A 222637-nucleotide genomic window follows, 5' to 3' on the forward strand; every position below is an offset into this window, starting at 1 on the left:
CAAACGCGCAAACTAGTGTCCTGTCTCCGAATTACCGCTCCATTTGCCTCATGCTCGCACGGTAATTCGGAGACATAAGGACACTAGCAAAATCAAAGTGCTAGTGTGGCTTATGTCTCGCAATTGCCTACGAGAGACTGGCCGCAAAGGCGGTAGGCAATTGCGAGACGCCACACTAGGCTCGCGCCTTTCGATGACGCGCAAGGATGCCGACATCCGACAATTCGCGCGAGACATGTCAGCTGCGGCGGGTGGCGGCGAATCGCATCGCGATGTTGTTCCGCGGTGGCGGCGATCGTCAACGACCTAAACCATCGCTGACGACGACGTTGTCGGAAAGAGCATAAGGTCTTGTCTCATGAGGCATGCAAAATGCGACGCGAGCGCCGAAATGCGGTCGCAGGCGCGGCACGCGCAACCAAGCATTAAGCAAGCTGCAGCACCTTCGCGCGATACGTCGAGTGAGGTGTCATGTTTCGAAGCGTGGTTTTGGGAGCGTTTGTTGCGGGTGTCGTTGTCAGTCAGTCAGTGCGCGGATATGCGGCGGAGCCGTCGTCATCGGGGTGGACGATCACGCTGAAGGCCAACGCCGGAATGTCGCCGGCATGGGAGGGATCCAACAGCCTGTCGCCGTATCTGGTGCCGGGGCTGGGGATCCGTCGCGCCGGAACCCCGCAGGCGTTCTCGGCGCCGGATGACTCGCCGAGCTTTGCGCTGCTCGACGTCGGCTGGCTGAAGGCGGGCCCGGCGGGCCGCCTCAAGGGGCCTCGCAAGGCGAGCGACCATGCCGAACTGCGCGGTATCCACGACATCGATTGGACGCTCGAAGCGGGCGGCTTCGCCGAGTTCTGGCCGATCGAGAAGTTTCGCCTGCGGGTCGAAGCGCGTCACGGCTTTCTCGGCCACCATGGTAACGTCGTCGATGTCTCCGCCGACTGGATCGAACGCCGCGGGCCCTGGACCGTATCGTTCGGGCCGAGAATGTCGGCCGGCGATACTCGCTATATGGATCAGGTCTTCGGCGTGACGGCGCAGGATGCGCTGATCAACGGCAGTCTGCCGGCCTATCGGGCCGGAGGAGGGATGAAGTCGGCCGGCGTTTCCGGCGCAATCAGCTACGAGTGGTCGAAGGCATGGACGACGACGATCTACGCCGATTATCGCCGCCTCGTCGGTTCGGCGGGCGCCAGTCCGATCACCGCCGGGCTCGGCTCGCGCGACCAGTTCACGTTCGGAGCAATCGCCGCCTATTCGTTCGACTGGCCGGGTTTATAGTGTGGCTTATGTCTCGCGATTGCCTACGAGAGACTGGCCGCAAAGGCGGCAGGCAATTGCGAGACGCCACGCTAGTGTCCCGTCTCCGAATGACCGCTTCGTTTGCCTCACCCTCGCACGGTCATTCGGAGACGTCGGGACACTAGTGTCCTGTTTCCAACGTTCGTATCCCATTGCAGCAGGCGCTCATACGAACGTTGGAAACAAGGGGACACTAGCATCATTATGATTCTAGTGTGGTTTTGGATCTGACGCTCGTTCGAAGAACTCGCTGCATTACTGAAACGAGCGTCAGATCCACCACACTAGCAAAATCAAAAAGCTAGTGTGGCTTATGTCTCGCAATTGCCTACAGGGGCTTGCCGCAAAGGGCATAGGCAATTGCGAGACGCCACACTAGTTGCAGATCGGCGCCGATGCCGGCGCAGGATCGTTGTCGAAAACGGCGCGATGCGCCGCGCGACGATGGAAGCTGCGACTGCGGACAACACTCGTGTGACCGGAAACAAGACAGCGGAACCGGCGTGGCGCATCGATTGACGGCAGGTCGCGTGCACGGACGAATCCGGTCGCGACAGATTGCCGGCAAAGCGGGGCTGCGTCATGGCTGAAGATCGCATGACCAAAGAGGTTGCTCACCGCGAAGGGATCGGCTGACGGAAGAGACCATGGCTCATGGACCCGGCCCGGCGGCGGAGACGTTTGACGAGTACATGGCGCGGTGCCCGAGAGATTGCCGTTCGCGTCTCGGTGTGCTGCTGCCGTCGGTCGACCCGCGCGGGCACGATATGCCGGCGGTGAGGCTTGTCGGCTTCTTCACGGCCCTGATGACGCTGCTCGGCTGGCTCGAGCAGCGTCATGGGTTCGCGGTCGACGCGGCGCTGGTCCGACGCTACTGCGATCTGAAAGTGCTGTCCGATGCGGTCGACTTCGCCGTCGTTTCGGACGCCGACGGGGCGTTGTCGGTCATCGGAGCCGGCGACTTGAGCGAGTTTCGAACCGCGGCGTACCGCATGCGCATGTACTTGATTGCGCTTCGCGGCTGGAGAGTGCCGGATGGTCCGCTGCGCGCCGGCGGCAGACAAATCGCAACCGGAACGGCCGGCCGTCCTGCGTTCGCCGTCGCGGCGGAAGAACACCGGCAGGTCGCCGAATGGGTGTTGCGCGATCTCGACGAGAAGCGGAAGCGCGGCGATGACAGCATCATCGCAATCGTCGAGCCTTGAAACGCGCCCCGGCGAAAGGATGCATGCGTGCGATCGAGGTCGGCGGCGCGGCGTTCGCCGCCGATTTCAGCAGCTTGCCGGATCGGATGTGTGCATATCGCAGGGCGAGCGGTTGGAGCCGGGCGGTCTGCGACAAGACCGAGGCATTGTCGGAACAAGACGCCGATCCGCTTCCGGGCGATACTCAACCGTTGCCCCCCCCAACTGCTCATCCGCCGACCAGCTTCGGCAGGATGAGGGGCGACGTTGGTCCACCAAGCCCCCTTGGTTGACCAGGGTCCCGGTCCACGCATCAGCGCCCAACCCCGATGCGTGACCGGGACCCCCAGTCGCGCATCTCGCGGGATCGCGATCCCTGCTCTGTCTGGTGGCCCGCACCGCCTGCGCCCGTGCCGCTCGTGTCACTTCGCCGACGCCTCGCTGAAGAAGCCGTCGTCCTCCTTGATTGCCGCAAGGAGCTGGGCGTCCTGATCGTAGACATCGTCCCGGAACTGTACCGTCTGGTTTCCATCCATCCAGGCCGTGAGATAGACCCAGGCGACAGGCACCTTCTTCGTCAGCCGGATCTCCTGCTGACGGCCTTCCGCGATGCCTGCATCGATGCTCGCACGGCTCCAGCGAGGCTGATCGTCGAGCAGCCAGGCGGCGAGCTCGCGCACGTCATCGACCCGCGCACAGCCGTGCGAATCAAAGCGGTAATCCTTTTCGAACAGGTTTCGCCGGTCGGTGTCGTGCATGTAGACGGCTTGGGCGTTGGGCATCTCGATCTTGACCGAGCCGAGCGCGTTCCAGCTGCCCGGCTCCTGTCGAACGGTCAAGCTGGAGATGGATTCGCTGGACCAGTCGATCGTCGTCGGGTCGAGCGGCTTGTTGTTGCGGTCGAACACCCTCATGTGCAGCCGGTCGAGATAGTCTCGATCCCGGGACATCTTTTGCGAGATTTCGTTGCGGACGATGGAAGCCGGAACAGTCCAGTTCGGGTTCAGCTTGACCGATGTGATGCTGGCGACGAGTGTCGGCGAGGGCTTGTCGGTCTTGCCGACGATGACGCGGTAGCGGCGGACGACCTTGCCATCGGCGATCGCCTCGGCGACGGCTGCCGGGATGTTGACGACGACATAACGCGGGCCGAATCCAAATCCCAGCAATCCGAGGCGCGCTCTGGAAGCTTCGAGCTGCTGCAGCCGCCGCGTCGCAGGTACGTTCAGCGCTTTGCGGGTCTGGGGCCCGAGTCGGCCGGTCGGCGTCAACCCGTGCCGGATCTGGAAGCGTCTGACCGCGGCTTCTACACCGGCATCGAAAGGGCCGGATCCAGCCTGCGGGAGATCGCCCGTCATGGCGAGCCGTTCGCGCAGCTGCTTGTCGTAGGGGGTTGGCTGGCCCGGAGCGAACTGGGCGTCTGCCGGCAGTGTCGGCCAGCCTCCTCGGCCGACGACGCCTCGGTAGAAGTCTACTGCCGTTCGCAGGCGCTCCGCGGTACCGGCATCCAGGGCAGGCTCGTCACCGGGCAGCGGAGCCGCAGCTCGAGTCGCCGACGCGCCCTGCGCGGCGGCATGGGTCCCGACATGGGTGTCAACGGCTGGCGGCGCTCCTGTCGCGACGATTTGCGTCGTCGTCGTGGGGCGATCCGGAGCGGCGGCGCGGGCCGGTGCGGCCAGTCCTGCATAAGCGGTAACCGTCGGGATCAGAAGGACGATGGTGAAGGCGGCGCGACCTGACATTGTTGGCCGATGTTGGAGCGGTTCGTCGACGCGCCAACGGCAGCGTCGCTCGATGAGAGATGGCATCGCTTGGTTAACGGCAGGTGGATGTCGGGCTCGCAACGGCGGCAAATGGCGTAAAGCAGGTGGTCAGCGGCAGAAACCGCCGGCCGATATGCGATCTCAGACATGGATCGCGCGCGTCGGGACATGATGCGACATTCGCAAGCGGCGTCAGGTCAACGGCAGAGGATCGCGGTGTCTTCGCGCCTAGTGTCCTGTCTCCGAATGACCGCTTCATTTGCCTCACCCTCGCACGGTCATTCGGAGCGGGACACTAGTGTGGCGTCTCGCAATTGCCTACCGCCTTTGCGGCCAGGCTCTCGTAGGCAATTGCGAGACATAAGCCACACTAGCGCGTCACGCACGAGGCCGACGGCGCAAGAGAGCCTCGCGCCGTCGTGCCGGATCGGGCGGGACGGGAGGCCCGTCCGCCCGCGCCGGAGCGCAAATTCAGGTCTTCAGGTCGTCTGGCAATTTTCCGCCATTCTCGGCGAGCTTGGCCATGACCTGCTTGTGCAGCCACACGTTCATCTTGGCGGAGTCGTCGGTGTCGCCGTCATAGTTCAGCTCGTGTGCGAGCTGCTTGCGGGCCGCGAGGCTGGAGTCGAGGTTCAGGGCCTTCATCAGATCGACGATCGATTGACGCCAAAGAAGGTGGTCCTTCTGCGCTGCCACGGCGCGGTCGAGGACCGCCGCGACGTCGACGCCGCCTGCAGGCACGGTTGCCGGGGCAGCAGTTGTCGTCGGGGTGGTGGTGGCGCCGGTCGAGGCGGCCTGAGCGCTGCCGCCGAAGATGGCGCTTACGATCTTGCCCAAGATGCTCATAGTGTCTCCTGTTTCATGGCCGATGTCCGAGAGCAGGTCTCTTTCCACGGCGTTGCGGACCGCGAGGGGATCGTCGCGGCGATGGGCCTACGGGCGAGTGGCTGGTTGTCACGCCTGTTCCCATCGGGGCCAAGCGTTGTACAGGGGGCGCGCGGATGCTTTAACAACGAGGACCGGTCGTTGTCCGGGACAGCATGGCTGCGCGGCGTCTCGCAATTGCCGCCCCCTCAGCCCAACCGGCTGAGGGGGCGGTCATGCGAGGATGTTGGTCTGATGGGATGTCCGGTTGCGGCCCTGTGCGCTTCCTGAAGCAGCTCGACGGCGGAGTCGACGATCGAGAGGCGCAGAGGCGGTCGACGGCCCAGTCCAAGTGTCGGCACCGGAGTCGTCGTGACGATGCCTCGCCGCGTCAGGGTGCGGATGTACACCGAGACGTTTGCCCGGCCGGCATCGAGCAGATCCGCTATTCGCGTCAGGTAGGGCGTTTCGCCCGCCATATTCATCGCATGGATGATCAGGACGAGCGCGCCGAGCCGGGCGCGACGGGCCGACGTGTCGCTGGGGAAGCGAGAGGCGTTGATCAGCGTGAACAGTTCGACGGCAAGCTCGTCGGCCGGAACCGCGTGATCTGCCGGCGGGGTTGCGATGAGCAGATGCCGTCCGGTCTCCCGGACATGAGCGGCGGCAAGGGCGTTGACCGCGTCGGGAGCGATCGACAGGCGGTACGCGCGCCCCAGGCTGTTGCGGCCGGAGCCCGCAACACGGAGGAGCGCGCCCCGACCGTGCAGGTCCCGTGCGAGAGACTCGATGACGCTCTTGTTGGATGCGAGGCGTTCGGCGAGGATCGCCGCCGTTGCCTCCTCGCCGTTCCTGACCATCTGATTGATCTGTGCGATCAGCGAGATCTGGCGTGCCCTGCGGATACCGGTGTCGCCGTCGAACCGCGAGGTGATCAGCGCCCAGATGAGCTCGCGGAGGGCTGCGGGAGTGAGCGGTTCCGGAGCCGCGGGTGGCTGCAGTTGAGCAGGGACAGGTATCGGGCCGTTCAGATTCCGCAGAGCAAAGCTGATCAGGAGCCCGGCGACTTCCGGAAGGCGCTGGCGAAGTCCGTGGACCAGAAGCTTCAAGTCCGCCTGCACGTCCTGTGGAACCAGTGCACTGACATGAATGAGCCCGGGAGCGTCGCCCTCCCGTGTTTGGGAACGATCGCGTGGTCTCATCCGGGCGTGCACCTGTGACGGGAGAGGTCAGCCAGGCGGACGGCCTGCGCTGCGCTGGTGAAAGTGGTTGCTGCCGGACGGTCGATCTCTGCAATCCAGCTGCAGGTGGGGCCGCCAACTTCAACCGGCCTGTGCCGCAATCCGAAGGAGCCCGACTGCCTGTCACGCTAGACTCTCCGGGGCGGACTGAATTGCTCCAGCGGGACTGACCAATTGTCCCTGAAGGACCATGCAGGCCTACGGCGGTGGCGGAACCGGAAGAAACAGCGGGCGCGAGCGCTTTGGCTGGAATCGCGACTGGAGCTGACGATTTCAAATTCGCGTCACGAGCACTCGACCGAACAATGAATCTGCCGAACTCGACAACGGTAAATCGTGCAAATTTGAAAGATTCATATCAGTTCCGGGATGATGTGGCTCGATCGGTGGGATCGTCTAGTTTCGCCTCCGTGTTCAACGGAGATTGCTCGCATGTCGTTGCTCTACGAAAAGTCATCGGTCCTGGTGGTCGATGACGATCAGACCTTTGCGGCGGCGGTCGCCTTCCTGCTTCGACGGATCGGCTTCGGCCTCGTCAAGATCAGGAATGACGCCGAGTCCGCCTGGTCTGAATTGGCGGAAACGCCAGTTGATCTGGTCATTTCCGACTGGAACATGGAACCGCTCGATGGCTATCAGCTGCTGACGATGGTGCGGGCAAGCCGTCGCTTTGCGTCGGTTGGCTTCATCATGATGACGGCGAATACGTCGGAGCAGTACCCACGCCAGGCGATCCAGGCCGGGGCGTCCTATTTCCTCGGAAAGCCGTTCCAGATGGCGGCGCTGAAGCACGCCGTGGACGCCACCCTGTGCGCGCCGCCGCTGTCGCGCCGATACGCTCAGCCGCGGCTCGATGGCGTATTCGGCCGGCGGCCGGATGGGGCCTGATGAGTCGATCGCCGCCAAAATGCCGCAATGCCATCGAGGACAAGGCGACGGCTGTCTGAAACAAGATATTTCGTCACCGAACGCCTATTCGTCGAAGTCAAAACGAGTCGTGTCGAGGGGAATGGCGCCGATGACGAACGCATGGTCGCGCGAATCGCTGCCGTCCGGGACAGCGAAGGAGGCGTGACCGCCTTGTCGAGAAGCGCCGCCATCATCGGAGGGCTGTGGGTCTTCCTCGCGCTCGGACCATCGGCATCGCCGGCCGCGGCCGGTTCGCCACAACTCGACTCCCAGTACGCCGACCCCGCCATCAATCGCGACGTCTTCAAGGAGGGCGCGGTGCGCCGGAGCGAAGCAAGCTTCGGCAACTGGCGCATGGTATGCGACGAAGTGACCGCGGAGCGTCGGCGCTTCTGCAGTCTGTTCGGATCCGGGCAGAGCGCGGACGGCAAGGCGATGGGAGCCATCGTGGTGACGACCACCCGCGAAGGCCGGCCTGCCGCGATGCTCCACCTTCCCTATGGCGTGGCTCTTCGCTCGGGGCTCACGATTACCGCGAAGCCGGGCGCTGCCGCGGCCGGTGCGCGCCGCGACAAGAATAACCGCCCGACCAAGCTCGTCTTCGTTCTGTGCGACGCCCAGGGCTGCATGACGCTGTGGCCGCTCACGGCGCCTCAACTCATGGCCTTGACGAGCGGTGGAGCCTTGATCGTGCAGTTCAGGACGATGATGGTGGCGAACCTGGCGGGGCCGACGCCTATGCTGGCCGGCGCCGCCGACCGGCAGATCGCGATTTCCGGCGTGGGCTTCTCGGAGGCGGTCAACGCGTCGCTCGCCAATCCGTAGAGGGAATGACCGACGGTGGCTGCGCCGGTCGACGACAGCATGCAGGTGGCGCGTGGCATTGGCCGGCCTGTTGCTGACGGGCCAGGCGCTCGCCGCCGTTCCGAGCGAGCGACGCGGCAAGGCTCCTGCGCGAGCCAAGTGCGCGAGGTGTCACGCCATCGATCGGGTATCGTCGAGCGGACGCGCCGGCGCACCGCCGTTTCGGGAACGCCGTCATCGCTTTCCGATCGAAATGCTCGCGGAAGCGCTGGCCGAAGGCCTGTATACAGGACACGCGGAGATGCCGTCCTTCCAGCTCAATTCCAATCAGATCGACGATTTTCTCGTCTTTCTGAAGACGCTCGCGTAAATCGCCTCCGCCCCGGTCGTCGATGAGCCGGCGACGATATGCGGGTCGGTCCGATGGAGCGGATGCGGCGAAGCGAGCCACCGGATTATGCCTCGGCTGTGCACTCGCGAGGCATTAAATTCCAACATTCGCTTTCCTTTTGGAAATGCGCGGTCGCGAATGCTCGGATCGAAGAACCGCACTAGTGTGGCGTCTCGCAATTGCCTACGCCCTTTGCGGCAAGCCTCTCATAGGCAATTGCGAGACATAAGCCACACTGGCACTTTGATCTTGCTAGTGTCCCGATGTCTCCGAATGACCGTGCGAGGGTGAGGCAAACGAAGCGGTCATTCGGAGACGGGACACTAGTGTGGCGTCTCGCAATTGCCTACGCCCTTTGCGGCAAGCCTGTCATAGGCAATTGCGAGACATAAGCCACACTAGCTTTTTGATCTTGCTAGTGTCCCGATGTCTCCGAATGACCGTGCGAGGGTGAGGCAAACGAAGCGGTAATTCGGAGACGGGACACTAGTGCGGTGGATCTGACGCTCGTATCAGTATTGCAGCGAACTCTTCATACGAGCGTCAGATCCAAAACCGCACTAGAATTATAATGATGCTAGTGTGGCGTCTCGCAATTGCCTACCGCCTTCGCGGCAACCCTCTCGTAGGCAATTGCGAGACATAGGCCACACTAGCACTTTGATTTTGCTAGTGTCCCTATGTCTCCGAATGACCGTGCGAGCGTGAGGCAAACGAAGCGGTAATTCGGAGACGGGACACTAGTATCTCTTTTGCTCTGACGTTCGTATGAGTGCTCGCTGCTAGAACCTGGGACACGAGAGCGTTTTTCCGCGAAGAAAATGCGTCAAAACAAAAAAGAGATTGCGCTCCGCTTCCATCGGAGCGGAGAAGGCTCCAGCAATATCAATTTCCGGTGGAATTATGATCTTGAGACTCGCTCACGAGCCCGCATGCAAGCGCGGCGCGAATGGCAAATCCGCTCCATCAACTCGGTCGTCGCTAAATTACTCTTAGAGGTTGTGACTTCCGCGGTTCATCCGAGACAAGGTGTTTGGAAGACAGCGTTACGCCGGGAGTTACAGCGGCAATGTTTTGGATGAAATCCCAACATTTGACATCGGCTGGAAGCCGGAATGCTTCGGGAGCACCCTGCAACCGAGATGGAACTCAGCTCGTCGAGGTTCCATGAATTTGCGTCGCGATTGCGGCGAATATCGGTCTATTTCCGGTCGTTTCTGTGTGAGACGCCGATGAGCGGCGCGAATTGCGGGAAGTGAGGTTGCCGACGTGAACGCCGACAACCGACCGCGTGCCATCATCTGGACAGGCAAAATAATTCCGACGATCTCTTCGGAATCATCTGGAGGTTACCTGGGCGCATAGTCGCCCTGTGAGGTAACCGTTACGACGCTGCGCAGATCGAGAAACACGGCTCCCCTTGATGTCTAGGAGCGCACGGCATCAGCCCGTTCGCCCAACGGCGGGGGAAGAACGATGAACCTTCTGGACGAAGTGATTTCCGATCGGGCGCTTGAGCCCCAGTCGTCTCGTGGCCTGTCTAAACTCGCGACAGCCCCGGTGACTGCAACCGACGGCGTTTCGACCTTGACATGCGATGCCGCCGAAGAGGGAAATATCGTGTGGGCGTGGGGAACCGCCGGCTATTTGAGGGAACTGGGGCGGAAGACGTCGACGCCGATGGTCTGGGCAGTCTTCGAGGGCAGCGGCAGCGCTTGTTACGTCTCGAACTCGCTTCAAGGCGTCCTGGCGCCCAGGATGCAGTCCCGGTACAACGGTGTCGAGGACGAGAAATTCGTCTGCGTCGCTGTGCCGTGCCGGTCGTTCTACCGCAGCGTGGACGATACCCCACATCGAATCGATGCCGAAAACAAGTCGTGGAGGTCGATCGAGCTGCTCGGGCTGATGGCGAACTACGCCATCGGTGAGTTGATGGCTCCATCGGAGTCCGTCAAGAAGTCGGCAGCACCCAATCTGGTTGGCAAGGTCCTGACGCGCGCCGCGGTTCCATTGTTGGCCGCCACCTGTGACGAACTGTGTGATCGGCTCGAGTCACATCGCATTCCGGGCGCCAAAGGCCGCCATCTGAGACTGCTCCTCCAGATCGTCCGGGAGCGGTTTCGCGATCCGTCGTTCTCGCTCCGGCGGCTGAGCGCCCTGTCCGGACTGAGCAACCGCTATGTCAACGCGATATTTCAGGAAAGCGGCGCCTCGTTCTCGGAGCGGATATTGGATGCGCGGCTTCGATGGGCTTACCAGGAGTTGAGGTACAGCCCGCATACCGGTCGCAGAATCGGCAAAATCGCCTACGATGCGGGCTTCACGGATCAGCCGTACTTCAACCGCGCCTTCAAGCGCCGTTTCGGCATGAGCCCGCGCGAGGTTCTTCGCCAGTTCGAACTCAAGGCCGAGTCCGAGGATGCCGGAGCGACGGGCCTCTACCAGCCGACTCACTAGTGTGGTGGATCTGACGCTCGTTTCAGTATTGCAGCGAGTTCTTCGAACGAGCGTCAGATCCAAAACCACACTAGAATCATAATGATGCTAGTGTCCCCTTGTTTCCAACGTTCGTATGAGCGCCCGCTGCAATGGGATACGAACGTTGGAAACGGGACACTAGTGTGGCGTCTCGCAATTGCCTACCGCCTTCGCGGCAACCCTCTCGTAGGCAATTGCGAGACATAAGCCACACTAGGTCGGCTCGGGAACCGAAGCTGTCGCCTGTATCCATTCGGTGTGCAGCCGGATAGCGGTGCTGTTCGGCGGATCACGCGTATCCAAAGCAGATTTCCTTAACGCGCATGCCAAGTCATGTGACTTTGGTCATGCTGCCTCGTGACCTTATTCAGGTCTAACGCGCCAAAAACTCTGTTCTATGGAGGGACCATCTGACGCCTAAGCGCGTACCGAAAGAATTGAGCCCCGCGAATGCGGTCACGGACAATGCTTGTGTCTGGAGGCGCATGCGAACGTTGTCGTGAACGGGCGACATTCCGTCGTCGTCGCATGTTCGGCTTCCGCCGAGAGGTGACCGGTACGAAGCGCATGGCCGACGGTTACACGTCATCGGTCTTGGAGCTCGAAGCGCATGCTTGAATATCGGTCGGGATCTGGCGCGGGGAGGGAACCGGCGGAACCTTCGGAGCATTCCTGCGAAGCCGCAACACCGGCCGGTCCCGGCAGACAGGAGATCGAGGCTCAGCTATCGCGTCTTCTGGAGGATGCCGACTTTCGCAAGAGCAGGGCGGCATCGCAGTTCTTGAGATACATCGTCGAGGAAACCCTGAACGGCCGGCCGGAACGGCTGAAGAGCTACACCATTGCGACCCTGGCGCTGGGACGGGGCAACGATTTCGATCCTCAGATCAGCTCGGTCGTCCGCGTCCAGGCCAAGCGCCTTCGAACGCTCCTGAATAATTATTATCTCGGCCGCGGCGCCGAGGACAGTGTGCGCATCGAGCTTCCGGTCGGAGCGTATCAGCCCGTGTTCCGATATGCGCCGACCGCGTCCGATCTCGAAGATGCGCATGCGCTCTCGCAGACGGCGATCCCGGAGTCGAACACCCGCCTGCGGTCGCCCTTGATTCTCGTCCTTGCGATCGCCGGCATCGTGCTGCTCGGCGCCGAAGTCGCCCTTCGAACGGTTCCGGCACTGCATGATTTGACCTTCGGAAGGCCGCAGACCGTGGCGGCCATCCGCCCGTTGCCGGTGCTCGTGGTGGAGGCGCCGGTCCAGCCGGCGACGCCATCGGATGAAATTGTCGGTGTTGCGGCCGCCTACCTGGAAAGCTCATTGAGCCGGTTTGATCATCTCGTCGTGAGAGCCGGCGTCGACACGAAGCAGGATGACGAAGCGGATTATTCGATCTCTCTCGCGTCCTATCGAAAGGCGGAGGCCGGAAATGCGGTGAGCTATGTGCGCTTTCGCCTGGTCAATGCAAAGGCCCGCGAGGTGATCTGGTCGCGAACCATGCGGTTGGACGACCGTGCCGAGATCAGGGAGATCGTGAACCTCGTGGCAGCGGAGCTCGGTGACCTTGCAGGAGGCGCTGTCATGGCCGATCTTCGACAGCGTGGACCACTCAACCAGATTGCGCTGCAGTGGGCCTGCAAGCTGGATTCGCTCGAATATATCGTCAACAACACCGGTGCTGCGCATGACAGGTCGCGGACATGCACCGGGAGCGAGTTTGCGCGCAATGGAGACGTCCATGCCGGCATCCTGCTGTCCTGGATCCGGCTCCGGGATTTCATCGACGGCTATGCTGGCGACAGCGTGGCCGGGATCCTCGAACAAGTGGGGCAGATCGCGGCAACGGTTGCAGCCACAGCCGCTTCCGCCGACAACCGATCGCTGCTGACGTTCCTCAATCAGTTTTACGGGCACGATCCGGAGGAGGCGCTGGCCATGTCAGCGCAGCTGCTCGAGAGCAATCCCAACTCCAGTCTCATCGTTGCGAGCGTGGCGGTGGCCAATATTTCACGCGGGCGCTACCGGGAAGGGATGTCGCTGCTGTCACGCGTGGATACGTTGATCGGGCGCAACCTCGGCTTCACGATGCCATACAAGGCAGTTGCCGCATACATGCGTGGGGACAATGCGGCCGCCGAGCGGATCGCCTTTCGCCCGACGAATGCTCCCTTTGCGCTCGATCTTTTGATGCGCACCGTGCTCTGCGCGGAGAAGGGCGATGACTCCTGCGCCCGCGCTTCCACCGACAAGCTTCGTCGGGACTATCCTGGCTTCGCCGGGAATATCCCCGCGGCCCTGGATCGCCACAGATTGTCCGGAGAAATCAAGGAGAAAATCCTGCAGAGTCTCGGCAGGATGGGCGACGACCAATGGGACGTGGAGGTGCGCCCAAGGTCCAGATCGGCTTGGTCACCGGGAGGGGGGCGGAGCTGTGAGACGAGGCCGGATGGGCATCAGTTGCCAGGCGGGCTCAGTCAGCTCATAGATCCGGGCAATGCCGGATCTCGTTTCGTCCTCCAGGCGAATGTTGCGCAGTCTGCAATCTTGTGGAAGATACAATGATCCTAGTGTGGCGTCTCGCAATTGCCTACCGCCTTCGCGGCAACCCTCTCGTAGGCAATTGCGAGACATAAGCCACTCTAGCACTTTGATTTTGCTAGTGTCCCTATGTCTCCGAATGACCGTGCGAGTGCGAGGCAAACGTAGCGCTAATTCGGAGACGGGACACTAGTGTCCCGTTTCCAGCGTTCGTACCCCATTGCAGCAGGCGCTTCTACGAACGTTGGAACCAAAGGGACACTGGCATCAATATGATTCTAGTGCGGTTTTGGATCTGACGCGCGTATGAAGAACTTGCTGCAATGCTGAAACGAGCGTCAGATCCACCGCACTAGTGTCCCGTTTCCAAACGTTCGTATGTCTCGGCACCGGTGCAGTGGATTTGATATTCGTGACCGGCCTGGACGCGGGGCTCGTGAAACAAAGGTCAGGCCGGCCTCCACCAGAAGATTGATGTTGCTAAGTGGTCCTTTAATTCTAACATTCGCAATGATGCCAGCTGCAACGGGATGCCATGTTACTCCCGGCGGGTATTGAGGCATGTGGCGTCGACCGACAGTTGATTGACCGATGATTGATTTGAACGAGGAATTGCTCGGCTCAGCCGAAATCGATGTGATCGGGCTCGCCATCATCGAGGCCGACAGGGTTGTCAGTCGGAAGTTCGGACCTTTGACGGAGTGGCTACCGTCGATCGGCAAGGATTGCTGCAGCTGCATTCCGCTCGCCGGGATGGAGCTGGAGCTGGCGTCCCTGGCGAAGGGACGCAGGCGGAACATAGCGCTGCCGGGCATTCGGGGAGCATCTCTCGGCCTCGCCGATCCGGTCACGGTGGTGATCATCTGGATCGCGGCCAAGTCCCACTACCTGCTGATCGTCACGCCCGATTTCGCGGCGCTGCAAGTGGAGCGGCTGCTCGGCAGCGAGCGGCGGGCCCGCCGGCTGATCGAACAGCAGCTCGAGGCGGCGAGCGTGGAGGTGCGATTTGCCTCGCTGGCCCGAGAGCGCCTGCGGCTGGCGCGGGATCTCCACGATACCCTGGTGCATTCGGTGGTCGGATTGCTGATGCAGATTCGGCTGACCCGGCACTTCCACAAGGCCGATCCCGGATCGGTGGCGAGCCGTTTGGCCGCCGCCGAGGAGGCCGCCGTTACCGGTCTGGCGCGCGCCCGTCAGGCGATCGCCCGTTTGCGGCTGCCCAATGAGCGGGTCCAGGTCCTGGGTCTTGAGGCGATAGCCACCGAATTCGCCAGGCGAAGCGAGATCGAGGTGCAGATCGACGTTGACGACAGCCTGCGCGAGGGGATCGCCCGGCATGGCACGACGATCGACCGGGTCGCCACCGAAGCGTTCAGGAATATCGAGCATCATTCAGGTGCAAGGCGAGTCTGGATTCGGGCGAGCGGGGACTGTACCTCCGGCGCGTTCGAGATCGAGATCCGCGACGATGGTCGCGGATTTGATGTCGCATCGCGGGCGCCGGACCACTATGGGTTGATCGGAATGAAGGAGTTCGCGGAGCTGGTTGGAGGGCGCTGTTCCGTCGAGAGCTGGCCCGGAGAAGGGACATCCGTGCGGCTGTCGCTGCCAGTTGCTGAATCGGGATATTCCGGCGGTGAACTGTAGAGAGACGTCGGGAAGTTTGAGTGCCGCCCGTTTCGGAATCGATCGGCGGGAGCGGCTCTTTGAGCCCTTGGCATCACCTCGTCGCTCGCTTGACCGAAGGAGACTGGAACCGATATTCCGCCCAGCCGGCGTTGCGAAGGAGACCTGTGTGTGACGAGCCCTGAGAGGGTGCGAGTTCTCATTGCGGACGATCAGCCGATCATTCGGGACGGCCTTGGCATCCTGCTGGAGCAGCAAGATCCTCTCTTCGAGGTCGTTGCTCGGGCGCCCGATGGAGAGCGCGCCGTGCAACTCGCGCGACAATATCGCCCGGACGTCGTTTTGATGGATCTGGAGATGCCCCGCGTTCATGGCGTCCTCGCCACCCGGAGGATCCTGCAGGAGCTTCCGGACACGAAAGTCATCGTTCTGACCACTTTCGCTTCTGACGATCTCATTTTCGAGGCCATTAGCGCCGGGGCCAGTGCCTATATCCTCAAGGAAAGCCCGGTGCATGAGATTGCCAGGACGGTCAGGGCCGTCCTGGACGGTCAGGCGCAGCTCTCGCCGGCGATCGCCATGCGAATTCTGGAGGAGTTCAAGCGTCTGCGACGCGCCGGTCCTCAACTTGGCCCGTCACGGCGCGCAGAGCTCAGCGAGCGCGAGAACGAGGTTCTCACGCTGATTGTCGAAGGCAAAAGCAACGCCGAAATCGGCCAGGAACTCAGGCTCGCCGAAGGAACGGTCAAGAATTACGTCAGCGTGATTCTGAGCAAGTGCCAAGTCAAGAATCGAGCAGCCCTCATCGTCAAATCGGTGACGCAGTAACATCCAGCACCGGCTCGGCCTGAGCGGCTGCCTCTCACCGGCGCACCCTCCGGCTGTTTGCGCGTATTGCGGTCATCAAGAATTATATTCTCGCAATAATTGTATTCGCCTGTCGGAATCGCTCCGCGGTACGACGACTTGATTTTGCTGCATGCTCACGGAACGAAATATGAAATGAATGTCGGATTGAATTAATCAATCGCGCCGCTGCTTCCGTTCGAAGAGTGGTTCACTTATCATTTCGGTTAGTGTATCGCGCCGCAGCAAGGTGATCGCTGCCGGCAGGTGGGCTGCCGAAAGATCAAGGGCAGAGCGAGGGACGTTGAAGCGAATGAAAAGTAGCACCGGAAATCTGGCCAAAGCGGGAAGAAGTGGCGATCGGAACGCGCGGTCCGACTCGATGGCGGACGTCTCTGACGCGCGGGTTCAGGACGTTTCGGCAATTGATCAGATCCGCGATCTTCTGTTCGGCGGTACCCAGCGCTCGCTCGAGAAGGATCTGTCGGAGCTGCGCGATGAAATGCGTGGTTCTGTTGCGCAGCTGCGGACGGATCTCTTCGAGAAGATCACGGCCCTCGAAACCAGGCTGTCGAACCTCGAGCTTGAAACCGAACGCAGGCGGCTCAAATCCATGAGGGACGTCGGGGCGGCGATCTCTCAGATCGGAACTTTCTTAAGCCAGTTGGATAGCGCGGAAGCCAACTGACATGATGCCTGCCGTGGAAAACGGCGAGTTCGATCGGCTCAAGATGCTGCTCTTTCGTCAGGAGAGGGAGCATCTCACGTCTCTGCAGGCGGACATCGCGTCTCTTCAACAATATGTCGGCAATGCCGCACGCCTCGAGCAGGCGACCGCCGAAATCCTGATCGGCGCATTCAGGAACGCGGAAATCGAACGGCCGCGCGAACTTGCTGCCGCCGTGGCGCCCTTGATCCTGTCTTCGATTCGAAGCGAGATCAGAAATTCTCGCGACCTGATGGTCGACGCGCTTTATCCGATTACGGGGCGCCTCGTCAGGGCGGCCGTCGCGAATGCCTTCAAGGAGATGATCGCCGTCGTCGAGCGGCGCATCGGCGCGATGACGTCCGTCGATCTGTGGATCTCCCAAGTCAGGTCTTTGCTGACAGGACGTCCGGTCAGCGAGCACATCGTCGCTGAAAGCAGCCGGCCGAAAGTCCTGCGACTGATGGTGATCGAACGGGGCAGTGGGCGCCTGGTCGCGGACTGGAGGCCCAGTGACGCCCCGATCGAACGGGCCGATCTGCTGAGCGCGATGATCGCGGCCATCATGGAGTTCTCGGTCCAGGCGCTTGCCGGCGAGGGAACTCTTCAAGCCTTGGATTTCGGCGGCCGTGAAATCGTCCTGCGGTCCTCGCCGCGAACGATCCTTGCCGCGGAATTCGCCGGCGTCATGCGTCCGGCCGACGATGCCAAGATCAGCTCTCTCTTCTTCGACCTGGTCGAAAATATCGATCAAGGAAAGCCGAGCGGTCGTGCAGCACTTGCGGCACTGGCGAGCGCGGTCGAACTGTCTCTTGGCCGGCGAGCTTCCAGCCGTCGAGGCCGGATGGTGCTGATCGGCCTGCTGGCCCTTTGCGGTCTGGGCACGGTCTGGCTCGGAACCTTTTTTGCGCAACGAATGATGATCGAGCGCAGGACGACGGCCGAGTTCATCCGTTTGGCCGCGAACGAGCCGACACTGACCGGGTTCCCGCTGCGATTGAAGTTCGATCATCAAAGCGGGAGCGTCTTTGTTTCCGGTATCGCGCCCGATCGGACGAGTCTCGATCCCGTCATCAAGGGGCTTGCAGCCGTCGCCGCGCCATATCAGGTCGTCACACAAATAGGAGATCTTCGAAGATTGCAGGAGTTCGCGGCGCAACGCTCCTTATCCGACCTCCTGCACAAGTCGGCAGCAATCGAGATGGAGTTCAGCAACTTGCGTGAGCGACTGGCAGGCGAGGAGAGAACGCGAGAACAGCAGGTCACGGAGTTGCGATCTGCAGTAAGCGGCCCGGTTGAGCGATTGGAACGCTTTATACGGTCGACTGCCATTTTCTTCAGCAACGGGGAGGAGTTCTTTGATCACGGTCGGGCTGTTCGTGACGCCCGGGATCTGGCAGAAATCCTGGCGGGCAATGAATTGACGGTCCGGATCGTCGGCCACGCCGACGAGACCGGCTCCGCCGCCGGCAACAAAGAGCTCGGCCGGCGCAGAGCGGAGAAGGTCGTGGAACTACTCAAGTCCATGGGAGTGGATCCTGCGCGGCTCGCGGTGGTGTCGCGATCGTCCTCGGTGCCGATTATGGATCAGGCCGGAGCGATGCTCGGGGGAAACCGCCGTGTCACGTTCGAGAACGTCTTTCGCGACGAGATGCGGCGCTGATGCTGACGGCAAAAGTCATGCTTCTTGGCGACATGGGCGTCGGAAAGACGTCGATCATGTATCGCCTCGTCTTTGATCGGTTTGAGGGCCAATACAAAACGACGCTCGGGGTCGAGATCTTGACCCATGATGTCATGCTCGACGTGGGGGGCGAGCGCGAGCTCGTACGGATCGTCTTTTGGGATACCGACGGTGACTTCGGCACCCAGATCTTCGACACGGTATATGTGACCGGTGCCACCGCGGCCATCATCGTGTCCGACGGGACGCGGCCGCAAACGGTCACGCGCATGATCGAGCTTGCGGCGAGTTTCGAGGCGAGGTTTCCAGGTCGCCCCTACCGAGCGGTGATCAACAAGGCCGATCTGCTCGCCGCCGACTGCAAAAACATCGGCATCGCCGATCGCTCGCACGTCGACCTTGTAAGCGCGAAGACCGGCACCGGTGTTGCCGTGAGCATCGCGGAACTCGCGGCAGCGCTTCACCGCAGGTCGCTCTAGTGTCCTGTCTTCGAATTACCGCTCCATTTGCCTCACCCTCGCACGGTCATTCGCAGACATCGGGACACTAGCAAAATCAAAGTGCTAGTGTGGCTTATGTCTCGCAATTGCCTACAGGGGCTTGCCGCAAAGGCGGTAGGCAATTGCGAGACGCCACACTGGTGTCATTACGATTCTAGCGTGGTTTTGGATCTGACGCGCGTTTGAAGAACTCAAATGCTGAAACGAGCGTCATTGCCGGTAGTCCTTCGAGTTCACCCCTCCGGCCCGGGAGGATGGCCCGTCGTTTGTCGACGACGGTCGTCGAGAGGGCCTGAATCGTCCTCCATTCGTTGGGCATTCCAGGACAAGTCGTATTCGTCTCCGTCGATGGATTCCCCATCCCGCCGCAGTTTTAATGCGCTCTCGATGTCTTTGGTGTACGCGCACAAGCAGCGGGAATTCCAGAATGGAATTGAGTAGCGTAAAAACAGAGGGATACCAGGAAACCTCGTTGCAGGCGCTGTTGTCGGATGTGCCGATCGGCGAGGACAATGCGATGTCATCACGCGAGATTTGGCTGAAGCACGATTGTTGGACCCAGACGTCCGTTCGCCGAATGCTGAAGTATCTGGCGAGCTGCGATAAGATCTTTCTCAAGACCGAGGCGCACCGAGCAACGGGCTGGCTTTATCTATTCTGGCGAGAAACACCGCATTTCGACGCGCGGTGCGAACCAGGCCGGCACGAAGGCTGAGACGCGGTCGATGCGCGACCCGTTGCGTGGCGAGCGGAAGGGCCGGGCAAGCCGAGTGCCTTGCGCAAGTCTGTCGGGTGTGGGGAAAGGCGATAGCGCTTCCCTTTGTCGCCCTCCGATGTGACACTGCCGGTCGCAATTGCGTCCTCGAGCCGGCCTCCGGCAGCGCCGATGCTCGTGCGGCCGACCGGCATCATCGTGCCGTTCCGTCGCGTGCCGCGGTTGCTCCATCCCGTCGCGACCGCGTGTTGCCCCGATCCGCTTAACATGTTAAGTAAATCTCAAGACGGGTTCAGGAAACGCCCAAGGACCTCCAGCGATGCCTTTCGCAGGGCGCGGTCGATCATCCGTGTGTGGCCTGGCGCGCTCGCCGGCGGCCGCGCCGCTCCGCCTCAATGGACATTCCCGGCCAGCTAAGGAGACGGCGTGATGGGCAAGCTCGCACTGGCGGCGAAGATCACCCATGTCCCCTCGATGTATCTCAGCGAGCTCGATGGCCCGGGCAAGGGGCAACGCCAGGCGGCGATCGACGGCCATGTCGAGATCGGGCGGCGTTGCCGCGAATTGGGGGTGGATACCATCGTCGTGTTCGACACCCACTGGCTGGTGAATGCCGGCTATCACATCAATTGCGCGCCGCATTTTGCCGGTGTCTATACCAGCAACGAGTTGCCGCACTTCATCTCGAACATGGGTTATGAGTATGACGGCAATCCGAAGCTCGGCGAATTGCTCGCTGCAGCCGCTAACCGGCACGGCGTCGCCACCATGGCCCATCCGGCGACGACGCTGCCGCTCGAATACGGCACGCTGGTGCCGATGCGTTACATGAATGGCGATCGCCATTTCAAGGTCGTCTCCGTGTCCGCGCTCTGTACTGTTCACTACCTGTCGGACAGCGCCAGGCTTGGCTGGGCGTTCCGGCGTGCCATCGAGGACGAATACGACGGCACGGTCGCGGTCCTTGCCAGTGGCTCGCTCAGTCATCGCTTCGCCCAGAACGGCACCGCCGACGAGTATCGCAACAAGATGTTCAGCCCGTTTCTCGAGCATCTCGATCACGAGGTGATCCGGATGTGGCAGAAGGCGGAGTGGCTGGATTTCTGCGACATGCTGCCCGAATATGCCGCCAAGGGGCACGGTGAAGGCTTCATGCACGACACCGCGATGCTGCTCGGCGCGCTCGGCTGGCGCAACTACGATCGCGGTGTCGAGGTCGTGACGCCGTTCTTCCCCAGTTCCGGGACCGGCCAGATCAATGCGGTCTTCCCGGTGTCGCCGATGCCGCGCCAGCTCGATGGCGTCGGCATGCCGAGCGCGCCGGCGCTCGCCGGCGGGCGGCTCTGATCGGAGCCGGCTTCAGAGGCGAGATGGCGAAAAGATCCGCCGCAGATTCTGACGCGCAATCAGCCTGAGCGCGATCGCAGCATAGCCGAACACGGCGATGCCGAAGACCGGATAGCCGAGATAGCCCAGCAGCGGCATCTCGAACACCTTCCAGAACCCGACATAGGGAATGGTGTAGGTCCATTTCGGCAGCGAATAAAAATTCCACATCTCCCACCAGACCCCGGTCACGGTGGTTGCGATCATGACCGCCGCGGTCAGCCGCCAGCCGCATTCTCGGATGTCCGACAGCAGCGTCGGGTAGCGCAGCGCGAATCCGAGCGGCTCGAGGATCAGGATCGGCGCAATCCACACCAGCGGATAGGTCTCGTTGGGAAACGCCGGCAGCAGGGCATAGCAGGCGAGGCCGCCAAGAACCGTCCAGGCGAGGGCGGGTCGGGAGACATCGCCGCGTGACGACGGTGGCGAAAAATGTCCTTGCAGTATCAGATTGACGAGATGGCTCGTCGACAGCACCGCCGGAACGACGGTGGAGAAATCGATCGAGGCGCGCATGATATAGTCGAGGGTCGAGATCGGTTGTGCGAAACGATAATGCCAATTGTGCACGATGGCGTTCATGCCTTCGAAGAACCACCACAGCGGTACCGAGATCGCAAACAGAACAGGAAAGGATCTTCCCATCGACGTCATCAGCGACCTGCCGAAGACGATCTGGGAGAGACCGTTGATGGTGAGGACGTAGCCGAGCCACAGCGGAAAGAAGGCAAACTCGGTGAAGAGGCCGAAGCGGCCCCAGGCGACGAACCATGAGGCGCCGGCAAGAGTCGCGCCGATCAGCAGCAATGCCATGGCTTGTGTTGTAGCACAGCCATGGCTGCGGAAGCATCGTGCTCGAACCGACAGCGGGAATGGGCCCCGAACGACGCGCGGCGCAGACGACCTGCTCCCGTTTGCGCCGCCGATGGGTCGGCCGCACTCTACAACGAGTGTCCGGTCTCCGAATTACCGCTTCGTTTGCCTCACCCTCGCACGGTCATTCGGAGACATCGGGACACTAGCAAAATCAAAAAGCTAGTGTGGCTCATGTCTCGCAATTGCCTACAGGGGCTTGCCGCAAAGGGCATAGGCAATTGCGAGACGCCACACTAGTGCGGGCTCTTCGTCTGGGTGTCCGGCCGCGGCGGCTCGGGCTGCGGGTTCAGCCAGGTCTTGCCCCCTTTGGCAGGGCTGGGCGGCTCGGGCTGCGGGTTGAGCCAGGTCTTTCCTGATTTGCTCTTTCCTGATTTTCGCTTCGCCCCGTGCGGAGCACTCGTCTTCTTCACTGCTGCCAGCTTGGTCGCCGGCATCGCCTCAGCCAGCATCATCGACTGGTTCGTCCCAGGCTCGCTTGGAGCGCCGGCCGATTGGGCCGATGAACTCGCGCCCGAAACATCAGCCGTCGCTATGATAAAGAGGCTTGCAACGAAAAGTAATGATCGTTTCGCACTGGCTGTCGAACCCGGAGTCTTGCTCATCATGGAGGCCTCCTGACAAAAGTAGTATGTTATATATTGGCACCGCCGCTCGGTGATGAATTGATCCAACGCAATCCCGATGGCGCTTGATGGTGGAAGCGGCTAGTGCCGCGGTGCCGTTGTCCGCGTCAGCCGCACGCGGCCGTGCAGCTTTGGTAGAAAGCGCGAGCCTTCCGACGACAGGAATTGCAGCATGGCCTGTGCCGGTGGCAGCAGCACCTTGTCCTTGCGCGCCAGCACATACCATTGCCGCATGATCGGCAGGCCCTCGACATCGAGCATGGTGAGCCGACGCTCATCGAGCTCGGATGCGACCGTGTGGGCGGAAATGAGCGCGATGCCGAGGCCGGCGATCACCGCCTGCTTGATGGTCTCGTTGCTGCTCATCACCATGCCGATGATCGGTTGGACGCCGGCGGAGGCGAACAGCTGCTCAGTCAGCCCGCGAGTGCCCGAGCCGGGCTCGCGCATCAGGAAGGTTTCGCCGGCGAGATCCTGGAGGCTGAGCCGCTGCCGCCGCGACAGGCGATGACCGGTCGGGGCGATGACGATATGCGGATGATCGCCGATCGGGTGGACATTCATGTCGATGTCGGCTGGCGGCCGCCCCATGATGGCGAAGTCGAGTTCGTAGCCCCGCAGCGCCTCGATGATCTCCTCGCGGTTGCCGGTGAACAGGGTGACGTCGACGTTGGGATGGCTGCGTGAGAAGGCCGAGATCGCGAAGGGGACAAAATACTTCGCTGTGCTGACAGCGCCGATGGAGACGCGTCCGGCGCTGCATCCCGCCAGCATGTCGAGGGCGGTCTCGCAGGCCTCGAGCGCGGATTCGATCCGTTCGGCAAGCGCCAGTACCTCGCGTCCTGCCTCGGTCAGCTGCATGCCGTCGGCCGTGCGCTGGGTCAGCGGCAGCCCAGCGAGCCCTTGGAGATTGCGCAGCTGCAGCGTCACCGCCGGCTGGGTCAAATGGAGTCGCTGGGCCGCCCCCGTGATGCTGCCCTGGGAGGCCAGGGCGGCGAGGGCACGGAGCTGCCGGATCGAGATGTCGCGGATGCGGCTGGCCATTATAAATAAATCTTTTGTCAGACCGAATAAATCGAAATTTCCCTTATTTGCCGTGCCGCGTCAACATCCTTCCCGGTGATCCGACCCTAGGCGAGGCGATAGCACGGCCTCGCGGGGCGGAACCCAATGAAGGGGAAACGCGACCGATGGGACAGGCGCCAACGCTGTTTCAACACACGAGGTCCTACGCCGCGCAGGATGCGCGCAGCCGCACGGTGGCTTCCGCTGTGAACGCCATCGCCGCCGCGGCGATCGAAATCTCGGAACTCATCGGTCACGGCTCGCTGGCCGGTATTACCGGCGCCGCCCAGGGCGGTCGCAATGCCGACGGTGACGCCCAGACCGACCTTGATCTCCATGTCGATGCCTTGATTCGCGCCGCGTTGCGGCCGATCCCGATCGATGCCCTGGTGTCGGAGGAATCCGTCGAGGCGGAGCGCGGCGATGCCGCAGCTCCGATTGCCATCGCCTATGACCCGCTCGACGGCTCATCCAATATCGATACCAATGTCTCGGTCGGCACCATCTTCTCGATCATGCCGGCCGGCGGCGGCGTCGCCGCCTTCAGTCGGCCTGGCAGCGAGCAACTGGCCGCCGGCTTTGTCATCTACGGGCCGCAGACCTCGCTCGTCCTCACCGTCGGCGACGGCGTCGACATTTTCACCCTCGACCGTCAGGAGCGCGTCTTCCGTCGGATCGGCAGCCAGGTGCAGGTGCCGGTGACCACGGCGGAGTACGCCATCAACGCTTCCAATTACCGTCATTGGGATCAGCCGGTGCGCGACTTCATCGACGAATGCGTTGCCGGCGCCGATGGTCCGCGTGGCAAGGAATTCAATATGCGCTGGATCGGTTCGCTGGTGGCCGAAGCCTATCGCATCCTGCGCCGCGGCGGCGTGTTCCTCTATCCGGGCGATGGGCGTGAAGGCTATGGCGAGGGTCGCTTGCGGCTGCTCTACGAGGCCAATCCCATGGCCTTCATCATGGAGCAGGCCGGCGGCGCCGCCGTCACCGGTCGCAGCCGGGTGCTCGATCTTCTGCCGGGATCGATCCATCAGCGAGTGCCGCTGGTGATGGGCTCGATCGAGAAGGTCCGCCACATCGAACTCCTGCACAACGACCCCGCTGCGGCGTCGCGCGTCGCTCCGCTGTTTGCGCGGCGCGGCCTGTTCAGGGCGTGAGGTCAGCCATGTCGCGCAAGCATCCCATCATCTCCATCACCGGTTCGTCGGGCGCTGGCACCACCTCGGTGAAGCGCACTTTCGAGCAGATCTTCCATCGCGAGAAGGTCGAGGCCGCCTATATCGAGGGCGACGCCTTTCATCGCTTCGATCGCACCGAGATGCGCGTCAAGATGGCGGAGGAGGCGGAACGTGGCAACAAGCACTTCAGCCACTTCAGCCCGGACACCAACCTGTTTGAGGAACTCGAGGCGACGTTCCGCGACTACAGCGAAACCGGGCGGGGCCGGACGCGCTACTATGTCCACGACGACGTCGAGTCCGAGGTGCACGGCGTGCCGCCGGGCACCTTCACTGAATGGCAGTGCCTGCCGGAGAATTCCGACCTCCTGTTCTACGAGGGGCTTCATGGCGCGGTGGTCACCGACAAGGTGAATGTGGCGCGCTACGCCGACCTCAAGATCGGCGTCGTCCCGGTCATCAATCTCGAATGGATCCAGAAGCTGCATCGCGATCGCAGCGCCCGCGGCTATTCCACCGAGGCCGTGACGGACACCATCCTGCGCCGGATGCCCGATTACATCCATTACATCTGTCCTCAGTTCGCCGAGACCGACATCAATTTCCAGCGGGTGCCCACGGTCGACACTTCCAACCCCTTCATCGCGCGCTGGATACCCACGCCGGACGAATCCATGGTGGTCATCCGGTTCAAGAATCCGCGCGGCATCGACTTTCCCTATCTGCTGTCGATGATCCCGAGCAGCTTCATGTCGCGGGCGAACTCCGTGGTCATTCCCGGCGCCAAGCTCGATCTTGCCATGCAGCTCATTCTCACGCCGCTGATCCTGCAACTCATCGAGCGCAAGCGGACGGCGAAGTGAACCATCATCTCCAGAGCCACAATTGACGAGGGACCTGTGAACACATCCATCGCGATGCGGAGACGCTGACATGAATATCATCACGCAGCCCGCCGGAATCGAGACCGACGTCTCTCACCGCGACATGGCCAATGCCCTCCGCTTCCTCGCCATCGACGCCGTGGAGAAGGCCAAGTCCGGCCACCCCGGCATGCCGATGGGCATGGCGGATGTCGCCACCGTGCTGTTCTCGCGCTTTCTCAAGTTCGACCCGGCCGATCCAGCCTGGCCCGATCGCGACCGTTTCGTACTGTCCGCCGGCCACGGCTCGATGCTGCTCTATGCGCTGCTCTATCTGACCGGCTACGACAGCGTCGATATCGAGGCGATCAAATCGTTCCGGCAGTGGCAGTCGGCGACGCCGGGTCATCCCGAATATGGCCACACCGTCGGCGTCGAGACCACCACAGGTCCGCTCGGCCAAGGCCTCGCCACTGCGGTCGGCATGGCGCTGACCGAGCGACTGCTGGCGGCCCGGTTCGGCGAGGAGCTCGTCGATCACCATACTTATGTCCTCGCCGGCGACGGCTGCCTGATGGAAGGCATCAGCCACGAAGCGATCTCGCTGGCCGGTCATCTCGGGCTGAGTCGGCTGACAGTGCTCTATGACGACAACCAGATTTCCATCGATGGATCGACGTCGCTGTCCTGTTCGGACGACCAGATCGCGCGCTTCAAGGCCGCCGGCTGGCTGGCGTTCCGGATCGACGGCCACGACCCCGAAGCGATCGCTCAAGGCCTGGAGCAGGCGCGCGCCAGCGATCGCCCGACGCTGATCGCCTGCCGCACGGTGATCGGCTATGGCTCGCCGGCCTGGCAGGGCAGCGAAAAGATCCACGGCGCGCCGCTCGGCCCCGAGGAGATAGCGCGGACTCGGGAGGCGCTGCAGTGGCCTTATCCGCCGTTCGAGGTGCCGGAGCCGGTGCTGGCGCGGTGGCGGCAGATCGGCGCGCGCGGACGCATCGCTCGGGAGAACTGGACGACGCGGGTTGAGCAGCTCGATTGTGCGGCGCGCTACCGCTTCCGCGACGTGCTCGCGGGCAAGCTGTCGGGTGACTATGACGAGGCGCTGGCGCAGATCCGCGGCCGCTTCGGCCTCGAGCAGCCGAAGATCGCAACGCGGCAGGCATCCCAGCAGGTGCTCGACGCTATCGCGCCGTCGCTGCCCAATCTGCTCGGCGGCTCCGCCGATCTGACCCACTCGAATCTGACGCGGGCGAAGAGCCAGTGGCCGGTGCGGCCGGACTTCTTCGAAGGCAATTACCTGCATTACGGGATCCGCGAGCACGCCATGGCCGCGGCCATGAACGGCATTGCCCTGCACGGCGGCTTCATCCCCTACGGCGGCACCTTCCTCGCCTTCGCCGATTACAGTCGGCCGGCAATCCGCCTCGCCGCCTTGATGGGGCTGCGCGTCATCCACGTGATGACCCACGACTCGATCGGGCTCGGCGAGGACGGACCGACCCACCAGCCGGTGGAGCATCTGGCGGCGCTGCGGGCGATTCCCAACCTTCTCGTGTTTCGGCCGGGCGACGCGGTCGAAACCGCGGAAGCCTGGGATTGCGCGCTGCAGGTGGCCCAGCCCTCGGTGCTGTGCCTGTCGCGCCAGGCGCTGCCGACCTTCCGGGAGATCCAGGGCCGGGACAACATGGTCGGACTCGGCGCCTATGTCGTCGTCGAGCCGGACAGCGGCCGCGACGTCACGCTGATTGCCACCGGCTCGGAAGTCGCGATCGCGCTCGATGCGGCGGCGCGCCTCGCCGAACATGGCGTCAGCGCCGCGGTGGTGTCGGCCCCCTGTTTTGAGCTATTCCGCCGCCAGTCGGCCGAGTATCGCGCCGAAGTGCTCGGCGCCGCGCCGCGGGTTGGCGTCGAGGCCGCCGTGGAGGGTGAATGGGCGCGTTGGCTCGGTGATGACGGTGAGTTCGTCGGCATGACCTCGTTCGGCGCCTCGGCACCGGCGGACGTGCTCTATCGCGAATTCGGCATCACTGCCCAGCAGGTCGCCGCCGCCGCATTGCGTGCGATCAAGCACGCTGCATCGAAACCCGTGACGCGATCGGCGTCGCACACCGCAATCGAAAGGAGGATGTGATGGCGAAGATCACCTTGAGGCAACTGCTCGATCATGCGGCTGAGCACGGCTACGGCGTGCCGGCTTTCAACATCAACAATATGGAGCAGGGGCTGGCAATCATGGACGCCGCCGCCGCGGTCGACGCGCCGGTGATCATTCAGGCCTCGCGTGGTGCCCGGGCCTATGCCCATGATGTGATGCTCGCCAACATGATCGCGGCGCTGGAGACCATCCATCCGCAGATCCCGATCTGCCTTCACCAGGATCACGGCAATGAAGAGGCGACCTGCGCCACGGCGCTGAATTACGGCTTTACCTCGGTGATGATGGACGGCTCGCTCCGCGCCGACGGCAAGACCCCCGCCGATTTCGACTACAACGTCGCCGTGACACGGCGTGTGGTCGACATGGCCCACTGGATCGGCGCCTCCGTCGAGGGCGAGCTCGGCGTGCTCGGCTCGCTCGAGCACAACAGCGGCGAGCAGGAAGACGGTCACGGCGCCGAAGGGCAGCTCGACCGGCACCAGTTGCTGACCGACCCCGACCAGGCGGTCGAATTCGTGCGGGCGACGAAGGTCGATGCGCTCGCCATCGCCATGGGGACATCCCACGGCGCCTACAAGTTCTCGCGCCAGCCCGATGGCGAAATTCTCGCCATGGACGTGGTCGAGGAGATCCACCGGCGGCTGCCGAACACCCACCTGGTGATGCACGGATCGTCCTCGGTGCCCCAGGAGCTGCAGGACATGTTCAATACCTATGGCGGAGAGATGCCCCAGACCTGGGGCGTCCCGGTCGAGGAGATCGTCCGCGGCATCCGGCACGGCGTCCGCAAGGTGAATATCGACACCGACTGCCGGTTGGCGATGACCGCCGAGTTTCGCCGCGTCGCCGCACAGAACAAAAGCGAATTTGATCCGCGCAAATTCCTCAAGCCGGCCATGGACGCGCTACGCGATCTCTGCCGCCGGCGTTTCGAACAGTTCGGCACGGCGGGTCAGGCGTCGAAGATCAAGGTGCTGCCGCTCGCGGCCATGGCCCGGCGCTACGCCTCCGGTGCACTCGATCCGTCCACCTCGGGAATCGCGAGCGCCGCGGCCTGAAATCTCAAAGACCTTGAAAGACAATGTCCGCTGCCGCCTTGAGGCAGCAAGCGAGGAGCGTTTCATGAACCAGCACCCGACCATGACTCTGCGCGGCAAGGAGCGTTACCGTTCCGGCGTGATGGAATACAAGAAGATGGGCTATTGGGAGCCCGATTACCAGCCGAAGGACACCGACATCCTGGCGCTGTTCCGGGTGACGCCGCAGGATGGCGTCGACCCGATCGAGGCCTCGGCCGCGGTCGCCGGCGAATCCTCAACCGCGACCTGGACGGTGGTGTGGACGGATCGTCTGACCGCAGCCGAGAAGTACCGGGCGAAATGCTATCGGGTCGATCCGGTGCCGAACGCGCCGGGGCAGTACTTCGCCTATATCGCCTACGACCTCGACCTGTTCGAGGCCGGATCGATCGCCAACGTCTCGGCCTCGATCATCGGCAACGTCTTCGGCTTCAAGCCGCTCAAGGCGCTGCGGCTCGAGGACATGCGCTTTCCGGTCGCCTATGTGAAGACCTTCCAGGGGCCGGCGACCGGTATCGTCGTCGAGCGCGAGCGTCTCGACAAGTTCGGCCGGCCGCTGCTCGGCGCCACCATCAAGCCCAAGCTCGGCCTTTCCGGCCGCAATTACGGCCGCGTGGTCTATGAGGCGCTCAAGGGCGGTCTCGATTTCACCAAGGACGACGAGAACATCAACTCGCAGCCCTTCATGCACTGGCGCGAGCGCTTCCTCTACTGCATGGAGGCGGTCAATCGCGCCCAGGCGGCGAGCGGCGAGGTCAAGGGCAGCTATCTCAATGTCACTGCCGCGACCATGGAAGACATGTACGAGCGCGCCGAATTCGCCAAGGAGCTCGGCTCGGTCGTCGTCATGATCGACCTCGTGATCGGCTACACCGCGATCCAGTCCATGGCCAAATGGGCGCGCCGCAACGACATGATCCTGCACCTGCACCGCGCCGGCCATTCGACCTATACGCGGCAGCGTAACCACGGCGTGTCGTTCCGGGTGATCGCCAAATGGATGCGGCTCGCCGGCGTCGACCACATCCATGCCGGCACCGTGGTCGGCAAGTTGGAGGGCGATCCAGCCACGACGCGGGGCTACTACGATATCTGTCGCGAGGATTTCAATCCGGCGACCCTCGAGCACGGCGTGTTCTTCGACCAGAACTGGGCGAGCCTGAACAAGCTGATGCCGGTGGCGTCGGGCGGCATTCACGCCGGGCAGATGCATCAGCTGCTCAACCTTCTGGGCGAGGACGTCGTGCTCCAGTTCGGCGGCGGCACCATCGGCCATCCGATGGGCATCGCGGCGGGTGCGACCGCCAACCGCGTGGCGCTCGAGGCGATGATACTCGCGCGCAACGAGGGGCGCGATTACCTGCACGAGGGGCCTGAGATTCTCGCCAAGGCGGCTGCAAGCTGCACGCCGCTGCGGGCTGCGCTCGAGGTCTGGAAGGACGTCACGTTCAACTACGAATCGACCGATACGCCCGACTTCGTTCCCACCGCCGGCGTCTCGATCTGAGGAGGATTTTATGCGTTTGACTCAAGGCTGCTTCTCGTTCCTGCCAGACCTCACCGACGAGCAGATTTCTCGTCAGGTCGAGTATTGTCTCGCCAACGGCTGGGCGGTGAATCTCGAATTCACCGATGACCCTCATCCCCGCAGCAGCTACTGGGAGATGTGGGGCCTGCCGATGTTCGACCTTCGGGACGCCGCGGGCGTGATGATGGAGCTCACGGCCTGCCGCAAGATCCACGGCGACCGCTACATCCGCCTTTCGGCATTCGACTCCAGCCATGGCTGGGAATCGGTGAGGCTGTCCTTCATCGTCAACCGGCCGAAGAACGAGCCCGGCTTCAGGCTTGAGCGCCAGGAGATGGGCGGGCGCAACATCCGCTACACCACCACCTCCTACGCCATCGATCGGCCCGAGGGCCGGCTGGGGGCCGACTCATGAGCGCATCGGCGCTGGCGAGCGCAGGGGACGGCGTCGCCGTCCCCGACGCGGTCAACCTGCGCCGCGAACTCGAGGAAGTCGGCATCAACGAGGTGCTCGATCAGCTCGATCGTGACCTCGTTGGTCTCACCCCGGTCAAGACGCGCATCCGCGAGATCGCGGCGCTGCTCCTGATCGAGCGCATCCGCAAGCGCATGGGGCTGGCGATCCAGGCGCCCACCCTGCACATGTCCTTCACTGGCAATCCGGGGACGGGCAAGACCACGGTGGCCCAGCGCATGGCGAGCATTCTCCATCGCCTGGGCTTCATCCGTCGCGACCATCTGGTCTCGGTGACGCGCGACGAACTGGTCGGGCAGTATATCGGCCATACCGCGCCGAAGACCAAAGAGGTGCTCAAGCGCGCCATGGGTGGCGTCTTGTTCATCGACGAGGCCTATTATCTGTATCGTCCGGACAATGAGCGGGACTACGGTCAGGAGGCCATCGAAATCCTGCTCCAGGTCATGGAAACCCAGCGCGACGACCTGGTGGTGATCCTGGCCGGCTATGGCGATCGGATGGACAAGTTCTTCGCCAGCAATCCCGGCTTCCGCTCACGTATCGCCCATCACGTCGAGTTTCCCGACTATACGGATGACGAGCTGCTGGCGATCGCCGAGCTCATGCTGCGCGACCTGAACTATGGCTTCAGCGACGGCGCTCGCGACGCCTTCGTCCGCTATATCGAATTGCGGCGGTCGCAGCCGCTGTTCTCCAACGCGCGGTCGATCCGCAACGCGATCGACCGGGCTCGGCTGCGCCAAGCCAATCGCCTCGTCTCCGATCTCGACCGCACGCTCACGCCCGAAGATGTCAGCGAGCTTCAAGCGAGCGATATCCTGGCAAGCCGCGTCTTCCACTTCGGCCGCGGCAAGCCGGGCGGTACACTGACGAATTGACGTAGGGCTTCGGTAGGTTCCTCCAGACTTGGGCGCAGGGCGGTTCCGCTCCTGCGCCATTTCTTTTTTGCCTTCTTGCCCGAGCAATGCCTCTCATCCAGACACAAGCGCGCCGGCCGCAGCGAAGCGAGCGCGGCGCCGGGCAGGAGATATGCCGCTGCCTGGACGTTCTGCCGCCAGTTGGCGAGCTGCGACGTTGTATCAGAACGTTGCCCTTATCCCACCATAGGCGGCGAGTGGCATGCCCGGCAGGAACGTGCGCGAATCATTGAACGCGAACAGGTTGGCCCCTCCGGGTGTCGAGTTGTTGAAGCCGGCGGTGCTCAGGAACGTGCCCGCAGCATAGTAGCGCTGATTGAACAGGTTCTGCACCAGCCCGAACACCTCGACGTTCTTGGTCACCTGGTAGGAGGAGTGCAGATTGACGACCCAATAGGCAGGGACCTTCGGATTGAGGTTGGAGTCGTCGTGGATCAGATATTGGCTGCCGACATAATTGAGGTCGGCGCCGAGCTTCCAGGCATCGGTGACGGCGTATTCCGCGCCAAGCTTGAGGCGGTGCGCGGGAATTCCTGGAATATGGTTTCCGGTCGTGACGTTGATGATGCTGGCGCCGGTGACGGGGTCGATGGTCGCCATCGGATTGTTCACACCGGACAACGTCAGAGAGCTCTGATATGTCGCGTCCACGAAGGTGTAGTTAGCGTAGGCGGTCCAGCGATTCCAGGCAAAGTTGACCTTTGCCTCGACGCCCTGGCGCAGTGTGGTCCCGGCGTTCTGGAAATAACCGAAGTTCGGCACCACGGCGCTTGCGACGCTGATGATGTCGTCGAAATTTTCCGTGCGGAACAGGCCGAGTCCCCACCGCAACCGCCAGCCGTTCTCGATGACTTTGGCCGGCGCCTTGCGCGGAAGAGGATCCGCGGCTGCTGCGCCGCCGGAGAGTTCGCCGCGTACGCCGCCTTCGATCGTCTGCGACACCACCTGCTTGAGCGGCGGATCGGCGATCAGGAAATTGTCGATCTGGCAGGGATTAGCCGGATCCGAACAGCCGAGCTCCAGCGGCGTGGGCGCTCGATTGGCTTCCGAATAGCCCGCATAGGCGGTCACATTGGGTGCAATCCGGTACGTCAGGCCGATCACAGGATTGAAACGCTGAAAGTTGTTGTTGCTCGTCAGCAGTGGATTCGTGCCGGTCAGGTCCTGCAGATCGATCTGTGCGTAGTTGAAGCGTCCGCCGGCCGTCAAGGACAGCTGCGACGTGATGTCGAAGGTGTTGGTCGCGTACACGCCGATATACGTGTTCTTGGCGTTGAGATTGACCGGGGATATGTCGGCCAAGGGCTGATCGGCGAAGACGCCGGTGCCGGTCACGAAAAAGTTCTGATCGACCGTGCCGAGCTCGGATGATGTCTGGAATCGGGTGTTTCCGTGATCGACGCTGGTGCCCACGACAAAGTGGTTATCATGTCCGAACAGCTGCGCGGTGCTGGTCGCCTGCAGCGACCCGCCATAGCTGTTTGACTTCGTCGAGTTGCGGTCGATCGCGCCCAACGCGGAATTGGCGGGAAGCGTATTCAGGATCGCGACGTTCTGATTGAGCGGCGTCGCGCCATCGCCGATGCAGAGCTGTCCGTCCAGTGGCCCTCCGGCATCGCAGGCCTGGGCGTCGGTGCCATTGCCGTCCACATGGCTCGCACGGTAGCTGCGGAAATACGCATTCGCTTGAACGGACAACGTGTCCGTGGGCGTCCATTTTCCATTCGCCTGCAGGAAGGCCAACTGAAGGTGGGTCGTCTGCGGCCAAGTATAGACGCTCGACCATCGCTGAGTCAGCAGATCCGCTGGTGTGGCGGCAGCGGCGCCGAGCTTGTTGTCTGCGCCGGTAAAGGAGACGTGGAACTCGGTCTGGTCGCCGCGCGCGCCGAGGTCGACATACATGCGTCGGATCTGGGATGACGACGAGAAGTCTCTCCAGCCCTTGTCGTAAAGTGCGTCGGCGGCAACGTAGGCCGAGATGTTGTCTTTCTGGTAACCGGCCTGCGCGCCCCCGCCGATGCGGCCAAACGAGCCGCCGCTAATCTCGGCTTGGGTGCCTTGGTACGTGAAGCCGTTCTTCATATCGATCGACAATGCGCCGCCGATGGCGTTGAGGCCGAACAGAGGATTGTTCGGCATCATCGTCATGCGGGCGATTGCCATCTCTGGAATCGTGTCCCAGTTGACAATATCGCCGAACGCTTCGTTGATTCGGGTGCCATTCTGATAGACGGCGAGCCCCTGCACGGTTCCCGGAACTGGCGAGGCGGTGAAGCCGCGATAATCGAGATTGCGCTGAAACGGGTTTCCGGACGTATCGCTGAGGGAGACGCCAGGAAGAGACGTCACCATGCCGTCCAGCAACGAGGGGGTCTTCGCATGGTCCAGGCTAGAGGCGTCGATTGTCTGAACGTTGGACGGTATCTTTTCGCGGTCGATCTCTCCGCCGGAAACTGGTGATACGCCGACGACTTCGATGGTCTGTAGGGTCTCTTGCGCTAGCGCCCCCCCCGGGAATACGGCGCAACCCAAGAGAAGCGCGCTCTTCAATGCCTTGAGCTTGGCCAAAACGTCCCCCCCCAATCACTCTTTAATCGTGCGGTTCAATGCTCTCGGCCCTGAACAGCGAACATCGGTCACATTGCACCGTTAAGTATTGAAATATTGCTGGGTCACTCGGATAGTCGCAACCGGGATTATTCCCGGAAGATGTCCGGAAAGTTTCCCGGGCCTTGAAAAGCCATCCAGTCTCAGTGGATTAGAATGCGTCCTAGCGTCGTCGGATTCGTTGTCGCGACCCGCGAAAGCAAAATCGTCGTTCCCTGATGCAAGTCGGCCACACCCGAGAGCAATGCCGTTTTGACGTGTCCTCGATTTTCGCGCTTCGTCTCAGGGCGATCGATTCGAGTTACGAAGAACTCGGCGTTTGAGGAAGAATCGGCACGGAGCCCGACAGGCGCAATGAACTCTCCCGGGGCATTTACGTCCGGTAACGGCGACGTTCGGGATCGTTGATTGCGGCCGGGCCGCTCTCACTGCGGCCGCAGGTGCAGCGGAATCGTGAGTGCGATCTGCGCCTGGTTCATGCCGGGTGGGAAACGCGGAAAGGGCTGCGCGCGCTGGATAACGGCCATCGCCGCACTGTCCAGAGTCGATGAGCCTGAACTGCCGGCGAGACGCCGTGATAGCAGCCGTCCGTTGCGATCGATGGTGACGCCCACGCGCACGGTGCCGGTTTCCGTGCTGCCGTTGGCGGCATAGGTGGCGTAGCGGCGAATGTGCGCTGCCAGTTCGCTTTCCCACGATGCGCGCCCGGCCCTCGCTCCCTGGCTGTCGGCGCCGGGGTTGGGCGCCATGGCAAGCCGCGCGGGTTTGCTGCCCGGCGCGGCCGCGGGTTTCAAAGGCGCGGTCTTGCGGTGTTCTCTTGCAGCCTTTTCATCATTGGAGACCGGTTTGTGAGCAGGTGGAGGCGGCATGACCGTAATCTGATCATTGTGCGCGGGCTCCGACCGAGGCGGCGGCGCCGGTTCAATCTTCATCGGAGGCGGCTCAGGCTCGGCGACGACCTCCTGAGGGGCGACCGGCTCGTTCGTGGGCGGTGCGAGATCGGACCGCTCGACCGGCGGCGTCGGTTCGGCCGGCACAGCTTCGGGGGGGGGCGGAGCGGGCGCGCTTACAGCGGGCATGAAGGCGACATCGATTGCCGGCGCTTCGGCGCGTCCCTCCGGTGCGGGCCTGAGCAGCAGATAGCCGAGAGCCAAGCCGACGTGGAGGGCGGCAACCACAAGCGCAGCCGCCGTCCACAACACTGCGTCCCTGGCCTGTTCCCGTTCGAACGGATCGGCCGTCATCAGGCTCACGGGCTGCTCCGGTCTTCCAGAGCCACCAGCGCCACTTTGACATAGCCCGAGTTCCGCAGCTGGTTCATCAGCTCCATCACCTCGCCATAGGATAGGGCCTGATCGGCGCGCAGCAGCACTCGCTGCGTGCGATCGGAGCCGGTCGCGGCATCGAGCGCTGCGGCGAGACCGGAACGCTTGACCGCCTCGTCGCCGATTGCAAGCGAGTGGTCTGCCTTGAAGGTCACGAGAATCGGTTTGTCGGGGCGGGGGGACGGTTCGGCGGAAGCCGATGGCAGGTTGACTGGAATATCGACTGTCGCAAGGGGGGCCGCGACCATGAAGATGATGAGGAGAACCAGCATGATGTCGATGAACGGCGTCACGTTGATCTCATGGGTCTCTGCGTAGTCTTCATCGCGCTTGGCGAGCCGGATTGCCATGGCTCACTCCGCCGAATCCGCAATCGACAGCACCGTACCTGCTGCCGTGTGCGAGCTGCGCCTGATATCGATCGACAAAGCGTTCCGGTCGAGATCGCGGCTCAGCAGGCGCAGGATCGCCACCGACGAATCGGCGAGCACTGAACGATAGGTCCCGGTCGAGCGCGCAAAGGCGTTGTAGATCACCACGGCGGGGATGGCGGCAACGAGGCCGAAAGCCGTCGCCAACAGCGCCTCCGCGATGCCCGGAGCCACGACGGCGAGATTCGTGGTGTGAGCCTGCGAAATGCCGATAAAGCTGTTCATGATGCCCCACACGGTACCGAAAAGCCCCACGAACGGCGCGACCGATCCGACAGTGGCCAGGATCCCCATGCCGCGTCCAATCCGCCGCGCGGCTGCGGCCTCGATCCGCTCCAGCTGCCAGGCGATCCGCTCCTTGATGCCGGCCGCTGGAAGGCCTCGTGACTTCTCGACCTCATCTTCGGCCGCGGCGAGAAGCCGGCCCACAACGCTTCTTTCATCCGCGACCTGGCGCGCCGCATCCTGTAGCGAACGGGCGGATAGAACAGTGGCCAGCGCGCGGCGCCCTGCACGTCTCGCCGCCCGCAACTGGATGGTCTTGACGAGGAGAACTGTCCAGGTTGCCACCGAGGCCAGTGCCAATCCGATCATCACGACTTTGACGACCACGTCCGCCTGGATGAACATGCCCCAGGGCGACAGGGCAGGGGGGGGCGGGCCAATGGCGCTAGCCAGCGTCGGGGCTGGTTGTGGGGCCGGTACGGCGGGAGACGATGCGGAGCGTGCCAGCTGCGGCTGGGAGCTTCCTGTGGCGTTTGAAGCGGCGTCTGGAGGAGGAGCATTCTGGCCGGCGTCATGGGCAACAGTGGCGCTCGTCGGCGCTTCGACAGCGGCTGCCGCTTGCCCCGACGCGGTTACGCCATCGAGAGCGGGCTGTTCAGCAACGGCGCTGAAGGACATCAGCGACACGACGATGGCCAGCAACAACGGCGCCGAAATCGAGAGATGCTTTCCGCGCCGGTTTCGGGCTCGGTGTTGGGTCCGCGCCTTGTCCATCTTGTGAGTACTCCTCCCGCTGACGCCGCAACAGCCCTGGTTGAATCCAGGTCCTCTGTCGTTTCGTGAACGGCGTGCCTCGACGATCTGATGCCGCGAGCCAGTTTGGCTCATCGATGAATCTTGGATCGGCGACGACGCCGCGTGCTGAAATCGTCTCATATCGCCTGGATAAAGTAACGGCAAAGCAGCAAGAACGATATGACGCGAGAACAGGGTGCCTCTACTTCTACCCGGCTTCAAGGCCATCAGTTGTTTCGGGAAAAAATCCCGATAATTGCTAGAAATAATCCCTGAGCGGCCAGCCGGCAGTCATTGACGTTTTCGCCCACGAGATCGGTCGTTGACGGGGGCGTTGGGGCATCGGGGCAGTGGTTCAGCGATGATCCGCCGTGGTCAGGCATTTCCGCCAATGCCGCCCGAATCCGGCAGGCGTCCATGAGCTTCACCGTGCGGTCCGGTTCTCGATCCACTGATCGGTGTCTTTGCTATGGCCGAACCGCGGCTTGCAGCCTTGCCGCGCCAGCCCGGGGCCGCAGTTCCAGTGCCTCGAAGCTCGCGGAACCGGCAGCGCGTCCGGCGGGCAATTCTGCTGCGTTCTCAAGGAAACGACGCCCGATATTGCCAGGACATTTGGATGGGTGGCTGGTCGCCGCGGCGACAACGCCGGCGCCGCACCGCTTGCGCGGCGGCAATCGAGATCCTAGGCTATCCAGCAGGCGCTTCGCGCCGGGACTGGACGCCGATCAAGATCAACCAATACGCATCGAAGAGGGAGACCCCAATGGCCTGGAAGACTCCGAAGATTGTCGAACTGCCGGTCGGTCTGGAAATCAACATGTACGCTTGCGCGGCGCGCAAGTAACAGGTCGACTCAATGTGTTCGGCTGCGGAGGCATCGGCCTCCGCGGTCGTTCGGACGATAAGTGGTGCCCCCGGATGGAACGAGCTGGTCGAGCGTGCGCTCGGGCCGGCTCTATTTTATTGTCGTCATTTTATTGTCGTTCGGTGAAGGCGGTCCTTCCCTGCTCAAATGTTGCGCGGAGCGATCCGGACGAATTAAGCACAGGTGCGATGGTATTCGGCTGGACCGGTTTCCGGCCATTCGGCTCGCGATTCACCTCAGCGCGATGTGAAACTTCGTCTCTCGCCGTCCGTTTCTGCTGTAGTATCTTTGTTGCGCTGCGAGGAGTACGGCATGAACCCGATCGAACTTGTGGTTACGGTCTGTGCGGTGCTGTCGCCGACCACCTGCGAGGACACCCATCTGGTGTTCAATTATGGCGGATCGCTACGCCAATGCGCGATGGCGGCGCCGCCCTATATCGCCCAATGGGTGGGAGAGCATCCGAAATGGAATGCGGTGCGGTGGCGCTGCGAATATCCGCATAGCCATGACAAGGCGGAAGACGCTGCGCCGGCGTCGGCGGGCTGACGACGGCCGAGTGCAAACGGCTCGCTACTTGGTGCAGTCCTTCAGATCCTTGTCTTCGATCGTGACGATCGCGCTGGATTTGATCTCGATATCCCTGACGATGCACTGCCGTGCGTCGTGATACCCGACCTTGGCGTCGTAGCGGCCCGGTTCGATTCCGGTGAGGCGCAGGCGCTCGTCGTGGTCGACTTCCTTGTCTCGGTCGTTGAGCGTCTGGTTGGGACCCCAGTTGTCCTTGCCGGTGGGGGACAGCTGGAAGCTGGAAATCGTCGCGGTGGTCAGATTCCAAAGCCGGATCCCCTTGCCCTGCGCCAAGAGCGGCACTGAGGTCACGAGCAGGACTGCGACGGCGACGGTGGATTTGGGCAACACGGGAGCCTCCCTGGCCAACAGCGAATGGTATATTATTATGATCCGCGAGAGCAGGGAGGACCAGAATGGAGTTTGTCAGATCGATGCGGCCGATGGTCGTGGTTCTTGCGATGTGCTGCGTTGCCGCATCGACCGCGATCGTCGCCGCAGCGCGCGCCGACGATTTCAACGATTATCCGACCTCCGCGCGCGCCGAATATGTCTTCGGCTGCCTCAAGGCCAATGGCGAAACACGACAGGCGATCGATCAATGCTCCTGTTCGATCGACGTCATTGCCTCACTGATTCCGTATGACCGCTACGTCACCGCCGAGACAGTGCTAAGCATGTCCCAGGTCCGGGGCAATCTCGGCGGTGAATTCCGCTCGTCCGCACAGGCCGCCAGCGCCCTCAACGATCTGCGGCGGGCCCAGGCCGAGGCCGAAGTGCGTTGTTTCTGAACGGCCGGCACGGGTAGCAATGAGGCGTCTGCAGCACCTCAGATTCCCGAGCCTTCGACCTTCCAGTCATTCTGGAAGACGTGACCGTCAGTGTCCTTGGCCTCGACGCGGATGCGCTTGGCGCCGTTCGGCACGTAGGTGAAGCGGATATTGGGATCCTCGGAGATCGAAATTCCGCCTTCCATCGCCAGCACCAGGCTGTCGTCCTGCCAGATGTGGATCTCATTGATGAAGAACGCCGGAATGTAGAGCTGCGTGAGCTGATCCATCTGCAGGCCCGAATTGTTCGGGTGCCCGATCATGATCTGGGCTTCACGCGCACCGCTCGCCAGGCCTTCTCCGGACTTTTCACTGGATCTCGCAAATTGCCGCAGGCGCATCTGGCCGAGCCTTGCCTTGGCTTCCTCGGGGTTCTTGGCTGCCGGCGCGGCGCAGCCGCCGGACGCCTTGACATACGTCTTGACCATATAGAGCTGGCCATCGCTTAGTTCGGCCACTGCATGGACATCGGTGTAGCTGTTGACCCGCACCCGCGTGGAGATATCGCTGATCGCGGCATCCCGTCCCAATTCGAAACGCGCCGCCAGCGGCGACGGATTTTGGTCGATCACCAGGGTGATCGACGATACCCGGCGGGTGTCGCCGCCAGGCAGCATGGTGTGGAGCGTTACGGGCACGACCGCGGCGTCTTCCGCCCGGGCGGGCATCTCGATGGCGATTAGGCCGGTACCGTCCTTCATCGTCCGGCTGTTGAAGATGTCCTGCACCAGCCCCGGCCAGGGATCATAAGCGGTAGAGCTCTCGGCTGGCGCGGGAAGGGGCGACAGCAGCGGCAGAAGGAAACAGGCGATCAGCAGCGAAATGAGACGAGTGCCCGACATGGTCGCGATCCTTCTGATGGCGGTCCTGCGATCGAAACTATAGGTCTGCGCTCGGCTCATTCCCATTCAATTTCCGAGAATGCCGCTGTCGCGTTGCGGGCGTTATATTCATCGAACAATTTCCAGCGGGTGCGTTCGGAGCCGGCGGCGGTCTCGGCCGCCAGGGAGATCGGCTTGCCGGCCGCGACCAGAGCACGGACATCCCGCGCCATGGTTTCGAGGTAGCGGCGCTGGTCGCTCAGGGCTGCCGGCCAGGCACTCACTTCGCCGTGGCCGGGGATGACGCGCCGGGCCGAAAGGGAGTCGAGCTGATCCATCACCTTCAACCAGCCGCGAAGGCTGCCGTCGATGACCGGTACGTGGCCCAGGAAAAGGAGATCCCCGGCGAACAGGGTTTCGGTGCGCTGGTCAAGTACCGTCAGATCGCTGTCGGTATGTGCGACGGGCCAGGCCCGCAGCGTCAGTTCACGGCCGCCAAGGTCCAGCTTGAGGTCGTCGCCGACGAGTTGTGTCGGAGGAATGAGGCGGACTTCGTTAATCAATTCGTCACCGAGGCTGCGTCTGAATGACGACAGGTAGAATTGTCCGCGTGACAGCAGTGCCGATGGTAGATTGCGGTGGCCGACGAAGCTGGTTCCGTCTGCCGCGAATGCTGCATTGCCAAAGATGTGATCCGGGTGCGCATGCGTATTAATGACGTAGCGGACCGGTTTGTCCGTGCGGCTGCGAATGGCTGCGAGTAATCGCTGCCCCTCGCGAACGCTGCCGCCGGTATCAACCACGGCGACTGAAGTGTCGCCGATGATGAAGCCGATATTGGCGATGGCTCCCTCATTCTCCTCCGTCATGAGTTCCATCACGCCGAAATGGACGAAGATTCCGGGAGCGATCTCGCTGATAGACAAGGGACTTTGCTGCGCGCGCGCCCCGGTTGCCGTCCCAGCAGCCGTGACGAAAACGACGGCTGCGACGAGCGCGAGAACGCGAGAGGTCATACCAGTTGTCCTGTCTGATGAATGCAAGTTGCACTCTGAGCGCTGCGTTGCAGCACGCTAATATGTTGCGCGTTGCTGATGGCGGGCATAGCATTTCGCCGTTCCCGGCTTCAACTGGACTTCGGTTCACGCGCCCGATGACCTACTTGAGCTGAGAACGGGCGCACAGGCCGAAAGCGGTGCTGGCTTTCGGAGGCGGAGCTTTGATGCCACGTGCATCTGGTTTCGTGCGACAGGCCAACGAACGACAAGATCGAATATCGAACGACAAGATCGAACGCAAAAACCGTCACTGTTAAAACTGTCACTGTCCGGGAGGGATCGTTATGCGCAAGGTGCTACTCGCGACCTGCGTTGGTGCTACGGCTGTCATGGCCGCAGGCGCGGCTCGTGCCAACGACGAGCTGAATAAGATGTCGCAGGACCCGAAGGGTTGGGTCATGCCGGCCGGCGATTACGCCAATACGCGCTACTCGAAGCTCAAGCAGATCACGCCCGCCAATGTCGGCAAGCTCCAGGTGGCCTGGACCTTCTCGACCGGCGTGTTGCGCGGCCACGAAGGCGGCCCGCTGATCATCGGCGACGTGATGTACGTCCACACGCCGTTCCCCAACAAGGTCTATGCTCTCGACCTCAAGAACGAGAACAAGATCATCTGGCACTACGAGCCCAAGCAGGATCCCAACGTCATTCCGGTGATGTGCTGCGACACCGTCAACCGCGGCCTCGCCTATGGCGACGGCCTGATCATCCTGCACCAGGCCGACACCACGCTGGTGGCGCTCGACGCCAAGACCGGCAAGGTGGCCTGGAGCACCAAGAACGGCGATCCCAGCAAGGGCGGGACCGGCACCTCGGCGCCGCTGGTGGTCAAGGACAAGGTCCTGGTCGGCATCTCCGGCGGCGAGTTCGGCGTGCAGTGCCACGTCACCGCCTACGACCTCAAGACCGGCAAGCAGGCCTGGCGCGCCTTCTCCGAAGGCCCGGACGACCAGATCAAGCTCGATCCGGAAAAGACCACTGTGCTCGGCAAGCCGGTCGGCAAGGACTCGAGCCTGAAGACCTGGCAGGGCGATCAGTGGAAGATCGGCGGCGGCTGCACCTGGGGCTGGCTGTCCTACGATCCGGCTCTGAACCTCGTCTATTACGGTTCGGGCAACCCCTCGACCTGGAATCCGAAGCAGCGTCCGGGTGACAACAAGTGGTCGATGACCATCTTCGCCCGTGATCCTGACACCGGCGTCGCCAAGTGGGTCTACCAGATGACCCCCCATGACGAATGGGACTATGACGGCGTCAACGAGATGATCCTCACCGATCAGACGATCAACGGCACGCCGCGCAAGCTGTTGACCCATTTCGACCGCAACGGTCTCGGCTATACCCTCGACCGCACCAACGGCGAACTGCTGGTCGCCGAGAAGTACGATCCGAAGGTCAACTGGACGACCGGCGTCGATATGAACAAGAGCTCGCCGACCTACGGCCGGCCGAAGGTCGTCGACCAGTACTCGACCGACAAGGCCGGCGAGGATCACAACGTCAAGGGCATCTGCCCGGCGGCGCTCGGCTCCAAGGACGAGCAGCCGGCGGCCTATTCGCCGGAGACGCAGCTGTTCTACGTGCCGACCAACCACGTCTGCATGGACTACGAGCCGTTCAAGGTGAGCTACAGCGCGGGCCAGCCCTATGTCGGCGCCACGCTCTCGATGTATCCGCCTGCCGGCGAAACCAACATGGGCAACTTCATCGCCTGGGACGGCAAGACCGGCAAGATCGTGTGGTCGAACAAGGAGCAGTTCTCGGTGTGGTCGGGTGCGCTCGCCACCGCCGGTGGCGTGGTGTTCTACGGCACGCTCGAGGGCTACCTGAAGGCGGTCGACGCCAAGACGGGCAAGGAACTGTACAAGTTCAAGACCCCGTCGGGCATCATCGGCAACGTCACGACCTATGAACATGGCGGCCAGCAGTACGTGGCGGTTCTGTCCGGCGTCGGCGGCTGGGCCGGCATCGGCCTCGCTGCGGGTCTGACCGATCCGACGGCGGGTCTGGGCGCGGTCGGCGGCTATGCCGCCCTGAGCAGCTATACCGCGCTCGGTGGTACGCTCACCGTGTTCTCATTGCCGCAGTGATCTGACGGCTCGTGCGGTGGATCTGACGCCGGTATCAGCATTGCAGCGAACTCGTCGTACGCGCGTCAGATCCAAAATCTCACTCTAATCATAATGATGCTGTGTCCAACGTTCGTATAAGCGCCCGCTGCGATGGAATACGAACGTTGGAAACGGGACACGAGTTACGATCCGGCCGGCGCAGGGACCTAGTCCATGCGCCGGCCGGCGCGCCACCGGAGGACAAGCTCTTGCATACAGTTCGGTTGATGGCTGCCGCGATCCTGTTTGCGGTAGCAGGGGGGCATGCGTTTGCCGAACCGCCCGGCGATCCGACCGCAGTCAAGAAGGAAGATGGCAAGTACGTCGATAAGGAAGGCAATCCGACCTACAAGGTTGCGCCCGACGGCACCGTCGACTGGTACACCTATTCCGGCTTTCGCCGCTATCACTCGGACTGCCATGTCTGCCATGGTCCCGACGGCGAGGGGTCGACCTATGCGCCTGCGCTGAAGGATTCGCTCAAGACCATGAGCTATGCTGACTTCCTCGGCGTCGTCGCGAGCGGCCGCAAGAACGTCAACACCGCACAAGAAAACGTCATGCCGGCGTTCGGCGATAATCCGAACGTCGCTTGCTACATGGACGACCTCTATGTCTATCTTCGTGCCCGCTCGATGGATGCGGTGCCGCGGGGCCGGCCCGCCAAGCACGAGGACAAGCCATCCGAAGCGCAACAGGCCGAGGATTCCTGTATGGGCAAACACTGAAATGGGCAAACATTGAGGGGCCGTACAGAATGGTCGTCCGGGACGCGCCGACGCGTTCCGCAATTGCGTGATTGAATGGAGAAGGCGGCAATGATTCATGCCGGACTGCCCCGCTGGCTGGCCGTTGCGCCGCTGGCTGTTATCCTGACTTTCGCCGGACGGATGCCGCTCAGCGCACAGATGTCGGTCCAGACGTCGGAAGGCACCGACCTGTCGATTGAGCTGGTCGATCCCAAGGTGCTGCGGGTCTGCGCCGACCCCCGCAACATGCCGTTCTCTGACGAAAAGGGCGAAGGCTTCGAGAACAAGATCGCCGAGCTGCTCGCGGACAAGCTGCACAAAAAACTCGAATACGCCTATATGCCCCAGGCGACCGGTTTCGTTCGACTGACACTAGGGGCGCACCGCTGCGACGTCATCATGGGCTTTCCTCAGGGCGACGACCTGGCTCAGGGCACCAACCCCTATTACCGCACGGCCTATGCTCTGGTGACCAAGCCGGGCAGCAGGCTCGAAGAGGTTGCGACGCTCTCCGACGAGCGGCTAAAGGGCAAGCATCTCGGAATTATCGCCGGCACGCCGCCGGGGACCAACATGGCGGTCAACGGCCTAATGGCGACGGCCAAGCCTTATCCGCTGGTGATTGACACCCGGATCGATTCCTCAGCCGAGGCGATGATCAACGATCTGACCTCCGGGCAGATCGATGCCGCCGTGCTGTGGGGGCCGATGGCGGGTTATTACGCCAGGAAAGCCGATCCGCCGCTCCATGTCACGCCGCTGGTCCACGAGCAGTCGGGCCCGAAGCTCGCTTACCGGATCGGCATGGGCGTTCGCGCGGCCGACCAGAACTGGAAACGGCTGCTCAACCGCCTGATCCGGGAGAACCAGCCGGCGATCAACAAGATCCTTCTCGCCTATGGCGTGCCGCTGCTAGACGAGAATGATCAACAGATCACAGCGGACAGGGCGGACTAGTGCGGTGTCTTGCAATTGCCTGCTCCCTCCGCGGTGGCCCCCGAGTGTGCGGCAGATGAGGCGGTCATATGGAGACGGGATACTAGCGGCGGCGATGGCGAAAGGCGTGGGGGTCGTCGTTGCGGTCCTCGTTGCCGCTGCTGCGGCACATGCTGGCGAGAGCGTGCCTGAGCCGCCAGAGTATCGGACAGAGAACTACCGGGCTCCTGTTCCAGCGACGCTGGTCGGTGCGCGTGTCCTGACGACGCAGGAGGCTGAGGCGATCTGGCGGGCGCGGACCGGGGTCTTCATCGACGTCCTGCCCCATGCGCCGAAGCCAGCGAACCTTCCTTCCGGCACGATCTGGCGCGAGCCGCCGCGTCGCGACATTCCAGGCAGCATCTGGCTGCCGGACACCGGCTATGGCCGGTTGGCGCCGGCCACCGAAGACTATCTGCGGCAAGGGCTCGCACAGGCCTCGGAGGGAGACCTGGCAAGACTGCTGGTGATCTACTGCCAAGCCGATTGCTGGATGTCCTGGAACGCGGCGAGGCGTGCGGTCGCGCTCGGCTACACCAATATCGGCTGGTATCCCGAGGGCACCGACGGCTGGGCCAAGGCGGATCTGCCGCTCGAGGAAGCTCATCCGCAGCCTCGGCCGGAGGCGGCCTCACAGCCATCGCGCTGACCGCGGCGCGATCAATCGATCTCCTGCTGGATGATGCGCGCCAGGGCGAACAGCCGCTGGTCGACGGCGGTCGGCACTTCGCAGACGAAGCTGACGACGCGGCGCCGGTCCTCGAAAATGCGGGTTTCCCAGAGGACCTGGTTGTTGAGCTCCTCGACCTTGGTCTGGTCCGAATCGGGAGCGTCCTGGAGTGCATGCAGCGCCTGGATATCGCTGCGGATCTTTTCGGCGGCGTCGCGCTGCTTGCGGGTCACCCGCTCGAGGCCGTTCATCACCGACGAGCGCTGCGCGTTGAGGGTATCGAACAATCCTGCGAACAGCCTCAAGGCCTCGCGCGTCTTGTCTGATTTGGCATTCGCCAGGAATTCCTTGATGGTCGTTTCCGCTTCGTCGATCGGCGTGCGGCGCGCCGCGAGGCGCGGCACCAACGCGTTTACCTTGGCGTCATCCTTCCAGTCCTTGGTTGCATCGTCGAGCGGCGGCCCGTTCCAGACGGCGGCTACCGAGATTTCCGGGACCTTGGCCTGGTTGCACGGCCAGTCCGGATAACGCGGATCCGCGGCGAAGGATGAGGCTGTCGACGCCATGATCGCGACACAGGCGATCGAGAGCAGAATGAGAAGCGCCGTCCGCCTTGTCATGGTTCCCCTCCAGCCGGTCCGCGCCGGCTCAAACCCCGTGACGGATCATAGGCGATCATCGCCCCCAGGAGAAAGACGAGGGTGCAGCCGCCGACCACCGCCAGCGACACCCAGTTCACCTTGCCGTAGAGCGCGAAACGGACGAGTTCGACCGCGTGGGTGAAGGGATTGGCCTGGCAGACGTAATAGAGCATCGGGCTGCCTTCCCGCACGCGCCACAATGGGTAGAGCGCCGAGGACGCAAAGAACATCGGGAAGATCACGAAGTTCATCACCCCGGCGAAATTCTCCAGCTGTCGGATGCCGGACGAGATCAGCATGCCGAGGGCGCCGAGCATCAGGCCGGACACCAGCAGCGCCGGCAGCACCGCGATATAGCCCATGGGCGGCGGTTCGATGTCCCAGAACCAGGCGATGACGAGGAAGGCGTAGACCTGGAGGACCGATACCGCCGTGCCGGCGAGAAGCTTGCAGGAGAGCACGAACCAGCGTGGCAGCGGGCTGACCAGCAGGATGCGCATGTTGCCCATTTCCCGGTCGTAGACCATGGACAGCGACGACTGCATGCCGTTGAACAGCTGGATCATCACCATCAGCCCGGGGGTGATGTAGACCTCGTAAAGAATGTAGGTCTCGTAGGGCGGGATGATCGACAGGCCGAGCACCTGACGGAATCCGGCCGCGAAGATGAACAGCCACACCAGCGGCCGGACCAGGGCCGAGATGAAGCGTTCGCGCTGATGAATGAAGCGCAGCCCCTCGCGCCAGACGATGCCGAGCAGGCACGTCGCGTATTGCGCCGGCGAAAACCCGGTGGTTCGTTCGGGAACGGCCGCGATGCTCATGGGGCGGCGCCTCCGGGTTGGCCGGCCGTTCCGGTCAGTTGCATGAAGGTGGACTGCAGATCGGATGCATTGGTTGCAGCGATCACGTCCGCGACCTTGCCGCGCGCCAGAACGCGTCCCTGGTGCAGGACGACGAGATCGTCGCTGGATGCGACCTCGTCGAGCAGGTGGGTGGTCCACAGCACGGCGATGCCCTGCTCGACGACGAGCCGTCGGACGTGATCGAGAATGGAGGCGCGGGCCTTGACGTCGAGGCCGACGGTCGCTTCATCGAGCAGCAGCAGGCGAGGGCGATGCAGCAGAGAGCGGGCGATCTCCAGCCTTCGCATCTGGCCGCCCGAGAGGTTGCGGACCTTGCTCGCGGCGCGATCGCCGAGTTCGACGCGCGCGAGCAGGTCGGTGGCGCGCTGCCTTGCCTCGCCCCGGCCGATGCCCTGCAGCGCAGCATGATAGAGCAGATTCTGCATCACCGAGAGATCGAGATCGAGCGTGCGTGGCTGAAACACGACGCCGATCCGGCGCAGGCCTTCGCCCGGCTCGCGGCCGATGTCGTGGCCGAAGATCAGGACGCGCCCCGACTGCACGCCGAACAGCCGGGTGATCAGCGATACCAGCGTGCTCTTGCCGGCGCCGTTGAGCCCGAGTAGCGCGGTGAAGCTCGCCGGCGCCACCGTGAAGCTGACGTCGTCAAGCGCGCGGCGCTGGCCGTAGGCGTGGCCGATATGCTCGACGCAGAGCGCCGCTTCCCCGGAGGCCGTCGCCGCTCCGGCATTCGTCATCATGTTCATGGCTGCAGAGGCGTCGGGCACGGTCATTGCGGCGCGATGGTGATGCCCCAGGGCAATTCGCCGACCTGGATGGTCTTGATGACCTTGAGGCTGACGACATCGATCACCGAGACGTCGTTGGAGACGCCATTGGTCGTGAGCAGATACTTCTGATCGGGCGTAAAGGCCATGTGCCAGACCCGCTGGCCGACCAGGAGGTATTTCGTCACCTGATGAGTCTTGGTATCGACAACCGCGACGCGATTGGCCGGGCCGAGCGCCACGAACGCTGTCTTGTCGTCGGCGGCGATGGCGATCCCGACCGGCTGGATGGCTTCCTTGCGCAGCCCGGGGATCTCGAATTGGATCTTGGTGGTGACCACATGCTTGACCGGGTCGATCACCGACACTGTGCCGCCGATCTCGGAGGACACCCACAATTCGGAGCCATCGCGCTTGTATTCGGCGAAGCGCGGCCGCGCATCGACGAGGACATTCGCCACCACCTGGCGCGTCGAGGTATCGATGAAATGAGCCATGTTGGTTGTTTCGGAGGTGTTGATCAGGAATTTTCCGTCGGGGCTGATCGTCATGCCTTCGGGTTCGACTCCGACTTCGACGTCGCCGAGCCGCGCCCGACGCTGCATGTCGATCACGGTGACGGTGTTGTCGTTCTCGTTGGCGACGTAGAGGACTTTGCCGCCGGCATCCTGGACGAACAGTTCGGGATCGGGGCCGGAGGGCAGGGAATCGACCACCTGCTCTCTCGCCGCGTCGATCATCTGGATGGTGTCGTCGTCGCCCACCGCGACCAGCACGAACTTGCCATCACGGGTAAATTCGATGCCGCGCGGCCGCTGCCCGACCTTGATGGTCTTGGTCACCGACCAGATGTTGGTATCGATCACCGAGACGGTGTTGCCCTTTTCGTTGGAGACATAGGCGATGTAGGCATCGGCCGGCTGTGCCGCGGCAACGGAGCCGACCACGGCGGTGAGGAGACAACGACGCCACATTCGCACACTCTCCTTGTTCATTTCAGCCTGTTCATTGAAGCCGGCATTTGGTTTCGGGACGATCGACGCCGAGCGTATCGAGTTCGGATAGCTGATGCAGAAAGCCTTCCTGCGGCGACACGGAAACGACCATGCGGCCGTCGACCAGCAGGATCGGCTGGCGCAGCTGCAGATTCCAGTCCCGCAGGGTCTGCCGCTGGCCCTTGAATGCGGCAACGGAGAAATCCGGTCCCTTGAGGAACGCGAGCACGGTCCGTGCGTCGCTGGAATCGGTCCGGCTGGTCGCTTCTCCGATCATGCGCACAGCGGTCCAGGCCTGCATGTCCAGTGCGGTCATGCGGCGGGAATTCAATTTGAGAAACCGGTTCTGCAGCTGCACCGCGCCCCACTGGACCTGCGCGGCATCCCAGCTCGTCGGCACGAGACCGGCGGAGCCGGCCACCGGCCGGGGATCCCAGGTTCGGTAGGGCAGGTAAGCGGCGAACACCTCGCTCTCGTCGGCCGCGACGAGAACGTCATAGGCGGGCGCCTGCTGGGTGAAGACGGGGATCTGGCGCTGGATCAGCGTGATTCCGCTGTCGGTGCGACGGGCGCCGCCGGTGTCCTCGAAGACCCGCTCCTGCACGATCTTTGCGCCGAAACGCGAGGCGGCCCGCCGCAATGCGTCGGCGAACAGCTTGTCCTTGTCGTGCGACCCGACCACCAGCAGCCAGCGCTTCCATTGTTTCCAGACGAGATACTGGGCGAGCCCGTCGGCGAGCATGGAGCGCGTCGGCGCTGTGTGGATCATGTTGGCGCGGCAGTCCTCCTCGCGCAGGCGATCGTCGGTCGCCCCGACGTTGAACAGCACTACGTCGCGGCCGCGAATGGCGTCGGCCGCCTTGAGCAGGGCGTCGGCGGGAAGATCGACCAGGATGACGCCGTCACCATGGTCGGCAAGGCCAACGGTCGCCGCCGCCGCGTCGTCGCCCTCCTTGAGGCGTCGCTCATCGAGGGTGAAATGCTGGTTCAGGAATTTCCCGGTCGTGTTGTTGTCCTCGATCGCGAGCTGGGCACCCGCGAGGCCGTCGTTGTCGAAAGGCTGCTGGACGAGCGAGAGGGTCTGCATCACGCGCGCGGGGCCGAGATAGCCGATGCGGAATTCGCTGCGGTCGACTGCAGGCGCAGGGCTCGTCGATGCGCAAAGCCAGATCAGGCCGATCAGCAGATGAAACATCGAACCTCGCCGCATCAAACCTCCCTGTACCCCTCGCGATGGTGCCTGGTCGTCGGAGTCGCCGATTTGAATAATCCCCGGTTTGACTTAAGCTTAGCATCGCAGTTGCCGCGCGCCGCAGAATTTCGGAGCACATTCATGCGACGTCTTCTCGCTTTCGCCCTGACCGTTCTGACGCCGCTGCTCGGATTTGCGCAGGCCTTGGCCGCACCACCGAAACTCGCAGTGTTCGATTTCGAGCTGGTGGACACCAGCCTGCAGGGCGAAGTGTACGGAACTCGGCCGGCCGAGCAAGAGCGGTTGCAGCGCGTGACCGATCTGCTGCGCGCCGGCCTCAAGGATTCCGGAAAATTCGACGTGTTGGATGTCGCGCCGGTGCGGGACGCGGCGCACGCCGCCAATCTTCAGGCCTGCGGCGGCTGCGACCAGGCCCTTGCCGACAAGCTCGGCGCCGATCTCGTCGTCACCGGGATGGTGCAGAAGGTCTCCGAACTCATCCTCAGCATGAAGATCTGGGTGCGCGACGTCCACACCGGCAAAATCATCACCCAGATGAATGCCGACTTTCGCGGCAATACCGACGAATCCTGGACGCGGGCGGCGAACTATCTGCTGCGCAACCGCCTGCTCGCGCCCGACTACGGCGTGCCGCACTAGTGTGGCGTCTCGCAATTGCCTACCGCCTTCGCGGCAAGCCTCTCGTAGGCAATTGCGAGACATAAGCCACACTAGCACTTTGATTTTGCTAGTGTCCCTTATGTCTCCGAATGACCGTGCGAGCGAGAGGCAAACGAAGCGGTAATTCGGAGACGGGACACTGGAGCACGATTCCGATCATGCTCGACACAATGAGCGAGGGCAACTCAATGAGCGAGAGCATTCGTGACTCGACCCTGCGGCTCGAAGACCGCACCTGCCGTCAGGCCTTCAGGCGCTGCGCGTGCCAGCGCAGATGATCGGCCATGAAGGTCGAGATGAAGTAATAGCTGTGGTCGTAGCCGGGCTGGCGGCGCAAGGTGAGGGGAATCCCGGCGCTGCCACAGGCGCGCTCCAGCAGTTCGGGACGGAGCTGCTCGGTCAGGAACGGGTCGGCATCGCCGACATCCACCAGCAACTCGGAAAACCGCGCCCCGTCCTCTATCAGCGCCACCGCATCGTGCTTGCGCCATGCTGCACGGTCGCTGCCGAGATAGCCGCCGAGGCCCTTGGTGCCCCAGGGCACCTGCGAGGGCGCGACGATCGGCGAAAAGGCGCTGGCTGCGCGATAACGATCGGGATGGGAGAGGGCGACTGTCAGGGCACCATGGCCGCCCATGGAATGGCCCGTGATCGATTGCCGCCTCGCGTCGGCGGGGAAATGCGCCGCAACCACCTCGGGCAGCTCTTCGGTCACATAGCTCCACATCCGGTAGTTGCGGGCGAACGGGTCCTGCGTGGCATTGACATAGAAGCCGGCACCAAGGCCGAAATCATAGGCGCCGGCCGGATCGCCGGGGACGCCGTCGCCGCGCGGGCTGGTATCCGGGGCCACGAAGATCAGGCCGAGCTCGGCGCAGGCCTTTCGAAACTCACCCTTTTCCGTGACATTGGCGTGAGTGCAGGTCAGTCCCGACAGATACCAGACCACCGGCAGCGACGCCGTGCCTTCACGAGGCGGCACATAGACCGAAAAGGTCATCGTCGTCCCGGTGGCGCGGCTTTCGTGACGGTAGACGCCCTGCGTGCCGCCATGCGATCGATTGAGGGAAACGGTTTCGATCGTCATGCTTATCCTCCGGTGCCGCTAAATTTTGCGAACACTACAACAGACCCGACCAATAAAGAAAGTGGTGCGGCCTTTGCCAACGGATAAACCGCTAGCAAAGGCCGCGCCGGATCGTTGATCAGTCAGGCTGACCTCAGGCTGCCTTGGCCTTGGATTTGGCCACATGCGTGGCGATCGCGTCCATCAGCGCCGGCGACAGGCAGTCATAGGGCTCGAGCCCCAGTTCCTTCAGGCGAGCCCTGATTCCGGCCATATCCGCCGGATTGACACCGGACTCGATCACCGACGAGACGAAGGCGGCGAAGCCGGGGGCGGCCGAACCGGTCTCGACGAACAGTTCCGGATGGATGAAATCGAGGCCGTAGAACGGATGGGACTTGTTTTCGATCCGGCCGTACATGTGCGTGCCGCAAACGCTGCAGGCATGGCGCTGGATCGCGGCGGACGGGTCGACAATCTTCAGCTTGTCGCCGTTCTCCACCACCTTGACGCTGTCGCGCGGCACCACCGCGACGACCGAGAAGGTCGCACCTTCCGGCTTCCAACACTTGGTGCAGCCGCAGGCGTGGTTATGGGCGACGTCGCCGGTGATCTGGACCTTCACCGGCCTGTCCTTGCATTTGCAGACCAGCGTGCCGCCGGCAAAGCTGCCGGTGCCCTTGCGTACGCCACTATCGACCGACGGATGAATATGAACAGTCATGGGCCGTTTCCTCCTGGGGTTGACGTTGTTGTCCTGCGAGTGCCGGAGCGCGATAGCTTCGAGATCAGTCGCCATCGCGCTCCAGCCTGTTGATCGGGCATGATCTGATCGGAAGACAGCTAACTCGCTGTTCCGGATCATGCTCCAGCGGTCAGAAGACGACGACGGAGCGGATCGACTTGCCCTCGTGCATCAGGTCGATGCCCTTGTTGATCTCCTCGAGCTTGAGGATGTGGGTGATCATCGGGTCGATCTCGATCTTGCCGTTCATGTACCAGTCGACGATCTTGGGCACGTCGGTCCGGCCGCGGGCGCCGCCGAACGCCGTGCCCTTCCACACCCGCCCGGTGACCAGCTGGAACGGCCGTGTCGAGATTTCCTTGCCGGCCTCGGCGACGCCGATGACGACCGACGTGCCCCAGCCGCGGTGGCAGGCCTCCAGCGCCTGGCGCATCACCGTGGTGTTGCCGGTGCAGTCGAAGGTGAAGTCGGCGCCGCCGTCGGTCAGCGCCACGAGGTGCTGGACGATGTCGGTGTCGATCTTCTTGGGGTTGACGAAATGGGTCATGCCGAAGCGGCGGCCCCATTCCTCCTTGTCGTCATTAAGGTCGACGCCGATGATCTTGTCGGCCCCGACCATCCGCGCGCCCTGGAGGACGTTGAGGCCGATGCCGCCGAGGCCGAACACCACCACGTTGGCGCCCGGCCAGACCTTGGCGGTATTGACCACGGCGCCGACGCCGGTGGTGACGCCGCAGCCGATATAGCAGGCCTTGTCGAACGGCGCGTCCTCGCGGATCTTGGCCACCGCGATTTCCGGCAGCACGGTGTGATTGGCGAAGGTCGAGCAGCCCATGTAGTGGTAGATCGGCTTGCCCTTGTAGCTGAAGCGCGAGGTGCCGTCGGGCATGACGCCCTTGCCCTGGGTGGCGCGGATCGAGGTGCACAGATTGGTCATGCGGCTAAGGCAGCTTTTGCACTGCCGGCATTCCGGCGTGTAGAGCGGAATGACGTGGTCGCCCGGCTTGACCGAGGTGACCCCGGCGCCGACCTCGCGGACGATGCCGGCGCCCTCATGGCCGAGAATGGACGGGAAGATGCCTTCGCTGTCGAGGCCGTCCAGGGTGTAGGCGTCGGTGTGGCAAATGCCGGTGGCCATGATCTCGACCAGGACTTCGCCGGCCTTGGGCCCCTCCAGGTCGACCTCGACGATCTCGAGCGGTTTCTTCGCCTCGAAGGCGACGGCGGCGCGGGTCTTCATCGCTTTCCTCCCTGCACGGCGGTTTGGACTGGCCGTTTTCGATTGCTCGAATGCGCACAGCACTCGAAAAGGCACCGCCCCAAGCCGAAGCTCCGGGCGCGCTATTCAAACGTGCGTCGCCGAAGAACAGATCTCGTGAAGTCTGGCTGGTATCCTCCAAGCCAGGAAGCATTGCACGGTCGCGTCGAAGGTCAAGGCAAATCCGAGTCGCCACTGGCGGAATTGAAGCCGATATGAAGAGCGTGGCGATTTATGCGTTCCTCGAGGGTGACGCTTTCCCGCCGTCAGCGCGCTGAAGGGCTGCTTGTGGGAAGGATGTGCGCCGCAAAGGGGGATGCTGCGCTGCCGCAGGAACCTCAAGCCGAAAGGTTCTGAGGACAATTCAAGGCGATCAATCGCGCGTCGCGACATCCGCTGCGGTCGCCGTGGAGGTTGACGTTCCGGGGGCGAGCAGACTGCTCTCCAGTGCCAGCCGGACCAGTTCGGCGGAGGTGCGGACGCCGAGCTTCTGCCTCATGATGGAAGAGGTATTGGCTATGGTCTTGTAGGAGGCATGAACCATCCAGGCGATTTCGGACAGGCTCTTGCCGGCGCTGAGCAGCCGCAGAATTTCTATTTCGCGGGCATTGAGTTTGGCCAGCGGATTCTGGGTCAGCGCCGGCCCGGCGAAGGCGAGGCGACGGGCGATGGCGGGCGGCAGATACGTGCCGCCGCTCCCGACCTCGTTGATCGCGTCGACGAGGTCCCTGGTGTCGCCGCCCTTGGAGACGTACCCCTTGGCACCGGCCTCGATGGCGCGCGCGGCGAACACCGGATCATCGTTCATGCTGAACATGATGATCCGCGCCGCGGCGTCATGGGCGAGAATCCGGCGGACCAGCTCGAAGCCAGAGACGCCCGGCAGGTTGATGTCGACGACGCAGATGTCGGGTCGCTCGTCCAGGAACAGGCGCTCGCCACTCTCGGCATCCTCCGCCTCGAGGAAGGTGACGTCGGCGTCGTCCGCGAACAGCGCCCGGCAGCCGGACACGACAATGAAATGATCGTCGACGATCAGGATACGCATTGCCTCGGGGCTCCGAATTCGCACGCAACCCGAACTGTAGCACGCACTGCCGGATGCACCACAAATTGTCATGCTGCATTTGCTGCGATTCCATCGCGGTGAAACTTGATAGTACTTGTGGTCCTTTGATTCTAACATTCGCTCAGGCGCCGGCCGGGACGGGATGCGAATGGCACCAGTGCCCGCTTTCCGAAGTTCGTGTCCGGAAGATGCCGCAACTGACCCACGAACTTCGGAAACAGGGTACCAGGATCCAAAGTAGGCTCAACGGGCGGGAAATCGGGACGATGTGGCAGAAGCTGTCCTTGCGGGCGCGGCTCAACGCGCTTTTGGCGGTCATTCTGCTGTTTGGCCTCGCCATCAATATCGCCCGCCTGCTGGTCGAGGCCGGTCCGCGCGTCCAGGCTGAAGATCAGAGCGTGATTCGCCTGGTGCGGGAATTCATTGAATCGTCGCTGGTCGGCCTCAACGACTCGCCCGATGCCGATGCCCGGCTCGACCGGATCGTCGAAGACCTCAACCGGCTGCGCCATGTCAGCGTCCGGCGCGCCGCAGGCCCGGCAAGCCCGCCGCGCCCGGCCGGGCGTGCCCCCGGGCGGCCGGAGGCCGCGCCGGCGTGGTTCATGGCGATGGTGCATCCCGAACAGAACTCGGTTCGTGTCCCGGTGAACGTCAGCGGCAAGACCGACGCGCTCGTGATCACCTCGCATCCCGACGACGAAATCGACGAGATCTGGGACGGAATCGTCACCCAGCTCGAAGTCGGCTCGGCCATCGTGGTCGCATTGCTGCTCGTGACCATGACTGTGGTGAGTCGGGCCCTGTCGCCGATCGAGACGCTCGCGGGCGCCATGACCCGCATCGAGGACGGCGCCTACGATACGCGGATCAAGCCCATGGGGCCGCCCGAACTCGCCGCGATCTGCGACAAGCTCAACCACCTCGCGACAACGCTGGGGGGCGCGGTCGAAGACAAGCGGCGCCTCGCCGAGCGCATTGTTTCGCTGCAGGACATCGAGCGCAAGGAGATCGCGCGCGAGCTGCACGACGAATTCGGCCCTTATCATTTTGCGCTGCGGGCGCATGCCGATGCCCTGCTGCGGATCGCCGAGACGGCCGGTCCGAATGAGCCGGCGCTGCGCAAGCACGGTGCCGCCATGCTGGCCCAGGTCGACGCCCTGCAACAGTTCAATCGGAGGGTTCTGGGACGGCTTCGCCCACCGGGCCTTGCCGACCTCGGGCTTGGCGAGGCGATCGGGGCACTGGTCCGGCAGTGGCGAGAGACCGATCCGGGTGTGCAGGTCGAGACCAGCGTTGCGTCCTCGCTGCCGGCGCTCAGCGAGACCGCGGAACTGACGATCTACCGGGTGGTGCAGGAAGGGCTTACCAACGCCTTTCGCCATGCGCAGGCAAGCCATGTCGAGGTCATGGTCGAATTGGATGGACCGTCGGGCGCCGGGCGAACCGCCGCGCAGGCCATTCGCGTGCGGATCAGGGACAATGGGGCGGGCCTGCGCGATCAAAAGCAGGGCTTCGGCCTCGTCGGGATGCACGAGCGGCTGATGGCGCTCGGCGGCTCGGTCTCGGTGACCTCGACCGGCGAGGGCGTGATCGTCGAGGCGATGGTGCCCGTTCAGCCGGGCGGGGAGGATGCAGCGCTCGCCTGAGCGCCTGATCCCGCCGGGTCAGCGCAACGCGCCGCGGCGATGAGCAAGGAAATGAGCCATGCCTTCGCGCAGCTCGCCGGTCGCGAAGCTGAGGTGAAACAGTCGTCGTTCCAGCCGCAGTCCCTCGGCAAGGCCCAACGAGACGGCACGGTCCACGGCCTCCTTGGCAAACCGCAGGGCCAGCGGCGGCCGGGCGGCGATATCTTCGGCGAGCTCAAGGGCGACATCGAACGCACTGCCCGCTGGCACGACGCGGCTGATCAGCCCGATCCGCGCCGCTTCATCTGCGTCGATCAGGCGGCCGGTCAGCACCAGGTCCATGGCCTTGGCCCGTCCGACGGCGCGGGCGAGGCGCTGGGTGCCGCCGGCGCCGGAGAGCGTGCCGAGCCTGATTTCCGGATGGCCGAAGCGGGCCCCCTCGGCGGCGATGACAATGTCGGCCATCTCGATCAGCTCGCATCCGCCGCCGATGGCATAGCCTTCGACGGCGACGACAACCGGCTTGGCGCATCCGGCGAGCCGGTCGCAGCAACCGGAGAAATCCTCGGCCAAGGCCCGCGCCAGCGGCATCTGCGCCATCTCAATGATGTCGGCGCCGGCGCAAAATACCGGAGACCCGGTGAGAAGGAACACGTTGATGGCGGCGTCGGCCTCCAGCGCGTCGATGACCGCAGATAATTCCGCAATCAGGGCGCGCGATAGCGCATTACGCGCCTCCGGGCGGTTCAACGCGATGACGCCGACCTTTCCGATGTGCCGTACCGTGATCATCGCGGCTGTTCTCCTGGGCGCTGGTCGTCCGAGGACTTTATCGGGGCGCTGCGGCGGGATAAAATTAATAAGGTTCGACAATAGATAGAGTTATTCAATGAATTTGCAGCACCTGCGCTATTTCCTCGCGGTGATGGAGACAGGCTCGGTGTCGCGCGCCGCCGATGGCCTCGGTATCACCCAGCCGACACTGTCGCTCGCGCTCAAGCGACTTGAGGCGGAATTCGGCACGAGGTTGTTTACGCCCCACGGCCGGGGCATCAAGCCTTTGCCGGCGGCTAGGCACCTTGAAGAGCGGGCCCGGCTGGCGGTTCGCGCTCTTGCCGACGCGAGGCGCGATCTCGCTGGTCTCGCGTCCGGCGGTTTGAAAGTCGGCGTGCTGCCGAGTCTCGCCGCACCCTGGTTGCCGAGGCTGATCTCGTGCCGGACCGGCGGCTTCGAGATCGTCGAGGCGGCGCCCGATGAACTCGAAAGACAGCTCCACAGCGGTGCGCTCGATCTTGCCTTGACGGTATCGCCGCTCCGCGAGGGCGTGGTGCGCAAGGTTCTGCTGCGCGAACCCTACGCGCTGTTCGTCGGGCCCCTGCATCCCTTTGCCGGCCGCAGGTCGGTCCGCTTGCCCGAGCTCGATGGCCAGCCCTTCGTTCTGCGTCAGAGCTGCGAGCGGCTGGGCAACGGCCGTCGGCTGCTGCTGGCGGCGGGGGGCCGTCTGAAGCTGGTGGCGAAGACGACCCAGGAGGCGACCGCCGCAGCGCTCGTCACCTCGGATGTCGGCTGCACGCTGGCGCCATGGAGCTGGCACTGTTCCGGCGCGCGCCGCGTCGGTGTCGATGGCCTCGGTCTCGAGCGCGCAGTCATTCTTGCCTGGAAGAAGGCTACCGTGCACGCCGCCTCCATCGCGGACATCGCCCGAAAACTGTTGACGCTCGGACCTGGAGGGCCGAACCGGGCGGGTTGACCGGGCTGCGCAACTTTGGCGCTGGTAGATTGGCCGGCTCTCCCGGACTGGGGTGTTCTTTCGATGAAGTACAATTATACCGCATGCAACTTGATGTACATCAATACCATGAGAAACCAATTGTAAAGTCTATGCTGAGTTACAGCGATCATGGGGCGAGAGTCCGGCATCGACGGTCGAAAGTGAGCGTCACGGTCGGCGCGCTTCCGCAGGTGCAGGTGACATGCCGATGATCCAGCACGCTGGGCAAAGGGAGTGTCGAACGTACGTGCGAGTGTGGTGGATCTGACGCTCGTTTCAGTATTGCAGCGAGTTCTTCGAACGCGCGTCAGATCCAAAACCACACTAGAATCATAATGATGCTAGTGTCCCCTTGTTTCCAACGTTCGTATGAGCGCCTGCTGCAATGGGATACGAACGTTGGAAACAGGACACTAGGTTCGACTTCTCTCTGCGAGCAAAGGAGAGCGCGATGCCGGAACCGAGCTCGATCGTCGATATATTGTTGGTCGAAGATAACCCGACCGATGCCGAACTGTGCATTCGCGCGCTCAAGAAGCACAACTTGGCCAACAAGCTTCTTTGGGTGAAGGACGGCGCGGAAGCCCTCGACGTTCTCTTTAACACCGGTTCTTACGCCGGCCGGCAAAGCGCGCATCCCAAAGTGGTGTTGCTCGATCTGCGTCTGCCGAAAGTCGACGGGCTCGAGGTGCTGCGAAAAATCAAGGCGGATGATCGCACCAGGTACATTCCCGTCGTCATCTTGACCTCGTCCAAGGAGGACCGCGACGTCGCGGAGTCCTACAAGCTCGGCGCCAACAGTTTTATCAGCAAGCCGGTCGAGTTCGACGCCTTCGACGAAACCGTCCGCCATCTCGGGCTCTATTGGCTCGTCGTCAATAAACCGCCAGTCTGAGTGGATGGTTCCGAAAGACGCAGCCCATGAACAATCCCATTCGCGACGAGACGAGCGCGCAATCCGCCCCTGGGGACACCCCGCCGTTGCTTACGAAGGTGCTTATGCTCGAAGACGTCCCGAGTGACGCGGAACTTGTGCAGCGGGCGCTCGTCAAAGGCGGACTCGCCGTCACGACCCAGCGCGTTGAGACAGAGGAGTCGTTCGTCGCGGCGCTCAAGCAGTTCGAGCCGGATATCGTTTTGGTGGACTTCAAGCTTCCCACCTATGACGGGCTCTCTGCGGTCAAGCTTGTACGCGTCAATTATCCAAACCTGCCCGTTATCGTCGTCACCGGCGCGTTGGGGGATGAGACGGCGGTCGAGCTTATCAGGGCCGGGGCGGTCGACTATGTGCTCAAGGACCGCCTGGCCCGCCTTCCTGACGCGGTTCAGAGGGCATTATCCGTAGCCGCGCAGGCCAGTCGGATCCGGAAGCAGGACGCGGCGGTGCATACCGCAGAAAAGAATCTCTACGCCATCGCCACTTATTCCCAAGACGCCATACTCATGATGAACGAAGACATGGTAATCACGTTCTGGAATAAGTCCGCCGAAGGGTGCTTCGGCTATTCAGCGGAGGAGGCTATCGGTCGCGACGTCTACAGTTTCATGGCGAACCAGGAGGATGCGGAATTGATGCGTCGGGAGGTTGAGCAGTTCATGAAATCTGGTCGAGAACATCTTGCGGGATGGTCGCGTAAGCTCAAGATCCGGAAACAGGACGGGACTGTGTCTTCGAACGAGCTGGCCATTTCGTTCATTCGTTTGGAAGGAAAATGGAACGTGGTCGGCGTGGTGCGCCCGCAATTAGTCCAATTCTGATAGGCATTGCGATTCTCACGATCAAGTTCCGCTACCTGACGCGCGCATTTGGCCGTCGTCGCCCATCTGGTTCGCGCTCAATAGGCGAGATGATTTCCTTATCTCCGTGCGACAACTTTGCGTCGCTGCAAATCACGGCGCATCTATGCCGCTCGATGCAGGTGCGAGCCGCGGGCGCGCTCGATATTAAGGTTCCGACTGATGGAAGCCAGCAGTGCAGAACCACCTGAAGGGCCGGGCGATGCGCCGGCGGCGGCTGCCGCTGCTGCTTTGGAGAGTATGCGATTTCTCTTGCTCGGCGGTACGGCCGCTCCCGTCGAGGGAGTGAATTTGGAAACCGATGCCAGTACGCAGTACGCGGCAATTGTTCTGACGAAACGCACCGCGCCGGCAGAGCTGCTTGACACCCTGGCGCAGGCGCAAGATCCCGCCGTTCCCATCGCGGATTTTTCCGGCAGCCGTCCGCTCCGCAGCGACTATGTCAGTTCCAAATATGACGCCGAGAGCGTCGCGGAGATGAGAAGGCAATTTGCCCCCATCTGGCGTCGGCTCGAGAAAATTCCATTCAGAGCAAAGCGCGAGGAGCGTGACCCGCTGACGTTGCTGCGCCTGATATATTCACGCAACACGCCCGCGAAAGCCACATTTGTTCCCGACGATCCGCTCGTCGTGCAATACCCGCTTCTCGGAGCCGCGGCTGGAACGCGGCGAGAACTCGAATCGCTTGCTGCGCTGGGCCTGCTGAACCGGCATCACTTCATGCGCACTCACGCCTGCAGCAAATGCGGCTCTGCGCGGTTGAATGTCTATGAGGCCTGCCCCGGCTGCGGTGGGGCCGACCTCACCGAGGAGGCGTTGGTCCATCATTATCGGTGCGGCTGCCAGGAGCCGGAGTCGCATTTCACCCAGGGGCTCCTCCTCATTTGTCCGAAATGCCGTCGCGAGTTGCGTCATTTAGGCGTCGATTATGGCAAGCCCGGCAACATCGTCGTGTGCCGGTCCTGTGGGGCGGAAAATTCCGAGCCCCTGGTCAACTTCATTTGTCTGGATTGTTCGACGGTTACACCGTCGGACCGCGCCGCAGCGACAGACTGGTACGACTACGACCTCACGGATGCGGGAATGGCCGCGCTGCGCGAGGGGCGGCTGCCGCACGTCGAACTTGGCCCGCAGTCCGGACATGGAACTCGCGCCTATTCGCTCGCCGAGTTTCAACTGCTCGCGACCCAGGAGGTCCAGGTTGCGCGACAGTTCGGACGGCCATTCGCGGTCGCGCGCGTCACAATTGTCAACATCGATGCTGTTCGTCGCGAACTCGGGCCAGTCGCCACCGACGCCGCCTTCAAGCTTGCGGTCGATAAGATCGTCGAGGTCGTTCGCTCGAGCGACTTTATCGGTGTCGATGACGGCAATGCTGTGGTCATCGCATTTCCAGAAACGCCTGTTACCGACCTCGGGCTCATCGAGCAACAAATTCGGCAGGTCGTTCACGATGCGGCTGCGCCGTTCGAGTTGGCGTTCGAGTTCGCCGAAGGCAACGAAGTCGTCGCAATGTTTGCACAGCGGTAAAGAAATGCAGGCGATAGATTTTCTCCGTTCGCTCGATGCGGCCAGCCTGGTGCAGATTTTCTGGTACACGGCCGTATTCGAGATACCGCGCTATACGATCGGCGCCGTCGCGATGCTCTTTACGATACCGTTGCGGCGGGCGAATCTTCCGATCGAAACCGAATTGACCGTGAGCGTCGTGCTCGCCGGCAATAACGAGGCGAAGGCCTTGCGCGCCTGTGTCGCCTCGTTGGCAGAGCAGACGATCAATATTGGCGGCGCAATGGAAGTGATCGTCGTGGATGACGGGTCGACCGATCAGATGTTCGAAATTGCCCAGGCGTTACGCCGCGAGGGCAAGATCGATGAGACACTACGCCTCGAGCATCGCGGCGGCAAAAGCGCGGCAATCAATCTCGGCCTGTCCGCCTGCACTGGCGATGTCATCGTTATTTCGGACCTCGACACCACATTCGACCGCGATGCCTTTGCCCACTTGCTGAACTATTTCGGCGATCCGCAAGTCGGGGCCGTCACCGGCAACATCGGCGTCCGCAATGCCTTTTCAAACCTTCTGACCTGCCAGCAGGCCGTGGAATACGCGATTGCCATTTCGCTCGGTCGCAACATCAAGGATTCGTTCGGTACCCTTTCGGTCGTATCTGGTGCGTTCGGGGCGTTTCGCCGGGCCGCCCTCGACCAGGTGGGCCGGCAGGACACCGAGGTTGGAGAAGACGCCGATCTGACCTTGAAGCTGCGGCGCGCTGGCTGGTCGATCCGGTTTGCGCCGCATGCCCATGCGCTGACCGACGCACCTGAGACCCTCTCCGCACTGATCACGCAACGGCTTCGCTGGGATCGGTCCATCATCACGATCTGGATGCGCAAGTTCCGCGGCGCGCTCGATCCCCGGCAGTCGATATTTCGCTTGACCGATGTCGCCGTGTTCGTCGACGTGATCATCTTTCAGATTCTTCTTGCGCTGGCGTTTCCGTTCTATCTCGGCTGGCTCTATTATCACCTCGGCCAACTGGCGTGGGTGATCGTAGCGGCGACGATGCTCGGCTATATGGTACTCAGCCTGCTGTCGTTTACAGCCGCGCAATTGGTGGGAACCAAGGCGCCATTCTACCTTGTCCTCTATCTGCCGCTATATACGTTTGTGCAGGTGTCACTGATCCGCTTCGTGCGGATCGTCGCGTTCGCGCAGGAGATTATCTTCCGCAGGTCCTATCGGGATTCCTACGTGCCGGCTCGGGTTATGAGCCAAGTGGACATCGTGTGATGCGTTTCCTCAAGCAACGGCCGGCATTGCACACGGTTCCAAGCCAACCGCGGAACTATCGCCAGACAGTCTTCCGCTGGCTGTATATCGCCGGAGTTATCGCCTTCGGCATCTGGCTTCTCGACTTTTCGTTCTCCGGCCTGTTGCGCTTTCAAGGCGGTGGCCTCGTGGTTGGCGAGCCGGCCATCGTCGGCGCTGAATTCACCGTTACGGTGCAGGATCTGCCGCTGAAGCAGGGTGACCCGATCAAAAAGGGGCAGGTTGCAGCCATCGTATCGTCGCAGAATGTGGCGGAGACGATCGCCCGCCTCACTGCCGAGATTGCTGCGCGGCAGGCGCGACTCGGCGAACTGCGCATGCGCAGCGTGGTGATCGATCGCATTTTGCCGCTGGCCGAGGACCGGCAAAGGATTGCGGCGGCGGCGCGACAGGAGTTGGATAGCTTGTTGGCAAATGGACACGTGGCGCTGAATCAGCGAACCGCCGCGATCGAGTTCGAATACCGCAGCCATCAGGATCTGGAAACACTCCGGGGGGAGAGGAGCGTCATCGCCGGTGAAGTCGGCACGCTGACGACGGCGTTGTCGGAGGCCGAAGGGGCGCTGGGCGACCTTCGCAAGCTCTATGACGATGGTCGTCTGCACGCTCCGATCGACGGCGTGGTGAGTCAAATCGCAGCCAATAAGGGCTCCGTCGTGCGCGCGGGCGATCCGATTGTCGAGCTGTACGGCACACAACGGTTCGTGCTGGCCTATCTGCCGTCCGGCGGTCTCTATAGTGTCTCGGTCGGTGAGGAGGTCAGCATCAATGTCGGATTTCGGAGCACCCGCGGCGTCATTACTCGCATCGAGCCGGTGGCGGCCAGGCTTCCCCGAGAGTTTCAGCTCGCTTTCAGGCCGGTGGAGACCCAACAGGTGATCAGGGTTGAATTCGGGCCGGGCGAGGTGCCGCCGCCGCTGTTCACCAAGGTGTCGTTGACCTCGAGCTATTTCGCGTGGCGCTGGCTGGAGGACATTTTGGCAATGCTGCCGCCGTTGCGCTAGTGTCCTCTGGTTCTAACGTTCGTATGAGTGCTCGCTGCAAAGGGATACGAACGTTAGAACCGGGACACCAATAAGAGTGAATTTGACATTTGCTACCCGTCTTGCCACGGGCTCGTGAAGCGAATGTACACGCGAAGTGTCGCGTTAGCTGCATCGCCCCCGACCGGAAAGCGCCCGACCGGGGACATATTCGTCAAATTTGAGGGCTCTCGCGCGACGGTAGGGAAAAGTAGACTGTGGCCCCCTCGTTCACCTTGCCTTCGGCCCGCACCCGCCCGCCGTGCCGGGCGACGATGCGCCTGACGATGGCGAGCCCGATGCCGGTGCCGGAGAATTCGGTGCCGTGCAGTCGCATGAACGGGTCGAACAGTTTTCTGACGTATTGCATGTCGAAGCCCACGCCGTTGTCCTTGACATAGTAGACTGTTTCCTTTTCGCCGGCGGTCGAACCGATTTCGATGACGGCGTCGGGCTTTGGCGCGGTGAACTTGACGGCGTTGTCGATCAGATTGGTCCAGACCCGGCGGATCATGGTTGGGTCGCCCTGCGCCGGCGCGAGCGGCTTGATGTCGAAGGTCAGCTTGCGCCCCGAGACGGCCGGTTCAAATTCCCCAAGCAACTGGTGGACCAATCCGTCCATGTCGATCGGTGCCGCAATCAACTCATTGCGGCCGATCGCCGAGAAAGCAAGAATGTCGTCGATCAGCTCGGCGATCTTGGTCGTGCTGTCGCGCACGACGTTCAGTACGCGCCGGCCCTCGGCATCGAGTTTGCTGGAATATTCCTGCAGCAGGATGCGGGAGAAGCCGTCGATCGCCCGGATCGGCACCCTGAGGTCATGCGAGATCGTGTAAGAAAATGTCTCCAGCTCCCTGTTGGTTGCCGCGAGCCGTTCATTCGCTTTCGTCAAATCCGCGGTTCGGAGTGCCACGAGCTCTTCGAGGTGGTCGTGCTCGTCTCGCAACTCCTCCTCCGCCCGCTTGAGCTCGGTGATGTCGCGGAACGTCACCACTGCGCCGGTGATCTTGCCCGCATCCAGCGTCGGAGCGCTGACGAATTCAACAGGGAAGCTGCTGCCGTCCTTACGCCAGAACCGGTCTCTCCCGCGGGTGACGACCCCTTCGCGGAACGCAGCATTGAATGGACATTCATCCTCTCGGTAGGGTTGTCCATCCGGCCTGATGTGATGGAACTTGCGATGACCGTTATGCCCGACAAGTTCCTCGATGGCGAAGCCAAGTAATTGCGACGCCGCAGGATTCACAAATGTGCATCGGCCGTCGGTGTCCATGCCGCAAACGCCTTCTCCCACAGAATCCAGGAGCAGCCTGTTCTGCGCGGCCAATTGAGCCACCCGCAGTTCCGTCCGCTTCAGTTCGGTAACGTCGCGCTCGATCGCCGATGCGCCGATGACTCGCCCCGCTGCATCCTTTACCGGGGACATGGTCAGCGACACGTAGATGTCCGTCCCGTCCTTCCGGCGCCGCGGTGTCTCGAAATGCACGATGTGGCGTCCCTCCCGAATCAACGCGAGATTGCTCAACATCTCCTGCCGGTGCTCGGGCGGCATCAAAATGGCGACCGACCTGCCGGATACTTCTTGGGACGTGTAACCGTAAATCAGTTCGGCGCCCCTGTTCCAGCTGGTGATGATTCCCTCCAGCGTCTTGCTGAAGATCGCGTCGTCGCTCGACTCCACGATCGCCGCGAGTTGCGAGTTCCTCTCCTCGATCCGCTTGCGCTCGGTGATGTCGCGGGCCGCGGCGAAGACGCCGGCCACGTTGCCGTTCGCGTCGCGGTACAGGCTGGCGTTGTAGAGAACATCGGTCAAGGCGCCAGAGACGTGGCGAAGCACCAGGGGATAATCGGTCACGAAGCCCGTTGCGAAGACTTCCCGGTAGCCGGAGCGCGCCGTTTCGGGCTCGGTGAAATAGTTGGAGAAGTCGCTCCCGACCAGCGTCTCGCGTGCGATCCCGGTGGCCCGGATCGTCGCTTCGTTCACGTCGGTGATTTTGCCATCCGGGTTGATTGTCACCAAAGGATCCAGACTCGCCTCTATCAGGCTGCGGGTGTAGCGCGATGACTCCAGAAGATGCGCCTCGCGCTCCTGAAGTCCGTCTTCTAACCGGATCAGTCGGCGGTATTGCAGAGCGGAGCGCGTCGTCAGGTAGCTCGTTGCCGTCAGCGTCAGGATGACCAGAACGATCGCGACGACCAGCACGCCTCGTTCAGAGCTGCTTGAAAATTGTGGCGCTGCCGTGAGCGCGTGAGCCCACAGTGCGATCAGTACCAGACACAGAAGGAGTGCCAGCCCATGGCCAGCAAATACCGCAGCAATTTGCTTGTTTGCTGGCGGTGTCACGCGTCTCTCCGGCTACAGGAAGGGAGGGAACGGAGGCCGATGGTCAGTGCTTGCATCAGGCATGTGAGGTCTCCCGGACCGGCAAGGAAAAGTAGAACGTCGCGCCTTCGTTCACCTTGCCTTCGGCCCAGACCCGTCCGCCGTGCCGCGCGATGATGCGCTTGACGATAGCGAGCCCGATGCCGGTGCCGGCGAACTCGGAGCCATGCAGTCGTTGAAACACGCCGAACAGTTTGTTGGCATACTGCATGTCGAAGCCGGCGCCGTTGTCCTTGACGTAGTAGATGATTTCATTCTGACCGATGGTGGAGCCGGCTTCGATGACCGCGTCGGCCCTGAGCGCCGTGTACTTGACAGCGTTGTCGATCAGGTTGGTCCACACCCGGCGGATCATGGCCGTGTCGCCCTGCGCCGGCGCGAGTGGCTTGACGTCGAAGGTCAGCTCGCGTCCGGCATACGCTGGCGCCAATTCCTCGATCACGGCGCGGACCACGCCATCCATGTCGATTGGCGCCGACGTCATCTCGCTGCGGCCGGTTCGAGAAAACGCAAGGATATCGTCGATCAGGCGCGCCATCTTGTTGGTGTTGTCGCATACGACATTGAGCAGCCGCTGCCCCTCGGCATCGAGCTTTCCGGAATAGTCCTCCAGCAGGATATGGGAGAATCCTTCGATCGCCCGGAGCGGGGATCTGAGGTCGTGCGATACCGAGTAGGAAAACGACTCCAGCTCCCTGTTGGCCGCTTCGAGGCTGCTGTTGGCCGTGGTCAGTTCCGCCGTGCGCGTTGCGACAAGCTCTTCCAGATGCTGGTGCTGCTTGCGTAACTCCTCCTCTGCGTGCTTCAGTTCGGTGACGTCCTGAGCCATGGAAAGAACTCCGACGACATGGCCATCTGTTTCGATAAGCGGGGTGTTATGCCAGTCACATATGATGGTGCGTCCATCTTTCGTGTTGTTCTTGTTCACGCTGTGCGCGGTGGCGTCGCCTTGGAGAAGACGCGACCAGATGGCGTCGACGTGAGGCTGTGTGTCTTTCGGCACGATGAGTTCATACTTGCGTTTCCCCATCGCTTCGCTTGCAGTGAAGCCAAAAATCGTCTCCGCTGCGGGATTCCATGATTCGACTCGGAAGTCGTGACTCCACATGATGCAAGCGATGGGCATCCGCTCGAACTGAAGCTTGAGACGCGCTTCGCTTTTACGCAGGGCGTCCTCTGCCCTCTTGCGCTCGCTGATGTCGATGAAGCTGGCACGGAGGAGCGTCTGGTCCGCCGAGGGCAACCGGCTCAAGCGCACTTCGCAGAGGATGTCCCGTCCATCGGCGTTGCGGACCATGCGCTCGAACGCGACCGTTTTGTCCGCCAGCGCTTGTACGATGTGTTCTCGGAACGTCGTCTTGACAGGCAGGTCATCAGGCTGTTTCGGCGCATAGAGGTCCTCGGGGCTGTGCATCCTCAGTTCGTCGCGCCCCCGTCCGAATAGTTTTTCGGCATTCGCGTTGGCATCGACAATGCGGCCGAGTCGGTCGTCAAACACGATGATGGCCTCTGGCGCCTGCTCGACCAGCACGCGGAAGCGCTCCTCGCTCTGGGCGAGCGCCGCCGTGCGGTCGGCAACCTTGATTTCGAGCGTCTCCTCCTCCTGCTTGAGGGTTCGGAACAGCAGGGAAAACGGCTTGACGATTCCTGTGTCCAGGACCGCCCGATAGATGCAGTAGGTCCCGAGCAGCAGCAGATAGTGGCCGATTTCATTGGCGGGGCCGTAGACGCTGACATACTGGGTAAAAGCGATCTCGGCTCCGGCGGAGGCGGTCAATGAAAGCGCGAGCAGGCGCAGGATGTCCCGGTCGAATGCCCGGCGGTTGAGCAGCAGCAGCAGAAGTGAGGCCAGGAAGAGGCCCGAGATAACGTATTCGCTTACGATCTTGAAAGTTGTCAGGCCCTTGCCTTCGACGAAGCAATCAGGAAACGGGCCGAGAAAAATTGCAGCGGAAATGGCCGTAGTGACGAGAAAATAGCCACCGAAGACGATGGCGGGGCTGAAACGCCTGCCGAACATGAGCAGTGCGACAAGCATAGAGATGCTTTCCAGATATCGGGAGGCGATCCACAGCTGGGTCGGCAGGTTGGCGTCGTAGTCTGGAAACACGCCCATGCCCTTGTAGGCGAGCGTATGAAGCAGCGCCAGGAAGGCGACGAAGACGAAGGAAATGCCGAGAAAAGTGAGGGAGCTGTTCTGCGACCATCGCCGCGAGTGCCATGTCAGCACAAAAACGCTGAAAAGGACGACGATCCGACAGATCTCCACCGCGGAGTGGAACAAGATATAGCTGTAGCGACCGCTGAGATACAGCCCGAGTACGACGACCGGGAGCATGAGGAGCTCGGTCGGTTTGGCGAGCAGTTCTGCGTCTTCGTCGCTCATTGCCGAGTTGCGCCGCTAAATGCCTCGCCAGACTGGTGCGATGCGCCGATTATGCTTGCGTCACGACAATTGATGGCCACGGCGCACGATCGCCCCTGAGTTGGGGCCGGGTTGGCTGCTGTCGGAATTCATAGGCGCGAGGGAGCTCCGGCAGATTGCGATAGATCAATGAATATAATGGCATCAGCCCGCAGCAAGCGGAGGATTGGTGTGGCAATGCCGCCGATGGTGATCAAGCCGACGACAACGTCGATCCGGCCAGCTGGAACCGGCCGGCATGTCGCGGCGCAGCTAACGGTTGGGGGGCAAGCAAGCCGTGCCGGCACCCGGGGCGGGTGGGATCAGACAATGGGACGCCGCCGTTGAGGGTGTGACAGCAAAAAGGGCTGCCGCCTTTCGGATGCAGCCCTTTCGCTGTCGTACTGTAGTCCGCGGGCTGCGTTTAGCAGTGCCCCGCGCCGCGTTGATCAGTCGTGATCGCGGCCGCCGTGATCGTCATGGTCACCGTGATCGTCATGATCACCGTGATCGTCATGATCACCGTGATCATCATGATCACCGTCGTGATGGTCGTTGTCGGCGAAGGTGAACAGGTTCATCAAATCACCGATGGCCGGACGATTCTTCGGCATATAGCGGTTGTGGCCACGGTCATGAACCGGGTTGGGAAGGTTGTCGCGGCTCTGCGACGAGATCTTCGGCAGGTCCCAGTTCTTCTCGATGAACTTCAGCATCGAGACGTGATCGTAGTAGGTATGGTCGATGTAGCCGCTCTTGGCGAAGGGAGACACCACGACGAAGGGAATGCGGGTGCCGTCGCCGAGGAAGTCGACCGGCTGGATGTAGCCGGAGTCGTAATAGCCGCCGCCCTCGTCATTGGTGATGAAGATCGCCGTCGACGCCCACAGCTCCGGATTGCTCTGCACGCGCTTGATCAGGGCGTCCAGGAACAATTCATAATTGTTGGTCGTCGAATTCGCCGGATGACCGGCCAACGTCTCGAACGGGCGAACGAAGGAGACTTCCGGCAGGGTGCCCGCCTGAATGTCCTTGAGGAAGGCGCCGTAGTTCTGCAGCTTCGCCTCTTCCGACGGGTTCTTCATGATGCTGAGGAAGCCGGTCAGCGGATCGCAGATGCCGCAGTAGGAGTGATACATCAGCGGAACGCCGTCGACCGACTTGGCGAACACCGTCGCGTCGTCGCCGCGATCGGCGCTGTAGTACTTCCAGGACACGCCCTTCGCGGTCATCACGTCGGCGATGGTCGGTGCGCTCTGCGGTGGCAGAACGAACGAGTTCGGGCCGAGAGTGCGGGTCTTGCTGCTCGTCTGGTCCCAGTACATGTTGTAGTTGTTGACCAGATAGTAGTGGTTCGGCGCGCACTTGTTGTCGGAGACGCCGGTCTTGAACAACTGCTCGTTGATCGCCGCGACGCCCGGCGCGCTCGGATCGGAGCAATTCACGTAGGAACCGCCGCTATAGCCGTCCTGGGTGTAGTAGTTGTTGGTGCCCGGCACTGGATCGGGATTCTCGATCTGGTTGGTCGGCGGCACCGCGGCGCTGCCGTCGAGGGTCGTCGGGTTGGTGAAGAACGTGGCGTGGCCGGTGACGATGGCCTGGAAATTGGCGCCGGTGCCGCCCATCACGGACTGATGGAAGTTGTCGCTCAGGGCATACTTGTCGGCCAGCGACTTGAAGAACGGCGCGTCACCCGGCTGGGCCTTGCCCGAGGCGTCGGTAAAGGGGTTCATGTTGTAGAACCCCATGGAGATGGCGCCTTCCTTCGTGTCGAACCCCCCGTCCGGCATCGGCTTGCCGTTCGAACCGGTGCTGATGCTCTCCTCGACCCACACGAACTTGTCGAGCTTGCCGCCGTCGAAGTCCTGCCACATCTGGAAGAAGCGGTGGACCGGATCGCCGGTATAGGCGGCGTAAGGAACGTGTTTGCTGATCTGGAACGGGCCGTTCGGCATGTTCGCCGGGAAGCGGCTGTCGGGCACGCTGGCGGGCTCGCCGAGCGCGCCCCTGGTGTAGGGCTGGGGCAGCACATCATAGGCGCCGGTCGACGCGGTCTCGACGTTGTAGCGGACCTCGTTGCGGCCGATCTTCTGTTCGGCCTTCTTGAAGCGCGGGCCCGGCGTGCCGTCGGCGTTGACGATGCCCTTGCTCAGCAGGTTGTCGACCTTCTGTCCCTTCTTCGGCCGATAGGTGCCATACAGATTGTCGAAGGTATGGTTCTCGCCGACGATGATGATCACATGCTTGATCGGCGTGGTCGGTTGTTTGGCAAAGGCCGGCGCCACTGTCGTCAAGGCGCAGAGCGCGCTTGTCGCATAGCAGAGCGACTTGGAAAGCCAATTGGTTCTCACGAATATCTCCCGTTGAAATTGGCTCGGCGTTGCACGCTCGTGCGGTGCGTCGAACGATGTGTGAGCGTGTCGCGGGCCGTGCCTGCACGTTACCGCCGCGGCACTATGACGCGGTCAATGTTGCGCGCTGATGTCAGGAGCAAAGCAATTTTGCAAAAGATGTCTGAAGCGAAACTGAGTTCGACGCGTGTTGAGGCAGTGAGCGGCGGAATCCATGTTGGCTGAGGCACCATTCGCAATGGCGAACAGATGCGCGCGTACTCGCACGGAACATGGTCGTCGTGAGTCGTATCACCAGCTTCCGGGTACCCACAGCAGGGCCAGCCGCTGACCGACGGCGATCTGATCGGGCGACATCTTGGAGGCGACGGCGTCGCGCAGACGCAAATAATAATCGCGCTCGCGGTGCTGCGCCCGAGCGGCGGCGAGATTGAGCCATTTATAGGCCTGGATGAAATCCTGCGGCACGCCATGGCCCTTGTCGTACATCAGGCCGAGCATGCTCTGGGCGAAAGGAACGCCGCGGATCGCCGCGCGGGTGTACAGATCGGCAGCGGCCTCATAGGTCTGCGGCGCTCCGAAACCATGTTCATACATGTAGCCGAGCAGTGCCTGGGCTTCGGCGTTGCCGCGCAGCGCCAGCGGCGTCAGAAGGCTGACCGCGCGGACATAGTCGCCGCGGGCATAGGCCGCGTTAGCGCGCGCCAGGCCATCTGCGCGGGCCGGCTGCAAGCCAGGTATCGCGCCGAGCGTCAGCGCGACCAGGGCTGCCACGACCACGCGCCGCCAGCCGGGCGCTGCGTTGACGCATGGCGCCGCCACGGCGTCTCGCTGCAGAACATGTGTTCTAGCGAACGGTCGGAACGCGCAAATCATTGGTGACACTGGCTCCGACATTGCCGCGCAACTTCGTCCGCAGTTCCTCGGCCACCAAATGGGCGTCGGAGCCGTCGCGGATGATCTGTGGGCGGATGAAGATGATCAGCTCGGTTCGGGTGCCTTTCTTGTCCTGATGGGTGAAGCCGTCGCCGAGGCCGGGAATCTGGTCGAGTAGGGGGATGCCGTTGCGCGCGCCGTTCTGCTGCTCGCTGATCAGGCCGGCGAGCAGCACCGTCTGGCCGGTGGCTACCGAGATCGAGCTCTTGACCCGGCGTTCCGAAACTGTCGGCGTCAGGCTGGCGGCGGTCGCCGGCGACACGTTGCTGATTTCCTGCTCGACTTCGAGTCGGACATTGCCGTTGACGTTGATGCGTGGCGATACCCGGAGAATGATCCCGGTGTTGCGATAGTCGATGGTGTTCACCACCGTGTTGTTCGTCGTCAGCACGGTCGCGCTGCCGGTCGAGACCGGCACCACATCGCCGACCTGCAGCGTCGCTGACTGGTTGTTGATGACCACGAGGGACGGATTGGACAGCACCTTGACGCTGGTGACGGCGTGCAGTGCATCGAGAATGACGCTCGGCTGGGTCTCGGATCCGATCAGGAAATTGAATCCGGGAAAGGCGCGATTGATGAAGGCGTTGGTGACCGATCCGGCGATCGAGGCGACGCCGGTCGCGGCATCGGTGGTGGTCGCCGGCGCGGTCGTGGCCTGGGTGTTGAGCACCGAGCCGGAATTGGCCTTGAGGCCGAGATTGCGGCTCGTCAGATAGGTCTGGACGCCGTAGCTCAATTCGTTGGTGAGGGTCACCTCGGCGATGGTGGCATCGATCGCCACCTGCAGCTGCGGCTGGTCGACCTGGCGCAGGGTATTCTCGATGATGCGGTAATTCTGCTGATCGGCATAGATCAGCAGGGTGTTGTTGACCGTGTCCGGCGTGATCCGGACATTCTGCAGGAGCGGTTGGCCGTTGCCCGAGCTGCGGCTGTCGACGGCGCCAGTGCCTGAACCGTTTGCATTCGCCGTGGTCGATGCTGTCGCGGACTGGGCGCTGCCGAGGCCTGACGTCGCATTGCTGCCGGCACCGCTCTGGCCCCGTGGACCAAACCCATTGGATGTCGATGCCGAATTGGCGTTGAGCGACAGCCGGTCGGTGCTGGAACTCGTCGATGTCCCGGATCCGGGCGCCAGCTGATTGTCCGGCGAATCGAGCGACGACGAACCTGAGCTGCCGACGAACATCTCGTTGAGCACGCGGGCGATCTGGCGCGCTTCGCCATATTTCACCTGGTAGACGTGAACGCCGTTGCGGGCGGTGTCGGCGCGGTCGAGGCGCTTGATCCAGGTTGCTGCGGTCTGCAACAGAGCAGGCTTGCGGCTGACCACCAGGATGGCGTTGAGCCGGCCGACCGGCTGGAACTTGACGACGTTGTGGCTGAGGCCGCTGTCGCCGGAATCCATGATCTTTTCCAGTTCGGCGATAATCGGCTCCGGGCCGCTGCTGCTCACAGGAAAGATGCCGACCGACTGACCGCGCATCCAGTCGACATCGAAGCTCATGGCGGTGTCGACCGCGGCCTGTCGCTCGGCGCCGGTGCCCTGGATGAGCAGCAGGTTCCGCGTCGAATCGGCGCGGACGCTGCCGGCCTTGGTGGCGAAGCTGTCGAGCAGTTTGAGCACGGTCTGGGCCGACACATATTGCAGCGGGACCACCGAGACGCCATAGCCGGGCTCGGGGCTCGCTGCCGCGGAGTCGACCCGGCCGGCGCCGACCGCATCGCCGAGCGGTGTCAGCCGATAGCCGGCGGTGTCGCGCACCAGCACCACACCGCTGAGGCGCAGCGCGTTTTCCAGCACGAAGACGATATCGGACTTGGCGACCGGGCGCACCGAGACGAGGCTGACGGTGCCCTGGACGCGCGGATCGATGGTGTAGCCGGTGCGCAGGATGTCGCCGAGCACGACCTTGGCGACGGTGGCGACCGGCGTATTTTCGAAGTTCAGATCGTAGCCGGGGCCGTTCGATGTCGGCTGCGGCCGCACCTCCGGGACGTCCGACACCACCGTCCCTTCGTAAACCGCCGGTTGGCCACGCTCGCCCGTGCCGGTCTGGGACAGCCCGGCCGATTGCGGCTTGCGCGGCAGAATATCGAGTGAGCGGACCTTGTCGAGCACGTCGACGTCGCTCGTATAGATGCCGCTGACGCCTGCCGACCCGCAGGATGCCAGCAGGTTGACCGACAATGCGAGGACGACGACCGCGCGAAGTTTGCGCACAGCCGTCGGCGACTGGCCACGACTGCCGACGCTTCTCATGCTTCCGCCTGTTCCAACTCGATATCCGGTCCGTGGATCAGGGGTGGATGAGCGACGATCCCTCCGGCAGGATAGTTACCTAGCGTCGAAGTATGACGGTTTTAATTTGACCGGGCGGTTCTGAACTGCATTCGCGGGAAGAAATTGCATCGGGCGCGCGCTGTCGATGAACGAGCGCGTGCGTGAGATCGCGTGCACAAGATTTGGAGAGGACAGACGCTTCGGCTTCGTACACGTGTCACATTCCAAACCGATAACGCTTCGCTGCACGCTATGCGGCCGCCGACGCCGGCATTAGGCCCGAGCGATCGATCGCAGCGCAGGTGCGAAGTGACTGGAAAGACCGATGAGCGACAACAAGTCTTTGCAGTTCATCGACTATCTTCGGCAGACGCGGCGTTCGCCGAATGCCGGCAAAGATGATGTGGCAGATGAGTCGGAGGGCTCGGCGCACCGGCAGGGGGAAGACCAGGGACGAGCGGAGGCTGCGTCTCCGGGCTCGGCGTCGACGAAATTGTGGGAACTCACAGATCTGTCGCCCGGCGAGTTCGCCGACGAGGCGGCGCGTTTCTTCGAACTGGACCGGATATCGCTGCAGGACATGCTCTCGGCGCCGCCGCTGGTGAGCGCCTTCTCGCCGCGCTTCCTGCGTGAAATGCTGGTGTTCCCCTGCCGGCCGGATGATCAGATGACAGTTCTGGCGGTGGCCGATCCGACCGCCGCCGCCGCCCGACGCGCGGCGGAAATCGTGCTCGGCCCGGCGATGACCATTAAAGTGGCATCGGCCGAGGATCTCGCCATCGTGCTCGGCCAGCGGCTCGGCGAGGACGAGACGCAGCCGGCACACGGCGGTGCGGCGCAGCAGGTGCGCGACGACGACATCGAGAGCCTGCGCGATCTTGCCAGCGGCGCGCCGGTGGTCCGGGCGGTGAACGATCTGGTGGAAAAAGCCGTGGAGATGCGCGCCAGCGACATCCATATCGAGCCGTTTCCCTCCGGCCTCGTGGTGCGTCTGCGTATCGATGGCCTGCTGCGGCCGATTGCGGCTCCGGCGGGCGTGCTGCCGCAGGCGGTGATCTCCAGGATCAAGATCATCGCCAGTCTCAATATCGCCGAGCGCCGGCTGCCTCAGGACGGCGCGGCGCGGCTGCGCGCCGGGCGCACCGATGTGGACATTCGTGTCGCGATCATGCCGACCCAGCACGGCGAGTCGGCTGTCATCCGCATCCTGCCCAAGGACCGCGGGCTGCTGGTGGTCGAGAAGCTCGGCTTCTCCACGGCCGATGACCGCAGGCTGCGACGGCTGATCGCGCTGCCCCACGGCATGATCGTCATCACCGGTCCGACCGGCAGCGGCAAGACGACGACACTGGCGACCATTCTGTCGATGCTGAACGAGCCGGTGCGCAAGATCCTCACCATCGAGGACCCGGTGGAATACGAGATTGCCGGCATCAACCAGTCGCAGGTCAAGCCGGCGATCGGCCTGACCTTCGCCGCTGCGCTACGCTCCTTCGTGCGCCAGGACCCGGACGTCATCATGGTCGGCGAGGTGCGCGATTCCGAGACCGCTCATGTCGCGGTACATGCGGCGCTCACCGGCCATCTCGTGCTGACGACGCTGCACACCGAGACCGCCGCCGCCGCGGTACCGCGGCTGCTCGATCTCGGCATCGAGGGCTATCTGTTGCGCTCGACGCTGCAGGCGGTGATCGCGCAACGTCTGGTGCGCCAGCTCTGCGAGCGCTGCAAGACGCCGAAAGCGCTCGACCAACGCGATCTTGCCGACGATCCGCGGCTCGCCGCGCTGGGTTTCCGCGCCGGCGAGATTCTGCACCGTCCGGGCGGCTGCGAACGCTGTGGCGGCACCGGCTATCGCGGCCGGCTCGGCGTGTTCGAGGTTCTCGAACTCGGCGGTGAAATTCGCGAGCTGATCGGCGAGGGCGCCGACGGGCTGAAGATCGACCAGGCGGCGGTGCGGGCCGGTATGACAACCATGCTCGACGACGGCATCGCCAAATGTCGCGCCGGGCTGACCTCGCCGGCGGAAATCCTCCGCGTTACGACGGCAAGGTAGAGGCGGAGCCGTGCCGAATTTTCGCTATCGCGCCCTGACCCAGACCGGCGAAATCGTCAACGGCACGATTTCGGCACCGACCGCGGCGGAGGTGGCGCGCCGCATCGAGTATCTTCGGCTGCTGCCGATCGAGACTGTCGAGGAGAAGCGCGCACTGGGCGGGACCGGCGCCGGTTTCGCCCTTCTGAGCCAGCCGAAGCCGGCCGAGGTCACGACCTTTACCCGCGATCTGGCGCTGCTGCTCAAGGCCGGCGCGCGGCTCGACGATGCCCTCGAATTGCTGTCGAGCGATGCCGATGTCGGGCGGCTGCGTCCGGTGGTCGCCAAGTTGCGGGCGGCGCTGCTTGGCGGCGAAAGCCTCGCCGATGCGGTTGATGCCCATCCGGCGCTGTTTCCGCCGATGTATGTGGCGCTGGTGCGGGTCGGCGAGGTCTCGGGAACCCTCGATCAGGTGCTGGAAATGCTCGGCGCCGAGCGCGCCCGGGCCGAGCAGATGCGCCGCAAGCTCACCGACGCCATGCAGTACCCGGCCTTCGTGCTGATCGCGGCCGTTGGCGTGATGTTGTTCTTCATCCTGTTCGTGCTGCCGCAGTTCTCGTCGGTGCTGCAGGATTTCGGTGCCAAGTCCGACAACGCGCTCAGCGTCTTTCTGAGCTTGTCGCAGTTTCTTCGGGCCAATGGAGCGCCGATCATCCTCGGCTGTGCGGTCGCGATCGGCGGCGCGTGGTGGCTGTTGCGCCGCCCCGGGGCCACGGCGGCAATGATCGGCGCCGTGGCGGTGGTCCCGGGCATCTCCGGCATCTTCCAGTTCTATCGGACCAGCCTGTTCTGCCGCAATCTCGGCGTCCTGCTCGGCAGCGGCGTCAACCTCACCGGAACCTTGCGCATCCTGGTCGACATCATGTCGGCCACCGGAAGCGGCGCCATCTGGTCGGCGGCGGCCGACCGGGTGCGCCATGGCGGCAAGCTTTCCGAGGCGTTGTCGGCGGTCAACGGCCTGCCGCCGATGGCGTTGCGCATGCTGCGCCTCGGCGAGGAAACCGGACAATTGCCGACGCTGGCGGGTCGGGTCGCGGAATTCTACGAGGCAAAACTGCAGCGCAGCCTCGATCGCGTCGTCGCCATCGTCGGACCGCTCGCCATCATCAGCATCAGCGCCATCGTCGGTGGCCTCATCGTCTCCGTGATGACTGCGCTGCTGTCCGTCACCCAACTTGTCGGCTAGCTCGAGGACCACACCCATCATGATGACCAGCAACAAGACGGTCGGCGCTCTCCTCCGATCCGCAACGCGCCGCGGCAGCCGACGACAGGGCGAAGAGGGATTTACCCTGGTCGAGATGCTGGTGGTGATCACCATCATCGGCCTGATCATGGGGCTGATCGGGCCTCGCGTGCTGAACTACCTGAGCGAATCCAAGGTCAAGGCCGCCAAGATCCAGCTTCAGAGCTTCGCCAGCGCGCTCGACCTGTTCTATCTCGATGTCGGCCGCTTCCCCTCGACCTCCGAGGGCCTGACGGCCCTGGTGCGGCGCGCGCCGGGCGCGGGCGCCTGGAACGGCCCCTATCTCAAGGGCGGCAACGTTCCCGACGATCCCTGGAATCATCCCTATGTCTATCGCGCGCCAGGAGAGCGCGGAGCCTACGACATCATGTCGTATGGTGCCGACGGCCAGGAGGGTGGCAGCGGTGTCGCCGCCGACATCTCGCTCGAAACCGTAACGAGCGCCAAAGGTGACTGAGGACGCTCAGCGCGGCTTTACCCTTCTGGAGATGGTATGCGTGATTGCGCTCATCGCCATGATGGCGGCCGTGCTGTTGCCGTTCATTCCGCGTCAGACTTCGCGGTCGCGGCTGCAGGCCTATGCGCTGGAAACCGCGAATTTGCTGAAAGCGGACCGCAATGCTGCGGTCCGGCGCCACGGTGATGTCGCGACGCTGGTCGATGCGCCGTCGCGCGAGATCCGCTCCGGCGCCAGCGCCGCGTCCATCCGCATTCCCGACGACGTGCAGTTCGACGCCGTGCTGCCGCAGACCTGCCGCCACCGTCCGGCGTTTTCGACCATCAGCTTCTTTGCCGACGGCATGTCGTGCGGCGGCGCCATCGCGCTGACGCGGCTCGATACGGCTTACGAAATTCGCGTCAATTGGCTGACCGGAAGGATCGACATTGTCTCGCGCAGCATTGCCGTCAACTGAGCACGCCGAGGCGGGATTTACCATCATCGAGGTGCTGATCGCGCTTGCGGTCGTCGCCGTGTCGATTCTGGCGATCGGCTCGGTGATGTCGACCAATTCGCGCGGGGTGCAATCGATGGAGAGCCATGTCGCCCTGGCCGAGACGGCGCAGGCGGTGATGGCGACCGCCGTGCCGCCGCGTGCCGAATTGGCGGAGGGCGTTCGGACCGGCGTGCTGCGCGACATGAAATGGCAGGTCGAGGTCGGTCCCCTGGGGGGCGGATGGGCGGTGCCCGATGCGGACGTGCGGTGGATTCCCGAACTCGTCAAGGTGCACGTCCGGTCGGCATCCGGCGCCTCGCTGGAACTGCACACCGTACGGCTGATGCGCAGGCCACGCCGATGACCCAGGAGATCCTCCGGTCACGCGATGGCGAACTCGGCTTCACCCTGATCGAGGCGCTGATCGCGTTGGCGCTGACCGGCCTCGTGTTGTCGGCGCTCGCGAACATCACGGCGCAATGGCTGCCGAACTGGAACCACGGGCTCGATCGCATCCAGCGCAACGAGATGGTCGGGATAGCCCTGCAGCGGATTGCCGCCGACCTTGCGGCCGCCGAATTCGTGCCGGCGAATCGCGAGCAGAAGTCGCCGCTGTTCGAGGGGGCGGCACTGTCGGTCACTTTCGTCCGGACGGCCCTGGGACCCAATGCCGGGTCTGGGCTGGACGTGGTCCGGATCGGCGAGACGACGGACCGCCGGCAACTGGTGACGGTGCGCGCGCGTGCGCCGTTCGCGCCGCTGCCGCTGAACGGTTCGACCACCGAGCAGCTTCATCTCGGCGATCCGGTGGTGCTGCTGCGTCCACCCTATCGCCTGTCGTTCGCCTATGCCGGCCGAGACCGGGTCTGGAAAGACAGCTGGCACGACGCCGGCGGGCTGCCGGCGGCGGTGATGCTGACGGTGCGGGACGCCGCGACCGAGCGGGTGCTGTCGGTCTCGACGGTCGCCGTCATTCATGTCGATGCGCCGGCGACCGGCTGCGGACAGGGCGCCGACTGCGACGGCGGCGATGATGGGCCGGCGACGGCGAAGGGCACGGATGACGGCGCGTCCGGCAAGGCGGGGAAAAACCGGTCATGACCTCACGCGAAGATCGATCGATGTTCATGCGGCAGCACGAGAGGGGCTTCGTCATTGTCGCGGTGCTATGGATCCTCGCGGCGCTGGCGTCGCTGGCGATGGTGTTCTCGGCCTATCTGTCGAATTCGGCGCATGTGCTCGCAACCAACGATACGGCGCTGCAAGGCGAGGCGCTGATCTCGTCCAGCGTCGAACTGACCGCCTATCAATTGTCGCTCGGGGACGAGAAGGCGCGCCCGGCGACGGGCAGATTCCAATACCGGCTGAGCGGCGCGGAAATTCTCGTCAGCTTCGCCTCCGAGGCGGCACGCGTCGACCTCAATGCGGCGCCGAAGGAACTGCTGGTCAATCTGCTGACCGGTCTCGGCGCCGAGGAGGACGCAGCGAAGGGCTATGCCGATCGGATCGTCGCCTGGCGGACGCGCGCGACGGGGCAGACGGCGGAGAACGAGACGGCGCTATACCGCGCCGCCGGTCTTGCCTATGCGCCGCGGCAGGCGCCGTTCGCTCACGTCGACGAACTCAGCCTGGTGCTCGGCCTGCCTGCGATACTGGTGGACCGGATGCTCTTATTCGTGACCGTCTTCAGCGGATCATCCGGTATCGATGCCCTGATCGCGCCGCCGGAGGTCGTCGCCGCATTGCCCGGCATGACGCCGCTGGTGCTGAAGGATTTTCTCAACAGCCGCTCGGCTCTGCCGCGCGACAATGCAGCGCTGGCCACGGCTCTCGGCCCGGCAAAAGCCGGGGCCGAGCTGCCGACCAGCAAGGCCTACCGGATCGTCACCACGATCCGCTTCGGAAACGGCAATGAGCGGTCGTCGGAGGTGGTGATCGGGCTCGGCGGCAAGGACGCCCCCTATCGCGTGCTGTCCTGGCGGGAGGAACGTCCGCGGCGATCAGCGAAAGTTGCGGAGCTGAGGCGATGATGCTGGAGCGGGTCAAACAGCTGTTCGCGGCATGGATCGACGCCACCGGCGCGGCGATCCAGTCGATCCTTGGCCAGCTCGTGCCGCAGCGGCGGGTCGTCCTCACGCCCAGGGAGGGGACGAGCTTCATCGCGCAAGCGCCTGCGCCGCGAAAAGGTCCGGCTTTGCCGGAGATCATCCTGAATCTCGAGAACGGCAAGGTGGCCTCCCCGCTGCCGGAACCCTGGCGGGCCGCTTTGCGCGGCAGTCATGTCGAGGTCGGGCTCAGGTCCGACCAGGTGCTGTTGCGGCCGGTCGCGTTTCCGAAACAGGCGTCGGACTTTCTCGGCGGCATGATCCGCGCCCAGATCGACAGGTTGACGCCCTGGACCGCCGAGGAGGCGGTGTTTGGCTGGAGCGTGCCGCAGCCTGCCGCCGGCGAGCGGATCGCGTTGACGCTGGCGGCGACCTCGCGCTCGCTTGTCCAGCCGCTGATCGCCCTCGCTGGCACGCTTGACGCGAAATCCGTGGCCGGCGTCATCGAGGCGGCGACGGGCGACACAACCGAAACCATCAAGGTGTTCGAGCAAGGGCTGCATGGCAGCCTCAGCCGACGCATCGATGTGCCGCGTCTGCTCCGCCATGCCCTGCTAGCCATGGCAGTGGCAACGGTGGCGACGCTCGGTATCACCGGATACCTCGGCAGCGTCGTCGCCGCCGATCAGCAGTCGGTGCAGCGCCTGATCGCGGAACGCAGGGCATCGCTGCGGCTCAACCGGCAAGGCGGCGGATCGGCCGAGAACCTGCTCGCCAAGCGCAAGCAGACCACGCCCGCCACCGTCATGGTGCTGGAGGCGATCTCGCGGGTGCTGCCCGACGCCACTTATGTCACGGAGCTTCGGATCGAGGGCGACAAGATCCAGGTGGTGGGGATGACCCAGGACGCGCCATCGCTGATCCGCCTGATGGAGCAATCGCCGCAGTTTACCCGGGCGACCTTCTTCGCGCCAACCACGCGCGCCCAGAACGAACCGGGCGAGCGGTTCCATATCGAGGCACATATCACGGCCTATTTCGGATCTGGGTCATGAACACCATCACACGCTTGTGGAAGATGCCATCCGCCTCGCCGCTGCTCGCGCTGGCGGCCTATGCCGCCGTCATGGTGCTGCTGCTGGCGGTGATGGTCAGTTCGGTCAGCGATGTGCTCGACCAGCGTGGTGATCTCGCCGGCGCCAATGCGATGCTGGATCAGCTCGCCAGCCGCCGGCCGTCGGCCGCGGCCGGGCCTGCGGGCACGGCAGGCTCTCCGACGGGCTCCCCCTTTCTCGAGGGCGCCACGGTGACGGTCGCAGGCGCGGCGCTGCTGCAGCGCGTCGCCGGCGCGGTGACGCGGCGCGGAGGCGATGTCCTGTCTTCGCAGGTTGACCTGAACGGCACGCAGTCGAAGGCAGGATTCATCAGCATCATCGCAAGCTGCGAGCTCGACCAGCCCGCTTTGCAGGAGCTGCTTTACGATCTCGAGGCCGGCATGCCGTTCCTTTACGTCGATCAGCTCTCGGTGCAGGCACCGGCGAGCTTCGCCGCCTCCGGTGATGGCAGATTGCGGGTGCTGCTCTCGGTGTCCGGCCAATGGCAGGGGACGAAATGATCATGCGAAAGCCTGCAATCGGTCTCTCCCTGCTGCTTCTGGCGGGGCTTGTTGCGCCCTTGCCGGGCTCGGCGCGCTCGACCGACGCTCTGGACGAAGACCCGCCGCAGACGCCAGGGGGCGCCGGACCACCAGCCAGCCAGCCGATCTGGAGTGCGCCGGACGGGTCGGCGACCCTCGTCACGGCGCCCCCGGCGCCGGGTCGCGCCGAACCGGCGCGGGCGTCAAGCCCCAACCCGCTCTGGGCGGTGCCGCTCAATGCATTGTCGGCGACGCGCGAGCGGCCGATCTTTTCGGCATCCCGGCGTCCGCGGCCGGCGGCGGTGTCGCCGGTCGCTCAGCCCAAGGCGCTACCGCCGCGCCCGCGCGAGCCCGAGCGCCCCCAGTTGTCCCTCGTGGGAACGATTGCCAGCGGCAGCGAGGGCTTTGCGATCTTCGTCGACGCCGCCAAGGCCGCATTGCGGCTGAGAATCGGGGAGGAGTATCAGGGCTGGGCGCTGCGCGCGGTGGACGGAGGTGAGGCGACCCTCGAGAAGGATCAGCAGGCCGCGGTGCTCAGCCTGCCGCAGCCGGGCAAGGCGGGCGAGGTTCGCATGCTGCCGGCCAGCGACGTGAGATTGATCTCGGCGAGCCCGCCGGCTTCGCTGACACGACGGCGCGAGCATTAGCGCTGCATCGCGGACTGCGCACTATTGTCCCTTTGGTTCTAACGTTCGTACGAGCGCTCGCTGCAAAGTGATACGAACGTTGGAAACGGGACACTAGACCTGGACTGCTAATGTCACCAGCAGCCCGACCGCGAGAAAGGGCCCGAACGGGATCGCAAGCTGGCGCGTCATCGGTCGTCGGCCGGCCACTTGCAGAGCGCCGACGGAGATCAGCGCGATGACCGCTGCGACCAGAAGCAGCATGGGCAGCCCGGCGACACCGGTCCAGATGCCGGCGGCAGCCAGGAACTTGACGTCGCCGAGCCCAAGCCCCTGGACCTTCCGGAGTTTGAAATAGAGGCGGCGCAGAAGCCAGACGAGCAGGCCGATCACAGCTCCCTCGCAGAACGCTGCGAGACCGGCGAGCCAGCCGGCGGCCAGGACAACGTTGATGAGGCCGAGCAGGGCGATGGCGAGATTGAGCCAGTCCGGAATGATCCCCGCGCGCAGATCGATCCATGCCAGCATGCCGAGAAGCAGGCAGAGCAGGGCCGGGAAGATGGCGGCGGGCATCGGCAGGGTCCAGGACGGCGGAAGTGCGTGAAGACGACGCGTCAAGCGGGCGCACGCCTTGGTGCGGAGGATCTGATGCTCGTATCAGCATTGCAGCGAATTCGCCGTACGAGCGTCAGATCCGCCGCACCAGGGGCGTGCGCGGGGAGCGGGACCGGTTGGTCGATCAGCGATGATCGTCGCCGTGCGATGCGAGAACCACAGCGCCGCTCGCTTCGTCGAGGATCAGCTTGCGCGGCTCCTCGTCATCGCGATGATCGAAGTCGAACATGTTCTCGATCGTCCCCGCGATGGCGTCGAACGAGCCGCCCGGCTGGATGCGTTCGCCGTCGAGCCAGTTGTCCTCGATGAAGCGCAGCACGGAACTCTGGTCGGTCAACGTGTGATCGACGTGGTTGCGCCTGGCGAAGGGCGAGACCACCAGCAGCGGCATACGGGTGCCGTAGCCGCAGCGGCCCCAGGCCGGCTGGCCGAAGTTGCCGTTGAGGATCGGCGCCGGCGAGGGCTTGCCCTGCTGAAAGCCGTTGCTGGTGCTGCAGTTGCCCGGACCATTGAGCGTGTCCACCGCCGCACTGAACGATGAGTTCACGATCGGAGGCATCTGGTGATCATACCAGCCGTCGGAGTCGTCATACATGATGACGACAGCGGTATCGGCCCATTCGGGGCTCTTCTGCAGCGCATTGACGACGCGCACGATGAAGTGCTGCTCGTCGATCGGGTCGGAATAGCCGGCGTGACCGTCCTCGAAGGCGGAGGCCTTGAGGAAGCTCACCGCCGGCAGGTTGTTCGCCTTGATGGCGGCGAAGAAGTCGTTGATGTCGTACTGGTGGTTGGCCGGATCCGGCGTGTTGGTGTGGGGAATCAGGCTGTGACCGATGGCTGCCGTCGAACTCGGCCGGGCATGGGTCGGATTGCGGGTCGATTCGTAATACTGGAACCAGGCGTGGTGCGGGATGTAGTCCACCGAGGTGGAGGCGGGCGTGCCCGCCGCCGCGGGATTTGTCTGGCGCGCGCAGCCGGTGGTGCCGTTGGCATTGACGACGGTGAGATCGAAGCCGCCCATGAAGGCGCCCCAGGTGATGCCCTTGGTGTTGAGCAGGTCGCCGACGTTCCGGCCGGCCATGGTCACCTGGTCGATGTTCGGGTTGGAGCAGACATCCCCGATCGGATCGCCGTCGCCGATCTCGGTCATGTTGCTGGCGATCTTCGACGCGTCGCCGTAAGCCTCATGGCTGCCGTGCAGCAGGTTGCCCGCGCCGTCGACCACGTTCTTGGTGGCGGAGAAGCCGTTGGCCTGGCCCGAGATCAGATTGAGCGCGCCTGGCGTCGAGGGACCGAATTGGGTGGTGTAGTGATTGTCGTTGAGGGCGTAGTGCTGGGCATAGTTCCACAGCGCCGTGGTAGTGTTGCCGTCGTAATAGCCCATCACCAGCGCCTTGGTGCCGATTCCGGCAGGCGGCGGGCCCTGAACGCCGACGAAGGCCGGGAAGCCGTCCATGCGTCCGTTGTTGTAGGCGCTTTCCTCCGGGCTCGAAGCGTGGCCCTGATCGGCGGTCAGCGCCTGCGACGGCGACAGGCGGAACGGATTCGCGGCGCCCGCACCGTTGGTCGTGCTGTTGTTCGGCGCTGCGGGATTGTTGGGATTGGCGTTGGGATTGTTGTTGAGCAGGTCGATGCCCGCAAGCGGCCCAAAGCCGTTGTTGACGTCGAGCGGCGTGACGAGATTATTGATCGCGGGCGTGTTCTTCTTCGCCACGAAGGGCGTTTCGCCGGCAAGATTCTGGGCCTTGGGATAAGTGCCGAAATAATGATCGAACGAAACGTTTTCCTGAAAGATCACGACCAGATGCTTGATCGGCGTCCTGGTCCGGGCGAAGTGAAAATCGCTGTTCTCGCCGCGCCTGTGGTCGTTGTGTCCATGGTCGTCGGCGACCGCGGCCGCGCCCGCGACCATGATGGCCACAGCGGAGACGAGACCGAGGGCTGTTGGCAAACGCATGGATTGCCTCCTTGCTGATTTGTTGAAGGAATTATGAAGAGCAGTGGCGCTGCGGCGAAGTGAAGCGCAGCCCCGGATTGATTTCAGAGCTTGATCACAGTGAGACGAATGAAATGTGACATCTTGTTGCATGGAGATGATGGTGCCGTCATCGGTCCGTTTGCGGTTTGAGAGCCCGGTCACACGAAGCGTGGTCGGCATCGTCCTCGCGTTGCTGCTCGATGCCCGCGCGAGCTTCGCTCAACTGAACGGCCATGGCGGTCCGGTGCGGGCTCTGGCGGTCTCGGCAGACGGCATGAGCCTCGTCTCCGGCAGCTTCGATACCTCGGCCATTCGCTGGTCTCTGGCGACGGAATCCGCGGCGCAGGTGCTTCGTTTCCATGCCGATGCCGTCAATGCGGTGGCCTTCCTGAAGGACGGGCGCGTCGCCACCGCCGGCGCGGACGCGCGGATCGCGATCTGGACCGCTGGCCGGCAACAGCCGGATGCGGTGTTCGAGGGCCATACCGCGCCGATCGTTTCGCTGGTCGTCTCGCCCGACGGCCGCACGCTCGCTTCAGCAGCATGGGACCGGACGGTTCGGCTGTGGTCGCTGACGGGTGGTCCGGCGCGAGTGCTCGAAGGCCACACGCAGAATGTCAACGGCGTCGCATTTGCGCCGGACGGCAAGTCGCTGGTCAGCGTCGGCTATGATCGCGCCGCGCGAATCTGGCCACTGCCGCGAGGAGCGCCGCAGGTGGTCAACATGCCGTCGCCGCTCAATGCGGTGGCGATCGCCAGTGAAGGCGGGATCGTCATTGGCGGTGCCGATGGCAAGCTGCGGTTTCTGACCGGAAGCGGGGCCGCCGACGGCGAGGTGCAGGTCGGCATGGCGCCGGTGGTCGCCCTGGCGATCTCGCCGGACGGCGCCTCGATCGCCGGGGCCGTGGTGGGTGGTTCGGTGGCGATCGTCGATCGCAGGACCAGGACGGTGGTGCGGACGATGGTTGTTCCCGGACCGGTCTGGTCGGTGGCGTTTCTGCCCGACAGCGCGACATTGCTGACCGGCGGTGCCGACGGTGCGATCCGGCGATGGAATGCGATGACGGGCGATGCCATCGGCTCGTCGCTGCGCGGCACGGCGCAGGATCCGCTGGCGGCCTTCGGCGGCGATCGCGGCGCCGAGGTGTTCAGGGCCTGCGTCGCCTGTCACACCTTGAGCGACAAGGAAACCGCTCGCGCCGGGCCATCGCTTGCCGGACTGTTCGGCCGCAGGATCGCGACGCTGCCCGGCTATCGCTATTCGGAAGCGCTGCAGAAGATGGACATCGTTTGGACGCCGGAGACCGTCGCGAAACTGTTCGAGATCGGGCCGAGCGCCTATACTCCGGGGACGAAGATGCCGGAACAGCGCATCGGCTCGCCGGAGGATCGCAGGGCGCTGACGGACTTTCTGGCACGCGCAACGGCGATAGAATAGGCATTTATGCGCCCACAAGTTTAGCATCCAGCGCAAACTTGCGGCGGGACAGCCGTCGTTTTTGTGCCGAAATGTCAAGTTCGGATCACGATCCCGATCTACCCTTCTCGCATTGGTGGGTGATCCCCGCCAAGGATGACAAGGGACGGTCACTTTCATGGGCGAGGTCGGGAGCCGGACCGGGAGAGCATCGGGCGGATTCCGTGCGGTTCACCGCGGTGAAGTCCACGTTTTCGACAGCCTCAAGGCATTGCTGGCCTGCGCCTCGCCGCCGCGCTCAGGCGACGAACTGGCCGGTATCGCTGCCGACACCCAGACGAGGCGCGTCGCCGCGCGCATGGCGCTTGCCGACGTGCCGCTCCGCCGCTTGATCGAAGAGCCACTGATCCCCTACGAGGCCGACGAGGTCACCCGGCTGATCATCGATGGACACGACGCGGAAGCCTTCGCGCCGGTGGCGTCGCTGACCGTCGGCGAGTTTCGCGACTGGCTGCTGTCCTGGCAGGTCGATGGTCCCATGCTGGGCCGTCTCGCTCCGGGTCTGACCCCCGAGATGGTCGCAGCGGTTTCAAAGCTGTGCGGTAACGGCGATCTCGTCGCCATCGCCGCCAAATGTCGCGTTGTGACCTCCTTCCGCTCGACGATCGGATTGCCGGACCGGCTGTCGGCACGTCTTCAGCCCAACCATCCCACGGACGATCCGGTCGCCATCGCCGCGGCGACGCTCGATGGTCTCCTGTATGGCATGGGCGACGCCGTGATCGGCATCAATCCGGCGACCGACAATGTGGAAGCCTGCATTCGTCTGTTGACCATGCTCGACGAATTGAGGCTTCGCTTCGACGTTCCCACCCAGTCCTGTGTGCTCGCTCACGTCACGACTTCGATCCGCGCGATCGAAAAAGGGGCTCCGCTCGATCTCGTCTTCCAGTCGGTTGCCGGAACCGAGGCGGCCAATGCGGCCTTCGGCGTCAGCCTGTCGCTGCTCAAAGAGGCGCGTGAAGCGGCGCTGTCCCAGAAGCGCGGCACCGTCGGCTCGAACGTCATGTATTTCGAGACCGGCCAGGGGGCGGCGCTGTCGGCCGGCGCGCATCACGGTATCGACCAGCAGACGGTCGAAGCGCGGGCCTATGCTGTGGCGCGAGCCTTCTCGCCGCTTCTCGTCAATACCGTGGTCGGCTTCATCGGCCCGGAATATCTCTATGACGCCAAGCAGATCATTCGCGCCGGTCTGGAGGATCACTTCTGCGGCAAGCTCCTCGGCGTGCCGATGGGGTGCGACGTCTGCTACACCAACCACGCCGAGGCCGACCAGGACGACATGAGCGACCTGGCCGTGCTCCTCACGGTAGCCGGCGTCAACTTCCTCATCGCCGTGCCCGGTGCCGACGACATCATGCTCAACTATCAGAGCCTGTCGCACCATGACGTGCTGCGGATGCGCCATCTGCTCGGCCGGCGGCCAGCGCCCGAGTTCGAGGAATGGCTCGGCCGCATGGGGCTGCTCGACGATGCCGGCCGCGTGCTCCCGCTCGAGTCCGGATCGCGCGCGGTCACGCGGCTCCTCGGAGGGGGCGTGGCGATATGAGCGGATCGGCCGACGCCTTCGAGATGCTTCGTCGGCTCACTCATGCCCGCGTCGGCCTTGGCCGTGCCGGCGACGCTCTTCCGACCCGCGTTCTGTTCGACTTCCAGATGGCCCATGCCCGCGCCCGGGACGCCGTGCACGGCCGCGTCGACTTCACGGCCGTCGCCGGGGATCTCGCCGGGCGCGACGTCATCCATGTGGCGAGCGCGGCTCCCGATCGGCCGACCTATCTGCGTCGTCCCGATCTCGGCCGGCGTCTCGCGCAGGGGGAAGCGGCGAAACTGCCGGAAGGGCCGTTCGATCTCGTCTTCGTCGTCGCCGACGGCCTGTCCTCCGTCGCGGTCGAGGCCCATGCGGCGGCGACGCTGGTCGCAGCGGAAGCTCGCCTCGGGGGGCTGGCGATCGGTCCGATCGTGCTCGCCTCGCAGGCTCGCGTCGCGCTCGGCGATCAGGTCGGCGCCGCCATGGGCGCCCGCCTCGTCGTCGTTCTTATCGGCGAGCGGCCGGGTCTGTCGGCGGCGGATTCGCTCGGCATCTATCTCACCTTCGCGCCGACGACCGATACCCGCGACAGCGCCCGCAACTGCATTTCAAACATTCACGACAACGGCCTCTCTCATGAGAGGGCGGCCGACAAGCTCGCCTGGCTGGCGCGCGAGGCGCTGCGGCTCGGCCTGACGGGAGTCGCCCTGAAGGAGGCGGCGCCCGGAGAGACGCTGACCGCGCGAGGGGCACCATCGATCCTCGGCAAGGAACTTTGATCTCGTGAGCAACAGGGGACATCCATGACAGACGAAGCCAAACCTACTCTCTCGAAGAGCCTGAGCGGCCTGCATCTCTGGGGCATCGCCGTCGGTCTCGTCATCGCCGGCGAGTATTTCGGCTGGAGCTATGGTTGGGACAAGGCCGGCACGCTCGGCTTTCTCGTCACCACGGTCTTCATCGCCGTGATGTACACCAGCTTCATCTTCTCCTTCACCGAACTGACCACCGCCATTCCCCATGCCGGCGGTCCCTTCGCCTACGCCTATCGCGCATTCGGCCCGTTCGGCGGCTTCGTCGCCGGCTTCGCCACGCTGATCGAATTCGTCTTCGCGCCGCCGGCGGTCGCGCTCGCGATCGGCGCTTATCTTAACGTCCAGTTCCCGGCTCTCGATCCGAAAACGGCCGCGGTCGGCGCCTATGTGGTGTTCATGGCTCTCAATATCGCCGGCGTGACGATCGCCGCGACTTTCGAACTCTTCGTCACCGTGCTCGCCATCATCGAGCTCTTCGTCTTCATGGGCGTCGTGACGCCGGGCTTCTCCTTCGCCAACTTTACTGCGAACGGCTGGGCAGGGCAGGACACCTTTTCGCTGGCGAGCCTGGGAGGCATCGTCGCGGCCATTCCCTTCGCGATCTGGTTTTTCCTCGCCATCGAAGGCGCCGCCATGGCGGCGGAAGAGACCAGGAATCCGACGAGGACAGTGCCGGTCGCGTATATCGGGGGCATTCTGACCCTCGTCTTGCTCGCGTTCGGCACCATGATCATGGCCGGCGGCGTCGGTGACTGGTCGAAGCTCTCTAACATCAACGATCCGCTGCCGCAGGCGATGAAGATGGTGGTCGGCGAGAATTCCAGCTGGCTGCACATGCTGGTGTGGATCGGCCTGTTCGGCCTGATCGCTTCGTTCCACGGCCTCATCATGGGCTATTCGCGCCAGATCTTCGCGCTCTCCCGTGCCGGTTTCCTGCCGGCGAAGCTGGCGGCACTGCATCCGACCTGCAAGACCCCGCACTGGGCGATTCTCGCCGGTGGCGCGGTCGGCATCGCCGCGATCTATTCCGATGAACTCATCCAGTTCGCCGGCGCCACGCTCACCGCCAACATCGTGACCATGAGCGTGTTCGGCGCTCTCGTGATGTACATCACGAGCATGGCGGCTCTATTCAGGCTGCGCGCGAGCGAACCGACCCTGGTTCGTCCCTTTAGCGCGCCGCTCTACCCGGTGCTGCCGGCGATCGCGCTCGTCACGGCCGCGATCTCGCTCCTGACCATGATCTGGTACAATCTCCAGGTGTTTGGTGTCTTCGTCGTCCTGTTCGGCGGCGGGCTTCTCCTGTACCGTCTGACGAGTGGCGCCCGCGCGAGCGGCACCGCCGATGGTCTGCTCGACATTGCCGTCGTGGAAGCCCGCGCCATGGTTGATTAGAAGAGAGGCCGGTGGGGCTTCTCGGTCCCCACCGGCACGCAGTTTGCATGCCTTCTCCATCTGCGGCTCGAAAGGACTCTCTAGAATCGAAGCCGATGGAGGCCGGTCATATCGCTTCGAAGCGCAACCGAAATCTCTTCCAAGGGCGGACGCCGCCGCAACATCCTGGCGGCGGCCGCGAACGGTCTCGGCGACTTCATCGCGCAGACCGGCGGACAACCGGAAGTGGTCTTTGAACGTATCGGTGTTGACCCGGCCTGCCTCGGCGATAAGCGCACCGCGCTCGACCTCGCCGACTATGTCGCGATGATGGAAGAGGCGGCACGGGCGACGCGGCACGACAATTTCGGCCTGTGGTTCGGGCAGCGCTACCGCCCGGAGATGCTCGGTCTGATCGGCGAGATCGCGCTTGCCGCTCCCACCCTCGGCTCCGCCATCGAGCATCTGGCCCAGTGGTTTCCCTGGCATCAGCAGGCGACCGAGACGCGGCTGGCGCGGCGGGGCGAATTTCTTCGTCTCGAATACCGCATTCTCGACGGCTCGATCGTCGACCGGCGACAGGATGCCGAACTGACGATGGGGATGTTCGCCAACGTGTTCCGCGCCTGCCTGGGGCCGCACTGGGCGCCCGAGGCGGTGCTGTTCGAGCATGCGCGCCCGGCGGCCTGGCGTGAGCATGAGACGGCGTTCGATGCGGAAGCGCGGTGGTCGCAGGGCACCAACGCCCTCGTGTTCCGCGATCGCGGACTCAGCCGGCCGATGCCGACGGGCGACCTGTCGCGGCTGCAGTCGCTGACCTCGGATCTCGCTGCCGTGGCGGGATCGTGCGGCGCTCCGAGTTTCGTCGATCGTTTGCGCGGCGAAATCCGACGGCGTCTCGCCACCGGCGAGGTGGGCATCGACGAGGTTGCCGAGACCCTCGCCATCCCGTCGTGGACACTGCAGCGCCGCCTCGCCGGACACGGCGCGACCTTTTCCGATCTCATCGAGCAGACGCGGCGTGAACTCGCGCGCCATTACATGGCGCAGGTTCACCTGCCCCTCGGCGATGTCGCTTTCCTGCTGGGCTATTCCGAGCCATCGGCCTTCTCGCGCGCCTTTACGCGCTGGTACGGCACCAGTCCCCGTGCGTGGCGCCGCGCGACGGCCGATTGATCAGCGCTTGTCGCGCTGCTCGCGCTCGCGCAGATAATCGTCGGTGGTGCGGGGGGCCGGGCGCTCCGGCACGCCGACGAAGGGATCGAAATGCTGCTCGCTCATGGTGATGACGCGGCAGTCGGCGCACATCCTGATCGCCTCAGTGCGGCGGTCGCCGGCGGGATACATCCAGTGGCGACCCTCGAGCTTGGCGGCGATGCGATCGATGGTGCTCTTCACCCCGAAGGCCTGGCCGCAGCGGATGCACAACGCGGGCTCTTCCTCCTTGATCACGCGGGGGCGGGCAGTGGCGGCGCGAAAATCGATCTGCGGCGTCAGTGTGATCACCTTTTCCGGGCAGGTATTCTTGCAGAGCCCGCACTGGACGCAGGCATCCTCGGCGAATTTGAGCGCTGGCCGTTCCGGATCGTCGGACAAGGCGCCGGTGGGACAGGCCGAGACGCAGGACAGGCACAGCGTGCAGCCGTCGACATCGACTTGGACGGTGCCGAGCGGCGCGCCCTCGGGTAGCGCAATGACGTCGACGGGCGAGGGCGCCACCCGATGCAGTTCACCCAGGGCGAAACGCAGCAGGTCGCTGCGCTTGCCGACGGTGCGAAAGGTGGCGGGCGGCGTCACCGCGGGGCCGGGTTCGATCGCGCGCAGCGCATCGAGCAGCGCGTCGGGGTCGTCGGTTTCGATGGTGGCGACGCGTCGCCCGGCGATGCCGAGGCCGCCGAGAATGGCCTCGGCCATGCTGATCGTTTGGGCAAGGCCGGCCGGATCGTGCTTCGGCTTGGCGCGGAGCAGAAAGCGCAGTGCCGTGGCGCCGTGGGCGAAGCAGGCAGCGATGGCCTCGAGGCCGACCTGCGTGACCTCGTTGACCGCGAGCGGCAGCGCATTGGCGGGCAGGCCTTCGCCATGACGCGCCAATGCGTCGATCAAGGCAGCGCAGTGGTCGCCATCATGCAGCAGCACGACAGCGTTGGTGCCGCCGGCCTGCTGATAGGCCAGCAGCATGGCGCGCAGCTTGTGCATCAGTTTGTCGGCTGGCGGCATGGCGTAGGTTGCGGCGCCGGTCGGGCAGGCGGCGGCGCATTGACCGCAGCCGGCGCAGATCTCGGCATCGATCCTGACGTGGTCGCCGTCGGGCGTGATGGCGCCGGTGGGGCACAGGTCGAGGCAGCGGCGGCAGCCCGTGCGCCTGGAGCGCGAATGGGCGCACAGCTCCGCGGTGAAATTGATGTAGCGCGGCTTGTCGAAGCTGCCGACGAGGCCGCGCGCCTTGAGCACGGCGCGCAGCACGGCCGCCGGGTCCTTCGGATCCGCGCGCAGATAGCCGTCGCGTAACTCGTGGGCCGGGAACAGCGGTGTGTCGCCGCAGAGATCCAGCACCAGGTCGCAGCGCGAGGTCGCGCCATGACGCGGCGCCTCGAAAACGAGCTGATCGCGCGACGAGGGGCGTGGCGCGGCATAGTCGTCGATGGTCAGCTCGAAAGCGCCGAGATGGCCGCCGGCAGCGCGCACCGTTCCCTTGACCACGGGAAAGAGGTTGGTGCGCAGCGGCTCGATCTCGCCCGGCTTGCTGATCATGACGGTGACGTCGAGCTCATCGGCCAGCAGTCTGCCGGCTTCGATGGCGCTTTCGTCCCGGCCATAGACCAGGATCACGCCCTCGCTCGACAGGCTGACGAGCGGATAGTCCGGCGCCCGCTCGCCGGCCGCGGCGAACAGCGCCGCCATCTTCGCACCGGCGTCGGCGCCTTCGCTCGACCAGCCGGCGGTCTCCCGCACATTGACGAACTCGATGCCGTCGCGGCGCTCGCCCGCCAGCTCCGAGAACAGCGGCGCTTCCTGGGTGCAGCCGACGATCAGCCGGCCCTCGCTCGCCGCGGCGGCGCGGAAGTGATCGATCTCGCTGCGGCAGAGCTGACAGAAGGTGGCGACGGGGCTGCCGCCGCATCCGCGCTGAACGGCCGCGACGTCGAGCGGCATCGTGTCTTCGCACGAGCAGACCAGGATCTTGTCGGGCGAACGCGCCATGCTTTACATCCAGCTTCCAAGACGTTCCTGAGCCGCCAGCTGCGCCCCAACAATGCCCGCTCGACAAGGGAAGCAGGCTGCCTGCCGAAGGCTGCTACGAACCTTGCGCCCTGATCGGGGGCGCGGCGCGCAGGACTCGCGCCAGCGATCCGGCTCGTATACTTACTATTATCAAACCAATCAAACAGGAAGCCGGAGCGCCAGGTGTCCGCCACCATGCGCATTCACTCAGCCTCGGAGCATCTCGATCTGCCTCCCCCGTTCACGCTGGTGAGGTTGCGCGAGGGCGGCGACGCCTTTGATCACGCCGTCGCGATCGCGGCGGAGAGCGGCGCCGGCACCCTGGTCTATGTCGGCCGGTTCGATCTCGCCGAGTTTGCGGTGGTGCTCGAGCCCGACGAGCCGCTGCGCACCGCCCGCCGGGCGTTCTATGCCGGCATGGTGGCGCTTACCGATGCCCTGCGCGCCTACGCGCCGCCGAAAAAGCCGGTGACCATCGACTGGCCTGATGCGATCCGCATCGATGGCGGCCTGGTCGGCGGCGGCCGGCTCGGCTGGCCCTCAACGGCGGACGAGAGCAAGCCGCCGCCCTGGCTGGTGTTCGGTGGTATGATCCGGACGGTGTCGGTGAGCGGCGAGGAGCCGGGCGTCCATCCGCTGGCTTCGGCGCTCGACGAGGAGGGGTTCGGCGAGGCCGGGGCGGTCCAGGTCACCGAAAGCTTCGCGCGCCATCTGATGCTGGTGATCGACCGCTGGCAAATCGAGGGCTTCGCCCCGTTGGCACAGGATTACCTGTCGCGGCTTCGACGCGAGCACGGGATCAGCCGCCGGATCGACGACAATGGCGACCTGCTCAAGCGCAGGATGGGGGGGGACGGCGTCGAACGCGCGGACCTGCGGGACGCCTTGCGCACGCCGTCATGGTTTGACCCGGCTAGTGGAGGACCACGCCTGTGAAACTGTTGCGCACCATCGCGCTCGACCCGTCGGACACCTTCGTCTTCGACCCGGCCGCGGAGCCCGGCGAATGGGCGGTATCCGGCGCCTTCCGGTTCTGGGACAGCGATCCTGCGACCCTCGAGACCAAGGCGCGCTCGGCTTTCCGCAGCGGATTTCTCGGCGTGCAGTCGTGGGGCTGGTCGACACTGGTGCAGATCGTCGAGGCGACGGAAGAGGACCGCGAAGAGGTGATCGACCTGCTGGCGCATCAGCTCGTCGCGCGCATGGGCGCCCCGGACCTTGCGGCGGCGTGCGCCGCTGCCGAGGAGGAGGTGGCGTTCGCCCAGTCGCTGTGCGAATACCCGCCCGACACCCTGATTGCCGTGCATCGCACCGCAACCGACGGCGAGATCAGAGAGGCCTTTCGCACCCTGCAGCGGCGCGGAGAGCCCTGCCACAGCCGGGCCTTTTCCTTTGTCGAGGTCGATGACGGGCAGGAGCCGGTGCCGGGCGAGGGCGTCGATCTGAAAGGTCTTGCAACGGAGCGCGACCGGCGATGAAGGATTTCTGGATCTCCTGCGGCCATCACCTCCTCGACCGCGATGCCGAGGGCTGGCTCGTCGTCACCGACGAGTTCCTCAAGGCCTATTTCGTTCGCCCCGAACTGATGCCGCCGTCCGAGGCCTGCGACGCCGAGCGCATGTTGCACCGCGTTCTGCTCGCCGATCCGCGACGGCCGGTGAGCGCGGCCGAGGTGGCCGCCATGGCCGATGCCGACGCGCGCGAGAACTGGCGGTTCGTTCTGGCTTTCCGCGACCTGCTGCTTTCCCATTCCAGCCTCGAAGCGGCCTATCTGGCGCTGGTCCGCTCGGCGGCGATCCGGTTGCCGCCGCTGTTCGTCAACCAACTCGTCCACGTCATCCTGCGCAATGCCCTCGACGGCTGCGACGATCCCTTCGTGCTGCGCGCCGCCGAGTTGTTCTTCCGGCCGCAGCGGGTGATGCTGCACGAGCAGGCGCTGGTGGTGGGCGACGAGGAGACGATCGGCGGTCTCGGACCGGCGCCGGTTTCGCCCCTGATCTCCATGCTCGGCGTGCCGGCCGAGGCCGAGATCGACGTGCTGACCGACGACGATGCCGAGAGCTACTGGGAGCGTAGCGATCTGTTCGATACCGGCCTCGATCTCACCGGCGGCGGCCGCGGCCAGGCCGCGCTGGCGCAGGCAATGACGCGCTGGATCTTTCATCTGCTCGGCGCCGAGGTCGGCGTCGCACCGCTGATCGAATTGCGAGATGCCCGCCTGACCTGGTATGTCGGGCTCGATGCCGACGCGACGCGGATCGGCGACCGGCTCTGGCACGGCGAGATCCTCGACGAGCGCAGCGCCGGCCGGGTGCTCGGCCTGTTTCGCCTCGACTTCGCTGCCGCCGCGCCGGTTTTGGATGCGGTCGACGGCGAGCCGGTGTATCTCATCCTGGCCATGAGCGACGACAAGGTGGTGCGGATGAAGCCGCAGAACCTCCTCACTGGACTGCCGCTCAAGCAGCTGGAGACCGCGCTTTGAGCCCCGCCGCCGTGCCCCTGACCCGCATTCTCGTCGGCGTCGTCGTCGAGCGCCGCAAGGCGCAATCGCCCTGGATCGATTTCGTCTGGCGTGCCGTCGGCGTGCTGCCGGACGAGCCCGACATGGTGCCGTGGACGGTGCTGCGCCAAGAGGTGGATGTGACGCTGTTCTATGCCGGCAGCGCGACGATCGAACTCTATCGCTCCGAGACCGAGCGCTACCGCGAGAACCTCGCCTCCGGCGCGCCGAGCATCTGGGTGGTGCTGGGTCCCAGCGAGGGCGAATGGCCTCATTCGGTGTCGGCCGCCACCGCGGATCCGGCGGAGGGCGAGGCCTACACCGAAGCCGCCGACAATCTGGTCGAGGCAGTGCCGATGCCGGACGTGCTGCGCGACGCACTGGACGCCTTCATTGCCGAATACCATGTGGAACGGGAGGGCTTCGTCAAACGCAAGCGGCGCCGCGCCGATCCCGAAGCGCTGGCGCGGCGCGGAGATCGGGAATGAGCGAGGAGGATTTCCTCGGCCGCTGGTCGCGTCGCAAGCACGAGGCGCGGCGAGAGGGAACCCCGGCCGGAACTCCGCCGCCGGATCCGGCGGAGGTTGCTCGGTCCGATGTTCCTGCTGACGACCAGGTCGCAGTCGGCGAAACGCCACCCGACGGCGGGGTGGATCTGTCGTCGCTGCCGCCGCTCGATTCCATCACCGCTGTCACCGATGTCACTGCCTTCCTGCGTGAAGGCGTGCCCCTCGAGCTCAGTCGTGCGGCACTTCGTCGCGCCTGGAGCGCCGATCCGGCGATCAGGGACTTTGTCGGGCTCGCCGAGAATGCGTGGGATTTCAATGATCCCAACGCGATGCCGGGCTTCGGTCCGCTTGATTGCAGTGACGATGAGCTGCGCGAATTGGTTGCAAAGGTGATCGGCGACACGCAGCGCGGGGCTGAGGATCTGGTCTCCCACGCCTCCGGGCAGGAGGATGGAAGTCATTCTGAGCATTTGGAAATTTCCTCCGGAGCTGAGGTGCCATCCGATCCGGCAGCGAATATCGCTGCGGCGCAGGGCGAGGCTGCCGGCGCGACGTCCGGGCAGCTGGCGCCTGATGCTGCGGCGCAATCAGGTGGCGCGGGCGATGCAAAAGCTGAGGCGGTTCGCGTCACGCGCCGCGATCACGGCGGCGCATTGCCCAGCTAGCTGCGACGAAAGGCTATAGCCTCAGGCTATAGGAATCATTGACGGTTCCCTTCGCGTTGGACTAAGTTTCATACCATCAGAAAAGATGAAGCGCCCCGACGCTTTATTGGGACGTAAAGTGCGCGATCCGGGCCTCAGTCAAGCAATCGAAGCCGCAGGCGGCGTAGCCCAGCTTGCTCGCAAACTGGGCATTGCCCAGCCATCCGTTTCGAACTGGAACCGGGTACCCGCCGAGCGGGTGGTCGCCGTCGAAGCCATCACCGGTGTGTCGCGCCTGAAGCTTCGCCCCGACCTCTACGGCGAGCGAGCCATGGTTGAAGACATTGATCCGGTCGATCACGGACGCGCCCAGGAATACGCGCTGCTCGCCACGCTGCTGTCAGGGGCACCGACGAAGTCTTTGCTCGCTCAGCTCGGCCAATTGCGCGGCGACGAGACGACGCTCGGCCGCGCTCATGCGGTGCTCGCCGCTGCCGCTGGCGGCACCGACGCAATGAGCGTCGAGCGCGAATATTTCGCGCTCTTCGTCGGCCTCGGCCGCGGCGAGCTCCTGCCCTACGCATCCTATTATCTGACCGGCTTTCTCAACGAACGTCCGCTGTCGCGTCTGCGCGAGGATCTGTTCGCGCTCGGTATCGAGCGCGCGGAGGCGAATTGCGAGCCGGAGGACCACGCCGCGATCCTCTGCGAGATCATGGCCGGGCTCGCTGGCGGTCGCTTTCCGGCGCCGCCGGCGGCTCAGCGCCAGATCTTCGAAAAGCACATTGCGCCGTGGATGGGCCGCCTGTTCGCCGACATCGAGCGGGCGGCTGGTGCGCGGTTCTATCGATCTGTCGGCCTGCTCGGCCGGCAGTTTCTGGACGTCGAGGCCGAAGCCTTTACGCTCGCCAACTGATCGGCTGGGCTCGGCAAGGGAGGAACGCGATGAAGAATGAGAAGAAGACCGCTGTCGCTCGCCGCGACCTCCTTCGCCAATTCGGTATCGGCGCGCTCGGCGCCGGCGCGAGCCTCGCCACCCCGCTGATCGCTCCGGCGCATGCCGACAGCGAGACCAGCGACGAAAAGCGCAAGCCCCGCTATCAGGAAACCGAGCACGTCAAGAAGTACTACCGCGTTAACCGTTATCCGGGCTGAAGGGGGCGACCGTGCTGATCAAGAGAACGCAACGCCAGCGCTCGGACGCCGCCCGCGGCGGAGCCATCGCCAGCACCCTCGCCGAGCAGGCCTCGGGTCTCGACCGGCGAACCTTCCTGCGCCGCTCCGGCATCGCCGGCGGCGGCCTCGCCGCGCTGAGCACGCTGCCGCTCGGCGGCGTCCGCAAGGCGGAGGCGGCGGCCGCGGGGCCGCTCACCTCCGGCGCCACCGTGCGCAAGTCGATCTGCACCCATTGCTCGGTCGGCTGCACCGTCACCGCCGAAGTGCTGAATGGCGTCTGGATCGGTCAGGAGCCGAGCTGGGATTCGCCGATCAACCGCGGCTCGCACTGCGCCAAGGGCGCCTCGGTGCGCGAACTGGTGCACAGCGACCGGCGCCTGCGCTACCCGATGAAGCTCGTCAACGGCCAGTGGACGCGGGTCACCTGGGACGCCGCCATCAACGAGATCGGCGACAAGATCCAGCAGGTCCGCGACAAGTCGGGAGCCGATTCCGTCTACTGGCTCGGCTCGGCCAAGATGACCAACGAGGGCGCCTACCTGTTCCGCAAGCTCGGCGCGTTCTGGGGCACCAACAACACCGACCATCAGGCCCGTATCTGTCATTCGACGACCGTCACCGGCGTAGCCAACACCTGGGGCTACGGCGCGATGACCAACTCCATCAACGATATCCGCAACTCCAAGACCCTGCTGTTCATCGGCAGCAACGCTGCCGAGGCGCATCCGGTCGGCATGCAGCACATGCTCGAATCCAAGGAGCTCAACCGGGCCAACTTCATCGTCTTCGATCCACGCATGACCCGCACCGCGGCGCATGCCACCGATTACGTCCGCCTGCGCCCCGGCACCGACATTCCGGTGCTCTACGGCATCATGTGGCATATCCTCAAGAACGGCTGGGAAGACAAGGAATTCATCCGCCAGCGCGTCTACGGCTTCGATGATCTGCGCAAGGAAGTCGAGAAGTGGACGCCGGACGAGGTGGAGCGGGTCAGCGGCGTGCCCGGCGCGCAGCTCGAGCGCGTCGCCAAATTGTTTGCCACCGTCAAGCCGGCGACGGTCATCTGGTGCATGGGGCAGACCCAGCACACGGTCGGTACCGCCAATGTCCGCGCCAGCTGCATCCTGCTGCTGATGACCGGCAATATCGGCCGCTCCGGCGCCGGCGCCAACATCCTGCGCGGTCACGACAATGTCCAGGGCGCCACCGACGTCGGCCTCGATGTCGTGACGCTGCCGTTCTATTACGGCCTCGCCGAAGGCGCCTGGAAGCATTGGTCGCGAGTCTGGGAAGTCGACTACAACGATCTGCTGTCGCGCTTCGACGACAAGAAGCAGATGGAGACCCCAGGAATCCCGCTGACGCGCTGGTTCGACGCGACGCTGCTGCCGAAGGCCGACGTTGCCCAGAAGGACAACGTCAAGGTGATGTTCGTCCAGGGCCACGCCAGCAACTCCATCACGCGCATCCCTGAATCGCTGAAGGGCCTCAAGGCGCTCGAGCTGCTGGTCGTCGCCGACCCGCATCCGACCACTTGGGCGTCGCTGGCGGTCGAAGCCGGCCGTAAGGACGGCGTCTACATCCTGCCGGTCGCGACCCAGTTCGAGTCCAAGGGCTCGCGCGTCGCCACCAACCGCTCGATGCAGTGGGGCGAGCAGATCGTCAAGCCGGTGTTCGAATCCAAGGATGACCTCGAGGTCATCTATCTGATGGCCAAAAAGTTCGGTTTCGCCGATCGGATGTTCAAGAACATCAAGGTCGAGAACAATCTTCCCGAGGCCGAGGATGTGCTGCGGGAAATGAACCGCGGCAGCTGGTCGACCGGCTATTGCGGCCAGTCGCCGGAACGCCTCAAGGCGCACATGCGCAACCAGCACAAGTTCGACCTGGTCACCATGCGCGCGCCGAAGGACGACCCGGAGATCGGCGGCGACTACTACGGCCTGCCGTGGCCGTGCTGGGGCTCGCCCGAGGTCCGGCATCCCGGCTCGCCGTTGCTCTACAACAACAATCTCGCGGTGATGGACGGCGGCGGCACCTTCCGTCCGCGTTTCGGCATCGAGCGCGAGGAGAAGCTGCCGGACGGCACCAGCCGCAAGGTCAGCCTGCTCGCCGACGGCTCCTATTCCAAGGATTCCGAGATCAAGGACGGCTACCCGGAATTCACCCTGGCGAGCCTGAAGAAGCTCGGCTGGGACAAGGATTTGACCGAGGCGGAAATGGCGGCGATCAACAAGGTCAATCCCGCCAATCCCGACGCGGTGTCGTGGGCGCTCGACCTGTCCGGCGGCATCCAGCGCGTCGCCCTGATGCATGGCTGCGTGCCCTACGGCAACGGCAAGGCGCGCATGAACGCCTTCGGCCTGCCGGATCCGATTCCGGTCCATCGCGAGCCGATCTACACGCCGCGGGTCGATCTCGTGTCGAAATACCCGACGCTGCCCGACGCCAAGCAGTTCCGCCTGCCCAATATCGGCTTCTCGGTGCAGAAGGCCGCGGTGGAAAAGGGCATCGCCAAGCAGTTCCCGCTGATCCTGTCGTCGGGGCGCCTCGTCGAATACGAGGGCGGCGGCGAAGAGACGAGGACCAATCCCTGGCTCGCCGAACTGCAGCAGGACATGTTCATCGAGATCAGTCCGGCCGACGCTGCGGAGCGTGGCATCAAGGACGGCGGCTGGGTCTGGGTCACTGGTGCGGAGAACGGCTCCAGGGCCAGGATGAAGGCGCTGGTCACCGAACGCGTGGGGCGCGGCGTCGCCTGGATGCCGTTTCACTTCGGCGGCTGGTTCGCGGGCAAGGATCTGCGCGACAATTATCCCAAGGGCACCGATCCCATCGTGCTCGGCGAGAGCGCCAACACCATCACCAGCTACGGTTACGATCCGGCCACGGGCATGCAGGAGCCCAAGGTCACCCTCTGTCAGATCGTCGCGGCATAAGGAGCATCCATCATGGCTCGGATGAAATTTCTCTGCGACGCCGACCGTTGTATCGAATGCAATGCCTGCGTCACGGCGTGCAAGAACGAGCACGAGGTGCCGTGGGGCATCAATCGTCGCCGCGTCGTCACCCTCAATGACGGCAAGCCCGGCGAGCGTTCGATCTCCATGGCCTGCATGCATTGCACCGACGCGCCCTGCGCGGCGGTTTGCCCGGTGAACTGCTTCTACACCACCGCCGACGCCGTGGTGCTGCACTCCAAGGACCTGTGCATCGGCTGCGGCTACTGCTTCTACGCCTGTCCGTTCGGCGCCCCGCAATATCCCAAGGTCGGCAATTTCGGCTCGCGCGGCAAGATGGACAAATGCACCTTCTGCGCGGGCGGTCCCGAGGCCGACGGTAGCAAGGCGGAGTATGAGAAATACGGCGCCAACCGACTCGCCGAAGGCAAGCTGCCGCTGTGCGCCGAGATGTGCTCGACCAAGTCGCTGCTCGCCGGCGATAGCGAGATCATCGCCCAGATCTACAAGGAGCGCGTGACGCGGCGCGGCTACGGTTCGGGCGCCTGGGGCTGGAAGACGGCCTATCGCGAGACGATCGCGTCGTGATCGCGCGGTCGGGATCGGCGCGTCAAGCATCGAGGAGGAGCCTCATGACGGGTTTTGGGAAATACGTCCGCTATGCGGTCGGCCTATGGGCGCTCGTGCTGATGATCGCGCTGTCCTCACCATCGGTCGCGCAGCAGGCGCCGATCAATCCGACCGCCAGCTCGGTCAAGGAGCAGCAGCTGCTGCAGGAGCTCGATCGTATCCAGGGTCGCGTCACCATCCCCGATCAGCGCTCGCGGGTGCTGGAGCAGCCGGCCGGCCGCGACTGGCGCGAGTTCCGGACGGTGACGCTGCGATGGACCGGCGCCCTTGCCATCCTCGGCATGTTCGTCGTCCTGGTGATCTTCTATCTGATCCGCGGCAGGATCCGCATCGAGGCCGGCCTCTCGGGTATCAAGATCGTTCGCTTCAACGGCTTCGAACGCTTCGTGCACTGGATGACCGCCACCTGCTTCCTGGTGCTGGCGGTCTCCGGGTTGAACGTGACCTTCGGCCGGCCGCTGCTGCTGCCGCTGATCGGTTTCGAGGCGTTCTCGGAATGGTCGCAATGGGCGAAATACGCCCACAACTATCTCAGCTTTCCTTTCACCATCGGGGTGGTGCTGATCTTCCTGATGTGGATCGCCGGCAACATTCCCGTCAAGGCCGACATCGATTGGCTCAAGAAGGGCGGTGGCCTGTTTGGTCATGAACATCCGCCGGCGCCGCGCTTCAATGCCGGCCAGAAGGGCATCTACTGGATCGTGGTGCTGGGCGGCGGCCTCGCCGCGGCGTCCGGTTATCAGCTGATGTTCCCGTTCTACATCACCGGAATCGAGGGCATGCAGCTTGCCCAGATCGTCCACGCGGTGGTCGCGGTGCTGTTCATCGCGGTGATGCTGGCGCACATCTATATCGGCTCGATCGGCATGGAAGGCGCGTTCGAGGCGATGGGCTCCGGCGAGGTCGATCTCAGCTGGGCGCGCGAGCATCACAAGCTGTGGCTCGACGAGGAGCAGGCCCGCCAGGCGTCCGCCGGCAAGTCCGGCTCGCCGCCGCCGATGGCGGCGCCCGCCGAATAAGGAATGCGTGAAGAACTGGACGGCGGCGGGCCGCGCGCTTCGCGAAGGCCGCCGGGGCGTGATGGGGTGATCAAGATGAAAGCGTTTCTCCTGGCCTGCCTGTGTGCGATCGCCCTTGCGGTTGTCGCGGCGGGCGTGCTCAACGGCGTACAGAAGCCGGCGGCGCAGGCATTCGCCACCACCGGCGTGCGTCTGTAGGACGAGTGGGCGAGATCGAAGGCCGGCTGGCGGCGTTGGATCTCTCGCTGCCGCAAACCCTTCGTCATAATACCCTCCGGCGTCGTCAGGCGACGTCGCGCCCGCCATGTTGCCCATCAACGACTGCGCGGTGTCCATTATCGCCGAGACGGTTTCGCCGTAGCTCTTCAGGTACGCCTCCAATCGGCCGAGTTGGTCTGCGTCTCGCCGGGCTCGCCCGTGTTCATCCGGCCGGCGGTTCTTTGGCACCGCCGTCGTCCAAGCCTGTCCTCGTCTTGGAACCTTTTGGCGTTCCGGGCGGCCTTGTGAGCGTCGAGTCCACTTTGGGATCGGCATGAGGTGATGACCGCGAGGTCGGGGCAGCGCCGTGGCGGCTCGTGACAGCGTCGCCCGGTCAGCCTTGCTTTTGCTCGAAGCTGACGGCGATGTCGCCGTTGGCGGACAGCCGGACTTTGCCGTCCTCGATGTCCGCGATCAGTCCGGCGTCGATGAAGTGATGATGACCTTCATGGCGTCCTTGGCCGCTGCTGGCCTTGGTCAGCTTGATGCGGCGGCCCTCGACCCGGTCGACGGTGCCGACATGGACGCCGTCGGCGCCGATCACTTCCATATGTTCCTTGATGTCTTTGATATTCACCATGGCACGGTCCTCGCAATGCTCGGGGACTGATCCAATGCAGGCGATCGACAGCGGTTCATGGGCGAGGCAGGCCAGCCAGGGCTGGTCTACTCCGGCAGCCATCATCGCATGACACTTCAGTTTCCGGTCCGCGCCTCATTGTTCGGCCACAGGCCGGGAGTCGCCAGCTCAACGAGGTGCTGGTCCGGATCACGAAAATAGATGCTGTGCGCGCCTCGCAGCCAGTGGACGCGGCTTTCGATCATGATTCCCTGGCTCGCGATGTGCTGTTCCCAGGCTTGCAGGGCTTCGGCGGCGATGGCAAAGGCCAGATGCAGCGGGCCCTCACCATCATGGCCCGGGATTCGGCCGCCCGCCAGCTGCGCTCCTTCGCGCGAGGCGCCACGCCTGAATACCAGCAGGACGCCGCCGCGACCGGCGTCATAGGCGCTCATGCGCTCGTCCTCGTACATTGCCGCGAGACCGAGTTGCTGGCCATAAAATCGACGCGCCCGTGCAAGGTCGTCGACATAGATCGCCGTCTCCAGCACGCCATTGAGATCGGGCATTCGCGTGATCCTTCAATCGTGACCAGTTTGTGCCCGCCGGCGGGCCGGGCGCAAGCCTGAACCCGACTTGCGCGTGGCCCCTCAGCGCGAGGCGGCGCTGCCCGAGGTCGCCCGTCTGTTGGACGCGGCGCTTGGCCGGGCGCTGCAGCGCACTTGAAATCATCATAGTTTGATATGTATTAACCATCGCGGCTGCCATTTCGGGTGTCCGCCGGACCTTGACGGACATCAAGGCGGGAACTCGCAGCGCCGGCCATCTTTCCACCATGGCATTTTACCGTTTTCAACTCCGTGACCCCATCGAACCCATCGACGGGCCCGGCCACGATGGCGCGGCTGTTGCCGACGACCTCGAGGCGACGGTGTTCGCCGCCGGCGTCATTCAACGCATGCTGCTGGAGCGGCCGCATTTGCCGCGGCACTGGGTCCTCGCCATCACCTGCGAGGGGCGCGAGGTGGGAGCGCTGACCCTTGAAGCGGGATGCCGCTTCGTTTTGCACTGGAACGGGATCCCGATGGAGATCGGCTACGAGGACGACGTGGTCCTCGGGCCGGGAGCAGCGCGGCCGCGGCTCTGAGCCGGTCTCCGATGCTCCAGCATTGCAGCATTCCTGCAAACAGGTAACACACTATCGGCAGGGATGCCGACGGCGGTCCTGGCCGCGATAGGCGGCCGCATTCATCGCGCAATCAAGGCTGAGCGGGCCGTCATAGGTGGCGATGGTTCCCGGCAGGGGCCCCGGGCCGTAATTGTGCAAAAAATTCATCCCGATGGTCCGCTGCACCCAGCCGATACCGTGGCGGCCAATCACGTAGCGATGATGATGGTGGCTGACGTGAACCCGAAGAGTCCGGGCGGCGGCCGTGGGACTGAGATCGGCGGCGTTGGCCGGCGGTGCAGTCCCAACCAGGATGATGCTCAGCAGAGCAATGGCTGGTCGTGGCATGGGACCTCCCGATCCAGTGGGCATCGAGAGGAACGTTCCAAGGGGAACAAAGGTTCCGGCCGGCTGCTAGTGTGGCGTCTCGCAATTGCCTATGCCCTTCGCGGCAAGCCCCTGTAGGCAATTGCGAGACATAAGCCGCACTAGCTTTTTGATTTTGCTAGTGTCCTGATGTCTCCGAATTACCGTGCGAGGGTGAGGCAAATGAAGCGGTAATTCGGAGACAGGACACTAGCGATCAATAGCCGATCAGCGCCAGCGCCACCCAGGCTGCCATGCTGACCGGCACGCCAATCATGGCGGCGCCGAGCGAATAGAGCGAGACCTTCAAGCCTTTCTGGATCATTGTTTTGCCCCTTCAGCAATGGGGTTGTCTTTAGCTTGATCCGCTGCGACCGCAATGTGAATCCTGATTTAACCTAACCGCGCCGGCAACCATTTGCGGATCAATTGCGCGGCGCGGTTTAACGCATAGTTCATCGCCGATGCTTTGACCGCGGTGATGGTCGAGAGGTGAGGATGCCGATGTCGCCGCGCCGCACGCTTCTCCTGACAAGCGCATGCCTGATGGCGGCGCTGTCCGCCGTCACGGCCCAGACGCTCACCGGGCCTTCCGCGTTCGGTGACTGGCGTGCCGACAAGCCGGGCCGGTCCCGGCACATCCAGGTCGATGACCTGCCGCGTCCCGGTGCAACGCGCTCGGCCAGCAACACCCCGCGCATCGTGCGGCGCCCGGCGGCGGCGCTGCCGGATGTGCCGGAGGGTTTCAAAGCCGAACTTTTCGCCGAGGGGCTCAGCGGGCCGCGCCTGATGCGGGTTGCGCCCAACGGCGACATCTTCGTCGCCGAAACCTACGCCGGCCGGATCCGGGTGCTGCGCGCGGCAGATGGGGCGACCAAGGCGGCCTTGAAACAGGATTTCGCCAGCGGACTGGACCGGCCCTTCGGCATGGCCTTCTTTCCGAGCGGGCCCAATCCACGGTTCCTCTACGTGGCGACACCGCGCGCAGTGCTGCGCTTTCCCTATGCGCCGGGTGATGTGGCCGCCCGTGGCGAGCCGCAGCGCGTCGTCGGCGACCTGCCGCAAGGCGCGGGGCACTGGACCCGCGATATCGTCTTTGCCCGCGACGACACCCTGATGCTGGTGTCGGTCGGCAGCGCTGGCAACGACGGCGAAGGCATGGGCGAGGCGCCGGGGTGGCGCGAGGATTTCGTCGCCCGGCACCCGCTTGGTGCAAGCTGGGGGTCGGAAACCGATCGGGCTGCCGTGCTGGCTTTCGATCCAGAAGGAGGAGGGCGGCACCTGTTCGCCACGGGAATCCGCAACTGTGTCGGCATGGCGGTGAGTTCGGTCAAAGGCGACGTCTGGTGCTCGGTGAACGAGCGTGACGGGCTGGGCGACGATCTGGTGCCGGATTATGTCACGCGGGTGCGCGAGGGCGCGTTCTATGGCTGGCCATGGTACTACATAGGATCTCATGCCGACCCGCATCATGCCGGGGCTCGGCCCGACCTCGCCGACAAGGTCACCGTACCCGACGTGTTGATCCAGGCTCATTCGGCCTCGATGGAGATGGCGTTCTATGAGGCGAGCGCGTTTCCTCCTGCCTATCGCGGTGATGCCTTCGTCGCCGAGCACGGCTCCTGGAATCGCTCGAAGCGGACCGGCTACAAGGTGATCCGCGTCCGCACGAAGGACGGCGTGCCCACTGGCGAATACGAGGACTTCGCGACCGGTTTTGTCCTCAACGATGCAGAAGTCTGGGGGCGGCCGGTCGGCATTGCCGTGGCCCATGACGGAGCGCTCCTCGTCTCGGAGGATGCGAGCGGCACGATCTGGCGGATCAGTTACGTCGGCAAGTGATCCAAAGACGGCAAGTGACGCAGAGGGGGCTCGCTGCGATCGGATCGGGTGCAGGCGGGATCTTTCCATCAGCCTTCCGGGAGCGCCTGGAACGGGACCTGCCGGGCAGCGTTGGTTCAACATGACGGTCGCCATCCTGTTCGGAATTCCAGATGCCAAGGTGATCGAAGACGCGTACAACATCGCGTGGGATTACCTGTTGCGCTCGGGCCAGATCGCCAACGAGAGTCGGAGCCATCTCCTGCTGTCGGAAGCAATCGTCCATTTGCTCGAGAGGGGTGAGCGTCATCCGTTGCGCCTCGCCAACAAGGCGATTGCCGCCTATGAGCGCCATTTAGCGGACCTGATTTTGGATCTCTGAGGATCTATAGAATGTTGAGATTTTCGATTTCTGAATTCGGGTCACCCGGATCATGCGAGGCCGGCGGATCGCGGCTGGAGCATGATCCACAAAAGTAGACGCCGGTTTTCCGATGAGATCATGCTCCGTCAAAAAAAATGAGGGCGCGACGGCGCTTCAATTTGAAGCTATCGCGCTCTTGCATGCCCAATTCGTCTCAATCGTCGATGCCGCGCATGGTTGTCGCGTCGCCCCAGTCGAGACCAGAGCCGGGCTCGTGGAGCTGCGCGGCCTTGAGCTGCCGACTGGTGACCATCACCTGGTAGCCACCGAGCTTGGGATTGTATTTCAGTGACGGCCACGGCAAGGGGCAGTGATCGTCGCCGATGCCGAGAAAGCCGCCGAAGCTCAATACGGCGTAGGACACCCGACCGGTGCGCTTTTCGATCATGATAGAGCCCGGACATGTCGTCGATATCGCCGATCATCGCCAAGACCATGAAGCCCGCCGCCTTGCTGGCCTTCATCAGCGACATCCATGCGCTGCGAGGAAGCATTCGGCAAACTCGCCGACAGCGCCTGTCCGCTGGTGACGCACTACAGATTGCCGAAGGCGGCTGCGCACCCTCTGGAGAGCATGATCCGGAAAAGGGGTGCCGGTTTTTCGATAAGATCATGCTCCATCAAAAGGTTGGAGCGCGATAGCGATTCAATTCGAAGCTATCGCGCTCCAGTGTGGTGGTTCAGAAATTCCCTTCGTTGCTCGCAGCGAGTCCTCTAAGGGAAGTCGCCGGTCAGGGCTTGACCGCGGTCACCATCCACATCGCGGCCTTGAGCAGGACGCGCGCCCCCTGCTGGTGGCGGGCGAGCATGGTGCGAATGTCGGCGCGGGCAGCCTCGACCTTGTCCTGCGGCTGCCCCTCGAGCGCCCGGCTGGCGGGACCGATCGACGTGGCAACCGTCAGTGCCTGATCGAGGCCGCGGCCGGCTGCCATGTCGAGTTCGGCATCGAAGGGCGCGAGCGCGAGCGCGCCGAAGCCGGCTTCGGTGAGGATCGCGCGTACACGCTCCTCGCTGGCGAAGGCGAAGGGACCGGGGTCCTCCGGCTTCATTTCAGGCAGCCGCGGCACGTGCTTGTAGGCCTCCTGGACGGCGGCGATGAAATAGGGGTTCTCGCGCGGCGCGCGCCAGCAGACGAAAGCCAGCCGCCCGCCCCGACGCAGCGCTGCCGCCAGGTTGGTGAAGGCCTGCACCGGATCGTCGAAGAACATCACTCCGAAGCGCGACACCAGGGCATCTGCCGCTTCCTTCGCGAACGGATGGCTGGCGGCATCCGCCTGAAGGTAGTCGATCTCGAGGGCCGCAGGTGTACGCTGCCGCGCCCGGGCCAGCATTTCAGCCGAGATGTCGAGGGCCGTGACATGGCCGTTCGATCCGACGCGCTCGGCAAGGGCGATGGCCGAGGCGCCGCAGCCGCAGCCGATATCGATGACCCGCTCGCCGGGACGGATGTCGGCGCGGTGGAGCAGTTCGTCGAGCACCGGCACGAAGGTGACATCGAGGCTGTCCTGAAAGTCGGTCCATTTTCGTCCCGCGGCCCCGTTCCAGTAGGCGGCCTGGTCGACGATCGGAGGTGTCGCTGTCATGGCGGTCCTGCATGCTGATGCGCTCGAGAACCTCATAGCATGGCGAAGACATTCGCGACATGAGGCAGCGGCTCGGATCAGGGCCGTGCCGTTTGCAAGGCGCTGCCCGATTCCGCGTGGCTCAGCGGCAGGGTCGCGGCCGCGACGACCGGCGGCAGGACGAAGCACCAAGCCCCGCTGGCCGCGAAGGCGAGGGCGGCTAACCCGCAGCCGAGCGCAAACAGCGCCACAGCGGCGGCCATGCGGCCGAGTCGTGCCGAATTTTCCGGTTGCCATTCGCCGCCATGCAGCAGGTCGGCGATGTCGATCATGATCTGGGTGGTGGTGCCGGTCATCAGCGTGGTCGGTGGCGCCGCGGCCAGATGAATGCGATGGACCGCGTTCTGTACTGCCATGGCGGCCACCAGCACCATGCCGGTGGCGATGGCTGGAATGGTATCGCCGTCGACAAAGGGGCCGAGGCGTACTGCCATGGCTGCCGCGATGGCGAGCAGCAGGGTCTTGCCGGCCAGCAGGCTGCGCAGCGACAGACGGCTGCTCAGCAGCCGGGTTGCGATCACCACCGCGCAGAACACCGGCAGCGCCAGCAGCTTCGCCACGGCGCCCGAAATACCCAGCACCATGGCGGCGCCGAAGGTGACGAAATTGCCGGTGACATGGGCGGTGAAGAGGCCTTGCAGCGCCAGGAAGCCGGCAGTGTCGACGTAACCGGCATTGAAACTCAAAAGGAGCGGCAGCATCGGTCGCGGAGCGGCGGCGGACATGGTCGAACCTCGCGTGAAGATCATCTCATCAATGGCGTTGATGGCGTGACGTCGTCGTTCACACCGCCCAGCAGGCGCAGCCGAGGGCACCCCAGAAGGATTTCAGGTCTGCTACGGCGAGCTTGCGCGACCAGGCGGTGGCGTGGTCGTGGCCGTGCACGCCGCAACTCTGCGCGCAGCCGCATTTCGCCGCCGCGGTCATGCGCAGCGAGGACCGGTTGGTTTCGTCCGCGCCCCACGCCGCGTAGCCGCCGAACCGCCGCACCGGCGACCAGTCCGGCATCGCGGGAGGCAGTTCGACGTCTTCGAGCGTCCTGAAACGGCTAGTGCGGTAAACCACCTTGCCGCCGACGATGGTGAGATCCGAAGTGATGTCGGCGATCTCCGTCTCCGGGCAGCTGAAATAGTCGCGATCTGGAACGATAAGATCGGCGAGCATGCCTTTCGAGATACGGCCCTTCTTGCCCTCCTCGTTGGAGAACCAGGTGACATTCTCGGTCCACATCCGCAGCGCGGTTTCGCGGTCGAGACAGTTGCGCTGGGGCGTGAGGCGCATGCCGCCGACGGTGCGCCCCGTCACCAGCCAGGCGAGGGAGACCCACGGATTGTACGAGGCGACGCGGGTCGCATCGGTGCCGGCGGAGATCCGCACACCCTTGTCGAGCATGCGCTTGACCGGCGGTGTCGCTTCCGCCGCTCCTGGACCATAGCGCTCGACGAAATATTCGCCCTGGTAAGCCATGCGGTGCTGCACGGCGACGCCGCCGCCGAGCGCGGCGATACGATCGATCGATTGGTCCGAGATGGTTTCGGCATGATCGAAGAACCAATGCAGCCCGGTGAGCGGAATGTCCTGGTTGACGCGCTCGAACACATCGAGCGCCCGCGAGATCGTCTCGTCATAGGTGGCGTGAAGACGCCAGGGCCAGCGGTTTTGCGCGAGGATGCGCACGACCTCGTCGAGTTCGCCTTCCATCTCGGCCGGCATATCCGGGCGCTCCTGGCGGAAATCCTCGAAATCCGCGGCGGAGAACACCAGCATTTCGCCGGCGCCGTTGTGACGGAAATAGTCGTCGCCCTGCTTGTATTGCGACGTGCGCGTCCAGTTCAGGAAGTCGTCTTTCTCGCCTTTGGGCTTCTGGGTGAAGAGATTGTAGGCAAGGCGGATGGTGAGCTGGCCGTCGTCGCTGAGCCTGCGGATGACGGCGTAATCCTCGGGATAATTCTGAAAGCCGCCGCCTGCGTCGATGGCCCCGGTGACGCCGAGCCGGTTCAATTCCCGCATGAAATGCCGTGTTGAGTTGACCTGGTACTCGAAGGGCAGCTTCGGCCCCTTGGCGAGGGTGGCGTAAAGGATGCCGGCATTGGGCTTTGCCAGCAGCAGGCCGGTGGGGTTGCCGTCACCGTCGCGGACGATCTCGCCGCCGGGCGGGTTGGCCGTGTCGCGGGTGTAGCCGACGGCGCGCAACGCTGCGCCGTTGAGGATCGCACGATCATAGAGATGCAGCAGGAAAACCGGGGTATCCGGTGCGGCGGCATTGAGTTCGTCAATGGTCGGTAGCCGTTTTTCGGCAAACTGATGCTCGGTGAAGCCGCCGATGACGCGCACCCATTGCGGGGGTGGTGTGATCGCCACCTGGGCGCGGAGCATGGCCATGGCGTCGGCAAGCGAGCGTACGCCATCCCAGCGCAACTCCATGTTGAAGTTCAGGCCGCCGCGAATGATGTGCAGGTGGTTGTCGATCAGGCCCGGCAGCACGCGGCGGCCGGCAAGGTCGATGACGCGCGTCGCCGGTCCGGCCAGGCGCATCACTTCGGCGTCGTGGCCGACGGCGGTGAAGCGGCCCCCGGTGATCGCTACGGCGCTGGCGGTCGGATTGGTTCGGTCGAGCGTGGTGAAGAGCCCGCGATGCAGAATCAGATCCGGTGCTTGCTGGAGCGTCATGAGCGGGTCTCCGAGGCGGTCGGCGTGGTGATGGACGTTGCCTCGGCGGCCGCGCGGCCGGGCAGATGTCCGAAAACATGGGGTGTGCAGCTTTCGAGCCGCCAGGCCGCCGCGAGATCCTGACCTTCGATCAGCCGGCGCGCGAGTGGAACGACCTGCTCGCCGGCCAGAATGCCGGCGAGACCGACGAGCGCCACGAGCGGCGGCGCAGGCGAGCGCACATTGAGCAGGCTGTAGATGACGCCGACCAGAAGGCCGGCGCCGAGGGAGTATAGGTACATCTTCATCGGCCAATCCTCAGGAAGGAGTGCTCCGGCGCGTGGACCGCCGGAGCAGAAGGAGGAGATCAATGGCCTTCTGCGGCGCCGAACATCGCCTTGGCGTAGATGATGCCGAGGCCATAGGCGCCGCCGTATTGGCGGGCGATGCCGGTGGTCATCTCGTAGGTTTCGGTGCGGGCCCAGTCGCGTTGCAGCTCGAGCAGATATTGCAGCGATGTCATCGGCCGCACGCCTGTCTGGATCATCCGCTCCATTGCCCGCTCATGAGCTTCGTCGGAAACGTCGCCGCAGGCGTCGGCGATGACATAGACCTCGAAACCCTGCGCTAGTGCCGACAGCGTCGGGCCGACGATGCAGACCGAGGTCCACAGTCCGGCAAAGACGAGGCGGTCCCTGCCGATGGCGTTCACGTGCTCGATTACGGCGGCGTCTTCCCAGGTGTTCATCGAGGTGCGGTCCAGCAGCGGCTGGTTTCGAAAGGCGTCGGTGATCTCACCGAACATCGGCCCGGAGAAGCTCTTCTCGGCGACCGTGGTGAGGATGGTCGGCACCTTGAAGCCGGCGGCGGCGCGCGAGATCAGCGCCGCATTATTGCGCAGCGTCACCGCATCGATCGATTTGGTGGCGAACGCCATCTGCGACTGGAAGTCGATCATGATCAGGGCGTGGTTGGCGGGATTGAGGAGGTCGGGACCCGGGGTCGGGGTTGCGATGATGGTCATCTGAAATCCTCGTTGGTGTGCGCGGGATATTCTGCGGGGTGGGCCCGATCGGAACGCGCGGATATGAGGACACCGGCGCATTCAAGGATGATTGTTCAGGTTTGACGACAGTGACGATGGCAAATCTCTGCCATTCGCCGCGAATGGCGGCGCGAAAGTCGTGCTTCGGATTTCCTCGTCAGCTCTTGAGGAAAGCGATCAGGTCGGCGTTGAGCCGGTCCTTGTGGGTGGTGGCGAGCCCGTGCGGGGCGCCCTCATAGATCTTGAGCGTGGCCTTGGGCGCGAGCTTGACGGAGAGCAGGGCGGAGCCGCCGATCGGCACGATCTGGTCGTCGTCGCCATGGACGATCAGCGTCGGCACGGTCATCTTCTTCAGGTCCTCGGTCATGTCGGTTTCCGAGAAGGCTTTGACGCAGAAGTAGGCGGCGGGCAGGCCGGCCATCATGCCCTGCAGCCAGAATGTGTCACGCACGCCCTGGGACGCTTTCGCACCGGGCCGGTTGTAGCCGTAGAAGGGATCGGTGAAGTCCTTGAAGAGCTGCGAACGGTCGGCGAGTACGCCCTTGCGGATGCCATCGAACACCTCCATCGGCAGGCCGTTCGGATTGTTCGGGCCCTTGAGCATCACCGGCGGCACGGCGCCGACCAGCACCGCCTTGGCGACGCGTCCGGTGCCGTGGCGTCCGATATAGCGCGCGACCTCGCCGCCGCCGGTGGAGTGTCCGACATGCACGGCATCGATGAGATCGAGTTGGTTGACGAGTTCGGCGAGATCGTCGGCATAGGTATCCATGTCGTTGCGATGCCAGGGCTGGCTGGAGCGGCCATGGCCGCGCCGGTCATGGGCGATGACGCGGTAGCCGTGGGAGGCGAGGAAGAACATCTGGTCCTCCCAGGCATCCGAACTCAGCGGCCAGCCATGGCTGAAGACGACCGGCTGCCCGTGACCCCAGTCCTTGTAGTAGATCTCGGTGCCGTCCTTGGTGGTGATGTTGGCCATGATCGTCCTCGCTGCTCGAAGTGGCTCAATAATTCATGGCCATTTGTAGTTGAAAGATACCGGTCCAAACAATCCGCGCAATCGTGACAGGCTTGTTCACGAAGTGAGGACAATGCTGCGGATGGGCGCCAGCGCTCCCTCCGGCGGCAGATGCCCGGGCGTTGTATGGGCGAGATGAAGACAACAGCAGATGGAACCCGAGCCAAAAAGTCGGGCCGGGGTGCGGCACGCAGCAGGCAGCGGCGATCCTCAGCCGGCCTTGCGGGCGCGGCCCGGCTTCTTCGCCGGGGCCTTGGCCGGTTCTTCCCTGGGTTTGCGGCCCGCGCCCTTGCCGGAAATGGGCAGCAGCATCTCGGTCTGCCCTGCGATCCGCTTGCGGCCCTTCTTGGCCTTGGTGGGCGCACCCGCAGTGGTCTTTTCATGGGCGGCAGGCGCGGCGTCCTTGCCCAGGCTGCGGCGCAGCGCCTCCATCAGGTCGATGACATTGCCCTCGCGGTGGGGCTTGGCCCTGGCGATGGGGTGCCCGGCGCGCTTGCGGTTGATCAGGTCGATCAGAGCGGTCTCGTAATCGTCGCGGAATTTCTCAGGCTCGAAATGTCCGGACTTGTTCGCCACGATGTGCTTGGCGAGATCGAGCATGTCCTTCGTCAGTCTGACGTCGTCGATGCCGTCGAAATACTCCTTCTCGTCGCGCACTTCGTAAGGGTAGCGCAGCAAGAGTCCCACCAGTCCCTTGCCGCGAGCCTGCAGCGCGATGACATGCTCGCGATTGGTCAGCACCACGCGTGCGAGCGCCACCTTGTCCATGGATTTGATGGTTTCGCGGATCACCGCGAAGGCATCGTGGCCGACCTTGCCGTCGGGCACGAGATAATAGGGGCGCATCAGGTAGAGATCGTCGATCTCCGTTCGCGGTACGAATTCGTCGATCTCGATGGTGTGGCTCGATTCCGGCAGGATGGCGTCGATCTCGTCCTGGGTGACCTCGAGGTAGGTGTCGGTATCGATCTTGTAGCCTTTGACGATGGCGTCGGAGGACACTTCGTCGCCGGTCTCGGCATCGACCTTGAGGTATTTGATCCGGTGGCCGGTCGCCTTGTTGATCTGGTTGAAGCTGACCTTCTCGGATTCCGAGGTGGCCGGATAGAGGGCCACCGGGCAGGTCACCAGCGACAGACGGAGAAAGCCCTTCCAGTTCGCACGCGGCGCCATGATCAACTCCAACGCAACCGAACGGCCCATCAAATCCCGGGGCGCCGGGAGCGTCAAGCCACTCCGGGTCTACCGCATGGGCGGGTTTCGGTTCCCCGCCGGGCTCACCGCCTTGCGCCGGACGCCGGCGAGATTAACTCTAGCCATGCTCGCCTTGTGGAGTACCGGCGATGGGTCAGACCCCGCGCGACCTCGCAGACAAAATGGCCCGGCGCCGCGCCCAGCGCGCCAATGACGGCTATGTACGGGAAACCTTTCGCGAGCCGCGTGAGCGGGCGCGGCAGACCGCGCGCGCCTTTCTCGATCGCTGGCCGAAGGCCGCCTATATGAGTGAGGTCGAGTATTGGCGCGAACTGCCCGGTGACGAGATCGAATTCACCATGCGGCGGCTGCGCAGCGCCGATTGAGCGCCGGCGCTTCAGGCCGCGTTCCGTCAGTTCGGTCCGGGCTCGTCATTTCGTCTTTTTGCGCGGACGGTTGAGCGCGCATTGGGCATCGAGGATCGCCCGGATCTTCTGGCCGTCGAGGAGGTCGGGGGCCCGGCGAAACCCCTTTTCGACCAGACGGGCCTGGATGTCCGTCCAGTCGGCACAGTCGCCGGTGGCAGCCAGTTCGACGGCCCGGCGGAAGATCTCAACATCCTGCTTCTTCATTTTTTCCATCACCTGAGCGAGCGATCAACGTGGGTCGGCACCGTTCTGGTGCGGCAGGAGAGTCTCCAGCCCCACAAGCCGCACAGGTTGAAACCACGCGGGCGGAGCAGGAGTCAACCAACCGCGACTTGTGATGGTTGTGCGACAGCCTCGATTCCGACTGCAATGCCGCGGGATATCCGGAGGCGGCGGGAAGGGCCCTCAGGCTGGTTGGTGCTGGGCGCGCAGGCGCGCCAGGCCGGCGATCGCGAGCGCCTCCACGTCGCGCTCCCGGCGGCGTAGAGGCCCTTCGGATAGGGGGTGAGTTCAGCGCGCACGCACTCGGGGGAGGCTTCGGGCGCCATCAGGGCGTAGGTCGTGATGATCTGGGTTAACGCGGCTTCGACGGGGCGGGACATGGTCCAATCCTGACCGCGTGGATTTGGTTTGGGCCAGAAACGTCGGGCCGGACGCCGCGCTGCCGGGCGCCGCGATCGTGATTCCAACGAAAGTCGCGGGGCTGCGGTCGTGGCTGGCTGGTGCAGGAACAGGCCAGATGCTGCCGCCGGCTCCTGGCAGGATCCCGGTGGCGCAATTGAGCCGTCGCGATGCCGCGCCATTGCCTGAATCCTGCGCTCCGGCGGCCGCGTTCGTTGCAGGAAAGTCGCACACCGGTTGCGAAATCGAGCGCCGTCGCACGGCTTCATTGACGTCCCAGGGGTGCATGCCGTTACGTGAAGAAACGTTGGCGGGGGCCAGGAACGCGTGTGATGCTTGAGATCGTAACCATGGGATTCGGCCTCCTGAGCGCCGGCATTTTCCTCGCCCACGCCTTCGACATGGTGCTGAACGGCTCCGGCCAGCGTCGCGCCTGAGCAATCGCAGGTCTCCGGGTTTCGTCTCCGAGCGTCAGATCCACCGCACTAGTGTGGCGTCTCGCAATTGCCTATGCCTTTGCGGCAAGCCTCTCATAGGCAATTGCGAGACATAAGCCACACTAGCTTTTTGATTTTGCTAGTGTCCCGATGTCTCCGAATGACCGTGCGAGGGTGAGGCAAACGAAGCGGTAATTCGGAGACGGGACACTAGCAAAGTGCGGTCTCAGCGGCGGTCGTAGCCGGGCGCGAACAACGCCTTGACCTGGGTGAGCAGGGCGAAGAGCCACGCCGCGGCATAAAGCCCGGCAAGCCCTAGCGCCACCCGCCGGTCCATGACCGAGAGCCCTCCCCAGAACCAGACCCGGTAGAGCCACAGGCCGGAGGTGGCGATCCCGAGCAGGCAGACCAGGAATTTGAGCCCCCTGGTATGGGCGACGCCGACCGCGGCGAAGAGGAGGGTCGCCGGCACAAGAAACATCTGGCAGGCGGCGATCAGCGTCTCGTTCATGCGAACTCCAGCATTGGCCTTGAGAGGCAGCATCCGTCGAATCGCCGGCGAGTATAGCTTTCGGGTTGGGCTGTCGCGTCCTGCCGGTGCTCAGGGGCTCGCGTAAGGACCCGGCTCGAGAAGAAGCCCCTTGAGGACCCCCACCCAGCTCAGGGGCCCATGGCCCGCGGATCGGTGATCTTCAGCTTCCGGGTATCGACGGGCGCGAGCTTGCTGGTCTTGTCGAGGAATTTGTCGAGCGCCGCCTGGATCCTTTCCTTGACCTTCTCGGGCCCGCGATCGCTCATGTCAGTGTGCTGGGCGTTGGTGTCGACAACTTCGATATCCGGGTTGTGACCGGGCGGCACGACGCCGGGATCGGGCTTGAACTGATTGTCCTTGGAGCGGAACGACAGGATCTTGTTGACGCCGGAGGCGAGCAGCGGCACCCGGAGATTGTCGAGCGTCACCACCCGCAGCACTAGTTCGGGATGTTCTTCGGCGAAGTACATCGAGATGTCGCCGCCATTGGAGTGGCCGACCAGGGTCAGATGGTCGAAGACGGCGTCGGGGAATTGCTTCTTCAGCTCGCCGACGACGAAGAAGATGTTCTGCTCGGCCCGCTCATAGATCTTCAGGCGCCCGACATAGAGCGAACCCTCGCGCGTCATCAAGGGCGTGTCGGTCGGCAGGTCGTGCTGGATGCTCGCCACCAGGAAGCCACGGGCGGCAAAGACGTTGGCCAGAAATGAATACTCGGTGTTCTTGACGGTGTTGCCGTGGCTGATGATGGCGACCGGCAGCGCGCCATAGCCGGCTTCGGCCTTCATCTCGTAGTCCCGGCGCACGGCCACATCCACCGCGATCGCCCGCTGGCGCGAGGCATCGTAGAGGTTCAGGGTTTCGTGGCGGATCGCCCATTTGCTGAAGGCCACATAGCCGGCGGTGACCGCGATGGCGATACAGCCGGCAGTGATGATCAGCTTGCGGGCATGGACCGCGGCTCTCCGGCGAAATGAGGCAAGGCGTCGTTTCATGGAACTTAGATAATCGCTCTGTCACCGGGAAAGCGCGGCGGCGCAGCCCCTGGATGGATTAAATTTTGGACAGTTGTCCGGTTCCAAAGTCCCGCGTCAAGGGAACCGGGAGCAGGTCGACCGGGTTGGGTTGGTTGAAGCAGGTTTTCATCGCGAGGGAGGACACCATGGGTAAAGCTGATGCGGGCAAGACCTTCGATCCCGCTCCGATCGACCGCTTGGCAGAGGACAAGCATACCGCAATCCGCAAGGACAAGGAGGAGAGCCTGCGTGATAGCGCGGTGAAAGACACCTTCCCGGCCTCCGATCCCGTCAGCGCTCAACAACAGGTCTTGGCGCGCGATGGCGACCACCGCGCGCGAAGAGGTTCCTCCCGCTAGTGTCCTGTCTCCGAATTACCGCTCCATTTGCCTCACGCTCGCACGGTCATTCGGAGACATAAAGGACACTAGCAAAATCAAAGCGCTAGTGTGGCTTATGTCTCGCAATTGCCTACGAGAGACTGGCCGCAAAGGCGGTAGGCAATTGCGAGACGCCACACTAGAGCTCCCTCGCGCCCCCGAAAATGAAGGCGAATTTCGGAAAGCAGGCGCAAGTGGCAACTGCACTAGGAAAGCGCAGCCGCCATCAGCGCGGCGCCGAGCACCGCGATACCGGCGAAGGCGACGCTGAGGAAGCGGTCACAGACCAGGGAATAACGATTACGGGTGTCGGGACTACGGCTGCGACTTGGCACGGCAACCTCCATCACGATTGACACCGTGATGTCCGCGCAAATTGATTAAAAATGTCGCAACGCCCGTCGCCAGGCTCGGAAGTGCATTACGTTTTGTCGCGGCGCGCCGGCACGAGCAATCTCCGGGCCTGCGTGGGCAGCCGCCGCGAGGCGAGATGGAAGAAGCCGCGCAAGCGACAGCCGTCGTTCGTCCCTCTCGCCCTGGCGCACCAAAGCGACGATGCAACGCGCGAGTTCGGCGCGCATGACGGCGATGTCGCTCGCCATGCCGGGCCGGGCGAAGCGCTCCCAGGCGCGATCGAAGGCGCGTGCCATCAGACGCTGGAGGTCATCGGGTATCTCCGCCGGCATGGCTTCGCCGATTTCGATCTGAAATTGTGTATATCAAAATATTCTCGAAAATGTGCTCCTTTTGCAATTGGCGATGCTGTCGCATAAGACGCCTTCGTCAACGGAAGAGCACAATGATGCCGCGTCACTACGTCTATCTCGCCGGTCCCGGGGTCTTCCGGCACGACGCGCCGGAATTCTCCGCAGGGCTCAAGGAGCTGTGCCAGACTCACGGCCTGTCGGCGCTGTGGCCGCTGGACAATACGATCGAGGCTGTGGGGCGCGCGGCACAGGCCGAGGCCATTCGCCGCGCCAACGAAGCGATGATCCGCCGGGCGGTAGCGGTCATCGCCGACATCTCACCTTTCCGCGGTCCCAATATGGATCCCGGCACGGCCTACGAGATCGGTTTTGCCCTGGCGCTGGAAAAGCCGGTCTTCGCCTATTCGACGGATCGTCGCAGCCTGCTCACGCGCACCGTGCCGGCGGCGGGCGCCGACGGTGTAGCTCGCGACGAGGCCGGGTTGTTGGTCGAAGATTTCGGCTTGCTGGAGAATTTGATGATCGCGACCGCGGTAGCGGCGGTCACCCACAGCGCCGCGGCGGCGATCGCCGCCTGCGCCGCGCATCTCAACGCCACGCAGCGAGGGTGATCGCACTCAGGGGCTTACCTGCGCCAGTTGCAGATGCCGCTTGTGTTGCAGGGCCAAGTCTGAATCCGCGGGCGCGGCAGGCTTGCCTGGGCGTCGAGCGGGTTGCGTCGGTGCTCTGCATACCGTTTGTGGCCACGCGCCGCGTGGGCAAGCGCCGGTGATCTTCCCCCGAAAAAATGGACAGGGTTAAGCAGCTTTTAGTTCCATCGCGATCGGGCTGATGTAGCCGATGGCCGAATGGCGACGGATACGATTATAGAAGCCCTCGATATAGGCAAAGATATCCCGTCTGGCTTCCTCGCGTGTCGCATAGTGGCGGTGATGGACGAGCTCGGTTTTGAGCGTGTGGAAGAAGCTCTCCATCGGAGCGTTGTCGTAGCAGTTGCCCTTGCGGCTCATCGAGGCTCTGAGTCCGGCGGACTGGATCATCTTTCGGTAATCGGCCGAGGCATATTGAACGCCGCGATCGGAATGGTGGATCAGGCCTGGACCAGGCCGCTGCACCGCGATGGCCATCTTCAATGCGGCCAACGGCAGGTCGGTGCGTAGATGATCCTCCATCGCCCAGCCGACGATTTTGCGGCTGTAGAGATCCATAACGGTGGCCAGATAGAGCCAGCCCTGATCGGTCTCTACATAGGTGATGTCGGCCAGCCAAATCCGGTTCGGCGCGGCGGCGATGAAGTTGCGGTCGAGCAGATTTGGAGCGATCGGGAGATCGTGCCGGCTGTCGGTGGTCCGCACCCGGCGCGGCCGCGCCATAATGGCCCTGATCCCGTGATGGCGCATCAATCGCTCGATACGGCCACGGCTCGCCCCATGGCCCTGAGCCTTCAGTTCTTCATGGATGCGCGGGCTGCCGTAGCGTCCGTGGTTGTCGCGATGGACCTGTTGGATGTCGTCCAGGAGCTCACGATTGGCAGCGGTCCGCCGGCTCGGCGGGCGCGAGCGCCAAGCATAATAGCCGGCCGGCGATACCTCGAGCACGTCGCACATGAGTCTTACCGGATAGTCGGCGCGGCGATCTTCGATGAAGCGAAATCTCATTTCGGAACTCCAGCAAAGATCGCGATCGACTTTTTTAAAATGTCACGCTCCATGCGCAGCCGCTCGTTCTCTCGCTGCAAACGGGCGATCTCTGCCGCGTGATCCGCCGACGGCAGCGTCGCCTGCGTTGTGGGGCGCCGCGCCGCCGCCGTCGGTTCTCGCCCAGCCCCACGAAGTTCAACCCAGCGCCGCAACACGGAATCGCGCAGGCCAAGTTCCTTGGCCACCGACCCGATCGAGCGGCCGCTCGAAGCAACCAGATCGACCGCTTGCCGCTTGTAGTCGTCCGTAAACGACCGACGTTGACGTGTTTCCATCCGACACCTCCTGGCTCTCTGAGCCTACTACAGGTGTCCATCAATTCGGAGGAGGTTCAGGAGGCGTCGCGCGTGCGGTGCGCCTTGCCGGCTCGGTTGGAGAGACGGGGGTCTGGGCAGCGATCGCCGGCGCCATATCGACCTTGGCGGTGGCCGCTGGTCCGATCTTGGTTTCAGTAGTGGTTTCGGTCCTGGCTTCGACCGAATAGGGCTCGAAATGGGTCGGCGGACCGAGCGGGATCGGCGACAGAATGGCCTTGGCGAGGTCCAGGGTGAGAAATTCGTCCGGTCTGTAGGCGTCCGCCGCTGCCGCGCCGACGGCACAAAGCGCCAGGGCGGCAAACCCTGCGACAAGTCCGCGGCAGGCCTGTCCGGATACTGATCGCAGCAGCAACGCCATCCGATCCTCGCGACGCAGAACTGTTCCGTCACAACCGTACGGCCATGGATTTATGTCGACCTGCCGACTTTTCCAGTGCCGGGGCTAGTGTCCCCTTGTTTCCAACGTTCGTATGAGCGCCTGCTGCAATGGGATACGAACGTTGGAAACAGGACACTAGAGTGGCTTATGTCTCGCAATTGCCTATGAGAGGATTGCCGCAAAGGGCATAGGCAATTGCGAGACGCCACACTAGTTCTCGCCTTTGAGGCGGCAGGCCGTCGTGCAGGTCACAACAGTCCCGTGGTCACAGCTGAGGCAGGTACTGACGCACTGGTCGCGGGTCTGTGGTCCGAGGCGGGCAGGGCAGGAATTGACTGTACCGGTCACCTCGGCGGCCGGCCGTCGAGCGTAGAGCGATACGCCGGCGATGACCGCACCCAGTCCCGTTACCAACAACAGGACGGTGCCGAGCACGACACCGCGCCGCGACCGCCGGGCGGCAAGGCGATTGCTGGCGGCTGCACTCTTTGATCCGAACCCTTGTGGCGTGGACGCCATGGCCGGTCTCCCTGCCCGGCAGGAAAACAGGCATGGCCGAGTATTGCAAGGCCACGTCGTTGCAAGGGTCTGGGCAAGGGGCTGGCGAGGACGAACAAATCAGGCGCTGCTCGGCTCGCTTGAGGCGTGTTGGGCGTGCTCGGCCGTAGGCTCAGCTTCGCCCTGATTGTCGGGCAGGCTGGGCTTGATGGTATAATCTTGATCCAGTTCCCGCCGCGGCGGCTCGCCTTCCTCCGGCGGAGCTTCGATCTCCAGCCCCGGCTTCGTCGGCGTGGCGCCAGACGTCGCTGCGTGTCGGGAAGGCGCGGCTGATCTCTTCGTCGTTGGTGGACCGCGTAGGTATCTTCCACCGGTCCGTCCGTCCCGAATGGCGGCTGTTGTCGCCTGGTTGCGCGGGAGCGGGATCCACCTCCCGCCACGCGCGCAACCTCGGAAGGGGGTTACCAGTGGTGATGGTGCCAGCCCCGGTGGCGATAACCCCAGCCCCACCCCGGACCATAGCCGTAGTAACGAGGACCGTAGTAGCCGTAGGCGTAGTAATTCGGGCGCCACCAGCAGCGGCCCCAGCGATTGCAGACCCAACGGACCTGCTCGGTTGACGCCGACGTGGCCTTCACGCCCGCAAGGCCGTTTGTCATCGCCGCGGACGCACTTCCGGCAGAGGCTGCCAGTCCGATCGCAGCGGCGGCGGCGAGCAGAGCCATTCTCAGCTTCATGGTCTCCTCCATTCCTTCGATAGGCAGAAACGAAAGCGCAGACACACAATTCCGCGACCTCGGAAAGGTTGCGTGCGGGTTCCGCGATTTAATGCTCATGGACAGCGGTTTGACTGCGCATCGGGAGGACCGCCTCAGGGTAGTTGTTTCAGTTTGCGACGGTGGTCGGCGCGCTGATCTGAGCTGGCGCGACGCAGCGCCGCGAGATGTGCCATCACCTCGTCGTCGACATGGTCGTGCCAGGGATGCGTGAGCTGATGATGAATGCGCAGGAAGATCGGATCGTCCTCATCGAGCTCGATCTGTTCGCGGACGAAGCGTGGAAGCGCGCGGCCCTGGCGGGCGGCGGAGACCAGTTCGCCGGATGACGGCTCGAGCTTGCGAAAGCCGTCGAGCGTGACGCGGCGGAGCCGCCAGCCGCCGCCGGGATGACAGACGACCTCGGCCGTGCCGTTGACATCGGCGGCGCTCAGCGTGCCGCGCTGGACAAGGGGTAGTTCATCGAAGCGGAAGGCGAAGACAAAGGGCATGGCGGGACTCCTGATCGGCGTCTCGACCCTCGCCGCCGTGATCGAGGGAAGCAACTGATTTATGAGTTGGCCACCAGGAGTTCTACCGCTGCGTCGCAGGATGAAAGATATCTCCCCTTCCGCGGGAATATCGCCAACATGCGCGTCATCGGCTTGCGGCGCACGATCATGATCAATGTCGGGCTGTCGTCGAATTTTGCGCATCTCGAAGCCGCGCTCGATCATGCCGGCTGCAGGCTGCGTGACATCGACATGGTGGTGCTCAGCCATGAGCATCTCGACCATGTCGGTGCTGCCTGGCATTTCGGCAAGCATACCATCGTCGCCGCGCATCGCCTCGCCGCCAACAAGATCATGTTGCGCGACGACTTCGCCATGCTGCGCAAGATGTTCAACGAGCCCAATGTGGCGTTCGACGTCGACCTCTGGCTGGAGGAGGGCAATCTGATCAATCTCGGCAATTTCCGGCTAGAGGTAATGTATACGCCTGCTCATACCTCGGCCTGCATCAACCTGTTGAACCGGACAAGGGGGTGTTGTTTGCGGCAGATACCCTGATGCCCGGCGGTGTGATGGGCGGCATTTTCGGGTCCGGTAGCATCAGCGACTACATCCAGTCGCTGCGCCGGCTGCCGTCGCTGCCCGCGACCATTCTGCTGTCGGGCCACGGCCGGCTCTCCGATGCGCCGCTCGACACGCCCGCACCGCCCTGCAGCGCTCGCATGCGCTGCTTGCCGACACCGGTGAATTGTTCGAAGCGCTCGACGCGCGCGCCAATTTCGAGCCGATCATGCAGTCGGTGCGCGATCTCAACAAGCTCGACGACGGCTAGGCGCGCGGCTCCTGGTGCGGGGGATCTGACGCTCGTACGACGAATTCGCTGCGATGTTGATACGAGCGTCAGATCCACCGCACTAGTGTGGCGTCTCGCAATTGCCTATGCCCTTTGCGGCAAGCCCCTGCAGGCAATTGCGAGACATAAGCCACACTCGCTTTTTGATTTTGCTAGCGTCCCGATGTCTCCGAATTACCGTGCGAGGGTGAGGCAAACGAAGCGGCAATTCGGAGACGGGACACTAGTGTCCTGTTTCCAACGTTCGTATCCCATTGCAGCAGGCGCTCATACGAACGTTGGAAACAAGGGGACACTAGCATCATTATGATTCTAGTGTGGTTTTGGATCTGACGCTCGTTCGAAGAACTCGCTGCAATACTGAAACGAGCGTCAGATCCACCACACTAGAACACCGAGAAGCGCCCGACGTAACGTCCGAACACGACGACCTCGTCCGGCGCGAAGGACTGATCGGCGTACACCTTGTTGTCGGATTTCAGAACGTAGCGAAGCCCGCCATCGCTGCGTTCGACAGCGATGCGCTTGAGGGTGCGGCCGAGGCCGTAATCGACCGCCCAGATGCCGTCGGCCTCGATCTTGCGTCGACCGGTGTCGATGAAGACGATATCGGTGCGCTGGATCGTCGGCTCCATGCTGTCACCTTCCATGACAAAGCCGACGGTGCGGGTGACATCGGCGCGGGCCAGCCCCCGCAGCACGGCCGCCGGGATTCGCCACCAGTCGGCGACTTCCTCGCGGGCGCGGAGTTCACCGACCTCATAGGAGATCACCGCACCGGTCGAGCCGCCGCCGATGCGCCCCGCCATCTGCGGCAGGGCATCGGGGAAGGGGCGATCGAGCTCGGTCAATGGGGCATCGAGCTCGGGATCCGGCTCGAATTCCTCGCCGGCCGGGACGCGGCTGTGCTCGCGCGAGGGTTCTTCCGGTCCGCGCCGCCACAGCAGCCAGTCGTCTGAAGTGCCGAGCGCGCGCGAAATTTCGCGCAGCAGCCGCGGCCGCTTCACCCGCCCCTGCTCGATCGCGTCGATCCCCTGCTGCTTCATCCCGACCTGGTCGGCCAGGGCCTCCTGAGAGAGGCCGAGCTTGGCGCGGCGCTGGGCGACGCGACGGCCGAGCGCGGCCGGATCGACCTCTTTTTCCTTCATCGTGCGCCTCTGCAGGATCGTCAGACGATCGACCCTACCAAGATTTCAGTTCTCCACCAATACTAAATTTTAAGTTGCTGCGTACTGAATTATCGGTGAGGCTGGACGGATGAGCAATCATCCTGATGACGCCGAGCCGCCGTGCCGCGATCTCGCCCGCCAAGCCCTCCAGCAAGCCTGTGCCGTGGCTGGTGGCCAGAAGCCGCTGGCACTGCAGATCGGCACGACGCAATCGCGGGTCTGGTACTGGCTCGCTCGCGCGCGTCACGGCGTCGCGGCGGAATTCGTTCTGCCGATCGAGCGCGCCACCGGCGTGAGCCGACGTCTGCTCCGCCCCGATCTATTTTCACCGGATCAATCCGCCGATCGCGCGCCGGCGTTGCCGGGCCGCGATCCGCCGGCTGGAGCGTCCAAATAATACGGAGATTGACGATGACCACGCCCCTCGCATCGGCGCCGAGCTGCGCCGCCCGGTTCGCGCCCGAAGATGCCGCCATCCTGCGGCTGTGGCGCGAGTGCTGCGACACCGCCGAGATCGCCCGCCGCCTCGGCTATGGTGAGGCGCAGATCGCCAATCGCCTCGCGCAGCTCCGCGACGGCGAGGGCGTTGTCACGCCGACCCAGGCCGAACTGCACCGGGCCCGTCGCGAGCGTCTAGCCCGGATGCAGGCGGCCGCCGCGCGCCATGCGGCGACGCTGCCGCCCGAGCGCGCTGCCGCGCTGCCGCTGGCGTCGCCGAGACGAGAGGCGCCAGGCTGGTCGCCGCGCAACTCGGCGGCGCGCGGCGACGGACCGTCGGTGCCGCAGATCCAGGAGCTGGTCTGCATCCGCCTCGGATTTGCCCTGGCAGATCTCATCTCGCCGCGTCGCCCGGCGCCGCTGGTGCGGGCGCGCCAGGTCGCGATCTATCTCGCCAGGGAGCTGACGCCGCTGTCGATGGCCAAGATCGGGCGCCTCTTCGGCGATCGCGATCACAGCACCATCCTGGCTTCACACCGCAAGATCGCCGACCGCATCAAGGTCGATGCCGGCCTGCGCAACACCGTGACGGAGCTGAGCGAAAATCTGCGCGGTTCTGTTGCGCAGCGATGACGACCACTTCCCTAGCCGAAGAAAGAGAGACCCCATGACCAAGGCCTTCTCCACACCCCTGTCCGACAATGTCGTGCGGCTCAAGCCGCGCCAACGGGTAAAATCGCGGCGCGCCCACCCCCGAGCGCCGGCTGCTGACGGGGCTCCTACCGCCGAGCGGCTCGCCCGGGCCGAAGGCCATGTCGAGGTCGGCGACGACGGTCAGGGCCACCGCGTCTACACCTTGCGGGACTCTCCGCTGGAGCGGATGGCCAGCCGCGGCACCGTTGCGCCGAAGGAATATTCGGCGCTGATGAAGTTCAAGCAGCACTGGACCCATGCCGGGCTGCAGCCGTCGATCGGCAGCATCGATCTCAGCCGGGTCTTCGCCTCGGACCCGGCCGGCGGCTCGGGAATGGCCAAGACCGAGCGGCAGGTGTTTCACCGCCAGCGCTATCGCGAGGCGGTACAGCTCATCGGCTTGCGCGCCGCGCTGGTCGTGGAGCGGGTGGTCTGCGCTGAGCAGAGCGTGGAGACGGCGGGGTTCGCCTTGAACTGGCGCACGCCCGCCCAGGCGCGGGCCGCCGCCACCGAGCTGCTGCGTGATGCCGGCGAGCGGCTTGCGCGGCTGTGGGGCATCACGTGAGGCCCGCCTTGTCGTTCGCTCAGCTAATCCGAGCCATGGACCAGGAACAGTCGGCGGAGGTCGGCGACATCCTCGGCCCGCACGTCGGAGATTGCCCAGAAGCGCAGCCCGCCGCCGCTCCACTGCGCCATGTTGTAGCCGTCGCGACCGGACGTCGCCTCGGCGACCGGGGGGCCTGGCCAGACAAAGACGTTGATGATGTGGTTCTGGCGCCGGTAGACCAGCGCGGCCACCACCCGCCCGCCGATGTAGTCGAGCCGGCCGCCGATGAGCGGAAAGCCTTCCGCTGCGAGATCCACTACCGGCGGCGAGAAGTCGATCTTGCCGCTGAACCAGGGTTTGACGGTGTGGCGATCGGAACTCGGCACATCGGCGAGATGGTCGACCAGCAGCGAGCGGACGTGGCCGGCGATGATCTGATCCTCGAGGTTGCTTCGCGGTGGCACCGGCAGCATGATGAGGAGCAGGCTGGCGGCAAGCGCCGCGAGTGCAGGAATGAAGAGCCAGGACCGAATTGCGCGGCCGACGGTGGCGAGGCGTGCGCGCAGCGGCGCGTGCAAGCTTGTCGCTTCGGCGAGACCTGGGACCAGTGCCGCAGCGACCTTCGCGCGCAGCTGCTCAGGAGCGATAAAGCTGACGCCGTCGCGCCCAAGCAGTCTGCGGCCGGCCTGCAGGCGGGCGAATTCGGCGGCGCAGTGCGGACACGTCGCGATATGGTTCTCGATCGCGATCGCGTGCAGCGAATCGAGCTCGCGGTCGATCAAGCCGTGGATCATCAGATCGCGATCGGGGCAGGGCGGCCTTGTGCTCATGGCGTCTGGCCCTCGCGTCCTGGGCGGCTCCCGGCCATGCCATTCGGCGCGTCGTTGTGCCAAGCCGCGAGGAATTGCCTGCGGGCGCGGGCAAGGCGCGACATCACGGTGCCGATCGGCACCGCAGCAATCGTTGCGATCTCCTGGTAGCTCAGGCCCTCCAGCTCGCGCAGCACCAGCATCTCCCGCAAGGGCCGAGGCATTCCGGCGAGGACCCGCCTGACCCGCAGGCTTTCGTCGCGGCGCTCAAGGATCAGTTCAGGCGAATCCGCTGCCGAGGCGATCTCAAGAGGAGCCTCCGCCGTGTCAGTATCGCCCGGGGCATGCTCGATGCGGGCGCGCCGGCGACCGAGCTTGAGCCAGTCACGATAGCAATTGCGGACTATGGCATAGAGCCAGGCGCGGGAGTCGCCGCCGTCATAACCAGGAAAGCCACGCCAGGCGCGCAGGAAGGCGTCCTGCACGATATCCTGGGCGCCGTCGGCGTCGCGGCTGAGAAACCGGGCGAAATTATAGGCGCCATCGAGATGGGGCACCATCAGCTGATGAAAACGCGCCATAGCCGCGCGCGTCGGCGCAGCATCTGCCAGCGGCGGTCGCCGCTGCGTCGCCGACATCTGGAGCGGAACGGGACAGGGCGGCGCATCTGCGAGCCGGCCGGACAGCATCCCGGCCAGGCGCCGCAGCGCAGCACCCCGTTCTGCAGCGAGGATCCGCGCGGCCATCATCAGCGCTCACCGTCCGTGGCCGTGCCGCCGGGGCGTCGAGCGTCCTCCTGTATCAAAGGCAGCTCCCTTCAACGGCCTCCTGGTTAAGACCGCGTGGTGCCTGATTTTATTCCCTGCAGCGCGAAAGGTGGGGAGAGCTGGATCGGGAATGGGCCGATGCCGGCCCAGCAGAAGCGCGACCCGCCCGTGCCCGGTGCTTATGTCCGTTGCGGCATCCTTCAATTGCCTACGAGAGACTGGCCGCAAAGGCGGTAGGCAATTGCGAGACGCCACACTAGACTCCCCGGTTTCTGCGCCGCCGTACCGCTTGGCCGAAAGACTCGAACAGCTTCCGATTGATCGGATTGCGCTGCGGATCATATTCGGCGTGCCACTGCACACCGAGGGCGAAGCCCGGCGCGTCCGCGATGCGGATCGCTTCGATGGTGCCGTCGTCGGCGATGCCCTCGACCACCACGCGACGGCCGGGTTCGAGAATGCCCTGGCCATGCAGGGAATTGACCCGGATGGTCTCGCAGCCGAGCAGCCGAGCGAATTCACCGCCTTTGATGAGGTGGACCGCATGACGATCGGCGAACACCACTTCCAGGTCGGGGTGAACCTCGCCGCTTTCGAGCCTCGGCATGCGATGGTTGATCCGTCCCGGCAGTTCGCGGATTTCCGGATGGAGCGAGCCGCCGAAGGCGACATTCATCTCCTGCAGGCCGCGGCAGATGCCGAACAGCGGCACGCCGCGGGCGACGCAGGCTTCGACGACGGCCAGCGCCACGTCGTCTCGCCGGACGTCATAAGGTTCATGGCGAACATGGGGTTCGGCGCCGAATCGGGTGGGATGGACATTCGCGCGGGCGCCGGTCAGCAGGATGCCGTCGACGGTTTCGAGTAGCGCCCCGATTTCCGTCATCCCGGGATTGCCAGCGAACATCAGCGGCAGCGCACCGGCGACGTCCGCCACGGCCTGAAGATTGCGCTCGCCGACGAGCTGGACCGCGAACCGGTTTTCGACGAGATGCGCACTGCCGATCACGCCGACCACTGGCTTCATTCCGCGTCCGCTCCCTTCATCTTCGCCAAAAGCCGCCAATCACGGCCGGTGCGGGTCGGCAGTATGCCCGGCGGCAGGGGGGCGTTCAACTCGCGATCCCGTGCAGAGGTGCCGTTCGGCCATGCGCAATACCGTTCTGCGGCGACTGCGGCGGCAGCACAGAGATCGGCGGGTGAGCGCAATTTGAGCGATTACCGGCATGATCCGGCCAGATTCGGTTAACGCTGGCGGTCGAAGCACCCCCTGTCCGGAGGAACGCGGCGGCGACATCGCGGTTCTTGGCGAAAATGCATCATCGGGGAAACGCCATGGCAAATCTGGGCACAGGCGCGGACACTGCCAATTCGCGGATGGGCGAGCTGATCGCCTTTCCGGACCGGAAGGCGCTCAATGCGAAAGCGAGTTGCGATCGCTATCGCCGGGCGGAGGCCGAGCTGGAAGATTGCGTGGCAGTGCTCGATGCCACCGTCGCCCGCCTTGAGAGAAGTCTCGCCTCCGTTCAGGGCGTGCTGGATGCGCTGCCGCCGACCGAGGGGCGACGAAGTCTCGAGCGACATCGCTCCCGGATGGCGTCGCAGATCTGCGCTGTGCGACGGATGCTCGCCGAGATCTGACGTCCCGGCAGCTGTGCCGCGGCCGCGGCTTCGTGCGACAGCGTCATTTCTGGCCGATCGTCTTGTCCGTGCTCGTCGCGTAGAACGATCTGGCATCGGCGGCGAAAGCGGCCCGTGCCGCCGGCGAGGTGTAGAACATATGGCCGCCGCGATAGAGCTTCAGAGTGATCCGTCCAGCAGCAAGCCGGGTCGGCAGATGATCAACGACATAGCGGCTACCCGCATAGGGCGTCACCAGATCGGTCACGCCATGCGCAATCAGCAGTCGGAAGCTCGGCGAGAGTGACAGGGCCTCACGGATATCGTCGCTGGCGCTGGCCTGGGCCGCGGATTGTTTGTGGTGCCCCCAGTCCCATTTGCTCGAAATGTCCTCGGCGAGGAGCACGTAGGTCATGTCGGTCTTGAACCCGAGAATGTTGCGAGCGTAGGCGGCAAAGGCTCCGCCATAGGCCCGGGTGAAGCCGCTGAGGACGGGATCTGGGCCGCGCTCGGACGCCGATTCCGGATAGGGGTCCGGCGCAGCGAGCCCGGCGTCGTATTGGCTGACCACAGCGCCGTCACGTCGCCGGAGCTGCTTGATGGCGTCATCGCGCAGGAAACCGCGATCATGGGCGACGACGTCGGAGGGCAACCCGGTAAAGTCGGCGACGCGGGCATAGAACGCCGATGCAGCGTCGGCTTCCAACTCAGGGCCAGCGAGGGCGGCGAGATAATCGGTGCGGGCGAAGTGCTCGGCGTCAGCGAGAGCCTCGAATGTGAAGGCATTGCGGCGTTCGAGTTCGGCTGCGGCGAGTGATGGTAGCATCAATGACGCACCGAGCGGAAAGCGCTTGGCGCCGAACACCAGAGGGCCTTCGATCAGCGGCGACAGCATGATCACGCCATCGACGAGGATACCCTGCTCCTGGCGCAGCGTTTCAGTGGTCTTGGCGGCGCGGAAGCCGCCGTAACTTTCGCCCAACAGATATTTGGGCGCAGAACCGCGGTCATTGCGCGCGACGTAGAGCGCGATTGCTTTGGCCATGACCTGCGCATCGGCGCGGACACCATAGTAATTCTCGGCCTCTTCCGGCTTGGCGGTTCGGCTCCAACCGGTGCCGATCGGATCGATCAATACCAGATCGGTGAAGGCAAGCCAGCTCTGCGGATTATCGACGAGTTTCGCGTTGGCGCCATCGCGGCCGCTCGGCCCAAAATCGAGAATCTTCGGCCCGACGAGCCCGAGGTGCAGATAGGCGGAGGCTGCGCCGGGGCCGCCGTTGAAGGCGAAAGTGATCGGCCGGTTGGCCGGCGCATTCTTGGCGACATAGGCCGTGTAGAAGATCGATGCGATGCGTTCGCCATTGGTGCCGAACAGCGGTAGCGTACCGGCCGTGGCGGTGTACGGCCGCGGGCCGCGATCGGTCGGCAGCTGCTGGTCGGTGACGGCGTCGGCGGGCAGCAGCGCCAGGACTCCGCCGCCCGCGCGATCGGACGAGCGATCGCCGGGATGGTCAGCCGGACGGTTGGCATCGGTGCGGCTCGCTTGTGGCGGCGGCTTTCCGGTCTCGGACTTGTCCTGTGCGCTGAGGGGGGTGCCGAGCGTGAGGCAAAGCGCCACAATGGCGGCAAGAGAATGTTGTGTGGTTCTGATCATGGCCGAAGCTCAGCAAAAAGGGTGCGCGATGTCCATGCGGGGGGCGTCGACCGAGACCATGGCCCATGCACGATGATGTGATCAAATCAGCTGCAATTGTCAGCGATCAAGCTGCACGATGATTCCCTCATTCGGACGCAGCGTCAGTCGGGCCGGGATCGGCGCCTCATCACGGTCCGCCGCAGTCGAATGCTTGATGCTGCCGTCGGACGGAAGGACGACATCGGCATCGCGGGCTGTGAGGTTCAGCGCCACTGCGAGGCGCTCGGACGGAGCGGCCCGCGTATAGATCAACACCTCGTCCTGGGCATCCACGTCGCCGATGATCCCGTGACTCAAGGCCGGAGATCGGCGTCGGAAGGCGAGAAGGCGCCGCGTCAGCTCCAGGGGTGAACGCGGCTGCGCCTCCATGACCGCGACATTGCGTTCCGTCCAGTCGTCGCTCAGAGGCAGCCAGGGCTCGACCACGGAAAAGCCGGCGAAGGGCGCGCTGGACCACTGCATCGGTGTCCGGACGCCGTCACGACCGACGCCCTTGCCGGGGACGTTGATCTCGAACGGATCACGGATGCGCTCCCGTGGAATTGCCACCTGCGGCATCGCCAATTCGTCGCCGTAATACAGGGTCGGCGTGCCCCGCAGAGTGAGGAGCAGCATGGTGGCGATGCGGGCTTGCTCGGCACCGAGCCGGCTCGCCACCCGCGGGCGGTCGTGATTGCCGAGCACCCAGTTTGGCCAGGCGCCCGCCGGCAGGGCAGCCTCATAGTCAGTGATCAGCCGCGCCAGTTCGTCGGCCCGCCAGGGCGTTCGCAGCAGGGCGAAGTTGAAGGGCAGATGGGCGCCGTCGAGCTCCGCGCCGTAATATGAGACGAGACGGTGCAGGGGCAGATAGATTTCGCCGATCAGCAGCCGATCAGCGAATTCGTCGACGACGTGCCGCAGGCCCTTGACGACCTCGTGGACGTCCGCGACGTCGGCGGAATGAGCCGGCAGCAGCCGTTCGTGCGGCGGCCTGCTGTCGTCGTAATCTGGGTTCGGCGGATTGTCGCGAAAGCTCTCATCTTTCATCATGTGCCACATGACGTCGACCCGGAAGCCGTCGATCCCCTTGCGCAGCCAGAAGCGCATCGCCTCATGAATCGCCAAGCGCACCTCGGGGTTGCGCCAGTTGAGGTCGGGCTGAGAAGCAAGAAAGGCATGGTAGTAGAATTGATTTGTGGCTTCATCCCAGGCCCAGGCGCTGCCGCCGAATTCCGACAGCCAGTTATTGGGCGGCGTGCCGCTGCCGCGACCGTCGCGCCAGATGTACCAGTCGCGTTTAGAGGATCTGCGCGAAGCACGGCTTTCCAGAAACCAGGGATGGCGATCGGATGTATGGTTGGGAACGAGGTCCAGGATCAGCCTGAGTCCCGCATCGTGAAGGCCGGCAAGCAAGGCGTCGAAATCCGCCATGGTCCCGAACAGCGGATCGACGCCGCAGTAGTCGGCCACGTCGTAGCCGAAATCCTTCATCGGTGACGGGTAGAATGGAGAGATCCATACGGCATCCACGCCGAGCCATTTCAGGTAAGGAATCCGCGTCAGGATGCCCTTGAGGTCGCCGATACCGTCGGCGCCGGAATCCTGAAAGGAGCGTGGATAGATCTGGTAGATGGTGCCGGTCTGCCACCATGGGCGGGATGCCATTTCTACTCGCGCTCCTGGAACAATCGTTCGAAACACCCCGTTATGACCGCTCGATGTGACGGTTTCATACACGAACTCGGCAAGTGCGGATGATCGACGATCTCTGGTACAAGAATGGCGTGATCTATTGCATTGCGGTTGCCGCCTTCATGGATTCCGACGGTGACGGCATCGGCGACTTCGGGGGATTGCTGCGCCGGCTCGATTATCTCGCCGGGCTCGGCGTCAACACCATCTGGCTGCTTCCATTCCAGCTCTCGCCGATGCGCGACGACGGCTATGACATCGCCGACTATTACGGGATCGACCCGCATTACGGCACACTCGGCGACTTCGTCGAATTCGCCCACGGCGCCAAGCAGCGCGGCATGCGCGTCATCATCGATCTCGTCGTGCACCACACTTCCGATCGCCATCTCTGGTTTCAGGCGGTGCGGAGCGACGGTCGGCACCATGTCGCGATCGGGCCCTGCGGTTATCGCTGGTTTTGTGTCGGAGGCCTCGACTACATCCTGCGCTGGACTGACAGCTGACGGTGCGAAGCTGCGAATGTCAGGAAGGGTAGTCCGCCTCGCGGATATCGATGCGGTCGGCATGCAGCGACCAGTCGGTCAGATCACAATCGATGCAGAAGATGTGCTTGGCGCGCTCGCCCGCCGCGGCGCCGTCTGGTGCCTCGATTTCCAGACTGCTTTGGCATACCTCCACGCAATGGCCATTTTCGCCAAGAACATCTTTCAGGAAGCGAACGATGAATCGGGGCATGATGGACTCCCACGGGATTGCGGACTGAGAGCATCTCCAAGGCGCTGTCGTACAGGTTCAAAAAAGACGTCACGACTCGTTGCCATCGCCAATGCCCTGCGGACCGTGAAAAAGTGTTGGCAATTTTGGTTTGAGTTTAGCTCAAACGGAATCCGGTCGATATACGGCCTGCGCCATCATCGCAGCATTGCCATGCTGCGAGAGGAGCGGGGGGGGGGGGGCATGAGCGCCGGCACGATAGCCCAGAGGCTCCAATCGGTCGGGATCGACAGCGAGGTCGTTCCAGCTTGCGGCAAGCACGCAAACTGGTGCCTGGGGCCATGCCTGAAACCCTCGACGGCCTCTGAAGCGGCTACGGCAAACCTTCGACGATCGCAGCTGCGTTGTCACAGCAGGCGGCAGCCGACGAAATTGCCAGAATCGTCCAGCAGGCAGCGGGAGCGAATAGCAGTGCGCCGATGAGCCTGGTCGATAATTGGCGGACGTCCTGCACCGCAAAATCAGGCAGTAGAGGAACTGCGTCCGCGAAGAAAGCGGCCGGCGAGGCGGTCGGTCACTCCTGATCCATCATGATGAGGACGAGGCCGGTCAGTGTTGCTCCGGTTCCGAACATCGCGCCGAAGCTGCCCAACAAGATCAGCAGGCTGGCCTCCGGAGTCGCGCTGCGCATAATCAATTCGCGGATACCGAAGCGCTGGTCCGTCGCGAGAACCAGGGCAAAAGCCAATCCGATGGCCACTCCCATAGCGAAGTGACCAAGCAGGACCAGTAAGGTTGGACGGCTCTTTGACGCCGGTTGGCCGATCCTGCCGGCGCCGGTCTTTGTCCTGGCCCAGAATTTCGGTTTGTGGCGCATGGGGCGATCCTTTCGCGGTCAGTCGCCGATGCTGCGAGTAAATGCAAAGGCTTGTGCCTTGTTCCGAAAGGCGAGAGATCTGCAGCAATGGCGTCACCGCCGCCCGCGTCCTGGAGGTTCGGTGGACCGGGCTTGGAGGGGAAAGGTCGAACGAGCCGTCGGAACGAGGGCTGCTAATGCAAGCGCGGGGTCAGCAGGAATTTCGCCCGTTCGGAGGATTTGACCACGATGTCGATGGTCACGCCCTTGCTGTGCAGCGTCAGTGGCACGCCTACGCCGGCCGTACCACGGGCCCAGATATGTCCATAGAATTCCGCCAGGGAGTTGACCCGCGCATCGCCCACCGCCAGCACCACATCGCCGGTCTTGAGCTGCGCCTGGGCCGCCGGTCCTTTCGAAGCCACGCCGGCGATCACCACTTGGTCGTCCATTTCGGTCGCATAGACGCCCAGCCAGGGTCGCGGCGGCCGGTTGGCGCGGCCGAACCGCGTCAGGTCGGGCAGGATGGGCTTCAAAAGGTCGATCGGCACGCACATGTTGAGGTGTTCGGTCAAGTTCCCTTCGCCCCGTTCGAGCTGCAGGGAGCCGATGCCGATCAGGTCGCCATTGGCTGAAATGACCCCGGTGCCGCCCCAGTTCGGATGGGCCGGGGCGGTAAAGATCGCTTCGTCGAGAGCGTATTCCCAGTAGCCGGCAAAGGGCTCTTTGGCGGCTATCCGGGCTGCCAGCGAATGGCTGCGGCCGCCTGCGCCGCCGATCACGACCTGTTGGCCGACGGACGATACGGCTGAGCTGCCAAGCGGCAGTGCGGGCGCCCCGAGGTGTCCAAGCGCCTGGATCAGACCTAACCCGGTCTCATGGTCATAAGCGAGGGCGTGTCCCTCCACCACGCCGCCGTCGCCACGGTGCAGCCACACGGTTTGGGCCTCCGTAATCAGGTAGCCGATCGTCAGGACGAGGCCGTCGTCGATCACGACCCCGTTGCCGGCGCGTTCGGTCCCGAGGGGCTCTGCGGTGAAGGCATCGTCGGGGATCAGCGCGTGGACGCCGACGATAGCGCTGAGGGTCCGTTCGAGCTCGAAGCTATATTCCTCGGGGCGGGGCTGCATGGCGAGTGGCAGGCTCCATTCTGCAATCGACGGCATTCGGCTCTCCTGAGGACGAACTGCTTGCCGGATCCTCGGCTCAAGGTGGGAGTACGGTTCTGCTCCGTCAAGCGATCAGATTTTTCGCCTCTCAAGGTGGAGGTGGCAAGCCGGCGTGCAGACGGGTTCAGAGCAAGTTCCGGAGCTGGAACAAGGCGTTGCGCCAAAACCACAGCTGCCGCGAAAGATGGGAGACGCAGGAACGCGCCAAGTTGCTGCGGGTGTCCGGCAGGATTGCCATTTGGCGCGGCTTTGTCGCCCCGCCTTTTCGGGGCGCTTGTCCACGTCACTGGTTACGCGTCACTCGTTCACGTCACCGGGGAAAGCTCATGAAACGATTGCTGCTCGCGACCGCCTCGGTTGTCGCTATCGCTTCGGCCGCGAACGCGGCTGATCTGCCTGCTCGCACCTACACCAAGGCGCCTCCGCCGGTCACTCCGCCCGCGGTCCTCTACAACTAGACCGGATTCTACATCGGCGGGCATCTCGGGGGTGCCCTCAACGGCAGCAATGATTTCTTCGGCTGCGATGGCCGCTTCCTCGGCGGTGTTCAGGTCGGCGCCGACTATCAGTTCAACACCAATTGGGTGCTTGGCATCGAAGGCCAGTATTCGCGGACCGATCGCAAGACGACGGCGGTCGATTTTCTGCCTGGCGGCTTCACGATCTCCGATCGCAACAGCAATCTCGGCTCCGTCACCGGCCGCCTCGGATACACCTGGGGGCCTGCACTGCTCTATGCCAAGGGCGGCGTCGCGTTTCGCGAAGGCAACCACGTGAATGTCTATGACACTCTGACGGGCCTGCCGGTCGCCTTCAATTCGAGCCGCGACAACACGGGTTGGACGGTCGGCGGCGGCCTTGAATATCTGCTCACCCGGAACTGGTCGGGCAAGATCGAGTACCAGTATTACAATTTTGGCAATACGGACGTGACCATTCCGGTGGCACCGGCGACACTGGCGCCGGCATCGGTGAGCTGTCGCACCGACGCGCACACCATCAAGACGGGGATCAACTACCGCTTCAACTGGGGCGGTTGATTGCACGGCCGTGCTGCCGTGTCTCTCGCGCGGGCCCGGCTCTCAGCCGGGCCTGTTGCGTCGAGGACCGCTCCTGGCGCCGTAAACACCGGTTGTGAGCCAGATCACACCTCAATGCCGATCCGCGGCCTAGTGTGGCGTCTCGCAATTGCCTATGCCCTTTGCGGCAAGCCCCTGTAGGCAATTGCGAGACATAAGCCACACTAGCTTTTTGATTTTGCTAGTGTCCCGATGTCTCCGAATTACCGTGTGAGGGTGAGGCAAACGAAGCGGTAATTCGGAGACGGGACACTAGATTGTCTCTGCACCGATGGAGGCTCTCATGCTGGCCCGACCGGAATGGAATGTGAGCGTGGCGGAGCGCAAGAATGCGGGCCCGAGGCTCTACCTTCTTGCCGTGTTCGTGCTGTTCAGCTTGTTCGTGCTGGGCGACGTCTACGTGATGTGGACGGTGCTTCGCGCGCTGTAGAGCGCTGCGCGGCGATTGCCGGACCGTCAGGCCGCAGCGATCCGATGGCGCAGCAGAAGCTTGCGGAGAGCCTCCGCAGGCAGCGGTGGGCTGAACAGAAAGCCCTGCATCTCGGTGCAGCCGAGTTCTCGCAGCCGGTCGCGCTGAATCTCGGTCTCGACTCCCTCGGCCGTGGTGATCATCCGGCGTGAAGCCGCGATGGTCACGACGGCCTGGACGATCGATGACGAACCGTCAGTATCGACGATTTCGTTGATGAAGCAGCGATCGATCTTGATCTTGTCGAACGGAAAACTCTGCAGGTAGCTGAGCGAGGAATAGCCCGTCCCGAAGTCGTCGAGAGCGGTACGGACCCCCAGTGCCCGGAGCTGGTTGAGTGCGTCACGCGCTGCTCCCACGTCGTCGATCAGAACGGCCTCGGTGATTTCGAGTTCGAGACGGTCGGCGGCCAGACCGGAAGAGCCGAGGGCTGCAGCGACAGACAGGGGCAGGGTTCGGCTGCGGAATTGGACCGGAGAAACATTCACCGCTACCTTGACGCCCTTGGGCCAGGAGACTGCTTCGGAGCAGGCGGTGGCGAGGACCCAGTCGCCAAGTTGCGCGATCATGCCGGTATCTTCGGCGAGGGGAATGAACTCGCCGGGCGATATCGGACCGCGCTGAGGATGCCTCCAGCGCAGCAGGGCTTCGCAACCGGTGACTTCGTCATTACGCAGCGCGACCAGCGGCTGATAGTAGACTTCGAAACCGCCCGAGGCGAAGTCGCCGGTGTTTACAAGCTGGCGCAGGTCCTGCTCGAGCTGCTGGCGGAGCCTTATCTTTTCGTCCATGACGGGTTCGAAGAGCCGGTGCGTACGCCGACCGTCGGATTTGGCTGCATACATCGCGAGATCGGCGTGTTTGAGCAGCTGGTCGAGGTCGGTGCCGTCACCCGGCGCGATAGCGATACCGATGCTGGCGTCGGTGGAAATCTGGTGGCCCAGACAATCGCAAGGCCAGCGGATGGCCTCGTGGACGCAGTTGACCAGCGCCACGACATCGCCCCGGCGGGTGATCCCGGTCTGGACGATGGCGAATTCGTCACCGCCGAGCCGGGCGACGAAGCCATTCTCGCCGACGCTGTTTCTCAGTCGTCCGGCCAGGACTTTGAGCAATTCGTCTCCCGCCGGATGGCCGAGCGCGTCATTGATGCTCTTGAATTCGTCGACATCGATGTAGAGAACTGCGCATTGTCCGGCAGCCATATTCGCGAGCTGAGATTCCAGCCGCTCGCGGAACAGTGTGCGATTGGGCAGGTCGGTGAGCGCGTCGTAATGCGCCAGATGTTCGATCCGGTTCGCGCTTCGCTTCCGTTCGGTGATGTCCTCCACCGTCGTCACCCAGCCGCCCTCCGCCACTGGCGTGTAGACGAACAGCATCGTCGAGTCGCCGATTTCGATTTCCGATTGCCAGCGGATACCGCGGGCAAGGTTGGTCCAGAATTCCCCAAGGTGTTCGTCGATGCTGGACTCGAAACCGCCGCGGGTCTTGCGGTGCATGAGCAATTCGCGCAGCGTGCAGCCGGGTTTCACCACGTCGTCCGACAGGCCGAACATGTCGAGGTAGCGGTGGTTGCAGACGATCAGTCGTCCGCTCGCGTCGAACAACAGAAGTCCATGGCTCATGTTGTTGACAGCCGTATCCAGACGCTGCTTCTCGAGCGCGAGGCGCTGACGGCTGCGTACATGCTGCCGCGAGATATGCCGTACGATCAGGTAAAGCATGGCGGAGATGATCAGGGCAGACGAGCCGGCGGCCACGATGAGACTGCGGGTCTGGTGGCGCCAGTCGGCGAGCGCGGCATCGACGGTGGTCGTGGCTGCGATCAATAATGGATGGTTAGCGAGATTGATGACGGCGCCGATCCGGCTCTGAGCGTCGATCGGGCTCTTCACCCGAGCGACCCCGGCGGATCGTCCGGTTCGGGCAGCGAGCCCGAGCAGGGGAGCGCCAGCGAAATTGCGTCCGATCAGGCCCTCTCCCGGCGGATGTCGGGCGGCCATGGTGCCGTCGCGATGGTACATTACGATCGATGACTTGTCGCCGAGCGTCACCGAGGCAAAGAAGCTTTCAATCTCCGCCGACGTCACCGAGCGGGTGACTACACCGAGAAACTCGCCGTTTGACCCGGTGATGCGTCGGGAAAAGATCAGGCTCCAGGAGCCCGTCACCCGGCTTTTCGCGACTTCGACGTCGGTTGGGGACTCTCCGACGGCTTGCCTGTGCTCTTTGAAATAATTGCGGTCTTCGATACCGAAGCGAGGGACCGGCCACGCGTCGGACGAGTTCACATGCTTGCCGGTAGCATCATATACGTTGATGCTGGTGACATCGCCGAAGCCATGAGTCTTGGACTTGAGGAGAGCATGGGTCTCTTCAGAGGCGAGGGCGCGGCGGCGGTCGTCGCCGTTGCCGCCAAACCCGGAGAGCGCGTCGGCTGCTTGCCTGAGCACGGCCTGGAGATCGTCGAACTGCTGGTCGAAGTGTCGCGACACCAGCAACACGGTGTTGCTGAGTTCGCGGGCGCTGCTCTGCAAGGCGCGATCGCGAAATTGCGCCACCATTATCGCTGTGCCGATCGCGATCGTGATGATCAGAAGGACGCCGCAGGCGATGATCCATCGGGTCGGACTGTGCCACGGCGCCGGCATGGGCTTGGCAACCGGCACTCGCAGCGCGATGCCATCTTGCCCTGTGGCAACTCCGCTCTGCGTACCGTCCCGCTCCGACATGCTGCCGCCCCTCTCGGGCTTCGAGAAGTAACTCGTACAAATGGAATTTGAGTAAGGATTATCGGTTAGCCGGGAGTTACCCGCTGCAGCCTGCCATCTGTCGGCAACATTGCTGCGGCGATCCGCATCCCGGGACCATCGAACTGCGCCCGTTGATGTGCTTCAGTGGCGGGACTGAAACGGAAACATGGTTGCCGCTTTGTAAAGCCATCCGACCGGCTTTTCGGTCGTTCGATCGGCGGCCGGTTCGAAGGTTATCCCTGATAGCCCGGGACGAGGTTGCGCTGAAAGAGGTGGCGCGGGAAGTCGCAGATCTCGGTGGGCGGGGGCGTCGTCGCTCGTGGGCCGGAGCCGGCGCGAGATCTGGATCGGGACGCAGCCTCACCGCATCGACAATCTCTATGCGCCGGTCGGCGGGCAACATCGCACTCGCGGTCGCTTCGATGCGGCGTCCGCCGATGAGGCAATCGCCATGTCCGGCAGCGTGGTGCGGCGCGCGCCGATATTGATCGCGGCTCTTGCCATGGTGATCATGGAGCGGCTGACGAAGCCGAAGCGACCCCGACCGCCGGCATCCGCCTGTGTGACGAGGTCCGGAATTTCCTGACCAAACATTAATCCAGCCGCCAGCGCGCGGTAAGGCGGCATGCGCCACGGTGCCGGCCATCAGCCCATGCGTGTGCGATGTCGCCACCGACGGGCGATCCCCAAGTCTCACTCACTTGAGCAAGTCTCACGTGAGCAAGTTTCACTGGAGTAAGTCTCGCTTGAACAAGTCCCGAACTCATCCGGAGAGAGCCCCCATGATTGACACCCGTCAAAACGGTAACGAGGAACAAGTGATGGAGCGCCATGAGGGCGGACGGCGCGGACCGCTGCTGCGCGCGCGAAAAGTGACGCTGATGACCGGCGCTGCCGCCGTGCTCGGCCTTGCAATTGCCGGCGCCGGTCCGGCGCGGTTCGATGTCTTTGCTGCGCCGGCATACGCGCAGGTCTCGAACGACATGGCTAAGGCGGCACAGCCGGTGGGCTTCGCCGACATCGTGGAGCGCGTGAAGCCCTCGGTCATTTCGGTCAAAGTCCGGATCGGCCGTGCCGACGATGCCGTGGCGGACGGCTCCCCGGTGGAGCGCTTCTTCCAGCAATTTGGTGACAGTGGTGTGCCCGGCCGGCCGCCAGGACTGCACGGACCTCGCGGCGGCGGTGGCGTGATGATGGGCCAGGGCTCCGGCTTCTTTATTTCACCGGATGGCTATGCGGTGACAAACAACCACGTCGTTGAGGGGGCCGACAAAGTCGAGGTCACCACGGGTGATGGCACGACGTATACGGCGAAGGTGATCGGAACCGACAAGCGAACGGACCTCGCGCTGATCAAGGTTGAAGGTGGTTCCAACTTTGCCTGTGCCAAATTCTCCGACAGCAAGCCGCGGATCGGAGACTGGGTCCTTGCGGTCGGCAATCCGTTCGGGCTTGGCGGAACTGTGACTGCGGGTATCGTTTCGGCCAACGGTCGGGATATCGGAAATGGTCCCTATGATAACTTCATCCAGATCGACGCTCCGGTGAACAAGGGCAATTCCGGCGGTCCGGCGTTCAATATGCTGGGTGACGTCATCGGCGTGAATACTGCGATCTATTCGCCCTCCGGAGGCAGCGTCGGCATCGCCTTCTCTATTCCGGCGTCCACGGTCAAGACGGTGGTGGCCCAGCTCAAGGATAAGGGTGTCGTGACGCGCGGCTGGATCGGGGTTCAGGTTCAGCCGGTCACTCAGGAAATCGCAGACAGCATCGGCCTGAAGAAGGCGACCGGTGCCCTGGTTGCCGATCCTCAGACGAACAGCCCCGCGGCAAAGGTCGGGATCGTGGCCGGCGACGTGATTACGGCGGTCGACGGCCAATCGATCAAGGATGCGCGTGAGCTTGCACGCACGATCGCCGGCTATGTGCCCGGGAATACGGTCAAGCTCGATCTCGTCCATAACGGTCAATCCAAGATCGTCGATGTCACGTTGGGCAAGCTGCCGGACCAGCAGCAGGCCAACGCCGATCTCAATGAGGGGGGCGGCGGGAGCGCCGAACTGCCCCACCTCGGTCTTTCAGTCGCGCCGGCTGCCGAGGTGGCGGGAGCCGGAAAGCGTGGCGTCGTCATCACCGACGTTGACCCGGCTGGTGTCGCGGCCGACCACGGCATCAAGCGCGGTGACATCATTGTCGACGTCGGCGGCCAAGCCGTGGAGAGCGCTCGGGATCTGCGTCATGCGCTCGACGTGGCGAAGCACGACAGCAAGAAGAGCGTTCTGATGCGCGTTCGTACTGGTGACGCGTCTCACTTTGTCGCAGTTCCACTGACCACTGGCCAGGGCTGAGGCGCCCGACGAGAAGCATCGAAGGCGCGGCTGCCCGGGCGGCCGCGCCTTTTTTCTGGTGCGCCCAGCATGGGCGCCCTCTTATGGGTGCAAGTCCCATCGTGAGTTGATCACAACGAGCGAAGCGAAGCGCAACCGCATGAGGGCGACCGAGTGTGGGGAGGAAGCGTGGAGCGAAGCTGCGGGCCGATGAATAAGAAGCGGATAGAAGGCGTTGCCGACCAGGGCGAGCGGGCCAGTAATCGCGAAGCTCTCGTGATCAAGGGGAAGCGGCGTAGATCCGGCGGTCGTGCAGTGAAGGAGTGCGTTCTTACCTGGGGAGGTCTCGCCTCATGCCCGAAAGGGCGACGGTGTCGAGCCGGAGCGAGAAGTCAGCCGAGGTCGTAGTAGCCGGTGGGAAGGCTGCGAAGCCGTCCCGCAGGCGAAGGGCCGAACGAGAGGGAGTGTTCGAGGCCATGTCGATGTGGCGAGCATTGCATCAGATGCCTGCGCAAGCAGGGCGGTCCGGGGTAGGACGCGGTGAAGCCGCGTGTGGCTCGGGCAGCGATGAAGCTCGTCGCCCGCGGCATGAACCGAAGGGCACAGGGTCGGCGCTGCTTTTGGCGGCTCTGGCGAGAGAGAACCTGCAACGGGCGTGGAAGCGGGTGCGGGCCAACAAAGGCGTAGCCGGTGTGGACGGTCTGGTCATTGACCAGACCGCCGCGCAGCTGCGTACGGCGTGGCCGGCGATCCGCGAGCAACTGTTGTCGGGGGCGTACCGGCCCAGTCCGGTGCGACGGGTGGCGATCCCCAAGCCCGAGGGCGGCGAGCGTGAGCTCGGCATCCCGACGGTGACGGATCGTCTGATCCAGCAGGCGCTGCTGCAAGTGCTGCAGCCCATTCTTGATCCGACCTTCAGCGAGCACAGCTACGGCTTCCGGCCGGGCCGAAGCGCGCATGACGCCGTCCTTGCGGCGCAGTCATACGTGCAATCGGGCCGCCGGATCGTGGTGGACGTCGACCTGGAAAAGTTCTTTGACCGGGTCGATCACGACATCCTCATCGACCGCCTTCAGAAACGGATCGGGGACACCGGGGTCATCCGGCTGATCCGGGCGTATCTGAACAGCGGGATCATGGGCGATGGCGTGGTCCGGAAGCGAACGATGGGGACGCCGCAAGGCGGGCCGCTATCGCCGCTGCTGGCCAACGTTCTGCTCGATGAAGTGGACAAGGCGCTGGAACGTCGGGGCCATTGCTTCGTGCGCTACGCCGACGATGCGAACGTCTACGTTCGCAGCCGCCGGGCGGGTGACCGGGTGATGGCGCTGCTTCGGCGGCTCTACGGCAAGCTGCACTTGACGGTCAACGAGACCAAAAGCACAGTGGCCAGCGTGTTTGGTCGCAAGTTCCTGGGCTACAGCCTTTGGGTAGCCCCGGGCGGCGTGATCAAACGCAAGGTCGCCGACAAGCCGCTGAGGACGTTCAAGCAGCGCATCCGGCAACTGACCTGCCGCAGTGGCGGGCGCAGCATGCAGGATGTGGTGGATCGTCTGCGGCCCTATGTCCTGGGTTGGAAGGCGTACTTCCGGCTGGCGCAAACCCCACGGGTCTGGCGAGAGCTGGACCAGTGGCTGCGTCACCGGCTGCGCGCCATCCAGCTCAAGCAGTGGAAGCGCGGTACGACCATGCACAGGGAACTGCTGGCGCTGGGAGCCAGGCCTGACGTTGCGCGAAAGGTGGCGGCGAACAGCCGTCGCTGGTGGCGCAACAGCGGCATGCTCCTCAACGCCGTGCTAACCCTGAACTGGTCGGACCGGTTGGGACTGCCCCGTCTCTCATGACCTCAACTTCTCGAACCGCCCGGTGCGGACCCGCATGCCGGGTGGTGTGGCAGGGGAGCAACCCAAAAGGTCGCCCCCTATGCCGATTTTTGTTGATCAACTGTTCCCAGCGTTAGTCGACCACTTCGACGATGCGATGCGTACGGGGCTCGACGAGCACTGGCCGGTCGTTGATGACGGAGTAGCGATAGTTGTGGACGCCATCTTCCCGGGAGACCTCGTGACCCGGGCACGCTTCGGCGCGGAATACTTGGGAAGGAAGCGGAACGGTGCCGCGCCCCGACGGTTGTTTGCTCCTTGAGCGCGATCGCAGGAGAAGGAACACGAGAATGCATCTGGTGGTCAGGCTATCGGATGCCCGACTTGGCGACTATCGAAGCCTTCCCTGAGGAGATTTATCAGGAGGCGCGTGAGGCGCGCGAATATCGATACGTTCGACGCGGAACCGGCCGACGTGATTGAACCGGAAGAGTGCCCCGACCCTGGATCGCTTCATGTCACGCGCCTGATTTTTCCGCAAAACGAACTGCTGCTGAACTTGCGGCAGTGATGTACGATTGATCACCGGCCCAACGAATGATGGAAACATCGATGACCCGCCTGGAAGAACTGCTTGGGCGCGCCGTATTCGACCGCTGGTCTGATCTGCCCCGCGACATTCAGGAGGTCCTGTTCGAGGCGGCCGTGGCCAATGAGCCCGACGCCCGCGAGCGGCTCGCGATTGAGTTGCACGAACGGCACCCCCGCACCGCTCATCCGCCAAAGCCCACCGCCATCGGCTGAGGGGTGTGGCTGACTGGCGCGGGAGGTGTGGGCGTGATCGGCCGGTTCTATGAGCTGGACCGCGCCCCTGCACGCTGGCGATCGACCGAATCGATGCCCGTAATCGAAGCACTTGCGGTGCTCCAGTGCGGTGGATCTGACGCTTGTCCCTTTGGTTCTGACGTTCGTATGAGTGCTCGCTGCAAAGAGATACGAACGTTAGAACCGGGACACGAGGCCGAAAATGCCGCCCCCCGATATTGCGGCCCGGCACGTCATTCCGCGCCGGTTCCCGGATGCGGGGCGGGCCTCTAGGCGGCATGGGACGCCAAAGGGGCGCACCAGAGCATGTTCAATCTGCGCCCCGAAGCGACGCGGAACCTGATCGAGGCGTGTCGTCTACCGCATCGACCGGCCGCGCAATTCACGGCGCCAGCGCGCAGCCGCTCCGGCAGCTCGTCTCGGATCGATGCTCAGTTAAGCCCGATCTCAACCGCCACCCGAATCAGATCGGAATGGCTCCGCGCCCCCAGCTTCTGCTTCAACAAGGACGTGGTGTTGGCGACGGTCTTGTAGGAGATATCCAAGGCTTCCGCGATCTCGACGATCTTGCTGCCGCGCGAGAGCAGGCGCAGGATCTCCAGCTCGCGGGGGGTGAGTTGCGACGCCGGATTGGCACGCACCGCAGCGCTCGAGAACGTCACCGCCTGGGCAAGGGGGGCCGGGATGAAATTATTCCCCGCCGCCACCGCGCGGACCGCATCGACGAGAAGCTGCGGATCATCGCTCTTCGAGACATAGCCCATGGCGCCAAGTTCGATCGCGCGGACGACGAAAGCGGGTTCGTCATTCATGCTGAAGATCACGATACGCGCGGAAGGATCGTCCTTTCGGATCCGCCGCAGCAGCTCGAAGCCGGACAGATCGGGCAGGTTGATGTCGATGATCGTGACATCCGGCCGTCGATCCAGATAGGCCTGATGGCCATTTTTCTCGTTTTCTGCGGCCGTCAGTTCGACATTGGATTCGGCCGCGAACATCGACCGGCAGCCGGCGACGACCACGGGGTGGTCGTCGACAATCAAAATTCGCAGGGGATGAATGGGTTCGGGCATAGCAACCGTCGGAATTCGTTCCGGTTCTGTTAACATGGTAATTGTCAGCCCTTGGAACAGGGGGGAACTGGTGTATGACACGGAACGCGCCTGGAGAGAATAATTGAATGTGGACAAAGCTGTCGTTGCGGGCCCGGCTCTGCGTCCTCCTGAGCGCGATGACCCTCTCAATGCTGATCCTTGGGTTGGGGGCGCTCATGGTCTACGCCCGTTACCAGCTGGCGGATGAGCAGGAACCCCGGGTGGCCGCCGCGAACGAAGTTGTAACAGCCCTTAATCACACGCTCGCGAACGTTGCATCGCCTGGAAGTACACTTGCTGCGTTTGTCGAAGGGCTGCCAAAGGATGGTTCGATCGGCTTCGAGGACGTCTCTATCGACCCCCATTCCGCCGAAGAGGCTGCCCGGGGCCAGCTTTCGGGCGGTGTGCCACAATGGTTCATCCGCCTGCTTGTCATGCCTGAGCTCACGACCCGCTACCCAGTTCTGATTGGTGGTACCAGGGTCGGGGACATCGTGTTTCGGTCTGATCTCGCAACTGACGTCAGCGAGAAATGGGTGGTCTTCCTCGCAGTGACCGGTGCTTCGATACTGCTATCGATTCTCGCGCCGCTGATCGCCTACTGGACCGTCGGGGCAACGTTGGCGCCGCTCGATGACATCGGCCACGTACTGACCCGGCTGCGGGCGGGGGATTACGCCGCCAGGCTCGGCTGCAAGGGACCTCCGGAGATCGTGGCCAGTTGCGGGCAAGTGAATGAGCTGGCGGATACGTTGGCGAAGCTCAGTGCCGACAACGCGCAGCTGCTGCGACGGCTGGTGATGCTCCAGGACGAAGAGCGCCGAGAACTCGCCCGTGAGTTGCATGACGAGTTGGGGCCGCTGCTGTTCGCGATCCGGGCCAACACGGTGGTTCTGCTGCAAAGCCGGGGAGGGCGCGGCGCAGACGATCCGGCCACCAAGGTCTTGGAAGCCGTCGAGGGTTTGCAGCAGACCAATCGCCGCATCCTGGACCGGCTACGGCCGATGCATGTCCAGGAACTGGGCTTGAAACGCAGCATCGAGGGTCTGGTGCGAGATGTCGAGCGCCAAAACGACCGTCTGCGGGTGAAGACGGTGGTCGATTCGACGTCGGACTTCGACCGGACGGTCGCCGAGACGCTTTATCGCGTGGTACAGGAAGCCCTGACGAATGTGCTGCGCCATGCGGCCGCGGCGGAAGTTAGCGTCGAGTTGCGCGTGCGATCTGAGGGTGTCGAGTTGACAGTCAGCGACGATGGCGTCGGTTTTCAGAGTCCCCTTGTGCTCGGCCGCGGATTGAACGGCATGCGCGAACGGGTTCGCGCTTTGAACGGAATCTTCGATCTGCATCGGGTCAACAATCGCACAGTTGTGCGTTGCCTTCTGCCGCTGGCCGGGATCCCGGGGGATCATGGCAGGGCGTTCCCGGACGCGTTCGCGCTGCTCAAGGAATAGATCGATCTTCCGCCTGCGGCGCTACGCCGCAAGCTGATTTGCTGCTTTTCCCGGCTTCGGAGCGAAGCCCCCAAAAGGCGGTTTGTCCTCGACGACATGGGCGTCCCGATCGTGCCGCACGGACATGCCCAAGATGTCGGCATGACCGCCCAGACGAAGTCCGGTACCAGCTCGCAGACGACGGTGGGCGCGACCGGTTCGTCGATCAACTTGACGCCGGACCAGCGCACCAAGATTCGCCAGACGGTGCTGACCTCGAGCGCGCCCCGGGTCGCTAACGTGAATTTCTCGATCCACGTCGGTACGGTGATTCTCCGTACGGTTCACGTCGTCGAGGTGCCGTCCACCCTGATCGAGATCCACCCCGATTGGCGCGGCTACCGCTACTTCGTGGTGCACGACCAGATCATCATCGTTGAACCGGACTCCTTGCGCATCGTCGCCGTGCTCGACGTCTGATCCACGGCTCGGCGCATCCGTCCGAGCGCTGGCTCCCGTCGGGCCGCCGCGATCGAAAACGATCGTGGCGGCCCAACGCGGTTTGGGCGCTCGCTCAGGCATCAATGATGGATCGAGGTTTCGCGGCATCTCTGGCCGTCTACTCGACCTTTCTTCCGGTGAACGGGTTCCAGTCGCTCTCGGCCAATGCAGCCCAGGCGGTGGCGCCGAGGTGCGGTCGACGAAAATAGAAAAAATCAGGCACCGTCGCCGTTGGATCGATCGAGAGGCCTGTCGACACCCGCCCGTGTCGCGTCGCGTTCAACAGGCCGGTATCTGTCTGGTCGCTACGGAGTCCGCCGCGCAGAGCTGCCGAGCGCGACGGTTGGCCGGCGATGCGATAGGCGAGTGCGGCCTGCGCAGTCCCTTCGACCCATACGCCGTCTCTGTCCCCATCGAAGTCGAAGCCATCATCGACGGCGAGGTGGAGCTCGGCAAAAAGGAGGGCTGAGCGCCAGGTTCGCGGGGCGTCATCCAGCGCCATCCACGGCCATAGCTGGACGTCGAGGGCGAGCTGCTCTGGATCGGCCAGCAGACCGTCGGGCCGCGTTCCGAGCAGAAAATGATCCCCGGAGAAGACCTGATTGAGGAAGCGGCGTGCCGTCATCGCGGCGGCACGGTGGCCGGGCTGCCCTGTGACGCGAGCCAGCCAGCCGGCGGCGGCGGCAACATCGACGTTGTGCTCGGTCGATTTCCAGGTCAGCCGGACCTGCTGCGGATCATAGCCGTGAAAGCCCCCGCAGAATCCGGCCTCGCCGCAGCTGGCATGGCTGCTCACCCATTCGATCAGATGGCTGGCCGCTGCGAGGAAATCGCGATCGCCGGTGGCCCCATGCAGCGTCAGCAACGCCAGGGCGCCCCAGGCGACGTTGCCGGTCGACGTGCCGTCTTGGGCCGGGTCTTCCGCCCATCTCCCCGCCGCGCTGTCCCACCAGCCCGGCAGCAACGGTGGACCCTCGTCCAGCGGTCCGGCGCGATAGGCATTGCGCAATCGGCCGTCGCTGAAGGTGCGATCCTGTCGTGCTGCGCGGATCAGAGCGCGGCCGATTGGCAGCGCGGCTGCAACTTCGCCGCAGCCTACCAGGGCGATGGCGGCAAGGGCATTGTCGTAGACGAGGGCGGTGGAGGCGAGACCATTCGGCAGCCGTGATTCGTCGGCGGCCGGTCGGTAGCTGCGCACGAACGCAGCGTCATGTCCGGCGGTCTCGGCGATGACGGCGCGTCGCAGTCCGGCGCAGAAGGTCTCGGCGGCGGCTGCATCGACGGCCGTCATCGTCCACCCGGAGCAAACGCAAAGGACGGCGACAAGATCACGGAGGAGCGTCATATTTCTATCCCCGGCCTGTCATGCGAATCCGCCGCCCCGCGCTCATGCGCCAGCACGCTGACGAGCTGCCAAGCGTTCTCGGCAATCGAGTTGATGCTCTCCGTGAAGTCGCTCCCGATCCAGCTGCGAGCGATCTGCACCACAGCGCCGACGGCGCCGACGCGCAACATGGCGTCAGTTGGCTGGGGCTGGCGCTCCGGCGCGACGGTGCGCGCCAGAAGATCGCCGAACGAGCGCAGTGAGCGCGCCATGATCTCGTCCACCGCCGGACTGACCCGAGCAATCTCGACCACGAACAGCCGGGCGCCGTCCGGATCGTCCTTGAGCATCTGAAAGTAGGCGCTCAGTACGGCGCGGCAGCGAGTCTCGGCACTCCCTTCGTGCTCAGCCCGAATGCCGTCGAGGCAGTTCAGAACCAGCTGGGTGACTGTGTCGAAGGAGGCGATCAGGAGCGCCTCGCCGTTGGTGAAGGATTCGTAGAAGTAGCGTTCAGTGAGGCCGGCTTCCTCGCACACCGTCTTGACCGTTGCATTACGCCAGCCGACCCGGCCGTAGACGCGGATCGCAGCCTCGATCAGCCGCTCGCGCCGCTGGTCGCGCCGCTGCTGCGCGGAAAGTCCTGCATAGGCCCGTGGCGTCGTCATGATCGCTGTTGACATGCCGAATTGTCAGATGTCAAGCTTCACCGCCAGAGCGCCAAGACGGCGAAGCCGCGCGATCAAGGGAGGCAGAACCATGGTCGATAACGTGGCCGTCGTGATGCGTGACGGCATGGCGCAGCCCGCCGGGAGCGACGCCAACGATGTCGACGTGCTGATCGTCGGCGCGGGCCTCTCCGGAATCGGTTTCGCCTGGCATCTTCAGACCCATTGCCCAACAAAGTCCTGTGCCATTCTCGAGGCGCGCGATGTCCTCGGCGGCACCTGGGACCTCTTTCGTTACCCGGGCATCCGCTCGGATTCCGACATGCATACCCTTGGCTTTCGGTTCCGTCCCTGGCGGGGGGAAAAGTCGATCGCCGATGGACCATCGATCCTGAGCTATCTCAAGGAGACGGCGCAGGCGTATGGCATCGACCGCAGGATCCGCTTCGGACATAAGGTCATCCGGGCGTCGTGGTCGTCGGAAGAGGCGCGTTGGAGCGTGGATGTCGCAGGGCCCGACGGCGCGGCCCAGCGCTGGACATGCGGCTTCCTCCAGATGTGCAGCGGTTATTACGACTATGACGGGGGCTACACGCCTGGCTGGCCCGGCATGGAGCGTTTCAAGGGCGTCATCCTGCATCCCCAGGCCTGGCCGGAGCAGATCGACTATGACGGCAGGCGCGTCGTCGTGATCGGCAGCGGTGCTACGGCTGTGACGTTGGTGCCGGCGATGGCCGAGCGCGCCGCTCACGTCACCATGTTGCAGCGCTCCCCGACCTATGTGGTGTCGCGGCCGGCCCGCGATCCAATTGCCAACTGGCTTTACCGCAGGCTGCCAGAGCGCATTGCGCACACGATGGCACGGTGGAAGAATATCCTGTTGCAGATGTATTTCTACAATGCCGCGCGCAGGAAGCCGGAGCGGGCCAAGAGCACCATTATACGCCTGGCCCAGGACGAGTTGGGCGACGGCTTCGACATCAGCCATTTCACGCCGCGCTATAATCCTTGGGATCAGCGGCTCTGCCTGGTGCCGGACAGTGACCTGTTCAAGGCGATCCGCGAAGGGCGCGCGTCGGTAGTGACCGACGAAATCGAGACATTCACCGAGTCCGGGCTGAAGCTCAAATCCGGCGAGGAACTCAGTGCTGATATCATCGTGACTGCGACGGGGCTTAAGCTCAAGATGCTCGGCGGTTTGCAACTCTTCGTCGACGGCAACAAGCTCGAACTTGGTACGGTGCTTAACTACAAAGGCGTGATGTATGGCGACGTGCCTAACCTCGGCGCAACATTTGGTTACACCAACGCGTCCTGGACGTTGAAGGCCGACCTGACGTCCGAATATCTCTGCCGCGTCCTCGGTTACATGGACCGCCACGGCTATGCGGTGTGCCGGCCGCACAATTCCGATCCGAACGTGACCGCCGACACCTCGCTTCCGCTGAACTCTGGCTATTTTCAACGCGCAGCCGGCACATTGCCGTTGCAAGGTTCCAGGCCGCCATGGCGGCTGAACCAGAATTACGCCCGCGATCTCGTGGCGCTGCGCTTCGGACGCGTCGACGACGGCACATTGCAGTTTGGTCGCGCGCAAGTGTCCCGTCTCCGAATGACCGCCCACGTTAGCGCTGGCTGAAATGGGGAGCGCCGTGGGGCGTATGATTCTGGAAGGCCGCACAGCGGTGATCACCGGGGCCGGGAGCGGCATCGGTCGCGGCATCGCGCAAGCGTTAGCGATGCGCCAATGCCATCAGGCGCTCGTCGATGTCGATGCTGCCGGACTGGCCGAAACCGCCCGGTTGATCGCATCCAACAAACTGCGGGTCAGCGAACATGTGCTCGACGTCACGGATCGGGCGGCGGTCGCGGCATTACCGGAGGCGGTCGTCGCACGTCATGGGGGTACCGATCTGCTGTTCAACAATGCCGGGGTTGCCGTGGCCGGCACGTTCGAGCAAGTTTCGGAATCTGACTTCGAATGGCTGTTCGAGATCAATTTCTGGGGCGTCGTGCGGCTCACTCGCGCATTTCTGCCGCTGCTCAAGGCTAGCGAGGACGCTCGTCTGGTCAACGTCTCGAGTCTTTATGGGTTGATCGCGCCACCGGGGCAGACCGCCTATGCGGCCAGCAAATTCGCGGTGCGCGGGTTTTCCAATGCGCTGCGCCATGAACTTGCGGGGAGCAGGATCGGCGTGACCGTCGTCCACCCCGGCGGCGTCGCGACCAACATTGCTGAGCGCGCGAAGCGGCCGCCGGACGTGAGTGAGGAGGAGATTGAGGCACAGGTGCAGCGGGCCCGCCGCATGCTCACCATGCCGCCGGCCAAGGCGGGCGAGATCATTGTCGACGCGGTGGAACGGCGCTCCGGACGAGTGCTGGTGGGGCGTGATGCCAAGATGATCTCGCTGATCGAGCGGCTGGCGCCGGTCTCCTACTGGAGAATCCTCGAATCCTTGGTGCGCCGATGATACTTGTCTGGGGCTTTCTGCTGCTCCTCGTTTTGATTGTCGTGGCGCTCGTTGCGTTCACGGCGCGGACGGCAGCGCGCGTGGTCGCGGCGGTGCCGCCGCGGGGGCAGTTCATCGAGGTGAATGGCCAAAAGATCCACTACGTCGATCGCGGTACTGGTCCGGCGATCGTCATGATCCACGGCCTCGGCGGCAATCTGCTTAACTTCGATTATGCGCTCGCTGACCGGCTCTTGGCCGATCATCGTGTCATCCTGATCGACCGGCCGGGTTCGGGCTATTCGGTTCGTCCAGAGAGCGCTCCGGCCAATTTGCCGGCGCAGGCGGCGACAATCGCCGCGGTCATCAAGCAACTCGGATTGTCGCGTCCGCTGGTGGTTGGCCATTCGCTCGGTGGAGCGGTGGCGCTGACCCTCGCGCTCGAGCACCCCGACAGCGTTGGCGGCCTCGTCCTGCTGGCGGCGCTGACCCACGCCAAGGAGGAAGTGCCGCCGGTCTTTCGCGGGCTGGCCATTCCGTGGCCACTGTTGCGCAAGATCGTAGCCTGGACCGTGGCGACGCCGCTCGCGATTCGCAATCGCGACGTGGTGCTTGGCGTCGTCTTTGGTCCGGATCCGGTCCCGGCGGATTTTGCGCTGCGTGGCGGCGGCGTCCTGGGGCTGAGACCGGTCGCCTTTTATAATACATCGACGGATTTGCTGGCGATCAACGATGATCTGCCGGCACTGACGCAGCGCTATGGGGCGCTGGCGGTGCCCGTCGCAATGCTCTACGGTCGCGGCGATCGCCTTCTTGACTACCGAGAGCAGGGCGAGGCGCTGAAGGCGAAACTGCCGACACTCGACCTCGAATTGATCGAGGGTGGCCACATGCTCCAGTTCATGCATCCAGAAATCTGTGAGGCGGTCATTCGGCGCACCGAAGCGCGGATGCACCCCTAAAGGGAGCCCGCCATGACGATCTCACTTTACGACGCGACCGTTCCCGGTTACCTGCAGATCCTCGGAGCGGTCGAGAAAGTTCTCGAACGTGGCGCTGCCCATGCCCGTGAGCACGGCATTGATCCTGCCGAACTGGTCGAAGCGCGCCTCTATTTCGACATGCTCCCCCTTCGCTTTCAGATCGTCTCGATCTCGCACCACTCCCGCGGCGCGATCGAAGGCGCCGGGCGCGGCCTGTTCGAGCCGCCGGAAAGCTCGCAATCATATGACTATGCGGGCTTGCAGGCGTTGATCGCGGAGACGCGCCAGGCATTGGAAAAGATCGCGCCGGACGCCGTCAACGCGCTCGAGGGCAAGGACATGGTCTTCCAGCTCGGTGATCGCAGGCTGCCGTTCTTTGCCGGAGACTTTCTGCTGTCGTTCTCGCTGCCGAACTTCTATTTCCACGCTACCACGGCCTACGACATCCTGCGCACCAAAGGCGTGTCGCTCGGCAAGCGCGATTTCATCGGCCGGCTGCGGCTGAAGACCTGAGCTTGCCGCCGGTTCTCCTCAGTGCTTTGCATAGGTGGCGTCGATCGGCACGACTTTCGCAGACGCCAGCTTCTTGTCGGTGAAGGCGATCGCCGGCGCCTCCCTGCCATCATGTGACGGCCGCGCTTCCGGTACCTGGATAGCCGCCGTGGCCTGATGGCCCGGCACCGGCCAATAGCGAGAGCCGAACAGGCCCGTGGCGCCGAGCAGCAGCATGGCCTCGGTCATCATTGCCATCACGATCCAGCGCGGCAGGCGATGGAAAAACGGCCGGTTGGACAAAGATCTGCCCTCAAATCCATGGATTGGCCCCATACCGCCCCAGGTACGATTCATAACCCATCGCACTTACACCGACCTTACGGGAAGCAAGGTCTTGAAGGCGATGGCGAGGCTCTTGTCTCGCGTAGAAAATGGCCGCATTGCTGGCGACATCGGGAACAGGAACTGATCGTGGGCCATGCGGCTTTTGGTGGTCGAGGACAATCCGGAATTGGCGGCCCTGCTGGCCGAAGGGCTGCGCAAGGCGGGGTTCGACGTCGACCTGCTGTCGTCGGTGGAGGATGCGCGCGCCGTGCTCGACAATACCTTCTATGCGGCGCTGATCCTCGACCTCGGCCTGCCGGACGGCGACGGGCTTGCGCTGCTGCGCGAAATTCGCCACCGCAACAATTCCATTCCTGTCCTGGTACTGACGGCGCGCGGTGGGCTCGACGATCGCGTCCTCGGCTTGCGCAGCGGCGCCGATGACTACCTCGTCAAGCCGTTTGCCCTCGAGGAGCTGATCGCCCGCATCGAGGCTCAATTGCGGCGGCCTGGCCAGCTCATGGGCAGTTCGCTTCGCATCGCCAATCTCGAATTCGACACCCGCAGCCGCCAGGCGAGCATTGACGAGCGCCCACAGGTGCTGTCGGCGCGCGAGACCGACGTCCTGGAACTGCTGATACGCAGCAAGGGGCGCGTGGTCTCCAAGAAGCAGGTCGAGGACCAGATCTTCGGCCATTCCGGGGAGGTCGCCTCCAACGCCGTCGAGGTCTATGTCCATCGCCTGCGCCGCCAGCTCGCCGACAAGGGCGCACACGTCCAGATTCACACCGTGCGCGGCGTCGGCTATCTCATCGCCGAGGATAAATAAGTGCCGCGCTTCTCCTCGATCCTGTCGCGCATCGTCGTCCTGCACGTCATTGCGGTGGTGATCACCTCGGTGCTGATGTCGCTGGCGCTGTCGTGGCTGCTCGGCTTCGCCACCACTAACATCCATAACCGCTCGATGCGCGATCAGGCGGCTGCGGTGGCCGACCATCTCGCAATGCAGGCCGACGGTCGCATCGCGCTCGACTTGCCGCCGGATCTCCAGGGACTCTATTCGCAGCCCTATGGCCGCTACGCATACGCAGTCATTGACGAGAGAGGCGTCGTCCTGTTCTCATCGCTCAATCGCGGCGAAGCGCTGTTTCCCGTCGATCCGGGCAATGCCGAGGTCGAATATCTGCGGGCGAAGCGTAACGAGGCGACACTGTCCGGTGCGAGCGTGCGGCGCAACGTCGGCGGCGAGGCGCTGCGCGTCCAGGCGGGCGAGGATCTCGCCAATCGCGACGTGCTGATCGACGACATCGCTTCGGATTTCTTCAGGAATGTGGGCTGGATCACCCTGCCAATCCTGATGATCCTCCTCGTCACCGACATTGGTATCTTCCGCCGTGCGCTGCGACCATTGCGCGAGGCATCCGACACGGCAAAATCCATCGGACCGGCGCGCACCGACGTACGGCTGCCGACGGAAGGGATTCCCAGAGAAGTGCAGCCGCTGGTCCTCGCTGTCAACCAGGGGCTTGATCGACTCGAGGAGGGATTTCGCATTCAGCGTGACTTCACCGCTGATGCCGCCCATGAATTGCGCACCCCGCTGACCATTCTGCGGACGCGTCTCGAGGGGCTGCAGGACGAGACTGGTCGCGCGCTACGCAGCGACGTCGACGGCATGGCGAGGATCATCAGCCAGCTTCTCGACATGGCCGAACTTGATGCCGTGACGATCGATCCAGCGGCGCGCTCCGACCTGCATGCGGTTGCCACCGATGTCACCGCCTTTGTTGCGCCCCTCGCGCTGGCGCAGCGCCGGGAGATCGCGCTGAGCGGCGTCGAAGGGGCGGTATGGGTGCGCGGTAACGCCGAGATGATCAGCCGGGCAATCCGCAATCTCGCCGACAATGCCATCAAGTACGCGCCGGAGGGGACGACGGTCGAGATCGAGGTCGCAGACGACGGTAGCATCGGCGTGTGTGACGAAGGGCCCGGCGTCTCTGCGGAGGAGCGCGAGCTGATCTTTCATCGGTTCTGGCGGCGAGACCGGCGCAACACCGGCAGCAGCGGCCTCGGGCTGTCGATCGTCCGACGGATTGCCCAATTGCATGGCGCGGAAGTGACGGTCGAGAACCGCTGGCCGCGGGGCGCGAAATTCACGTTGCGCTTCGCACTGGCCGAGCGGTCGCAGAAGCGACCGGAGCCGTTGGCCGGAGCGACCGTGCAGGTGCCCTGACGCCAGCACGAGTATTCACCGGTCGGAGGGCTGCGGGGTCTGAAGCCAGCGCGTGATTGTGTGCCATTCGTTCGCCAAGGTGCTGGCGCCCATGAACAGGCCGAGGTGGCCGCAGGCGGCGAGTGCCGTCTCCACCGGAGCGACGCCGACGAGGTGCTCCAGGGCGAAGAGCTGGCTTGAGGCGACGACGTCGTCATCGCCTCCCGCCAGGAGATAGAGCGGCGCCGCCAGCCGGGCGAGATCGATCAGCTCGCCCAGTGCGACAAAGCGCCCTTCCGCGAGATCGTTGCACTTATAGAGCCGCTCCACCACTTCGAGATAGTATCGGCCGGGCAGATTGAGTGTCCAGGAGTCCCAGCGGCGATAGATGGTTGCGAGATCGGCGAAGTCTTCGGAGTCGATAGGGAGATTGCTCTGCAGGTGACCGTGGATCGCCTGCAGATCGGGCGCATTGACGCGCCAGAAACGCTGCATTGCGTGACCGATGAGCCTGCCGTTGCCGGCGATGACGAAGCCGCGAAACACCGCGCTCGGCGTTGATTGCGCCAAGGCTGAGAGCCGCGACGGCGACGCCGAGAGATCAACTGGTGCGCCAGCCAGCACGAGCCGCCGCACCTTGGCCGGAAAACGAGCTGCGTAGATCAGCGACAACCAGCCGCCCTGACACAGGCCGATCAGGTCGACCGGCGCCCCCAGCTTGTCGACAAGTACATTCAGCGCGGCGAGGTAGTCGTCGATGCCCAGTTCCGTCATGTTCCGTCGTGCCGAGCGCCAGTCGGTGAGACAGACGTTGGCGAGACCGAACACGCGCAGCGCTGCGACCAGGCTGTGGCCGTTCGCAAGATCGGCGATCGCGGCGCTGTGCAATGCAAAAGGAGTGCAGAGCAACGCACAGGGACCCGGAACCGGTTCGTCGTAGCTGCGCAGCCGGACAGATTCGAGTTCCAGCAGGACGCGGCTCGGCGTGGTACCGGGCGGCGGCGTCTCGGGATCATCGGGGACGAGGCCGGTAGCGGCCATGAGCTGCGTCGTCAGCGACGCCGCGAAGCCGGTAGCCGAAGCCGCCGCAAACGCGGGCCAGGCGAAAGGAGAAAGCGGCTGGTCGGGCGGCTGGTCCATGCGTCAATTAATACAAATCCGGAGCGTGGCACGATCTTGCGCTGAAGCAAGACACATCAAATCTCTTTCCAGTGGTCCAACTCCAACGTTCGGCAGTGCGCTGCAGCAGGCGTATCCGAGATCGTTTAGAACCAAATGACCGCCAGCAATATCACTTTGCCAGTGGAGTTGAGGATCGGGGCGCCGCACAAACGTGCCTTCAGGCGTGGTACCGAAGGTCAGACCACCCCGTAAGAACTACATCGTGGCGCACCAAGGGCAGTGAAAGCTTGACCTTAGTCAAAGGGACCGCCACCGGAATTGCCATAAGTTCCTATCTGTAACGAGCAGAAGAGGGCATGTGATGCCAAAGAAAAAGATACCGCACGGGGCACTGGTGTTTGTCGGCGACGGTCGCAAGGCCCTGTTCCTGCGCAACGAGGGGGACGAGAAATTCGCCAATCTTCAGGTCGAACGCGTCTTCCAGGACGACGCGCCGCCGACCCGGGAGCTGGGCACCGATCGGGCTGGCCGGGTCTTCGCCAGCGCCGGGTCGGATCGCCGTGGGGCGGTCGAGGCGCCGGACTGGCACGACTTGGAGGAGCGGGTTTTCGTCCGAAAGGTCGCCGAGGCCATGGAAAAGCTGGTGCGGGAGCGTCGGGTGAAAGAACTGATCGTCGTTGCGCCGCCGCGCACCCTCGCAGAGCTGCGACATGCCTTTCACGACGACGTCAAGGCTTGCATCCACACCGAAATCAACAAGGACCTGACCAAGCATCCAATCAATGAGATCGAGAATTATCTGGTCGGCGAAATTCAATAGGCTGCGCAAAGCGCAGCGATTGGTTCTTGGAAGCTTATTGTGAGGCATACGATCATGCAGACTCCCGTCGCCATCGAATATCAGGACGGTACCATTCGTACCGACCTGCGCCAGGCGGTCGAATCCCAGGTGGACAAGCTCCAGAAATATTTCGGCGAGATCACCTCGTGCCGCGTGGTGGTCAAGGGTCCGGGCGGCCATCATCAGAACGGTGGACCTCACGAGATCAATATTCGTCTCGCCTTGCCCGACGGACGCGAAGTCAATGTCGGTCGCGTCGATCACGGCGATGAGCGCCATGCCGATCTCGCCTTCGCGGTCAATGATGCGTTCAAACGCGCCCGCCGTCAGTTGCAGGATCAGGTCGAGCGGCTGCGGCGCGAGATCAAGCCTCACGCGCTGTCGTGAGGTTTCGACGAAACAGCCGGTGCGGCAGTTGCCGCGCCGGTCTGGTCGTTCATCGGGTCCAGAAGACTAAGGCGACACGGTCGCCGCACTCGGTTAGAACCTGATCGCACTCGTCGGTGAAGGGCGCGGTCATGGGAAGACAGGTACTGTTTCTGCTGCCGGGACTGCTGTGCGACCGCGCCATCTGGGCGCCGCAGATCAAGGCATTGCGTGCCGCCGGCGTCACGGTCGAGGTCGCCGATTTTCGCGGCTTCGATTCGATCACGGCCATGGCCGAAGCGGTGCTGTCGGCGGCGCCGGAGCGTTTCGCTCTCGCCGGCCACTCGATGGGCGCAAGGGTGTCGATCGAGGTCATGCGTCTCGCGCCGTCCAGGGTGGAGCGACTGGCGTTGCTCGATACCGGAATCCATCCGCGTCAGCCAGGCGAAGCCGAGAGGCGGCAGGCGCTGGTCGATCTTGCCAATACCAAAGGCATGCGCGCCTTGGCGGCGCAATGGCTGCCGCCGATGGTTCATCCGGTACATCATGACAATCCCGAATTAATGTCGGTGTTGACCGCAATGGTGGAGCGCATGTCGCCTGAGATATTCGAGCGTCAGGTCCGCGCGCTCTTGAATCGGCCCGAGGCCGCAGGAGTGCTTGGCGGCATTCGCTGTCCGGTGCTGGTCGGCGTTGGCCGTCAGGATGCGTGGAGCCCGGTGTCGCAGCACGAAGCGATCGTGGCTGCGATCCCGCAAGCGGGACTCGTCATTTTCGAAGACAGCGGCCATATGGCGCCGCTCGAGGCACCGGCTGCCGTGACCACCACGCTGGCGCGCTGGCTCGGTGTCCGATAAGCGGCGGCGCCGCCTCGCGCAAAGCTGAGGGGTGAGGCCGGATGTAGATGCCGGAAGCGCCTCCAGTACCCTGTTTCCGACTAGCATCAATATGATTCTAACGCGGTTTTGGATCTGACGCTCGTATGAAGAACTCGCTGCGATGCTGAAACGAGCGTCAGATCCACCGCACTAGCCCGCGCCGAGCGAGCGGGCGACGTTATAGGTGATCAGGCTCGCGGCATAGGCGAGCGTGAACATGTAGACGAAGGTCAACGCCATCCAGCGCCAGCCGCCGGTCTCGCGACGAATGACTGCCAGCGTCGAGGCGCATTGCGGCGCGAAGATGTACCAGACCAGCAGCGACAGGGCCGTGGCAAGGCTCCATTTGGTGGCGAGCACGGCGCCAATCTGCTCGGCCGCCTCCTTGCCGCCTTCGATGGAATAGACGGTTCCGAGCGCCGCCACCGCGACTTCGCGGGCTGCCATGCCGGGGATCAGAGCCACTGCGATCTGCCAATTGAAGCCGAGCGGCGCCAGCACCGGTTCGAGCGTTCGGCCGATCACCGCAGCAAGGCTGTAGTTGATTGCCGGCCCGTCTGCGCCGGTAGGCGGCTGTGGAAACGAGGCGAGAAACCAGATCAGGACCATCATGGAAAAGATCGTGGTGCCCGCGCGCTTGAGGAACATGAAAGCGCGGGTCGCGACCCCAATGGCAATGCTCTTGACGCGTGGCAGTTTGTAATCCGGCAATTCCAGCATGAATGGCGCCGGTTCGTAGTCGCGCAGCATGAAGAACTTGACGACAAACGACACCAGCAGCGCGCTGCAGATGCCGGCAGCATAGAGGCCAAACATCACCAGCCCCTGGAGATTGGCGAAGCCGAGCACCTGCCGGTCCGGGATGAACGCGGAGATGATCAGCGTATAGACCGGGATGCGCGCCGAGCAGGTCATCAGCGGCGCAATCAGGATTGTGGTGAGGCGGTCGCGCCGGTTGTCAATCACCCGCGTCGCCATGATGCCGGGAATGGCGCAGGCAAAACTCGACAGCAGCGGAATGAAAGCGCGCCCGTGTAGGCCGGCGCCTCCCATGATGCGGTCCATCAGGAAAGCGGCCCGCGCCATGTAGCCGAAATCTTCCAGCAGCAGAATAAAAAGGAACAGAATGAGGATTTGCGGCAAGAAGACGATGACACTGCCGACGCCGGCGATGACCCCATTCTGCAGGAAGCTCTGCAACAGACCGCTCGGCAGGACCTCATGCACGACTTGGCCCAGCGCGGCAAAGCCGCCGGAAATCAGCTCCATCAGCGGCTGGGCCCAGGAGAACACGGCCTGGAACATGACGAAGAGGATCAGGCCAAGCAGCAGCAGTCCGGCCACAGGATGGAGCGCGACCGCGTCGACGCGCCGCGTCAAGGTGTCCGGATGTTCGGGCTGGGTGATGCAGGCGGCGATGATGCGGTCGGCCTCGCGCTGAGTAGCGCGCAGCTCGGCGATGGTCGGCGGCTGCCAGGCATTGGCGCCACGTTCGGCCCCGACCTGGTTCATGAGCTCATCGGTCTGCCGCAACAATTGGTCGGTGCCGCCTTTGCGCACGGCGATCGAGGTCACCACCGGGACGCCGAGCATCTGCGCGAGGCGGTCGAGATCGACTCCGACGCCGCGGCGCTGGGCAATGTCGAACATGTTGAGGACGACAAGGAGTGGTACGCCGGTGCGCTTAAGCTCCAGGGCGAGACGGAAGGTGAGGCGCAGATTAGTGGAATCGGCGACGCAGAGCACGAGATCGGGCGTGACCTCGCCAGGGACGCGGCCAAGCACCATGTCGCGGGTGATTTCCTCGTCGGGGCTGCGGCCCCTAAGCGAATAGGTCCCCGGGAGGTCGACAACGGTGACCTGGCGTCCGGCGGGCGTGGTGAAGCCGCCGACCTTGCGCTCGACGGTGACACCCGGGTAGTTCGCGACCTTCTGCCGGCTGCCGGTCAGGGCATTGAACAGCGAGGTCTTGCCGCTGTTCGGCGTGCCGACCAGGGCGAGATGCACGGGAGCCGACGCGATGTTCATTCCGATCAGCAGGCCACCGTGATCGCCATCGCTTCGCGACGTCGGATGGCCACGGTGACGTTGTCGACCCGGACCGCGATCGGGTCGCGACCGACCACGCCGTGATGGAGGATTTCGACCCGGGCGCCCTCGACGAAGCCGAGCTCCAGGAGGCGGCTCTCCAGTTCGGTCGCGGACAGCGCCGACGGGACGCTCTCGGCATCGACAGAATGAATGATGCCGGCAAGGCCGCGTTCGGCCTCGCCGAGTCGGATCTGGGACTTGAGCTTGGGCAGGGGAGCCATGCTGGGGATAGCTTTCGATAGTCGATCCAAGGACTTGTTTCGGCCCTACGGCACGGGAAATCAAGCAGGGCGGACGTAACGGCCGACGAATTTAGAGGGATTATAAACGATGCCTCCGGATCTGTCGCATCCAGGTCTCTCCGGATGCCTGCGGCCCTGCGCCGAGCGCTGCTAGAGCGAGGGGCTTGCCGCAAAGGGCATAGGCAATTGCGAGACGCCACACTAGTAGTGTCCTGTCTCCGAATTACCGCTTCATTTGCCTCACCCTCGCACGGTCATTCGGAGACATCAGGACACTAGCAAAATCAAAAAGCTAGTGCGGCTTATGTCTCGCAATTGCCTACAGGGGCTTGCCGCGAAGGGCATAGGCAATTGCGAGACGCCACACTAGTCGCTCGCTTCAAATAATTTGAAAGGATGGAGAATTTGTGATTCGATTCGATCGTCTCGACGCGAGCGCCGGAGAGGATCATGGCTGCGACGGAAATTTCGGTAAAGAAGTATGTTGTGCGGCTGAGCGGCGAGGAACGCGAACAGCTTGAAACGCTGATACGGAAGGGCAAGAGCGCAGCTCAAAAGCTGCTGAAGGCGCGAATATTGTTGAAGGCCGATGTCTCGGAAGCCGGCGAAGGTTGGAGTGACAGCCGGATCATTAAGGCGTTCGATACCAGCGTTTCCATGGTTTACCGAGTGCGGAAGCAACTGGTGGAAGAAGGCTTCGAGGCGGTATTGAGCCGTAAGCAGCGCGCAACACCGGGGGTTGCGCGGATTTTTGACGGTGAGAAGGAAGCCAAACTGATTGCCCTGGCTTGTTCCGAACCTCCCAAGGGACGCGCACGCTGGACCCTGCGGCTACTGGAGCAAAAAGTCGTAGAACTCCATATTGTTGATCGTGCCAGCGACTCGACGATCGGGCGGGCACTAAAAAAAACACTCTCCAGCCCCATCGCCGACAGTGCTGGGTCATCCCGCCGAAAGCCAATAGTGCGTTCGTAGCCGCCATGGAGGACGTGCTGGCCGTCTACACCCGGCCACGCGATCCCGACTACCCGCTGGTTTGCCTGGACGAGAGCTCAAAGCAACTCCTCGCCGAGACGCGCATGCCGATTCCGATGAAGCGTGGGCGCCCGGCTCGTTGCGATTACGAGTACAAACGCAACGGCACCGCCAATCTCTTCATGATGTTTGCTCCGCTCGAAGGCTGGCGCCATGTCAAAGTCACCGATCGCCATACCGCCGTGGATTATGCTCACGTCCTGAAGGACTTGGCCGATGTCCACTTCGCCGGCGCCAAGACCATCGTTCTGATCCAGGACAATCTCAACATCCACAGCAAGGCGTCACTCTATGAAGCCTTTCCGGCCCCTGAGGCCAGGCGGCTGGTCGAGCGCTTTGAATGGCATTACACACCAAAGCACGGCAGTTGGCTTGATCTCGCCGAGTCCGAACTCGGCGTCCTATCGTCCCAATGCCTCGATCGACGGATTCCCGACAAACAGACCCTCGCCGAGGAAATCGCCGCCTGGGAGAAAGACCGCAATGCCAACCACACCAAGGCAAACTGGCACTTCACAACTCCCAATGCTCGCATCAAACTCAAGCACCTTTACCCTTCAATCTGAATGAATCGGGCGACTAGTGTGGTGGATCTGACGCGCGTTTGAAGAACTCGCTGCAATGCTGAAACGAGCGTCAGATCCACCGCACTAGCCACGCGGTGGCTCCTTCTTCTCGAGCATCCGCTGTCCGCGTTCGCGGATGACGGCCTGGACGCCGTGAGCCAGTCCCGCCAGCAGCCAGGGCAGGATCACCTCGAGCCTGACATGGTCATCGGCGACGTCGATGGTTCCGCTCGCCTGCTGCCTTAGCGCCGTGATGCGAAAGGCGAGGCGGTCGCCGCTCCAGATCTCCTCGTTGACCTGCAGTACCTGGCCGTATTGCGACTTGACACTGCCGAGGCCGGCCTTGAGCCGGCGTACGGCCTCGTCCCTGCCGAGCTGGTGGGGGATCGAGACGATAAACGGTTGCGGCACGAGATCACCTTTTGCTCAGAGTTCAGGCTGAACGTCGGCCCGCCGCTCCTTGTGCGGGGTTCCCGATCATCTAGTGCGGCGTCTCGCAATTGCCTATGCCCTTTGCGGCAAATGAAGCGGTCATTCGGAGACGGGACACTAGGTGCGCCGGCAGGGTGCGCAAGCGGGGCGCATGGCCGGGAGGGCCGCAGCGGCGAGATTACCCCGGTGAGCCAGCGTTGCGGGCTGCTGGCCATCGCCAACGTCATCGGTGCCACCGCCGGATTGCTCGCTCCGGTTGTGTGATGGGAAACATGGTCCAGGGCGCGGACAGCGCACTGGAAGGTTTTCACCGCGGGTCTATTGTGTGCGGGATCATCATAGCGACCGGCGGTCTGACCGGCGCGGTGCTCGTGCGTCCCGAGAGCGAAGCGCGCCGGTTCGCGGCCCCGGCCCCCCAGGCGGCGCTGGCGGCGTGGCCGACGGATCAGGCCGCGCAAACGAGGAGGCTCGAAGACCATGGACATTGTCGGGCTCGCAGCACCTGCGAATGCGATCGAAGCGATCTTTCATCGTCAACGATCGCTCAGCCGTACCGCTCCACCACCTGACCTCGCCGAACGCCTGGACCGGTTGCGGCGCTTGCGAGGCCTGTTGGCTTCGCATGAGGAGGCGTTCGCCTCCGCGATCTCCGACGATTTCGGCCATCGTCCGGCGATCGAAACCATGCTGACCGAGACGCTGTTCCTGCTCGGGGAGATCAAGCACACCGTACGATCGCTCAAGGGCTGGATGGCGCCACGCCGGGTCGCCACCCAGCTGCAGTTCTGGCCGGCCAAGAACCGGCTGCTGCCGCAGCCGCTCGGCGTCGTCGGCGTCATCGCGCCCTGGAATTATCCGCTGCAGCTGACGCTGGCGCCGGCCATCGGCGCCATCGCCGCCGGCAACCGGGTGATGATCAAGCCGAGCGAATTCGCGCCGCGCTTCGCCGGCCTGCTCCGCGAGGCGGTCGGCAAGAGCTTCGATGCGACGGAGCTCGCCGTGACCGGCATCGAGAACGGGGTGGCCGAAGTCTTCAGCGCATTGCCTTTCGATCATCTGGTATTCACCGGCTCGACGAAGGTGGGCCGTATCGTGGCGGCCGCGGCCGGTCGCAATCTGACGCCGGTGACGCTCGAGCTCGGCGGCAAGTCGCCGGTGATCGTCGACCGCTCGGCCGATGTCGCGAAGGTCGCCGAGCGCGTCGCCTATGCCAAGCTGCTCAATGCCGGACAGACCTGCATCGCCCCTGATTACGTCTTCGTGCCGGAGGCCATGCGCGACGCCCTCGCCGAGCAGTTGCAATCGGCGATGACGCGGATGATCGGTTCCGCCCCCGCGAATCCGGATTACACCTCGATCATTTCCGACCGCCATTATGCGAGACTCGACGGGCTGGTAGCCGATGCCGTCGCCAGAGGAGCCGGACTGGTGCAGCCACAAGCTATCGACACCGCGGCCTGGAAGAGCCGGCGCAAATTCCCGCCGACGATCCTGCTTGGTGCGAAGCCGGAGATGGCGATCATGCAGGAGGAGATCTTCGGCCCGGTTCTGCCGATCATGTCCTATCGTGATGCCGGCGAGCCGATCGCCTATGTCAACGCCCACGACCGTCCGCTGGCGCTCTACTGGTTCGGCGAGGATACCGCGACCCGTGACGACGTTCTCGCCCGCACGGTCTCCGGCGGCGCGACCATCAACGATTGCCTGCTTCACTTCGCCCAGGTCAACCAGCCGATGGGCGGCGTCGGCGCCTCTGGTTGCGGCGCCTATCACGGGCCCTGGGGGTTCGACGCGTTCAGCAAGCTCAAGCCGGTGTTCTACCGCTCGCCGCTGAACCGCTTTGCCGATGCCTATCCGCCCTATGGTCCCAAGATCGCGCGGCTGATCAAGCTCATACGTTTCGTCTCGTGATCGATTGCAGATCGATTTTCAAGGCGTCGAGGATCTGCGGCATCGCCGACGCCTCGGTGATGTCGACGCTGGTCGGTGGCAACACAAATGCACTGATGATCATGATCGGCGAGGAGGCCGCCGACACGATACGCACTGCGGCGCGCTCGTGTCCCTACAGGGGGTGCCGCAATGGCGGTAGGCAATTGCGAGACGCCGCAGTTGACGCTCAGTTGGCGACGGCGCCGCCGGCGAGCCAGGAGGCGATGGTGGCTCGCTCGTCCGGCGTCATTTCGGTGACGTTGCCTGGGGGCATGGCGTTCGACCATGCGGCGTTGCGGCCGATCAGCCGCGCATTGCGCTTGATGTGGGACGCGTCGTCGAGAAGGATGTCTTTCGGCGCGGTTGTGATCGAAGACCAGACTGGCTCGGCGGCGTGGCACATGCTGCATCTGGAAGACACGATGTCCGCGACCTCGCTGAAGGGCGGCGTCGGTGCGGTGGACGTCTTGGCGTTGCGGGGGCCCGCCGCTGACAGCCAGCCAATCGCCAGCATGCCGGCTGCGGCGACCGCCCAGACCCACCAAGGCGACTTCTTGCCGGCGTGGCGGGCATTGAAAAAGTGCCGGATCACCGGACCGAGCAACAGCACGACGGCGACAATCAGCCAATTGTAGCGCGTGCCGAACAGCAACGGATAATGATTGCTGATCATCAGCACAACGACCGGGAGCGTCAGGTAGTTGTTGTGCACGGATCGCAGCTTGCCGGCCTTGCCCCATTTCGGATCTGGGGGCTGACCGGCGAGCAGGGCTGCGACAATCTTCTTCTGGTTTGGGATGATCGTAAGGAAGACGTTGGCGACCATGATCGTGCCGACGATGGCGCCGATCTGGTTGAAGGCGCCGCGGCCCGAGAGGATGTGGGTAAAGGCGTAGGCAAGCGCCACCAGGAAGACGTAGCCGCCGATCGCGAAGGCGCGCTCGTGACGGGCGAGGCCGCTGCGGCAGGCGCCTTCGTAGAGCAGGAACGCCAGAGCCAGACTGCAGAAGGAGAATGCGGCGGCCTGACCGGGCGTGAGGTCGAGCACGCTTTTGTCGACCAGGAATAATTCGGCATCGAGATAGTAGACGACCACCATGAGCACGAAGCCAGACAGCCAGGTAGTATAGGCCTCCCATTTGAACCAGGTCAGCTCATCCGGCATCGATTTTGGCGCGACGAGGTATTTTACGATCCGATAGAAGCCGCCACCATGCACCTGCCATGCTTCGCCGGCGACGCCTTCGGGCAGATCCCCGCTTGGTTTGAGGCTGAGGTCAAGATGGATGAAATAGAATGAGCTGCCGATCCAGCCCATGGCGGCCACCACATGCAGCCAGCGGAAAATGAGGCTCGCCCATTCCGTGATGACGGAGTCCCACATCATTCGACAGTCCAGTCCTTGTAGTTTCGTTCGGCATTGCAGTGGGCGCGGCGGCGGCCCGTGGGATGCCGGATATGGAGGGAGGGGGCGGCGGCCTTGACCCGGCAGGCCGTCTTCCAGACAACAAGTGTCCGGCATAAATACCGAAAGCGCAAGCTGCCCCGTCCGGGCGGTCAACAGCGGGATACTCCATGCTCCAGCTCGAATTCGGCCTTGATACATTCGGCGACGTGACCACAGCGAACGGCGTGCTGCAATCGCAGGCGCAAGTGATCCGCGATGTTATCGAAGAGGCAGCGCTTGCCGACGAATTGGGCATCGATTTCATCGGCGTGGGCGAGCACCATCGCGCCGATTTCGCAGTCTCCGCCCCGGAAGTCGTGCTGGCCGCGATCGCCGGGCAGACGCGCCGCATCCGGCTCGGTTCGGCGGTGACGGTGCTGAGCTCGGATGACCCGGTGCGGGTCTTCCAGCGCTTCTCCACGCTCGATGCAGCTTCCTCTGGTCGCGCCGAGGTCATCGTCGGTCGCGGCTCATTTATCGAGTCGTTTCCGCTGTTCGGGTATCGGCTGGATCAATATGAAACGCTCTTCGAGGAGAAGTTGGAGCTCTTTGTTGCTCTGCTGCGCAACAAGGAGGTGACCTGGAGTGGCAGCGTGCGGGCGCCGCTTGACCACCAGAGGGTCTTTCCGCCGGTAGAGGAGCGCGCCGACCGGCGCGAACTCACCACCTGGGTCGGCGTGGGTGGCAGCCCGGAGTCGGTGGTGCGGGCGGTGAATTACGACCTGCCGATGCTGCTCGCGATCATCGGCGGCGAGCCCGCGCGCTTCAAATCCTATGTCGATCTCTATCATCGCGCGTATGCGGAGTCCGGCCGGAAGCCGCGGCGCATCGGCGTCCATTCTCCGGGCTATGTCGCCGATTCCGACGCGCAGGCTCGCGAAGAGATGTGGCCGGATTACAAGATCATGCGCGACCGCATCGGTGCCGAGCGGGGCTGGCCGCCGATGCAGTCCGGCGAGTTTTCCCGGGAGATCGAGCGCGGCTCGCTCTATGTCGGCAGCCCGGAAACGGTGGCGCGCAAGATCGCGGCAACGATGAGAACGCTGGGCGCAACCCGTTTCCAGCTGAAATATTCGGCCGGGCCGCTGGCGCATTCCCGCCTGCTGCATAGTATCGAGCTCTATGGTCGCAAGGTGATCCCGCTGGTGCGGGACATGCTCGGCTGAGATCTTCGCGGGGAATCTCCTGGTCCGCGCGCACGGCAGGCGAGCGCGGACAAGGGCTCAGTGCTTCCCGCCCGCACGAGCGCCATCCGGGCGATTGCCGGTCGAGGTAGGACAACGATCCCGACACATCGATCGATCAGCGTTGATCGCCCGAGGATAAAACCGTCAACCAAAGGGAGTGCGCCAATGGTTCGAAAATATTCGCGCGGTGCGTCGAAGAAAGTCGAATCTGCGATGAAAAAGCGTGCCAAAGGCAGCTTGCGGAGCGGACGCAGCGGCAAGAAAGTAAAGAGCCGCAAACAGGCGATCGCCATCGGCTTGTCGGAAGCCCGTCGCGGCGGCGAAAAAGTGCCGAAGAAATCAGGAAAGTCGTCAGCGCGGAAATCAACCTCGCGGAAATCGTCGCGGAAGTCGACCGCCGGCAGATCCGCCACTCGCAAATCTTCCTCGCGACGCAAGTCTGCCTCGGGCAAGTCCTCATCGCGCAAGTCTTCGGCACGAAAGTCTTCGTCACGCAGGACTTCCGCACGCAAGACTTCCGCACGGCGCCCGGCGTCGCTGAGGGCGGTTTCTGTCCCCCTCGAGATGACGCGTGGGTTCGCGGCGACGGCCACGATCAGGCGCGACACGGGCTTTCATTGCGAGGCTTGCGGCGTGTCATTTCCGAAGCACCGCGGCGACGCCGGCGGCGAGCAGCCTTTCATCGTGCCTTTTCCAGGCGCGCGCCCGCAAGGTCGGATTGAGAAGGCCTCGGGCCTCGGCGAGGATCATCCAGACAAAGCCCCACCAGTCCGACACCATGTCTTCGTAATCGCCGAGGTCATAGCCGTGTTTGAGGGCAAAAACGTAAGCCTTTCGCGGCGTTAGCCGATCCAGCCATTTGTGGTCCTGGGTCGAAATGTCGTCGTCGTCGAAATCATCGAGGGTGTAGCCCCAGATTGTCTGGCAGACGCGGTTGAACTCGGCATCGATCTCTTCGTCGCTGCCCCACAGGTGAAGGCGCTCCAGTTCCTCGCAGTAGAGGCTGATGTGCTTTAGCGCTACTACATCTTGTTTTAAGAGGCCCATTTGTCATCTCTTCATGTGAATCGTTGAAATCCCATCCTACAGAGATCTTGTAAATGTTCTATGTTTGTACTCATTTTTTAGACTGATATCTCACTTCGGAGGCTGTGATGGCGGAGCGAATGGTTCGGGGCAGTGACGATCGGCAGATCTATGCGCGGATCAGTGGCCGCGAACTCGAACGGCGGCTTGCGGCCAAACGGCGGGAGGTCGCCCGGCTGCGCCGGGATATGCGGCTTGAGGAGGCTGAAATGCAGGCGTTGATCGCTCAGGGCGTCGATGCCACCACTGCAGCGGGCCGGTTCCTCGCGATGCGCAGCCGTCTTGCCCAACTGCTCGTAGCCCAGGCAGCATTGATGGAAGGGGCCGTGGTTGGGTAGGCCTAGTGTCCCGTTTCCAACGTTCGTATTCCTTTGCAGCAGGCGCTTCTACGAACGTTGGAAACAAAGGGAGACTATAGTGTGGCGTCTCGCAATTGCCTATGCCCTTTGCGGCAAGCCCCTGTAGGCAATTGCGAGACATAAGCCACACTAGCTTTTTGATTTTGCTAGTGTCCCGATGTCTCCGAATGACCGTGCGAGGGTGAGGAAAACGAAGCGGTAATTCGGAGACGGGACACTAGCATCAATATGATTCTAGTGCGGTTTTGGATCCGACGCGCGTATGAAGAACTCGCTGCAATGGTGAAACGAGCGTCAGATCCATCGCACTAGGTCATAAGCGGGCCGATGCGGTCCGGCGCTCAGCTTCCGATGCGCCGCTTGCCCGTCTGGGATTGGCGCTCGAGCCGGGGCTGGCGAGCGGCGATCCCACCGCCATGGTGCGGCTTATCGCCGGCATGGGAGTCCACGAACAAGAGTTTCGCGAAGTAGTAGCCTCGGGCGAAGCGGATCTCGGTCGCGGCCTGCAGATAGGCGAGTTCCTCGAAGCTCTCGACGCCTTCAGCGATAACGATCATTCCCAGCGCGCGACTGAGGGATTCGATCGCGCAGGATACTCTGGTTACGCGGCCGTTTATGAATGTCGGTGATGAAGCTGCAATCGATTTTCACCTCCTCGGCGGTGATGTCCGCGAGCGCGGACAGTGAGGAATATCCGGTGCCGAAGTCATCGATCGAGACGCTGGCACCGATGGCGCGCAGCATCGGCACGATCGTGCGCAGCAAGGCCCAGGAGAAGCTGCTACGCGGGATCGGCGCGGTGGCCGACTGGCCGGCCAAATCCTCAACTGCATGGAAGCCGCCATCAACCGTAGCGCGATCTCCTATAGCCGCTATGGATCCAACGTCCACAAGCATATCTACATCTACGGCAGTATCGACCCTGGGGCCTATCGAACTTACACGCGGCTTCGGCATGGCCTGGGGCGTGGGCGGCTGGCTGCTGTTTCCGTTCCTGCAGAAGATCGGTAGGGCGGAAGTGGAGCGGTTGCGCCAGCGCGTCGTCAGCGAACTCAAGACGACCTTTGCCAGCCAATATACCCGGGTAGTGTCGCTCAAAGAGGTGCTGCTGCCAGTCAATATTCAGGTTTATGTTCGCCGTGCTACCAGCGAGAAATTCCTGATCGATCCGAGCCGAGACTGAACAGGGCCGCCAGCGGCATCCAGGTCTCCGCCGCGACGAAGTCCCGTGCGGATAATTCACTGAAATCCGGCGATACTGTGCGGTACGTAGGCCGCCTCCAGCGCCTGGATTTCGTCCGTCGTTAGTGCAAGGCGAAGCGCTGCCACCGCATCGGCGAGATGACTGGGCTTGGAAGCCCCGACGATCGGTGTCGTCACACTGTCCTTCTGCAAGAGCCAGGCGAGAGCCACCTGGGCGCGCGGCACGCCCCGCGCTACGGCGATCGTGCCAACCGTGTCAACGATGTGACGATCGGAATCGGGAAACTCTGCATAGAGCGTCTTGCCGAATTCGTCGGTTTCCTGGCGCGATGTTGCCTCGTTCCAACCCCGTGCCAGCCGGCCGCGCGCAAGCGGGCTCCAGGGCATGACCGCGACCTTCTGGTCGCGGCAGAGAGGAAGCATTTCGCGCTCCTCCTCACGATGCAGCAGATTGAGGTGGTTCTGCATGCTGATGAATTCGGTCCAGCCGTTGAGGCGCGAGATATACAAAGCTTTGGTGAACTGCCAGGCAAACATGCTGGAGGCGCCGATATAGCGCGCCTTGCCGGCCTTCACCACGTCATGCAGCGCCTCGAGCGTCTCCTCGATCGGCGTCTGCGGATCCCAGCGATGGATCTGGTAGAGGTCGACGAAGTCGGTGCCGAGGCGTCGCAAGCTCGCATCGATCTCGCTGAGGATCGCCTTGCGCGACAAACCTGCGCCGTTGGGCCCTGGGCGCGTTCGGCTATTGACCTTGGTCGCGAGCACGATGGACTCGCGTCGGGTCATGTCCTTGAGGGCGCGGCCGACGATCTCTTCCGAGGAGCCATCGGAGTAGACGTTGGCGGTGTCGAAGAAATTGATGCCGAGGTCGAGCGCCTGCTTGATCAGGGGACGGCTGGCGGCGTCATCGAGAGTCCAGCCGTGCGCGCCACGGCCGGGTTCGCCATAAGTCATGCATCCGAGACAGATGCGCGAGACTTCGAGGCCGGTGCGGCCGAAACGGACATAATCCATGGGTTTCAATCCAGGTCGGTTGTTTGATGCGGCTTTCGATCGGGCGCCGGCATCGGCGCCGGCAAAAGGACGGATGAGCGGAGCGGGGAAGTGCCTCCGATCAATGCTCGCTTTCAATGCTTGCGAGGAAAGTTGGTGACGAAAGCGTCGTCATCGAGCAGTGCTTCGCTGAAGGGAAATTCGAGCACGACATCGCCGCTCGTGTCGGTGACTTCGAGACTCGCCGACATGAGCTGCGGCGACTGGCCGTCATCCGCGAGCAGTTCGCGGATGGTGGCACGCGCGACCTGCCAGGCTTGATCCGGATCCCGGAGCTCGATCCCTTCATCGTCGCGGACAACGTCTCCCGCGAGGCGGGTATGGAAGAAATATCGGGGCATTGATAAAACCTAGGACAGGGGCGCTGCCGCGACAAGCGGCTGCCTTCGTGGTATACTGGTTCCACGCTCACAACGCGGCGAGAAGATGCTTTTTTTGGTTGAATGGGCTCGATCAGCAGGGGGATAGTGGCTGAAGAGCAGTGAAGGAGTATCGGACATGGTCATCCCGAAGTCATCGTGATGACGCGCCGCGGCGTACTCGCAACCATTCTCCTCGTTCTCGCGCCGGTGCTTGCCGCTACGTTCGCGGTCTATCGGCCCGAAATTCCACCGATTGCGCGCAAGGATCTGCCTGCTCCCGATCCTGCGCTGCTGCGCCGGGGCGCCGAACTGGCCGCCCTCGGCGATTGCGCGACCTGCCATACGGCGCCTCGCGGTAAGGCGTTTGCCGGCGGCCTTGCGATTCCGACGCCGTTTGGGACGATCCATTCGACCAACATTACGCCAGACGATGACACCGGCATCGGGCGGTGGTCCGAGATCGCCTTTCGCCGCGCCATGCGTGAGGGTATCGACCGCGAGGGGCGGCACCTCTATCCGGCCTTCCCCTACGACCATTTTACTCTTGTATCGGACGACGACAATCGCGCGCTCTACGCCTATCTGATGACGCGGACGGCAGTTCAGGCGCCGGCGCAGACCAACGCTCTGCCATTTCCCCTGACGTTCCGGCCGCTGCTCGCCGGGTGGAAGCTGCTCTTCCTGCGCAAGGGCCCGGTTGTGTCCGATCCGCTGGGCGATGCCGTCCTCAATCGCGGCGCCTATCTCGTCGAGGGCATCGGTCATTGCGGCGCCTGCCACACACCGCGCAACCTGTTCGGTGCGGAAAGATCGGACCAGGCCTTCGCCGGCGGAGATGCTGAGGGCTGGCGGGCCTTCACCATCAATGCGGCCTCATCATCGCCGGTGCCATGGAACGAAGACAGTCTCTATGCATATCTGCGCCGTGGCTGGCACGGGCTGCATGGCGTAGCGCGCGGACCGATGGCGCCGGTCGCCGACAATCTCGCCACAGTACCCGATGCCGATGTCCGGGCTATTGCTGCATATGTCGCCGCGCAAATCGGGCGGCCATCGCCGGATCGCGAGCGCCAGGGCGATGAGCTGGTCGCGCGGGTCGCCGACCGGGCAGACGCACCCGGCGCCAGGCCGCAGTCGGCCGGCGGCCAGACAGTCGCCGCCCAGCCCGGCGGCAATGAGGGCGCGGCCATCTATGCCGGCGCCTGCGCGACCTGTCACGATGCCGGGCGGCCGGTGCCCTATGGTGGTCTCAACCTCGCACTGAGCACTGCGGTGAGCGCCGACACCCCGCGAAATTTCGTCAACGTGGTGCTGGGCGGTGTTGCGCCGGCGGAGGGTAAACGTGGGCCGATCATGCCTCCTTTCGCCGCAACCTTGAGCGATGACCGGATCGTCGCCCTGAGTAACGAGGTCAGACGCCGATTCGCCCACAAGTCAGCATGGCCGGATCTCGCCCCAGAAATTGCGGCAGCGCGCCAGACGGTCACGGTCGAGGGCGTTGGAAGCGCCGCCATTGCGCCCGACGACAGCCAGACGAAGTGAGGGGAAGGCCATGGACATCAAGGTCAACGGTCACATGCACCGCATCGATGCCGATCCCGATACGCCGCTGCTCTATGTGCTGCGTGACGAACTGGCGCTCAACGCAGCAAAATATGGCTGCGGGCTCGGCCAATGCGGTGCCTGCACGGTCCTCGTGGACGGCGCGGCAGTGCTGTCCTGCGTCACGCCCGTCATGCTCATAGAGGGTCGCAGCATCACCACCTTGGAGGGGCTTGGCGGCCCCGACAATCCGAGTCCGATCCAGCGCGCCTTCATCGCGGAACAGGCCGCGCAATGCGGTTACTGCATTCCGGGGATGGTGATGCGGGCGCAGGCGCTCCTCGCGCGCAATGTCGATGCCGGCGAGGCCGATATCAGGCGGGCGTTGCAGCCCAATCTGTGTCGCTGCGGGACACACATGCGGATCATCAAGGCAGTCAAGCGCGCTGCAGACCTGATGCGCGCCAATTCGGCCAAGGGAGCGATCTGATGATAACAATGCCTTTGTCGCGCCGCGCCGTGCTCCAGGGCAGCGGTGCCCTGATCGTCAGTTTCGCAATTTCCGGCAGCCACGCCGCCGAAGATGCCGCCGGAGCGGCCAAGCCGCCCGGCAGCCTGGCCGCCGAGCCCTGGCTCGATTCATGGATCCGGCTCGACGCCGATGGCACCGTGACGGTGCTTAGCGGTAAGGCCGAACTCGGACAGGGTATCAAGACGGCGCTGTTGCAGGTTGCGGCCGAAGAACTCGCTCTGCCGGTGGGAGGGATGACGCTGGTGACGGCGGACACCGGCAGGACTGCCAACGAGGGCTATACCGCTGGCAGTCACTCGATGCAGGACAGTGCCACCGCGATCCGCCACGCCGCGGCCCAGATGCGGGAAGTTCTGATCGCAGAGGCGGCGCGGCGGTTCGGACTGCCGCCGGAGCGGCTGAAGGCCGAGAATGGCGCAGTTCTGACCGATGACGGACGACGTCTTGCTTATGCCGAGCTCGTCGGCGGCGTAGAGCAGCGTGTGCGTGCGGCCCCGACATCGAAGTTGCGCGACCCTGCAAGCTTCACGATCATCAACACGGCGCTGCCGCGGGTCGACATTCCCGCCAAGGTCACCGGCGGCGCGGCCTATGTACAGGACATGCGGCTCGAGGGCATGCTGCACGCCCGCGTCGTGCGGCCGCCGAGCTACGGCGCGCAGCTCGTGGCGATCGACACGGCCTCGGTCGAAAGAATGCCCGGCGTGGTCAAGGTGATCCGCAACGGCAACTTCCTCGCGGTGGCGGCGGCGCGGGAGTATCAGGCGGTCAAGGCGATGCGGAGCCTGGCGGCTGCGGCGCAGTGGCAGGAAAGGAAACAACTGCCGGCAACCACGCCGCTGCCGGAAGCCGTCACCAGGCTCGCGGCGCGCGACATGAAGATCCTCGATCGGCAGTCCGCTGCCGGGAATGTCGTCACGCGCATCGAAGCAACCTTCACGCGGCCGTGGCAGGCTCACGGCTCGATCGGCCCCTCCTGCGCGGTGGCTCGGTATGCGGACGAAATGATGACGGTTTGGACCCACACCCAGGGCGTCTATCCGGATCGCGCCGCCATCGCCGAACTGCTGCGATTGCCGCGCGACAAGGTGCGCTGCATTCATGTCGAGGGATCGGGGTGCTACGGGCACAACGGGGCTGACGATGCTGCCGGCGATGCGGCGCTGATCGCGATGTCACTGCCCGGCCGGCCAGTGCGGCTGCAATGGATGCGTGAACAGGAACATGCCTGGGAGCCGTTCGGCCCGGCGATGGTGACGCAGGTCAGTGCTGGAGTGGACGACAGCGGACGGGTCGCGGAATGGCGCTATCAGGTCTGGAGCAATACCCATTCCATGCGGCCAGGTAGCGCCGGATCCTTGCTGGCCGGCCAGCATGTCGATCCTCCTTTCGCGGTACCGCAGCCGAAGCCGCTGCCGCTGCCGGAAGGCGGTGGCGATCGCAACGCGTTGCCGCTCTATGCCTTCGCAAATGCCGAGGTGATGCATCACTTCGTCCCGGAGATGCCGTTGCGGATCTCCGCCATGCGGGCGCTCGGCGCCTACATGAATGTCTTCACCATCGAGAGCGTCATGGACGAGCTTGCCGTCGCCGCCAGCGCCGATCCGGTGCAGTTTCGCCTCGCACATCTGACTGATGCGCGGGCGCAGGACGTGATCCGGTTGGCTGCCGATCGTTTTGGCTGGAGCTTGCGCGAGAAAGGGGCGGACGGGCGCGGCTGCGGCTTTGCCTTTGCGCGCTACAAAAATCTTGCCGCCTATTGCGCCATCGCCATGGAGGTGGAGGTCGACCGTGACAGCGGTCGCATTCATGTCCGCAAGGCGGTGGCCGCGGTCGATGCCGGTCAGATCGTCAATCCCGATGGCGTGCGCAACCAGATCGAGGGCGCCATCCTGCAGTCGATCAGCTGGACCCTCTACGAAAGCGTGAGCTTCGACGAGGTCAGGATCACGTCGGTCGACTGGGCTTCCTATCCCATTCTGCGTTTCGGCAATGTTCCGGATGCCGTCGAGGTCCATCTGCAGGATAGGCCCGGACTGCCGTTCCTCGGCGCCGGCGAGGCGGGGCAGGGACCGGCAGCGGCGGCCCTCGCCAATGCCATCGCTGACGCCACAGGCGCGCGCCTCCGCGACCTGCCGTTGAGTGCCGGCAGGGTCAGGGCGGCCATCGGTATCTGAAATTCGAACCGCAGGTCTCAGGTCACGAGGCCCGAAGTGGCGGTTAAAGCGCCTTAGCCTAAAGGGTTAGTTCGGGCCGCTGGTCCGACGGTCGCCCCAGAACAGAACGGCGCCGAAGACCGCGAACATCAAAACCACGGCGATGGACACCATCAGGCTGTCGGCAGGCATGTTTCCCTCTCCCAGGTGATTTGGTGGGAGCATGAATATGGAACCCGGTTCGGTGATGTTTGATCTGGATCAATGGAAGTCTCTGAGCTCCGCCCGGTTCCATCATCAAATTCGATAACAGACGGAACGAATTGGCGTTTTGCCGCATGATGCTGCGGGTGCGAGGATCATCAGGGCGGGTATGGAATGATCGGAGGGCTGCTTAAGATGGCGAAGGTCACCAGAGACCAGGCCGTCGCCGCCGAACTGGCGAGCAAGGCCGCCGATCTAAATTCGCGCAGCGAGGAGAAACAGCCGGAGGCGACCGCGACATGGGCTCGCGCGCTCCCGACGTAGTCCCTCCGGAATCCTAGTCAGCTCGACGGGGCACGACCCGGCTGTCGGTCACTTTCCGCAATTCCAGACGAAACCGATGGGTGTCTGCGTCCAGCACGGTCCAAAGCCGCCGCCGTTCCAGCGACCGCGATAAAAGCGTGGCCAGGGGTACCAGAGGCGCCACTGCGGATAGCCGGTTCGCCAGCGCTCAATCTCGATCTGCTCCGGCGTGCGGTAACCGGGCAGAAAGCCGTAACCATGCCAGCCGCGGACGGCGCGATGACGGTGACCGTGGGAAGAGAAATGGGATCTCTGTCTGGCTTCCGCCGACTGGGTCATGATCGTGAGAAGAACTGCAACTGCAACGGTCCTCCGAATGCGATGCGTCATTGCATCACTTCGCCCGGTTGCGGCTGCTGAATTCATGCATCTGCAACGGTCGCCCGGTAAAAGCGCCGAAGATGCCATAAGCCACTTCCGCCGTGGCAAGAGTGAGCAGCAACGCGGTCATCATCACGGCGAAGCTTCGAAGAAGAGCATTGGCCACCTGTCGCAAGGATAGAACAGTTCGATGCCGTACTGGGCGCCTTCCGAAAATGGCACGCAATGCCAGACCTGCTCGCGAGAGCCATCGGCGCTTGGAGCTTTCGCCGGCCCTGTCAGGGATTTCCATGCGCGTTCGACGCGGCGCGAGACCTGGTGCATCGGACGTTCCGTTGGTGCAAGTCGTTCATCAGGGGGCACGGTTTCGGCGGGTACTAACCATGAGAGCGCAGGAAGTTCCTGCATGCCCGGATTTTCGTGGTGCATTTGACGTCGGCTTCCAGCTGGGATAGCGATTTAGAATCGTTCTAAACTTATCGGACACTGCAGCTTATGAAGAACTTTTCCGAACTCACAGAACGCGAGATTCTCGCGGTTGCCATCTCTTCCGAAGAAGAGGACAGCCGCATCTACATGAGCTTCGCCGAGGACCTCACGGAACGCTATCCGGAGTCGGCCAAGATCTTCGAGGAGATGGCCGAGCAGGAAAAAGGGCATCGTCACATGCTGCTCGAACTGTACGAGCAGCGCTTCGGGCCCAATTTGCCGCCGATCCGGCGTGAAGACGTCAAGGGTTTTCTCCGCCGCCGGCCGATCTGGCTGACCAAGAATCTTTCGTTGGACACGGTCCGCAAGGAAGCGGAGACGATGGAGTTCGAGGCCGAGCGCTTCTATGCCAAGGCCGCCGAGCGCACCCAGGATGTCGGCGTTCGTAAACTGCTCGGCGACCTTGCCGAGATGGAGAAGGGGCACGAGACGCTGGCGGCGCGATTGACCGATCAGATCCTCAGCCCGGAGGTCCGTGCCGAGGAGGACCGCACTCGCCATCGGGTCTTCGTCCTGCAATATGTCCAGCCCGGACTCGCCGGTCTGATGGATGGTTCGGTGTCGACGCTGGCGCCGCTTTTTGCTGCCGCGTTTGCAACCCATCACAATTGGCAAACATTTCTTGTCGGCCTTGCAGCTTCGATCGGTGCCGGCATCAGCATGGGTTTTGCCGAGGCGCTGTCGGATGACGGATCGATGACCGGGCGCGGCTCGCCATGGCTGCGTGGCCTGACCTGTGGATTGATGACGACGGTCGGCGGCCTTGGCCACACAATGCCCTATCTCGTGCCTGATTCCTGGGCCAATGCGTTCTGGATCGCAACCGCGATCGCTGGCCTCGTGGTGTTCTTTGAATTGTGGGCGATTGCCTGGATCCGTGCGCGCTACATGGATACGCCATTCCTGCACGCTGTATTCCAGATCGTGCTCGGTGGCGTGATCGTGCTGGGTGTCGGGATATTGATCGGAGGGGCTTGATGGATGAGCGACTGCATTACGGTGCGATAGCCAAGGCGCTTCACTGGCTGATCGTATTGCTTCTCGCCATCCAATATCCGATCGGCTGGCTGATGCCCGATATTCATCGCGGCATGCAGCCGGGATGGCCGATGAACCTCCATGTTTCGCTCGGTATCGTCATTCTCGTGCTGATCCTGCTGCGGTTCGCCTGGCGGATGACGCACCCTGTAGCGCCGGAGAGTTCGCTGCCGTCATGGCAGCGCTTGATGTCCGAAGGCGTGCATTGGCTGCTCTATCTTCTGGTGTTTGTCACAACCATCAGCGGCTGGATGTTCGCATCAATGCGCGGCTGGAATTTGTCGTTCTTCGGTCTTGTTCAGCTGCCGATGTTGACGGCTCCCGGAGCAAGTCTGGCAAAGGCGATCGGCCCCGCGCACGAAATCCTAGAGCTGGCGCTGATCAGCGTGATCGGCGTCCATGTCGCCGCCGCGCTTGTCCATATCTTCGTCTATCGCGACCGGATCATGCAGCGCATGCTGCCGGGGTGAGAGGACCTTCCCCCGCGCGTCGAGGTCTTTAGATGACCCCCCCTCAGGCGCTGAGGTCGACGATGCGGCCGACACCCGGTGCCACCGCGGCGATCGGCGGTTGCCGCGAGGGGGTGGACGAGGAATTCACGGAATTGGCGTCATTGCGGCTCGCGGGATCAGTCTCCGGTGCCTGCGGCTGCGCGCCGGCGGACGGGGATGGCGTTGGAGCCTGGGCAATGGGTGCGATGCTCATGAAATGTGACCTTTTTAGAATTGGGCTGCGTGGGCAACCTGGTCTTCAGCGCTGAATCGACTGTGAATCCGATCCGAGAAACCCCGGTTGTTTCGGTGCTGTGATCGAACCAGGCGCGGTGATTTCATCTTTGCTTTACGTTCGCTTGCGCAGGTCTCGCGGATTTTATGAATACAGGGGACAGGCGTGAACTGAGGGATCCGCGACAAGCCGAGAGATTGATCCCTCTCCCAATGGAGAATACGTGATCGCCGCCGAACTTCTCGTCTGACCACCGAGTCTTGCGTTTTGACGCACCGCTTCTGCCAAGCCCTAGCACGGTGGCCGAGGCCGCTGTCCCTGCCTGAACAGATAGCCAGCCAGTCCGCCCGCCGCGGCCATCATGCTCCGAGATTGGGCTGGACCTGAGACCTGAGTTCAACTGCGCGGTCACCTGTCGCGACGTCCCCCATTAGGCCTGTCTTCATTTCTTGGCGGTACCATGATCTCAGCCGCAGCCCTCTGGCGGTTGTCGTCTTGCAGTCCTTCATCCCGAAAAGGTCCCCATGTTCGGTAATCTGCGTATTTCGTCCAAGCTGATGATCATGGTCGTGCTTGCGGTCCTCGGCATCGGTGCGGTGGCCACCGTGCAGCTGGCGGCGCTACGGGCAAATCTGCTGGATGACCGCAAGGCGAAGCTGCAGGACGTGGTGGAGTTGGCGCGCCAGGCCGTGGAGCGGGATTACGAGGCGGCGAAGGCCGCGGGGGTGTCCGACGCCGATGCGATCGTGCGCAGCCGGGCCTTGCTCAAATCCTTGCGCTTTGGCCAGGATGACTATCTTTATGCCCTCGATATGGATGGGGTCGTCCAGGCCCATCCCAGCTCCAAGGTGGAAGGCAAGAATCTGATCGGGGTTGCCGATTCCGACGGAGTCTATTTCACCAGGGAGGAAGTCGATCTCGTTCGCAACGGCAGCAATGGCTTTGTCGGCTTCCGCTTTCCCCGCGCCGGCGCTGAGCAGCCTCTGCCCAAGATCGCCTATGTGACCGGCTTCAAGCCCTACCGCTGGGCTATCGGGGGCGGGATCTATATCGACGACGTCGATGCGATTTTCCGCGCCCAGGTAATGCGCACGGGCCTGATGATCGCAGTCACGCTTCTGCTGGTCGTCGGCATGTCGCTGCTGCTTGGTCGCAGCATCGTCGGGCCGATCACTGCCATGACATCGGCGATGCGCCGGCTTGCCGGCGGTGATACGGCCGCCGAGATCCCGGCCCGCGACCGCGGCGACGAGGTGGGGGCCATGGCACAGTCAGTTCAGGTCTTTAAGGAGAGCATGGCTGAGGCGGCTCGGCTGCGGGCGGAGCAGGATGCCCTCAAGCTGCAGTCGGAAGACGCGCGTAAATCGCTGCTGGCGCGCATGGCCGACGATTTCCAGAACGAGGTGCGGGGCGAACTTGAGACCCTGGCCCAGTCGGCTACGTCCATGCGGTCCATGGCCCAGTCCATGGCCGCGACCGCCGAGGCGACCAGCCGCCAGTCCGGTACGGTCGCTGCAGCTGCCGGCGAGGCGACCAGCAACGTGCAGACCGTGGCTGCTGCGACCGAGGAATTGTCCTCTTCGGTGGTCGAGATCGGCCGGCAGGTGACGCAATCCACGGCGATTGCCGGCAAGGCGGTGACCGAGGCCGAGCGTACCAATGCCACGGTGCAGGGGCTGTCGGCCGCCGCACAGAAGATCGGCGATGTCGTCAAGCTGATCAGCGACATCGCCAGCCAGACCAACCTGCTGGCGCTCAATGCCACCATCGAGGCGGCGCGGGCCGGTGAGGCCGGGCGCGGCTTCGCGGTGGTTGCCAACGAGGTGAAATCCCTCGCGAGCCAGACCGCCAAGGCGACTGAGGAGATATCGGCCCAGGTCGCCGCCATGCAGGAAGCGACCAGCGAGGCCGTTGCGGCGATCGGAAGCATCGGCGGCACCATCGGCGAGATGAACGAGATCGCGACTACGATTGCATCCGCCGTCGAGGAGCAGGGGGCCGCAACCCGCGAGATCGCGCGCAACGTCCAACAGGCGGCGGTGGGGACCGGCCAGGTGTCCGATACCATCATCGGCGTCAATGCCGCGGCGGGCGAGACGGGCACGGCTGCCGGTCATGTCCTGGCCTCGGCCGACGAACTCAGCCGCCGGTCGGATGTGCTGCGGGCGGGTGTCGACCGCTTTATCGCCAGGATCCGGGCGGCCTGACACAGGTCGCCGACGGCTTCGAACACGCTGTCGGCGGATGCCGTAAGGTGCAATAGGATAGCGCAACCCGTTTCTGGCGAGCGCCTTGGGCGTCGGATCTTGCCGACGAGGTGGCGACGGCGGTCGTCTATCTTGCCTCCGATGCGGCGAGGTACGTCAGCGGCTCGACATTGTTCGTCGACGGTGGCTGGACCGGAATCGACGGACCGATGACCGGGCTGACGCAGCTGCACCGGGAGTGGAGGGCGGCTGCGCGTCACTCCAGCCGGTCGACCTGGCGCAGCGTCGGGAACAGCCTCATCCACGCAAGCGCCACCAGGATGGTGCCAAGGCCGCCGAGCGCCGCAGCGGGAACGGCGCCAAGCAGCGCCGCCACCATGCCGCTCTCGAATTCGCCGAGCTGGTTCGAGGCATTGATGAAAAGGAAATTCACCGCGCCGACGCGGCCGCGCATGTCATCGGGCGTGGCGAGCTGTACCAGTGAGAAGCGGATCACGACGCTGATGGTGTCGGCGGCGCCCATGACCGCCAGCGCCAGCAGGGACAGCCAGATCCATTGCGAGAGGGCAAAGATGACGGTCGCCGCGCCAAACACGATCACGGCCTGGAACATGCGCAGGCCGATCTTGCGGCGGATCGAAAATCGCGCTAGTGCGCTGCTCATCAACAGTGCACCGACTGCCGGCGCGGCGCGCAGCACACCGAGACCCCAGGGGCCGGTGTGGAGGACATCGCGGGCATAGATTGGCAACAGCGCCGTGGCGCCCCCGAGCAGCACAGCGAAGAGGTCGAGCGAGATCGTGCCGAGGATCGCCGGGTTGCTGCGTACGAAGCGGACACCGTCGAACAGAGCGGCCCAGCTCGGCGGTTCTTTGCCTTTCGCTGGCGTCAGGTGGCGGATGAGACCGCTCAGCAGGCAGCCGGCCATCCAGAATGCCGCCATGGCGGCGAAGGGCGCAGCCGCACTCAGGGCATAGGCGATGCCGCCCAGGGCCGGGCCGCAGATCATCGCGATCTGCCCGCCGGCGGTGGCAATCGCCGTCGCCCGCTGCAACTGGCCGTCGGGTGCGACAGCCGGCAAGAGCGCTGCGGAGGCCGGGCTTTCGAAGGCGGTGACCGTGCCGATCACTGCCAAGGCGAGAAAGATTTCAGGGACGCTCAGCCAGCCGGCGATGCTGCCGACGGCGAGGGTCACGGCTGTGACAGCCTCGACGAACTGACACAGCCGCATCACCCGCCTGCGGTCATAGCGATCGGCGACGTGGCCGGCAAAGAACACCAGGAGCGCTGTCGGGAGAAACTGGGTCAATCCGGCGAGGCCGAGATTGAAGGCGCTGCCAGTCCGGTCATAGATCTGCCAGCCGATCGCCACCGCCGCGATCTGCGAGGCGAAGCGGGACAGCGTGCGCGATGCGAAATACGCGAGGTACGGTCGATGGCCGAGCAGGCGGGCCAGCCCGGCGGGCGGAGACGGCGACAGCATAGGACAACTCAGAGGCGACCTGCGCTGACGAGGCGTGCAGGACAAGGTGCCGTGCCTTCATGGCTCAGGTCAGGTGAAGCGTCGAGCGGTATCGTGGAAGGGGGGGGGCGTCGGCAAACTTGCCGTAAGGTACGGCGGCAGTGGTCGGGCGTCATTCTCCCTTGCAAAATCCGGAATAGGAGTTACTTATATCCTTTTCAGGATCAATCCATGCCTGTCGCGCCTCATTATCCTGCTTCCCGCTATGAGTTCGCGCCATTGCCCGATCTCGCCGCGAAGGCGGAGCGCGAGCGCCTTAGTCCATCTGCCCTCGAGGCCTTCTTCAACATCATGATGGCTTGGAAGGTGCGCGATGACGACGCCCGGGCGTTGCTCGGCGGAATCTCCAATGGCCCCTATTACGAGTTGAAGAAGAGGCCGCGCACGCTTGATACCGATGCGTTGACGCGAGTGTCCTATCTGATCGGTATCTTCAAGGCGTTGAACATCCTTTATCCGACCGAACTCGCCGACGCCTGGGTGCAGCTGCCGAACACCAACCGGATATTTCATGGTGTGACGCCGCTCGATTTCATGATCAAGGGCGGGCTGCCGGCGCTGCAGACGGTGCGGCGGCTGCTCGATGCACGACGCGGCGGCCAATGACACCGGCGGTGTCGCTGCTGCGCCGCTTTGACACTCATCGGCTGATCCCCTCGAAATACAACGAGGGCGGCGATAGCGTCCTGACCCGGATAGCCGACGATGACGCGCACCTTGCCGACATCTTCGATCTCGACAACGCAACCAACGATCGCTTGATGGCGGAGAACGATCGGCTGCCGGGGATCGGCATCGATGAGCTGGTGTTTGGCATTCCCTATTTCCGCATCGTCAATGCCGCCTTCTGTCACGCGCATCCCCTTGGCAGTCGCTTCAACGGACCCGATCGTGGTGCCTGGTATGCCGCGCTCGAGCTTGAGACCGCTCAGGCGGAGGTTGCGTTCCATAAGTCGGTCGAGCTCGCTGAATGTGGCTGGCAGGACGCAGAAATCACTTATGACGATTATCTCGCCGATTTCAGCGCCGAGTTTCACGACCTGCGTGGTGACGCGCGATTTGCAGATTGCCTCGCCGCCGGTAGCTACCTCGCGGCTCAGGACATGGCGCAACGGCTGCTCGCCGAGGGCTCTCTCGGAATCGTATATCCCAGCGTGCGTGCTGCAGGCGGCACCTGCCTTGCCTGCTTTCGCCCGGCCTTGGTGATGAATGTGAGGAAATCTCAAACGTACCGGTTTACCTGGGCGGGAACCGCGCAACCCGAAGTCGCGACGCTCGTGGTCCGATGATGACCCGGTGGCCATCAACTATCAAATAACAGGGGGCGGCGAACTTCACGCCAGCTCGCGCATTGTCGTCGAATTGCGACATCTTGGGAGGTGACGATGGGGCGGCCAAAACCCGTTCGCACCAAAGCGCTCGTGGTCGAGATTGATTACGCGCAGCGACAGCTGTTCGCCGTGCTGTTTGAGGAAATCGAACTCTGCGACGGCTTCCGGATGGGACGCAATTCATGGCAAAGCCGTGGCGCGCGCTTGACGTGCTGCGCGAGGCCGAACGCTCGCTGCACTGAACGACATGGTGATCGGGCCGAGCCCCTATGTCGCCAGAGGGCGACCGGGCGAGGGCCGTGCCTCCGCGGTCGCGCCCCCCGGCGAAGAACGCCGGGCGTTTAGGGAATAATCCTGCTCCAACGCCATTGTCGGCACAATGAGGATTGATCGATCATGCGCACCTTCTTCGGGAAGATCATAAGGACACTAGCAAAATCAAAGTGCTAGTGTGGCTTATGTCTCGCAATTGCCTACGAGAGGCTTGCCGCAAAGGCGGTAGGCAATTGCGAGACGCCACACTAGCGACATCACGCATGGATGCCGGCTCAGAGGTGGCGGCGCGAAATGCCCAGATCGTCAACTGAGACGTGACACTTCACAGCAATTAGGTCTCACTTATTGGGTGCCGCCGGGCCGGCCGCGCTTGCCGCCCTTGCCGTTCGCCGCGTGGCCGGAGCCGAGAGCACGAGCGGCACGGCCGCGTACCCGCACGCCGGAAAGCCAGGCTTCATTCTCGGAAAGAGCCCTGTAGGCGAGGGCGATTTGCCGCCACTCGTTGCGCTCGGGGCCAGGCGGCAGCGCGCGCGCCCGTCGTGCGGCCTCGACGGCCTTCATACGCAGGGCAATTGAAGCATCGAACGGAATCGGATCAGACATGGCGCAACAGGAATTCAATCTTGTTTCGCGAAACCTACACTAGTGTGGCGTCTCGCAATTGCCTACCGCCTTTGCGGCCAGTCTCTCGTAGGCAATTGCGAGACATAAGCCACACTAGCGCTTTGATTTTTCTAGTGTCCTTTATGTCTCTGAATTACCGTTCGAGCGTGAGGCAAATGGAGCGGTAATTCGGAGACAGGACACTAGTGTCACGACTCCAACGTTCGTATCCCATTGCAGCAGGCGCTCATACGAACGTTGGAAACAAGGGGACACTAGCATCTTGCGTCGTTCGGCGATAGCGAGCGCCTTGCGGCTACCCATCAGTCGATCATGAGGACGCCTTTTCGACAGGTGTGGGCGATCTCGGCCTCGACGATCGTGGTTTGGGCAATCCGCCCTTGCCGCTTCGACCGCGCAGTTGCGGCGCGTCTTCGACTGGAATCTCCTCCGGGACGTCCAGAATAAGATCATCGGCCGCGACCTCGGCGGGTCGTGGCCGTCCTGGCCGGTAACTGCGATGCTCCTGCTCCCAACGATCGACGCCCATCTGCCATCGCTCCCAATCGTTCCGGGTCGTCCGCTTCAGAAGTCGCCCCCGCTTCAAGTCGCATCCGCTTCCAGGTCGCAACGGCCGATCATCCCTTCGGGGCAGAAGGCTCGATTCGAAACTCTCAAGCGAAGCGGGGCGTGACCAGCGACGCACGTCGGAGATAGGGGGCACGACCTCAAGCGCCAACGCCGGCCACGGTTCCCGCGCAGGGAACGTAATCTCAATCGACAATCGCGACAAACGTTCCTTTTCGCTGAGGGGCCGATTAGCTCTACGCGCGGAAAATCGTCAGCCCCAATATCAGCAAGACGAGGAAGATCGCGACGAAGATATAGAACAGGGTGCGCGCAATATCCGCGGACACGATCGATACGCCGGTGAAGCCCAGCAGCCCGGCGATGATTGAGACCACCAGGAAGATCAGCGCCCATCTGAGAATGGTCATTGTCAATGCTCCGTGTTCGACGATGCCATCCAACGCGGGGCGCTGCGTCTCGGTTCCCGCAGCGGAACGTTCGCCCTTATCCGGGACAGTGCTGTGAAAACTCCCGTTTCGTCCGGCGTTGTCGGACGGGGCAGAGGAAAAGTGGCGAATGTGGAGGGCTCGGGGTCTCGCTCTTGCTGCGGTCCTTGGCGTTCCTCTGTCCGGCCCTGCTGCCGGCGCGACGTTGAACGTTGACGAAATAGAGAAGGCCGATTTCAGCGGTGCAACTCTTCCTGCTGACCGGGTGACCCCGCTCGCGATCAAGCTGCCGGTTCTGCTGGCGGGGAGCGGTTTCTCGCTCGGCGAGATTGACGGACATTATGGCGAGAATGCCCAAAAGGCTTTGCGTGCCTTCGCCGATGCCAGCGGTCTTGGGGGGCCGGCAGTCCACGCCTGAACTCTGGAGAAAATTCACAGCGCCGGCCGCGTTGCCGATCCTCGTGCGATACAAGATGTCTGCGAGGGGTCTTGAAGGCCCGTTGGTCAGGAAGATTCTGTCCAAGCTCGAGGCCAACAGATCTGAGACTGCAAAATCGTGTAAGCGCAGAGCGATGCGGACGGCGCGCCGCGATGACGCGCACGGCGATAGCGTGGCCGGACGGCGACCGGCGCAGCTTCCTTGTGCCGCCCAGTCGCGGCCTCAGTTTCAGCGAGGATATCGACAACGACGATCGAGCTTGTCTTTCGCGCACGCGGCATTGCCGCCGTCGTTGCATCGAATTATCCACGATCGATGTGCAGCGCTTGACCCGTAACGGCAAATGGATGAACATTGCCATGCTCGCAAGAGATGGGGACGCGGTGATCTCCACGGACCGATGACAGCCCTCGATATCAGCTCTCTCGATATCAGATATTCGGCATCTTGTTTATGATCCAACGCCTCCCGGAGAGAGACGACCCAGGCTTGCGCGTTTCATCCGCTCTTTGAATTTTTGCTCGAAAGAGTTCTTGCCCCGCTTCCGGAAATCGGCGGCGGGATTTTTTGTGACCTGATCGGCGCTTCGAGATCGGATCCGCGAGCCGCATGCCGCGCCTCGTCCGGATGGTGGTCTGACGGAGCGGATTGAGGAGGACAGGATGACATTCAGGATCGCGAAGTCGGTGCTCGATGCGTTGCCTTATGATTTTGCAGAGGCGGTCGAGGCGCATCGTCAGGCGCTACTCGCCCATCGGTTCAGCGGTGATGCGGCGCCGAGTGCGGAGGCCGCCGTGGAACAAGCCGTGCGCAGGATCCGGCGCGAAGGCGAGGCCGACGACTTCGTTGCCGATTACGAGGTGGTCGACGATCGACCGGCGCCTGCCTCCGGGTTCGACTTGCGGCAGCAACTGCTTTCAGCCCTGCGGTAGGCGGAAGCTGCGGCTCGTGACCAGGTCGTCGGAGCCGGCCGGATGAGGCGGCTTGGCCTCGATGTTGCGCGCATTCTTGGCAAGCCGGCGGTGGAGCGGGCCAAAGAGGACGAAGCCGCGCTGGTCGCCTATGCCGAGATTCAGCAGCGGCTTGAGGCCATCCAGTATCACGCCGCCGTCCAGGAAGAGACACTCGAGGCGCTGTCGCCGTCGCAACTCGCCAACTGGCAATGGGAGCCGTTTTCAGCATGAGCATCACGGACCATGCCGCGCTGGTGGACCGGATTTGTCACGCGCTCGCCACCGGGCGAACCCTGCGCGACGTCTGCCGGGATCCCGGCATGCCGGCGCCCAGCACCGTCCTGGGCTGGGTCAAAGCCGATCGAGATGGCTTTGCCACGCGTTACCGAAACGCCCGCGAGGTCGGCTACTCGCTGATGGCGGACGAAATGCTCGAAATCGCCGACGATGCGTCCCAGGATCGCGTTGTGCGCAACGAGGGTGGCGAGCCAGTAATCGATCACGAGCACATCTCGCGGTGTCGTTTGCGGGTCGCGGTAAGGCGCTGGCTGCTTGCCAGGGCTCTACCCAAGATCTACGGCGACCGGCTCGACGTCGAGGCAACGCATGAAACCGGCGATTCGCTCCGCGAGCTGATGAAGGCGATTGATGGACGGACCCGCAGCCTTCAGCCGGGCGATTGACAGGTTCTCAAATCGCTGCTGGCGGCTCAACAATCTTTACGTCGTCACCGACAAGAACGGCCGGCGCTCGGCCTTCCGGATGAACAGTGCCCAAGAGGCGCTGTTGGACGGAATGCACAATCAGAACATCATCCTCAAGGCCCGCCAGCGCGGTTTTACCACTTTCATCCAGCTCTTCATGCTGGATGCCTGCGTCTTCAACTCCGACATCCGGGCCGGCACCATCGCGCATACGCTGGCCGACGCCCAGGTGATCTTTCGGGATAAGATCCGCTTCCCCTACGATAACCTGCCGGAGGGCATCAAGGCGATCGTACCGCCTGTGAACGACAACACCTCCGAATTGCTGCTGGCAAACAATTCGGGCATCCGCGTCGGCACCTCGCTGCGCTCCGGCACGCTGCAATATCTGCACATCTCAGAATACGGCAAGATCTGCGCCAAATATCCGGAGAAGGCGCGGGAGGTCCGCTCCGGCGCCCTCAACACCGTCGAGAAGAACCAGCTTGTCTTCATCGAAAGCACTGCGGAAGGTCAGGACGGCCACTTCTTCGAGCTGTGCCAGCAGGCGCGCAGCAAGCGTAACGCCGGCGCGCCGCTCTCGGCCATGGACTTCAAATTTCACTTCTCGCCGTGGTGGGAAGACGACGCTTACGTGCTCGAGCCGGGCGCGGTCGAGATCCCGGCATCGTTTGCGGAGTATTTCGCCAGGCTGCGGGCCATCGGGATCGACCTGCGCCCGGAGCAGAAAGCCTGGTACGTCAAGAAGGCCGAGCAGCAGCAGGGCGACATGAAGCGGGAGTTTCCCTCGACACCCGACGAGGCATTCGAGGCGGCGATCGAGGGCGCCTATTACGCCGAACAGCTTGCCCGGATGGAGCTCGATCGCCGTCTCACGCGGGTCCCGATCGATCCTGCGCTTCCGGTGCTGACGAACTGGGATCTTGGCTTCAACGATGCCAACGCGATCTGGTTCATCCAGGTGGCCGGGCTGGAGGTCCGCTTCATCGACTATTACGAGAACAGCGGTTACGGGCTCGAGCACTACGCCGGCGAGCTGAAGAAGCGCCGTGACGAGAACGGCTACACCTTCGGCGAGCACTACTTGCCTCATGACGTCGTCAACAGCGAGCTGTCCAACGGCAAGAGCCGTTACGACACGCTGGTCGGCCTCGGCATCAGCCCCATCATCACCGTGCCGCGGGTGCACAGCATCAACGACGGCATCAATGCGGCGCGGCGGCTGTTCCCCAAGGTGCTGATCGACCCGGTCCGGTGCGAAAAGGGTCTGAAGTGCCTGCGCAACTACCGCAAGGAATGGGACGAGGAGCGGGCGGCGTTCCGGGACAAGCCGCTGCATAACTGGGCATCGAACGGGGCGGACGCCTTCCGCAACTTCGCTCAAGGCTTCGTCGAGCCGTCCATGGTGGCGCCCCGCCACGCCTATTCGCGCCGCTCTGCCAGGGGCGGCTCCTGGGAGTCCGCATGATCACTGACCGCGAGGATGCCGGCGATCGGCGTGAGGAGGGCGAAGCGCCTGACGCGGAAGCGCTGTTCGCCCGGCTCAAGGGCTGGTTCCAGCAGGATTTCGACCGGCTCACGGACTGGCGGAAGGACGCCCGGGAGGACTTCGCTTTCACCGCCGGCGACCAGCTGACCGAGGAGGACAAGGCCCGGCTGCGCGAGATGAACCGGCCGATCATCGTCATGAACCGGATCGAACCGGTGATCGACAGCGTCGCCGGCTCGGAGGTCGCCAATCGCCAGGAGGTGCAGTTCATCCCGCGCACCCAGGGCGACGTCGCGGTCAATGAGGTGCTGACCTCCGCGGCGAAGTGGTTCCGCGACCAGTGCGATGCCGAGGATGAGGAGAGCGACGCCTTCCGCGACACCGTGATCTGCGGCATGGGCTGGACCGAAACCCGCCTCGACTATGAGGACGACCCCGACGGCGCGCCGGTGGTCGAGCGCGTCGACCCGCTCGAAATGGTGTGGGACAGCTCGGCCAAGAAGCGCAACCTCGTCGACATGCGCCGGGTCTTTCATATCCGGCGGGATATCCCGATCGAGGAGGCTCGCGCGCTCTGCCCGGGCGACGAATTCGAGGATGCCGACTATAACGCCACCTGGGTCGACGACGCGCCGGACGGCCGCGACCAGCACCACAACGACGGCCGGTTCTACAACAAGGGCGACCAGGGCGACGGCCAGGAACGCGCGGAAAAGACCGTCACCATGGTGCGGGCGCAATGGTGGGAGCGCTCGCCGGCCTATCTCGTGATCGACCCGACCGATCCGAACGGTCAGAACATCCTGACCCTCGACAAGGATGATTTCGAGCAGTTGCAGGCGAAAGCCGAAGCGGTTGGCGGCCGGCTTCGCTTCACCAGGTCGACGCGCAAGGCGTTCAAGCAGGCCTTCCTCGGCCGGATCATGCTCGAGATCGGCGAGGCGCCCTGCAAGGACCATTTCAGCTTCAAGTGCATCACCGGCAAGCGCGACCGCAACAAGAACGTCTGGTACGGCCTCGTCCGCGGCATGAAGGACCCGCAGCGCTGGGCCAACCGCTGGATGGCGCAGACGATGCACATCATTAACACCTCGGCGAAGGGTGGCATTGCCGCCGAGCGGGGCGCCTTCTTCGAGAACGACGCCGACGGCGAGGCGAGCTGGGCCAAGCAGGACGCGGTGACCTACCTGAAGCAGGGCGCGGTGTCGGGCCAGAGCCCGAAATTCATCGCCAAGCCGGTCAGCCAGTTCCCGCAATCGTCGTTCGAGCTGATGCAGTTCGCGATCTCGTCGATTCGCGACACCTCCGGCGTCAATGTCGAGCTCCTGGGGCTCGCCAGCAACTCGGGGCAGGCGGCAAGCCTCGATCGCCAGCGCAAGCAGTCGGCCATGACCATCCTGCAATCGCTGTTCGACAGCCTGCGCCGCTATCGCAAGGAGCAGGGTCGGCTGCTGCTGTACCTGATCGAGAACTATCTGTCGGACGGGCGGCTGATCAAGATCGTCGGCGAGGAAGGCGCGCGCTATGTGCCGCTGATCCGCCAGGGCGGCCTCAACACCTATGACGTGATCGTCGACGAGGCGCCGTCGAGCCCGAACCAGAAGGAGGCGACCTGGAGCCTCCTGCAGCAGTTGCTGCCGGTGATCGGCAAGATGCTGCCGCCGGCAACCTGGCTGGCGCTGCTCAAATACTCGCCGCTGCCGTCGAGCGCCCAGGACGACATTCGCAAGAGTCTCGAGCAGCAGCAGGGCCAGCCTGATCCGGCGCAGCAGCAGCGCGACGCCGAACTGCAGATGACGCAGGCCAAGGGGCAGGCGGAAATCGCCAACCACCAGGCACTGACCAAGGCCAAGATCGACGGCATGCACGCGGAGGCGCAGGCCAAGCAGCAGATCGAGATGCGCAAGGCCGCCGCGGCGAGCCTGAGCCAGTTCGGGGCGCCGCAGATCGGTCCGGACGGCCAGCCGATTCAGCCGCAGGGCGGCGACCCCGGCGCGGTGCTGATCGCGTTCCTGCAGCAGTTCGAGCAGGGCATGCGGGACATCGCCTCGGCCATGGCGGCGCCGAAGCAGATCATCCGCGACCAGAACGGCGAGCCGATCGGCGTGGCGCCGATGCCGCCGGGCAACGCGACCGTCCAATAGGAGAACGACCGTGGCGGCCTACAACAAGTTCAACAGCTTCGTGCTCGACCTGGCGACGAAGGTCCACAACCTCAATTCGGACACGCTCAAGATCCTGCTGACCGATGTTGCGCCGGTCGCGTCGAATACGGTCAAGGCAAATCTTGCGGAAATCGCCGCCGGCAACGGTTACGCCGCCGGCGGCGCTGTCGCGGCGTTCGTCTCCGGCGCAGATCCGGCCGGAACGTACAAGCTCATTCTGTCGCCCGTCGTCTTCACGGCCTCGGGTGGCTCCATCGCTCAATTCCGCTATGCGGTCCTCTACAACTCGACGGCCGCAAGCGGAAATCTCGTTGCCTGGTGGGACTATGGCGCGGAGGTCAACTTGACCAATGGCAACAGTTTCACGGTCTCGCTCGACCAGACCAACGGCGTGTTCACGCTGGCCTAGTGTGGTGGATCTGACGCTCGTTTCAGCGGGACACTAGTGTCCTGTCTCCGAATTACCGCTTCATTTGCCTCACCCTCGCACGGTAATTCGGAGACATAAGGACACTAGCAAAATCAAAGCGCTAGTGTGGCTTATGTCTCGCAATTGCCTGCGAGAGACTGGCCGCAAAGGCGGTAGGCAATTGCGAGACGCCACACTAGGAGATTTGCATGGCAACCACGCTCGACCTTCTCAAGCAGCAATTCGCAACGCTCTGCCAGCAGCGCGACGCAATCCTTGCGCGATCCGAACCTCTGCGCGCGCAGCGTGACGCCTTGGTCCGGCAGGCGGAAGCCACGCTTGCCGCCGAGGTCGCGCCGCTCGCGGCGCAGATCGAGGTCGCGGAAGCCGGGTTGACCGATCTCATGAAGCAGATTGCGCAGATCGCGACCGCGCTCGACGGACGGACGGCGGCGTAATGGCCAGCCTCGACCTCGGCGTCCGGATCGCCGCGACATCGTCCGGCGCCGGCGACTTCGTCTCCTTCGGGCCGGTCACCGGCTATCGCGACCTTTCCGCGTCGATGAACGGAAAGACCTATCGCTATCGTGCGGAAAGCCCGGACCTGACGCAGTGGGAATACGGCTCCGGCCAGGTCAGCGGCGGCAATACCATCGCCCGGGCGAGCGTCAAATATTCGTCGACCGGCGCCAAGGTGAATTTCGCGGTCGCGCCGCAGGTGGCGATTTCGATCGATCCGGACGACGTTCTGCAGTTCGACGACGCGATGTCGCTGACCGCGGCACAACAGGCGCGCGGCCGCAGCAATCTCAATGCCGCGCCGTTCGATGCGCTGGCGGCGAGCGGGTTGCAGGTCAACGGCGCAATGGAGGTGAGCCAGGAGAACGGTGCGGCCGCGCGGACGACGAGCGGTTACGTCGTCGACGGATGGCAGATCTTGTCGACCGGCACCATGGGCTTCTCGGCGGCACAGGTGGCCGACGCGCCGTCCGGATTCACCAACTCGATCAAGGTCGCGATCACCACGGCCGCGGCGGCTCTCGGGTCTGGCGACTATCTGATCATCGCGCAGCCGATCGAGGGCTTCCGCACGTCGCGGCTCGGATTTGGAATGGCGGCCGCGCAGCCGATCTCGATAGGGTTCTGGACCAAGGTCCATCGCGCTGGAACCTACTCGGGATCGGTCAGGAACTCGGCATCGACGAGATCGTATTCGTTCACGTTCACCCAGGACGTTGCCGATGCCTGGGAATACAAGACGGTCACGCTCCCGGGCGACACCTCGGGAGCCTGGACCGGCAATACCAATGGCGTCGGCCTGTGGCTGAGCTTTGCCATCGCCTGCGGCACGACGTTTGCCGGAGCGGCAGGCGCGTGGGCCTCGGCAAATTATCTCGCGGCGACCGGGACGACGAACGGTGCCGGCACCCTCGGCGATGTCTTCCAGATCACCGGTGTCGTCGTTCTCCCCGGCACCGAGGTGCCGGCGGCGGCGCGCTCGGCGCTGGCCATGCGCTCCTACGATGTCGAGCTTCGCCTGTGCGAACGCTATCTGCAATTCGCGACCACGACGACCATCGGCGTCTACCTGAACGGCGCCGGGCAGACCCTGTACCTCTCCAAGTCGCTGCTGACCGAGATGCGCGCGGGACCGACCGCGAGCCAGTTCACCGCGCCGTCGTACAGCAACTGCAGCGTCACCATTGGAGGCACGACGGTGCGGGACCTGAGGCTCGACCTGACCGCAACGGCGGCGGGGGCGACCTACGCCATTGGCGGCGTCTACAAGCTGGATGCGAGGTTGTGATGGCTGCCTATCAGTGCACGGCCTCCGCGGCGGTCATCCGCACCGGCGATGGCGCACTCATCCCGGAGGATGCGGCCAATCGCGACCGCGCGGCCTATCACGAATGGCTGGCAAACGGCGGCGTTCCCGATCCCTATGTCGCGCCTCCGCCGGTGGCGCCGCGGTCGATCTCGGATCGGCAGTTCTATCAGCAGCTGGCGATCGAAGGCATCATCTCGGAGGCCGACGCCCTGGCGGCGAACGCTGCGGTGATACCGCCCGCGCTGCTCGCGGTGATCGACGCCATGCCCACGGCGGAGCAATTCGGCGCCAAGATGATCGTGTCCGGGGCGACCACCTTCGAGCGCAACGACCCGCTAACGGTCCGGATCGGAATGGCGCAGGGCTGGAGCGCGGCGCGGATCGACGCATTCTTCATCGCCGCCGCGGCGCTATAGGCCATGTTCTTCGACGCATTCGGCCGCCTGGCGTTTGGACAGGATACGCAAGCCGCGGCGGTCAGCTACGCGTTGCCGGCCGTCGCCGGCGTCTATCCCATCGCCGGCACCGCCGTGGCATTCGGCGGCGCCGAGGTCGCGCCGGCCGGCATCTATCGGCTCGGCGGCGCCAGAGCGGCGTTCGGCGCCGCCGAACCTGCATCCGCTGGCGCTTACGCCCTGACGGGCCGGACGATCGGCGAGACGGTGTCGCTGGCGCCGGCGCCCGGGTCTCATTGGCTGTCGGGCGTTGCGACGACGGTTGCCTTCAAGGAAATCGCCGGCGCCGATGCCTACGCGCTGACCGGGACCGCGATCGGCGAGACGGTTGCGATCGCGGCCGCGGCCGGTGCTTACGCCTCAGCAGGATTCGGCGTCACCGTGGCGGTCACGATGCCGGGCGATGGTGGCGTCCATGCCTGGACGCTGACGCCGACGCCGCTGATCCGAACCGGCGACGATTTCGACCAGGTCTATGGCGGCGTCGGGCACTACCTCGAGGAGCTCGAGGAGAAGCGGCGGCTCGCCAGGATCACGCGCAAGACGCCGGCGCCGATCCAGACCAAGGCGTGGCCGGCGTTGCCGCCGATCATAGCCCAGCCGCCACGGCCGGCGCCGGCAATCGATCCACAGGCCATCGCCGCCCAGTGGCAGGCCGAGCAGAAGCAGGCCGATGCCGCCGCGCGGCGCCGGCAGGCGCTGGAGATCCTGCTTCTCGCCTCCTGAGTTCGCGCCTGGCGTATCCAGGCATCGGCGCCGGCCGCATCCGGCGGGGATCTCTGACATGAGCGAAACCGATTTCGTCGCCGGCTCCGGTCCGGCGGATACGCTTCCTTTGGATGATGGCTTAGTTGCCGGCGAGCATGTCGCAGAGACGGACATCGCGTCGGCAGCCGAGCCCGTCGAGGTCGAGGCGAAGCCGGAGCGGATGGTCTCGCTGGCCGCACTGCATGCCGAGCGCAGCCGGCGCAAGCAGATCGACCAGGAGTACCGCAAAACCCAGCAGGAGCTGGCGGAATTGCGCGGCAAATTCTCGATCATCGAAAGCCTGAACCTGCCGTCGCAAGGCAGGCCCGCCGATGAGCCGACACCCGAGTCCGATATCGTCGGCTATGCCAGGAAGATCGGCGAGACCGTCGAACAGGTGCAGAAGCGCCTGGACGATCAGACGGCGGCGGAGCAGGCGAGCGCCGAGCAGCACAGGCTGATGAACGCCTATCGCGCCGATGCGGCCCGGTTCGAGGCGCAGGCGCCGGATTTTCGGGCGGCCTATGACCATCTGCTCCAGAGCCGGGCGGCCGAGCTGCAGGCGATCGGCTACACCGATCCGCAGTCCCTGCACGAGGCGCTGCAGGCCGACGAGTTCGCCGTCGCCCATATGGCGCTGTCGCGCGGCCAGAGTCCGGCGGAACTGCTCTACGCTCTGGCGCAGCAGCGAGGCTACCGTAGAGCGGAGGGCAGCAGGCCGAACGGCGCCGCGAGGCTCCAGACCATCGAGCGCGGCCAGGCCGCCAACAAGAGTCTGTCCAGCACCGGTGGCGCCGCCGGCGAGGCCGAAATCACCGCCGAGCAGCTCATCAAGATGCCAATGGACGAGTTCGAGGCCTGGTGCGCGCGAAATCCGGCACGAGCCCGGCGTCTGATGGGCGGCTGACCGCGACGCGCGGCGTCCCCCGATTCCCTCATCTCATTTTTCCAAAGACGGAGATTGCAATGCCCTATCCGTTTTATCAGCGGCGGCGCGATGGCGCGCCGGCGCCGTTCGGCTTTGTCCCGCTGTCTGACTTAACTTACAGGCCGGAAGTCGACGAAGACACGGCGCCGGTCATCAATGCCAATGCGGCGGTGATTGCCCGCGCTTCGCGCGCAGCTCCGCGGATATTGCAAGAGTTGGCAAAGCGACTTGCCGAGGGCAAAGAGTGGGCAAAGTCGGTTTATACAATGGCAACCAGTCCGGACTGGCAAGGAACCCGGACGTTCGATCCAATGAAGGACAAAAAATGCGTTAGAGAATATCGCGACGCCCATAATTATTGCCTGCCGCTCATGATCGGCGAGAAGGGCTTTACCGACACCCAATGGCACAGCATGGAGGACTGCCTCAGAGGAAACGTGAGCGAGAGATGTCGAGGGATACCGTACGAGCGCCCTGGTCCCGCGCCGCGTCCGTATCCTCTAAATGACGATCAACGATGAGCACGCCCGGAATAGGAGCACGAACTGATGGATCGCACTTCAAAGTGTCGCGCCACCGCTTCAGCCTCGAGGACCATCATGTGATTGCGAGCCGCCAGGAGCATGACTGCGCCGATGAGGCTAAGGCGCGGGAGATCGCCGACGAGATCGGCGAGGCATCGCGTCCAGGCTCAGCCGGAACTGGCGGACGGTCACCATGGTGTGGTCGTCCGCGACAGCGCCGATCGAGAGATCTATGCCGGCGCCGCTGGATCCTGACGCACGTAAGCGTCGGCATTGATCGGGGCTCCAGCACCTCGGGAAACCAGGAGGAGCGGGGACAACACCCTGTGAACGACTGTGAATTGCGGGGAAAGTAAGCTCCCGTCAAGGAACGGCCGTCATTAGCTTGAGTTCTGATGGCGCGTTCCGGGAGAAACTTCCATGCAAAAGTTCAGCTTTGGCCTGACCGACCTGACCTCCTTCGATAAGCCTGCGGGCGAGTACTGGCTGCACCATCCGGCCGGCGCCGCCCGGCGCGGCCGCCGCATGGCCAAATCCCTTGCCAGGACCATGCCGCAAGCCATGCTCGCCGGCCTCTGCATCGTCGCGTTCGACGGCGCCGGAAACCTCGCCGCGGTGGTGCCGCTGGCGACGGTGCATTAGCGCCGCCACTGAAAATCGACTGGAACGCATCCGAGCCGGCGTCACGCGACGCCGGCTTCTTTGTTCGGGGCGCGCTGTTGTCGCCGTCCGGTTCGAGCGTTTCTGCGGCCTGCCGCCGCACTGCTGCTTTCTTCGACCGGCGGTCGTTAAGCGCCATTCGTCCCGCTCCGAAGCCGTCAATTCGGACAATCGCCGCGCATCCCCTGCCGGCGCCGATGTTCCGTTTCACCTTCATGCGGAGATCGCCATCATGGCATCCACCACCTACGGCGTGAACGACACGCTTTCCAACAAGCTGTGGGCCAAGAAGCTCTCGGCCGAAGCCCTGAAGGAGACCTATTTCGGCCGCTTCATGGGCACGGGCTCGGACAACATGATCCAGCTCAAGAACGAGACCTCGACCAATGCCGGTGACAGCGTCACCTTCGGGCTGCGCATGCAGCTCTCCGGCGACGGCGTCACCGAGGCCCAGACCCTCCAGGGCAACGAGGAGAGCCTGACCACCTATTCCGACAAGGTGCTGATCAACGAACTCGCCCACGCGGTGCGGGTCCGCAACAAGAACACCATCGACGCCCAGCGCGTGCCGTTCTCGCTGCGCGACGAGGCCAAGCTCGGGCTCAAGGACTGGTTCTCGAACCGCTTCGACAGCGCGATGTTCAACCACCTCGCCGGCAACACGCTGGTGACGGACATGCGCTACGCCGGCAACAACACCATCACCGCGCCGTCGGCGGGGCGGATCTATCGCGGCGGCACCGCCAGCGACGACGCCGCGATCAACACCGACAACACCAGGACGTTCAATCTCGCGGTCATCGACGCCTGCGTCGAGCGCGCCGGCACCGCGACGCCGCTGATCCGGCCGATCAAGATCAACGGCGAGAACAAGTTCCTGATGTTCCTGCACGACTACCAGGTCACCGACCTGCGCACCAACACCAACAGCGGCCAGTGGCTCGACATCCAGAAGGCGGCGCTGGCCGGCGGCGCCGGCTCGAAGTCGCCGATCTATACCGGCGCCCTCGGCGAGTACAACGGCGTCATCCTGCACAAGTCGAACCGCATTCCCATGGGCGTCTCCAATGCCGGGGCACAGCAGACCTCGACCCGGCGCGCCGTGTTCTGCGGCGCCCAGGCCGGCGCGCTGGCCTTCGGCAAGGAGTTCTCGGACGGGGTCAATTACAAATGGGTCGAAGACCTGTTCGACTACGAGCGCGAGCTCGGCGTCTCGGCCCAGACCATCTGGGGCGTCAAGAAGGCGGTGTTCAACGCCACCGACTTCGGCACCCTCGTCGCCACCACTTACGCCGTGGCGCACTGAGGCAAGGGCCCGGCTCCCGGCCGGGCCCGCTCGCCCTGATCCAAACGCTTCTCTCCTGATCCAGAAAAGGACATTCAGTCATGGCTACCGGAACCCCCGGCTCCACGGCGCGCCGCAATTCGAGCCAGCAGGTCGGCTACCTGCGCTTCTCCGTCAACTTCAACGACGCCGGCATCGCCGCCGGCGTCGGCAAGCAGTGGCTCCCGGCGGGCGCCCTGATCATCGGCACCGACGTTTACGTCGGCACCGCGTTCAATGCCGTCACGACCAACACCCTCAGCGTCGGCACCGTCGGCACCGTCGGCGACGCGGCGACCAACATCATCAACGCGCAGAATGTCGGCGCCGCCGGCCTCACCCAGAACGTCGCGCCGACCGGCGCGGCGCTCGGGCCGCTGGCAGCCGACAAGCAGGTCTATTTGACCTACGCGCAGACCGGCGCCGCGGCGACCGCCGGCCGGGCGACCGTCGTCGTCAAGTACGTCTGCGACAACGATCTCTGATCGTGGACGCGGCGATCTTCCTGATGCACTACGGCGCGGCGGCGATCGAGCCGCCGCGCCCGTCTTCCGAACCGAAGGTGACGGACAATGGGAACGCTGGCCCAGCTCAAGGCGAACATCGCAAGCGATCTCAGCCGCGACGATCTGGCGAGCCAGACCGCCGGCAAGATCGCCGACGCCGTCGCCGCGTACCAGAATGAGCGGTTCTGGTTCAACGTCTCGCGCAACTTCACCTTCGCGACGCTCGCCGGGCAGGTGGCCTATGGCGCCGCGGATCTGGCGACCATTCCCGACCTCATCCGGATCGACGCGATGTTCCTGCCGCGCAGCCAGTCGATCTATCCGCTCGACCGCTACGAGCCGGCGGACTTCGAGGTCATCGCCGGCGGCATGAGCGGCGGCGGCCGGCCCACGGCCTTCACCTGCATCGACCAGCAGATCAGGCTGTGGCCGACGCCGACCGCGGTCTACACCCTGCGTCTCCACGGCCATTTCCGGCTGCCGGCGCCCGCCGGCGACGCCGACGGCAATGCCTGGACCACGGAAGCCGAGCATCTGATCAGGACCCACGCCAAGATGCTGCTCTATCTCGAGGTGCTCGAGGACATCGACGGCGCCACGCGGATGCAGGCGCAACTCCCCGGGCTCCTGGCCTCGCTGCGCAACGAGAGCTCGGCGCGGTCCTCGACCGGCGTCATCCAGGGCTCGGGGTGGTAGGATGGCGCTCGTCAGTTTCGGCGACTATCGCCCCGACGTCTCCGACTATGAGGCCCAGACCACGCGGACCATCGTCAACGTGGTGCCGCGCGGCGACGGCTACGGGCCGTTCCCCAGCCTGACGGTGCTGTCCGCGGCGCTCGGCTCGCGCTGCCGCGGCGCATTCGTGGCCTACAAGTCCGATGGCTCGGTCATCATCTTCGCGGCGACCGCGACCGATCTCTATACGATGGACAACACCGCCTTCACCTGGACCAGGGTGTCCAAGGCCGGCGTGGCCTATTCCTCGGTGCCGGCCGGCGATCAGTGGCGCTTTGCCCAGTTCAATTCCCTGGTGATCGCGGTGCAGGCCAATGCCGTGCCGCAGGTCTTCGTTCTCGGCAGCTCGACGGCCTTCGTCGATCTCGCAGGCAGCCCGCCGCAGGCGCGCTATATCGATATCGTCGGGCGCTTCGTGGTGCTTTCGGGCCTCATCTCCAACCCGAACCGGGTGCAGTGGTCGGGCCTCAACGACGTCAACGGCGCGACGAGCTGGACGCCGGGCGTCAATTCGTCGGACTACCAGGATCTGCCGGACGGCGGTTTCGTCCGCGGCGTCGCCGGTGATCTTCCAGATCGAACGCATCGTCCAGGACAAGGGCGTGTTCGGGCCCTGCAGCATCGTCCGCGCCGGGGTCTCGGTGTTCTTCTTCTCCACCCAGGGGTTTCACCGGATCGATCCCGGCGGCTTCCCGACCCCGATCGGCCGCGAGCGGATCGACCGAACCTTCTTCGCCGATCTCGACCAGGCCAATCTGCAGCTCTTCGTCGGCGCGGTCGATCCGCGCAATTCCCGGATCATGTGGGCCTACAAAAGCACCAACGGCGCCTCGAACCAGTTCGACAAGATCCTCGCTTACGACTTCGTGCTCGACAAATTCACGACCATCAGGATCAGCGGCGAATACCTGCTGCAGATCGCCCAGCCCGGGGTGACGCTGGAGGGGCTCGATCCGCTGGCGCCGGGCGGCTCGCTCGACGCCATGATCCAGTCGCTCGACAACTTTTCGACCGCGAACACGCCCGAGCTCGGGTGCTTTGATGCCGCCCATGCGTTGAACTTCTTTCGCGGGCCGAACCTGGAGGCCGTGCTGGAGAGCGCCGAGCAGGGCACCGACGGCCGTCGGCTGAAGCTGCGCGGCTTCCGGCCCGTCAGCGATGCCCCGGCGGTTTACGGCTCGGCGAGCCGGCGCGAGACCCAGCAGCAGGCCGCGACGGCTGGCGCGGAAAGCCTGATCAATCCCGTCACCGGACGCTGCAACATGGTGGTGGATACGCGCTACAGCCGCTACCGCTGCCGCATCCCGTCGGGAACGGCGTGGACCTTCATCGCCGGCGTCGAGCCGGATGTCATCCGGACAGGACTGCGATGAGCGTTCTCGGCATCTCGACGCAGGAAAAAGACCTGACGAAATACGCGCTGGTGCTGCAGCAGCTGGCGGCCGGCCGGTCCAATGCCGCCGGGACGATCACGCTCAACGCGAACGCGACGACCTCGACCCAGACGCCGCCGAACTGCGCCGCCGGCAGCGCGGTGTTGTTGTTTCCCAGGACCGCCAATGCCGCGGCCGAGCTGGCCTCGGGCGCCTGCTACGTCAGCGCCGTCGGCAACCGGAGCTTCACCGTCAGCCATCGCAACAGCTCCCAGCTCGATCGGACGTTCTTCTATGTCTGCCTCGGTTGAGACGCTCTGCGTCGCGCCGGACCGCATCCCGCAGATGTGGCCGCATGTGGCGCGCTGGCTGACCACGGCGGCGGAGCGCTGCGGCGACTGGACGCCGATGGCGCTGCTCGACGTGCTGGTCAAGGGCGAGGCGCTGCTCTGGGTGCTGTGGGACGGCGATCGGTTGAAGGCTGCCTGCGTCACCGAAGTGGTGATCGTGCCAAAGGGCAAGATCCTGCGGGTGCTGGCCTGCGGCGGCGGGCGCGCCGCGTCCTGGCCGCAGGCCTTCGCGCCGATCGAAGCCTATGCGCGGGAGCTTCGCTGCACCGCCATCCGCATCGAGGGCCGCAAGGGCTGGCAGCGGGTGTTCGAGCGGCAACACTACAGGCTCGCATGGGTCTGCATCGAGAAGGGGCTTTGAGCGATGGGCGGCACGTCCAAATCAACCCAGACCAGCACCTCGCAGGCGACACCTTACGCGGCGGCGCAAGGATCGATCGACAGCATTCTCGGCGCGCTCGGCGGCCAGATCGGCAATGCCGGGCTGACGGCAAAGCAGAGCGGCGCGCTCAACTCCATCGAGAGCAACGCCGCCGCCGGCAATCCATATGCGGGCGCGATCGGCAACGCCGCGACCGGCCTCCTCAACGGCGGCGGCGCCCAGGCCAATGACGGCGCCATCGCATCGAACCTGAAAAACTACCAGGGCCTGCTGCAGCCCTACGCCTCCGGCGGCATGATCGGCAACAACACGGCGCTCAAGGCGCAGCTCGACACCGCCGCGTCGGACGTGACCAACCAGGTCAACAGCCAGTTCGCCGCGGCGGGCCGCGACGGCTCGCCGGCGAACCTGCAGGCGCTCGGCCGTGGCATCACCCAGGCCCAGGCGCCGATCATCGCCGCGCAGTACAACCAGGATGTTCAGAACCAGCTGAACGCCGCGAACAGCATCTATGGCGCCGGCAACACCACGTACGGTCTCCTGAACCAGAACCAGGCCGCCGCCAATCAGAACCAGCAGGCGGGTGTCGGCGTCGCATCCTCGGCTCTCGACGCCAACAACTGGGGTGCCAATCAGATCCTCAACGCCGAGCAGAACCGCTTTAACATCCCGACCAGCGATTATCAGACGTTGCTTGGCGCGATCTCGCCGGTCGCCCAGGCTTTCGGCACCAATACCGGTACCCAGAACAACACCAACACCATGAGTGGGGCCCAGCAGTTCGGCACTATCATGAGTGGCCTCGGCTCGCTGTTCGGCAAGATCCCGCTGAAATTCGGCTGAACTGATCTTTTCGAGCCCGGAAAAACTTACGACCAGCCCGGCGGCAAGAGGACAGGTGGTGCCGCCGTTTCTGGCCCGACCTCTTCGGACCGGCTGATCGACCCGAATCTAGGACCATCCTTGCCCGCTGCCAAGCCCTCCCAGTGGCTGCCGTTCGGATGGCTGCCGGCGCTGTCGCTCGAACTGCGGCGCCAACAGGACGGGAAACCGCTGCAATAGACAACTCCCGCCATCCTCGAGCCGGCACCTTCTCCAGTCCGCCATCTTCGATCTAAGGGGTGATCAATGCCGTTCTTTCTGTGGTCCCGCACGCCTGCCAACAACGGCACGGCCGATCCCACCTGTCCGTGGCCGGAGGGCATGGCGCCCGCCCAGGTCAACGACAGCGCCCGCGGCAACATGGCGCGGCTGCGCGAATTCGCCGACGACATCGCCGGCGCGATCGTCACCGCCGGGACCAGCTCGGCCTACACGGTCGCGAGCTATGAAACCTTCGACACGCTCGCGCATCTCGGCGGCAAGGTGCGGGCCATCATTGGCGCACTCGGCGCGGCAGGCCGCGGTGCACTGGCCACGGCCCGGCCCGGGCAGACAGACTCCGACGGCCGGCGCTAGTGGCCCGGTTGAGCGGGCGCGTCGTCCGGCAACCGCTGCAGAGCGTGCTCCGGCGTCCAGGAATAGTTGCCCGGCGGCACCGGCGCTGATGCTGCGGCTTTGGGCTTCGAGAGCCACGCGTCCACCAGCGGCTCAGCCACATAGACCCGCGCGAGCGTCCACGCGGCTATCGACAGCACGACACCGAGCAAAACGTACGGGCCGAGCGGGGTGAAGAACGGCTCACGCGGCTTCGGTCGATCGGACCGCCAATCCGCGGGGCTGAGGTCGACGACGCCGTCCTCGCGCGCGGGGGTATCCACATAAACAGCCTTGGAAGGTAATCGCTTCATGGCCTATGCCGACAATGTCGTTTCAGCGGAATCGGGCGGCGATCCCGACGCACGCAACGCGCGGTCCTCGGCGAGGGGGGCAGGGCAGTTCATCGACGGCACCTGGCTCGACATGATCGCGAGACACCGGCCGGACCTGGCCGAGGGGCGATCGCGCAGCGAGATCCTGGCACTGCGATCCGACAAGGATCTCTCCAAAGCCATGGTAGACGCTTATGCCGCCGACAATGCCGGCGCTCTGACCAGCGCCAGCCTGCCGGTGACGCCGGGCACCACGTATCTCGCACATTTCGCCGGTCCGCAAGGGGCGGTCGGGTTGTTTAACGCCGGACCCACAACTACCGCGGGCGCAATCCTGGGGCCCGCGGCCGTGAAGGCGAACCCCTTCCTGGCCGGCATGAGTGCCGCCGACGTGGCTGCCTGGGCAGATCGCAAGATGGGCGGAGCGGGGCGGCCGGCCTCGGCCGCGGCGCCACTGTCGATCGCCGGGCCGCCGCCGGGTCAGGAGTCCGCCGACATCGTTCCGGCAACGCCGAAGCCCGCACCGCGAGGCGCCATCCAGATTGGCGGGTCGAGCCCGGCGCCCGTCGATCTCGCCGCGCTGGCGCAGGTGCCGCAGCCGGCGCCGCTGCTCCTGCCGCAGCGAGCGAGGATCAATCTTGCCCAGGCCTATGGCCGGGCTTCATCGAGGGGGTGACATGGGAGTTCTGGACTATGTGTTGGATGGAAGCCGCGCCTCCAGGATCGCGCCGCTGGCGCTGCCCAACTCGGCGGCGCCGTTCGGCGTGCTCACCCCGCAAGAGCAGGCGCAGATTCCGGCGGGGCTTCCCGAGAAGTTAACTGCGGCCATGATCGACGGTCTCACAAACGTGATCGCGACGCCGGGTCGCATTCTGCAGTCGAAAGTCCCACTCACCACTGAGGATATGATCGGCCCGGCGCTGGACACCGCGCTGCTGCTGTCCGGCCCGAAGCCGCCGCCATTTGCGCGTCGGCTCGGCCTGCCGCCGCTTCCCCCGGGCGGCTGGGTGACCCACATCGGTCCGAATGGTCCGGTCGTGGAGGGGTTGCAGGGGAGGGCTGCCGAAGCAACCGATTGGCTCCGCTAGGCCGAGACCGGCGATGTGAGGGGGTGCTGGATCATCCAGAGGTGCAGGGGCCGGTCGACCTGATCTGGGGCAATGATCGTGGCGGTCTACAGCACATCGACGGCAAGCACCCCGGTGCGGCAGACCGAATGCCGGAGATGTGGCAGGCGCTAAAAAGGGTCAGCGATAGCGCGAACAGGACGGTGCTGGAAAGCGGGCAGGCTCGCGCCGTGGTGCAGAAGGACTTTTTCGGCGAGCCGAAGAATTGGCTCAATACCTTCTTCGAACCCGGAAAGGCATACGACCAGCCCGGCGGCAAGAGGATTGGTGGTGCCGCCGATTCTGGCCCGACCTCTTCGAACCGGCTGATCGAGCCGAATCTAGGACCATCCTTGCCGGCTGCCAAGCCCTCCCAGTGGCTGCCGTTCGGATGGCTACCGGCGCTGTCGCTCGAGCTGCGGCGCCAACAGGACGGGAAACCACTGCAATAGACAACTCCCGCCATCCTCGAGCCGGCACCTTCTCCAGTCCGCCATCTTCGATCTAAGGGGTGATCAATGCCGTTCTTTCTGTGGTCCCGCACGCCTGCCAACAACGGCACGGCCGATCCCACCTGTCCGTGGCCGGAGGGCATGGCGCCTGCCCAGGTCAACGACAGCGCCCGCGGCAACATGGCGCGGCTGCGCGAATTCGCCGACGACATCACCGGCGCGATCGTCACCGCCGGGACCAGCTCGGCCTACACGGTCGCGAGCTATGAAACCTTCGACACGCTCGCGCATCTCGGCGGCAACGTCATCGGTTTCACGCCGCATACCGGCAACGCCTCGCCGGTGACGCTGAATGTCGATGGCCTCGGCGCCAAGCCGCTGCGCCTGGCGCCGGGTGTCGAGGTGCCGGCGGCAACGCTGGTGCAGGGCACGCCCTACATCGCGCTCTACAATGCGACCGACGGCGCGTTCTATCTGCGTGGCTTCCTCAACCTGCCGTATTCGGTGCCGATCGGCGGCCTGATGCCGTTCATCAGCGCGAGCGTTCCGAATTCGAATTTCGTCCAGCCCTACGGGCAGGCGCTGAGCCGGACAACCTATTCCACGCTGTTCTCGTTGGTCGGAACGACTTACGGCTCAGGTGACGGCTCGACCACGTTCAATATTCCCGACCTGCGCGGGCGCGTTCCGGTTGGCGCTGATGCGATGGGTGGAGTAGCAGCTGGGCGCGTTACATCGGCTGGAGCTGGTGTTGACGGTGCGACCCTCGGCGCGACAGGAGGGGCTCAAAACCATACGCTCACTATCGCGGAAATTCCGGCCCATAATCATGGCACTATTGATCCTGGGCATGCGCACTCGTTCTCGGCGATGCAAAATGGATACTCTGGCCTTTTGTCCGGTGGAACCGGATCTCCATTCGGCACATCGCCTGGTGGGACTTCTGGCGCAACCACCGGCGTCACCATCACTCTGGCCGGCGGCGGCAACGCTCACCCGATCATGCCACCGTCGATTGTCGTGCCGTATATCTTGCGGGTGATCTGAGTGCTTTATCCGCGTGGAGGGACGAAGTGATTTAGGATCGCAAACCTAAGCCTTGACCAATATGCTGCATGCATCGTCTTGAAAGGAAGCCGAGCGAACATCGTTTGAGGATCGACTGGGATTACGGTTGAGATCGCAATCTCCTCATTATCTCGATGCGCGGTCCACGCGGCTTCGGAGATTGTAGCACTGCTGATGTTATCAACCGGGATGCGGAACGGGGCGTCGGTGGTCTTCTGAAAAACGACCTCAATTCCGTAGTCGCGGAATCGGTCGTCCTGGAAGCCGTTCTCGCGCAAAGCCCTCGACGTGCGGCGCCATGGGCCAGACGAGATTTTTTGGTCAACGAGACGGTACGAGTTGGCGGATGCTAGATCGTGGAATATGGCCGGATTATACGTGAAATAACAGTGCAGGAAGTAGCCACCCATCGGCAATTCGTGATGGATGATGCCGCCTAACTTTGCGAGGTCGTGGATCGTTCGCATCGCGAGCATCTGGTTAATCACGTGCTCGGTCGTACCGTAGTTGGTGACCAAATCAAATTTCCCAAGCATGTCGGTCTCGACGAAATCGATGTTGAGGTCATGGAGCCTGGTATCCGGCGCATCGAAAATGTCGATCGCCGTATAGTCGAAGCCGACCGCTTTGAGGATTGCTCCGAGGTACCCGCCTTCGCCAATTCTGGCAGCCTCATTGTCGCTGATCGAAACGTTGGCCCCCTTGTCCCGAAATAGCTGAACGAGCTTTGCGGCGGTTCCCGGATCGCAGTTCAAGTTCTGCGTGCCAAGTTCTGCAATCTTGGCGCCTAGCGGCACCGATCCGCCACGGACCAGTTCCGCAATCTTATCCAGCGTTTTAGCTGATGCGCCCATCTGTCCTGCTTCCTCCAGCTTTCGATCGCAAGTTTAGCGGTTGGGAGACGAAGTCAGCAACAATCACAGTTGCGTCTCCGCAACCACCTCCGGGGGCGGCGTTTTCATGCGGGTTTAACCTCGACTGCGCTCGACCCCAACCAGTGGGGACGCGCTAAGGCTCGCCGTGACCGGTCCGGTCCCGCGTAACGTCTGGTCGCGGCGCGCGCGAAACGGGGGACCCACGTCCCGAAAAGGCGGGCGCTTCAAGGCTAGGAAGAATCGGCAATAAGCATGCTTGCAAGTGGTCTACGCCCGCCACGGCAGGTTCGAACTGCGCTGCGGATGATCTAATCTCTAATTCGACTGATCGAGCGTCAGCAGGGTGTTGCTGCGCGTCTTGGTGACCTCGCGATATCCGGCGAGCTTCATGTGCTCTATGCAGTCTTCGGACCAGTTGTCGCGCTCGAGGTGTTCAATGGCGACCGTTGCAGGCCAGAGAGAACGCGGGGCTTGGCGAAAGAACGGCATGAGTACCTTGTCCTCATAGCCTTCGACATCGACCTTCAGCGCATCGATGCGATCGGCGCCGCTGTCGGTGACGACTCCGAGCAGCGTCTTGGCGGGAACGCTCACGCCGCTGTCGCTGATCCGACACGCACCAAGGTTTGCCTGATCGGTGCTGATCGACAGCTGTCCCTCTTTCTCGCCAATTGCGCAATTAAGAAGAGTGACGTTCGAAAACTGAAGCTCGCCGGCATTGAAGCTGAGACGCCGGAATGCAGTCGGGTGAGGCTCGATGGCGATCACCCGGCCGTCGCGGCCAATGTGCGTGGCGATCGGCAGGGTGAAAGTCCCGACATTGGCGCCGACATCGACAAAGGTGCTTCCCGGTTGGAGGCGGCGTCTCAGGAAGTCCAGCTCTCCGATGTTGTATTCGGGATTGAACAGGGCGCCCATCTCGGTCGCGCTGTCTCGGTGATGAAATCGAAACCTGGCCCCCTGGTAAATCGTGTCGACAGGGGCCGCGCCGATGAGGCGCGACATGAGCGGACGGAACGCGCCTCGTTTCAATTTTGAATGCTGGATGACGGCCAGGATCAAGTTCCTGGCTTCTCCGGGGGCGTAGGTTCCGAATGGGGCTTCAGACATCGTGCGACCTCACCGAGAAATCCTTGGAAACCTTTAGCCGTGCGGGCCCGGCCCGACAAGGCGACAGTCAGCCGCCCTCGGGCGGCTTTTTTCATGCCTGAGGTGCAGATGACCAATCTCTCGAGCCTGATAGTTCTCAATGCAAAACGATGGCGGGCCGCCAAGCTCACGCGCGACGCTTCCGGGCCGGCCCGCCGGCTGGTTGCCGCCCGCGCCCGCTATCAGTCGGTGTCGGCGACGACCGGCGTGCCCTGGTTCGTCATTGCCGTGATCCATATGCGGGAAAGCGCCCAGGACTGGCGCCGGAGCCTTGCCCAGGGCGATCCGTGGGATCGGGTCTCGACCCATGTCCCGAAGGGGCGGGGGCCGTTCAGGAGCTGGGAGGACGCGGCGATCGATGCGCTCGCCGATTGCCCGCCCTATGCCGCCCGCTGGCGCGACTGGAGCACCGGCGGGGCCCTGACCCTGATCGAGCAGTACAACGGCCTTGGCTATGCCCGGCGCGGGCAGCCGTCGCCCTATCTCTGGGCCGGCACCGACCAGTACAGCCGCGGCAAATACGTTGCCGACGGCCGCTTCGATCCGCAGGTGGTCGACCCGCAACCGGGCTGCGCCGCGCTGCTGCGCGCCATGCAGCAGCTCGACGCCGCGATCGACTTCGGCATCCCGGCCGCGACCGCTGTCGCGGCGGTGGCGGCCGCGCCGGCTGCGCCAGCGCCTTCCATCACCAATCCCGCTCCGGGCTCGCTCGGCGCCTGGATCGCCTCGTTCTTCAGGAAAGGAAAATGATCATGCTGGTGAAGCCCAATGCCGCCTGGGCGAGGCTCAAGGTCGCCTGCCTGCACTCCCTGACCGTCGCCTGGTCCTATCTGCTCGCCGCGGCGGGGGCGGCGCTGGAGGCCGTCAACCAGCTCGGTGACGCGCTCGGCGATCCCCAGCTGAAACAGCAGATCGCCGACGCGATCGGCGACACCACCATGGCCGCCCGGGCGCTCCTCGCCATCGCCGCCGTCACCTTTCTGGCCCGCATCCGTTCGCTCGGGAAACAGCCCTGATGTGGCAGCTCCTGCTCAACCTGATCGGCGGCCCGATCATCTCGGGCGCGCTCGAGGCCTACAAGGCCCGGCTGAAGGCAACGGACAACGATGATCAGCGCGCGCTCGAGCTCCTGCAGAAGGAGGTCGAGGCCGACATCGCCGCGCGGGCCGAGGCGACCAGGCTCCTGATTGCCGAGCAGGGGCACTGGTACACCGCGGCCATCCGGCCGCTGTTCGCCGCGCCCTTCGTCATCTTCGCCTTCAAGGTCATCGTCTGGGACAAGGTGCTCGGGCTCGGCGTCACCGACGCCCTCGATGCCAACATGTGGGGCGTCTTCCAGGTCGTGGTGGTGTCGTATTTCGGCGCCAGCACGGTCGAGCGCGTGACGCGGATCTTCAGGCGGAGCTGAGCACGGTTACCGAAGGAGGGTGTCATGACCACGCCGACCGACGTGCGGATGATCGCGGAGGAGGTGGCGCGAGCGACCGTGAAGGAGTTCTTCCTCGCACTCGGGGTCAATGCCGATGATGCCGAGGCGGTCATTGCGGTACAGAAGGATTTTGCCCATCTGCGTGCGTGGCGCGAGGCCACTGAAACAGTCAAGCGGAAGGGCCTTGCCGCCGCGGTCAGTGTCATCGTGACCGCCATGCTCGGTCTTATCTGGCTGGCTGTCAGCCGGCATTGATCGCGAGGGTCAGATCCTGAAGAAGACATACCAGACCACGGCGAGCAGGATGACGGCGCCGACAAGACTTACCGCCAGCACGTAGAAGACCGAGGGGTCGCGCTCGGCCTGGCGCGCCTTCAGGCTCGGTTCCTGCCGTTTCTTCAGGCATTATTGTTCCGCAGGTTTGATATGCCGCCGCGGGCAGCGTCCATGGCTGCCGCATTTGCGCCCCCGGGGGGCCAGCGGGAATAAATTGGCGTCGGCGTGGTTGGCCCTTACAAGTACCGCGCGCGGCCGTCCTCATGCCATAGGGAGGTACTACCATGTGCCCGGTTTCCGCTTCTTCAGTGCGCGCCAAGGCGGTGAGATCGAGGGTGGCATTCGTGCTCGCGATCGTCATCGGCTTCGGCGCGATGCTCGCGCCGGCGATGGCGGCCCACAAGCGCGGACATCGCCCGCATCACCCGAGCTTCGTGCAGCCGGCGCCGCGGCCGGTGTTCGATCCGACAGGCGGCAACGCCGCTGCCGGCGGCAACAACGCCAACTCGATGAGCGGTTCGAACAGCGCCGGGGAAAACGCCAACGGCCGCAGCAGCGGCGGCGGTTTCGGCGGCATGTAACCTGGGGCGCTGCCCCCCGAGCTGGGAATCGTCGGTGCAGCGCGGTCCGATCACGCGCTCCTCGTCGCCGATCAGGAGCTTCGGCCCGTTCTCGCGCCTCGGGACGATGACGCGCAACGGGCGCTTCGAATGGTGAGCCGAGAGCCTGATGGCGGCGAGGACGGTGTCGAGGCTCAGAGCCGCTGAACGTGCGGCTGCGATGGCGCGCCGCTCAGAGACGACAGGCAGAAATCGTCGCCGCGTTCGGCGCGTTCGATGTCGTCAAGGCTGATCACGCCGACCAGGGTGTAGTCGTCGATCACGGGCAGATGCCTGATCTCGCGCGCGTGCATGAGCGCGCGGACGTCGTCAAGCGCGTCGGCAGAGCTGCAGGACACCAGCCGCTGCACCGAAATCAGTGTGGAGATTTTCAGCGCGAGGCCCGCGTTGCCGTGTTCGGCAAGTGCCCGTGCGGCGTCCCGGGCGGTGAAGATGCCGACCGCGACGTTGCCTTCAGTGCGGCAGACATCCTTGACGACCAGCGCGCCGGTCTCTTCGGTCTGCAGCAGCCGGACGGCAGTGGCGACAGTCTCATGCATGCGGACCGTGGCGATCCGCGTTCCCTTCCTGTACCGCAGCATGTCACCGACATTCATTACAACCTCCACCGCGTTGGCGCCCGAGGGGCGGAAGGACTGCCTGTCCTATTGTTCTGGAATTCTGGTATACATTATGCCAGTTCGTCAACAAGAAATTTGTGCAACTTGGTATAAAAATACGACAGCATCCCTGACCTATGGCTCCGGCGGCCGCACTGCGGCGACTGGCAAGCCGATGCGGGTGTCCCGGGATCAAAAGAGGCGGCTGCTCCAAAGAAAAGTCGCCCCCTGGCGTGCAGGGGGCGACATCGGAGCTGGACGGCCGTCGGGGAGGTGAGGCCGCCCTGATCTTTAGTGCTTGCGCTTCAGCAGGTCGGCCAATGTGGCCCCGAGGCGGGCCGGTGACGGCGAGACCTTGATGCCGGCCCCCTCCATGGCGGCAATCTTCGATGCGGCGTCGCCCTTGCCGCCGGCGATGATGGCGCCGGCGTGACCCATGCGTCGCCCCGGCGGCGCGGTGCGGCCGGCGATGAAGCCGACCATCGGCTTCCTGCGGCCGCGCTTCGCCTCGTCCTTGATGAACTGCGCCGCATCCTCCTCGGCTGATCCGCCGATCTCGCCGATCATGACGATCGACTCGGTCTTGGGGTCGGCCAGGAACAGCTCCAGCACGTCGATGAATTCGGTGCCCTTGACCGGATCGCCGCCGATGCCGACGGCCGAGGTCTGGCCAAGGCCGACCTGCGAAGTCTGGAACACCGCTTCGTAGGTGAGGGTTCCGGAGCGCGACACGACGCCGACGCTGCCCTTGCGGAAGATGCTGCCGGGCATGATGCCGATCTTGCATTCGCCGGCCGTCATCAGTCCCGGGCAGTTCGGGCCGATCAGGCGCGTGCGCGAGCCGGAAAGGGCGCGCTTGACCTTGACCATGTCGGCGACGGGAATGCCTTCGGTGATGCAGACGACCAGCGGAATTTCGGCGTCGATCGCCTCGCAGATCGCATCCGCCGCGCCCGGCGGCGGCACATAGATCACCGAGGCCTCGGCGCCGGTCTGGTCACGGGCTTCGGCCACCGTATCGAATACAGGCAGGCCGAGATGGGTCGAGCCGCCTTTGCCCGGAGAGGTGCCGCCGACCATGCGCGTGCCGTAGAGCATCGCCTGTTCGGAATGGAAGGTGCCGTTCTTGCCGGTGAAGCCCTGGCAGATCACCTTCGTTTGAGAATTGATGAGAATGGACATCAAGCGGCCTCCTTGCGCACTGCGCGGACGATCTTCTGCGCCGCATCGTCGAGGTCGTCGGCGGACAGAACGTTCAGTTTGGCGTCGGCGATGATTTTCTTGCCGAGCTCGACGTTGGTACCCTCGAGCCGTACCACCAGCGGCACCGACAGGCCGACCTCGCGTACCGCCGCGACCACGCCCTCGGCGATGACGTCGCAGCGCATGATGCCTCCGAAGATGTTGACGAGGATTCCCTTCACGTTGGGATCGGAGGTGATGATCTTGAACGCGGCCGCGACCTTGTCCTTGGTCGCGCCGCCGCCGACGTCGAGGAAGTTCGCCGGCGTCGCGCCGTAGAGCTTGATGATGTCCATGGTCGCCATGGCGAGGCCGGCGCCATTGACCATGCAGCCGATCTCGCCCTCGAGGGCGATGTAATTGAGATCGTATTTCGAAGCTTCGATCTCCTTGTCGTCCTCTTCGCTGAGATCGCGCAATTTCAGCACGCCCGGCTGGCGGAACAGGGCGTTGCTGTCGAAGCTGATCTTGGCATCGAGGCAGCGCAGTTCGCCCTGCTCGGTGACGACCAGCGGATTGATCTCGAGCATCGCCATATCGCGCGTGGTGAAGGCAGCGTAGAGCTGCTTGATCAGCTCCGCCGCGTGCTTGGCGAGATCCGCGGAGAGGCCGAGCGCCCGGGCGACGCGGCGGCCGTGATGCGGCATCACGCCGGTGGCCGGGTCGACCGAGAAGGAGACGATCTTCTCGGGCGTCTTGTGCGCCACTTCCTCGATGTCCATGCCGCCTTCGGTCGAGACCACCACGGCAACGCGCGAGGTGGTGCGGTCGACCAGCATGGACAGATAAAATTCCCGGGCGATGGCGCAGCCATCCTCGACATAGAGGCGGCCGACCTCCTTGCCGGCCGGGCCGGTCTGCACCGTCACCAGCGTCGCACCGAGCATTTCGCGGGCGAAGCGCTCGACCTCCTCCATGCTCCGGGCGAGGCGGACGCCGCCCTTGTCGCCGGCCGAGGCTTCCTTGAAGCGGCCTTTGCCGCGGCCGCCGGCATGGATTTGCGACTTCACCACGTAGACGGGGCCGGGCAGCGAACGTGCCGCCGCAACGGCTTCTTCGACCGTGAACGCCGGCTGACCGGCGCCGACCGGCACGCCGAACTCCTTCAAGAGCGTTTTCGCCTGGTATTCGTGGATGTTCATTTCGCCCTCCCTGTCCGATTTTCGGCAACGCGTTTGGCGCGGCCAGGTGCATAGGGCCGGCTTGCGCCGAACCTTGCATTATGTATAATGTATACCAGATCTCAGCCCGGCGCGATTGTCAAACGGTTTTGGGGTCCTGGTCTGCCGGTCGCCCGAGGGGTCATGCATGGGCAGACGCCCCTCGTTTGGGAGGGATCCGACGCGGTCTGGCTGACGGCAGGCAAAAAAAGAGCGCGTGCCTTCTGACACGCGCTGTGCAGGTTGAGGCTGCAGCACCGAAGTGCCGCAGCGTGGGGTTCGTGCCTCAGGCGACGCGCGCCTTGACCGTGGTCTCGGCGGCCTGCTGATGACCTTCGATGAAGTTGCGGCGCACCGGCTTGATGACAAAAATCGCGAGCAGGGCAGCGGTGGCGTTGAGCGCCACGGCGAGGATGAAGACCGCTTTCCAGCCCTGGGATGCCGCGATCACGCTCGCCAGCGGCACCAGCAGCGACGCGGTGCCCTTCGCCGTATAGAGCATGCCGGCATTGGTGGTGGCGAATTTGGCGCCGAAGGTGTCACCGCAGGTCGCCGGGAACAGGCTGTAGATCTCGCCGAACACGGAAAAATAGATCGCGGTGGCGAGGACGAACACCACCGGATTCTGTCCCCAGTTGGCCAGCGCCAGCAACATCACGGCCCCCGTCGCGAAGGCGATGAACATGGTGTTCTCGCGGCCGATGTTGTCGGAGACGAAGCCGAAGAACGGCCGGCCAAAGCCATCGAAGATGCGATCGAGAGAGATCGCAAAAGTCAGTGCCGCCATCTGGAAGCCGAACAGGCTGACCGGCACGTTGGCGATCTTGTAGTCGTGGGCGATCGGAGCGATCTGGGCCGCTGTCATCAGGCCGCCCGACGCGACCATGACGAAAACGATGTAGAGCAGCCAGAAGATCGGCTGGCGCAGCACCTGTGAAGGGGGCACATCGATCTTGGTCTGCGGCAGGTTGAGTTGCTTCTTGCGGACCGGCATCGCGTGCTCCGGCTTGCGCAGGAACAGTGCCAGCACGAACACGATCAGGCCCTGAGCGATGCCGAAGGTGAGGAAGGCCTTCTCGTATCCGCTCGAGGCGATCATCTGCGCGATCGGCACCACCGTGAGCGCCGCGCCGGCGCCGAAGCCCGCCGCAGTCGCCCCAGCGGCGAGGCCGCGGTGGTCCGGGAACCACTTCAGCGCATTGCCGACGCAGGTGCCGTAGACCGAACCTGCACCAATGCCGGCGATCACCGCCGCGAGATAGAGCACCGGCAGTGAGGAGGCCATGGAGTTGAGCAGCCAGGCCAGCGTGATCATCGCCGCGCCGAAGATGATGACGACGCGCGGGCCGTAACGGTCGACGAACCAGGCCTCGACCGGGACCAGCCAGGTTTCGGTGACGACGAAGATCGTGAAGGCGAACTGGATGGCGGCGCGGCCCCAGTGGTACTTGGCGTCAATCGGGTCGACGAACAGCGTCCAGCCATACTGGAGGTTTGCGATCATCGCCATGCAGACGATGCCCATGGCAAGCTGAAGCCACCGGAAGGCGCCTGAATTGACGGGCGAGGGGACGGACGTCGATTGGGGATTAGCGGTCATGTTTCCTCCGGTGCGCATGTTCTGAAGGGCTTGAAGCCGAGGCGCTGCCAGAATTGAAGTCTGGTATACCTTATTCCAACTTGCAAGCGGATTTGGCCTGGCCTGATGCACAAAGAAAAAGGCCCCGGCGAACCGGGGCCCAAGTCTGGGAGGAACCTAAAAACTGGAAAACCGCGTCGTCGCGTCGACGTTGCGCGGCGCGTCCATCTCGCGGTGCGCTTGGCACGAGAGACGTCTCAGGCAGCCCGCGAGGGGTGGAACGTGGTTCTGCGCTTACAGCCCGAAATAGGGTAGATCACCGTTGCGGGCGGCGATCAGGGCGACCTTGTCCAGCGCGGTTTCGATCATGCTGAAGAATCGGCCGAACAGGCTCTGCGACGGCAAGCGGCCCAGCGAAGTGATGGAGGACATCGTCGAATTCCTTCTTTTATCGGGTCTTGCTCAGTTCCTGGTGGGCGCCACCCGACGGTACCCGACCATTTGATGTCCTTATTTAATGTATACCAGATGCCAGACGCAATGATCGTTTTTGCATGGCAGCATAAATGTGAGCGCAGCGCAGCATAAGTCAGGCCGCAGGCCTAGTGTCCTGTCTCCGAATTACCGCTCCATTTGCCTCACGCTCGCACGGTAATTCGGAGACATAAGGACACTAGAAAAATCAAAGCGCTAGTGTGGCTTATGTCTCGCAATTGCCTACGAGAGACTGGCCGCAAAGGCGGTAGGCAATTGCGAGACGCCACACTAGTGTCCCGGTTCCAACGTTCGTATCCCTTTGCAGCGAGCGCTGATGATCTGCTCCGGCTTGTGGTCGCCGAATCCGGGCTCGGTCGGCGCGGCTTCCCTCGCCGGCCAAAAAAAAGGGCCGCCTGGAGGCGGCCCTTGTCGGTTTCGAAGCTTGGCGACAGTCGTTTACTCGGCGGCGACCTTCTGCGGCGGATCCAGCGCGCCTGAATCGTGGATATCGGCGACCTGGTGATCCGAGAAGCCCAGCACCTCCTTGAGGATCTCGTCGGTGTGTTCGCCGAGCAACGGCGAGCGCGTCACCACGGTGGGCGACGCCGACAGCTTGATCGGATTGCCGACCGAGAGGTACTTGCCGCGCTCCGGATGATCGACCTCGACGAGCGTGCCGGTGGCGCGCAGCGACTGGTCTTCGGCGATCTCCTTCATCGACAGGATCGGACCGCAGGGGATGTCGACTTTATTGAGGATCTCCATGGCCTCGAACTTGGTCTTGGTCATGGTCCATTGCTCGATACGGCCGAAGATCTCGTTCAGCCGCGGCAGGCGAGCCTGCGGCTTGGCGTAATCGGGATGGGTCTTCCAGCCCGGCTCGCCGATGACGTCACAGATCTTCTCCCAGACCGGCGCCTGGGTGATGAAATAGAGGTAGGCGTTGGGATCGTTTTCCCAGCCCTTGCATTTGAGGATGCGGCCAGGCTGCCCGCCGCCGGAATCATTGCCGGCACGCGGCACCGCATCACCGAACGGAATGCCTTCGCCGTACTGGCTGTACTCCGTGAGCGGGCCATGGGCGAGGCGCTGCTGGTCGCGCAGCTTGACGCGGGCGAGGTTCAGCACGCCATCCTGCATCGCGGCGGTGACCTTTTGTCCCTTGCCGGTTTGCGTTCGGTGATAGAGCGCGGTGACGATCCCGAGTGCGAGGTGCAGGCCGGTGCCGCTGTCGCCGATCTGAGCGCCGGTGACGAGCGGCGGGCCGTCGCGGAAGCCGGTGGTCGAAGCTGCGCCTCCGGTGCACTGGGCGACGTTCTCGTAGACCTTGCAGTCCTCGTAGGGGCCGGGACCGAAGCCCTTGATCGAGGCGACGATCAGCTTCGGATTGATCTTCTGGATCGTCTCCCAGGGGAAGCCCATGCGATCGAGCACGCCGGGGCCGAAATTCTCCACCAGCACATCGCAGGTCTTCATCAGCGCGGTCAGAACTTCCTTGCCCTTGGGGTTCTTGGTGTCGAGCGTGATCGAGCGCTTGTTGTGGTTGAGCATGGTGAAATAGAGGCTGTCGACGCCGGGCACGTCACGCAGCTGGCCGCGGGTGATGTCTCCGACGCCCGGGCGCTCGACCTTGATGACATCGGCGCCGAACCAGGCCAACAGCTGCGTGCAGGTCGGACCCGACTGCACATGGGTGAAATCAAGAATGCGTACGCCCTTCAGCGCCTGTGTCATGGTCTACTCCGTTGAAGCCTGTATTGGTTTGACGTTCTCGCGTTGCGCGTTCCGGATGCCTGTCGAGCGGTCCAGACCGTCGCAAATTCGGAAGACGGTGCGGGAGCGGGCGGGCAGGCGCCCGTTCCCGGCATGATGCCGCGGACCTACTTCTTCTTCTTCTTGACCACGCTTTGCGGGTTGAGGTTGCCGATGCGTCCGCTCTCGGTGCCGGCTGCCGGGTCGATCGCGGCATTGATCAGGGTCGGTTTGCCGGAATCGAGCGCCTGGTCCACGGCTCGCTTGAGCTCGTCGGGCGTCGTGACATGGATGCCGACGCCGCCGAAGGCTTCCATCATCTTGTCGTAACGCGCGTCCTTGACGAATACGGTCGTGGCGGCATCGGCGCCGCCGCTCGGGTTGACGTCGGTGCCGCGATAAATGCCGTTGTTGTTGAAGATGACGACGCAAACCGGCAGGTTGTAGCGGCAGATCGTCTCGACCTCCATGCCCGAAAAGCCGAAGGCGCTGTCGCCTTCGACCGCCAGCACCGGCTTGCCGGTTTCGATGGCCGCGGCGATGGCGTAGCCCATGCCGATGCCCATCACGCCCCAGGTGCCGACGTCGAGGCGCTTGCGCGGCTTGTACATGTCGATGACGCCGCGGGCGAGATCGAGCGTGTTGGCACCCTCGTTGACCAGGATGGCGTCGGGACGCTCCTTGATCACCGTGCGCAAGGCGCCGAGCGCACCGTGGAAATCCATCGGCGCAGTGTTCTTCATCAGCCGCGGCGCCATCTTGGCGATGTTTTCTTCCTTCTTGGCGTTGATCGCGCCGGTCCAACCGGCCGGCGGCGACGGCCAGTTGTCGCCCATGCCTGCGAGCAGGGCAGAGACGCAGGAGCCGATATCGCCGACCACCGGGGCGACGATCTCGACATTGCTGTCCATCTCCTTCGGCTCGATGTCGATCTGGATGAACTTCTTGGAGCCCGGCTCGCCCCAGGTCTTGCCCTTGCCGTGGGACAGCAGCCAGTTGAGTCGCGCACCGATCAGCAGCACGACGTCAGCTTCCTTGAGCACGGTCGATCGCGCCGCGCCGGCCGACTGCGGATGGGTGTCGGGCAAAAGGCCCTTGGCCATGCTCATCGGCAGGAATGGAATGCCGCTTTTCTCGACCAGCGCGCGGATCTCGTCGTCGGCCTGGGCATAGGCCGCGCCCTTGCCGAGAATGATTAGCGGCCGCTTGGCGCCCTTGAGGACGTCGAGCGCACGTTTGATGGAGTTCGGTGCAGGAATCTGAGCCGGCGCGGCGTCGATCACCTTCACCAGCGACTTGGCGCCCGCCTCGGCAGTCATCACCTGCGAGAACAGCTTCGCCGGCAGATCGAGGTAGACGCCGCCGGGGCGGCCGGAGACCGCGGCGCGGATCGCACGCGCCACGCCGATGCCGATGTCGGCGGCGTGCAACACGCGGAACGCCGCCTTGCACAGCGGCTTGGCGACGGCGAGCTGGTCCATCTCCTCGTAGTCGCCCTGCTGCAGGTCGACGATCTCGCGCTCCGACGAGCCGCTGATCAGGATCATCGGGAAGCAGTTGGTGGTGGCGTTGGCGAGCGCGGTGAGGCCGTTGAGGAAGCCGGGCGCCGACACCGTCAGGCAGATGCCCGGCTTCCTGGTCAGGAAGCCGGCGATCGCGGCGGCGTTGCCGGCGTGCTGCTCGTGGCGGAAGGAAATGACGCGGATGCCGGCAGCCTGGGCGAAACGGCCGAGGTCGGTGATCGGAATGCCGGGCACGCCGTAGATGGTGTTGATGCCGTTGAGCTTGAGCGCATCGATGACGAGATGGAAGCCATCCGTCAGTTCCTGCTCTGCGGCTGAATGGGCGTCGATGCTCTGTACCACTGCGGACATTCCGGACGTCTCCCTCTACTTTCGTCTTTGTGGCCCGGCCTTCCGTGAGAGCATGATTGTGTTCGGAAAGCCCCGGCCCGTCTCAATCATGCTCTAGCTGAAGATCTCGTGGCCATGGGCCTCGACATAGGCCGCGAGCTTGAGCGTATGCTCGCGGGCGAGTTTCTCGGCGAGTTCGGTGTCGCGCTCCTCGAGCGCGGCGATGATGTCGAGATGCTCGGGCAGCGATTTCGCGATGCGTTCCTGCCGGCCAATGGTGAGCTGGCGATAGCCGCGCACGTGCAGCAGGATGTCGTTGGTCATCTCGACCAGCACCTGGGATTCGCTGAGCGCGAGCAGCGCCTGATGGAAGGCGATATTGGCCTTGGAGTATTCCTCGATGTGGTCCTGCGGCAGGCGGTCCTTGCCGAAGTCCTTGAAGAAGGTCCGCAGCGCCGAGATGTCCTTCTTGCGCGCGGTGGTGGTGATGAGGCGCGCCGCCATGCTCTCCAGCGCCGCCCAGGCGCGTATCATGTCGACGACTTCGGCCTTGCTTTTGCGCACCACGACGATGCCGCGGCGCGGCACGGTCTTGACGAAGCCGTCCTGCTCGAGCATGGCGATCGCTTCGCGGATCGGGGTGCGGCTGACGCCGAGCCGCTCCGACAGGGCGCGCTCATCGAGCATCACCGGGTCCGGCGTCGCATAGATGTCCATCTTGAGAATCGCTTCTTTCAAGGCGTCGTAAGCCTTGGTCTTGAAGCTCGTTTCGGGCGCGATCCGGACGATCGCGATATCCGCGTCTGCCATTGTCGGCTGCGCCTTGCTGGTCCTGGCCATGAATCGTTTCCCCCTGTGGCGTGCATGGGAACGATATCATGCGATCACGCCTGTGGTCTTGGCATGCCAGATGCCAGAATGTCAAGCGAGGCGCGTTGTCTCATTGCTATTGCGCTGCGGCAAAGCCGGGGTGCTGCGGCTTTGGCCTTGACAAAGGTGGCTCTTGGCATACCAAATGCCACGTCTTCGCCCCATCGGCCGGCTCCGCCACGATGGCTA

Annotated in this window: 229 protein-coding genes and 7 pseudogenes; 141 read left to right on the plus strand and 95 right to left on the minus strand. The window is 63.8% G+C overall.

All coding sequences use genetic code 11. From position 1 onward, the window contains the following. Positions 1-594 precede the first annotated feature (594 nt). Both DB459_RS15390 and DB459_RS15395 read left to right on the plus strand, forming a co-directional pair. Positions 595-1275, plus strand: coding sequence for a MipA/OmpV family protein (locus DB459_RS15390; RefSeq protein ID WP_253706125.1), 681 nt, complete (start codon positions 595-597; stop codon positions 1273-1275). An 827-nt stretch (positions 1276-2102) separates the two neighbouring features. Continuing rightward, complete coding sequence (locus DB459_RS15395; RefSeq protein ID WP_253706126.1) at positions 2103-2501, plus strand: hypothetical protein; 399 nt, start codon at positions 2103-2105, stop codon at positions 2499-2501. Between the two features lie 401 nt (positions 2502-2902). Here DB459_RS15395 and DB459_RS15400 read toward each other — a convergent pair whose 3' ends face one another. The 3 genes from DB459_RS15400 to DB459_RS15410 all read right to left on the minus strand — a co-directional run bounded on the left by DB459_RS15400 (position 2903) and on the right by DB459_RS15410 (position 6216). Beyond that, positions 2903-4333, minus strand: a complete 1431-nt coding sequence (locus DB459_RS15400; protein WP_253706127.1) for a murein L,D-transpeptidase — start codon at positions 4331-4333, stop codon at positions 2903-2905. A gap of 381 nt (positions 4334-4714) precedes the next feature. Beyond that, complete coding sequence (locus DB459_RS15405) at positions 4715-5089, minus strand: DUF3597 domain-containing protein (protein WP_253706128.1); 375 nt, start codon at positions 5087-5089, stop codon at positions 4715-4717. 227 nt (positions 5090-5316) lie between these two features. Continuing rightward, the gene (locus DB459_RS15410) at positions 5317-6216 is read right to left on the minus strand and encodes a hypothetical protein (protein ID WP_253706129.1); all 900 of its coding nucleotides are present in this window, start codon (positions 6214-6216) and stop codon (positions 5317-5319) included. Between the two features lie 501 nt (positions 6217-6717). Between DB459_RS15410 and DB459_RS15415 the strand changes: the two genes are divergently transcribed. From DB459_RS15415 to hpaD, 12 genes are all read left to right on the plus strand, one after another. Further along, positions 6718-7236 carry a response regulator gene (locus DB459_RS15415; protein ID WP_253706130.1) on the plus strand — a complete coding sequence of 173 codons (519 nt, stop codon included), beginning with the start codon at positions 6718-6720 and terminating at the stop codon, positions 7234-7236. Positions 7237-7428: 192 nt separating this feature from the next. Next, positions 7429-8082: an invasion associated locus B family protein gene (locus tag DB459_RS15420; RefSeq protein WP_253706131.1), complete on the plus strand. Its 654-nt coding sequence runs from the start codon at positions 7429-7431 to the stop codon at positions 8080-8082. Between the two features lie 52 nt (positions 8083-8134). Beyond that, positions 8135-8431 (plus strand): cytochrome c, encoded by a 297-nt coding sequence (locus DB459_RS15425; protein WP_253706132.1) that lies wholly within the window; start codon positions 8135-8137, stop codon positions 8429-8431. Between the two features lie 1497 nt (positions 8432-9928). Continuing rightward, positions 9929-10909 carry an AraC family transcriptional regulator gene (locus DB459_RS15430; protein WP_253706133.1) on the plus strand — a complete coding sequence of 327 codons (981 nt, stop codon included), beginning with the start codon at positions 9929-9931 and terminating at the stop codon, positions 10907-10909. Between the two features lie 631 nt (positions 10910-11540). Further along, a complete protein-coding gene (locus DB459_RS15435; RefSeq protein ID WP_253706134.1) occupies positions 11541-13487 on the plus strand; it encodes a hypothetical protein in 1947 nt (648 codons plus the stop codon). Positions 13488-14099: 612 nt separating this feature from the next. Beyond that, positions 14100-15110 carry a sensor histidine kinase gene (locus DB459_RS15440; RefSeq protein ID WP_253706135.1) on the plus strand — a complete coding sequence of 337 codons (1011 nt, stop codon included), beginning with the start codon at positions 14100-14102 and terminating at the stop codon, positions 15108-15110. A 150-nt stretch (positions 15111-15260) separates the two neighbouring features. Then, positions 15261-15917 carry a response regulator transcription factor gene (locus tag DB459_RS15445; RefSeq protein WP_253706136.1) on the plus strand — a complete coding sequence of 219 codons (657 nt, stop codon included), beginning with the start codon at positions 15261-15263 and terminating at the stop codon, positions 15915-15917. A gap of 331 nt (positions 15918-16248) precedes the next feature. Beyond that, positions 16249-16623, plus strand: a complete 375-nt coding sequence (locus DB459_RS15450) for a hypothetical protein (RefSeq protein WP_253706137.1) — start codon at positions 16249-16251, stop codon at positions 16621-16623. 1 nt (position 16624) lies between these two features. After that, the gene (locus DB459_RS15455) at positions 16625-18304 is read left to right on the plus strand and encodes an OmpA family protein (RefSeq protein WP_253706138.1); all 1680 of its coding nucleotides are present in this window, start codon (positions 16625-16627) and stop codon (positions 18302-18304) included. After that, positions 18304-18804: a Rab family GTPase gene (locus tag DB459_RS15460; RefSeq protein ID WP_253706139.1), complete on the plus strand. Its 501-nt coding sequence runs from the start codon at positions 18304-18306 to the stop codon at positions 18802-18804. The genes DB459_RS15455 and DB459_RS15460 overlap by 1 nt, the downstream gene beginning before the upstream one ends. 448 nt (positions 18805-19252) lie before the next feature. Continuing rightward, positions 19253-19540 carry a hypothetical protein gene (locus DB459_RS15465; protein ID WP_253706140.1) on the plus strand — a complete coding sequence of 96 codons (288 nt, stop codon included), beginning with the start codon at positions 19253-19255 and terminating at the stop codon, positions 19538-19540. 429 nt (positions 19541-19969) lie between these two features. Beyond that, positions 19970-20887: a 3,4-dihydroxyphenylacetate 2,3-dioxygenase gene (gene hpaD / locus DB459_RS15470; protein WP_253706141.1), complete on the plus strand. Its 918-nt coding sequence runs from the start codon at positions 19970-19972 to the stop codon at positions 20885-20887. Positions 20888-20899: 12 nt separating this feature from the next. Here hpaD and DB459_RS15475 read toward each other — a convergent pair whose 3' ends face one another. From DB459_RS15475 to DB459_RS15485, 3 genes are all read right to left on the minus strand, one after another. Then, positions 20900-21739 carry a hypothetical protein gene (locus tag DB459_RS15475; protein ID WP_253706142.1) on the minus strand — a complete coding sequence of 280 codons (840 nt, stop codon included), beginning with the start codon at positions 21737-21739 and terminating at the stop codon, positions 20900-20902. A 296-nt stretch (positions 21740-22035) separates the two neighbouring features. Then, positions 22036-22407: a hypothetical protein gene (locus tag DB459_RS15480; RefSeq protein WP_253706143.1), complete on the minus strand. Its 372-nt coding sequence runs from the start codon at positions 22405-22407 to the stop codon at positions 22036-22038. Between the two features lie 99 nt (positions 22408-22506). Continuing rightward, positions 22507-23469: a LysR family transcriptional regulator gene (locus DB459_RS15485; RefSeq protein ID WP_253706144.1), complete on the minus strand. Its 963-nt coding sequence runs from the start codon at positions 23467-23469 to the stop codon at positions 22507-22509. Positions 23470-23615: 146 nt separating this feature from the next. Between DB459_RS15485 and DB459_RS15490 the strand changes: the two genes are divergently transcribed. From DB459_RS15490 to cbbX, 7 genes are all read left to right on the plus strand, one after another. Further along, positions 23616-24650: a class 1 fructose-bisphosphatase gene (locus DB459_RS15490; RefSeq protein ID WP_253706145.1), complete on the plus strand. Its 1035-nt coding sequence runs from the start codon at positions 23616-23618 to the stop codon at positions 24648-24650. An 8-nt stretch (positions 24651-24658) separates the two neighbouring features. Continuing rightward, complete coding sequence (locus DB459_RS15495) at positions 24659-25534, plus strand: phosphoribulokinase (RefSeq protein WP_253706146.1); 876 nt, start codon at positions 24659-24661, stop codon at positions 25532-25534. Positions 25535-25604: 70 nt separating this feature from the next. Continuing rightward, positions 25605-27671 carry a transketolase gene (tkt, locus tag DB459_RS15500; RefSeq protein ID WP_253706147.1) on the plus strand — a complete coding sequence of 689 codons (2067 nt, stop codon included), beginning with the start codon at positions 25605-25607 and terminating at the stop codon, positions 27669-27671. Next, the gene (fba, locus tag DB459_RS15505; RefSeq protein ID WP_253706148.1) at positions 27671-28756 is read left to right on the plus strand and encodes a class II fructose-bisphosphate aldolase; all 1086 of its coding nucleotides are present in this window, start codon (positions 27671-27673) and stop codon (positions 28754-28756) included. Before tkt ends, fba begins: the two co-directional genes overlap by 1 nt. A gap of 64 nt (positions 28757-28820) precedes the next feature. Beyond that, entirely contained in the window at positions 28821-30284 is a 1464-nt protein-coding gene (locus DB459_RS15510; protein WP_253706149.1) for a form I ribulose bisphosphate carboxylase large subunit, read from the plus strand. A gap of 10 nt (positions 30285-30294) precedes the next feature. Next, complete coding sequence (locus tag DB459_RS15515) at positions 30295-30720, plus strand: ribulose bisphosphate carboxylase small subunit (RefSeq protein WP_253706150.1); 426 nt, start codon at positions 30295-30297, stop codon at positions 30718-30720. Further along, the gene (cbbX, locus tag DB459_RS15520) at positions 30717-31661 is read left to right on the plus strand and encodes a CbbX protein (RefSeq protein WP_253706151.1); all 945 of its coding nucleotides are present in this window, start codon (positions 30717-30719) and stop codon (positions 31659-31661) included. Before DB459_RS15515 ends, cbbX begins: the two co-directional genes overlap by 4 nt. A 201-nt stretch (positions 31662-31862) precedes the next feature. Here cbbX and DB459_RS15525 read toward each other — a convergent pair whose 3' ends face one another. The 5 genes from DB459_RS15525 to DB459_RS15545 form a co-directional block, all read right to left on the minus strand. After that, the gene (locus DB459_RS15525; protein ID WP_253706152.1) at positions 31863-34268 is read right to left on the minus strand and encodes a TonB-dependent receptor; all 2406 of its coding nucleotides are present in this window, start codon (positions 34266-34268) and stop codon (positions 31863-31865) included. 464 nt (positions 34269-34732) lie between these two features. Next, positions 34733-35551 carry a TonB family protein gene (locus DB459_RS15530; RefSeq protein ID WP_371926988.1) on the minus strand — a complete coding sequence of 273 codons (819 nt, stop codon included), beginning with the start codon at positions 35549-35551 and terminating at the stop codon, positions 34733-34735. A gap of 5 nt (positions 35552-35556) precedes the next feature. After that, positions 35557-35982 (minus strand): TonB system transport protein ExbD, encoded by a 426-nt coding sequence (gene exbD / locus DB459_RS15535; protein WP_253706154.1) that lies wholly within the window; start codon positions 35980-35982, stop codon positions 35557-35559. A 3-nt stretch (positions 35983-35985) separates the two neighbouring features. Further along, complete coding sequence (gene exbB, locus DB459_RS15540; protein WP_253706155.1) at positions 35986-37062, minus strand: tonB-system energizer ExbB; 1077 nt, start codon at positions 37060-37062, stop codon at positions 35986-35988. Positions 37063-37310: 248 nt separating this feature from the next. Next, positions 37311-37511: a hypothetical protein gene (locus tag DB459_RS15545; RefSeq protein WP_253706156.1), complete on the minus strand. Its 201-nt coding sequence runs from the start codon at positions 37509-37511 to the stop codon at positions 37311-37313. A 335-nt stretch (positions 37512-37846) separates the two neighbouring features. Between DB459_RS15545 and pqqA the strand changes: the two genes are divergently transcribed. Together pqqA and DB459_RS15555 are read left to right on the plus strand one after the other, a co-directional pair. Further along, positions 37847-37927, plus strand: a complete 81-nt coding sequence (pqqA, locus tag DB459_RS27475) for a pyrroloquinoline quinone precursor peptide PqqA (RefSeq protein ID WP_305884162.1) — start codon at positions 37847-37849, stop codon at positions 37925-37927. A 333-nt stretch (positions 37928-38260) separates the two neighbouring features. After that, the gene (locus tag DB459_RS15555) at positions 38261-38497 is read left to right on the plus strand and encodes a hypothetical protein (RefSeq protein WP_253706158.1); all 237 of its coding nucleotides are present in this window, start codon (positions 38261-38263) and stop codon (positions 38495-38497) included. Positions 38498-38521: 24 nt separating this feature from the next. Here DB459_RS15555 and DB459_RS15560 read toward each other — a convergent pair whose 3' ends face one another. Further along, positions 38522-38869: a hypothetical protein gene (locus DB459_RS15560; protein WP_371926751.1), complete on the minus strand. Its 348-nt coding sequence runs from the start codon at positions 38867-38869 to the stop codon at positions 38522-38524. A 65-nt stretch (positions 38870-38934) separates the two neighbouring features. Between DB459_RS15560 and DB459_RS15565 the strand changes: the two genes are divergently transcribed. Next, entirely contained in the window at positions 38935-39309 is a 375-nt protein-coding gene (locus DB459_RS15565) for a hypothetical protein (protein WP_371926752.1), read from the plus strand. Positions 39310-39347: 38 nt separating this feature from the next. On the opposite strand, the gene DB459_RS15570 is transcribed toward DB459_RS15565, so the two are convergent. After that, the gene (locus tag DB459_RS15570; RefSeq protein WP_253706159.1) at positions 39348-40190 is read right to left on the minus strand and encodes a quinoprotein dehydrogenase-associated SoxYZ-like carrier; all 843 of its coding nucleotides are present in this window, start codon (positions 40188-40190) and stop codon (positions 39348-39350) included. Between the two features lie 56 nt (positions 40191-40246). After that, the gene (locus DB459_RS15575) at positions 40247-41185 is read right to left on the minus strand and encodes a quinoprotein relay system zinc metallohydrolase 2 (RefSeq protein WP_253706160.1); all 939 of its coding nucleotides are present in this window, start codon (positions 41183-41185) and stop codon (positions 40247-40249) included. Between the two features lie 326 nt (positions 41186-41511). On the opposite strand from DB459_RS15575, the gene xoxF5 reads away from it, so the two are divergent. The 4 genes from xoxF5 (at position 41512) to DB459_RS15595 (ending at position 45711) form a co-directional block, all read left to right on the plus strand. Beyond that, the gene (gene xoxF5, locus DB459_RS15580; RefSeq protein WP_253706161.1) at positions 41512-43317 is read left to right on the plus strand and encodes a lanthanide-dependent methanol dehydrogenase XoxF5; all 1806 of its coding nucleotides are present in this window, start codon (positions 41512-41514) and stop codon (positions 43315-43317) included. 248 nt (positions 43318-43565) lie between these two features. Then, positions 43566-44066 (plus strand): c-type cytochrome, methanol metabolism-related, encoded by a 501-nt coding sequence (locus DB459_RS15585; RefSeq protein ID WP_253713587.1) that lies wholly within the window; start codon positions 43566-43568, stop codon positions 44064-44066. A gap of 162 nt (positions 44067-44228) precedes the next feature. Then, positions 44229-45044 (plus strand): substrate-binding domain-containing protein, encoded by an 816-nt coding sequence (locus DB459_RS15590; protein ID WP_253713588.1) that lies wholly within the window; start codon positions 44229-44231, stop codon positions 45042-45044. Between the two features lie 94 nt (positions 45045-45138). Beyond that, positions 45139-45711 (plus strand): PQQ-dependent catabolism-associated CXXCW motif protein, encoded by a 573-nt coding sequence (locus tag DB459_RS15595; RefSeq protein WP_253706162.1) that lies wholly within the window; start codon positions 45139-45141, stop codon positions 45709-45711. An 11-nt stretch (positions 45712-45722) separates the two neighbouring features. Here the strand turns inward: DB459_RS15595 and DB459_RS15600 are convergent, their stop codons facing one another. Genes DB459_RS15600 through DB459_RS15620 form a run of 5 tightly spaced genes read right to left on the minus strand, consistent with a single transcriptional unit; the run spans position 45723 to position 50196 of the window. Next, complete coding sequence (locus DB459_RS15600) at positions 45723-46298, minus strand: hypothetical protein (protein WP_371926989.1); 576 nt, start codon at positions 46296-46298, stop codon at positions 45723-45725. Positions 46299-46348: 50 nt separating this feature from the next. Beyond that, positions 46349-47197 (minus strand): ABC transporter permease, encoded by an 849-nt coding sequence (locus DB459_RS15605; RefSeq protein WP_253706164.1) that lies wholly within the window; start codon positions 47195-47197, stop codon positions 46349-46351. Continuing rightward, positions 47194-48012 carry an ABC transporter ATP-binding protein gene (locus tag DB459_RS15610; RefSeq protein ID WP_371926753.1) on the minus strand — a complete coding sequence of 273 codons (819 nt, stop codon included), beginning with the start codon at positions 48010-48012 and terminating at the stop codon, positions 47194-47196. Before DB459_RS15610 ends, DB459_RS15605 begins: the two co-directional genes overlap by 4 nt. Then, positions 48009-48980 carry a YVTN family beta-propeller repeat protein gene (locus DB459_RS15615; protein WP_253706165.1) on the minus strand — a complete coding sequence of 324 codons (972 nt, stop codon included), beginning with the start codon at positions 48978-48980 and terminating at the stop codon, positions 48009-48011. The genes DB459_RS15610 and DB459_RS15615 overlap by 4 nt, the downstream gene beginning before the upstream one ends. Before the next feature lie 31 nt (positions 48981-49011). Then, positions 49012-50196 carry an ABC transporter substrate-binding protein gene (locus tag DB459_RS15620; RefSeq protein ID WP_253706166.1) on the minus strand — a complete coding sequence of 395 codons (1185 nt, stop codon included), beginning with the start codon at positions 50194-50196 and terminating at the stop codon, positions 49012-49014. Between the two features lie 138 nt (positions 50197-50334). On the opposite strand from DB459_RS15620, the gene DB459_RS15625 reads away from it, so the two are divergent. Then, a complete protein-coding gene (locus DB459_RS15625) occupies positions 50335-50853 on the plus strand; it encodes a DUF3280 domain-containing protein (protein WP_253713590.1) in 519 nt (172 codons plus the stop codon). 262 nt (positions 50854-51115) lie between these two features. On the opposite strand, the gene fghA is transcribed toward DB459_RS15625, so the two are convergent. The 4 genes from fghA to DB459_RS15645 form a co-directional block, all read right to left on the minus strand. Further along, positions 51116-51961 carry an S-formylglutathione hydrolase gene (gene fghA / locus DB459_RS15630; RefSeq protein WP_253706167.1) on the minus strand — a complete coding sequence of 282 codons (846 nt, stop codon included), beginning with the start codon at positions 51959-51961 and terminating at the stop codon, positions 51116-51118. 133 nt (positions 51962-52094) lie between these two features. Further along, positions 52095-52664, minus strand: coding sequence for an S-(hydroxymethyl)glutathione synthase (gene gfa / locus DB459_RS15635; protein ID WP_253706168.1), 570 nt, complete (start codon positions 52662-52664; stop codon positions 52095-52097). 151 nt (positions 52665-52815) lie between these two features. Then, a complete protein-coding gene (locus DB459_RS15640) occupies positions 52816-53925 on the minus strand; it encodes an S-(hydroxymethyl)glutathione dehydrogenase/class III alcohol dehydrogenase (protein ID WP_253706169.1) in 1110 nt (369 codons plus the stop codon). A gap of 391 nt (positions 53926-54316) precedes the next feature. Then, positions 54317-54991, minus strand: coding sequence for a response regulator transcription factor (locus DB459_RS15645; protein ID WP_253706170.1), 675 nt, complete (start codon positions 54989-54991; stop codon positions 54317-54319). 287 nt (positions 54992-55278) lie between these two features. Here DB459_RS15645 and DB459_RS15650 point away from each other — a divergent pair, with 287 nt between their 5' ends. Then, positions 55279-56658 carry a histidine kinase gene (locus DB459_RS15650; protein WP_253713591.1) on the plus strand — a complete coding sequence of 460 codons (1380 nt, stop codon included), beginning with the start codon at positions 55279-55281 and terminating at the stop codon, positions 56656-56658. An 18-nt stretch (positions 56659-56676) separates the two neighbouring features. Here the strand turns inward: DB459_RS15650 and DB459_RS15655 are convergent, their stop codons facing one another. After that, a complete protein-coding gene (locus DB459_RS15655; RefSeq protein WP_253706171.1) occupies positions 56677-57429 on the minus strand; it encodes an enoyl-CoA hydratase-related protein in 753 nt (250 codons plus the stop codon). A gap of 97 nt (positions 57430-57526) precedes the next feature. On the opposite strand from DB459_RS15655, the gene DB459_RS15660 reads away from it, so the two are divergent. The 6 genes from DB459_RS15660 to DB459_RS15685 all read left to right on the plus strand — a co-directional run bounded on the left by DB459_RS15660 (position 57527) and on the right by DB459_RS15685 (position 64042). Beyond that, positions 57527-58387: a LysR family transcriptional regulator gene (locus DB459_RS15660; protein WP_253706172.1), complete on the plus strand. Its 861-nt coding sequence runs from the start codon at positions 57527-57529 to the stop codon at positions 58385-58387. Positions 58388-58793: 406 nt separating this feature from the next. Beyond that, on the plus strand, positions 58794-59303 hold the full coding sequence (locus DB459_RS15665) for a response regulator (protein WP_371926755.1): 510 nt from the start codon (positions 58794-58796) through the stop codon (positions 59301-59303). Positions 59304-59329: 26 nt separating this feature from the next. Then, positions 59330-60166: a response regulator gene (locus tag DB459_RS15670; protein ID WP_253706173.1), complete on the plus strand. Its 837-nt coding sequence runs from the start codon at positions 59330-59332 to the stop codon at positions 60164-60166. 201 nt (positions 60167-60367) lie between these two features. Beyond that, positions 60368-61735 (plus strand): hypothetical protein, encoded by a 1368-nt coding sequence (locus tag DB459_RS15675; protein ID WP_253706174.1) that lies wholly within the window; start codon positions 60368-60370, stop codon positions 61733-61735. Between the two features lie 4 nt (positions 61736-61739). Further along, the gene (locus DB459_RS15680) at positions 61740-62999 is read left to right on the plus strand and encodes a glycosyltransferase family 2 protein (RefSeq protein WP_253706175.1); all 1260 of its coding nucleotides are present in this window, start codon (positions 61740-61742) and stop codon (positions 62997-62999) included. Continuing rightward, on the plus strand, positions 62999-64042 hold the full coding sequence (locus DB459_RS15685; RefSeq protein WP_253706176.1) for an HlyD family secretion protein: 1044 nt from the start codon (positions 62999-63001) through the stop codon (positions 64040-64042). The genes DB459_RS15680 and DB459_RS15685 overlap by 1 nt, the downstream gene beginning before the upstream one ends. A gap of 193 nt (positions 64043-64235) precedes the next feature. Here the strand turns inward: DB459_RS15685 and DB459_RS15690 are convergent, their stop codons facing one another. From DB459_RS15690 to gspD, 5 genes are all read right to left on the minus strand, one after another. Beyond that, complete coding sequence (locus tag DB459_RS15690) at positions 64236-66404, minus strand: PAS domain S-box protein (RefSeq protein WP_253706177.1); 2169 nt, start codon at positions 66402-66404, stop codon at positions 64236-64238. Between the two features lie 55 nt (positions 66405-66459). Continuing rightward, positions 66460-68829: an MASE3 domain-containing protein gene (locus DB459_RS15695; RefSeq protein ID WP_253706178.1), complete on the minus strand. Its 2370-nt coding sequence runs from the start codon at positions 68827-68829 to the stop codon at positions 66460-66462. Between the two features lie 467 nt (positions 68830-69296). Beyond that, positions 69297-71198 carry an alkaline phosphatase family protein gene (locus DB459_RS15700; protein ID WP_253706179.1) on the minus strand — a complete coding sequence of 634 codons (1902 nt, stop codon included), beginning with the start codon at positions 71196-71198 and terminating at the stop codon, positions 69297-69299. 291 nt (positions 71199-71489) lie between these two features. Continuing rightward, positions 71490-72020, minus strand: coding sequence for a tetratricopeptide repeat protein (locus DB459_RS15705; RefSeq protein WP_371926757.1), 531 nt, complete (start codon positions 72018-72020; stop codon positions 71490-71492). A gap of 25 nt (positions 72021-72045) precedes the next feature. Continuing rightward, on the minus strand, positions 72046-74397 hold the full coding sequence (gspD, locus tag DB459_RS15710; RefSeq protein WP_253706180.1) for a type II secretion system secretin GspD: 2352 nt from the start codon (positions 74395-74397) through the stop codon (positions 72046-72048). Positions 74398-74743: 346 nt separating this feature from the next. Between gspD and DB459_RS15715 the strand changes: the two genes are divergently transcribed. From DB459_RS15715 to DB459_RS15760, 10 genes are read left to right on the plus strand one after another with little or no spacing between them, the layout of a single operon-like run. Then, positions 74744-76474, plus strand: a complete 1731-nt coding sequence (locus DB459_RS15715) for a GspE/PulE family protein (RefSeq protein ID WP_253706181.1) — start codon at positions 74744-74746, stop codon at positions 76472-76474. Between the two features lie 10 nt (positions 76475-76484). After that, entirely contained in the window at positions 76485-77699 is a 1215-nt protein-coding gene (locus tag DB459_RS15720; protein ID WP_253706182.1) for a type II secretion system F family protein, read from the plus strand. 19 nt (positions 77700-77718) lie between these two features. Beyond that, on the plus strand, positions 77719-78216 hold the full coding sequence (gene gspG, locus DB459_RS15725; protein ID WP_371926758.1) for a type II secretion system major pseudopilin GspG: 498 nt from the start codon (positions 77719-77721) through the stop codon (positions 78214-78216). Beyond that, on the plus strand, positions 78209-78673 hold the full coding sequence (locus tag DB459_RS15730) for a prepilin-type N-terminal cleavage/methylation domain-containing protein (RefSeq protein WP_253706183.1): 465 nt from the start codon (positions 78209-78211) through the stop codon (positions 78671-78673). The genes gspG and DB459_RS15730 overlap by 8 nt, the downstream gene beginning before the upstream one ends. Further along, complete coding sequence (locus DB459_RS15735) at positions 78645-79058, plus strand: type II secretion system protein J (RefSeq protein ID WP_253706184.1); 414 nt, start codon at positions 78645-78647, stop codon at positions 79056-79058. Before DB459_RS15730 ends, DB459_RS15735 begins: the two co-directional genes overlap by 29 nt. After that, positions 79055-79795 carry a type II secretion system protein J gene (locus tag DB459_RS15740; protein ID WP_253706185.1) on the plus strand — a complete coding sequence of 247 codons (741 nt, stop codon included), beginning with the start codon at positions 79055-79057 and terminating at the stop codon, positions 79793-79795. Before DB459_RS15735 ends, DB459_RS15740 begins: the two co-directional genes overlap by 4 nt. After that, positions 79792-80724: a general secretion pathway protein GspK gene (locus DB459_RS15745; protein WP_253706186.1), complete on the plus strand. Its 933-nt coding sequence runs from the start codon at positions 79792-79794 to the stop codon at positions 80722-80724. The genes DB459_RS15740 and DB459_RS15745 overlap by 4 nt, the downstream gene beginning before the upstream one ends. Continuing rightward, on the plus strand, positions 80721-81794 hold the full coding sequence (locus DB459_RS15750; RefSeq protein ID WP_253706187.1) for a PilN domain-containing protein: 1074 nt from the start codon (positions 80721-80723) through the stop codon (positions 81792-81794). The genes DB459_RS15745 and DB459_RS15750 overlap by 4 nt, the downstream gene beginning before the upstream one ends. Beyond that, positions 81791-82354: a type II secretion system protein GspM gene (gspM, locus tag DB459_RS15755; RefSeq protein ID WP_253706188.1), complete on the plus strand. Its 564-nt coding sequence runs from the start codon at positions 81791-81793 to the stop codon at positions 82352-82354. Before DB459_RS15750 ends, gspM begins: the two co-directional genes overlap by 4 nt. Positions 82355-82356: 2 nt before the next feature. Then, positions 82357-83022, plus strand: a complete 666-nt coding sequence (locus DB459_RS15760) for a hypothetical protein (RefSeq protein WP_253706189.1) — start codon at positions 82357-82359, stop codon at positions 83020-83022. Between the two features lie 93 nt (positions 83023-83115). Here DB459_RS15760 and DB459_RS15765 read toward each other — a convergent pair whose 3' ends face one another. Both DB459_RS15765 and DB459_RS15770 read right to left on the minus strand, forming a co-directional pair. Further along, complete coding sequence (locus tag DB459_RS15765) at positions 83116-83574, minus strand: A24 family peptidase (protein WP_253706190.1); 459 nt, start codon at positions 83572-83574, stop codon at positions 83116-83118. Positions 83575-83740: 166 nt separating this feature from the next. Beyond that, the gene (locus DB459_RS15770) at positions 83741-85576 is read right to left on the minus strand and encodes a phospholipase C (RefSeq protein ID WP_253706191.1); all 1836 of its coding nucleotides are present in this window, start codon (positions 85574-85576) and stop codon (positions 83741-83743) included. A gap of 190 nt (positions 85577-85766) precedes the next feature. Here DB459_RS15770 and DB459_RS15775 point away from each other — a divergent pair, with 190 nt between their 5' ends. From DB459_RS15775 to DB459_RS15795, 5 genes are all read left to right on the plus strand, one after another. Beyond that, positions 85767-87035, plus strand: a complete 1269-nt coding sequence (locus DB459_RS15775) for a c-type cytochrome (RefSeq protein WP_371926990.1) — start codon at positions 85767-85769, stop codon at positions 87033-87035. Positions 87036-87192: 157 nt separating this feature from the next. Further along, the gene (locus tag DB459_RS15780; RefSeq protein ID WP_253706193.1) at positions 87193-88623 is read left to right on the plus strand and encodes an ethanolamine ammonia-lyase subunit EutB; all 1431 of its coding nucleotides are present in this window, start codon (positions 87193-87195) and stop codon (positions 88621-88623) included. After that, entirely contained in the window at positions 88620-89384 is a 765-nt protein-coding gene (gene eutC / locus DB459_RS15785; protein WP_253706194.1) for an ethanolamine ammonia-lyase subunit EutC, read from the plus strand. Before DB459_RS15780 ends, eutC begins: the two co-directional genes overlap by 4 nt. Positions 89385-89408: 24 nt before the next feature. After that, the gene (eat, locus tag DB459_RS15790; RefSeq protein WP_253706195.1) at positions 89409-90815 is read left to right on the plus strand and encodes an ethanolamine permease; all 1407 of its coding nucleotides are present in this window, start codon (positions 89409-89411) and stop codon (positions 90813-90815) included. 165 nt (positions 90816-90980) lie between these two features. Further along, entirely contained in the window at positions 90981-91970 is a 990-nt protein-coding gene (locus DB459_RS15795; RefSeq protein ID WP_256519398.1) for an AraC family transcriptional regulator, read from the plus strand. On the opposite strand, the gene DB459_RS15800 is transcribed toward DB459_RS15795, so the two are convergent. Further along, positions 91971-93947 (minus strand): 4Fe-4S binding protein, encoded by a 1977-nt coding sequence (locus DB459_RS15800; RefSeq protein ID WP_253713595.1) that lies wholly within the window; start codon positions 93945-93947, stop codon positions 91971-91973. Positions 93948-94211: 264 nt separating this feature from the next. On the opposite strand from DB459_RS15800, the gene DB459_RS15805 reads away from it, so the two are divergent. The 11 genes from DB459_RS15805 to DB459_RS15855 all read left to right on the plus strand — a co-directional run bounded on the left by DB459_RS15805 (position 94212) and on the right by DB459_RS15855 (position 103655). Then, the gene (locus tag DB459_RS15805) at positions 94212-94952 is read left to right on the plus strand and encodes a biotin/lipoate--protein ligase family protein (RefSeq protein ID WP_253713596.1); all 741 of its coding nucleotides are present in this window, start codon (positions 94212-94214) and stop codon (positions 94950-94952) included. Continuing rightward, positions 94949-95494, plus strand: coding sequence for a DUF6505 family protein (locus tag DB459_RS15810; RefSeq protein ID WP_253706197.1), 546 nt, complete (start codon positions 94949-94951; stop codon positions 95492-95494). Before DB459_RS15805 ends, DB459_RS15810 begins: the two co-directional genes overlap by 4 nt. Continuing rightward, complete coding sequence (locus DB459_RS15815) at positions 95491-96498, plus strand: DUF6352 family protein (protein ID WP_253706198.1); 1008 nt, start codon at positions 95491-95493, stop codon at positions 96496-96498. Before DB459_RS15810 ends, DB459_RS15815 begins: the two co-directional genes overlap by 4 nt. Then, positions 96495-97004, plus strand: coding sequence for a DUF3305 domain-containing protein (locus tag DB459_RS15820; protein WP_253706199.1), 510 nt, complete (start codon positions 96495-96497; stop codon positions 97002-97004). The genes DB459_RS15815 and DB459_RS15820 overlap by 4 nt, the downstream gene beginning before the upstream one ends. Next, positions 97001-97690, plus strand: coding sequence for a DUF3306 domain-containing protein (locus DB459_RS15825; protein ID WP_253706200.1), 690 nt, complete (start codon positions 97001-97003; stop codon positions 97688-97690). Before DB459_RS15820 ends, DB459_RS15825 begins: the two co-directional genes overlap by 4 nt. Before the next feature lie 118 nt (positions 97691-97808). Then, entirely contained in the window at positions 97809-98585 is a 777-nt protein-coding gene (locus DB459_RS15830) for a Cro/CI family transcriptional regulator (protein ID WP_253706201.1), read from the plus strand. 29 nt (positions 98586-98614) lie between these two features. Continuing rightward, positions 98615-98824, plus strand: coding sequence for a formate dehydrogenase (locus DB459_RS15835; RefSeq protein WP_253706202.1), 210 nt, complete (start codon positions 98615-98617; stop codon positions 98822-98824). Between the two features lie 11 nt (positions 98825-98835). Beyond that, positions 98836-101787, plus strand: coding sequence for a formate dehydrogenase subunit alpha (locus DB459_RS15840; protein ID WP_253706203.1), 2952 nt, complete (start codon positions 98836-98838; stop codon positions 101785-101787). Positions 101788-101799: 12 nt separating this feature from the next. Then, the gene (fdh3B, locus tag DB459_RS15845) at positions 101800-102396 is read left to right on the plus strand and encodes a formate dehydrogenase FDH3 subunit beta (RefSeq protein ID WP_253706204.1); all 597 of its coding nucleotides are present in this window, start codon (positions 101800-101802) and stop codon (positions 102394-102396) included. 44 nt (positions 102397-102440) lie between these two features. Then, positions 102441-103457 (plus strand): formate dehydrogenase subunit gamma, encoded by a 1017-nt coding sequence (locus tag DB459_RS15850; protein WP_253706205.1) that lies wholly within the window; start codon positions 102441-102443, stop codon positions 103455-103457. A 3-nt stretch (positions 103458-103460) separates the two neighbouring features. Continuing rightward, on the plus strand, positions 103461-103655 hold the full coding sequence (locus DB459_RS15855) for a hypothetical protein (protein WP_253706206.1): 195 nt from the start codon (positions 103461-103463) through the stop codon (positions 103653-103655). A 394-nt stretch (positions 103656-104049) separates the two neighbouring features. Here the strand turns inward: DB459_RS15855 and DB459_RS15860 are convergent, their stop codons facing one another. Together DB459_RS15860 and DB459_RS15865 are read right to left on the minus strand one after the other, a co-directional pair. Continuing rightward, a complete protein-coding gene (locus DB459_RS15860; RefSeq protein WP_253713597.1) occupies positions 104050-104295 on the minus strand; it encodes a DUF2171 domain-containing protein in 246 nt (81 codons plus the stop codon). A 116-nt stretch (positions 104296-104411) separates the two neighbouring features. Next, positions 104412-104843 carry a VOC family protein gene (locus DB459_RS15865; protein WP_253706207.1) on the minus strand — a complete coding sequence of 144 codons (432 nt, stop codon included), beginning with the start codon at positions 104841-104843 and terminating at the stop codon, positions 104412-104414. A gap of 218 nt (positions 104844-105061) precedes the next feature. Between DB459_RS15865 and DB459_RS15870 the strand changes: the two genes are divergently transcribed. Then, the gene (locus tag DB459_RS15870) at positions 105062-105421 is read left to right on the plus strand and encodes a hypothetical protein (protein WP_253706208.1); all 360 of its coding nucleotides are present in this window, start codon (positions 105062-105064) and stop codon (positions 105419-105421) included. 51 nt (positions 105422-105472) lie between these two features. Here DB459_RS15870 and DB459_RS15875 read toward each other — a convergent pair whose 3' ends face one another. Next, the gene (locus DB459_RS15875) at positions 105473-105790 is read right to left on the minus strand and encodes a hypothetical protein (protein WP_253706209.1); all 318 of its coding nucleotides are present in this window, start codon (positions 105788-105790) and stop codon (positions 105473-105475) included. 522 nt (positions 105791-106312) lie between these two features. Between DB459_RS15875 and DB459_RS15880 the strand changes: the two genes are divergently transcribed. Together DB459_RS15880 and DB459_RS15885 are read left to right on the plus strand one after the other, a co-directional pair. Beyond that, complete coding sequence (locus tag DB459_RS15880; RefSeq protein ID WP_253706210.1) at positions 106313-107650, plus strand: sorbosone dehydrogenase family protein; 1338 nt, start codon at positions 106313-106315, stop codon at positions 107648-107650. A 121-nt stretch (positions 107651-107771) separates the two neighbouring features. Then, positions 107772-108011, plus strand: a complete 240-nt coding sequence (locus tag DB459_RS15885) for a hypothetical protein (protein WP_253706211.1) — start codon at positions 107772-107774, stop codon at positions 108009-108011. 196 nt (positions 108012-108207) lie between these two features. On the opposite strand, the pseudogene DB459_RS15890 reads toward DB459_RS15885, so the two are convergent. Then, positions 108208-108444, minus strand: a pseudogene (locus tag DB459_RS15890) (PRC-barrel domain-containing protein); the annotation flags it as partial. 11 nt (positions 108445-108455) lie between these two features. Here DB459_RS15890 and DB459_RS15895 point away from each other — a divergent pair. Further along, positions 108456-108695, plus strand: coding sequence for a hypothetical protein (locus tag DB459_RS15895; RefSeq protein WP_253706212.1), 240 nt, complete (start codon positions 108456-108458; stop codon positions 108693-108695). Positions 108696-108784: 89 nt separating this feature from the next. Here DB459_RS15895 and DB459_RS15900 read toward each other — a convergent pair whose 3' ends face one another. The 7 genes from DB459_RS15900 to DB459_RS15930 form a co-directional block, all read right to left on the minus strand. After that, positions 108785-109636 carry a class I SAM-dependent methyltransferase gene (locus tag DB459_RS15900; protein ID WP_253706213.1) on the minus strand — a complete coding sequence of 284 codons (852 nt, stop codon included), beginning with the start codon at positions 109634-109636 and terminating at the stop codon, positions 108785-108787. A gap of 77 nt (positions 109637-109713) precedes the next feature. Then, entirely contained in the window at positions 109714-110400 is a 687-nt protein-coding gene (locus tag DB459_RS15905) for a DUF1275 family protein (protein WP_253706214.1), read from the minus strand. Between the two features lie 58 nt (positions 110401-110458). Continuing rightward, on the minus strand, positions 110459-112345 hold the full coding sequence (locus DB459_RS15910; RefSeq protein WP_253706215.1) for an amidohydrolase: 1887 nt from the start codon (positions 112343-112345) through the stop codon (positions 110459-110461). After that, positions 112342-112632: a XapX domain-containing protein gene (locus DB459_RS15915; protein ID WP_253706216.1), complete on the minus strand. Its 291-nt coding sequence runs from the start codon at positions 112630-112632 to the stop codon at positions 112342-112344. The genes DB459_RS15910 and DB459_RS15915 overlap by 4 nt, the downstream gene beginning before the upstream one ends. A gap of 59 nt (positions 112633-112691) precedes the next feature. Next, positions 112692-113342, minus strand: coding sequence for a hydrolase (locus DB459_RS15920; RefSeq protein ID WP_253713598.1), 651 nt, complete (start codon positions 113340-113342; stop codon positions 112692-112694). Positions 113343-113526: 184 nt separating this feature from the next. Next, positions 113527-114348, minus strand: coding sequence for an alpha/beta fold hydrolase (locus tag DB459_RS15925; RefSeq protein WP_253706217.1), 822 nt, complete (start codon positions 114346-114348; stop codon positions 113527-113529). A gap of 249 nt (positions 114349-114597) precedes the next feature. After that, on the minus strand, positions 114598-115560 hold the full coding sequence (locus DB459_RS15930; protein ID WP_253706218.1) for a Ku protein: 963 nt from the start codon (positions 115558-115560) through the stop codon (positions 114598-114600). Between the two features lie 170 nt (positions 115561-115730). Here DB459_RS15930 and DB459_RS15935 point away from each other — a divergent pair, with 170 nt between their 5' ends. Then, on the plus strand, positions 115731-115967 hold the full coding sequence (locus DB459_RS15935; RefSeq protein WP_253706219.1) for a hypothetical protein: 237 nt from the start codon (positions 115731-115733) through the stop codon (positions 115965-115967). 45 nt (positions 115968-116012) lie between these two features. On the opposite strand, the gene DB459_RS15940 is transcribed toward DB459_RS15935, so the two are convergent. The 3 genes from DB459_RS15940 to DB459_RS15950 form a co-directional block, all read right to left on the minus strand. Further along, the gene (locus DB459_RS15940; protein WP_253706220.1) at positions 116013-116213 is read right to left on the minus strand and encodes a hypothetical protein; all 201 of its coding nucleotides are present in this window, start codon (positions 116211-116213) and stop codon (positions 116013-116015) included. A gap of 1080 nt (positions 116214-117293) precedes the next feature. After that, positions 117294-117578: a hypothetical protein gene (locus DB459_RS15945; protein WP_253706221.1), complete on the minus strand. Its 285-nt coding sequence runs from the start codon at positions 117576-117578 to the stop codon at positions 117294-117296. 149 nt (positions 117579-117727) lie between these two features. After that, positions 117728-118594: an alpha/beta hydrolase gene (locus tag DB459_RS15950; RefSeq protein ID WP_253706222.1), complete on the minus strand. Its 867-nt coding sequence runs from the start codon at positions 118592-118594 to the stop codon at positions 117728-117730. 167 nt (positions 118595-118761) lie between these two features. Between DB459_RS15950 and DB459_RS15955 the strand changes: the two genes are divergently transcribed. Further along, the gene (locus tag DB459_RS15955) at positions 118762-118974 is read left to right on the plus strand and encodes a hypothetical protein (protein WP_253706223.1); all 213 of its coding nucleotides are present in this window, start codon (positions 118762-118764) and stop codon (positions 118972-118974) included. A 227-nt stretch (positions 118975-119201) separates the two neighbouring features. Here DB459_RS15955 and DB459_RS15960 read toward each other — a convergent pair whose 3' ends face one another. After that, the gene (locus tag DB459_RS15960; protein WP_253706224.1) at positions 119202-119354 is read right to left on the minus strand and encodes a hypothetical protein; all 153 of its coding nucleotides are present in this window, start codon (positions 119352-119354) and stop codon (positions 119202-119204) included. Between the two features lie 27 nt (positions 119355-119381). Between DB459_RS15960 and DB459_RS15965 the strand changes: the two genes are divergently transcribed. Beyond that, positions 119382-119768 (plus strand): hypothetical protein, encoded by a 387-nt coding sequence (locus DB459_RS15965; RefSeq protein WP_253706225.1) that lies wholly within the window; start codon positions 119382-119384, stop codon positions 119766-119768. 26 nt (positions 119769-119794) lie between these two features. After that, positions 119795-120313 (plus strand): nucleoside 2-deoxyribosyltransferase, encoded by a 519-nt coding sequence (locus DB459_RS15970; RefSeq protein WP_253706226.1) that lies wholly within the window; start codon positions 119795-119797, stop codon positions 120311-120313. 186 nt (positions 120314-120499) lie between these two features. On the opposite strand, the gene DB459_RS15975 is transcribed toward DB459_RS15970, so the two are convergent. From DB459_RS15975 to DB459_RS15990, 4 genes are all read right to left on the minus strand, one after another. Then, a protein-coding gene (locus DB459_RS15975) for an IS3 family transposase (RefSeq protein WP_253706227.1) occupies positions 120500-121677 on the minus strand; the annotation gives its coding sequence in 2 pieces (ribosomal slippage) (positions 120500-121360 and positions 121363-121677; 1176 coding nt in all). A 40-nt stretch (positions 121678-121717) separates the two neighbouring features. Then, positions 121718-122077 carry a hypothetical protein gene (locus DB459_RS15980; protein ID WP_253706228.1) on the minus strand — a complete coding sequence of 120 codons (360 nt, stop codon included), beginning with the start codon at positions 122075-122077 and terminating at the stop codon, positions 121718-121720. Between the two features lie 980 nt (positions 122078-123057). Further along, positions 123058-123333, minus strand: coding sequence for a hypothetical protein (locus DB459_RS15985; RefSeq protein WP_253706229.1), 276 nt, complete (start codon positions 123331-123333; stop codon positions 123058-123060). A gap of 134 nt (positions 123334-123467) precedes the next feature. Further along, positions 123468-123863, minus strand: coding sequence for a hypothetical protein (locus DB459_RS15990; protein ID WP_253706230.1), 396 nt, complete (start codon positions 123861-123863; stop codon positions 123468-123470). 138 nt (positions 123864-124001) lie between these two features. Here DB459_RS15990 and DB459_RS15995 point away from each other — a divergent pair, with 138 nt between their 5' ends. Beyond that, positions 124002-124421 (plus strand): MBL fold metallo-hydrolase, encoded by a 420-nt coding sequence (locus DB459_RS15995; protein ID WP_253706231.1) that lies wholly within the window; start codon positions 124002-124004, stop codon positions 124419-124421. A 49-nt stretch (positions 124422-124470) separates the two neighbouring features. Here the strand turns inward: DB459_RS15995 and DB459_RS16000 are convergent, their stop codons facing one another. Beyond that, on the minus strand, positions 124471-124773 hold the full coding sequence (locus tag DB459_RS16000) for a hypothetical protein (RefSeq protein ID WP_253706233.1): 303 nt from the start codon (positions 124771-124773) through the stop codon (positions 124471-124473). A 329-nt stretch (positions 124774-125102) separates the two neighbouring features. Further along, entirely contained in the window at positions 125103-125864 is a 762-nt protein-coding gene (locus DB459_RS16005; protein ID WP_253706234.1) for a LexA family transcriptional regulator, read from the minus strand. 109 nt (positions 125865-125973) lie between these two features. Here DB459_RS16005 and DB459_RS16010 point away from each other — a divergent pair, with 109 nt between their 5' ends. Genes DB459_RS16010 through DB459_RS16020 form a run of 3 tightly spaced genes read left to right on the plus strand, consistent with a single transcriptional unit; the run spans position 125974 to position 127581 of the window. Beyond that, positions 125974-126282: a YdaS family helix-turn-helix protein gene (locus DB459_RS16010; protein ID WP_253706235.1), complete on the plus strand. Its 309-nt coding sequence runs from the start codon at positions 125974-125976 to the stop codon at positions 126280-126282. 14 nt (positions 126283-126296) lie between these two features. After that, positions 126297-126956: a helix-turn-helix domain-containing protein gene (locus DB459_RS16015; RefSeq protein ID WP_253706236.1), complete on the plus strand. Its 660-nt coding sequence runs from the start codon at positions 126297-126299 to the stop codon at positions 126954-126956. Between the two features lie 34 nt (positions 126957-126990). Continuing rightward, positions 126991-127581 (plus strand): DUF6456 domain-containing protein, encoded by a 591-nt coding sequence (locus DB459_RS16020; protein ID WP_253706237.1) that lies wholly within the window; start codon positions 126991-126993, stop codon positions 127579-127581. 23 nt (positions 127582-127604) lie between these two features. On the opposite strand, the gene DB459_RS16025 is transcribed toward DB459_RS16020, so the two are convergent. The 3 genes from DB459_RS16025 to DB459_RS16035 form a co-directional block, all read right to left on the minus strand. Further along, positions 127605-128393 carry an anti-sigma factor gene (locus tag DB459_RS16025; protein ID WP_253706238.1) on the minus strand — a complete coding sequence of 263 codons (789 nt, stop codon included), beginning with the start codon at positions 128391-128393 and terminating at the stop codon, positions 127605-127607. Then, complete coding sequence (locus DB459_RS16030) at positions 128390-129121, minus strand: sigma-70 family RNA polymerase sigma factor (RefSeq protein WP_253706239.1); 732 nt, start codon at positions 129119-129121, stop codon at positions 128390-128392. The genes DB459_RS16025 and DB459_RS16030 overlap by 4 nt, the downstream gene beginning before the upstream one ends. A gap of 274 nt (positions 129122-129395) precedes the next feature. Next, a complete protein-coding gene (locus DB459_RS16035) occupies positions 129396-130166 on the minus strand; it encodes a gamma-glutamyl-gamma-aminobutyrate hydrolase family protein (protein WP_253706240.1) in 771 nt (256 codons plus the stop codon). A 350-nt stretch (positions 130167-130516) separates the two neighbouring features. Here DB459_RS16035 and DB459_RS16040 point away from each other — a divergent pair, with 350 nt between their 5' ends. After that, a complete protein-coding gene (locus DB459_RS16040) occupies positions 130517-130780 on the plus strand; it encodes a hypothetical protein (RefSeq protein ID WP_253706241.1) in 264 nt (87 codons plus the stop codon). A 43-nt stretch (positions 130781-130823) separates the two neighbouring features. On the opposite strand, the gene DB459_RS16045 is transcribed toward DB459_RS16040, so the two are convergent. Further along, positions 130824-132416 (minus strand): S10 family peptidase, encoded by a 1593-nt coding sequence (locus tag DB459_RS16045; protein ID WP_253706242.1) that lies wholly within the window; start codon positions 132414-132416, stop codon positions 130824-130826. Positions 132417-132515: 99 nt separating this feature from the next. Next, positions 132516-134102 carry an alpha-amylase family glycosyl hydrolase gene (locus tag DB459_RS16050; RefSeq protein WP_253706243.1) on the minus strand — a complete coding sequence of 529 codons (1587 nt, stop codon included), beginning with the start codon at positions 134100-134102 and terminating at the stop codon, positions 132516-132518. 89 nt (positions 134103-134191) lie between these two features. On the opposite strand from DB459_RS16050, the pseudogene DB459_RS16055 reads away from it, so the two are divergent. After that, positions 134192-134545: pseudogene (locus tag DB459_RS16055) on the plus strand (alpha-amylase family glycosyl hydrolase); the annotation flags it as partial. Positions 134546-134654: 109 nt separating this feature from the next. Here DB459_RS16055 and DB459_RS16060 read toward each other — a convergent pair. The 3 genes from DB459_RS16060 to DB459_RS16070 all read right to left on the minus strand — a co-directional run bounded on the left by DB459_RS16060 (position 134655) and on the right by DB459_RS16070 (position 136868). Next, the gene (locus DB459_RS16060) at positions 134655-134867 is read right to left on the minus strand and encodes a hypothetical protein (protein WP_253706244.1); all 213 of its coding nucleotides are present in this window, start codon (positions 134865-134867) and stop codon (positions 134655-134657) included. Between the two features lie 553 nt (positions 134868-135420). Next, positions 135421-135723, minus strand: a complete 303-nt coding sequence (locus tag DB459_RS16065; protein WP_253706245.1) for a hypothetical protein — start codon at positions 135721-135723, stop codon at positions 135421-135423. A 173-nt stretch (positions 135724-135896) separates the two neighbouring features. Further along, positions 135897-136868 (minus strand): S1C family serine protease, encoded by a 972-nt coding sequence (locus DB459_RS16070; protein WP_253706246.1) that lies wholly within the window; start codon positions 136866-136868, stop codon positions 135897-135899. 329 nt (positions 136869-137197) lie between these two features. Between DB459_RS16070 and DB459_RS16075 the strand changes: the two are divergent. Then, positions 137198-137911: pseudogene (locus DB459_RS16075) on the plus strand (outer membrane protein). A 322-nt stretch (positions 137912-138233) separates the two neighbouring features. Next, a complete protein-coding gene (locus DB459_RS16080) occupies positions 138234-138380 on the plus strand; it encodes a hypothetical protein (RefSeq protein ID WP_253706247.1) in 147 nt (48 codons plus the stop codon). 26 nt (positions 138381-138406) lie between these two features. Here the strand turns inward: DB459_RS16080 and DB459_RS16085 are convergent, their stop codons facing one another. Then, entirely contained in the window at positions 138407-140923 is a 2517-nt protein-coding gene (locus DB459_RS16085; RefSeq protein ID WP_253706248.1) for an EAL domain-containing protein, read from the minus strand. A gap of 1070 nt (positions 140924-141993) precedes the next feature. Between DB459_RS16085 and DB459_RS16090 the strand changes: the two genes are divergently transcribed. Together DB459_RS16090 and ltrA are read left to right on the plus strand one after the other, a co-directional pair. Further along, a complete protein-coding gene (locus tag DB459_RS16090; RefSeq protein WP_371926991.1) occupies positions 141994-143520 on the plus strand; it encodes a Do family serine endopeptidase in 1527 nt (508 codons plus the stop codon). 443 nt (positions 143521-143963) lie between these two features. Beyond that, complete coding sequence (gene ltrA / locus DB459_RS16095; RefSeq protein WP_253706250.1) at positions 143964-145343, plus strand: group II intron reverse transcriptase/maturase; 1380 nt, start codon at positions 143964-143966, stop codon at positions 145341-145343. A gap of 112 nt (positions 145344-145455) precedes the next feature. Here the strand turns inward: ltrA and DB459_RS16100 are convergent, their stop codons facing one another. Beyond that, positions 145456-145668, minus strand: coding sequence for a DUF1236 domain-containing protein (locus DB459_RS16100; protein WP_253706251.1), 213 nt, complete (start codon positions 145666-145668; stop codon positions 145456-145458). Positions 145669-145752: 84 nt separating this feature from the next. Here DB459_RS16100 and DB459_RS16105 point away from each other — a divergent pair, with 84 nt between their 5' ends. Next, entirely contained in the window at positions 145753-145893 is a 141-nt protein-coding gene (locus tag DB459_RS16105) for a hypothetical protein (RefSeq protein ID WP_253706252.1), read from the plus strand. A gap of 41 nt (positions 145894-145934) precedes the next feature. Beyond that, a complete protein-coding gene (locus tag DB459_RS16110) occupies positions 145935-146126 on the plus strand; it encodes a hypothetical protein (protein ID WP_253706253.1) in 192 nt (63 codons plus the stop codon). 452 nt (positions 146127-146578) lie between these two features. Here DB459_RS16110 and DB459_RS16115 read toward each other — a convergent pair whose 3' ends face one another. Continuing rightward, on the minus strand, positions 146579-147220 hold the full coding sequence (locus DB459_RS16115; RefSeq protein ID WP_253713599.1) for a response regulator transcription factor: 642 nt from the start codon (positions 147218-147220) through the stop codon (positions 146579-146581). A gap of 107 nt (positions 147221-147327) precedes the next feature. Between DB459_RS16115 and DB459_RS16120 the strand changes: the two genes are divergently transcribed. Both DB459_RS16120 and DB459_RS16125 read left to right on the plus strand, forming a co-directional pair. Beyond that, the gene (locus tag DB459_RS16120; protein ID WP_253706254.1) at positions 147328-148695 is read left to right on the plus strand and encodes a histidine kinase; all 1368 of its coding nucleotides are present in this window, start codon (positions 147328-147330) and stop codon (positions 148693-148695) included. Positions 148696-148836: 141 nt separating this feature from the next. After that, complete coding sequence (locus tag DB459_RS16125; RefSeq protein ID WP_253706255.1) at positions 148837-149154, plus strand: DUF1236 domain-containing protein; 318 nt, start codon at positions 148837-148839, stop codon at positions 149152-149154. A 139-nt stretch (positions 149155-149293) separates the two neighbouring features. On the opposite strand, the gene DB459_RS16130 is transcribed toward DB459_RS16125, so the two are convergent. Further along, on the minus strand, positions 149294-150466 hold the full coding sequence (locus tag DB459_RS16130) for a hypothetical protein (protein ID WP_253706256.1): 1173 nt from the start codon (positions 150464-150466) through the stop codon (positions 149294-149296). Between the two features lie 50 nt (positions 150467-150516). Next, the gene (locus DB459_RS16135) at positions 150517-151179 is read right to left on the minus strand and encodes a TetR/AcrR family transcriptional regulator (RefSeq protein ID WP_253706257.1); all 663 of its coding nucleotides are present in this window, start codon (positions 151177-151179) and stop codon (positions 150517-150519) included. 112 nt (positions 151180-151291) lie between these two features. Between DB459_RS16135 and DB459_RS16140 the strand changes: the two genes are divergently transcribed. From DB459_RS16140 to DB459_RS16155, 4 genes are read left to right on the plus strand one after another with little or no spacing between them, the layout of a single operon-like run. Next, a complete protein-coding gene (locus tag DB459_RS16140; RefSeq protein ID WP_253713600.1) occupies positions 151292-152803 on the plus strand; it encodes an NAD(P)/FAD-dependent oxidoreductase in 1512 nt (503 codons plus the stop codon). A 22-nt stretch (positions 152804-152825) separates the two neighbouring features. Beyond that, positions 152826-153635 carry an SDR family oxidoreductase gene (locus tag DB459_RS16145; RefSeq protein ID WP_253706258.1) on the plus strand — a complete coding sequence of 270 codons (810 nt, stop codon included), beginning with the start codon at positions 152826-152828 and terminating at the stop codon, positions 153633-153635. Beyond that, positions 153632-154576 (plus strand): alpha/beta fold hydrolase, encoded by a 945-nt coding sequence (locus DB459_RS16150; RefSeq protein WP_253706259.1) that lies wholly within the window; start codon positions 153632-153634, stop codon positions 154574-154576. Before DB459_RS16145 ends, DB459_RS16150 begins: the two co-directional genes overlap by 4 nt. A 12-nt stretch (positions 154577-154588) precedes the next feature. Beyond that, positions 154589-155110, plus strand: coding sequence for a DUF1993 family protein (locus tag DB459_RS16155; RefSeq protein WP_253706260.1), 522 nt, complete (start codon positions 154589-154591; stop codon positions 155108-155110). A gap of 18 nt (positions 155111-155128) precedes the next feature. On the opposite strand, the gene DB459_RS16160 is transcribed toward DB459_RS16155, so the two are convergent. Continuing rightward, positions 155129-155347, minus strand: coding sequence for a hypothetical protein (locus tag DB459_RS16160; protein ID WP_253706261.1), 219 nt, complete (start codon positions 155345-155347; stop codon positions 155129-155131). A gap of 223 nt (positions 155348-155570) precedes the next feature. Between DB459_RS16160 and DB459_RS16165 the strand changes: the two genes are divergently transcribed. Then, complete coding sequence (locus DB459_RS16165) at positions 155571-156245, plus strand: response regulator transcription factor (protein WP_253706262.1); 675 nt, start codon at positions 155571-155573, stop codon at positions 156243-156245. After that, positions 156246-157649 (plus strand): ATP-binding protein, encoded by a 1404-nt coding sequence (locus DB459_RS16170; protein WP_253706263.1) that lies wholly within the window; start codon positions 156246-156248, stop codon positions 157647-157649. Between the two features lie 15 nt (positions 157650-157664). Here DB459_RS16170 and DB459_RS16175 read toward each other — a convergent pair whose 3' ends face one another. Beyond that, positions 157665-158768: an alpha/beta fold hydrolase gene (locus DB459_RS16175; RefSeq protein WP_253706264.1), complete on the minus strand. Its 1104-nt coding sequence runs from the start codon at positions 158766-158768 to the stop codon at positions 157665-157667. A gap of 343 nt (positions 158769-159111) precedes the next feature. Between DB459_RS16175 and DB459_RS16180 the strand changes: the two genes are divergently transcribed. From DB459_RS16180 to DB459_RS16190, 3 genes are all read left to right on the plus strand, one after another. Then, the gene (locus DB459_RS16180) at positions 159112-159570 is read left to right on the plus strand and encodes a host attachment protein (protein ID WP_253706265.1); all 459 of its coding nucleotides are present in this window, start codon (positions 159112-159114) and stop codon (positions 159568-159570) included. A gap of 54 nt (positions 159571-159624) precedes the next feature. Continuing rightward, a complete protein-coding gene (locus DB459_RS16185; protein WP_253706266.1) occupies positions 159625-159978 on the plus strand; it encodes an HPF/RaiA family ribosome-associated protein in 354 nt (117 codons plus the stop codon). Between the two features lie 131 nt (positions 159979-160109). After that, positions 160110-160814 carry an alpha/beta fold hydrolase gene (locus tag DB459_RS16190; protein WP_253706267.1) on the plus strand — a complete coding sequence of 235 codons (705 nt, stop codon included), beginning with the start codon at positions 160110-160112 and terminating at the stop codon, positions 160812-160814. 171 nt (positions 160815-160985) lie between these two features. On the opposite strand, the gene DB459_RS16195 is transcribed toward DB459_RS16190, so the two are convergent. Then, positions 160986-162863, minus strand: a complete 1878-nt coding sequence (locus tag DB459_RS16195) for a ferrous iron transporter B (RefSeq protein ID WP_253706268.1) — start codon at positions 162861-162863, stop codon at positions 160986-160988. A 5-nt stretch (positions 162864-162868) separates the two neighbouring features. After that, entirely contained in the window at positions 162869-163147 is a 279-nt protein-coding gene (locus DB459_RS16200; RefSeq protein ID WP_253706269.1) for a FeoA family protein, read from the minus strand. Positions 163148-163618: 471 nt separating this feature from the next. Between DB459_RS16200 and DB459_RS16205 the strand changes: the two genes are divergently transcribed. Beyond that, positions 163619-164769 (plus strand): IS630 family transposase gene (locus tag DB459_RS16205; RefSeq protein ID WP_253706060.1). Its coding sequence is split into 2 segments (ribosomal slippage): positions 163619-164069 and positions 164069-164769, totalling 1152 coding nucleotides; the frame shifts between segments, so codons are not numbered across the junction. Between the two features lie 84 nt (positions 164770-164853). Here DB459_RS16205 and DB459_RS16210 read toward each other — a convergent pair. Continuing rightward, on the minus strand, positions 164854-165180 hold the full coding sequence (locus DB459_RS16210) for a polyhydroxyalkanoic acid system family protein (RefSeq protein WP_253706270.1): 327 nt from the start codon (positions 165178-165180) through the stop codon (positions 164854-164856). Positions 165181-165678: 498 nt separating this feature from the next. On the opposite strand from DB459_RS16210, the gene DB459_RS16215 reads away from it, so the two are divergent. Then, positions 165679-167112: a coniferyl aldehyde dehydrogenase gene (locus DB459_RS16215; protein ID WP_253706271.1), complete on the plus strand. Its 1434-nt coding sequence runs from the start codon at positions 165679-165681 to the stop codon at positions 167110-167112. Here DB459_RS16215 and DB459_RS16220 read toward each other — a convergent pair. Both DB459_RS16220 and DB459_RS16225 read right to left on the minus strand, forming a co-directional pair. Next, positions 167093-167248 (minus strand): hypothetical protein, encoded by a 156-nt coding sequence (locus DB459_RS16220; protein ID WP_253706272.1) that lies wholly within the window; start codon positions 167246-167248, stop codon positions 167093-167095. The genes DB459_RS16215 and DB459_RS16220 overlap by 20 nt on opposite strands. Before the next feature lie 72 nt (positions 167249-167320). After that, complete coding sequence (locus DB459_RS16225) at positions 167321-168517, minus strand: urate hydroxylase PuuD (RefSeq protein WP_253713601.1); 1197 nt, start codon at positions 168515-168517, stop codon at positions 167321-167323. Positions 168518-168708: 191 nt separating this feature from the next. Between DB459_RS16225 and DB459_RS16230 the strand changes: the two genes are divergently transcribed. After that, positions 168709-169746, plus strand: a complete 1038-nt coding sequence (locus tag DB459_RS16230; protein WP_253706273.1) for an LLM class flavin-dependent oxidoreductase — start codon at positions 168709-168711, stop codon at positions 169744-169746. A gap of 234 nt (positions 169747-169980) precedes the next feature. Then, a pseudogene (locus DB459_RS27605) lies at positions 169981-170046 on the plus strand (hypothetical protein); the annotation flags it as partial. 357 nt (positions 170047-170403) lie between these two features. On the opposite strand, the gene DB459_RS16240 reads toward DB459_RS27605, so the two are convergent. Continuing rightward, positions 170404-170814 (minus strand): hypothetical protein, encoded by a 411-nt coding sequence (locus DB459_RS16240; protein ID WP_253713752.1) that lies wholly within the window; start codon positions 170812-170814, stop codon positions 170404-170406. A 107-nt stretch (positions 170815-170921) separates the two neighbouring features. Here DB459_RS16240 and DB459_RS16245 point away from each other — a divergent pair, with 107 nt between their 5' ends. After that, positions 170922-171191 (plus strand): hypothetical protein, encoded by a 270-nt coding sequence (locus DB459_RS16245; RefSeq protein ID WP_253706274.1) that lies wholly within the window; start codon positions 170922-170924, stop codon positions 171189-171191. Positions 171192-171525: 334 nt separating this feature from the next. Here DB459_RS16245 and DB459_RS16250 read toward each other — a convergent pair. Next, positions 171526-171965: pseudogene (locus tag DB459_RS16250) on the minus strand (EAL domain-containing protein); the annotation flags it as partial. Positions 171966-172010: 45 nt separating this feature from the next. Here DB459_RS16250 and DB459_RS16255 point away from each other — a divergent pair. Further along, positions 172011-172395: pseudogene (locus DB459_RS16255) on the plus strand (NADH oxidase); the annotation flags it as partial. 56 nt (positions 172396-172451) lie between these two features. On the opposite strand, the gene DB459_RS16260 reads toward DB459_RS16255, so the two are convergent. Both DB459_RS16260 and DB459_RS16265 read right to left on the minus strand, forming a co-directional pair. Next, positions 172452-173432, minus strand: a complete 981-nt coding sequence (locus DB459_RS16260; RefSeq protein WP_253706275.1) for an aldo/keto reductase — start codon at positions 173430-173432, stop codon at positions 172452-172454. A 113-nt stretch (positions 173433-173545) separates the two neighbouring features. Continuing rightward, the gene (locus DB459_RS16265; RefSeq protein ID WP_253706276.1) at positions 173546-173812 is read right to left on the minus strand and encodes a hypothetical protein; all 267 of its coding nucleotides are present in this window, start codon (positions 173810-173812) and stop codon (positions 173546-173548) included. Between the two features lie 180 nt (positions 173813-173992). Here DB459_RS16265 and DB459_RS16270 point away from each other — a divergent pair, with 180 nt between their 5' ends. From DB459_RS16270 to DB459_RS27375, 4 genes are all read left to right on the plus strand, one after another. Next, positions 173993-175375: a cytochrome c gene (locus DB459_RS16270; protein ID WP_253706277.1), complete on the plus strand. Its 1383-nt coding sequence runs from the start codon at positions 173993-173995 to the stop codon at positions 175373-175375. A 10-nt stretch (positions 175376-175385) separates the two neighbouring features. Next, positions 175386-175865 carry a (2Fe-2S)-binding protein gene (locus DB459_RS16275; RefSeq protein ID WP_253706278.1) on the plus strand — a complete coding sequence of 160 codons (480 nt, stop codon included), beginning with the start codon at positions 175386-175388 and terminating at the stop codon, positions 175863-175865. Continuing rightward, complete coding sequence (locus DB459_RS16280) at positions 175865-178084, plus strand: molybdopterin cofactor-binding domain-containing protein (RefSeq protein WP_253706279.1); 2220 nt, start codon at positions 175865-175867, stop codon at positions 178082-178084. The genes DB459_RS16275 and DB459_RS16280 overlap by 1 nt, the downstream gene beginning before the upstream one ends. A 378-nt stretch (positions 178085-178462) precedes the next feature. Next, positions 178463-178591, plus strand: a complete 129-nt coding sequence (locus DB459_RS27375) for a hypothetical protein (RefSeq protein WP_256519190.1) — start codon at positions 178463-178465, stop codon at positions 178589-178591. Between the two features lie 48 nt (positions 178592-178639). Here the strand turns inward: DB459_RS27375 and DB459_RS16285 are convergent, their stop codons facing one another. Genes DB459_RS16285 through DB459_RS16290 form a run of 3 tightly spaced genes read right to left on the minus strand, consistent with a single transcriptional unit; the run spans position 178640 to position 179359 of the window. After that, positions 178640-178960: a hypothetical protein gene (locus tag DB459_RS16285; RefSeq protein WP_253706280.1), complete on the minus strand. Its 321-nt coding sequence runs from the start codon at positions 178958-178960 to the stop codon at positions 178640-178642. Between the two features lie 4 nt (positions 178961-178964). After that, positions 178965-179087: a hypothetical protein gene (locus DB459_RS27380; RefSeq protein ID WP_256519191.1), complete on the minus strand. Its 123-nt coding sequence runs from the start codon at positions 179085-179087 to the stop codon at positions 178965-178967. Beyond that, positions 179084-179359 carry a hypothetical protein gene (locus tag DB459_RS16290; RefSeq protein WP_253713753.1) on the minus strand — a complete coding sequence of 92 codons (276 nt, stop codon included), beginning with the start codon at positions 179357-179359 and terminating at the stop codon, positions 179084-179086. Before DB459_RS16290 ends, DB459_RS27380 begins: the two co-directional genes overlap by 4 nt. Positions 179360-179446: 87 nt before the next feature. Here DB459_RS16290 and mbfA point away from each other — a divergent pair, with 87 nt between their 5' ends. Together mbfA and DB459_RS16300 are read left to right on the plus strand one after the other, a co-directional pair. After that, entirely contained in the window at positions 179447-180418 is a 972-nt protein-coding gene (mbfA, locus tag DB459_RS16295) for an iron exporter MbfA (protein ID WP_253706281.1), read from the plus strand. After that, positions 180418-180948, plus strand: a complete 531-nt coding sequence (locus tag DB459_RS16300) for a cytochrome b (RefSeq protein WP_253706282.1) — start codon at positions 180418-180420, stop codon at positions 180946-180948. Before mbfA ends, DB459_RS16300 begins: the two co-directional genes overlap by 1 nt. Before the next feature lie 43 nt (positions 180949-180991). Here the strand turns inward: DB459_RS16300 and DB459_RS16305 are convergent, their stop codons facing one another. Beyond that, positions 180992-181183, minus strand: coding sequence for a hypothetical protein (locus tag DB459_RS16305; RefSeq protein WP_253706283.1), 192 nt, complete (start codon positions 181181-181183; stop codon positions 180992-180994). A gap of 545 nt (positions 181184-181728) precedes the next feature. On the opposite strand from DB459_RS16305, the gene DB459_RS16310 reads away from it, so the two are divergent. Together DB459_RS16310 and DB459_RS27610 are read left to right on the plus strand one after the other, a co-directional pair. Next, positions 181729-183411 carry a methyl-accepting chemotaxis protein gene (locus tag DB459_RS16310; protein WP_253706284.1) on the plus strand — a complete coding sequence of 561 codons (1683 nt, stop codon included), beginning with the start codon at positions 181729-181731 and terminating at the stop codon, positions 183409-183411. Positions 183412-183497: 86 nt separating this feature from the next. Then, positions 183498-183647 (plus strand): annotated as a pseudogene (locus DB459_RS27610) (SDR family oxidoreductase); the annotation flags it as partial. Between the two features lie 20 nt (positions 183648-183667). On the opposite strand, the gene DB459_RS16315 reads toward DB459_RS27610, so the two are convergent. After that, the gene (locus DB459_RS16315) at positions 183668-184894 is read right to left on the minus strand and encodes an MFS transporter (protein WP_253706285.1); all 1227 of its coding nucleotides are present in this window, start codon (positions 184892-184894) and stop codon (positions 183668-183670) included. A 210-nt stretch (positions 184895-185104) separates the two neighbouring features. Between DB459_RS16315 and DB459_RS16320 the strand changes: the two genes are divergently transcribed. Continuing rightward, positions 185105-185539, plus strand: coding sequence for an antitoxin Xre/MbcA/ParS toxin-binding domain-containing protein (locus tag DB459_RS16320; protein WP_253706286.1), 435 nt, complete (start codon positions 185105-185107; stop codon positions 185537-185539). Next, complete coding sequence (locus tag DB459_RS16325) at positions 185536-186222, plus strand: RES family NAD+ phosphorylase (RefSeq protein WP_253706287.1); 687 nt, start codon at positions 185536-185538, stop codon at positions 186220-186222. The genes DB459_RS16320 and DB459_RS16325 overlap by 4 nt, the downstream gene beginning before the upstream one ends. 660 nt (positions 186223-186882) lie before the next feature. Here DB459_RS16325 and DB459_RS16330 read toward each other — a convergent pair. After that, positions 186883-187143 (minus strand): hypothetical protein, encoded by a 261-nt coding sequence (locus tag DB459_RS16330; RefSeq protein ID WP_253706288.1) that lies wholly within the window; start codon positions 187141-187143, stop codon positions 186883-186885. An 824-nt stretch (positions 187144-187967) separates the two neighbouring features. Further along, positions 187968-188141 carry a DUF1328 domain-containing protein gene (locus tag DB459_RS16335; protein ID WP_253706289.1) on the minus strand — a complete coding sequence of 58 codons (174 nt, stop codon included), beginning with the start codon at positions 188139-188141 and terminating at the stop codon, positions 187968-187970. A 223-nt stretch (positions 188142-188364) separates the two neighbouring features. Between DB459_RS16335 and DB459_RS16340 the strand changes: the two genes are divergently transcribed. The 23 genes from DB459_RS16340 to DB459_RS16450 all read left to right on the plus strand — a co-directional run bounded on the left by DB459_RS16340 (position 188365) and on the right by DB459_RS16450 (position 205588). Beyond that, the gene (locus DB459_RS16340) at positions 188365-188577 is read left to right on the plus strand and encodes a peptidoglycan-binding protein (RefSeq protein ID WP_253706290.1); all 213 of its coding nucleotides are present in this window, start codon (positions 188365-188367) and stop codon (positions 188575-188577) included. Positions 188578-188750: 173 nt separating this feature from the next. Next, entirely contained in the window at positions 188751-189002 is a 252-nt protein-coding gene (locus tag DB459_RS16345; RefSeq protein ID WP_253706291.1) for a hypothetical protein, read from the plus strand. Positions 189003-189260: 258 nt separating this feature from the next. Beyond that, positions 189261-189530, plus strand: a complete 270-nt coding sequence (locus tag DB459_RS16350) for a hypothetical protein (RefSeq protein WP_253706292.1) — start codon at positions 189261-189263, stop codon at positions 189528-189530. Between the two features lie 42 nt (positions 189531-189572). Then, complete coding sequence (locus tag DB459_RS16355; RefSeq protein ID WP_253706293.1) at positions 189573-189782, plus strand: hypothetical protein; 210 nt, start codon at positions 189573-189575, stop codon at positions 189780-189782. Then, positions 189779-190234: a terminase small subunit protein gene (locus DB459_RS16360; RefSeq protein ID WP_253706294.1), complete on the plus strand. Its 456-nt coding sequence runs from the start codon at positions 189779-189781 to the stop codon at positions 190232-190234. The genes DB459_RS16355 and DB459_RS16360 overlap by 4 nt, the downstream gene beginning before the upstream one ends. Beyond that, entirely contained in the window at positions 190200-191723 is a 1524-nt protein-coding gene (locus DB459_RS16365) for a terminase (RefSeq protein WP_253706295.1), read from the plus strand. Before DB459_RS16360 ends, DB459_RS16365 begins: the two co-directional genes overlap by 35 nt. After that, entirely contained in the window at positions 191720-193888 is a 2169-nt protein-coding gene (locus DB459_RS16370) for a hypothetical protein (RefSeq protein WP_253706296.1), read from the plus strand. Before DB459_RS16365 ends, DB459_RS16370 begins: the two co-directional genes overlap by 4 nt. A gap of 10 nt (positions 193889-193898) precedes the next feature. Further along, positions 193899-194318: a hypothetical protein gene (locus tag DB459_RS16375; RefSeq protein ID WP_253706297.1), complete on the plus strand. Its 420-nt coding sequence runs from the start codon at positions 193899-193901 to the stop codon at positions 194316-194318. A 209-nt stretch (positions 194319-194527) separates the two neighbouring features. After that, complete coding sequence (locus tag DB459_RS16380; protein ID WP_253706298.1) at positions 194528-194776, plus strand: hypothetical protein; 249 nt, start codon at positions 194528-194530, stop codon at positions 194774-194776. Continuing rightward, on the plus strand, positions 194776-196125 hold the full coding sequence (locus tag DB459_RS16385) for a hypothetical protein (protein ID WP_253706299.1): 1350 nt from the start codon (positions 194776-194778) through the stop codon (positions 196123-196125). Before DB459_RS16380 ends, DB459_RS16385 begins: the two co-directional genes overlap by 1 nt. Then, positions 196125-196562, plus strand: a complete 438-nt coding sequence (locus DB459_RS16390) for a hypothetical protein (RefSeq protein ID WP_253706300.1) — start codon at positions 196125-196127, stop codon at positions 196560-196562. The genes DB459_RS16385 and DB459_RS16390 overlap by 1 nt, the downstream gene beginning before the upstream one ends. A gap of 3 nt (positions 196563-196565) precedes the next feature. Continuing rightward, positions 196566-197327 (plus strand): hypothetical protein, encoded by a 762-nt coding sequence (locus DB459_RS16395; protein WP_253706301.1) that lies wholly within the window; start codon positions 196566-196568, stop codon positions 197325-197327. Between the two features lie 58 nt (positions 197328-197385). Continuing rightward, the gene (locus DB459_RS16400; protein ID WP_253706302.1) at positions 197386-198255 is read left to right on the plus strand and encodes a hypothetical protein; all 870 of its coding nucleotides are present in this window, start codon (positions 197386-197388) and stop codon (positions 198253-198255) included. A gap of 59 nt (positions 198256-198314) precedes the next feature. Then, complete coding sequence (locus DB459_RS16405) at positions 198315-198797, plus strand: hypothetical protein (RefSeq protein ID WP_253706303.1); 483 nt, start codon at positions 198315-198317, stop codon at positions 198795-198797. A 423-nt stretch (positions 198798-199220) separates the two neighbouring features. Beyond that, on the plus strand, positions 199221-199442 hold the full coding sequence (locus tag DB459_RS16410) for a hypothetical protein (RefSeq protein ID WP_253706304.1): 222 nt from the start codon (positions 199221-199223) through the stop codon (positions 199440-199442). A gap of 250 nt (positions 199443-199692) precedes the next feature. Beyond that, entirely contained in the window at positions 199693-200766 is a 1074-nt protein-coding gene (locus DB459_RS16415) for a N4-gp56 family major capsid protein (protein ID WP_253706305.1), read from the plus strand. Between the two features lie 80 nt (positions 200767-200846). Beyond that, positions 200847-201269 (plus strand): hypothetical protein, encoded by a 423-nt coding sequence (locus DB459_RS16420; RefSeq protein WP_253706306.1) that lies wholly within the window; start codon positions 200847-200849, stop codon positions 201267-201269. Between the two features lie 87 nt (positions 201270-201356). Further along, complete coding sequence (locus tag DB459_RS16425) at positions 201357-201986, plus strand: hypothetical protein (protein WP_253706307.1); 630 nt, start codon at positions 201357-201359, stop codon at positions 201984-201986. 602 nt (positions 201987-202588) lie between these two features. Continuing rightward, positions 202589-203398: a hypothetical protein gene (locus DB459_RS16430; protein ID WP_253706308.1), complete on the plus strand. Its 810-nt coding sequence runs from the start codon at positions 202589-202591 to the stop codon at positions 203396-203398. After that, positions 203395-203709, plus strand: coding sequence for a hypothetical protein (locus DB459_RS16435; protein ID WP_253706309.1), 315 nt, complete (start codon positions 203395-203397; stop codon positions 203707-203709). Before DB459_RS16430 ends, DB459_RS16435 begins: the two co-directional genes overlap by 4 nt. Beyond that, the gene (locus DB459_RS16440; RefSeq protein ID WP_253706310.1) at positions 203693-204109 is read left to right on the plus strand and encodes a hypothetical protein; all 417 of its coding nucleotides are present in this window, start codon (positions 203693-203695) and stop codon (positions 204107-204109) included. The genes DB459_RS16435 and DB459_RS16440 overlap by 17 nt, the downstream gene beginning before the upstream one ends. A 3-nt stretch (positions 204110-204112) precedes the next feature. After that, positions 204113-204973 carry a tail fiber domain-containing protein gene (locus DB459_RS16445; RefSeq protein ID WP_253706311.1) on the plus strand — a complete coding sequence of 287 codons (861 nt, stop codon included), beginning with the start codon at positions 204113-204115 and terminating at the stop codon, positions 204971-204973. Between the two features lie 285 nt (positions 204974-205258). Continuing rightward, a complete protein-coding gene (locus DB459_RS16450) occupies positions 205259-205588 on the plus strand; it encodes a hypothetical protein (protein WP_253706312.1) in 330 nt (109 codons plus the stop codon). On the opposite strand, the gene DB459_RS16455 is transcribed toward DB459_RS16450, so the two are convergent. After that, complete coding sequence (locus tag DB459_RS16455; protein ID WP_253706313.1) at positions 205585-205920, minus strand: hypothetical protein; 336 nt, start codon at positions 205918-205920, stop codon at positions 205585-205587. The genes DB459_RS16450 and DB459_RS16455 overlap by 4 nt on opposite strands. Here DB459_RS16455 and DB459_RS16460 point away from each other — a divergent pair. The 4 genes from DB459_RS16460 (at position 205919) to DB459_RS16475 (ending at position 208546) form a co-directional block, all read left to right on the plus strand. Beyond that, entirely contained in the window at positions 205919-206617 is a 699-nt protein-coding gene (locus tag DB459_RS16460) for a hypothetical protein (RefSeq protein WP_253706314.1), read from the plus strand. The two genes, DB459_RS16455 and DB459_RS16460, sit on opposite strands and share 2 nt — an antisense overlap. Position 206618: 1 nt before the next feature. After that, the gene (locus DB459_RS16465) at positions 206619-207029 is read left to right on the plus strand and encodes a hypothetical protein (protein WP_253706315.1); all 411 of its coding nucleotides are present in this window, start codon (positions 206619-206621) and stop codon (positions 207027-207029) included. A 23-nt stretch (positions 207030-207052) separates the two neighbouring features. Then, positions 207053-207499 (plus strand): hypothetical protein, encoded by a 447-nt coding sequence (locus DB459_RS16470; protein WP_253706316.1) that lies wholly within the window; start codon positions 207053-207055, stop codon positions 207497-207499. A gap of 180 nt (positions 207500-207679) precedes the next feature. Next, on the plus strand, positions 207680-208546 hold the full coding sequence (locus tag DB459_RS16475) for a phage tail protein (protein ID WP_253706317.1): 867 nt from the start codon (positions 207680-207682) through the stop codon (positions 208544-208546). 5 nt (positions 208547-208551) lie between these two features. Here the strand turns inward: DB459_RS16475 and DB459_RS16480 are convergent, their stop codons facing one another. Next, on the minus strand, positions 208552-209421 hold the full coding sequence (locus DB459_RS16480) for a bifunctional 2-polyprenyl-6-hydroxyphenol methylase/3-demethylubiquinol 3-O-methyltransferase UbiG (RefSeq protein WP_253706318.1): 870 nt from the start codon (positions 209419-209421) through the stop codon (positions 208552-208554). Positions 209422-209757: 336 nt separating this feature from the next. After that, a complete protein-coding gene (locus DB459_RS16485; protein WP_253706319.1) occupies positions 209758-210552 on the minus strand; it encodes an FkbM family methyltransferase in 795 nt (264 codons plus the stop codon). A gap of 108 nt (positions 210553-210660) precedes the next feature. Here DB459_RS16485 and DB459_RS16490 point away from each other — a divergent pair, with 108 nt between their 5' ends. The 5 genes from DB459_RS16490 to DB459_RS16510 all read left to right on the plus strand — a co-directional run bounded on the left by DB459_RS16490 (position 210661) and on the right by DB459_RS16510 (position 212877). Further along, positions 210661-211341, plus strand: a complete 681-nt coding sequence (locus DB459_RS16490; protein ID WP_253706320.1) for a hypothetical protein — start codon at positions 210661-210663, stop codon at positions 211339-211341. Then, the gene (locus DB459_RS16495; RefSeq protein WP_253706321.1) at positions 211338-211607 is read left to right on the plus strand and encodes a hypothetical protein; all 270 of its coding nucleotides are present in this window, start codon (positions 211338-211340) and stop codon (positions 211605-211607) included. The genes DB459_RS16490 and DB459_RS16495 overlap by 4 nt, the downstream gene beginning before the upstream one ends. Next, positions 211607-211999, plus strand: coding sequence for a hypothetical protein (locus tag DB459_RS16500; RefSeq protein WP_253706322.1), 393 nt, complete (start codon positions 211607-211609; stop codon positions 211997-211999). Before DB459_RS16495 ends, DB459_RS16500 begins: the two co-directional genes overlap by 1 nt. 24 nt (positions 212000-212023) lie before the next feature. Further along, on the plus strand, positions 212024-212275 hold the full coding sequence (locus tag DB459_RS16505) for a hypothetical protein (RefSeq protein ID WP_253706323.1): 252 nt from the start codon (positions 212024-212026) through the stop codon (positions 212273-212275). A gap of 356 nt (positions 212276-212631) precedes the next feature. After that, the gene (locus DB459_RS16510; protein ID WP_253706325.1) at positions 212632-212877 is read left to right on the plus strand and encodes a hypothetical protein; all 246 of its coding nucleotides are present in this window, start codon (positions 212632-212634) and stop codon (positions 212875-212877) included. Between the two features lie 173 nt (positions 212878-213050). Here the strand turns inward: DB459_RS16510 and DB459_RS16515 are convergent, their stop codons facing one another. From DB459_RS16515 to DB459_RS16550, 8 genes are all read right to left on the minus strand, one after another. After that, a complete protein-coding gene (locus DB459_RS16515; protein WP_253706327.1) occupies positions 213051-213512 on the minus strand; it encodes a CBS domain-containing protein in 462 nt (153 codons plus the stop codon). A 294-nt stretch (positions 213513-213806) separates the two neighbouring features. Continuing rightward, a complete protein-coding gene (sucD, locus tag DB459_RS16520; RefSeq protein ID WP_253706328.1) occupies positions 213807-214697 on the minus strand; it encodes a succinate--CoA ligase subunit alpha in 891 nt (296 codons plus the stop codon). Next, positions 214697-215899, minus strand: coding sequence for an ADP-forming succinate--CoA ligase subunit beta (gene sucC / locus DB459_RS16525; RefSeq protein ID WP_253706329.1), 1203 nt, complete (start codon positions 215897-215899; stop codon positions 214697-214699). Before sucC ends, sucD begins: the two co-directional genes overlap by 1 nt. Before the next feature lie 304 nt (positions 215900-216203). Then, a complete protein-coding gene (gene oxlT / locus DB459_RS16530) occupies positions 216204-217517 on the minus strand; it encodes an oxalate/formate MFS antiporter (RefSeq protein ID WP_253706330.1) in 1314 nt (437 codons plus the stop codon). Between the two features lie 273 nt (positions 217518-217790). After that, positions 217791-217928: a hypothetical protein gene (locus tag DB459_RS16535; RefSeq protein ID WP_253706332.1), complete on the minus strand. Its 138-nt coding sequence runs from the start codon at positions 217926-217928 to the stop codon at positions 217791-217793. Positions 217929-218429: 501 nt separating this feature from the next. Then, positions 218430-219707 carry a formyl-CoA transferase gene (gene frc / locus DB459_RS16540; RefSeq protein WP_253706334.1) on the minus strand — a complete coding sequence of 426 codons (1278 nt, stop codon included), beginning with the start codon at positions 219705-219707 and terminating at the stop codon, positions 218430-218432. A gap of 146 nt (positions 219708-219853) precedes the next feature. Then, positions 219854-221599: an oxalyl-CoA decarboxylase gene (gene oxc, locus DB459_RS16545; RefSeq protein WP_253706336.1), complete on the minus strand. Its 1746-nt coding sequence runs from the start codon at positions 221597-221599 to the stop codon at positions 219854-219856. 93 nt (positions 221600-221692) lie between these two features. Further along, positions 221693-222418 (minus strand): GntR family transcriptional regulator, encoded by a 726-nt coding sequence (locus tag DB459_RS16550; RefSeq protein ID WP_253706338.1) that lies wholly within the window; start codon positions 222416-222418, stop codon positions 221693-221695. Positions 222419-222637 lie beyond the last annotated feature (219 nt).

This window comes from Bradyrhizobium sp. WD16 (assembly GCF_024181725.1).
Taxonomy (GTDB): Bacteria; Pseudomonadota; Alphaproteobacteria; order Rhizobiales; family Xanthobacteraceae; genus Bradyrhizobium_A.

Coding starts and splice junctions, on each gene's coding strand:
- DB459_RS15460 (WP_253706139.1), top strand. CDS start 18,304: ATGCTGACGGCAAAAGTCATGCTTCTTGGCGACATGGGCGTCGGAAAG.
- DB459_RS15895 (WP_253706212.1), top strand. CDS start 108,456: ATGTCGTCGATATCGCCGATCATCGCCAAGACCATGAAGCCCGCCGCC.
- DB459_RS15495 (WP_253706146.1), top strand. CDS start 24,659: ATGTCGCGCAAGCATCCCATCATCTCCATCACCGGTTCGTCGGGCGCT.
- DB459_RS15835 (WP_253706202.1), top strand. CDS start 98,615: ATGAAGAATGAGAAGAAGACCGCTGTCGCTCGCCGCGACCTCCTTCGC.
- DB459_RS15565 (WP_371926752.1), top strand. CDS start 38,935: ATGGAGTTTGTCAGATCGATGCGGCCGATGGTCGTGGTTCTTGCGATG.
- DB459_RS15780 (WP_253706193.1), top strand. CDS start 87,193: ATGGGCGAGGTCGGGAGCCGGACCGGGAGAGCATCGGGCGGATTCCGT.
- DB459_RS27375 (WP_256519190.1), top strand. CDS start 178,463: ATGGCGAAGGTCACCAGAGACCAGGCCGTCGCCGCCGAACTGGCGAGC.
- DB459_RS15395 (WP_253706126.1), top strand. CDS start 2,103: ATGACGCTGCTCGGCTGGCTCGAGCAGCGTCATGGGTTCGCGGTCGAC.
- fba (WP_253706148.1), top strand. CDS start 27,671: ATGGCGAAGATCACCTTGAGGCAACTGCTCGATCATGCGGCTGAGCAC.
- DB459_RS16350 (WP_253706292.1), top strand. CDS start 189,261: ATGACATTCAGGATCGCGAAGTCGGTGCTCGATGCGTTGCCTTATGAT.
- DB459_RS16050 (WP_253706243.1), bottom strand. CDS start 134,102: ATGGCATCCCGCCCATGGTGGCAGACCGGCACCATCTACCAGATCTAT.
- DB459_RS16015 (WP_253706236.1), top strand. CDS start 126,297: ATGACCACGCCCCTCGCATCGGCGCCGAGCTGCGCCGCCCGGTTCGCG.
- xoxF5 (WP_253706161.1), top strand. CDS start 41,512: ATGCGCAAGGTGCTACTCGCGACCTGCGTTGGTGCTACGGCTGTCATG.
- DB459_RS16035 (WP_253706240.1), bottom strand. CDS start 130,166: ATGAAGCCAGTGGTCGGCGTGATCGGCAGTGCGCATCTCGTCGAAAAC.
- DB459_RS16465 (WP_253706315.1), top strand. CDS start 206,619: ATGGGAGTTCTGGACTATGTGTTGGATGGAAGCCGCGCCTCCAGGATC.
- DB459_RS15985 (WP_253706229.1), bottom strand. CDS start 123,333: ATGAAGCTGAGAATGGCTCTGCTCGCCGCCGCCGCTGCGATCGGACTG.
- DB459_RS16195 (WP_253706268.1), bottom strand. CDS start 162,863: ATGAACATCGCGTCGGCTCCCGTGCATCTCGCCCTGGTCGGCACGCCG.
- DB459_RS16025 (WP_253706238.1), bottom strand. CDS start 128,393: ATGAGCACAAGGCCGCCCTGCCCCGATCGCGATCTGATGATCCACGGC.
- DB459_RS15945 (WP_253706221.1), bottom strand. CDS start 117,578: ATGAACGAGACGCTGATCGCCGCCTGCCAGATGTTTCTTGTGCCGGCG.
- DB459_RS16330 (WP_253706288.1), bottom strand. CDS start 187,143: ATGTCTGATCCGATTCCGTTCGATGCTTCAATTGCCCTGCGTATGAAG.
- gspG (WP_371926758.1), top strand. CDS start 77,719: ATGATGACCAGCAACAAGACGGTCGGCGCTCTCCTCCGATCCGCAACG.
- DB459_RS15510 (WP_253706149.1), top strand. CDS start 28,821: ATGAACCAGCACCCGACCATGACTCTGCGCGGCAAGGAGCGTTACCGT.
- DB459_RS15455 (WP_253706138.1), top strand. CDS start 16,625: ATGATGCCTGCCGTGGAAAACGGCGAGTTCGATCGGCTCAAGATGCTG.
- DB459_RS15675 (WP_253706174.1), top strand. CDS start 60,368: ATGGAAGCCAGCAGTGCAGAACCACCTGAAGGGCCGGGCGATGCGCCG.
- DB459_RS16475 (WP_253706317.1), top strand. CDS start 207,680: ATGGCGCGGCTGCGCGAATTCGCCGACGACATCACCGGCGCGATCGTC.
- DB459_RS16115 (WP_253713599.1), bottom strand. CDS start 147,220: ATGCCCGAACCCATTCATCCCCTGCGAATTTTGATTGTCGACGACCAC.
- pqqA (WP_305884162.1), top strand. CDS start 37,847: ATGGCCTGGAAGACTCCGAAGATTGTCGAACTGCCGGTCGGTCTGGAA.
- DB459_RS15915 (WP_253706216.1), bottom strand. CDS start 112,632: ATGAAGATGTACCTATACTCCCTCGGCGCCGGCCTTCTGGTCGGCGTC.
- hpaD (WP_253706141.1), top strand. CDS start 19,970: ATGGGCAAGCTCGCACTGGCGGCGAAGATCACCCATGTCCCCTCGATG.
- DB459_RS16400 (WP_253706302.1), top strand. CDS start 197,386: ATGAGCGAAACCGATTTCGTCGCCGGCTCCGGTCCGGCGGATACGCTT.
- DB459_RS15620 (WP_253706166.1), bottom strand. CDS start 50,196: ATGTTTCATCTGCTGATCGGCCTGATCTGGCTTTGCGCATCGACGAGC.
- DB459_RS15590 (WP_253713588.1), top strand. CDS start 44,229: ATGCCGCTCAGCGCACAGATGTCGGTCCAGACGTCGGAAGGCACCGAC.
- DB459_RS15405 (WP_253706128.1), bottom strand. CDS start 5,089: ATGAGCATCTTGGGCAAGATCGTAAGCGCCATCTTCGGCGGCAGCGCT.
- DB459_RS15715 (WP_253706181.1), top strand. CDS start 74,744: ATGAGCGACAACAAGTCTTTGCAGTTCATCGACTATCTTCGGCAGACG.
- DB459_RS15475 (WP_253706142.1), bottom strand. CDS start 21,739: ATGGCATTGCTGCTGATCGGCGCGACTCTTGCCGGCGCCTCATGGTTC.
- DB459_RS16315 (WP_253706285.1), bottom strand. CDS start 184,894: ATGCTGTCGCCGTCTCCGCCCGCCGGGCTGGCCCGCCTGCTCGGCCAT.
- DB459_RS16505 (WP_253706323.1), top strand. CDS start 212,024: ATGACCACGCCGACCGACGTGCGGATGATCGCGGAGGAGGTGGCGCGA.
- DB459_RS16390 (WP_253706300.1), top strand. CDS start 196,125: ATGGCTGCCTATCAGTGCACGGCCTCCGCGGCGGTCATCCGCACCGGC.
- DB459_RS16415 (WP_253706305.1), top strand. CDS start 199,693: ATGGCATCCACCACCTACGGCGTGAACGACACGCTTTCCAACAAGCTG.
- DB459_RS16125 (WP_253706255.1), top strand. CDS start 148,837: ATGACCGCCCAGACGAAGTCCGGTACCAGCTCGCAGACGACGGTGGGC.
- DB459_RS16080 (WP_253706247.1), top strand. CDS start 138,234: ATGCTGGCCCGACCGGAATGGAATGTGAGCGTGGCGGAGCGCAAGAAT.
- DB459_RS15995 (WP_253706231.1), top strand. CDS start 124,002: ATGCGCGTCATCGGCTTGCGGCGCACGATCATGATCAATGTCGGGCTG.
- DB459_RS16185 (WP_253706266.1), top strand. CDS start 159,625: ATGCAGACTCCCGTCGCCATCGAATATCAGGACGGTACCATTCGTACC.
- gspM (WP_253706188.1), top strand. CDS start 81,791: ATGAACACCATCACACGCTTGTGGAAGATGCCATCCGCCTCGCCGCTG.
- oxlT (WP_253706330.1), bottom strand. CDS start 217,517: ATGACCGCTAATCCCCAATCGACGTCCGTCCCCTCGCCCGTCAATTCA.
- DB459_RS16140 (WP_253713600.1), top strand. CDS start 151,292: ATGGCGCAGCCCGCCGGGAGCGACGCCAACGATGTCGACGTGCTGATC.
- frc (WP_253706334.1), bottom strand. CDS start 219,707: ATGACACAGGCGCTGAAGGGCGTACGCATTCTTGATTTCACCCATGTG.
- DB459_RS16440 (WP_253706310.1), top strand. CDS start 203,693: ATGTCTGCCTCGGTTGAGACGCTCTGCGTCGCGCCGGACCGCATCCCG.
- DB459_RS15860 (WP_253713597.1), bottom strand. CDS start 104,295: ATGGTGAATATCAAAGACATCAAGGAACATATGGAAGTGATCGGCGCC.
- DB459_RS15640 (WP_253706169.1), bottom strand. CDS start 53,925: ATGAAGACCCGCGCCGCCGTCGCCTTCGAGGCGAAGAAACCGCTCGAG.
- DB459_RS16245 (WP_253706274.1), top strand. CDS start 170,922: ATGGCGGAGCGAATGGTTCGGGGCAGTGACGATCGGCAGATCTATGCG.
- DB459_RS16040 (WP_253706241.1), top strand. CDS start 130,517: ATGGGCGAGCTGATCGCCTTTCCGGACCGGAAGGCGCTCAATGCGAAA.
- sucD (WP_253706328.1), bottom strand. CDS start 214,697: ATGTCCATTCTCATCAATTCTCAAACGAAGGTGATCTGCCAGGGCTTC.
- DB459_RS16130 (WP_253706256.1), bottom strand. CDS start 150,466: ATGACGGCCGTCGATGCAGCCGCCGCCGAGACCTTCTGCGCCGGACTG.
- DB459_RS15990 (WP_253706230.1), bottom strand. CDS start 123,863: ATGCCCTTTGTCTTCGCCTTCCGCTTCGATGAACTACCCCTTGTCCAG.
- DB459_RS15515 (WP_253706150.1), top strand. CDS start 30,295: ATGCGTTTGACTCAAGGCTGCTTCTCGTTCCTGCCAGACCTCACCGAC.
- DB459_RS16480 (WP_253706318.1), bottom strand. CDS start 209,421: ATGGGCGCATCAGCTAAAACGCTGGATAAGATTGCGGAACTGGTCCGT.
- DB459_RS15485 (WP_253706144.1), bottom strand. CDS start 23,469: ATGGCCAGCCGCATCCGCGACATCTCGATCCGGCAGCTCCGTGCCCTC.
- exbB (WP_253706155.1), bottom strand. CDS start 37,062: ATGGACAAGGCGCGGACCCAACACCGAGCCCGAAACCGGCGCGGAAAG.
- DB459_RS15765 (WP_253706190.1), bottom strand. CDS start 83,574: ATGCCCGCCGCCATCTTCCCGGCCCTGCTCTGCCTGCTTCTCGGCATG.
- DB459_RS15880 (WP_253706210.1), top strand. CDS start 106,313: ATGTCGCCGCGCCGCACGCTTCTCCTGACAAGCGCATGCCTGATGGCG.
- DB459_RS16445 (WP_253706311.1), top strand. CDS start 204,113: ATGGGCGGCACGTCCAAATCAACCCAGACCAGCACCTCGCAGGCGACA.
- DB459_RS15970 (WP_253706226.1), top strand. CDS start 119,795: ATGATGCCGCGTCACTACGTCTATCTCGCCGGTCCCGGGGTCTTCCGG.
- DB459_RS15585 (WP_253713587.1), top strand. CDS start 43,566: ATGGCTGCCGCGATCCTGTTTGCGGTAGCAGGGGGGCATGCGTTTGCC.
- DB459_RS15865 (WP_253706207.1), bottom strand. CDS start 104,843: ATGCCCGATCTCAATGGCGTGCTGGAGACGGCGATCTATGTCGACGAC.
- DB459_RS16030 (WP_253706239.1), bottom strand. CDS start 129,121: ATGATGGCCGCGCGGATCCTCGCTGCAGAACGGGGTGCTGCGCTGCGG.
- DB459_RS15800 (WP_253713595.1), bottom strand. CDS start 93,947: ATGCCGCTCGACGTCGCGGCCGTTCAGCGCGGATGCGGCGGCAGCCCC.
- DB459_RS15885 (WP_253706211.1), top strand. CDS start 107,772: ATGACGGTCGCCATCCTGTTCGGAATTCCAGATGCCAAGGTGATCGAA.
- DB459_RS15625 (WP_253713590.1), top strand. CDS start 50,335: ATGCGACGTCTTCTCGCTTTCGCCCTGACCGTTCTGACGCCGCTGCTC.
- DB459_RS15935 (WP_253706219.1), top strand. CDS start 115,731: ATGGGTCAGACCCCGCGCGACCTCGCAGACAAAATGGCCCGGCGCCGC.
- DB459_RS16300 (WP_253706282.1), top strand. CDS start 180,418: ATGGATGAGCGACTGCATTACGGTGCGATAGCCAAGGCGCTTCACTGG.
- DB459_RS15770 (WP_253706191.1), bottom strand. CDS start 85,576: ATGCGTTTGCCAACAGCCCTCGGTCTCGTCTCCGCTGTGGCCATCATG.
- DB459_RS15850 (WP_253706205.1), top strand. CDS start 102,441: ATGACGGGTTTTGGGAAATACGTCCGCTATGCGGTCGGCCTATGGGCG.
- sucC (WP_253706329.1), bottom strand. CDS start 215,899: ATGAACATCCACGAATACCAGGCGAAAACGCTCTTGAAGGAGTTCGGC.
- DB459_RS15910 (WP_253706215.1), bottom strand. CDS start 112,345: ATGACGCTCCAGCAAGCACCGGATCTGATTCTGCATCGCGGGCTCTTC.
- DB459_RS16355 (WP_253706293.1), top strand. CDS start 189,573: ATGAGGCGGCTTGGCCTCGATGTTGCGCGCATTCTTGGCAAGCCGGCG.
- DB459_RS16215 (WP_253706271.1), top strand. CDS start 165,679: ATGGACATTGTCGGGCTCGCAGCACCTGCGAATGCGATCGAAGCGATC.
- gspD (WP_253706180.1), bottom strand. CDS start 74,397: ATGAGAAGCGTCGGCAGTCGTGGCCAGTCGCCGACGGCTGTGCGCAAA.
- DB459_RS16110 (WP_253706253.1), top strand. CDS start 145,935: ATGACCCGCCTGGAAGAACTGCTTGGGCGCGCCGTATTCGACCGCTGG.
- DB459_RS15745 (WP_253706186.1), top strand. CDS start 79,792: ATGACCTCACGCGAAGATCGATCGATGTTCATGCGGCAGCACGAGAGG.
- DB459_RS15670 (WP_253706173.1), top strand. CDS start 59,330: ATGAACAATCCCATTCGCGACGAGACGAGCGCGCAATCCGCCCCTGGG.
- DB459_RS15930 (WP_253706218.1), bottom strand. CDS start 115,560: ATGGCGCCGCGTGCGAACTGGAAGGGCTTTCTCCGTCTGTCGCTGGTG.
- DB459_RS16535 (WP_253706332.1), bottom strand. CDS start 217,928: ATGTCCTCCATCACTTCGCTGGGCCGCTTGCCGTCGCAGAGCCTGTTC.
- DB459_RS15595 (WP_253706162.1), top strand. CDS start 45,139: ATGGCGAAAGGCGTGGGGGTCGTCGTTGCGGTCCTCGTTGCCGCTGCT.
- exbD (WP_253706154.1), bottom strand. CDS start 35,982: ATGGCAATCCGGCTCGCCAAGCGCGATGAAGACTACGCAGAGACCCAT.
- DB459_RS16405 (WP_253706303.1), top strand. CDS start 198,315: ATGCCCTATCCGTTTTATCAGCGGCGGCGCGATGGCGCGCCGGCGCCG.
- DB459_RS16020 (WP_253706237.1), top strand. CDS start 126,991: ATGACCAAGGCCTTCTCCACACCCCTGTCCGACAATGTCGTGCGGCTC.
- DB459_RS16155 (WP_253706260.1), top strand. CDS start 154,589: ATGACGATCTCACTTTACGACGCGACCGTTCCCGGTTACCTGCAGATC.
- DB459_RS16280 (WP_253706279.1), top strand. CDS start 175,865: ATGATAACAATGCCTTTGTCGCGCCGCGCCGTGCTCCAGGGCAGCGGT.
- DB459_RS16165 (WP_253706262.1), top strand. CDS start 155,571: ATGCGGCTTTTGGTGGTCGAGGACAATCCGGAATTGGCGGCCCTGCTG.
- mbfA (WP_253706281.1), top strand. CDS start 179,447: ATGAAGAACTTTTCCGAACTCACAGAACGCGAGATTCTCGCGGTTGCC.
- DB459_RS15390 (WP_253706125.1), top strand. CDS start 595: ATGTCGCCGGCATGGGAGGGATCCAACAGCCTGTCGCCGTATCTGGTG.
- eat (WP_253706195.1), top strand. CDS start 89,409: ATGACAGACGAAGCCAAACCTACTCTCTCGAAGAGCCTGAGCGGCCTG.
- DB459_RS15610 (WP_371926753.1), bottom strand. CDS start 48,012: ATGACCGTGCCCGACGCCTCTGCAGCCATGAACATGATGACGAATGCC.
- DB459_RS16260 (WP_253706275.1), bottom strand. CDS start 173,432: ATGGATTATGTCCGTTTCGGCCGCACCGGCCTCGAAGTCTCGCGCATC.
- DB459_RS16070 (WP_253706246.1), bottom strand. CDS start 136,868: ATGCCGTCGATTGCAGAATGGAGCCTGCCACTCGCCATGCAGCCCCGC.
- DB459_RS16120 (WP_253706254.1), top strand. CDS start 147,328: ATGTGGACAAAGCTGTCGTTGCGGGCCCGGCTCTGCGTCCTCCTGAGC.
- DB459_RS15570 (WP_253706159.1), bottom strand. CDS start 40,190: ATGTCGGGCACTCGTCTCATTTCGCTGCTGATCGCCTGTTTCCTTCTG.
- DB459_RS15980 (WP_253706228.1), bottom strand. CDS start 122,077: ATGGCGTTGCTGCTGCGATCAGTATCCGGACAGGCCTGCCGCGGACTT.
- DB459_RS15615 (WP_253706165.1), bottom strand. CDS start 48,980: ATGTGGCGTCGTTGTCTCCTCACCGCCGTGGTCGGCTCCGTTGCCGCG.
- fdh3B (WP_253706204.1), top strand. CDS start 101,800: ATGGCTCGGATGAAATTTCTCTGCGACGCCGACCGTTGTATCGAATGC.
- DB459_RS15645 (WP_253706170.1), bottom strand. CDS start 54,991: ATGCGTATCCTGATCGTCGACGATCATTTCATTGTCGTGTCCGGCTGC.
- DB459_RS16450 (WP_253706312.1), top strand. CDS start 205,259: ATGCCGTTCTTTCTGTGGTCCCGCACGCCTGCCAACAACGGCACGGCC.
- DB459_RS15855 (WP_253706206.1), top strand. CDS start 103,461: ATGCGTGAAGAACTGGACGGCGGCGGGCCGCGCGCTTCGCGAAGGCCG.
- DB459_RS15465 (WP_253706140.1), top strand. CDS start 19,253: ATGGAATTGAGTAGCGTAAAAACAGAGGGATACCAGGAAACCTCGTTG.
- DB459_RS15760 (WP_253706189.1), top strand. CDS start 82,357: ATGCGAAAGCCTGCAATCGGTCTCTCCCTGCTGCTTCTGGCGGGGCTT.
- DB459_RS15825 (WP_253706200.1), top strand. CDS start 97,001: ATGAGCGAGGAGGATTTCCTCGGCCGCTGGTCGCGTCGCAAGCACGAG.
- DB459_RS16455 (WP_253706313.1), bottom strand. CDS start 205,920: ATGAAGCGATTACCTTCCAAGGCTGTTTATGTGGATACCCCCGCGCGC.
- DB459_RS15815 (WP_253706198.1), top strand. CDS start 95,491: ATGAAGGATTTCTGGATCTCCTGCGGCCATCACCTCCTCGACCGCGAT.
- DB459_RS15950 (WP_253706222.1), bottom strand. CDS start 118,594: ATGAAACGACGCCTTGCCTCATTTCGCCGGAGAGCCGCGGTCCATGCC.
- DB459_RS15805 (WP_253713596.1), top strand. CDS start 94,212: ATGCGCATTCACTCAGCCTCGGAGCATCTCGATCTGCCTCCCCCGTTC.
- DB459_RS16270 (WP_253706277.1), top strand. CDS start 173,993: ATGACGCGCCGCGGCGTACTCGCAACCATTCTCCTCGTTCTCGCGCCG.
- DB459_RS15955 (WP_253706223.1), top strand. CDS start 118,762: ATGGGTAAAGCTGATGCGGGCAAGACCTTCGATCCCGCTCCGATCGAC.
- DB459_RS16310 (WP_253706284.1), top strand. CDS start 181,729: ATGTTCGGTAATCTGCGTATTTCGTCCAAGCTGATGATCATGGTCGTG.
- DB459_RS16305 (WP_253706283.1), bottom strand. CDS start 181,183: ATGAGCATCGCACCCATTGCCCAGGCTCCAACGCCATCCCCGTCCGCC.
- DB459_RS16425 (WP_253706307.1), top strand. CDS start 201,357: ATGGGAACGCTGGCCCAGCTCAAGGCGAACATCGCAAGCGATCTCAGC.
- DB459_RS15685 (WP_253706176.1), top strand. CDS start 62,999: ATGCGTTTCCTCAAGCAACGGCCGGCATTGCACACGGTTCCAAGCCAA.
- DB459_RS16190 (WP_253706267.1), top strand. CDS start 160,110: ATGGGAAGACAGGTACTGTTTCTGCTGCCGGGACTGCTGTGCGACCGC.
- DB459_RS15965 (WP_253706225.1), top strand. CDS start 119,382: ATGTCGCAACGCCCGTCGCCAGGCTCGGAAGTGCATTACGTTTTGTCG.
- DB459_RS15665 (WP_371926755.1), top strand. CDS start 58,794: ATGGGATACGAACGTTGGAAACAGGACACTAGGTTCGACTTCTCTCTG.
- DB459_RS15650 (WP_253713591.1), top strand. CDS start 55,279: ATGTGGCAGAAGCTGTCCTTGCGGGCGCGGCTCAACGCGCTTTTGGCG.
- DB459_RS15480 (WP_253706143.1), bottom strand. CDS start 22,407: ATGATGAGCAAGACTCCGGGTTCGACAGCCAGTGCGAAACGATCATTA.
- DB459_RS15680 (WP_253706175.1), top strand. CDS start 61,740: ATGCAGGCGATAGATTTTCTCCGTTCGCTCGATGCGGCCAGCCTGGTG.
- DB459_RS16500 (WP_253706322.1), top strand. CDS start 211,607: ATGTGGCAGCTCCTGCTCAACCTGATCGGCGGCCCGATCATCTCGGGC.
- DB459_RS16005 (WP_253706234.1), bottom strand. CDS start 125,864: ATGAAGGAAAAAGAGGTCGATCCGGCCGCGCTCGGCCGTCGCGTCGCC.
- DB459_RS16265 (WP_253706276.1), bottom strand. CDS start 173,812: ATGCCCCGATATTTCTTCCATACCCGCCTCGCGGGAGACGTTGTCCGC.
- DB459_RS15940 (WP_253706220.1), bottom strand. CDS start 116,213: ATGAAGAAGCAGGATGTTGAGATCTTCCGCCGGGCCGTCGAACTGGCT.
- DB459_RS16150 (WP_253706259.1), top strand. CDS start 153,632: ATGATACTTGTCTGGGGCTTTCTGCTGCTCCTCGTTTTGATTGTCGTG.
- DB459_RS15875 (WP_253706209.1), bottom strand. CDS start 105,790: ATGCCACGACCAGCCATTGCTCTGCTGAGCATCATCCTGGTTGGGACT.
- DB459_RS16010 (WP_253706235.1), top strand. CDS start 125,974: ATGAGCAATCATCCTGATGACGCCGAGCCGCCGTGCCGCGATCTCGCC.
- DB459_RS16495 (WP_253706321.1), top strand. CDS start 211,338: ATGATCATGCTGGTGAAGCCCAATGCCGCCTGGGCGAGGCTCAAGGTC.
- DB459_RS15575 (WP_253706160.1), bottom strand. CDS start 41,185: ATGACCTCTCGCGTTCTCGCGCTCGTCGCAGCCGTCGTTTTCGTCACG.
- DB459_RS16360 (WP_253706294.1), top strand. CDS start 189,779: ATGAGCATCACGGACCATGCCGCGCTGGTGGACCGGATTTGTCACGCG.
- DB459_RS16135 (WP_253706257.1), bottom strand. CDS start 151,179: ATGTCAACAGCGATCATGACGACGCCACGGGCCTATGCAGGACTTTCC.
- DB459_RS16065 (WP_253706245.1), bottom strand. CDS start 135,723: ATGCGCCACAAACCGAAATTCTGGGCCAGGACAAAGACCGGCGCCGGC.
- DB459_RS16045 (WP_253706242.1), bottom strand. CDS start 132,416: ATGATCAGAACCACACAACATTCTCTTGCCGCCATTGTGGCGCTTTGC.
- gfa (WP_253706168.1), bottom strand. CDS start 52,664: ATGACTGTTCATATTCATCCGTCGGTCGATAGTGGCGTACGCAAGGGC.
- oxc (WP_253706336.1), bottom strand. CDS start 221,599: ATGTCCGCAGTGGTACAGAGCATCGACGCCCATTCAGCCGCAGAGCAG.
- DB459_RS15415 (WP_253706130.1), top strand. CDS start 6,718: ATGATGTGGCTCGATCGGTGGGATCGTCTAGTTTCGCCTCCGTGTTCA.
- DB459_RS16460 (WP_253706314.1), top strand. CDS start 205,919: ATGGCCTATGCCGACAATGTCGTTTCAGCGGAATCGGGCGGCGATCCC.
- DB459_RS15605 (WP_253706164.1), bottom strand. CDS start 47,197: ATGAGCATCGCGGCCGTTCCCGAACGAACCACCGGGTTTTCGCCGGCG.
- DB459_RS16180 (WP_253706265.1), top strand. CDS start 159,112: ATGCCAAAGAAAAAGATACCGCACGGGGCACTGGTGTTTGTCGGCGAC.
- DB459_RS15430 (WP_253706133.1), top strand. CDS start 9,929: ATGAACCTTCTGGACGAAGTGATTTCCGATCGGGCGCTTGAGCCCCAG.
- DB459_RS16230 (WP_253706273.1), top strand. CDS start 168,709: ATGCTCCAGCTCGAATTCGGCCTTGATACATTCGGCGACGTGACCACA.
- DB459_RS16335 (WP_253706289.1), bottom strand. CDS start 188,141: ATGACCATTCTCAGATGGGCGCTGATCTTCCTGGTGGTCTCAATCATC.
- DB459_RS16370 (WP_253706296.1), top strand. CDS start 191,720: ATGATCACTGACCGCGAGGATGCCGGCGATCGGCGTGAGGAGGGCGAA.
- DB459_RS15530 (WP_371926988.1), bottom strand. CDS start 35,551: ATGACGGCCGATCCGTTCGAACGGGAACAGGCCAGGGACGCAGTGTTG.
- DB459_RS15450 (WP_253706137.1), top strand. CDS start 16,249: ATGAAAAGTAGCACCGGAAATCTGGCCAAAGCGGGAAGAAGTGGCGAT.
- fghA (WP_253706167.1), bottom strand. CDS start 51,961: ATGACGATCGAAACCGTTTCCCTCAATCGATCGCATGGCGGCACGCAG.
- DB459_RS16385 (WP_253706299.1), top strand. CDS start 194,776: ATGGCCAGCCTCGACCTCGGCGTCCGGATCGCCGCGACATCGTCCGGC.
- DB459_RS15695 (WP_253706178.1), bottom strand. CDS start 68,829: ATGAGCGACGAAGACGCAGAACTGCTCGCCAAACCGACCGAGCTCCTC.
- DB459_RS16485 (WP_253706319.1), bottom strand. CDS start 210,552: ATGTCTGAAGCCCCATTCGGAACCTACGCCCCCGGAGAAGCCAGGAAC.
- DB459_RS16290 (WP_253713753.1), bottom strand. CDS start 179,359: ATGCAGGAACTTCCTGCGCTCTCATGGTTAGTACCCGCCGAAACCGTG.
- DB459_RS15740 (WP_253706185.1), top strand. CDS start 79,055: ATGACCCAGGAGATCCTCCGGTCACGCGATGGCGAACTCGGCTTCACC.
- DB459_RS15660 (WP_253706172.1), top strand. CDS start 57,527: ATGAATTTGCAGCACCTGCGCTATTTCCTCGCGGTGATGGAGACAGGC.
- DB459_RS16285 (WP_253706280.1), bottom strand. CDS start 178,960: ATGACGCATCGCATTCGGAGGACCGTTGCAGTTGCAGTTCTTCTCACG.
- DB459_RS15555 (WP_253706158.1), top strand. CDS start 38,261: ATGAACCCGATCGAACTTGTGGTTACGGTCTGTGCGGTGCTGTCGCCG.
- DB459_RS16090 (WP_371926991.1), top strand. CDS start 141,994: ATGGAGCGCCATGAGGGCGGACGGCGCGGACCGCTGCTGCGCGCGCGA.
- DB459_RS16325 (WP_253706287.1), top strand. CDS start 185,536: ATGACACCGGCGGTGTCGCTGCTGCGCCGCTTTGACACTCATCGGCTG.
- DB459_RS16200 (WP_253706269.1), bottom strand. CDS start 163,147: ATGGCTCCCCTGCCCAAGCTCAAGTCCCAGATCCGACTCGGCGAGGCC.
- DB459_RS16380 (WP_253706298.1), top strand. CDS start 194,528: ATGGCAACCACGCTCGACCTTCTCAAGCAGCAATTCGCAACGCTCTGC.
- DB459_RS16365 (WP_253706295.1), top strand. CDS start 190,200: ATGGACGGACCCGCAGCCTTCAGCCGGGCGATTGACAGGTTCTCAAAT.
- DB459_RS16515 (WP_253706327.1), bottom strand. CDS start 213,512: ATGAATGTCGGTGACATGCTGCGGTACAGGAAGGGAACGCGGATCGCC.
- DB459_RS15750 (WP_253706187.1), top strand. CDS start 80,721: ATGATGCTGGAGCGGGTCAAACAGCTGTTCGCGGCATGGATCGACGCC.
- DB459_RS16420 (WP_253706306.1), top strand. CDS start 200,847: ATGGCTACCGGAACCCCCGGCTCCACGGCGCGCCGCAATTCGAGCCAG.
- DB459_RS16175 (WP_253706264.1), bottom strand. CDS start 158,768: ATGGACCAGCCGCCCGACCAGCCGCTTTCTCCTTTCGCCTGGCCCGCG.
- DB459_RS16145 (WP_253706258.1), top strand. CDS start 152,826: ATGATTCTGGAAGGCCGCACAGCGGTGATCACCGGGGCCGGGAGCGGC.
- DB459_RS16410 (WP_253706304.1), top strand. CDS start 199,221: ATGCAAAAGTTCAGCTTTGGCCTGACCGACCTGACCTCCTTCGATAAG.
- DB459_RS16225 (WP_253713601.1), bottom strand. CDS start 168,517: ATGTGGGACTCCGTCATCACGGAATGGGCGAGCCTCATTTTCCGCTGG.
- tkt (WP_253706147.1), top strand. CDS start 25,605: ATGAATATCATCACGCAGCCCGCCGGAATCGAGACCGACGTCTCTCAC.
- DB459_RS15905 (WP_253706214.1), bottom strand. CDS start 110,400: ATGTCCGCCGCCGCTCCGCGACCGATGCTGCCGCTCCTTTTGAGTTTC.
- DB459_RS16320 (WP_253706286.1), top strand. CDS start 185,105: ATGCCTGTCGCGCCTCATTATCCTGCTTCCCGCTATGAGTTCGCGCCA.
- DB459_RS15900 (WP_253706213.1), bottom strand. CDS start 109,636: ATGACAGCGACACCTCCGATCGTCGACCAGGCCGCCTACTGGAACGGG.
- DB459_RS16395 (WP_253706301.1), top strand. CDS start 196,566: ATGTTCTTCGACGCATTCGGCCGCCTGGCGTTTGGACAGGATACGCAA.
- DB459_RS15925 (WP_253706217.1), bottom strand. CDS start 114,348: ATGGCCAACATCACCACCAAGGACGGCACCGAGATCTACTACAAGGAC.
- DB459_RS16160 (WP_253706261.1), bottom strand. CDS start 155,347: ATGGCAATGATGACCGAGGCCATGCTGCTGCTCGGCGCCACGGGCCTG.
- DB459_RS16060 (WP_253706244.1), bottom strand. CDS start 134,867: ATGCCCCGATTCATCGTTCGCTTCCTGAAAGATGTTCTTGGCGAAAAT.
- DB459_RS15600 (WP_371926989.1), bottom strand. CDS start 46,298: ATGGCGTCGACAGCCTCATCCTTCGCCGCGGATCCGCGTTATCCGGAC.
- DB459_RS16435 (WP_253706309.1), top strand. CDS start 203,395: ATGAGCGTTCTCGGCATCTCGACGCAGGAAAAAGACCTGACGAAATAC.
- DB459_RS16240 (WP_253713752.1), bottom strand. CDS start 170,814: ATGGGCCTCTTAAAACAAGATGTAGTAGCGCTAAAGCACATCAGCCTC.
- DB459_RS15435 (WP_253706134.1), top strand. CDS start 11,541: ATGCTTGAATATCGGTCGGGATCTGGCGCGGGGAGGGAACCGGCGGAA.
- cbbX (WP_253706151.1), top strand. CDS start 30,717: ATGAGCGCATCGGCGCTGGCGAGCGCAGGGGACGGCGTCGCCGTCCCC.
- DB459_RS16275 (WP_253706278.1), top strand. CDS start 175,386: ATGGACATCAAGGTCAACGGTCACATGCACCGCATCGATGCCGATCCC.
- eutC (WP_253706194.1), top strand. CDS start 88,620: ATGAGCGGATCGGCCGACGCCTTCGAGATGCTTCGTCGGCTCACTCAT.
- DB459_RS16550 (WP_253706338.1), bottom strand. CDS start 222,418: ATGGCCAGGACCAGCAAGGCGCAGCCGACAATGGCAGACGCGGATATC.
- DB459_RS15490 (WP_253706145.1), top strand. CDS start 23,616: ATGGGACAGGCGCCAACGCTGTTTCAACACACGAGGTCCTACGCCGCG.
- DB459_RS16345 (WP_253706291.1), top strand. CDS start 188,751: ATGACGCGCACGGCGATAGCGTGGCCGGACGGCGACCGGCGCAGCTTC.
- DB459_RS15655 (WP_253706171.1), bottom strand. CDS start 57,429: ATGATCACGGTACGGCACATCGGAAAGGTCGGCGTCATCGCGTTGAAC.
- DB459_RS16490 (WP_253706320.1), top strand. CDS start 210,661: ATGACCAATCTCTCGAGCCTGATAGTTCTCAATGCAAAACGATGGCGG.